The sequence below is a fragment of the Microbacterium sp. AC145 genome (assembly GCF_979258505.1).
Map to the genome: position 1 here is coordinate 3167468 of NZ_OZ409859.1, position 222137 is coordinate 3389604.

The following is a 222137-nucleotide window of genomic DNA, read 5'->3' on the forward strand; positions in this document are numbered from 1 at the left end:
GACCGGTAGCCGGATGCTTCGATGGCGGAGTAGTGCGCGAAAACGTCAGCGCCGCCGTCGTCGGGGGAGATGAAGCCGAAGCCCTTCTCCGAGTTGAACCACTTAACCGTGCCCTGGGTGCTCATGTACTGCCTGTTCTGCTGCTGGAAAAGAAGCCGACGCAGGGATGCACCGACGAGACCCACGCTAGTGGAGCACGCGCAGAGCGGAAGAGGCAGGGGCAGCCCGTAACCCAAATGTTGCACGAGCGGTCATCTCGCGTCACACAACACCGTGCTACGGAGCCGTCGACCGCCCTGAAAATGGTGTGGCCCTCACCGCGGGGGGAGCGATGAGGGCCGAAGACGACCGGAGGGTGCGTCAGATACCAGCGTAACCCCTCCGCGAGCCTTTTGTCCCCCATTTGGGGGACAAAAGTCGAAAATCTTCGGCGACTCACAAAGATAGCGGCCCTCTCGAGCGGCCCGTTGGGGACAGAACCACTCGAGAGGGCCCAATCGCATGCACCGGATCGTCTTTTCGCCTCTGGGGAAGGCAGCCCGTCATCTGGGGTAGACGGAGACGATCAATCCCCTGTGCATGCACCTCCCACACTATGGGAGTGGTGTCGATCACGCTACGGGGTCCAGAGGATTCTGAGGTCGCGGGCCTCGCCCGGCACCCGAGTAGCCTGGAGCCGTGACCATGCTCAACAAGGACATGACCCTGTGCATCTCGCTGTCGGCGCGCCCCAGCAACAACGGCACGCGGTTCCACAACTTCCTCTACGAGGAACTGGGCCTCAACTGGATCTACAAGGCCTTCGCGCCGACCGACCTCGCCCAGGCGATCGCGGGCGTGCGCGGTCTGGGGATCCGCGGATGCGCGGTCTCGATGCCCTACAAGGAAGACGTGATCGCACTCGTCGACCACATGGACGCGTCGGCGACGGCGATCGACTCGGTCAACACGATCGTGAACGATGACGGCGTGCTCACCGCGTACAACACGGATTACAGTGCGATCGCCCAGCTGATCGAGCGGAACGCACTCGATCCGTCGTCGTCCGTGCTCCTGCGCGGCTCCGGCGGTATGGCGAAGGCGACTGCCGCCGCCTTCCGCGACGCCGGATTCTCACGGGTCACGATCGCGGCGCGCAACGAGGAGCGCGGTCGCGGCCTCGCCGACCTCTACGGATTCGACTGGACGGCGGATGCGGATTCCGTCACCGCCGACGTGATCGTCAACATCACCCCGATCGGCATGGCCGGCGGCGCCGACGAGCACACCGTGTCTTTCTCGGCCGCGCAGATCGCCGCGGCATTCGTCGTGTTCGACGTCGTTGCTCTTCCCGCCGAGACCCCGCTCATCGCGGCGGGGCGCGCGGCTGACAAGACCGTCATCACCGGGGCCGAGGTCGCGACCCTGCAGGCGCTCGAGCAGTTCGTGCTCTACACCGGCATCCGCCCGACGCCCGAACAGGTCGCCGCTGCCGAGGCGTTCGTGCGGGCGCAGTAGCGCCAGCGCCACCCCGAAGCCGCACTCACGACACCGAGCGGGCAACCCTCACCTGGATGCTCTTCATCAGCGGCTGATCGCTCTGCGCGCTGAAGTCCTTGCGGCCGATCAGCACGTTCATCTCGGGCATGTAGCCCGCGGCGCTGCCGCGCGGCAGGTCGTACGGTACGGCGCGGAACGCGCGCAGCATCCGCGTCGATCCGTCTTTCGAGGTCGACACGATGTCGACGAGGTCGCCCTCGGCGAGGCCGCGATCGCGCATGTCCTCTTCATGCAGGAACACGAGCTCGCGCAGGTTCTTCACCCCGCGGTAGCGGTCGTCGTTCGAGTAGATCGTCGTGTTCCACTGGTCGTGCGAGCGCATCGTCTGCAGCACGAGAGTGTCGTGCGATTCGGGAATGACGTCGGGCAGGGGCGCGTGCGAGAACTCCGCACGGCCCGACGGCGTCTGGAACACCCGTTCCCTGGCAGGCTGCGGAATGCGGAATCCGTGCTTGTCGCGGATCAGGTCGTTGAACCCGTCGAATCCCGGCAGCACCTGCGCCATCACGTCGCGGATGGTGTCGTAGTCGCCGACGTACCGGTCCCACGGAGTCGCGGTGTGCGGCAGCGTCGCCTTCGCCAGCCCCGCGATGATCGCGGGCTCCGATTTCAGATACGCGGATGCCGGCTGCTTGCGCCCCATCGAGAGGTGCACCATGCTCATCGCATCCTCGACCGTGACGCCCTGAGGCCCCTGCGCCTGCTGGTCACGCTCGGTGCGACCGAGGCACGGCAGGATCAGCGCCTTCTCGCCGTGCACCAGGTGACTGCGGTTGAGCTTGGTGCTCACCTGCACGGTCAGTCGGCACTTCTCGAGGCCCTGCGCGGTGAACGGAGTGTCGGGGGCGGCGAGCACGAAGTTGCCACCCATGCCGATGAACACCTTCACGCGCTCGTCATGCATCGCCTCGATGGTGCGCACGGTGTCGAGACCCGGATGCCGCGGCGGATCGATGCGGCAGACCTCGGCGAGGCGATCGAGCCAGGCATCCGTCGGCCGGTGGTCGATGCCGCACGTGCGATTGCCCTGCACGTTGCTGTGACCGCGGATGGGTGACGGGCCGGCGCCCTTGCGCCCGATGTTGCCGCGGAGCAGGAGCAGATTGACGATCTCGCGCACGGTGTCGACGCCATGCTCGTGCTGGCTGACGCCGAGACACCAGCTGATGATGGCGCGCTCCGATGCCAGATAGACCGCGGCCGCCGCACGGATCTGCTCCTCGGTGAGACCCGACTGCGTGACCAGGTCGGCCCACGGCGTCGCCTCGACCAGTGCGCGGTACTCAGCCACGCCCTGGGTCAGGGTCCCGAGGAACTCCGAGTCGAGCACCGACGCATCGTCGGCAGCAGTTTCGAACACCACCTTCGCCATGCCTCTGATCAGAGCGAGGTCGCCACCGGGGCGCACCTGCAGGTTCATCGTGCTCGTGCCCGTCGCCGTGAAGCGCGCCATGTCGACGAAATCGTGCGGCACGATCGTGCGGGTCGCTCCTGCCTCGACGAGCGGATTGACGTGCACCACCTGGGCGCCGCGCTTCACGGCATCCGCCAGCGCCGTCAGCATGCGCGGAGCGTTGGATGCCGCGTTGACGCCGAGTACGAAGAGGGCGTCGCAGTCGTCCCAGTCGTGCATGTCGACCGTGCCCTTGCCCGTGGCGATCGAGGCCTTGAGCGCCCGTCCCGATGCTTCGTGACACATGTTCGAGCAGTCGGGCAGGTTGTTCGTGCCGTACTCCCGCACCATCAGCTGGTACAGGAACGTGGCCTCGTTGCTGAGTCGACCCGACGTGTAGAAGGCCGCTTCGTCGGGGCTGTCGAGGCTCTGCAGCTCGTCACCGACCAGCGCGAACGCGTCATCCCACGAGATCGGAACATAGTGATCGGTGGCCGCGTCGTAGGTCATCGGCTCGGTCAGGCGCCCCTGATCCTCGAGGTCGAAATCCGGCCAGGTGGCAAGCTCGGTGACCGTGTGCTCGGCGAAGAATCGGCGGTCGACGCGCTTGCGCGTCATCTCCCACGTCACATGCTTGATGCCGTTCTCGCAGATGTCGAGCTTGAGGTTGCCGAGATCGTCGGGCCAGGCGCATCCGGGGCAGTCGTAGCCGGAGACGGGGTGGTTCATCTGCAGCATCGCGAGCGGTCCGGCGATCGGCTGGCTCTCGCGCAGCACCACTCGTCCGACCGAGACGGCCGCACCCCATCCCGCCGCCGGGTGGCGGTAGGGCTTACGCGACCAGGCTCGGTCGGTGCGCGGGCCGTACCCTCCCTGCCGTGGTTCGACGGGCATGAGTCCGAAGGCCGTCCCGGAGGTTCCCCGACTATCGAGCATGGCTCGCTCCTTCCGCGGCGAGCTCGGCCGCACCGACTGTTCCGGCTTCCAGCCACACCCGGTGCGCATGCGTGTAGATGTTCATGGAGCGCCCGCGGACGAATCCGACGAGCGTCACCCCCGACTCGTCGGCGAGCTCCGCGGCCAGGGATGACGGTGCAGACACCGCGCTCAGCATCGGGATGCCGGCCATCGCCGCCTTCTGCACCAGCTCGAAGCTGGCGCGCCCCGACACCTGCAGAATCTGCCGTCGCAGGGGCAGCCGATCGTTCAGCAGCGCCCAGCCGACCACCTTGTCGACGGCGTTGTGGCGTCCGACGTCTTCGCGCAGCACGAGCATCTCACCCGTGTCGGCGTCGAAGAGCGCCGCGGCGTGCAGGCCGCCGGTCTTGTCGAACGCCGCCTGCTCGGCCCGCAGCCGGTCGGGGAACGATGCGATCTGCTCGGGTTCGATCCGGATGTCGTCGTCGGCGATCGGATGCTGCGACACGGTGCGCACGGCATCGATGCTCGCCTTGCCGCAGACCCCGCACGAGCTGGTCGTGTAGAAGCGTCGTGCGGCATCGGGGTCGGGCAGCGCCACCCCGTGCGCGAGGCTGACGTCGAGAACGTTGTACGTGTTCTCCTGCCCACCGGTGCCCGGGCCGCCGCAGTGGATCGCCGAATGGAAGTGCGCCGTCTGCGCGATGATCCCCTCCGAGATGAGGAACCCGGCCGCCAGCTCGACGTCATGCCCGGGAGTGCGCATCGTGACGGCGAGCGGAGCACCGGCGACCCTGATCTCCAGCGGCTCCTCCACGGCGAGCGTGTCGGCACGACGAGTCGCGCTCTCGCCCAGAGTGAGCTTCAGTACCGGTCGCCTCGTCGTGATCCGCCCCACACGGCGAGCGTACTCCGCGGCGCGATCGAGCCGGTCGCCGGATCGAGCGGGTCACAAGATCGGACCGATACGTGATCGCGCACGCCATACCTCGATAGCCTGGGCGCATGAGCGCGCCTCGCACCGCACGACGCATCCCCGCTGTCCTCGCCATGGCGGCGATCGCGGCACTCGTACTCTCCGCCTGCACGGCCGGCGGCGAAGACGGCACGAACCCCGACGGCGCCGACGCATTCCCCGACGACGGATGCACGCACATCACCGTCGCCACCTCGTCGGAGAAGGTCAACATGCTCGACGAGCTGGCGAAGGCGTTCAAGGACTCGCCCGAGCACGAGGGGCTCGAGACCTGCGCGACCGTGCGCCCGACCAATGTCTCATCCGGCAACGCGACGCGCTTCCTGACCTCTGGCGAGGACTGGCCGAGCGACGATCAGTCGCTGTGGCCGACGCTCTGGTCACCGGCGTCCACCGTCTGGACCGACCGGGTCGCCGCCGCGGCATCGCCGAGTCTCGTCGGCGAACCGACATCGTTCACCCGCACGCCCGTCGTGTTCGGCATGCCCGAGCCGATGGCCACAGCCCTCGGCTGGCCGAACACCCCCATCAGCATCACCGACCTCGAGAACCTCTGCCAGGACCCGGCCGGGTGGGGCAGTGTCGGCAAGGACATCTGGGGCGCGTTCAAGATCTCGAAGACCAACCCGAACACCTCGACCACCGGGCTCTCGACGATCCTGATGCAGTCGTACGAGGCGACCGGCAAGGCCGAGGGCCTCACCTCGGCCGACGTCGAGGCCTCGGCCGACTTCTCCCGTGTGTTCGAGGAGTGCGTGATCCATTACGGCGACACCACCGGCAACGTGCTCTCGACGCTCTACGACGAGACACAGAACGGCTCGAACGGGTCGGCCTACGTCTCGGCAGTCGCGCTGGAAGAGACCTCGCTGCTCAACTACAACCAGGGCAACCCCGATTCGCACACGGTGCAGCCTGGCGAGACGCTGACGCCGCCGAAGACCAAGCTCGTCGCGGTCTACCCCGAGGGCGGCTCGATGTGGTCGGACAACCCGATCACGGTGCTCGGCGCCGACTGGATCACCGCCGAACAGCGCACGGCCGGTGAGGCATTCGCCGAGTTCGTGCAGACGACCGCCGCGCAGAAGATCCTTCCCGACTACGGCTTCCGCCCGCTCGATGAGTCGGTGCCGCTCGGCGATCTGTTCACCGCGAAGTTCGGTGTCGACCCCGCCCAGCCCGCCGTGACGTTGCCGAAGCCGGAGGTCGATGTGATCTCCACCGCGATCGACCAGTGGACGCAGGTGCGCAAACCGTCGTCGGTGCTCGAGCTCATCGACATCTCGGGATCGATGGACGACCCGATCGGCGACGGTCGCTCTCGTCTCGACGGAGCCATCGAGGGCGCGCAGTCGACGCTGAATCACTTCCGCTCGACCGATGAGATCGGCGTCTGGGCGTTCACCACAGGCATCTCCTCCGACGAGGGCGACGGCATCCAGGTCCTCCGCGATGTGACCGCGCTCGGTTCCGACGGCGAGAAGCTCGACTCCTCGCTCGACGACCTGCGCTACGCGCAGCGCAACGGCACGCCGCTCTATGACTCGATCCTGCTCGCGTACGAGGCCATGAGCGAGCGGGCCGAGCCCGGACGCATCAACGCGATCGTCGTGCTGTCGGATGGCGAAGACACCGACTCGAGCACCTCTCTCGACTCGCTGATCGCGAAGATCGGCAAGAGCACGAAGGAGGGCGGCGATGATGCGCCCGTGCGTATATTCCCGATCGCGTATGGAGAGGGTGCAGACACCTCGGCGTTGCAGCGGATCGCGGATGTGACCGGCGGCCAGCTCTTCGACGCGTCCGATGCCGAACGCATCGATCTGGTCTTCGCATCCGTGATCAACAACTTCTGAGGCCTGGGATGCCGTACCTCTCCGCGTCGAACAATCCGTGGCTCGAAGATGCCGTTTCGGGCATATCCACGCAGAACGTCTACGTCGACCCTGATGCGAGCGGTGGCCAGGCGATCACAGACGCTCTCGCCGGAGTCGTTCCTGACGATGGCTCGATCGCGGTGGTCGTGCTCCCCGAGGTTGCCGGCAAGAACACTCCATACAGCAGCTACATCCTCGAACGGCTCACCGCCGCGGGCGACCACGAGACCGTGATCGTCGCCGTGGGTGATGACCTTCAGGCAGCCTCGACCGCGATCGACAGCGACGTGGCGCTTCGTATCGCGAACGAGAACGAGTCATCGGCGCCGAGCACGCAGGATGCTCTCGTCGAGACGGTGCAGGAGATCTCGGGCGAGACCCCGACCTCGCCGGGGGAAGCTCAGGGTCGGATGGCGCAGACCCGCTGATGCCTGCGGTCATCGGGGGTGTCGTGGTGATCGCGGCTGCCCTCACCACGTTCGGCCTCCTCATGCGGCGTCGCCGACGCAAGCCGGTGGTGTCGACGGATCCGGTGCCCGCCGGCATCCGCCTGCGAGTGAACCGCCTGCGCGAACTCCGCGCCGACTACGCCGCGGTGCCTGGCAGCGCTATCGCCGCCGAGACCGCCGCAGGGATCGACGCCCTCGCCTCGCACGTCGAGCAGCTGTTCATCCGCCTCGATGCCAAAGCGGGCGAGGACCAGAGCGTGCTGGCCGATGCCGAGTACTCCGACAAGCTCGCCCGCCTCGTCGCCGCCCTCGACCGCGACTACCTGCTCGACCTGCTCACTCGGCCCGACCTGTGGGACGCCCCCGACGAGCGCATCGCCGAGGTGCGTGAGGCGCTGTCATCGGTGACCACGCAGATCGTCGACAACATCAAGCAGGTCAATGCTCGCAAGGGACTGCGGTTCCAGGTGTCGCTCGATTCGCTCATCGGTCGCAGCGAACTGCGCGATTGGGAGCGGCAGTTCAAACAGAGCTCCGGCGACTAGCCGGCCCTCCGCGCGGCGGAGCGGCGGCGTCGACGACACGACCGTCGACGAGGTGCAGCACCCCGTGCATGCGCGGCAGGTGCACGAGGTCGTGGGTGACGAGCAACGTCGACGTGTTGCGCTCGTCGGTGAGACGCAGGATGAGGTCGATGATCGCGGCCCCGCGTTCCTGATCGAGAGCGCTGGTGGGCTCGTCGACCAGGAGCACACTCGGATCGTTCATCAGTGCACGCGCGATGTTGACGCGCTGGCGCTGCCCGCCGGAGAGCTGGTGCGGCCTCTTGTGACCGTGCTCGGCGAGGCCGACCGCGGCGAGCAGCTCATCCGCACGAGCGGCCGCACTGGCGCGACGGCGTCGACTGCGCGGAGCCCCGAGCTCGTTCATGACGCTCAGCTGCTCCCGGGCCGTCAATGACGGGATGAGGTTCGGCTGCTGGAAGACGATCCCGATCCTCTCCCGCCTCAAGCGCGTCGCCTCGGCCGGGCTGAGTGCCGTGACGTCATTGCCGTCGATGAGGATCTCGCCGGAATCCGGACGCAGAAGGGTGCCGGCGACGGCCAGCAGACTCGACTTTCCCGAGCCGCTCGGCCCCGTGATGCCGGTGACGGTTCCGGGGTGGGCGGTGAGAGAGACGCCATCCACAGCGGTCACCCGAGAGTCACCGTCGGGAAAGGTCAGGGTGATGTCGTTCAGGCGGATCATCGGTTGCTCCCGAGTGCTGTGAGGGGGTCGGCGGAGGTGACGGATCGCAGGGCGAAGGCGGCGCCTGCGAGGCCGAGGGCGATCATGATGGCGCCCGGAAGGAGGGTCGTGACGGGGCTCAGCAGGAACGGAAGGGCGGTTCCTGCGAGCAGGCCGAGCACGGTGACGAGCCCCAGACCGATGCCGATGCCCACCAACAGGACGATCAGCGCCTGACCCAGCGCGTCGCGGATCAGCGATCGCGTGCTCGCGCCGAGCGCCTTGAGGACGGCGACGTCGCCTTTGCGCTGCATGGTCCACACGGTGAAGAAGGCCCCGATGACGAGTCCCGAGATTCCGAAGAGCATGGCCACCATGAGGAGGAGCGATCCGATCTCGGAGCGGAAGGCGCTCAGCCCTGTCAGCGACCCGAGGGTCGTCTCCGAGATCGAGTCGTTCGCCGCATCCGCAGCATCCCAGTCGGGGGCGCCCGTGACGGCGAGGACCGTGGCGTAGGCGTCGGGGTTTCCGGTGGATGCCGAGTACGCCTGCCAATCCTGCAGGGTCATCTGCACCACCGGAGTATGGCTGTACCAGGCATCCCCGTCGATCGTCTCGACGTCGTAGGAGACGCCGGCGATCTCGATCTGCTCGCCGACCTTCACAGCGAGCGCATCCGCGGCGGGCACCGACAGGCGCAGCTGGCCGTCGCCCGAGGGCGCTCCGGCGTCGAAGCCGGGCTCGACGCCGAACACCGCGATCGCGGCACGGGTGTCGTCGGTCTCGGCGCGCGTCTGGCTGATGCCCAGGGGGCGGGCGTCGGTCACACCGGTCGCCGCCGCCCAGTCGTTCGCCTGCTGCTCGGTGATGGCGGAGTCCGCGAAGCTGGCCGCCCCGTCGCCCCCCGAGGGGGCAGAGAACACGATGCGGTCTGCGGGGAGCGCGAGCACACCCGAGACGTTCTGGATGGCGAGGCCACCCGTCAGGCCGCTGAGGAACCCGACGAGAAGGGTGATGAGGGCGACGACGGAGCCGATGAGGATGAATCGCCCTCTGGCGAAGCGAAGATCGCGTAACGCGACGAACATGATGAGCCTTTCCTGTCTCCGATGCGGCGACCATTCCACTTTCGCCGTCGACGTCGACGTGGTCATCGGCCACCGGGACGGGCTTTCGCGCCCAGGATGAGTACGCCTCGATCGTCCTTTCGGACGATGCCGCGCGCGGTGCGGCGGCGTAGAGTTCGATCCATGGCGCATACCGCTCTGACCCCGGTGTTCGTGGGTCTGCGGACGGGCCTTCACGTTCTCTTCTTCGCCCTGACGGGGGTCGTGATCGCCCGCGCCGCGCTCGACCCGTCGGATTCGAGCGTCTCCGCGATCGTCCTCGCGCTGATCGTCGGCGCGACATATGCGGCGGGTGTGCTGCTCGCTCGTCTCTCGCACGGACGACGGGTGATGTCGCTGATCTGGCTGGCGCTGCTTTCGGCGGAGTGGCTGGGCCTGCTCTGGGTCAGCGCCGATGCCGCCTACCTCGTGTTCCCTCTGTTCTTCCTGTTCCTCCACCTGCTCGGGCGCTGGGCGGGATCCGCCGCGATCCTCACCGCGACGATCATCGCGGTCTGCGCACTCGGCATCCACGGCGGGTGGAGCGTCGGCGGCGTCGTCGGCCCGTTCGTCGGCGCCGGCGTCGCCCTCCTGATCGGCCTCGGCTACCAGGCTCTGGCGAACGAGGCCCAGCAACGCGAGGCGCTGGTGCGTGAGCTGCTCGCGACCCGCGGACAGCTCGCTGCGCGCGAGCATGAATCAGGCGTCCTCGCAGAGCGCGCCCGGCTCGCCCGGGAGATCCACGACACGCTCGCGCAAGGGCTCTCCAGCATCCAGATGCTGCTGCATGCCGCGGAACGGGCCGATGCCACCCGCCCGGGGATCGAGCACATCCGACTCGCCCGCGAGACGGCTGCCGCGAACCTCGTCGAGGCGCGGCGGTTCATCCGCGAGCTGACCCCTCCCCAGCTCGACGATCAGACCCTCGGCGGGGCGCTGCGTCGACTGGCCCGCACGCAGTGGGCGACCCAGGGGCTCGACGTGCAGGTGCGGGTGTCCGACACGATCGTCCTGCCCATGCACCTGCAGACGGCGCTGCTGCGCATCACGCAGGGTGCGATCGCCAACGTCATCCAGCACGCTCACGCGACGACGGCGACCGTCACCATCGGCATCGAGAATGACCGCCTGCGCTTCACCGTCGACGATGACGGAACCGGATTCGACGCGGAGCTCCCTGCACCGGCGACTGCCGAGAAGTCCGACTCCTTCGGTCTGCGCGCCACCGCCGAGCGGGTGCAGCAGTTGGGCGGACGGCTCGAGATCGACACCGCGTCGGGCCGGGGAACGACACTCACCGTCGAACTCCCCCTGACGGAGTTCGCATGATCCGCCTCGTCATCGCCGACGACCACCCCATCGTCCGCGCCGGTCTCACGGCCCTGTTCAGTCTCGAACCGGATCTCGAGGTGGTCGCCGAGGCAGGCACCCCCGATGAGGCGGTGGCCTGCGCCGAACGCGAGAATCCCGATGTGGTGCTGATGGACCTGCAGTTCGGTTCCCAGTCCCAGTCCACCGGCGTGGATGCGACGCGACGCATCCGTGCGCTCGAGGCTCCGCCTTACGTGCTCGTGCTCACGAACTACGACTCGGATGCCGACATCCTCGGCGCCGTCGAAGCCGGTGCGAGCGGCTACCTGCTGAAGGACGCCCCGCCGCACGAGCTGACCGCCGCGGTGCGCGCGGCGGCCGCCGGAGAGAGCGCGCTCGCGCCCGTGATCGCCTCCCGACTGCTGGATCGCATGCGCGCACCCCGCGTCAGTCTCAGCATCCGCGAGATCGAGGTGCTCGAGCTCGTCGCCTCAGGACGATCCAACAGCGAGGTGGCAGAACAGCTCTTCGTCAGCGAGACGACCGTGAAGTCGCATCTCGCACACATCTTCTCGAAGCTCGACGTCAGCTCGCGCACCGCCGCGGTCTCGGCGGCCCGCCAGAAGGGCATTCTCCGCTGAGACCTGTGGAGTACCGATCGCGGTGCTCAGATGTCGTACACGGCGCGTCGATGCGCGACACGGACGACTGTCACGAGTACCTGCTCGTCGATGACCTCGTAGAGCACTCGATAGTCGCCGACTCGTATTCTCCAGGCGTTGTCGTATCCGGCCAGCTTGCGGCATCCGTGCGGACGGGGGTCGCGCTCGAGATCGGCCACCCCGGCGAGTATCCGTCGGCGGATCTGCAGGTCGAGCTTGCGGATCTCTCTGGCAGCGGCAGTGGTGAACTCGATCCGAAAACGCGTCACGCGACTTCCGCGCGCAGCTCATCCAACGACACACGCTCACCGTCATCGGTCGCTCGCGCGGCGGCGAACTCGGCGGCGTCTCGGGCCGCCTCGAGTTCTTCGAGCAGCTCGAGATCATCGACACTGATCACCACGGCCGTCAGCTTGCCGTGGCGCGTGACGCCCACGCGCTCCGAGCCATAGGCGACCCCGCCGAGGACATCGGCAAGACTGTCACGCAGATCCTTCGAGGGCACGCTGCGGGTGATCGTGATCATGCGTCAAGAATATCACTTATGTACATAATGCCGATATTATGCGTCGCTGACTCACGCCTGCGGGTCCGCTGCGACACTCCGCGCCTTGCGCGCGCGGTGGTCCTCGCGGGCCGCGCTGATCACGCCGGCTATCGCGAGGGCGACGAGAAGGCTCTGGATCGTCACCAGCACCGGCGTCAGCGGTCCCAGGTCATCGCTGGACGACATCGCCTCGGCGGCGCTCGCCTCACCGGAGGCGAGATAGAGAGTGAAGTCCGTGAGCGCATGGATCGCCATGCCCACCCAGAGCCGACCGGTCACCCGCCGCACCCAGTAATAGAGGCTGCCGGTCATGCTGAGCGCCGCCACCTGGAAGGCGATCGCCGCCGGAGGCAGGCCCGCCCACACGCTGCCGACCGTGTGCGCGGCGCCGAAGAGCAGCGAGGTCACGAGCAGGGTGACGAGTTCGCCGTGCCGTTCGCGCAGCGAGACGAACAGGATGCCGCGAACCACGAGCTCCTCGCCGAAGCCGACCATGATCGTCCCGACGAGCACGATCATGACCGTGCCGAACCCGCGCTCCACCCATGGAATACCGGGCAGCTGCACGAGCGGCAGCGCGACCAGCAGCACCGGGATCGCGATGAGCCAGAGGCGACGAGGCTGCATGCGCAGCGTCGACGTGTTGCGCCACACGTCAGGCCACCAGCCCGCCCACCAGACGAACCACAGTGCGAGACCGATGGCGATCGGCAGCGGAATGAGATGGCTGAGCGCGAATTCCGCCGTGACATCACCATCGGGAGCGAGAGAGCCGGTGATGTTGCCCAGCACCGCGGCGAACAGGATGTAGACGACGAGCGGGACCACACCCACCCAGAAGCGCCTCGGCACCCGGTCTCCGACTCGCTGGCGGGTGTGCTCCTGGGGTTGCGACATGGGTCGGTCACCTTTCGTCAGCGTGCGTCAGTATGCCGATGTTCCGGCGGGCGTGATCTTCAGCGTAGTGACGCTCGAGGTGCCCGCGGCCGCTGCCGCTGGACGGGCTGTGCTTCAGCGGTCGCGACGTCGAGCATCGAGGAGCGCGTTTCGTCTCGGTCGACTTCGTCGTCCTCGCTCAACGACCGGGAGGCGGCGTCGCACCCGGTCGTTGAGCGAGCAGCGGAGCAGCGAGACGAAACGCACCACGACCGCGAGGCCGCCTCATCCCCGGTCGTTGAGCGAGCAGCGGAGCAGCGAGACGAAACGCGCCACGACCGCGAGGCCGCCTCATCCCCGGTCGTTGAGCGAGCAGCGGAGCAGCGAGACGAAACGCGCCACGAGCGCGAGTCGACGTTAAGCATCGAGGAGCACGTTTCGTCTCGGTCGACTTCGTCGTCCTCGCTCAACGACCGGGATACGGCGTCGCACCCGGTCGTTGAGCGAGCAGCGGAGCAGCGAGACGAAACGCGCCACGACCGGGAGGCGGCCTCAAGCATCGAGGAGCGCGTTTCGTCGCCGTCGACTTCGTCGTCCTCGCTCAACGACCGGCACGGTGGCCGAGTGTCAGGCGGCGGGAGCCGCGGTCGAGGCGCGCACGATCAGCTGTGACCCCAGCGTCACGACGTCGTCGATCGCGGTGCCGTTCATCGCCTGCAGCAGCAGGTCGACGGCGAGCGCACCGCTGCGCTCGATCGGCATCCGCACCGTCGTGAGAGCCGGGGTGACCGCACCCGCGAGGTCGATGTCGTCGATGCCGACGATGCTGATGTCGGCGGGGCAGCGTTTGCCGAGCTCGAGCAGTCCCGCCTCGAGACCGAGGGCGACGAGGTCGTTGTAGGCGATCACGGCCGTGGCACCGCTCGCAGCGGCAGGGGCTGCGGCAGCTCGGCCACCCTGGATCGACGCGGCGTGGTGGCTGAGGCCGGTGAGGCGGATGCCGTGACGCTCGCACGCGCGGGCCACCGTGTCTGCGCGGCGCACGTCGGCCCACGAACCACGGGGACCAGCGGCGTAGGCGATGTGGGTGTGGCCGAGGGCGGCGAGGTGCTCGATGGCCTGACCCGGCCCGTTCTCGGTGTCCATGAGCACGCAGGGAGCGCCGTCGATCTGACGGTTGACGACCACGTACGGGGTATCTCCGACGAGCGCGAGAACCTCCTCGTCGGGCAGTCGCGGCGAGCACAGCAGCATGCCGTCGAGCTTGCGCGCCTGCTCGATCTGCTCTCGCTCGCGGCGCAGGTCTTCATCGGCATCGAACAGCACGATGCGGTGGTGGCCGTGCCAGGCCTGCCCCTGGATCGCCTTGAGCAGGGTGGCGTAGACGGGGTTCGCGACATCGGGCACGACGACCCCGAATGTGCGGGTCGCGGTGGCAGCCTGCGGAGCGGCGTAGCCCAGCTCGGTCGCGGCTTCGAGAACGCGTCCGAGCGTGCCGGGTGCAAGGCGGTCGGGCTCTCCGAAGGCGCGCGACGCGGTGGCGATCGACACGCCTGCGTGCCGTGCCACATCCGTCAGTGTCGCCGCCATGTTCCGCTCCCGCCCTCCCCGTCATCCTACGGTCCCGCCACTGGATGAAAGATGGCTTGACAAGTTTGTACAACTCATTCACACTGTTTGCAGGACGATCATCGCCGATCACCCATCAGGGTGCGCGGCCCGAGCGAAGGAGCCGACGCGTGAGCATCGAGACACCGGTCCTGCGCCGCACCACCCCCGCGAGCGCCACCCCCGGAGCCACCCCCTCGGCCGCAGGCATCCTGCACCTCGGACTCGGCAGCTTCCACCGCGCACACCAGGCGGTCTACACCGCCGCAGCGCTCGAGGCCGCGGGAGGCGACTGGGGCATCGTCGGCGTCGCATCCCGCTCGCGCTCGATCGTCGACGCGATGCACGGGCAGGACATGCTCTACTCGGTCGCGACCATCGCCCCCGGCACCACCTCGCTCTCGATCCCCGGCGTGCACACCGACGCCTTCGTCGGCGCCGAGCACCCCGAGCGCGTGGTCGCGCAGATCGCCGACTCCGGCATCCGCATCGTCACCCTCACGGTCACCGAGAACGGCTACAGCTACTCGCCGGCCACCCAGCGCCTCGATCTCGATGACGACGCCGTGCGCTCCGACCTCCGTGGCGGCGCACCTCGTTCGACCATCGGCCAGCTCGCCCGCGGGCTGCAGGCTCGCGCCGTCGCCGGGGGCGCACCGATCTCGATCCTCAGCTGCGACAACCTCGCCGCCAACGGCAAGCACACCGCCAAGCTCGTGCGCGAGTTCCTGCAGGAGCTCCCCGACTCCGAGGGCGCGGATGCACTGACGTTCCTCGACCACGGCGTCACCTTCCCCTCGAGCATGGTCGACCGCATCGTCCCGTCGACGACTCCGGAACTCCGCACCCGGGTCAGCACGCTGCTCGGCGCTCGTGACGACATCCCCGTGCCCGCCGAGCCGTTCACCATGTGGGCCGTCGAAGACGCGTTCGCTGCCGGTCGTCCGGCATGGGAGGCCGGCGGTGCCGTCTTCACCACCGAGGTCGCGCTCTACGAGCAGATGAAGGTGCGCCTGCTCAACGGCACGCACTCCCTGATCGCCTACCTCGGCGCGCTGACCGGCGTCGGCACGATCCCCGAGGCCATCCGCGTCGACGGCATCGCGAAGGCCGCGCGTGCCGTGCTGAACGACGAGTACGAGCCGTCGATCGAGGTGCCCTCCGGCGTCGACATCCGGGCCTACGAAGCCGAGCTGTTCGAGCGCTGGGAGAACACAGCCCTCGGCCACCGCACCAGCCAGGTCGGCACCGACGGCTCGGTCAAGCTGCGCCAGCGCATCCCCGAGCCCGCTCTTCTCGCGCTCGGCCGCGGCGACATGCCGCACCTGATCGCACTGACCGTCGCCGGCTACCTCTCGTGCATCGCACCGCTTCCCGGGTTCGACCCTGGCCTGCACGCCGCCGCGATGACCGACGGTTCCCGTGAGCGCCTGGCCGGACTCGCCGCCACCGCCCGTGACGGTCATGAGCTCGCGAAGCGCGTGATCGCAGAACTGCACCTGTTCGGGGCCGAGCTCGGGGCGGAGGATGCTTTCATCGCACGAGTCGGAGATCTGATCGACACCATCCGTCGGCAGGGCGTCGACGCCGCGATCACGGATGCCGTCTCGGCATCGCAGAACCCGACATCATCACTCACCAGCACGAAGGAGATGCAGCCATGAAGGCTCTCGCCATCCACGGCAAAGAAGACATCCGCTGGGAAGACCGCGAGGTTCCGACCCCCGGCGACGGCGAGGTCCGCCTGCGCGTGAACTACGTCGGCATCTGCGGATCCGACCTGCACTACTACTTCCACGGTGCCAACGGCGAGTACACGATCCGCGAGCCCCTGACCCCCGGCCACGAGCTGTCGGGCGTCGTCGACCTCGACCCGTCGGGTCGCCTGGCCCCCGGCACGCCCGTCACCGTGCATCCCGCACGCTACGGCCCCGAGGTCACCGGACTCGAGGCCCACCCGCACCTGCGCCCCGGCGGCGACTACTTCGGCAGCGCCGCGGCGAACCCGCACCGCCAGGGCGGAGCATCCGAGCTGCTGATCGTCGAAGACCACATGGTCCGCGTGCTGCCGGCATCCCTTCCGCTCGAGCGCGCAGCCCTCGCAGAGCCGCTCGCCGTCGCGATCCACGCCGTGAGCCTCGCCGGTGACATCACCGGCAAGCGGGTGCTGGTGATCGGAGCCGGACCCATCGGCCTGCTCGTCGTCGCCGCGGCACTCCACGCCGGAGCATCGGTCGTGGGCGCCAGCGACGTGCGCGAAGAGCCCCTCGACCGCGCGACGTCCCTCGGCGCGACCGAGGTCTCACTCGTCGGCCGCGACACGATCGAGAACGAGTCCTACGACGTCGTGTTCGAGTGCTCCGGCGTCGGCGTCGCGCTCACCCAGGCCGTGCGCGCAGCCCGCCGCGCCGGCTCGATCGTGCAGGTCGGGATGCTTCCCAACGCCGACATCGGAGTGAACCTCGCACCGATGCTCGCCAAGGAGCTCACGATCCGCGGCGCGTTCCGCTTCTCCACCGAGATCGACGACGCGGTCGCCCTGCTGGCCGAGTCCGACGCCCTCGACTCCGTCATCTCTCACGTCCTCCCGGCATCCGACGCCGTGCAGGCCTTCGAACTCGCTCGCGACTCGTCGGCCTCGGCGAAGGTCCTGCTGTCCCTCTAGCGACACCCCACCCGACACCTCAACCTGTTCCTGGTCCGAAGGAGTACCTCCCATGTCAGAACCGCAGACGACGGCCACGGCCGCCGACCCCACAGCGAAGAGGTCGGTACGCGACCTCGTTCGCGCCGCCATCTCCGGATGGCTCGGCACGGCCCTCGAGTTCATGGATTACCAGCTCTACTCGCTGGCAGCCGCTCTCGTGTTCGCCGACCTGTTCTTCTCGTCCGAGAACCCGGCAGTCGCGGTCGTCGCCGCGATGGCCACCTACGGCGTCGGCTACGTCGCCCGCCCCGTCGGAGCGTTCTTCTTCGCACGCCTCGGTGACAAGACCGGCCGCACGAAGGTGCTGTTCTACACGATCCTCCTGATGGGTCTCGCGACCACCCTCATCGGCTTCCTGCCGACGTACAACCAGGTGGGCGTGCTCGCACCGATCCTGCTCGTGCTGCTTCGCATCGCTCAGGGCTTCGGTGCGGGTGCCGAGATCTCGGGCGCCGGCGTCATGCTCGCCGAGTACGCACCGGCGAAGCGTCGAGGCATCATCGCCTCGCTCGTCGCGCTCGGCACCAACTGCGGAACCCTGCTCGCGTCCGGCATCTGGGCGATCCTCCTCGTCGCGTACAGCGAGCAGGAAGTCATCGACTGGGCCTGGCGCATCCCGTTCATCGGCAGCGCGATCATCATGCTCTTCGCGATCTGGGTGCGCTTCAACCTCAAGGAGACCCCGGTCTTCGAGGAGCGCGACGACGTCGTCGACGGCAAGGCGCTCTCCCGCGAGGAGACGATCCAGCTCGCCACCGAGACCGGCGACGTGCGCACGCTCGAGGCGATGAACCGCAAGCCCTGGAAGGCGTTCTCGATCGCCCTGCTGCTGCGCTTCGGCCAGGCGGGCAACTCGGGCATGATCCAGACCTACCTGATCAGCTACATCACCGTCGTGCTGCTGCTCGATCGCTCCATCGGCGTCAACGCCGTGATCGTCTCGTCGCTCGTCGCCTTCATCACCGTGCCACTGTCGGGCTGGCTCGGCGACCGCTTCGGCCGCAAGCGCATGTACATGATCTGGTCGATCGTCGCGCTCATCATCATCATCCCGACGATCCTCATGATCAGCAGCGGTGTCACGGTGCAGGTCTTCATCGGCTACGTCGTACTGCACAACCTCGCGGTGATGAGCTTCGCGTCGCTCGAGAACCTCACGCTGCCCGAGCTGTTCGGTGCGCGCAACCGCTACACGTTCACGGCCATGGCTCGCGAGATCGCCGCGATCATCGCGACCGGTGCAGGCCCCGTCATCGCCGCCGCGTGGGTGTCGGCCGTCACGGGCTCATTCATCCCGATCATCATCATGCTGTTCATCTTCACGCTGAGCGCGCTGATCGCCTCGATCTGGATGCCGGAGGTCGCCGGCCGCGACCTGACGGACCCCCGCGACGCGATCTGATCGCCCCGCACATCACGACCAGGGGTGCGGACGCCCGAACGTCCGCACCCCACACCTCGCCCCCGCACATCAGGAGAACGACATGACCATCGAGATCGTCGACGTCAACATCACCAGCCCCGGACGCAACTTCGTCACGCTCAAGATCACGACCTCCGACGGCATCGTCGGCCTGGGTGACGCCACGCTGAACGGGCGCGAGCTCGCCGTCGCCTCGTACCTCTCCGACCACGTCGCCTCGATGCTCGTCGGCCGCGATGAAGACCGGATCGAAGACACCTGGCAGTACCTCTACCGCGGCCCGTACTGGCGACGCGGCCCCGTGACGATGGCGGCGATCGCCGCGGTCGACATGGCGCTGTGGGACATCAAGGCCAAGAAGGCCGGGATGCCGTTGTACCAGCTGCTCGGCGGCGCCAGCCGCGAGGGAGTCCGCGTCTACGCCCACGCCTCCGGCACCGACTACGCGGCGCTCAAGAACGCCATCACCGGCTATGAAGAGCTCGGTTACACCGCCGTGCGCGTGCAGACCGGCGTGCCCGGCCTCGGCCAGATCTACGGCGTCTCGTCGACCGGCCCCGGCGTGCGGTACGACTACGAGCCCGCCAAGCGCTCGGGTGATCGCCCCAGTGAAGAGACGTGGGACACCCGCAACTACCTCAACCACATGCCCGGGATCTTCTCGAAGATCCGCGAGGACTTCGGCACCGACCTGCGCATCCTGCACGACGGCCACCACCGGATGTCGCCGATCGAGGCCGCGCGCTTCGCGAAGGACATCGAGCCCTACGACCTGTTCTGGCTCGAGGACTGCACCCCCGGTGAAGACCAGACCGCGCTGCGCCTGGTGCGCCAGCACTCGACCACGCCGCTCGCGATCGGCGAGGTCTTCAACTCGGTGTTCGACTATCAGACCCTCATCACCGAGCGTCTGATCGACTATGTGCGCTCGGCCGTCACCCACACCGGTGGCATCACGGCCATGAAGAAGCTGCTCGACTTCGCCGCGATCTACGGCATCAAGTCCGGCATCCACGGTCCGACCGACATCTCGCCGGTCGGCATGGCCGCGGCCCTGCACCTCGACCTCGCGATCCACAACTTCGGCATCCAGGAGTACATGCCGCACAACGCGCAGACGCTCGAGGTGTTCCAGACCTCCTTCACGTTCGACAAGGGATTCCTGCACCCCGGCGACAAGCCCGGACTCGGTGTCGACCTCGATGAGGATGCCGCGGCCGGCCACGAGTACACCAAGGCGTATCTGCCGGTGAACCGTCTGCTCGACGGGACCGTCCATGACTGGTGAAACCCGACGGCTCGCCCTGCCGCAGCGCACGGTCGACTCGCGCCTGATCGTCGTGGCCCGCGCGAAGCGTGCCGAAGACTACGACGCCGTGCTCGACGTGCTCGTCGATGCCGGCATCCGCAGCGTCGAGCTGACGCTCACGACCCCCGGCACGTTCGCGCACTTCCCGAACCTGCTCGCGCGGTTCGGCGACACGATCGACCTCGGCATCGGCACCGTCACGAACACCGATGACCTGGCACGCGCGATCGAGGTGGGCGCGGCCTACATCGTGACGCCGATCACGTCGACCGAGTTCGTCACGCAGGCGACGGATGCCGGTGTGCCGATCGTCCCGGGCGGACTCACGCCGACCGAGCTGTTCGCCTCGTGGTCTGCGGGCGCCTCTGCAGTCAAGGTGTTCCCCGCAGGGCAAGTGGGACCCTCGTACCTCAAGGATCTGCGCGGGCCGTTCCCCGACCTGGTCGCGCTGCCCTCGGGTGGCGTCGATCTCGCCGGAGCAGAAGCCTGGCTGAAAGCCGGCGCAGTCGCGGTGAGCGTGGGCGGTCCGCTGCTCGGCGACGCGTTCAGCGGCGGCGATCTCGCCGCGCTGCGCGAGCGGGCAGCCGCGTTCGTCGCGCTGTGCGCGCGGGACTCCGCGTGAGCATGCCGTCGGTCGTCACTCTCGGCGAGACCATGGCGCTCGTGCGCACGACCGAGATCGGCTCGCTGCGGCATGCGACCTCGCTGGCTTTCGGCATCGGCGGTGCCGAGAGCAACGTGGCGATCGGGCTCGCGCGGCTCGGCGTGGCGGTGTCGTGGCTCGGACGCGTCGGCGACGACTCTCTGGGTGAGCGCGTGGCGCGCGAGATCCGCGGTGACGGGGTCGAGGTGCACGCGATCGTCGACCCGGATGCCGCGACCGGCCTGATGGTGAAGGAGCGACCGTCTGCCGCATCCACAGCCGTGCACTACTACCGCGCCGGGTCCGCGGGGTCGCGACTGAGCCCGCAGGACGTGCCGGCGGAGTGGGTGGAGGGTGCGGCACTGCTGCACATCACCGGCATCACCCCGCTGCTGTCCTCGACCGCTCGTGATGCTCTGCACGTGGCGATCGATCGTGCGCGATCATCCGGTGTGGTCGTCAGCTTCGACATCAACTACCGATCGGCCCTCGCTCCCGCATCGATCGCCGGGCCGGTGCTGCGCGAACTCGCCGAGCGGTCGGACATCGTGTTCGGCGGCGAGGAGGAGTACGCGATCCTGTATCCGGGCGCCTCGGTCGCCGACGCTGCGGCGCGACTCCGGGATGCCGGCTGCGCCACGGCCGTCGTGAAGCTCGGCCCTGCGGGGGCTGCCGTGATCACGGCGGACTCCGTCGTCGAGGCCGCGGGCTTCACGATCGAGGTCGTCGACACGGTGGGCGCGGGCGATGCATTCGTCAGCGGGTATCTCAGTGCGCTGCTTGAGGGACTCGACACCGAGGCCGCCCTGCACCGTGCCAACGCCTGCGGCGCCATGGCCTGCCTCGTGCCCGGCGACTGGGAGGCTGCGCCGACCAGGCAGGAGCTCGAGCGATTCTCAAACCGGGATTCCGATCCTGTACGTCGCTGATCCGGCGCAGATGCCATCCCAGGGCGCGTAGCCTCGAAGTATGTCGAAAGCCGCTGTTTCGCCGTCCGCGGCTTCCGCCCACCCCATCGCCGAGGCGCCGCGCGCGCCGCTGTTCGCTCGTGCCGCGATCAACGCTCGACCGATCGCACTCGTCTATCGCGTGATCGCGCTCGGCGTCATCCTGACCGGCATCGTGCGCCACTCCGACATCCTGACCGGGCAGATCGCGTGGACCACGCTGCTGTTCTACACGATGCTCAGCAACCTGCTCTGCCTGGTCTGGATGCTGCTGCTCGTCATCCGCACCGCGCGCGATCTCCGGCACGGCGGGCGGCCGGGCACCTCCACGCCGAGCGCGCGAGTCAGCGGTGCGGTGATGATGGCGATCACCGTGACGATGCTCATCTACCTGATCGTCCTGGTGCCCACGCGCTTCGCCGACGGCGACTCCGACGTCTTCTCCCTCACCGACAACCTCATCCACATCATCACGCCCGTGCTGATGATCGTCGACTGGCTCCTCTTCGTGCCGAAGGGATCCTTCCGCTGGTTCGATCCCCTCCTGTGGACGCTCCTCCCCTACGCATACCTGGTGTGGGCTTTCGTCTACGGGGCGCTCGGCGGTGAGTTCACCCCCGGCCAGAGGTACCCGTATCCGTTCATGGACGTCGATGCGCTGGGCGTTCTCGGGGTCACTCAGTGGGTCGCCGCGCTGACGGTGGCGCTCGTCATCGTGGGTCTGGTGTTCGTCGCCGTCGATCGTGCACTCGCCGCTCTCGCCCGCTGGAGCGCCCGCCCGGTCAGTTGATGATCTCTCCGCGCTCATCGTCGCGGATCGCCGCGAGGCGCTCCCGCCACACGGCGAGCGCCTCGGGCGCAAGGCGAGTCCAGTCGAGCACCTCACGGATCACTCGCAGCGGCGCCGCGCTGCGGTACGACCGGGTCGGGTTGCCGGGAAACTTCTTGTCGGTGACGTTGGGGTCGTTCTCGAACTCGCCCGTCACCTCGACCTCGTAGACCCGCGGTTCGCGCTCGCCCGGCGCGAGCTCAGCGGCGAGACCCGCGCCGTCGACCACCGCCGTGAAGTAGATGTGGTTCATCACGATCTCGGCGCGGTAGTTCGAGGGGAACCCCGCTGTCAGCAGGTCCCCCGCTCGCAGATCAGCCTTGGTGCCGTGGAAGAAGGGGCCGTCGTCGAGTACGTCGCTCACGGGCAGCATCCTACGCAGGGTGGGTCGCTCTACACAGGGTGGGTCGCTCTACACAGGACGGATCGTTCTACGCAGGGTGGGTCGCTGAGCCTGTCGAAGCGCCAGGCCCTCCGACAGGTTCAGCGACCCATGCGCTCAGTCCGCTCGGCGCGGTCCGACGCCCGGCTCGTCGTTGTGCACCGACTCATCGGTGATCGCGTCTCCGGATTCCGGATCGACCCGCACGGTCTCTGCCGCGCCGGAGTCCGCCCCGCCTCCGCCCGCGGGGATATCCTCCACGAGATCCGGATCCTCGGCGCCGCGCTCCTTCATCTGCTCGGCGATGCGCTTCTGGGCGTCGCTGGTCTCCGGCCCCGCTCCGTCACTCACTCGGTGCCGTCCCTCAGGTCGCGCGGCGCGTCGCCGCTGACGGCATCCGGTTCGTCTTCCGGGGCGAGATCCCCCTGGCCGTCGTCACCCAGCTCTGCCTCGAGCGGATCTTCGCCCTGCGTCTCCGGCGCCTCGGTATCAGTGGGAAAAGTGCCGTCACTGAAGTCGTCGACCGGCGGGACGCCCGGCATCTCCGGCGGCAGGCTGTTCGCGAATGCATCGATGTTCGTCATGGTGCCCTCCTGATTTCGTGTCCGATCGCCCCATGATCCACCCGCACCGCGGCGAGCGCACGGCGGTTGACAGCTCACGGCTCGACGAGGAAGATCGCGGTCTCGAAGATCTCAGACGCTCGTCAGAGTTGAGGTGGCGGGGCCCCCACGGCGCCCGCCACCTCAGAACGCGAACGGAGATGTGCTCCCCCCGGAGCGACAGCGCCGTGCGCGCGGCGCTGTGACATCAGATCACGAGTCCGATGTCGCATCGCCATTGAACAAGACGCCGCTCCGACCGTTTCATGACGCGACCGTCACGAAATGGTCTCTCTGGCCGTCTACTCGATCTGCCCGATCGGCTCGCGCTTCTCGGCCTGGAACTGGTCTTCCGCGCGTCCGCGCGCCCAGTAGGCCGAGATCGAGAGATGCTCGCGCGGCACGTCGTGCTCCTTGAGCAGCGCCCGCACGGCCTTGACCGTTCCGCGCTCACCGTGAGCGAAGACGCCCGGGTGCCCGTCTCTCCACTCGAGGCTCGCGATGACCGTCAGCAGCTCCTCATCCGTCTGCGTCCAGTGCACCAGCACCCCTGCCGGAACCTCGGGCAGGATGCGGTCGGCGGGATCCATGATCGACAGCACGATGTGCCCGACGGCATCCGGCGAGAACGCCTCGACCGCCGACGAGATCGCCGGGAGGGCAGTGTGGTCGCCGATCAGCAGATGCCACGGCGCCGACGGGTCGGGAGCGTAGCCACCCCCTGCTCCGCTCACGACCAGCGTGTCCCCCGGCTGCGCGCGACGCGCCCAGGGGCCGGCCACGCCTTCGTCGCCGTGCACGACGAAGTCGATCACCAGGCGCTGGCGCGCGGCATCCGATGCTCGCACCGTGTACGTCCGCCGAGTGGGGAGCTTCTCCGGGCTGTCGGCGCGCAGCTGCGCGAGGTCGTAGGGCGGCGTGAGGCCGTGACTCGGATCGGCGAACAGGATCTTCACGTACTTGTCCGTCGAGGGGTTGTCGGTGAACGCCTCGTACCCGTCTCCGCCAGCGGTGACGCGGATCAGGTCCGGGCTGATCTGCTCCACCTCCTGCACCGTCAGTACTGCCTGGCTGGGCGCCTTGCGGGGCTGATCTGTCATTCCGTCTCCTGACGTGGGGGATACCGTCACGTCCAGTCTGCCGTGGTCAGCCGTGACGGGGGTCGGATCTGACGCGCGCGACGGCGGCCACCATCTCGCCGGCGCGGTCGCTTCGGAGCACGCGCGACCGCCCCTTGGTGAGGGTCAACCGCACCGCGGGTCCGCCTGACCACATCAGGTACTGCTCCGTACCTACCAGTCGCCAGCCCCAGCCCCGCGAATCACTGAAGTCGACAGGGATGACGTCGACCGCTTCGATCGCTTCAAGAGGTATATGCATGATCCGGAATGGGTCGAGATGCGCATCGACGTGAGTCTCGGTGATCACGATGGTCGATCGTCGCGTGATGAGGAGGACGACCGCGATGACGACCATCACGGTCGACATGGCCAGCAGCGCGACGAGGCCGGCGTTCAGCTTCTCCGGTGCCGCGATCAGCTCAGGGATCGCCAGCCACATCACGAAGAGCAGCAGCGCGAGGGTGATGATGCCGGCGACGACCATCCACCTCGGGCCCGTGCTCCGCTCGCGGAAGACGGCCCGCGACGTGCTCTCCGTCACTCGGAGAGCCCCGCTGCGAGCGAGTCGAGCTGCGCGGCGTCGGGATACGAATCGGTGGTGCCGCGTCGCTGCACTGCGAAAGATGCTCCGAGGGTGGCGACCCGCGCGGACTCGAGAAGCGCATCGCCGCGAGCCAGCCTCGCCGCAAGGATGCCGACGAAGGCGTCGCCCGCCCCTGTCGTGTCGACGACCCGCGCGACGTCGGGTGAGGGGATCGATGTCGAGCCGCCCGACTGCGGCATCACGACGCATCCGTCGCCTCCGAGGGTCGCGACGACGTCGATCCCCAGATGGTCACGCAGTCGCGACGCCGCATCCACCGCATCCGACGACTGCCCGAGCCCGAGGTGGGTGGCGGCGTCGGTCGCTTCGGTCGCGTTGACCACGAGCAGCGAGGCGGCACGGAGGATCCACTCCTCGAGCGGCACGAAAGGTGCGAGGTTCAGCACGAACGCCAGGCCGTGCTTCTCGGCAGTCTCGGCCGCCGCGGCGATCGCCTCCACCGGAATCTCCCCCTGCGCCACGATGAGCGAACCCGCCTCGGCACCGCTCAGAGCCGCACGCACGTCGGCGCCCGAGACCAAAAGGTTCGCGCCGCCCGCGACGATGATCAGGTTCTCCCCCGTCTCATCGACCACGACCGCGGCGTTGCCGGTGGCCGTTCGCTCGTGTCGTTCGAGATGCGAGGTGTCGACGCCCCGGGCCCGCAGAGCATCGACGACGGATGCTCCTCCCGCGTCGTCACCGACAGCGCCGACGAATCGCACCGCACCCCCGGCGAGCGCCGCCGCAGCCGCCTGATTGGCGCCCTTGCCGCCGAGCGATTCCGTGTACGCGGTCGCATTCAGCGTCTCACCCGCTCGAGGAAAAGAGATGACCGAATAGCAACGGTCGACGTTGGCGGAACCCACCACATACACCGGCTTCGTCACACGTGCACCGCCCATCTCGTCGAACACGTCGATGCTAGGCCATTGCTCCCGGACCGGGTCCCGCACCACTCGATCTCGGATCCGCAGCGCGTTGGCGGATCGGTGGCGGGCGACTGACGGCAGGATGGCGGGTGGATGGCGTGGTGCGTCGTCCGGGCAGGCGGAAACGATGGAGACATGAACATCACACGAATCCCCGAACTCCGACGCGACCAGGGATGGACGCAGGAGAAGCTGTCCTTCGAGAGCGGCGTCGGACTCCGCACCGTGCAACGACTGGAGGCCGGGCAGGACGCCAGTCTCGAGTCCCTCGCGCTGATCGCCAATGCCCTCAGCGTGAGCGTCACCGACCTCTTCCAGCCCTCTGACGAGATGGACGAGACCGATCGTCTCGAGTCGCTCGATCGGCGCATCGACGAGCAGCAGGCCGCGCGCAACCGCGCACTCCGCTCGTGGCGGATGCTCTACATCGGCGTCGGGACCGCTGTGACGATCCTCAGCTTCCTGCTGGGCGGCGCGGGCGCAGCCGTCATCATCGCCTATTGGTCGGGCGGGCTCATCGCGATCATCGCTCTTCAGCGCATCGTGCTGGAACCCCGACTCGACGAGAAGTATCCGCTCTCCCGTCAACTCAATCGCACGCAGAAGAAGCGCGGGAGGCCCGTCCTGACCGAGAACTGACCCAATCGCCGGTTCGTGTCGGTTGCTCGCTGCATCCGACCGCGGCGATCTAGGGTGAACGGATGCACTCCCCCGCGTCGCGTGAGTCCGGCACAGCCGCTCGACGCTGGCGCCTGCTGGCAGCCGCCATCCTGGCGATCGTGGCAGGTCTCCTCACACATCTCCTGGGGACCGGACCTCTCGCCGACCGAGCCGGTGACGCCCTCTACGCCGTCATGGTCTATCTCGTCATCGCCATCGCCTTCCCGCGCGCGAGCGTCGTGCTCGTCGGCGTGATTGCACTGACAATCTGCATCGCGATCGAGGTCTTCCAGCTGACCGGACTGCCTGCACTGTGGGCGCAGAGCTTCTGGCCGGTGCGACTCATGCTGGGGGTCGGCTTCGATCCAGGCGACCTGGTCGCTTACGCGCTGGGCGCCGGCACCGCCGCTGTGGCGGACTTCGCGATCGGCCGTCGGCGCGCAGAGCGGTAGCCGTTCGCGGCGAGCGCGAGGGTTTCACGATCTCCCCCTCGTCCCGATAGTGGTCCCCGAGCCCACCATCGAAAGGTCCCCCATGGTCCGCGACTCCCTGTACAACATCGAGCGGAACGCGAAGGCTACGGCCGATTCCGCAGCCAGTGCCGCCCACCACGGGGCGGCGACGGCCCGTGCTGCGCAGTCGGCTGCCACCGGCGCATGGGTGGGTGCCGGCTTCCAGGCCGTCAATGTCCTCCAGAGCGCACGCGCCGCTCGCGCCGCGCAGGAGCAGCTCGAAGTGCAGCGCGCGATGGCCGAGCAGGCTCAGGTGCAGCAGTTCGCCATGTGGCGGCAGACCCCCGACGGCGCGGCATTCACCTCGTGGCGTGATCAGGCTGTGCCCCTCGCTCAGCTGATCCGCGGCCGTCGCACCGAATGGCAGCAGGCCTGGGCGCAGGTGATCGGCCGCTTCCAGTCAGAGGTGCCTGACGATGAGAAGGCTCGCCTCGCGAAGCGAGCCGCGTTGCTGACGCGTCCCTGGCTCCGTGTCGGCGCCGTCGTCTCGCTCGTGCTCGCCGGAGTGATGGCTGTGATTGCGCTCTTCCAGGGCTTTCTCGAACAGGTGCGGATCCCCGATGCGGGACTGATGACCTACGAGCAGTGCCTCGCGATCCTCGAGGATCCCGACAACCTCCTCCTGTCCGACAGGGACTGTGCTGCGATCGCTCCCGTGAGCGCTTCATCCGCCAGCTGGACGTGGGCCGTCGTCTTCCTCGCCCTCGCCGTGTCGCTCTTCGCCGTTCGCGTCGTCGTCCGCCGAGCAGCGCGCAGCGACACCCGTGTGGATGAGGAGTCCGCGGCACGCATCGCCCGTTTCGGATTCGACCCTCTCACCGTCGAGCCCGGCTGGGAGGGCTTTGCATGGAACGCCTCGGGCAGCGTGAGCGCCGAGACGTACGCGGACTCACTGATGCATCTCGCCCTCACCGGCCACCGCACCTACCCGCCGCGCCATGAACTCATCCCGCTCCAGAGGCCTGCTCTAAGCGACCTCCAGCCGTATTACCCCGACGAGATCAACGCGGCGTTGACTCGCTTCCGCGGCTGAGACTCGGGCGTCCCAGTCCGGAGACGAAAAGGCCCGGTTCACAGAAGTGAACCGGGCCTTCATCGCAAACGATGTCTGCTGAGGATCGCGATGATCCTCTGTGCGCGAGGGGGGACTCGAACCCCCACGTCCTTGCGAACACTGGCACCTGAAGCCAGCGCGTCTACCATTCCGCCACTCGCGCGAGTGTCTCGTTCCGAAGAAGTCAACTTTGCGAGGATATCACGCGTTCCGCCCCGCGATGAAACCGGCGCCACACCGCGATGAGCGGCAGTCTCCCTGTTGGGCGGTGGATGCCGCGCGATGCGTCCGCCCGACAGGGAGATCACCGCCCGACAGGGTGAGCACCTCCCCACGCCACCCCGAAACCAAACCCCCCGAACCCGCCAAGACACCCGGAATCACGGCCCTCGACGGCGTACACCCAGAACACCTGGCTACGATGTCCCTACCGGTCGGCATGCCAGAGGAGCCCAGTGGGACTACTTGACAGCTTTGAGAAGGGTCTCGAGCGCGCTGTGAACAGCGCCTTCGCGAAGACCTTCCGCAGCGGCATCCAGCCCGTGGAGATCGCCTCGGCCCTGCGCCGCGAGGCCGACACCAACGCGGCTGTGGTGAGCCGCGACCGCATCATCGCGCCCAACAGCTATGTGGTGCGCCTGAGCACCGACGACGCCGAGCGCATGCGCAGCCTGGGCGGCGCACTGACCGACGAACTGCATGCGCTGCTCACGAAGCACGGCAAATCGCAGGGCTACAGCTTCGCCGGCCCCCTCTCGATCTCACTCGAGGCCGACGACAAGATCGCCACGGGCACCGTCAACATCAGCTCCGGCACCGTCGAAGGGCGCGTGAACTGGCAGGCCGTGATCGACGTCGACGGTCGCCGTCACTCGATCACGCGCGCCCGCACCGTCATCGGGCGCGGAAGCGACGCCGACGTCACCATCTCGGATGCCGGATCCAGCCGTAAGCACGTCGAAGTGCTGTGGGACGGCGAGCGCGCCATGATGCGCGACCTCGGCTCCACCAACGGCACCAAGGTCGACGGCCAGAAGGTGCGCGAGGCATCGCTCCCCAGTGACACGACCATCACGATCGGCCGCACCGACCTCGTGTTCCGCGTCGTGCCCGTCGCCACTCCGTCCCGTCCGCCGCGCCCGCGCGACGACGACGCGACCCGTGCGTTCGGAGCCATCTCGTGACAACGCCCAGCGAGCTCGTCCTGCTTCTGCTGCGCATCGGGTTCCTCCTGCTGCTGTGGTTCTTCGTGTTCGGCGTCGTCTATTCGCTCCGTGCCGACCTGTTCGGCATGAAGGTGCGCAAGGTGCCCGCCGAGGGTGACGCCGCCGCAGCGCCTGCCCCCTCCACTCCCCCGGCTCCCGCGCGACCCGCCGCAGCGAAGCCCGCGACCACGGGACCCGCGACGATCGCCACCGCGAAGCGCCTCGTCATCACCTCGGGCCCGAAGGCCGGACTCGAACTCGCCCTGGGCAACGACACTCTGACGATCGGGCGATCGAGCGACTCCGCTCTGGTCATCCGAGACGACTACACGTCGAGCCACCACGCCCGACTGCTGCTTCGGGGAGACAGCTGGGCGATCCAGGACCTCGACTCGACCAACGGCACGTTCGTCGCCGGCCAGCGCGTGAGCGGCAACCCGGTCTCGCTCTCGCTCGGCACTCCCATCAAGGTGGGCGCCACGACCTTCGAGCTGCGAGCCTGACCCCGGCATGGTCTTCGAAGGCTCGAGCGTCGCGATCTCCCACACCGGGAAGGTCCGCTCCAACAATCAGGACTCCGGATACTCCGGGGCGAACCTGTTCGTCGTCGCCGACGGCATGGGCGGCCACGCCGGCGGCGACGTCGCCTCGAGCATCGCGATCCATCGGATGCAGCCGCTCGACCAGCCGTACTCGACGGTCGACGACGCCCAGGCGTCGCTTCAGGCGGCTGCCACCACTGCCGCCGGCGATCTGATCCGCGCCGCGAAGGACCGCCCCGAGCTCGCGGGCCTCGGCACCACGCTCAGCGCGATCATCATGGTCGACGACTACGCCGTCATCGGCCACATCGGCGACTCGCGCATCTATCTCTACCGCGACGACGCGGTCACGCAGATCACGGCAGACCACACCTTCGTGCAGCGTCTGGTCGATTCCGGCCGCATCACCCCCGAAGAGGCGCGCTATCACCCGCGTCGTTCGGTGCTCATGCGGGTGCTCAGCGACATGGACGCCGATCCCGAGCTCGACATGTTCGTCATGCACACGCAGCCGGGCGACCGGTGGCTGCTGTGCTCCGACGGGCTCTCGGGTGTCGTCGATGAGGCGCACATCCTCAAGGCGATGCGTCTCGGCATGGCTCCCGGCCGCACCGCCGACAACCTGCTCAAGCAGGCGCTCGACGGCGGCGCCCCCGACAACGTCACGATCGTGCTCGTCGACGTCGGCGGTCAGCACGCGATGCATTCCGGCACCGCGACGATCGTCGGATCCGCCTCGAACCCCGAGAACATCACCGTGCCGCCGGTACGGGCGCCGCGCAGCAGCTGGCTGCATCCGGTGCGTCAGGCGGCGAACGAACCCAGCCACTTCGAGCCGGCCCCCGAGTACCTCGAAGAGCTCATCGAAGAAGACCGCCGGCGTGCCCGTCGGCGGCGACTCGGCTGGATCGCGGGGATGCTGGTCGTTCTGGCCGCACTCGCGTTCGCCGTCTTCGCCGCCTACAGCTGGACTCAGACCCGCTATTTCGTCGGCGCCGACGAGGACAGCGTCGTGATCTACCAGGGAGTCCAGCAGAACATCGGCCCGATCGTGCTCTCGACGCCGCTGCAGGACACCGACATCCTGCTCGCGGACCTGCCTCCGTACCAGCGCGATTCGGTGGAGCGCACGATCACGGCCCGCTCGCTCTCCGACGCGGAGGCGATCGTCGCGCGACTGCGCCCGGCAGACGAGCCCGTCAACGACGACTCGACCCCGTTGCCGACGCCCGTGCCGACTCCGAGCCCCGAGCCGACGGACGGAGCCGGATGAGCACCGACGTCTCGGCCGACACCAGCGTCATCAAGGCCCTCAAAAAGATGCGGATGCCGCAGACGCAGCGCAACCGCGAGTTCTGGCTGCTGCTCTTCGCCGTCGCGATCAGCGGAGCCTCCCTCACTCTCGTGCAGCTGGGTGCTCTCGGGCTGATCGACCCGATGATCCTCGCGATCGGCGGCGGTCTCGCGGTGCTCGCGTTCGCCCTGCACTTCGTGCTGCGGGCCGTGGCGTCGGATGCCGACCCGTTCGTGCTGCCGATCGCGACCCTGCTGACCGGTCTCGGCATCTCGATGATCTACCGCATCGACATCGCCGAGTCGCTCACCGGGTGGAACGCCTACTCGACCAAGCAGCTCGCCTGGACCGCGATCTCCCTCGCCGGAGCGATCACGGTCGTCATCCTGCTGCGCAACTACCGGGTGCTGTTCCGGTACACCTACATCTTCGGCCTCTCCGGCATCCTGCTGCTGCTGCTCCCCTTCGTCCCGGGTCTGCGCATCCCCGACGCCAACGCGCAGGTGTGGGTCTCGCTCGGTGGGATGTTCGCGTTCCAGCCCGGCGAGCTCGCGAAGATCTGCCTCGCGATCTTCTTCGCGGGCTACCTGGTGCGCACGCGCGAGAGCCTCACCTCGGTGGGCACGCGATTCCTCGGCATCACGTGGCCGCGCATGCGCGAACTCGGCCCGGTGCTCGTCGTGTGGGCCATCTCGCTCGGGATCATCGTGATCCAGCGCGACCTCGGCACCGGAACCCTCATCTTCGGCATGTTCGTCGCGATGCTCTACGTCGCGACGGGCAAGACCAGCTGGGTGCTCATCGGCCTCGCCCTGGTCGCTGCCGGCGTGGCCGTGGCGACCCAGATCCTCAGCTACGTGCGCGGGCGCTTCATCAACTGGCTCTTCCTGTTCGATCCCTCGCAGGTCGATCCGGAAGATGCCGGATTCCAGCCGATGCAGGGCCTGTTCGGGCTCGCACACGGCGGTCTGCTCGGAACCGGTTGGGGCCAGGGACGCCCGGACGTCACGCCCCTCGCGCACAGCGACTACATCATCACGAGCCTCGGCGAGGAGATCGGCCTGATCGGCCTCTTCGCCATCCTCTGCCTGTACATGGTGTTCATCAGCCGCGGCATCCGCATCGGACTCGCCGGCCAAGACGACTTCGGAAAGCTCCTGGCCACCGGCCTCGCCTTCACGATCGCGCTGCAGGTGTTCATCATGGTCGGCGGTGTGACGCGCGTGATCCCGCTCACCGGTCTCACCACCCCGTTCCTCGCCGCCGGCGGATCGTCACTGGTGGCCAACTGGCTGATCGTCGCGATCCTGCTGCGCATCTCCGACGGTGTCCGCCGCCAACCGAGGACGGTGATCGGCTGATGCGTGCCTTCTCAGGGCGTTTCGTGTCGCTCCGCTCGCTCAACGACCGACTCGTGCAAGGGGGCGTCGCATGACCAAAGAACTCCGCCGCCTCAGCATCGTGATGCTGTTCATGTTCCTGTCGTTGTTCGTCGCGACCAGCTGGATCCAGGTCGTCGAGGCCGACAGCCTCGCACAGGACAGCAACAACCGGCGCACCCTGCTCGACAGCTACGAGATCCAGCGCGGCTCGATCATCGTCGACGACGTGGCGATCGCCTCGTCGGTGCCTTCCGACGACCGCTACCAGTTCCAGCGGGTGTACACGGATGCCGCGATGTGGGAGCCGGTGACCGGCTACTTCAACCCGGCGCTGCAGTCGGCGACCGGTATCGAGCGGGCACTCAACGCCGATCTCTCGGGTACCGGTTCCAGCGCTTTCTTCTCCGACATCGAGCGGATCCTGTCCGGCCAGCCGCAGACCGGCTTCGGTGTCGAACTCTCGCTCGACACCGCCGCGCAGCGCGCCGCGTACGACGCGCTGCAGGGGCTGAACGGTGCGGTCGTGGCGATCGAGCCCAAGACCGGTCGCATCCTCGCGATGGTGTCCACGCCCGGGTTCGACACGAACTCGCTCGCGACCCATGATGCGGATGCCGCGAACGCGACCTACGACCAGCTCGTCGAAGACCCGCTGAAGCCGCTGTCGAATCGCGCGATCGCCGGCGATCTGAACCCCCCGGGATCGACGTTCAAGCTGGTGGTGGCGGCCGCGGCCTATGCGAGCGGCGACTTCACGCCGGACTCGACACTGCCGAACCCCGCTCGCTACCAGCTGCCGCAGTCGAGCAACACCGTCGCGAACGCCTGGGGCGGCACGTGCGGGCCGGGTGAGACCGTGACGATCGCCGAGGCCATCCGGCTGAGTTGCAACATCCCGATGGCCGAGCTCGCCGTGCAGCTGGGCGATGACAAGATCCGCGAGATGGCGGAGAAGTTCGGATGGAACCAGAGCTTCTCCACCCCGCTCGAGTCCACGCCCTCGAGCTACCCTTCCGGGCTCAACGACCCGCAGACGGCACTCACCGGATTCGGCCAGGGCCAGGTCACGGCGACGCCGCTGCAGATCGCGATGGTCGCAGCAGGAATCGGGAATGACGGCGTGGTCATGAACCCTCGGCTCGTCGACACCGTGATCGGCAACGACCTGTCGGTCGTGCGCTCGTACGACGACACGGAGTACGGTCGCGCGTTCGACGAGACGATCGCCGACGAGATCACCGCGTCGATGGTCGCGAGCGTCTCAACGGGCGCGGCGCAGGGTGCAAGAATAGACGGGGTCGATGTGGCCGGTAAGACCGGGACGACAGAGAACGGCGACAACAAGCCGTACACGCTGTGGTTCTCCGGATTCGCACCGGCAGACGACCCGGCGGTCGCAGTAGCGGTCCTCGTCGAAGACGGCGGCGGACAGGGGCAGTCAGGATCCGGCGACACCATCGCCGCTCCGATTGCAAAGAAGGTCATAGAGGCGGTGCTGGGCAGATGAGACCGACGCAGGGTGTGTCGTTCGGTGGTCGCTACGAGCTGCAGTCGCGTATTGCGATCGGCGGCATGGGCGAGGTGTGGGAAGCGACGGATCACGTCATCGGACGTACCGTCGCGATCAAGATCCTCAAAGACGAGTACATGGGTGACCCCGGGTTCCTCGAGCGGTTCCGCGCTGAGGCGCGCCACGCCGCACTCGTCAACCACGAGGGCATCGCCAGCGTCTTCGACTACGGCGAGGAGAACGGCAGCGCGTTCCTCGTCATGGAGCTCGTGCCCGGAGAGGCGCTGTCGACGATCATCGAGCGCGACGGCTCGCTGAGCGCCGACAAGACTCTCGACATCGTCGCGCAGACCGCATCCGCACTGCAGGCCGCCCATGCGGCAGGCCTCGTGCACCGAGACATCAAGCCGGGAAACCTGCTGATCACGCCCGACGGGCGCGTCAAGATCACCGACTTCGGCATCGCCCGCATCGCCGACCAGGTGCCCCTCACCGCGACCGGTCAGGTCATGGGAACGGTGCAGTACCTGTCGCCTGAGCAGGCGTCGGGCCACCCCGCCTCGCCCGCCACCGACACCTACTCTCTGGGAATCGTCGCCTACGAGTGCCTCGCCGGCAAGCGCCCGTTCACGGGTGAGTCGCAGGTGGCCATCGCGATGGCCCAGATCAACGAGCAGCCCCCGCCGCTGCCGCCGACGGTTCCGATCCCGGTGCAGAACCTGGTCATGGCGATGATCGCCAAGAAGCCGGCAGACCGCCCGTCATCGTCGGCCACCGTCGCCCGTGCCGCGCAGGCTCTGCGCCGCGGTGACCTCAACTCCGCCGCGATCGCCGTGCCTGCCATCGCCACCGGTGGAGTCGCCGGCGGCGACGACGCGACTCGGATGCTGGCCGCCACCGGAGACGACGGCACCACTCGCATCCTCCCCACCACGGCGCAGCTCCCCACCGGGGCCGCCGCAGAGGACGAGGTCGACGGCGAGAAGAAGAAGAAGCGCAGTCCCTGGACATGGCCGCTCGTCGCGCTGATCGCGTTGCTCGTCATCGTGCTCGGCGGCACCGTGTTCGCCCTCATGAACCAGGGCGACCCCGACGCCGACGCGACCACCCCGCCCCCCACCACTCAGTCGCAGACGCCCACCCCCTCGCAGACGCCCACTCCGAGTGCGACGCCGATCAACGTCGACGCGCTGGGACTCATCGGGATGCCCTGCCAGGAGGCCCTTGCAGCCGCCGCCGAGGCCGGCCTCGTGCCGCAGTGCCGCGTCGGCACGACTCCCGCGCCGTCCGACGAGCTCGTCGACGTCGTCGAGTCGGTGGAGCCGCGTGGACTCCTCGAAGAGGGCGACGCGATCACCCTGACCGCCTACGCTCCCCGGGTGAACATCGGCGCGCCGGCATCGGCTCCGAGCCTCTCGGGTACGCCCGTCGCGGCTGAGCCCATCACCCTGAACTGGACCGCGTTCTCGTGCCCGTCTGGCGCAGACGCGCTCAGCTCGTACGAGGTCACGATCACGAACGCGACCTTCAGCGACGGCAAGACGACACGGAGCTTCCAGGGCGAGCTGAACGCCCAGATCACTCCTGCCGACGACCCCGCGCTGCAGGTGACCGCCACGTACCGCGCGTTCTGCGGCGACCGTCCCTCGGGGAACTCCCCGCAGATGGCGGTGCAGATCACTGCTGCGGAAGAGGAAGAGGACGCCGCAGCCGGAACGGCGACGGCGAACGGGAACGGCACGACGACCGGCGGAACGGGGAGCGCGAACGGCGGAACCGGCACCGCGACCACGACGACGGGCGCCGACGGCTCGGGTACCGCCACAGCCGACTAGCAAGTTGGCGTCGTAGTCTGAGAGCATTCACCAGGTCGTAATCAGGGGGTCAGTACGTGTCGACAGAGCCACGCATCATCGCGGGACGCTACCGCGTCGATGAGCTCATCGGGCATGGCGGCATGGCCAAGGTGTATCGAGGCTACGATCTGACACTCGGCCGCCAGGTGGCCATCAAGATCCTCGATCCCGAGCTCGCGAGAGACACTGCGTTCCGCACCCGGTTCCGGCTCGAGGCGCAGTCCGCGTCTCGCATGTCGCACCCCTCGATCGTTCGCGTCTACGACGCGGGTGATCCGTCGACCACGGGTGCCGGGTCCGACGAGCCGCCGTACATCGTGATGGAGCTCATCAGCGGCACGCTGCTGAAAGACATCATCGCGAAGGGTCCGGTGCCTGTCGAAGACGCCGTGCGCTACGTCGACGGCATCCTCGAAGCGCTCGACTACTCCCACCGGGCGGGCGTCGTGCACCGCGACATCAAGCCCGGCAACGTCATGGTCACCGAAAAGGGCCAGGTCAAGGTCATGGACTTCGGCATCGCCCGAGCCGTGTCCGACTCGTCGTCGACGGTGGCCGAGACGACGCAGATCATCGGCACCGCCGCGTACTTCTCCCCCGAGCAGGCCAAGGGCGAGCCGGTCGACGCACGCGCAGACCTCTACTCCACCGGCGTCGTGCTCTACGAGCTCCTCACCGGACGTCAGCCGTTCCGCGGTGAGTCTCCGGTGGCCGTCGCCTACCAGCACGTCAGCGAGACCCCGGTACCGCCGACCGAGGTCAACGAGGATTCACCGGGGGCCCTCGACCCGATCGTGCTCCGCGCCCTCGCGAAAGACCCGTACCAGCGGTATCCGGATGCCGCGCACTTCCGCGCGGCCCTCGATGCGGCGGTCGCCGGTCGTGCCCCGAGCCGCAAGGAGCTCGGCGCCCTGACGAGCGAGCTGTACGGCCCCAGCCCGCGCCAGGCGCAGGAGACCGCGAGGTCTCTGCGACAGCTGAGCACCGACAACACGATGACGCGAACCCAGTCCGGCCCGCCGGTGGCCTGGATCTGGGCGGGTGTGGCGTTGCTCGCCGTGCTGCTCGTGTCGGTGCTGTTCTGGGTGTGGACGATCAGCATGAACCCGAACGACGTGCCGACCAGCTCGCGCACCGTCCCCGACCTCGTGAACGTGTCGTCGGAGCGCGCTCAAGAAGACCTCAGCGAACTCGACCTCACCGCGAACCTCGTGCTCGAATCGAGCACCGACATCGTCGAAGGCAACGTCACCCGCACCGACCCGGCTTCCGGCACCGCCGTGAGCGAGGGCGACTCCGTGACCGTCTACGTCTCTTCCGGCAAGGAGACGGTCGTCGTGCCGACGCTGACCGGTCTGTCGCTCACCGCGGCGAAGGATGCCTTGGCCACTGCCGGTCTGCAACTCGGCACGGTCACGCCTCGGAACGACAAGGGCCTCGCCGCCGACACCGTCATGGAGGCGAGCGAAGAGCCCGACGCCGAGGTCGCTCCCAAGACCGTCGTGAACCTCGTGGTCGCCAGCGGCCGGGTCACCATCCGTGACATGTCAGGGTGGACCGTGCAGGCGGCGACCGACGAGCTCGAGACTCTCGGACTCCAGGCGCAGCCCGTGGAACTCAGCGACTGCACACCTGTCAGCCCTCCGACGGTGTCGTCGATGTCGGCGGCTCCGGGCGATGTGCCGATCGGCTCGACTGTCGAACTGCGCTTCTGCGGGACACCTCCGGAATGAGCCGGCGACCCGCCTCCGCGGGTCCCGTTCCTGTTCCGACCGAAGGCCCGGTCAACGGTGCAGCGGATGCAGCTGCGTGGCTCGGTCGACGGCATCCTGATCTCCGCACTGCGTGAGCCAGTTGGCCAGCAGTCGGTAGCCGCCTTCGGTGAGCACGCTCTCGGGGTGGAACTGCACTCCGACGATCGGCAGGTCGGTGTGGGTGACGGCCATGACGGTGCCGCTGTCGGTGCGCGCCGTGACACGCAGTTCGGCGGGCAGGTCGCCCTCGGCGAGTGCGAGCGAGTGATACCGCCCCACGTCGAACGGTGAGGGGATCCCGTCGAACAGGCGCGAGCCGTCATGAACGACGGTCGAGACCATTCCGTGCATGAGCTCGGGCGCCTCGGTCACGGGTGCACCGAAAGCTTCGCCGATCGCCTGATGCCCGAGGCATACCCCGAGCAGGGGCGCGCCCAGTCGGGCTGCGATCCGCACCGCATCCACCGTCACGCCGGCGCCTCGAGGGGTGCCCGGCCCCGGCGAGATCATCACGCCGTCGAACTGAGGAACGAGTTCGACGAGTTCGTCGACGCCCACGGCATCCGACTCGATCAGGGTGACGTCGGCACCGAGCTCACGCAGATACCCGATGAGGGTGTGCACGAAGCTGTCGTGGTTGTCCACGACGAGCACGCGGGTCATTCGAGGTCGACCTCGCCGGGCGTGATGAGCGGGCTGACCCAGGGGAACACGAACCAGAAGAGCCCGTAAAGGACGGCCGCGACCAGCGCGAGCACGATGAAGAGCCGAAGCCACCACGGTCCGGGGAGGATGCGCCAGAGTGCCGAGTACATGTGTCGTCGTTCCCTTCGGCTAGATCGACGGTGCGGCCGGCGGAGGCGGCGGGTCGGTGAGTGCGGCGGGTGGCCCCTCAGCGCGGGGCTGGAAGCTCTCGAAGACGCCGTAGGCGACGATGCGCTCCGCGAGGGAGTAGAGGGGCGAGCAGGCGGTCAGTGTGATGTAGCGCTCACCTGTCTCGACGCCAGGCATCTGCGGCACGTCGAGGAGCACCTCGGTCTGCGAGGGCTTGACGTACTCGAGAGTGCGGAAGCGATACGTGAACCACCCGTCCGGTGTCTCGACGACGATCGCATCGCCCAGCTGCAGCTTGTCGACCTGGTTGAAAGGCTTTCCCCAGGTGGTGCGGTGCCCCGCCATCGCGAAGTTGCCGACCTCGCCGGGCATCTTCGAGTCCGTGTAGACGCCGATGCCGAGATCGTCGAGCGTGCGAGCGCGGCTCGTGCCGCCGTAGATCCCGACGTTGTACTCCGAACCGAAGCGCGGGATATGCATCTGGGCGAACCACTGCGCATCGGCGGGGGCGGCGGGGACCACCGGCTCGTAATAGGTCGTCCCGTCTTCGGCTTCGACGAGAGGAGGCGGCTCGGGGGCCGGTGCCTCAGCGAGCTGCTGCGACATCTGGGCGCCCTCGTCATTCTTCTGCGCACTGATGATGATGTCGCCGATCCACATCTGCCAGGCGACGAACAGCAGCACGACCACGCCGGCGGTGAGCAGGAGCTCGCCGAGAACGCTCGTGAACGTGGCGCGCGATCGAGGGCGGCGATGCCGTACGCGTCGCTCCCCCGAGACGACGGATGCAGTCATGGCGCGATCCTATCCCGCTCGACTGAACGAACGGCCCGTGAGACCCGGTCCCACGGTGGAAAGAAGTCATGGGTACAATGTCGGAATGGCACGTGACCGCAAGATCGAAGAACCCGAAGCACCGCGCAGCGAAGGCGACACCGCCCCCAACGCCGTGTGGTTCAAGCCGGTGATGGTCGGATTCATGCTGCTCGGTCTCGCCTGGATCCTCGTGTTCTACATCTCCGGGATGCAGTTCCCGATCCCCGGTCTCGACAACTGGAATCTCGCGATCGGCCTGGGAATCGCCCTGATCGGCTTCCTGATGACCACCCGCTGGCGCTGACGCCCGCCCCTCACGTACTGAAGGCCCCTCTCGCTCCGGCGAGAGGGGCCTTCTTCGCGTGTCCAGCAGAGTTATCCACAGGTTATCCCCAACATGGGGAGAATTACACAGATGTTATTCACACCCGTTAACAACCCTGTTAACAACTCCCGATCAGGTGTAAACCGACGTGATCAGCAGCGGGGGCACGAAGGCGACGATCACCAGAAGCGCCACGACGACCGCAGAGAGCAGCACGATCTGCAGGGTGCGCTGCTCGCGTCGGCGGGTGCGGGTGAGGATGAAGGCGACCAGTGCGCCCACGATCGCTCCACCGAGGTGCGCCTGCCAGGCGATGCCGCCGATGAAGAAGCCGATGACGAAGTTGATGCCGAGGATCACGAGGATCCCGGTGACGTTCGCCCCCAGATGCCTGCCGATGATGAGCAGCGCGGCCATGAGTCCGAAGATCGCCCCGGAGGCGCCGACCGTGGCGGTGCCCGGCGCGATGAGGGCGACGGCCACTGAACCACCGATGCCGCTGATCAGATACAGGGCGAGGTAGCGGACCCGACCCAGCATGGGTTCGAGGTTCTGCCCCAGCATCCACAGCGCCAGCATGTTGAGCGCGAGATGGATGAAACCGCCGTGCACGAAGACCGCGGTGAGCAGCCGCCAGGGCTCGAACGGGTAGAGCGAGAGATCGGGGTAGAGGTAGGCGGCGGCGAAGAGCAGCTGCTGGGTGATGGCGCTGCCCATGCCGGGTACCAGCTGCAGCAGGCCGATGATGGAGGTGATCAGCAGCAGTGCGTAGGTGACGACGGGCTTGCCGCCGCGCGCGGTCGCCATCGCGGGCCTGCTGCGCCAGCGGCGCTCGGCGCGCTTCTGCGCGGGGGTGCGGTTCTTGCGCTCTGCCGCCATGCATTCGGGGCAGATCACCCCGACGGCCGCCTGCGTCTGGCATTCGGGGCAGATGGTGCGCAGGCACCGCTGGCAGAGCACGAAGCTCTGCCGATCCGGATGCCGGTAGCAGAAGTTGTCGCGGTTGTCCGCGAACTCAGGCGTGGTCATCCGGATCGGCCAGCGTCGGCGTCAGGCCGCGACGATGTCGATCGACTGCAGCACGACCGGCTCGATCGGACGGTCGCCCGCGGCCGTCGGCACAGCGGCGATCTTGTCGACGACAGCCTTCGAGGCGTCGTCGGCGACCTCGCCGAAGATCGTGTGCTTGCCCTGGAGCCAGGGGGTGGGGTCGGTCGTGATGAAGAACTGCGAGCCGTTGGTGCCCTCGGGCTTGCCCGTGATGGCATTGCGACGAAGGCCCGCGTTCGCCATGGCGAGGATGTAGGGCTCGTTGAAGTTGAGCTCCATGTTGATCTCGTCGTCGAAGTTGTAGCCGGGGCCGCCGACGCCCTGTCCGAGCGGGTCGCCGCCCTGGATCATGAAGTTCGGGATGATGCGGTGGAAGACGACATCCTTGTAGAGAGCGCCCTCGCCCGGCTTGCCGGTGGCGGGGTGCGTCCACTCCTGGGTGCCGTCGGCCAGACCGACGAAGTTCTTGACCGTCTTCGGGGCGTGGTCGCCGAAGAGGTTGATGACGATGTCACCGTGGTTGGTGTGCAGTGTTGCGACATGAGAAGCGTGAGCCATGCCTTCATTCTCGCAGAGCTTCCGATGTGTACGGCGTGAACTAGCGCTGTTCACCGCTCAGCGCAAGGGTTCGGCGATTCCCTCCCCCTTCCAGCCTCCCGTGGCAAGATGGGGAACCCGTACTCCAATCGACAGGAGAGCATCGTGAGCATCAGCCGCAAGCGGAAGAAGGAACTGCGTCGTCTTCAGAACGACGCCAACCAGCTCTGGGAGAACCAGCAGGTTCTCGTCGGCCACGCCGCCGACGTCGCCCGCGAGGCCGGTCGTCAGCTCGGCCACTTCGGCCGTGAGCAGGTCGGTCCTGTCGTGCAGGACACCTACAACCGTCGCGTGCAGCCGGTCGTCGACCGTGGCGTGCGCTTCGGTCACCACGTGGTCGACGACAAGGTCGTCCCGATCGTCGGCGGCGTCGTCGGCACCGCACTCACCGCGTGGGACGTCGCGAACGCCAAGCGCGAGGGTGTCGTCAAGAAGGTCAGGAAGGCCACCAAGCCCGAGCCCAAGGGCCCCGGCATCGGTTCGGTCATCGCGGTCATCCTCGGTGTCGCCGCAGCCGCAGGCGTGCTGTACGCCGCATGGCAGGCACTGCGCGCCGACGACGAGCTCTGGGTCGCCGACGACCCGCTCTCGGCTCCCGACGCGTGACGTCGAGCTCTGATCCCTCGGCCGCCGCGCCGGGGGATCCGCTTGCGCGCGTGCGGGATGCCGCCGCCTCGCGTGACCTCGAGATCGAGATCCGCGAACGGCCGGCGGCTCGCAGCCTCGAGGAGGCCGCCGAACTGCTCGGCATCCTGCCCTCCGGCATCGTGAAGACGCTGGTCGTCAAGCGATCCGACGACACCTATCTCTTCGCACTCGTGCCGGGCGGTCGCTCGATCTCCTGGCCGAAGCTTCGAGCCGTCGTCGGCGTCAACAAGCTCCGCCTGCCCGAGCCCGAACTCGCGCTTGCAGCCACCGGATACGAACGCGGCACGATCGTTCCGATCGGAAGCACGACCGACTGGCCCGTCTATGCCGACGAGTCGATCGTCGGTCAGCGCATCGCGATGGGCGCCGGAGCGCACGGCTACAGCCTCTTCGTCGATTCCGACGAGCTCATCGCGGCATACGACGCGACCGTAGCCGACATCTCTCTCCCTGAAGTGCCGCGCGACTGAGGCGAAAGCCCCAGGTCGTCAGAGAATTCCTGCCATCTTCAGCGCGATGTCGACGAGCTTCACTCTCTGCAGATCGGAGACGGACTTGAGACTGAACCACTCCGCCATATCCGTGGAACCGTTGGTCTCGAAGCGCAGCTTTCCCCCGCTGACGACCGCGCGATAGACGATGCGCAGGGTGTGCAGCGGTTCGTCGGATGCGTTGACGCGCTGACCCGCGGGTATCACCCGGGAGTGGATGCCGAGCAGCTCGCCGACCCTGACGGTGTACCCGGTCTCTTCGCGAAGCTCGCGCCTGACGGCGTCTTCCGGCGCCTCGCCCGCCTCCAGACCACCGCCCGGCATGGTCCACGCGACCCGTCGCCCCTCGGTCCATCGCGCCAGCAGGATGCGCCCGTCGTCATCCGTGACGACGGCGTATGCCGCGACGCGCATATCCATGCCCTCACCATAATCGCATCTGGTTCGTGTCGACCATCATGTGACGGCCGATCGATCACGAATCAAGAAGCACAGCGCGGCGCAGCATCCGTAGTGTGAGATCCACCGCAGATCACACGATGAAAGGAGTCGGCCATGGCTGACAACGAGAAGAACTTCAGCGCCGAAGAGCGCGAGGCCATGAAAGAGGCTGCGGCCGACAAGCGCAAGTCGAGGTCGCGCGCGAAGAAGAGCCCGGAGGAAGTTCGCGCCGAGGGTGTCGCAGACCTCGAAGCAGCCGTCGCGAAGCTGCCCGATGACAAGGATCGCGAGCTGTCGCTGGCACTGCACGCGCTCGTGACCGAGGTCGCCCCCGAGCTCATGCCCCGCACCTATTACGGCATGCCGGCGTGGGGCAAGGACGGCAAGGTGCTCTGCTTCTTCCAGCCGGCCAGCAAGTTCAAGGTCCGCTACGGCACCTTCGGTTTCGAGCCGATCTCGAACCTCGATGACGGCACGATGTGGCCGACCGCCTATGCCCTACTCGATCTCTCGGCCGCGAACCGCAAGGCGCTCACCGACCGCATTCGTCTCGCGGTGAGCTGAAGCCGTTCCCGGGTGGGGTCGTGCGCAGTAGCGTGGATGCCGTGAGCACACTGCCGTTCCCCGCCTCCGTCTACTCCGCTCGACTCGACCGGGCGGCGTCCCTCGCCGCCGATGCCGGTCTCGACGCGATCGTGGTCGGCCCCGGACCCGACCTGCAGTATCTGGTCGGTGTCGAGGGCGACACGATCGAGCGGCTCACAGCACTCGTGCTCGGGTCCGGCCACGCGCCCACGATCGTGGTGCCGCGGATGGAACTGGCGAAGGTGCGGGCCACGGCGGTCGGTGAGCTCGGTCTCGCGGTGTCCGATTGGGTCGACGGCGAGAATCCCTACGATCTCGTGGCCGCGGCTCTCGGCACAGTCTCCCGGGTCGGCGTCTCCGATGCGCTCCCCGCTCTGCACGTCATCCCCCTCGCCGATCGGCTCGGCGTGCGCGTCGAGCTCGCGACACCCGTGCTGCGCGAGAGCCGCATGATCAAGGATGCAGACGAAGTCACCGAGCTGCGCAGGGCCGGGGCGGCGATCGACGCCGTGCATCTCCGGGTACCGGAGTGGCTGCGCGCCGGACGCACGGAGCGCGAGGTCGCGGCCGACATCGCCGAGGCGATCGTCGCCGAAGGTCACCGCACGGTCGAGTTCGTGATCGTCGGCTCGGGTCCCCACGGCGCCGACCCGCACCACGAGGTGTCGGACCGCGTGATCGGCGAGGGCGACATCGTGGTCGTCGACATCGGCGGCGCGGTGCCCAGCGGCTACAACTCCGACAGCACCAGGACGTACGTGGTCGGGACGCCCGACAGCGATGCGGCCGAGCGGATCGCCGTGCTCGTGCGCGCGCAGCAGGCCGCGGTCGACTCCGTGCGACCGGGTGCGACGGCGCAGGAGGTGGATGCTGCCGCGAGACAGGTCTTGACGGATGCCGGGCTCGGCGAGGCGTTCCTGCACCGCACGGGCCACGGCATCGGCGTCTCGGTGCACGAAGAGCCGTACATCGCACCGGGCAGCGACCTCGTGCTGCGCGCGGGCATGGCGTTCAGCATCGAACCCGGCATCTACTTCGGCGGGGAGTGGGGTGCCCGCATCGAGGACATCGTCGTCGTGACCGCTGACGGGTGCGAGCGTCTGAACGTCGCACCTCACGAACTCAGAGCAGTCGGAGCCTGAGCGGATGGCATCCGCGTCGGTGTCAAGACCGTAGGAGCGGCGCGTTGTCACGCACGATACTTCGTTCATGACATCCGACGACCGTGAGCGGGCCGACGGTGGTACCACGCCCGAGCGCACCGAAGATGGCCACCACATGGTCATCGACGGGCGGCGTTGGCGGGCGACCGACCCCTCGATCCCCGAGGGGATCCGCCAGGAACTCGTGGACGAGCTGATGGCGGCTCGTAGAGCGGTCAAGGCATCGGAATCCGACGCGCGACGTCGGGTTCAGGATGCGAAGACGGCCCTCGGTGAACGCGGGGCACCCTGGTGGGAGGAGCGCACCGGCGAGGCGTTCGACGAGCGCATAGGCGCGGCCATCCGCTCTCTGACGCGCAAGCGTGAACAGTCGTCGATCTGCCCGAGCGATGTGGCTCGCACGGTCGGCGGCGAGTCGTGGCGTTCGCTGATGCCCGACGTCCGCAGAGTCACCGCCGTCCTCGCCGACCGCGGTGAGGTCATCGTCACGCAGAAGAGCGAACCCGTGAGCATCCGAGAAGCTCGTGGTCCGGTGCGCATCGCGCGAGTGCCGCCCGACTCCGGTCAGAGGATGTCGTAGTACCCGCCGTACGGGAAGTCGAGGTCTCCGGTGTCGCGTTCGTCGAAGGCCACCGTCGACACGCTGATCGTGACTCGGCTCTGCCGTGTGATGAGCACGCTCACCTGGCGGTTGCCGACGACCACGAAGTCCACGAAGGCACCCGAGGTCGCCACCGCCTCCTCGATGCGACGACGCAGCTCCGGGACATCCTGATCCTGCGCGAGGAGATAGCTCGCCGAGTCGAAGATGGCCTCTGTCTGGATCATCGTCTTCGTCGCAGTCATGGTCATCACGCTACGTGCCGAGTCGAGACCCCGGAAGGGGGGTTGCGATCGTGGCTCCGACGTGACAGAGGGGCTCAGCGCCGCCAGGCGCTGGCCCGTCGACGGTCGACGGCACCGATGTCCTCGACATGCTCGCGCACCTGGACGGTGATGCCCGAGCCCAGAGCACGCATCGCCGAGAGCGACGACTGCGCTGCGGCGTAAGACCGGTGGAAGGCCTCGCGAGCCTCGCCGTTCCACTGCGACTCCAGAGCGGCAGCCTGGGTACGCAGACGCTCGAGGGATCGTTCCATCGCGTCGAACTCGTCATCGATCCGGCGGCACATCTCGTTCAACGGTGCGCTGTTCACTCTCATCGCCATACGATGCCCTCGTTCTCCGTAGCGTCCGACCTCTGCGAGCGGTACTCTCTCAGGCCACCGAGTCTCATCAACTGCTCCGCGCTCATCCGTCCGCTCAGCACCCGATCCGCGGCCTCACGCATGTCATCGGTCATGGCAGAGGACCCCGCCACCTCGCGCAGCAGATCGCGCACGGCGACGTGGGCCTCGGAGGTGGTGGGAAGACCCGGGATCAACTCGGGTTCACGAACGTCGAACCCGGTCCGCGGCCGAAGCCGCTCGCGGTATTCCGAAGCATCATCGTCGAGGCTCATTACGTCTCCACCATCTCGGGAATGTGAAGGGATGCGGTGATGTCGCTGAGCTTCGTGCCGAGGTCCTTCGCTGTCGTCATCGCGTCGACCAGAGTCTGCATGTCGGAGATCTTGCCGGTGATGTCGAGCCACTTCTTCGCTCCCGATGCGATCGCACCTCCGCCGAGCAGCCAGCCGACGACGCTCACCTTCTTGCCCGCTGCGATGCCGAGGGCGGCGATGTAGGCGTCGATGGCGAGGTCCTCGAGGATCCCGCCGATGATCTCTGCCGCCGACACCACGGCGTCACAGAAGGTGGTGATCTCCTCCGAGACGCGAGTGCATCCGTCGGCGGCGCCCTTGATGACATCGAGAAGGTCGTTCAGATACTCGTTCGCGCTGTTCGCCGAGTACCCCTGCCAGTAGAGCGCTACTCCTCCGACGACCTGCAGCAGGCTGGAGTGCATGTCGATCAGGAACCGGCTCATCCCGTCGAGCACCGAGGAGTAGCGCCTCAGCGCTCCCCATCCTCCACCGAAGCCCTCCATGAGGACGTCCCGCGCCCGCGTGACGCCCATCTGCCCGAGTGCTTCTTTGATGTCGCCGACCGGATCGATCACGATGTTGCTGAACAGCGGCGTGGTGAAGGCATCCGACTCGCTGAACGCGCTCGAACCGGAATCGAAATAGAAGGACGAGCCGTTGACGGGTTGCCACTTCGGTGCCGGCATGAAGTCCGAGTCCGGGGGTCTATCCCATTCGGGGGTGATGCTGGGCTTTCCCGACTTGTTGATCGCGTCGCCGGGGGTCGGATCGTTGCCGTTGTACTCGGTGGGATCGATGAGATCGAAGCGTGCCGCTCTGTTCAGATCGAGTTCGCGACCCTCGGATGCCACACTCCGCAGCTCGGTGGACACCGACTCGAAGACGTTCTGCATGTGAGCGGTCCACTGCAGCAAGCCCGTGTGCACACTCATCGCCACAGTGGTCGCACTCGAGTAGACGGAGGCGCCGGGCAGACCGTTGATGACGATCGGCACGAGACCCGATGTGGCGATCTCGGCTATGGCATCACGCCAGGTGTCGAGCGCGGCCGCCTGGTTGTCGAGACCATCCGGGTCGAGCCAAAAGTCGAAATCGTCCACGATCCCCCCGATCGTTTGTCGTCTCAGGGTAGCCCGAGGTGTGCGTTCGGCGCGAGCACCGGGGCGCGTCTGCGCTGGGCTCAGTCATTCGGGCAGGTCACCGCGAACGTCAGGGTCGCGTCGACCCGCTCGAACTCGCCCGTGACCGTGTTGATCGATGCGGGAACGCCGACCTCTCGAGGGGCGATGTCGGCATGTCCCTCGAGGTCGGTGACGAACAGCACCGACGTCTCGTCACCCCGCACGATCGACACCTCGCCGCGCGACTGGAACATCGCCGCGACCCCATCGTCTCCCACCCAGGCCGAGACGCTCGATTCGGCGTCCTCGTCGTACTGCACGGTGACGCCGTTCGGCACCAGAAGGTCCTCGCCGATCACATTGATGACGCCGTCCCAGTCGCAGAGCGGCTTGTTCGGATGCCCCACCAGCTCATGGGTCTCGCCGTCCTTCTCGTAGGTGATCGAGACGGTCGGATCGGAGTACGCCGGCGTCGGAACCGGAGTCGGCGTGGGAGTCTCCGCGACCGGCCCCGACGCGCACGATGCGAGGAGCAGCGCGGCAAGGAGGGCTACGGCGCCGAGAGCAGGAGTTCGCGCAGGTGGCATCGGACAATCCTACGCACGCACGACGGCACGTCGCGGAGCAATCAAAGGCTCACCGAGCAGATATGCGGACATCCGAGTTGTTAACAGATTCATCCACAGCTGTGGATGAATTCCCTGGTCACACGCTCATCCTCGCTCTCGAGGCACGAGTCCATCGGTGACCGCGACAGTTGTTAACAGGGTTGTTAACACCTGTGGAGGGGAGTGTCGACGCAGATCGTCGGCTAGGCTCTGGGCGCCGGACGGGGAGAGACGATGAAGCGAAAAGCGTGTGTGGTCGCCGTGACGATGATCGTCGGGATGGTCGGCGTCACAGCCGGATGCTCGGCTGCCACCTCCACCCCGGCTCCCCCGCAGGCCGTCGGCGAGAACTATCCGGGCACCTGCATGCCCGCGGAGTTCTCCTGGCCGACGGACTTCCTCGAGTCGCTGCCCTCGGAGTCGGAGGCCGTAGGGGGAAGCGTCGTCGGGCTCCGCCTCGAGTATCTGGACGAACAGTGGGTCTGGCGCATCCGCAGCGCCTCGAGCGCGACCGACATGTGGGGAGAGCGCGTCGACGATCCGAGTCTCGGTATGGAGTCGATCGTCGACGTCCGCACCTTCGAGATCCGGTCCTCCGGCGATGTGCAGCTCACCGAGGCGGAGCAGAGCGACGGGTCCGGCGCGCTCCTGGCGGCGATGGCCTCGGGGGAGCAGTGGCCGAGTCCGCTGATCGTCGAGATGGCGCGAGTCATGGACGACGGAGACGCCGTGTGGCGCATCACGACCTGCGACACCGCGACGAACGAGTTCTCAGAGCAGACGATTCCCTGAACACGAAAGACCTGCAGAAACGAGGAGGCCCCGCACTAGGCGGGGCCTTCTCGAACTGTCTCAACACAGTGTGGAGCCTAGGAGATTCGAACTCCTGACATCCTGCTTGCAAAGCAGGCGCTCTACCAACTGAGCTAAGGCCCCGTGAGGGTATTCATTTAGTTGATGAGTGGGCCCACCAGGACTTGAACCTGGGACCTCTTCATTATCAGTGAAGCGCTCTAACCGCCTGAGCTATGGGCCCGTCAACCTCCAGAACTTTACCGGAGTTCTGGCGAAAATCCCAATCGAGGGCGGGGACCCGAACAGACCCCCGCCCTCGATGCGCATCAGCTGCCCGGACGGATCGTGGCACTGCCCGCAGAGAGCGAGACCTCGATCGTGTGGCGAGCGGTTCCTGACTGATCGACGCGTGCGTCGAGCGATCCTGCACTGACGTCCTGGATGATCGAGTACGACTCGTCAGGAACGGTGAGATCGAGGGATCCGGCACTGACATCGATCGTCGTCTGCGAGGGCGCCGTGCCGGTCAGCTCGACGTTGAGGTCGCCCGCCGAGACGCTGAGGTCGGCCTCGTCGACGTCTGCGAGAGAGGCATCGGCACGGCCGGCGCTCATGTCGATGCTCACGCTGCTCGCGGCGCCCTCGATGTCGAGTGCTCCGGCGTTGACCGTGATGTCGAGTGCGCCGAAGTCGCCGATCACGTCGACGCTTCCCGCATCGAGAGTCAGTTCGGCATCGAGCGCCGCCTCTCGCAGGTTCTGCGGGAGGGTGAGCACGGCCGATTCCTCGTCGCCGAACCAGCTCCCGAACCACCATCCGAACCGGAACTCCGGGCTGCGGACGACCAGGTCGTCACCGTCCCTGTCGAGGGTCCATCCCGAACCGCGTCCGTTGGTGACCGACAGTTCCGCCTCATCGACGTCACCGAATTCGATGCGCATGTTGCCGGCATCCACATCGAGGTCGACGCCCTGAAGCCCTGAGACGTCTTCGGTCTGCACCGAGTCCGCACGCTCGTTCGATGATGCGACCAGACCGCCCGTCGCGGCGACCGCGGCGGTCGCTCCCGAGCCGAGCAGTGCGATCCCACCCACGATCGCAGTCACGATCATGATCGCCCTCGCGCCCGACGACGGTCCGGTTCCGCCGGACGTCGCCTGCGTCGGGGTCGCGGGCTGAGGCTCGGCCGCCGTCGGCGAACCGGGCGCACCGGGCGTGGATGCCGGCGGCGGTGTGTACGACGTCTGACCGCCCTGAGGGTCATCGTTGCTGGTGGTCATCGTCCCACTCCTGTCTGTCCGGTCGGCGGTGTGCCGCCCGTGTTCTCGATGTGTGCGAGAGCCGCCAGCACTCGACGGTTGCCCGACTCGCCCTGTTCGAAGCCCAACTTCTGGAAGATCGCGGTGATGTGCTTCTCGACACTCGCCTCCGAGAGGAAGAGCAGGCTCGCGATGGCCTGGTTCGACTTGCCCTCGGCGATCAGTGCCAGCACGGTGCGCTCACGCTCGGTGAGCCTCTGCATCCTGTCGTCCCGATTGCGACGGGTCAGGAGCTGGGCGACGACCTCCGGGTCGAGCACTGTGGCGCCCTCGGAGATCCTCTGCACCGAGGCCAGGAACTCCGACACATCGGCGACACGATCCTTCAGCAGGTATCCCAGAGGGCCACCCTGCGCCGAGATCAGGTCTGATGCATACCGCTCCTCGACGTACTGCGAGAGCACGAGCAGAGGCAGAGCCGGGTGGGTGTCTCGCAGCGCCAGTGCGGCGCGGATCCCCTCGTCGGTGAACGTCGGCGGCAGCCGGACGTCGAGGATGCAGAGCTCGGGGTCGGTGTCGGCGACGGCCTCGGCGAGCCCCTCGGTGTCGGGCAGTGCCGCGACCACGCTGTGACCCGCGTCCTCGAGCAGACGCACCAGGCCCTCTCGCAGCAGAACGGAGTCTTCGCAGATCAGGATGCGCATGGCACATTCACCTCCAGGCTGGTCGGTCCGCCGAGAGGACTCTCCAGACGGAATGTGCCACCGGCGGCCAGGATGCGATTGGCGATGCCGTCGAGCCCGCCGCCGGGCTGCACCTGAGCGCCGCCCATGCCGTTGTCTTCGACACGTGCCCAGAGGACATCGCCTTCTCGCAATCGCACGGTGACGCGCGTCTCACTGGCACGGGAGTGCTTGGCCGCATTGGTGAGCGACTCGGCGATCGAGAAGTACACGGCGGCCTCGGCGTCTCGACATGGCCGCTGGTTCCCTGAGCCCGTCGAAGGGTCCATGCGGACGTCGAGGATCACAGGAATGTGGGAGCGGCTGGCGAGCGCCGACAGCGCGGCGTCGAGGCCGCGGTCGTCGAGTACCGACGCGTGGATGCCTCGGGCGAGCTGTCGCAGCTCGGTGATGGCTGCCTTGGTCGAGGTGTGCGCCTCGGAGATCAGCTCCTTCGCGACAGCCGGGTCGCTGTCGATCTTCTGCTGGGCGAGGCCCAGCGTCATCCCGACCGACACGAGCCGAGGCTGTACGCCGTCGTGCAGGTCCCGCTCGATACGTGTGCGCTCGAGGTCGGCGGCACGCACGGCCCCCTCGCGCTGGGCGGTGGTGGTGCGCACACGCTCGGTGAGTTCGGTCTCTCGGCTGCGGACCACGATCGCGAGTGAGATCACGCGGTTGAGCAGAGCCAGCCCGATCATGCCGGCGATCGAGGCCGCGATTCCGAGGATTCCGATGAGCGGTGCCCAGGCGGCGTCGATCCCACCACCACCGAACGGTCCGATCACGGTGTCGGTTCCGGCCACAGGAGCGAAGCAGATCACGATCGACCAGACGACACCCCACGCGAGTCGCAGCACGATCCATCCGAGGATGGCCGTGATCGCGAAGTTCGCGAGCGCACGCCACATGCGGCCGTCGATCGCCTGGCGTCCGAGTGAACGCAACCACCCGACGAATCCGGGACGGTCGCGTGGTCGCCACCGCAGCGGAGCGATGCGGGTCTTGTAGAGCGCTCCCACCCTGGCGACCTCGAACCAGCCGACGCCGAACAGGGCGTAGACGAGCCCGACGAGGAGCACGACTCCGATGCCTGCGGCGAAGAGCAGTCCGAGGCCCGTACCGAGGAGTCCGGAGAGGGTCGCGAAGATGAACCCACCGATGACCCCGATGCCCGCCAGATGCAGGATCGAGAGCACGATGCGCAGCGGCGGCTTCGTGGCCGTCGCCGGTGGTGGCGTGGCAGTCTGTGTCGTCATGTCTCCAAGGTACGGCCGTGCTGATCACGCCGACACCGAGGCATCCCGACACCCTCCTTCGGGTTTTCCCTACCGATCGAGCGCGCCTGGGTCTCGCGTCGTCGCCGGAGCGGAAGGGGGCGCGCACCTCCGACCGATCTGGTTCACTGAGCGCATGACCGCACATGAGGGTGAACCGCACGGAGCAGGGGTCGGCCAACGTCTCAACTGGCTCCGCGCCGGCGTGCTCGGGGCCAACGACGGCATCGTCTCGGTGGCGTCCCTGCTCGTCGGTGTGGCGGGCGCCACGACCGACAATGCCGCCCTGCTCACCGCGGGACTCGCCGGTCTCGTGGGCGGGGCGATCTCGATGGCCCTCGGTGAGTACGTCTCGGTCAGCAGTCAACGCGACAGCGAACGCGCATTGATCGCCAAGGAGCGCGACGAGTTGGCGACGATGCCCGACGCCGAGCTCGCGGAACTCGCCGGGCTCTATCGCGAGCGAGGACTCAGCGACGAGACGGCGCAAGCGGTCGCGCGGGAGCTCACCGCCCACGATGCCCTCGCCGCGCATCTCGAGGTCGAACTCGGCATCGATCAGGACGACCTGGTGAGCCCCTGGCAGGCCGCACTGTCGTCAGCCGTCGCCTTCACTCTCGGAGCGCTGCTCCCACTGCTCGCCATCCTGCTGCCACCACCCGAGTGGCGGGTTCCGGTCACCTTCGTGGCCGTGCTGCTCGCGCTCGCCCTCACGGGAACCGTGTCGGCGAGGATCGGCGGATCGCCCGCCGCGCGAGCCTCACTCCGTCTCGTCGTCGGAGGCGCGCTCGCCCTGCTCGCCACCTGGCTGATCGGAACGCTGCTCGGCACGACCGGCATCGTGTAGACACACGAGTTCTGACACGCAAGAAGGGCGGATGCCGAAGCATCCGCCCTTCTTCTGAAAACGTCTGTGGCAGCCGCTCAGTTCGACGTGAAGCCGACGAGGAGACCGCCGGTCACCTTCACCGCCACGTTGTAGATGCCGGCCACGACGGCGCCGAGCACCGTGAAGACGATCAGATTGAGGATCGAGACGACAGCCGCGAAGGCCATCACCTGCGGAAGACCCGCCAGCTCGGAGATCCGCACGGAGTCGCTGGTGATCGTGCCGACGAATTCGTCGGCCTGACTGATGACGTTGGTCGCCTGCAGCACGAGGTAGATCAGGAAGAACGACACCATGGTGACGATCGCGAGCGCGACGGCTCCCAGGAAAGAGAGCTTCACTGCCGACCAGAAGTCGACGTAGACGAGACGCAGGCGAACCTGCTTGCCTCCGGTCTTACGGGTCGACTTCTTGGCCAGCTTGTCGGCTACCGTGCTCATGCGTCTGCTTCCTCAGGGTTCTCGGTCGTGTCGGGGGAGGTGGTGGGGGAATCCGCCTCCGCCTCATCCGATGCGTCGTCCTCGGTGAGGCCCCGCTCACCGTTGCGGGCGATGGCGAGGATCCGGTCGGCTTCCGTCGTCCGTGCGAACACCACTCCCATGGTGTCGCGGCCCTTGGCGGGCACCTCGGCCACGGCAGAGCGTACCACCTTGCCGCTGGAGAGAACCACCAAGACCTCGTCGTCCTCAGAGACCATGAGACCACCCGCGAGAGTGCCCCGATCGTCGTGCAACTTGGCGACCTTGATGCCGAAACCACCGCGTCCCTGGACGCGGTACTCCTCGATCGCGGTGCGCTTGGCGTAGCCGCCGTCGGTCACGACGAACACGAACTGGCCGAGAGCAGCGACGGATGCCGACAGCAGACTGTCGCCGTCGCGGAACTTCATTCCCTTGACACCTGCGGTGGCACGACCCATCGGGCGAAGCGCCTCGTCGGTGGCGCTGAACCGCACCGACATTCCCTTACGGCTGATGAGCAGGATGTCGTCTTCGGCATTGACCATCAGAGCCGAGACGAGTTCGTCCTCGTCGTTCAGACGGATCGCGATGACGCCGCCCTGGCGGTTGGTGTCGTAGCTGGCGAGGCTGGTCTTCTTCACGAGACCGTCACGCGTCGCGAGCACGAGATAGTCGGCGACCTCGTAGTCGCGGATGTCGAGCACCTGCGCGATGTTCTCGTCGGGCTGCAGAGCGAGCAGGTTCGCGACGTGCGTCCCCTTCGCGTCGCGGCCCGCCTCGGGGACCTCATAGGTCTTGGCGCGATACACGCGCCCCTTGTCGGTGAAGAACAGCAGCCAGTGGTGCGTCGTCGTCACGAAGAAGTGCTCGACGATGTCGTCCGCACGCAGCTGAGCACCCTTGATTCCCTTGCCGCCGCGGTGCTGCGAACGGTAGTTGTCGCTGCGGGTGCGCTTGATGTACCCGGCGCGGGTGATGGTGACGACCATCTCCTCTTCCGCGATGAGGTCTTCCATCGAGACGTCGCCGTCGAAACCGTGCAGGATGTGCGTGCGGCGCTCATCGCCGAAGCGGTCGACGATGCCGGTCAGCTCTTCGCGGATGATGTCACGCTGCAGCGACTCGTCGGCGAGGATCGCGTTGTACTCGGCGATGAGCCTCTCGAGCTCGGCTGCCTCGTCGAGGATCTTCTGCCGCTCGAGTGCCGCGAGACGACGCAGCTGCATGTCGAGGATGGCCTGCGCCTGGTCGTCATCGATGTCGAGGAGCGTCTTGAGCCCTTCGCGGGCATCGTCGACGGTCGCCGACCGACGGATCAAGGCGATGACCTCGTCGAGGGCATCCAGTGCCTTCAGGTATCCGCGAAGGATGTGCATGCGACGTTCGGCCTTCGCCAGACGGAAACGCGTGCGGCGCACGATGACTTCGAGCTGATGGGTGATCCAGTAGGTGACGAACCCGTCGATCGCCAGCGTGCGCGGCACACCGTCGACGATGGCGAGCATGTTCGCACCGAAGTTCTCCTGCAGCTGCGTGTGCTTGTACAGGTTGTTCAGCACGACCTTGGCGACGGCGTCGCGCTTGAGCACGACGACGAGACGCTGACCCGTGCGGTCCGAGGACTCGTCACGGATGTCGGCGATGCCGCTGATCTTGCCGTCGCGCACGAGATCGCCGATCTTCACGGCGACGTTGTCGGGGTTGACCTGGTACGGCAGCTCCGTGATGACGAGGCAGGTGCGTCCCTGGATCTCCTCGACGTTGACGACGGCGCGCATGGTGATCGATCCGCGACCCGTGCGGTACGCCTCGTGGATCCCCTTGGTGCCGAGGATCTGCGCCCCGGTCGGGAAGTCCGGCCCGGGGATGCGCTGGATCAGCCCATCGAGAAGCTCATCACGCGGCAGGCCGGGGTTGTCGAGAGCCCAGAGTGCAGCAGCAGACACCTCGCGCAGGTTGTGCGGGGGGATGTTCGTGGCCATGCCGACGGCGATGCCGACCGAGCCGTTCACCAGCAGGTTCGGGAACCGCGCCGGGAGCACGGTCGGCTCCTGGGTCTGCCCGTCGTAGTTGTCCTGGAAGTCGACGGTGTCTTCTTCGATGTCGCGCACCATCTCGAGCGCGAGAGGGGCCATCTTGGTCTCGGTGTACCGAGGGGCCGCGGCGCCCATGTTGCCGGGAGATCCGAAGTTTCCCTGACCCAGCGCGAGCGGGTATCGCAGGGCCCACGGCTGCACGAGACGGACGAGAGCGTCGTAGATCGCCGAATCACCGTGCGGGTGATACTGACCCATGACCTCGCCGACGACACGCGCGCACTTGGAGAACGACTTGTCGGGGCGGAATCCACCGTCGTACATGCCGTAGATCACTCGGCGGTGCACGGGCTTCAGCCCGTCGCGCACGTCGGGGAGAGCGCGGCCGACGATCACGGCCATCGCGTAGTCGAGATAGCTGCGCTGCATCTCGGACTGCAGGTCGACCTGGTCGATCTTGCCGTGATCGTGCGCCGGGGGCTCGGGGCGTACTTCGTCAGTCATTTGTCTTCTCTTCGTTGGTTTCTGAGAGCGGCTCGCGACGTTTCGACTCGCTTCGCTCGCTCAACGACCAGGGTTGCTCGCTGCGCTCGCCTGTATTAGATGTCGAGGAAGCGGACGTCCTTGGCGTTGCGCTGGATGAAGCTGCGTCGCGACTCGACGTCTTCCCCCATCAGCACACTGAAGATCTCATCGGCTGCCGCGGCATCCTCGATGGTCACCTGGCGGAGCGTCCGCGTGGTGTGATCCATGGTGGTCTCCCACAGCTCCTTGGCGTTCATCTCGCCGAGACCCTTGTAGCGCTGGATGCCGGCGTCCTTCGGGATGCGCTTGCCGTTGTCGAGACCGAACTTCAGCAGGGCATCGCGCTCGGCATCGCTGAACACGTACTCGTGCGGCTGGTTCGACCACTTGAGGCGGTAGAGCGGCGGCATCGCGAGGTAGACGAAGCCTGCCTCGATGAGTCCTCGCATGTAGCGGAACAGCAGCGTGAGCAGCAGCGTCGTGATGTGCTGGCCGTCGACATCGGCATCGGCCATCAGCACGATCTTGTGATAGCGCGCCTTCTCGATGTCGAAGTCCTCGCCGATGCCTGTGCCGAAGGCCTGGATCATCGCCTGGACCTCACGGTTCGCGAGTGCCTTGTCGAGACGGGCACGCTCGACGTTGAGGATCTTGCCGCGCAGGGCGAGGATCGCCTGCGTGTGCGGATCGCGTCCCTGCACCGCCGAGCCACCGGCCGAGTCACCCTCCACGAGGAAGATCTCGCTGATCGAGGGATCCTTGCTGGTGCAGTCCTTGAGCTTGTCGGGCATCGCAGCGGACTCGAACACGCTCTTGCGTCGTGCGGTCTCGCGTGCCTTGCGAGCGGCCAGTCGCGCGGTCGCGGCATCGAGTGCCTTGCGGATGATGTTCTTCGCCTGGGCGGGGTTGCGGTCGAACCAGTCTCCGAGCTGATCGCCGACGACCTTCTGCACGAAGGCCTTGGCTTCGGTGTTTCCGAGCTTGGTCTTGGTCTGCCCCTCGAACTGCGGTTCGCCCAGCTTGATCGAGATGACGGCGGTCAATCCCTCGCGCACGTCGTCGCCCGAGAGGTTGTCGTCCTTCTCTTTGAGGATGTTGTTCGCACGCGCGTACTTGTTGACGAGCGTCGTGAGCGCGGCGCGGAATCCCTCTTCGTGGGTTCCACCCTCGTGCGTGTTGATCGTGTTCGCGTAGGTGAAGACGTTCTCGGTGTACGAGGTGGTCCACTGCATGGCGACCTCGAGAGAGATCTTGCGTGCCGTGTCCTCGGACTCGAACGCGATGATCTCCTCGTTCACGACCTCGGCGTGACGCACCTTGTTCAGGTACTCGACGTAGTCGACGAGACCGCGCTCGTAGAAGAAGACATCCCCGGGCTGCTTCGTGGTGGCAGTACCCTCGACCTCGACCTCGTAGGCCGAAGACGCGCGCTCGTCGAGCAGCTCGATGCGCAGTCCCTTGTTGAGGAACGCCATCTGCTGGAAGCGGGTGCGCAGCGTGTCGTAATCGAAGTCGATCGTCTCGGTGAAGATCGAGGCGTCCGGCCAGAACGTGATACTCGTGCCGGTGGTGTCGGTCTCCTCGCCCTTGATGAGCTTCTGCTGCGGCACACCTCCGTCGGCGAAGCTGTGTCGCCAGACGAAGCCCTTCTGCTTGACCTCGACGTCGAAACGGGTCGACAGCGCGTTCACCACAGACGAGCCGACACCGTGCAGGCCACCCGAGACGGCGTATGCGCCGCCGCCGAACTTGCCACCGGCGTGCAGGATCGTCAGGACGACCTCGACGGTGGACTTCGTCGGGTCGGAGGAGTGCGGATCCACCGGGATGCCGCGGCCGTTGTCGACGACGCGGACGCCGCCGTCTTCGAGCAGCGTGACGTAGATCGTGTCGGCGTAGCCCGCGAGAGCCTCATCGACCGAGTTGTCGACGATCTCGTAGACGAGGTGATGCAGACCGCGCGGCCCCGTCGAACCGATGTACATGCCAGGGCGCTTGCGCACGGCCTCGAGTCCCTCGAGGATCTGGATCGAGTCGGCACCGTACTCGCCGGGCTGCTTGACCTTGGGGGAGATCGATGTAGACCTGGTCTCCGCGTCTGCGGGAGTCTGGTCTTCTGCACCCGTCGTGGGGTCAGGGGTTTCCCCGGTGGTCGATTCCGTCTCGTCAGCAGGGAATTCAGGCGTCATCAGAGGGCATTCTCCACATCGATATCACGAACTCCCATTCTAGCGGGGTTTCGAGCCGAAATCCCGCTAGACGGCCGTGTATGCCCCTCTGAGCCTCTCGAACCCCCTGAACGGTGCCCTACCCGTAGGTATCGCGTGGGCCCCGTCCTGGAACGACTCTGGGACCCCATTTCCAGGAGGGAACGTCCGGTCCGATGAAGCGGAGGTTCTCGACGCCGGCCGACGGATAGCGTCGACCGATCTCCGTGAGGATCGTTCCTCTCATGAACTGTAGGTTCTTCGCCCAGGCTGTGGAATCGCACTTCACCGTGAGCACTCCACGCTCGAGCGACACGGGTTCGGAGTGCTTCGCGGTGTCGGCGCCCGCGAGATCGGCCCACTGGCGGACGAGGTCTTCGCGCGCGAGCGTGGTCTCCCACCCCGAGTCCCTGGTCAGCCTGTCGAGCACTGCTCCGAGCGTTCCCGGGTCACGGCCCGGGGTGAAGGGTGCGTTGTCGTCGTCGTCGACGATCCGTCGCTTGCGCTTCCAGGTCTTCGAGCTCGGCTTGAGTCCTCGCAGACGCAGGTATGTCGCCACCGTCTCGGGGGTCTCTGCGGCCGGAACCGCGGCGATGTCAGACATCCGTCTCCGCCTTCTCCGTCACTGGGTGCGGCCGGTCGTCACTGATGGTGCCGGCCGTGATCCTGACGACGTGTGCGTGCAGCACCTCGGGGATATCCTCCTCCACGGCCGCCGTCACCACCACCTGCTCGTACCCGGCAGTCACCGCCGCGAGGCGCTGACGGCGGTCGGCATCGAGTTCGGCGAAGACGTCGTCGAGGATGAGCACCGGGTCGCCCGCGGGGGATTCGCTGCGCAGCAGTTCGGCGGATGCGAGACGCAGCGCGAGAGCCATCGACCACGATTCACCATGCGACGCATAGCCCTTCACCGGAAGATCACGGACTCGGAGCACGAGGTCATCGCGATGGGGGCCGGTGAGGGTGAGCCCGCGATCGAGTTCGTTCGACCGCTTCGCGAGCAGTGCCGCGTGGAACATCTCCGCGCACTTCGCCATGCTCAGCGACCCGTCGTCATCGATGGGCGAAGACTCGCCGTCTTCAGGATCCACGCCGCGGACGGACAGCGCCCACTCCAGTCGCGGGCGGTGATCTTCGCCCGCGATCGCCGCATACGCGTCAGCGACCGGCTGCTGCAGGTCGGCCGCCAGCCGCTGCCTGGCACTGATGATCTCGGCGCCGAGCGACACGAGCTTGTCGTCCCAGACGTCGAGCGTGCTGAGCCCCTCGCCTTTGACCCCTCGAGCGCGAGCCGATTTCAGCAGGGCATTGCGTTGCTTGAGCACACGGTCGTAGTCCGCGAGCACAGAAGACATGCGGGGCGTTCGCTGGATCAGCAGCTGGTCGACGAACCGTCGGCGAGATGACGGGTCTCCCCGCACTATCTGCAGGTCTTCGGGTGCGAACAGCACGACATGGGCGTATCGAGGAAGCTCGTTCGTCTTCGAGGGAGAACCGTTGATCCGCGCCTTGTTCGCACCCTGCTTGTTGAGCTGCACCTCGACGAGCACCCGTCGCTCCCCGTGCGAGAGTCGCGCGCGGATGATCGCGTACTCCTGGCCGTCGCGAACCAGGGGTGCATCTGAAGACACACGGTGGGATCCGAGTGTCGCGAGGAAGACGACCGCCTCGGCGAGGTTGGTCTTGCCCTGGCCGTTTCTGCCCACCAGAACGTTGGGCCCACGGTGCAGTGCGAGTTCGGCCGTCGCGTAATTGCGGAAATCGACCAGACTCAGGTGCTCCACAATCACGGTGTCAGCCTACCTTCGGCCTCTGACATGGCCTCTGCGGGGGCCCGCCCGCCTGAACCGCGATCAGCGAAGCAGCAGGTTCGGCTGCAGCAGGTACTTGAACGAGTCGAGTCCCGCCTGATCGACGGATGTCTGGCTGGTGATCAGCACGGGGCTGAGCTTGTTGGCGTTGTCGCTCGAGGTGAACGTGACCCGCACGAACTCGCTCTTCACCGCGCCGAGAGCCTCGATGAGGTACTGCGGGTTCAGGCCCAGGGTCACGTCGTCGCCACCCGAGAGGATCGCGTCGACGGACTCCGATGCGCGGGCGTGCTCACTGCCCGACGCATCCATCGTCACTCCGTCGCTCGCGAACGTGAATCGCAGCGGAGCAGCACGGTCGAGCACGAGCGACACTCGGCGAACAGCCTCGACGAGGTCTGCCGTGTTGACGACCGCGTAGTGGTCGGTCTGCTCGGGGAAGAGGCGGCGCACCGGAGGGAAGTTTCCCTTGATGAGCAGCGACGTGACGGTCTTGTTGCCTGCGGTGAAGGCGATGATCTCGCGGTCGCCGGCGCCGGAGAAAGCGATCTGGATGGTGCCGGCGTGGCCGAAGGTCTTTCCGACCTCGAGCAGAGTGCGAGCAGGGACCAGCGCAGTGGCCTCGACGGCCTCGCCGTCCCAGGGCACATCGCGCAGCGACACACGGTAGCGGTCGGTGGCCACGAGACTGAGCGTCTGACCGGACACCGCGAGCTGCACACCGGTGAGGACCGGCGTGACGTCGTCGCGCGAGGCGGCGAAGCCGACCTGTGCGATGGCAGTGCCGAAATCGTCGGCCGGCACGACTCCGGACGAGCCCGAGACCTCGGGAATCGACGGATATTCCTCGACCGGCATGGCGGCGAGCGTGAAGCGGGCGGATCCGCAGGTGACCGAGATGCTTCCGTCGTCCTCGACGGCGATCTCGATCGGAGCGTTCGGCAGGCGGCTGGCGATGTCGGAGAGCAGTCGACCGTGCACGAGGATCGTGCCCGCTGTGTCGACGGTGGCCTCGATGGTCGTCCGAGCGGATGCCTCGTAGTCGAAGGCCGAGAGAGTGAGTCCTGACGCGTCCGCTTCGATCAGCACACCGGCGAGGATCGGCTGCGGATTGCGCTGCGGAAGCAGCTTGACGACGAAGGACACAGCCTCGCTGAAGACATCGCGGTTGACCTGAAACCTCACGGGTGCTCCCTTGTCGTCGTTCTGAGACGCGTCGTCATCGTTCCTGCCGGTGCAGGGCTTCCCATGCTAGCCCCAGAGTCGTACCGATCCCTACGCCTCTGTGATTCGGATCGGACGTTCGGGTTTCCACACCGTCTGGTGATCGGATCGCCCCTGGATTGAATTAACTCCTTAACGGTGTTAACACCTGTGGATACTGTGGATAAGTCGGTGGAAAGCAGACGCGAGTAGGGAACTACACGGTTGTCACTTGTGGAAACCCTGAGGAATACGCGGGTTACGAGCATCCGATGCGATTCGAGGCATGTCTGAGTTATCCACAGGATGATCGATTTGTCCCGTGTTCATCCCGAGCCCATCCCCATCCATCCACAAGTTATCCACATGTGTAAAACGGCATCGATCCGACTTCTCCACGGCGCGTCGCAGCGACGAGAAGGGGGCCGCAGCGCCCTTTCGGATGCTGCGGCCCCCTTTCTGGAGTGGCCGGGCCGTTTCAGCGGCGACCCAGCTGCGTGGTGATCTCGGTCACCTGGTTGTAGATCGAGCGCCGCTCCTTCATGAGCTCGCTGATCTTCTTGTACGCGTACATGACGGTGGTGTGATCTCGGTTGCCGAACAGCTGACCGATCTTCGGGAGCGAGAGGCTCGTGCGCTCTCTGCAGAGGTACATGGCGATCTGTCGTGACGTGGCGATCTGCTGCGATCTGCTCGAGCCGTACAGGTCGTCGACGGTCAGCTTGAAGTACTGAGCGGTCGCGGTGATGATGTCGGTCGGCGAGATGATGTTGTCCTCGGCCGTGTCGATGATGTCGCGAAGCACCGTCTGGGCGAGCGATATGTCGAGGGCCGATCGATTGAGGCTCGCGAACGCCGAGACGCGGATCAGTGCGCCCTCGAGCTCGCGGATGTTCGACGACACCACGGTGGCGATGTACTCCAGAACCTCGTCGGGGATGTGGAGGGCTTCGCTCTGCGCCTTCTTGCGCAGGATCGCGATGCGGGTCTCGAGGTCGGGCGCCTGCACATCGGTGATGAGTCCCCACTCGAATCGGCTGCGCATCCGATCTTCGAAACCGGTGAGGTGCTTCGGGGCGACATCACTGGTGATCACGACCTGCTTGTTGTGGTCGTGCAGCGTGTTGAAGGTGTGGAAGAAGGCCTCTTGGGTCTCAGCGCGGCCCTGCAGGAACTGGATGTCGTCGATCAGGAGGATGTCGACCTCGCGATACCGGGCTTGGAACGCAGCGCCGCGGTTGTTCGCGATCGAGTTGATGAAGTCGTTCGTGAACTCCTCGCTCGAGACGTACCTCACCTTCACACCGGCGTAGAGGGACTGTGCGTAGTCGCCGATCGCGTGGAGGAGGTGCGTCTTGCCGAGACCGGAGTCGCCGTAGATGAAGAGGGGGTTGTATGCCTTGGCCGGTGCTTCGGCGACGGCGACGGCTGCGGCGTGTGCGAAACGGTTGGACTGGCCGATCACGAAGTTGTCGAAGGTGTACTTCGGGTTGAGTCGGGATTCGTGGCGCAGGGGTGTCGGCTGCTCCATCGGCGACTCGATGCGGATGTTCTCCTGCCGGCCGAAGTCCGCGACCGCGATGGGAGCGGTCGGCTGCTCGGCGAGCTCATGGTTCACGACGACACGGTAAGAGGTGACCTCTTCGCCGATGTGGGAGAGAGCCTCCATGATCGGGAGTCGGAGGCGCTTGTTGATCTGCGCGGCCGTGAGGTCGTTGGGCACCTCGAGATAGAGGGTCGCTGCCATGACGCCTGCGGGAACCGCGAGGCTGAGGAAACCCTGAAGCTGCGGTGTCACCCGGTCATCCGCTTCGAGCAGCTCCTGCACCGTGGTCCAGATGGGAACGTCGGGCTGGGCAGGTGATGACATGACGCTCCGGAGCTGGGGATAGGGAGGGTTCGGCGACGGGCGTCTCCCTGTGGATAACTTCGGATGCCACGGTAGTCATCGAGGCTGTGATCGGCAACCTGCCCTTGAGATACCGCGCGCGTGTTGCGCATACGTGCAGGCCGGAGGTTGTGGATAATGGCTGTGCGGATCATGCAGGCGGTCCGATGTCGAGGCGCGCAGATTTGCTCTGGGCGCCGTCAGGACGTACCCTTAATCGGTTGACTTATGCCTGAACGGCAGATCCCTATGTCTCCGGTCAAAATGATCCCGGTGGCAGCATTCCCGGAGTGATTCCATGAGCAAGCGCACCTTCCAGCCCAACAACCGCCGTCGCGCCAAGAAGCACGGCTTCCGTCTTCGCATGCGTACCCGCGCCGGCCGCGCGATCCTTTCGGCTCGTCGCGCGAAGGGCCGCACCGAGCTCTCCGCGTAGATCGCTGTGCTCGCCCGCCCGTTTCGCCTGACCCGCGGGAGCGACTATCGACTGGTCGTTCGACGTGGATCACGTTGTGGCGGGGCGCGCGTCGTCACCTCGGTGATGTCGACGGGCGAGAGCAGAGCCGTGAGGTTCGGATTCATCATCAGTAAGCAGGTTGGCACCGCGGTGGTGCGCAACTCCGTTCGTCGACGCCTCAAGGCAGTCTGCGCGGAGGCGCTCCCGCGAGTTCCCGAGGGCACGGATGTCGTCATCCGTGCCCTTCCTGCATCCGCCACCGCCACCTACGCCGAACTCAGCGCCGACGTCAACCGCTGTCTCGGTCGACTGACCCAGGTGGCGTCATGACCGCGCTACCCGCGACCTCGCTCGGAAGCGCGCGGCTGCAGTCTCGGGACCTGGTGCGCAGCGTGCCGTTGGTTCCTCGCAATCTCGTGCTCGGTTTCCTCGCCGGGTATCGCAAGGTGATCTCTCCTCTCTACGGAGATGTATGCGCCTATTACCCCTCGTGTTCCGCTTACGCTGTAGGTGCGGTGCAACAGCACGGTGCCGTGCGGGGAGCGATGCTCTCGGCATGGCGCATCCTCCGTTGCAATCCCTGGAGCCACGGCGGCGTCGATGACGTCCGTCCGCACGAACACTTCCGCTATGACCTGACCGCTCACGGTTTCGTCGTCCCTGCCCGAAAGGACTGATCGGTGGGTCTTGACCTTCTGTTCGCCAGCACCACCCCTTCGCCGGCGCCTGCCGCCGGTGGCTTCGATCTGTTGGGGACCATCCTCTGGCCGCTGAAGTGGCTGGTCGAGCTCGTGCTCGTCTCATGGCACTGGCTGCTGACGGCTGTCGGTCTGCCCGCAGCATCGGGACTCACCTGGGTGCTGTCGATCGTCGGACTCGTCATCGTGGTGCGCGCCGCTCTGATCCCGCTCTTCGTGAAGCAGATCAAGAGCCAGCGCAAGATGATGGAAATCGCCCCTGAGCTGCGTAAAGTCCAGGAGAAGTATCGCGGTAAGAAGGACCAGCTCTCTCGCGAGGCGATGAGCCGCGAGACCATGGCTCTCTACAAGAAGCACGGCACGACACCGATGTCGAGCTGCCTTCCGCTGCTGGTGCAGATGCCGATCTTCTTCGCTCTGTTCAGCGTTCTGAATGATGTGACGAAGCACCACGCTGCCGGCATCGGCGGTGTGGGTCTGCTCAACGCCGAACTCACCGAGCAGTTCTACGATGCTCAGCTCTTCGGGGTGGCGTCGCTGCACGAGACCCTCGGCAATGCCGTGGATGCGGGCAACACGGTCGCGATCGTGATCCTCGTCGTCCTCGTGGTGCTCATGATTGCGTCGCAGTTCTTCACTCAGCTGCAGATCATCTCGAAGAACCTGTCGCCCGAGGCCAAGACCGGCCAGGCGTACCAGATGCAGAAGATCATGCTCTACATCCTTCCGCTGGGCTTCATCTTCTCGGGTGTCTTCTTCCCGCTCGGCGTCGTCGTGTACTGGTTCATCTCGAACCTCTGGACGATGGGTCAGCAGTTCCTCGTCATCCGCGAGATGCCGACTCCTGGTTCCGAGGCCGCGAAGGCCCGTGAGGAGCGTCTGGCGCGCAAGGGCAAGGCGATCGATTCTTCGGGCAAGGTCGTTCCGATGGCGGCGTATGAGGCAGAGCAGCAGCGTCTTCTCGAAGAGGCCGAGAAGGCCAAGGCTCAGGCTCCGAAGCGCCAGCAGCCGGTAGGCAAGAAGCGCTCGAAGAAGAAGGGTGGCGCAGCGTGAGTGAGAATGTGATGGAGACCGTCGAGCCCACTGTGGCTGAACTCGAAGCCGAGGGTGACGTCGCAGCCGACTACCTCGAGGAGCTCCTCGACATCGCGGACATCGATGGGGACCTCAATCTCGACGTGCGACAGGGACGCGCATACGTCTCGGTCGAAGCGGAGGGCGATGGGCTCTCCCTTCTCTCGGCCCCTGACACCGTGCAGGCTCTGCAGGAGCTCACTCGTCTCGCCGTGCAGAACAAGACCGGTTCGTTCTCTCGGTTGATCCTCGACATCGGCGGATCACGCGACGCGCGTCGCCGGCAGCTCGAAACCCTCGTGAACGCGGCGGCGGTCAAGCTGAATGACGGGGCATCGCAGGCTTCACTGCCCGCCATGTCGAGCTATGAGCGCAAGCTTGTCCACGATATTGCCGCTGATCAGGGACTTGTTTCAGAATCGTACGGCGAGGGCGCGGATCGTCACACGGTTCTTCGCCGCCGCTGATGTCGTCTGAGTCCTCGAGTGCGGATGCCTCCAAGACCGGCGTCGTGGAGGAAGAGCCTGCCGTCGCCGCGGAGATGTTCGGCGATCGCATAGTGCTTGCCCGGCGGTTCACCGCAGCGTTGGCTGAGCATGGTGAAGAGCGTGGCCTCATCGGCCCGCTCGAGCTCCCGCGGCTCTGGACTCGGCACATTCTGAACAGCGTGATCGCTGCGCCCCTCTTCACCGGTTCTGTCGCCGATATCGGTTCCGGCGCCGGCCTGCCGGGCATAGTCCTCGCCATCGCCCGCCCGGAGGCGCACTTCACTCTCATCGAGCCGATGGAGCGCCGAGTCACCTGGCTGAACGAGCAGGTGTCAGACCTCGGACTTTCGAATGTCGAGGTCGTTCGTGCCCGTGCAGAGGACGTGCGCCGCCCAGACGGTTTCGACGTCGTGACAGCCCGAGCGGTGAGTGCGCTACGGACGCTCATTCCGCTCACCGCACCTCTGGTGCGTGATTGTGGCGAGCTCATTCTTCTCAAGGGAATGAATGTGTCGAACGAGATCGACGCAGCGCAGAAGCAGATCAAGAAGTTCCGTCTGTCGGACGTTCGTGTCGAGGTACTGGGAGAGGGCGTACTGCCCGAGACGACCCGTGTGCTCCGTGCGCGCGTGCGCTGACAGATCACTGCGCTTGAACTGCTGACACTGCGCGACTTGGCGTTTTGCGCCCTACGTTGCCCGCGCTGCGCATTGTCGTACCGACGCTACTATTTGCCTTGTTCGTCATTCGAGTGTTTGCGCGATGCGTTTCACGTGAAACATTCCGCTCGGGCGAGATAGGTCCCACATCACTAGCAAGCCTGGAGCAGACAGACTCTGTATCGAGGTCGGCGTAGGGGATTGTTTCACGTGAAACGCAGTATCCCTCAGGACTGGGCGTAGCGGTCAGACAATCGCGCAAGCCTGCATCGCAGGTGCAAGCTCACGGCACGTCACCGGACACCTGCCGAGTTAGCATCTCGTGGGAATCGGCCCAAGGGACGAAGCGACGCAGCGATGTGGCATCGTGAGCTCCGGTGTTGATTTCGGGGGGCAGCAGAAGCGGCCGGTCGCGACGCCAGGAGAACTCTCACGGCGTCACGCGAGGAGCAAGCGTGATTCGGAGTCCCACCGCAATTGGGCGCGAATGTTTCACGTGAAATGTTTGTTGCGCAGCGGATCTGCGGGCACGGCACCAGTATCCGGCTCAGGTGAGTCGCCTTCGGACTGTGCTTGCGTCTACGCATCGGTAACGGGTGGCACCGGGATGTCGCAGTGACTGAGGGGTAGGTCATAGTCAGTCCTAGTGGCCACCCTGTCTGGATGCTCCCTGACGGGGTTGAGGCGACCCTCATGACTATCGATCCAACGTGCACGACGTCTGCGGGTCATGGAACGTTCTCGCGGTCACAAGGGGGTGTTCGCTGGGCGGGCTGAGTGAGAGCGGCTTCCAAGGGGGCCTTGAGTGGGGCCCTCTATCTGGAGCTTACCCAGGCACGCCGGCAGATCACGTGGCGAGGATCCCGTGTGCTCAGTGCTGAAGCATGTGGTGATCACACGGGCTCTCTGATCCCGATCATCTGTGAGGGCACACTCCTACTCCTAAGCGAAGCGCGTCGGTTGTTTCACGTGAAACGGATCCATCGACTTTTGCTTCGTGGCCGGGTATTGGTGTCCATCGCCATGCTTCGACAGCCCCGCGTACGAGTCGCCACCTTCATCCGGCAGGCGCCAAGACGGGTGCGGGTGCGAAGGTGGGGGCGCTGTGCGGGCCCGGGGGAGTGTTTCACGTGAAACGCTAAGGCAACTGCGTACGTTTCGATGAATCCGTGGGAATACTCTGGGCGGCCGTGACCATGGGAGCGAATCCGACGAGAGGGGTGACGGATGTAGGTCGCGTGATGCCATTCGGCTGCACCGGCTGTCGACATGGCGGTGCTGGATGGCGGCACGCGCAGCTGCGCTGAGACATGCGCCCGCTACATTTTCGGGTTACCCAGCCGAGCGCCAGACTCGCGGATGGCGGGCAGACGGCATCGTTTCACGTGAAACGCTGCTGCTTCGTGAAGCAATCGTGGTGGGCGATTGAATCCCGAACCACTGAGGACCGCTGGCGGAACCGGCATGGCCTCTGGTGTGCTGCCACTTTGCCCGCGAAGATCAGGCCGCACGGACTGCGCCGGTGAGCTTTCCGTTTAGTCGGAGGCGCGGTAGACGCGAGTAACTACTATTCAGCGGTAGATCGCATGACCTTCTGCGCGTCGCAGAGGAGAGGGCGAACAGTCGCGACTCACGACCGTTTCACGTGAAACATGCGCCCGAATCGCTGAACCAGTGATCGCGCGGCTTCACCCTGCCGGAGATGCGGACCGGATCACCAGCCTTGAGACCCTGTGAATTCGAGTCCGCGCGGCGCCGGTCGGCCGGCTGGGCGTGCGGCGTCAGATGCTGTTACCGTGCCGTCCGAAGAGATTGACTTGCCCACCAATCGCCTGTGCGCGATCGTTGGGGGACTGGTGCGCGCTCGCTTCGGCGGCGTCGTCGTCCTGGGGAGCACCTCGAGACTTGCTCGTATCCGATCAGGTGACCATCCGGATGATTCTTGCGCAGCGCCGAGAACTCCGCTGAGATCTCTCAGATTGATTCCCTGCAATTAGGACGCTGTTTGGCGCATTGTGGCACTGGGGTACCCGGAAGTGAGTCGACTTTTCATCGTCATCGATCGATCGGGTCCCACAGGCGGAGGGGGCGTCGGAGAGCGTGTCATTGAGTCGCGGGTGCTGACCACCGGACTGTCTGGAGTGGGTAAGGCATCAGTGATCGGGAACTGCGCTTGTGAGGTGCGTACGCGGTCGATACAGATGAGTTCGGCTGGAGGGATTTCGGTGGTGTCGCTCGAAGAGAGGATGACGAATCTCGAGGTGATGTGCGGTCGGACCGAAGCGCGCGAGGAGATCCGTACGGTGAATCGTCGGACAGCCGAGCGGAGATCATGGCGAACACGCGTTCCGTGGAACCCCAGCTCGTGCCACTGCGACGCTGGAGCTCGACGCGACCCACCTCTCAGTGGCACCGTCGACGTCGTGCACGAGCTCAACCGTCACTGTTTCACGTGAAACAGTGCGCAAGGCGGGGTGGGGACACAGGTGCGTCTCCCCAACGCCGAGGATGACGCAACCCGCCGAAGCGGGTGATCAGTCGCAGCGCGCCGCAATACGAGCAACCGTGTGGGTTCTACGAATGCAAGACCGAACACGAACAAGGACTGCGGGCGTGCCCTCGTCCACAAGTGTGCGCTCATGCGGGCAACGTCGGCCCCAGCGATTAGAGTGGAACACGGCCCCGAAAGGAGTGGATGTTTCACGTGAAACAGTCCGAAAAGGCAACACCGAAGGATTCTTTCGGCATGGATACGCCACTCGCGCGCGAGATCGCCGACCTCTCGGCACGACGTCGGGTGCTGGATTCCGTGAAGGTCGAGTTCACGGGGGAGACCCGTGTGCTCACGGTCTCCAACCAGAAGGGTGGCGTCGGGAAGACGACGAGTGCGGTCAACATCGCCGCAGCGCTCTCAGGACTCGGTGCGAAAGTCCTGGTCATTGATCTCGACCCGCAGGGCAACGCATCCACCGCACTGGGGGTACCGCACAGCGGGGACATCCCCAGTGTCTACGACGTTCTCATCGATGAAGTCCCGCTAGCGGACATCGTGCAGCAGAGTCCTGAGGATTCGAACCTCTTCTGCGCTCCCAGCACGATCCACCTCGCCGGAGCCGAGATCGAGCTCGTCGCCCAGGTGGCGCGTGAGCACCGACTGCGCCGGGCGCTCCAGGAGTATCTGGAGACCAGCCCCATGGACTTCGTCATCATCGACTGCCCACCGTCTCTCGGTCTCCTGACGATCAACGCGTTCACCGCAGCCGACGAAGTGTTCATCCCGATCCAGTGCGAGTACTACGCACTGGAGGGACTGAGCCAGTTGCTCGGCAGCATCCAGATGATCCAGAAGCATCTGAACCCCGATCTTCATCTCTCCACCATTCTGTTGACGATGTTCGACGGACGCACGCGTCTTGCGCAGCAGGTGGCAGATGAGGTTCGCACCCACTTCCCGGACCAGGTGCTCGACACCGTCATCCCGCGCTCTGTGCGGGTGTCGGAGGCACCGAGCTTCGGTCAGACCGTGATCGCCTACGATGGGCAATCGGCCGGCGCCGTCGCGTACCGCGAGGCAGCCGTCGAGATCGCGTCGCGCACAGCGACGCAGAGCAAGGAGAAATGATGGCGAAGCGCACTGGACTGGGCCGGGGGATCGGAGCCCTCATTCCCACCGCTGATCAGGCAGAGCGCCCGGTCGATGTGTTCTTCCCCGGCGCGAGTCTTCGGCCTGCGACGGATCAGGCGGCCACCGTGGCGGAGGAGGTGCCCGACCTCGAGGTCGTTCCCGGCATCCATCTCATCCAGATCGATCCGCAGAAGATCGTTCCCAACCCCCGCCAGCCGCGCACGCACTTCAATCCAGAAGACCTCGCGGAGCTCGTGCACAGTGTGCGCGAGTTCGGAGTGCTGCAGCCGGTCGTCGTTCGCAAGAATGCTGACGGCGAGTACGAGCTCATCATGGGTGAGCGCCGCACCCGAGCCGCTCGCGAGGCCGGTCTCGATTCGATCCCTGCCGTGGTTCGTGAGACCGCTGACGAGGACCTGCTTCGCGATGCTCTGCTCGAGAACCTCCACCGTTCGGAGCTGAACCCGCTGGAAGAGGCCTCTGCCTACCAGCAGCTGCTCGAGGACTTCGGGATCACGCAGGAGGAGCTGGCGACACGCATCGGTCGTTCGCGTCCTCAGATCAGCAACACGATCCGTCTGCTCAAACTGCCCGTGCCCGTGCAGCAGCGCGTGGCGGCCGGCGTTCTCACCGCGGGTCATGCTCGCGCGATCCTGAGCCTCGACTCTCCCGAGGCGATGCAGCGGCTTGCAGACAAGGTCGTCAACGAAGACCTCTCGGTGCGTGCGACCGAGGTCGCTGCCAAGAGCCAGCCCTCGTCGGCGGGCCGCACCGCGAAACCCACACCAGGTTCGCGTCGCGCCTACCTCGACGAGGTCGCGGGCAAACTCGGAGACCGCCTCAACACTCGGGTCAAGGTGTCGCTCGGAGCCCGAAAGGGTCAGGTCCTCATCGACTTCGCGTCGATTCAGGACTTGAACCGAATCCTCGAAGAGCTGGGCGAATCCGGCTTCGGTCCGGCGTGATCACCCCCTAGAACTCCGGTATTCCCCTAGACTCGCGTGGGTCACCACGATGAGGGGGAGTCATGTCCACGCCACAACCCGCAGCGGCCTTCCAAAGGAAAGTGATCGCGGTCAGTATTGCCGCGGCGCTCGGAGGATTCCTCTTCGGCTTCGACACAGCCGTCATCAACGGCGCGGTCGATGCCCTGGCCGGTGATGTCTCGGGCTTCGACCTCGGTGTGGGCCTCAAGGGATTCGCCGTCTCGTCCGCTCTGATCGGCTGCGCGGTCGGTGCCTGGTTCGCCGGTCCGATCGCCAACAAACGGGGTCGCATCCCCGTGATGGTCTTCGCGGCGGTGATGTTCTTCATCTCGGCGATCGGATCGGGTCTCGCGTTCAGCGTGGTCGACCTGATCATCTGGCGTGTGATCGGAGGTCTGGGCGTCGGCGCAGCATCCGTCATCGCGCCGGCGTACATCGCAGAAGTCTCGCCCGCGCGCGTTCGAGGGCGCCTCGGATCGCTGCAGCAACTCGCGATCGTCACCGGAATCTTCGCCGCCCTGCTATCTGACGCATGGCTGGCCGGTCTCGCCGGTGCTGCGGATCAGCCGCTCTGGGGGCTCACTGCCTGGCGGTGGATGTTCATCGTCGAGGCCGTCCCCGCGCTGGTGTACGGGATCATGTCGTTCCGACTGCCTGAGTCCCCGCGCTACCTGGTGCGTAAGGGAGATCTCAAACGCGCCTCGGAGGTACTCGAAACCGTCACCGGTGCTGTCGATGTCGATGCGAAGATCAAGGAGATCACGAGCACGATCGACACCGAGCGCAAGGAGTCGCTGAGCGATCTGCGAGGAAGCCGGCTGGGGCTCAAGCCCATCGTCTGGGTCGGCATCCTGCTCTCGGTCTTCCAGCAGTTCGTCGGTATCAACGTCATCTTCTACTACTCGACGACGCTCTGGCAGTCAGTCGGTTTCGACGAGTCGAGCGCTCTGCTCACCTCGGTGATCACCTCGGTCACGAACATCGTGGTGACGATCATCGCCATCCTCCTGGTCGACAAGGTCGGCCGCCGCATCATGCTTCTCGTCGGTTCGGTCGGTATGACCGTGACCCTCGGTCTCATGGCTCTCGCCTTCTCGTTCGGCACGCTGAATGCCGAGGGCACCGCGACTCTGCCCGATCCCTGGGCCACGGTGGCACTAATCTGCGCCAACGGCTTCGTCGTGTTCTTCGGCGCGACGTGGGGCCCGCTGGTGTGGGTCCTCCTGGGCGAGATCTTCCCCAACTCCATCCGTGCCGGCGCCCTCGCGGTAGCCGCGGCGGCGCAGTGGGCGGCGAACTTCTTCATCTCGACGACTTTCCCGGTGTTCGCCGAGATCGGACTCACCTTCGCCTACGGCTTCTATGCGTTCTTCGCTCTGCTGTCGTTCTTCTTCGTGTACTTCAAGGTGCCCGAGACGAAGGGCAGGGAGCTCGAAGAGATGACGGATGAGCTGAAGGTGGAGCGCCGGGGCACCCGCAAGGCGACGTAGGCTGGAAGCATGACCGAGTCCGTTCCCCGTCGTGCCAGCCTCGAAGTGCTGCGTGCAGAGGCCTCGGACGAACTGGCCGTGCTGATCCAGGAGCGGCTCCTCAGCGGCGAAGATCCGTGGGAGTTCATGGAGGAGCTGCCGAGCGTCGACGAGCTCGTGGTCTATCTGCTGCGCGCCGACAACATCACTGCGAACGACGGTGTGAGGCCCAACGCCGCCCGGCACTACCGCGTGCTTCGCCAGATCGCTCTCGAGTACCCCGAGCTGACGCCGGCGGTCTGGGGGCTGCTCGACGAGAAGCAGCGCCATCGTCGGTGGGATCCGACGGTCGCAGACGCGTCCTGAGAGTTCCGCCGCGATGCCGAGGATGCTGGTCACCTATGACCCGGCCTGGGCGGTTCAGTTCGCGAGCATCGCCGCGGAGATCAGCAGTGCGACGGATGCCGACTGGCTGATCGAGCACATCGGCTCCACCGCGATCCCCGGGATGAGGGCGAAGCCCGTCATCGATCTGGCCGTCAGGATCAGGGACCTCCACGATCTCGAGGTGCACCTGCCGGCGTTGGAGGCCGTGGGATGGAGGCGGGGGAGCGGCGTGCGCACGCATCCCGTCATGATCCGCGAGACCGCCGGCATCCGCAGCGCGATCGCGCACTTCTTCGTCGCGGAGGACTGGGATGCCGCGAACCAGCGCATACTCCGGGATTGGCTGCTCGCGCATCCGGACGATGTGGATCGGTACTCGCACGCGAAATGCGACGCCGTGGCGGCCGCTGCGCACGGGCGATCGACCTACAACGATGCGAAGACGCCGGTGATCCAGGAGATCGTCGACCGCGCCCGCGCAGCCCGGGGACTGCCCTCGGTGCCCGTGTACGACAAGTAGGCCCGGAAACCGGACCCGGACACAGGAAAGGCCGCCACCTCCGAAGAGGTGACGGCCGTGAAATCCTGATCAGCCGATGAAGGCTGCGAGGTCCTGCTCGAGGGCGGGCTTCGGCTTGGCGCCGATGATGGTCGTCTTGACCTCACCGCCCTGGAACACCTTCATCGCGGGGATGGAGGTGATCTGGTACTGCATCGCCAGCTGCGGGTTCTCGTCCACGTTCAGCTTGAGGATGGTGATCTTGTCGGGGTTGTCGGCCTGGATCTGGTCCAGCACCGGTGCGACCATACGACACGGTCCGCACCACTCGGCCCAGAAGTCCACGAGGACGGGACCTTCGGCCTGCAGAACGTCCTGCTCCCAGGTCGCCTGGCTCGTAGCCTTTGCACTCATCAGAGTTTCTCCTTGTTCGAGGTTCGCCTGCTACAACAGCGGGCGCATGGATTGTGTTCCCGGACGTCAGGCGACGATGATCTCCGCGGCCTCAGCCGCCGGGAACTCGACCGAGGCGTCATCGAAATCCGCGAGGAAGTGCTCGGCATCCAGAGCGGCGACCGTTCCGGAACCGGCGGCGGTGATCGCCTGGCGGTAGGTGGGGTCGATCACGTCGCCGGCCGCGAAGACACCGGGCTGGGTGGTCTTCGACGAGCGACCGTCGACCCAGATCGTGCCCTCGGGCGTGAGGTCGAGCTTCTCGTGCACGAGGTGCGTGCGCGGGTCGTTGCCGATCGCGATGAACAGGCCGTCGAGAGCCAGGTCACTGAGTGTCCCGTCGACGGTGTTGCGCAGCTGGACGCCCGAGACGGAGTCGCCACCGAGGATCTCGGCGACCTCGCTGTTCCACACGAACTCGATCTTCTCGTTCGCGAACGCACGCTCCTGCATGATCTTCGACGCGCGCAGGGAGTCCTTGCGGTGGATCACGTAGACCTTGTCGGCGAAACGCGTGAGGAAGGTCGCCTCTTCCATCGCCGAGTCGCCGCCGCCGACGACGGCGATCGTCTTCTCGCGGAAGAAGAAGCCGTCGCACGTCGCGCACCACGAGACGCCGTAGCCCGAGAGGCGCTCTTCGCCCTCGATGCCGAGCTTGCGGTAGGCGGATCCCGTCGCGTAGATCAGTGCACGGGTCTCGTGCACTGCACCGCTGCCGAGCGTGACGGTCTTGACGGGGCCGGCCAGGTCGAGATCGGTGACGTCGTCGTAGACGACCTCGGTGCCGAACTTCTCAGCCTGTTCCTGGAACTTGGCCATGAGCTCGGGACCCTGGATTCCCTCGGGGAAACCCGGGTAGTTCTCGACCTCGGTGGTGTTCATCAGCTCGCCGCCGACTTCGACGGAGCTGGCGATGAGCAGCGGCTTGAGGTTCGCGCGCGCCGCATAGATGGCGGCGGTGAATCCGGCGGGGCCGGAGCCGATGATGATGACCTGACGCATGTGCTCTCCGTGATCGGGGTGACGCCGAGAATCCCTGCGGCGTTCGAGTGCTTCAACCAATGGTAACCGCGGGGAATTCCCCCGCGATGGGTGTCATCGCCCCGGCAGGAATCGCCGCAGCATGGAGCCCGCGGCCTTGAGCTCCGGAGCCCGCAGCAGCGCGAGGATCGCGACGTACACGATGACGACGGCGACACCGATGATGCAGGTGCCGAGCGCGCCCTGGATCTTGTCGGCAGTGGTCCACCCGTCGGGCCCGCCGAGGAGCAGGAACACGCCCCAGCCTGCGAAACCGGCCGGAACGGCGGCGATGGCGAACCGGACCACGGCGGCCATCCAGGTGCGGATCTGCAGCCCGCCGATCTTGCGATGCAGCAGCCAGACGGCCACCACGGTCTGGATGGTGCTGGCGATCGACTGACCGAGTGCGATCGTGGCAGCCAGCGAGGTGATCGCGATGACGTCGGCGGTGAGCAGCCACTGCGCCACGAACGCGCTGATCACGACGAGAGCGCACTGGAACAGCGTGAACCAGAACGGTGTGCGGGTGTCGCCGTAGGCGTAGAACGTGCGCTGGACGATGAACAGGATCGTCAACGGCACCAGGCACACGAGGAAGCAGACCAGCACCAGAGCGGCTTCGACCGCGTCGGACGCCGCGTTCGTGAACACGCGGGATGCGGGGATCGCGGCGGCGGCCACCGCGGCGACGGCGGCTGCGATGAAGAAGAGCAGGGTGCGGATGCTCTGCGCGATGTCGCCCCGGACCTCTGCATCGCGACCGGCGGCCGCGTGCTCGCTGATCTGCGTGAAGTACGGAGTGCCGATCGACAGCACGATGACCGAGTAGGGGAGCATGAAGATCAGCCACGCGTACTGGAACGTCGCGACCGACGCCCCGACCTCCGAGGCCGCCGTGAGGATCTGCGTCTGCACGAGTCCGGCGATCAGGCTGGCGAGAGCCATCAGGAACGTCCAGCCGGCGAGCCTGCCCACGTTTCCGAGGCCCACGCCTCGCCAGCGGAAGTCGGGCCGGAGAGCGAGTCCGGTGCGCCGCCAGAAGAGAAGCAGGATCGCGGCCTGGATCAGGATGCCGAGGGTCGCGGTGCCGCCCAGGGCGGCGATCATCTCGGGGGTCCAGTCGTCGACCCGAGTGAGCGGTCCGCCGAACAGGGCGCCCACGATCAGGAAGCCCACGATCGAGACGATGTTGTTGACGACGGGTGCCCAGGTGAATGGGCCGAAGATGCGTCGGGCGTTCAGCGCCTCACCGAGCAGTGCATACAGCCCGTAGAACAGGATCTGAGGCATGCACCAGTAGGCGAACGCTGTGGCCAGGGCGAGGAACTCGGGCGACCCCTTCGCCCCCGCATACAGGCTCACCAGCCAGGGCGAGGCGATGGTGGCCACGCCGGTGATGATCACGAGCACGACGGTGCCGAGAGTGAAGAGCTTGGAGATGAAGGCGTTGCCGCCGTCGGCGTCGGCGGCAGCCTTGACGATCTGCGGGATGATCACCGCAGTCAGGACACCGACCGAGATCAGCGAGAAGACGTTGTTGGGCAGCTGATTCGCGATCGCGAACGCATCCGCAGCTCCCGCGCCGACCGAGCCGATCACGCCGACGAGGACGATCGTCCTCAGCAGCCCGGTGACGCGTGAGATGAGGGTGCCGGCGCCGATCAGTGCGCTCGCGCGCCCGAGACTACTCATTCGACTCCTTGTGCGGGGCGGTGTTCGCCTCGGCATCCTTCTGTTCATCGACGTCGATGTCGGGCTCGGCCGCCTCTTCGGCCTCCGAGATCTCCGCGGCCTCACGTCGCTTGCGCGACACGGTGCGGATGATGCCGAGACCGAGCAGCAGCACGATGAGGCCGCCCAGCACCGCGAGGCCGATCGTCTCCCACTCGGCACGCACGGCCACGCGCACGATCTCGGGCTGGCTGATCGGCACACCCGTGGGGCTCGAGAGCTCGAGGCGGAGGCTGACCTCGCCGCTGCCCACACGCGCCGACACGGGCACCTTGACGCGTGCCGTGGTGCCCGCCTGGACGACCCAGGGGGTCACGGGTTCGACATCGAGACGAGCGTCGCTCGGGTAGACGGAGAGGCGGATGTTGACGGGCCAGGGCAGATCGTTGCGCACCGAGAAGGGCAGGTCTGCATTCGCCGACAGCAGCTGGATCGTGCTCGCGGGAGGGATGTCGACGGCGTTCAGAGTGTCTTGGGTGGCCTCGTGCACCGCATCGACCGCCTTGGCGAAAGCGTTGTCGCTGAGACCGACTCCGGTCGCTCGCAGAATCTGGATGCGTTTGGGACTCAGCAGCAGCTGCGGATCGTCGAGGATCGTGGCGAACTGGGTGAGCTGTGGTTCGCTGTCGAGCATGGCGCGCAGTGATACGGCGCGGGCCTCATCGGCTTCGCTCACCAGTGTCGTCATGCTCGCGGGGGTCGCGGTGAGGGCACCGAGACCGAACCCGGGGGAGTCGACGGCGATGATGCTCTCTCTGAGCGCCTCATCGGATCGGGTCTCGTCGCGTTCGAGGGCGACGAGCAGGGGCGCGAACGCCGTCGCGTGCGCCGACAGATAGAGATGTGCGCTCGCCTCGGCGAGCGAGCGCTGCCGGGCGGCCAGGTCGGGCTCGCCGGCGGCGTCGGAGAGCGCTTCGGAGGCCGCTGAATCGGCGACGAGCACGTCGCGTCCGTCGATCGTCGCTCGAGCGCCGATCGGCGAGCCGACAGAGGTCGACGAGAGGACCGTCGTGGAGTCGCCGTCGACATAGGTCGAGAACGCGCTGAGGTTCTCTGCCGAGACGTCGCTGCGCGGCCACAGGATGCCGGGGACGGCGCCGTCGACGGCGGTCAGCTGCTCATCGGTGGGCAGCGTCGGTCCGTCGGTCGGGGTGGGGCTCGGGGTCGCCGTGGCATCCGGATCCCCGGGCGTGGGCGCAGGAGTGGCCGTGAAGTTGCTCGGGTTGAGGAACGGGGTCAGGGTCGTGGGTTGCAGGAGTTCCGGCATCCCTGCCTGAGCCTGCACCTGAGCGTCCGCATCTCCGAACTGCAGCGCGAAGCGTTCGTTGGGCAGCTCATCGAGCTGCAGGAGCCAGTCTCGCGCGCTCTCCGGAGCGGAGGAGCCGAGGACCCTGATCGCGGCCGGGATCGCGGGATCGATCGCGAGGATGGCAGCTGTGCCGGCGACGCCCTCGAGCGCGGCGGTCAGATCGCCATCGGTCCCCGTGAGCGTCGCGAGCTCGTCTGAGGTGAGAAGCGATCCGTTCGCAGGCGTGGCCGTGATCGGCACCATGACAGCGACCGGTGATGCGGCGACATCGGTGACGATGAGCACAGAGGTCGAGGTGACGGCATCCGCCCCGGCGCTCTGAGCCCCCGTGAGGCTCGCGCGCAGCGGATAGACACCGGGCGTCAGATCGGCGAGGGCCTCGGGAGGGATGAACAGAGACGAGGTGACGGCGCCGTCGGGATCGACGGGAGACGTAGTGTCGGCACCGATCTCGTCGAACGAGCCGGCGGTCGTCTCGTCTGACAGCCACGAGTCGACGGCGGCATCGTCGGCGAGGGGTGTGCGGCTGACCTCGAGCACGATGCGGCCCGACGAGAGCCTGGTCGTCGAATCGTTCTGCACTGTGAGTGACGCCGTGGTGGCGCTGCCGGGGGCGACCGTGCCGTGCACACCGGCGGCGACGTGCAGTTCGACTGAGGCATCTTCATCGGACTCGGTGGCGCCGAAGGCAGTCGAGGCGCTCGAGGTGGCGACGCCGCAGGAGGCGAGAGCGATCGCGAAGACGACGGAACCGCGTGCCAGGCGATGCAGGCGCGCGCGGAGGCCGTTGTCGGAGATGGTCGCGGTCATGGAAGTCTTCCTCGAACGCCGGGTGTGCAGGCTGCTCGTGAGTGCTGACCTTGTGATTCTAGGCGTGCGGCCGCGAGAGAACGCTGAAGGCGCGTAGAGTGACGGCCGTGTCCGACACCCCCGCGCCCCGCCCCGACTCGATCCTGAGCACGGCGCTCGCCGCCGACCTCGATGCGGCGGACTTCCGCTCAGAGCCCCTGCGCAGACTGTGGGGAGACGAGGCCGACGATGCGCTCGCACGCGGGATGCGCGAGCCGATCCTTCGAGCGATCGCCGGTGACGACGGTGTGCTCGCGAGTCTCGGACGCCTGCTGGTGCTCGGCATGCCGCAGCCGACGGATGCGGTCGCCGCGGCGCTGCCGCGACTGGGGGTGCCTGGCCTCGTCTCGCTGGGACTCGCTCGCGTGGTCGACGACACCGTCGTGCCGGCGGCGCTGATCCGTCCGCAGTCGTTCGTCGACGCCGAGGGGATCGGCGAGTGGTGGATCGCCAGCGACCTCGACGAGGTGGCACTCGACGGAGCTCTTCCCGCCGACCACGTGCTCGGTGTCGGCGGTGCCTCACGCACCCTTGCGGAGATCATCATGCCCGTCGAGGTCGATCGGGCACTCGACCTGGGCACCGGATGCGGCATCCAGGCGCTCCTCGTCGCGCGTCACGCAGGCGCTGTCGTCGCGACCGACATCTCGGCCCGCGCACTCGCCTACGCCGAACTCAACGCGCAGATCAACGGGGTCTCGAACATCGACTTCCGCCTCGGCAGCATGTTCGAGCCGGTCGCCGGTGAGGCGTTCGATCTGATCGTGTCGAATCCGCCGTTCGTCATCACCCCTCGCGTCGAGGGGGTGCCCGAGTACGAGTACCGAGACGGCGGACTGATCGGAGACGCGCTCGTCGAGCAGTTCCTGCGCGCGGCGCCCGACTTCCTCACCCGGGGAGGGTCCGCCCAGCTTCTCGGCAACTGGGAGTCGCGTGGAGGACAGGCGGCGCTTGAGGGCCGGGTCGGCCTCGACCGTCTCGCCTCGTGGGTGCCGGCGGACCTTGACCTGTGGGTCGTGCAGCGTGAGGAGCTGACGCCGCTCGGCTATGCGGAGCTCTGGATCCGCGACGGCGGCACCACTCCTCGGGATGCCGCCTTCACCCCGTTGCTCACCGCGTGGCTCGACGATTTCGACGCCCGAGGGGTGAGTGCAGTCGGCTTCGGATACATCCTGGTGCGGCGCCCGCCGGTGGCATCCGGCGATTCTGCTCCTCTTCGCCGCATCGAAAGGCTGACGCAGCCGGTGTCGAACGTCGGTGGGGCACTGCGCGCGGGGCTCGCCGCTCACGACGTGCTCGCCCATGGTCTGCCCACCACCCTCGTCACCGCGGCCGATGTCACCGAGGCCAGGCATCTGCTGCCGGGCAACGACGACCCGAGCATCATCGAACTGCGCCAGGGCGGCGGGTTCGCCCGCACTATCTCGGTCGATCCCGCGCTCGCCGCGTTCGTCGGCGCATGCGACGGCGAACTCACCGTGATGCAGATCGCCGCGGCGCTCGCGGATCTGTTCGAGGTTCCGTTCGCAGACCTGTGGGCGAGTCTCGAGCCGCGCATCCGCCAGCTGGTGATCGACGGTCTGCTGGCGCCGGCGGAATAGCTCACGGCATCCATGCGTTCGAATAGAACATGAAGGCTTTCGGATTCCTCTCTTTCGGTCATTACGCCGATGTGCACGGATCGGCGACCCGCACCGCCGGGGACATGCTGAAGCAGACGATCGAGATCGCGGAGGGCGCCGACGAGATCGGCGTCAACGGCGCGTACGTGCGCGTGCATCACTGGGCGCGTCAGGCCGCCTCGCCGATGCCGCTGCTGTCGGCCATGGCCGCGCGCACGAAGCGCATCGAGGTCGGCACCGGCGTGATCGACATGCGGTACGAGAACCCGTTCCAGTTCGCAGAGGAGGCGGCAGCGCTCGACCTGATCGCCGACGGACGCATCGCGCTCGGCGTGAGCCGTGGGTCACCCGAGACCGCTCTGCGCGGGTACGAGACCTTCGGCTTCCACGACGAGGAGGACCCTGAGCGCGGTGGAGTGATCGCCCGCGAGAAGTTCGATCTCTTCCTGCGCGCGATCGACGGCGAGGGCATCGCCCCGGGCGATCCGCGGATGGTCGGTGCCGGCCGGTACCTCGCCATCGAGCCGCAGTCGCCGACCCTGCGCGACCACGTCTGGTGGGGTTCGGGATCCCGATCGACCGCTGAGGAGACCGGACGCAAGGGACTCAACATGATGAGTTCCACGCTGCTCACCGAAGCGACCGGCGTGCCGTTCCATCAGTTGCAGCGTGAGCAGATCGACCTCTACCGGGCGGCCTACAAGGAGGCCGGACACACGGGTACCCCGCGGGTGTCGGTCAGCCGCAGCGTGTTCCCGCTGGTCTCGGACATGGACCGCGCCTACTTCGGTCTGCGCAGCGAGGAGAACGGAGACCAGGTCGGCATCATCGACGGGTTCCGTTCGACCTTCGGCAAGACCTACGCCGCCGAGCCCGATGTGCTCGTGCGCCAGTTGCTCGCCGATGAGGCCGTGATGGCTGCGGACACCCTGATGCTGACGATCCCGAACCAGTTGGGCCCCGAGTACAACCTGCATGTGCTCGAGTCGTTCGCGAAGTACGTGGCGCCGGAACTGGGCTGGAAGCCGAACACGGAGGGACCGGTTCAGGGCGACGCCGTATGAGTTGCGCCGGTCTCGCGATCAGCTCAGCGTCGGTTGAGCCAGCAGGGCTTCGACGGCATCGACCATGTTCACCGCAGCCGAGTAGTGCGCGAGGTTGCGAACCGGGCTGCCCGCGAACTGCGGGCCGTTCCCGTACTCACGGTGGAACACGCGCTGGGTCGCAGGGATCTCGCCCCTGAGCACGAGAAGATCCCAGAGCTCGCGAGTCCTTCCGCCGACCGGGATGTACAGAGTGGATGGACCGAGGCCGAGCGCGCGTTGCTCGGCCTCGAAACCCGAGACCACGTGCGTGTGCGTGTCGATGATCCCGGCGCGGATCTCGGCGCCGAGACGATCGGCGTACTTGGTGCCGTAGTCCTTGACGATGTCAGTGAGAAACGCGCCCTCCAGCACGGTTCCGGTCAGAGCCTTACGAAGCTTGGTGTCGCCGCGGTGCTTGCGAGCGTGGAAGTTCTGGAATGAACCGAACTCTCCCTCATCATCGCTGAGCCCGAAGTTCGCTGCGATGAGCACCACGTCTTTGCGCAGCTGGGGGGCGATCGTGGCGCTGTTCTCGAAGACCGAGAGATCACCGGTCGTCTCTCCCCAGATCGCCCAGCTCGAACCCTGGCGAGGCTCGAGGGCACGGCTGGCCTCGAACTCGGCGGCGGACACTCCGGTCCGGGCAGCGGTCAGGTGATCTCTGAGGGTCTGCTTCTGCTCCATGCGGCCAGGCTATTGAGCGCCGGACCCGCCGACGCAGAGCTTTCACGGGGGGCGCGATTTCCGCACAACTCTGCACAGCGAGTCCGCCCCCGGCCGCGCCGTCGCCAGGCTCAGACCGACTGAGTCCGCAGGGCGGTGGGGCGCGAGGCGGTGCGCAGCGCCGCGAGCTTCTCGACGAGCGGCATGTGTGTCGCAGGCAGGTTGAGGGCGCGATGCAGGAGGGCGAACACGATCAGCGCGATGAATCCGGTGAGCAGCTTGTCCGTCAACGAGGTCACGATGTTCGCGGAGAACACCGACGCGACGAAGGGAAGCTGCATCGCCTCGAGGGCGAGCATCGAGCGCTCGGACGCATGACCTTCGCCACCATGGAACATCATCACGACGATCGGCGCGGCGATGAGCGAACAGGCGAGGGCGGTCATGAGGTTCAGTGAGGTGAAGCGTCCGAGTCCCGCCCCCATGGCGAATCGGCGGATGCCGTAGCCCCACACCAGCGCGCCGACGACGTTGACGGGCATGAACTCGACCGTGTGCGGATCGCCCGTCACGAATCCCAGACTGCTCGATGCGATCGCGACGGCGACGCCATGCCACGGGCCGAGAACGATGGCGGCGACCGCCGTGCCGATCATGTCGAGGTAGACCGACAGATCGAACAGCGCTGTGAGGGACAGACCGAGAAGGTTCACGATCACGCAGGAGCAGAGGATGCCGAACATGAACGGCAGCCTGACGCGGCGCCCAGTGCGTGGCATCGGAGAGGAGGGAGCCGGAAGCGTCGGCGAAGGAGTCTCCGGTTCAGGCCGAGGCGCTGCGCGCCGTCGCACCTCCCGATATCGCTGCACCCAGGCATCCGATGCGTCGTCGTCTGCTCCGAGTGCGGTCACGATGTCGCGGAGAAGCTCCGGATCCATGCGAGAGCGGGCCGTGCGGAACGCGTTGTACACGGTCGACCGCGCAGGGACCGCGGCTGCGGCGTGCACACCCCGTTCCAGACGGATGTCCGTGATGCGACGAACGAGTTCGGCATAGGAGACGGGTCCCGCGTTCTCACGCAGGTCCTGGAGGTCCAGAGCGATCCGATCCAGAGAGTCCGAGTACCCCCTGGCGGGTGAGTTCTCCGCCTCCATCCCGTCGTCCCCTTCGCACGGCCACCGATCGACGGGTTCAGGCTATCGAAAGCATCCACGGGTGTTCGGATCTGTGCGGAAACCGTGATCGGATCGCCCGCGGGCCACGCACCGCGGCCCGACCGGGCATTCTCGAATCGTGCTCGACGCAGAGCGTCGCGCCGTGGCAGTGAGCTCGCCATGCTCGGGGCGAGGTCTGCATGTGGGGGATGCCGGCTTCGTTGGCGAGGCGCTGAGCCTGTCGGAGTGTTCGGGCCCTTCGACAGGCTCAGGGGCCCACGGACGGGGGTTCGGGGGACCAGGGGCGGGGGTTCAGGGGGCCTGGTCCGTACTCTGAATCGCCCCTCGACCCGACAGCAGTATGCCGATACTCTGGCGCCATGCGTGTGCAGAAAACCGGAGTTCTGACAGCAGTGATCGTCGCTTTCGCCGTGGTCGTGGGGGCGATTCCTGCCGCGGCGGCCACCACCACCTCGTGGGCGAGCTGGCAGCCGCTCACCGGTTCAGCCGGCGCCTACTCCGGCAGTGTGCAGATCGCAGCCAACCCCGCGATCTCGGCATCCGTCACCAGTGACTCTCGTGGCGGCGGGGTCGGGCTGGTCTCAGGAGCCAGTACCTGGCTCGCCGAGGGCACGCCGGTGGGCGCGAAGTACGGCAGCAGCCGCGACCAGCAGTATGTGAATCTGCGGCCCAAGGCCGACAACGCCACGAGCCCGTCGACGACCACGTACTCGTTCGACACTCCGACCCCGACTGCGGGATGGACGTTCGTGCTCGGCGACATCGACGCCGACTCCGTGCGCATCGAGGCCATCGGTCCCGACGGTCAGGCACTCACCGCCGACCAGATCGGCTTCCGCGGCGGTTTCAACTTCTGTGCTCCCGGAATCGCCGGCAAGCCCTCGTGCACCGGAAGCGCCGATGACTTCCCCAGCTGGGATGCCGACACTCTGACCCTGACCGGCAACGTCGGCGCCATGGACACGAGCGGATCCGCCGCCTGGTTTGAACCCGCAGCCCCGATCAGCACCCTCACCTTCTCGTTCGCGCGGAGGTCCGGCTTCCCGATCTACCAGACCTGGTTCGCCTCGATCGCGCGCGACATCACCGGCACCGTCGTCGATCAGGAGGACGGACCGCTCGAGGGCGTCGAACTGAGCCTCGTCGACGCCAACGGCAGTGTCGTCGGCACCACGACCACCGGCGCCGACGGCTCGTACGTCTTCCCGGGTTTCGTCGCCACCGGCGGGTACACGGTGCGTGTGGTCAGCCCCGAGGGCAAGGTTCCCGTGGGGGCCGGTGAGGTCGAGGTCGATCTCACCGATGCCGATGGCGTGGCGGACTTCGCCGTGCGTGACATCGTCGGCGCGGAGGTCTCGGGTCGCGTGCTCGACGATGAGGGGCAGCCCGTGCCGGGCGTCTCGGTCGAGATCGCGGGAGTGGCCGAGACGACGACCGCTGACGACGGCACCTATGTGTTCGACGAGGTTCCGGTGGGTGAGCACACCGTGCTGGTGACTCCGCCGCCGGGGTTCACGATCGACGTTCCCGTCGCTCCGGTCATCGTGCCCGAGAACAGTGAGGAGCCGATCGAGGTGCCGGACTTCATGCTCGTCGAGAACCCGACGCTGATCGGCACCGTGCAGACGAACGGCGAGGGACTCGCAGGCGTCACCGTGACAGCCGAGACCACCGATGTCCCACCCGTCACGACGGTGACCGACGCCGAGGGCACATACACCTTCGAGCGGATTCCGGAGGGTGAATACACGATCTCGATCACCGTGCCCGAGGGATATATCGCGACCGGACCCACGTCGTTCGAGCAGAACGTCACCGGCGACGTCGAAGCGGACGTCGAGTTCGCCCTCGCCCGACCCGGCGCGATCGACGGCACCGTCGTCACGTCCGGAGACGTACCGGTGAGCGGGGTCGCGGTCACGATCGACGGTCCCGACGGTCCCCTCCAGCTCACGACGGATGCCGAGGGCAACTACGGTCTGGGCGGACTGCCGCCCGGTGAGTACACGATCACGATCACCGCACCGTCGGGGAGCACTGTCGTCGGCTCAGCCACCCGCACCGTGGTGATCACGGCAGCCGGCGAGGCATTCGTCGATCAGGACTTCACTCTCGAGGCCGTGGTCGCGCCGACACCGACGCCTGTTCCGCCCGTGGACCCGACGGATCCGCCCGTCGACCCGACGGCTCCGCCCGTCGCGCCGGGAGCTCCTCCCGGAACCGGCAACGGCGCACTCCCGGCCACCGGCCTCGGGCCTGAGACGATGACGTGGGGTGCGGTCGGCGCCGGCGTGCTGGTTCTCGGAGCAGGACTGTTCGCCTTCTCCCGCCGCCGCGCGAAGAACGAGGTCGGAGACTCGGAGCGCGAGTGACCGCGAGCCGACTCAGCCCGGGTGGATGACGCGGAACCGTTCGCAGATCACCGGCATGTCGCGCGCGAACCCACGCGGACTCTCGGAGTACGTGCGCCAGTACCGCTCGTGACTGGCACGCCAGTAGTCGAGAGTGCGGTCTCCCTCACCCTCGGCGTGGGCGTGCTCGGCCGTGACCTCGTCGAACGGCAGCGTGACGAGATCGGTCGTCTCGATCACCGCGCTGGGCTCACCTGAACCGTCGAGGATGATGCTGAACTCGCCGAGATACGGCTGGGGGTCGCCGGTGGCCTCGTAGTCCCACAGCGCCGATGCGGTGCCGGTCTTCGTGCCCTCGAGCACGAGAGCCAACAGCGCATCGGCGTGCGCGGGCGTCGCACCGAAAGCCCACGCGCCGGGCACGGGCTCAGGCAAGGACGGGACATCGGCGCGCACGCGCTCCCAGTACGCGGCGATGGCAGCGGGGTCGGTCATGCCCCCACCCTAGAACGCGTCGTCGGACGCTCGGAGGACCACCGTCGTCGGCTCACGCCTTCGATCACCTCTATCTCGTGGGGCCGAACAGTTCTTCGCCGTGCTCGTGCAGCAGCCGGTAGGCGTCGGCGAAGGTCTGCGGTTCGGGTTCGTTCTGTGTGCCGTACTTGGCGATCAGCAGGCCGAGCAACCCGCGGGCGGGCGGTGTCAGCGGCTTCATCTCGGTCGGATCGCCGGGCTTCGGCTCAGCACGCTCGGGGTTCGGGGGAGTGTACGCGGGGCTCGTGACGGGCCAGTCGGCGGGATGCCGGGGCGCATCGAGGTTCACCGCGGTGAACAGCGTGTTCGCCGACTGGTCGCGATCGTTGAGGGGCTTCAGACCGTGCAGCCGTGACAGCGTCGCAGTGACCGATCCGTGGTGCATCTCGTCGTGCACGATCGTGCCGCGCTTCGTGTACGCCGAGATCGCGATCGCCGGCACACGGCATCCGAGGCGATCGAAGGTGAAGCCCATCTCTCCCGCCTCGGTGTCTTTCGTGGGCTTCGTGGCTGCGGGCGGCGGCACGTGGTCGTAGCATCCGCCGTGCTCGTCGAAGGTGATGAGCAGCAGGGTGTTGACCGCGTTCGATCCCTTCGGCGACGCGCTGGTGCGCACCGCCTCGTAGATGTCATGGATGAGACGGTCACCCGCTCTGACGTCAGAGATCGCGCTGTCGTACACCGCTTCACCGTCGACCTCGCTCTCGCGAGGCGACCCGAACGGCGGGTGGAAGTCGTTGTGGTCGTAGACCATGCGCGGCTCGATGAACGCGTATGCCGGCAGGGTGCCGTTCTCCGTCTCCGCGTAGAAGTCCTCCATTGTGCCGAAGTGCTCGGTGCGCCAGTACTTCTCGAGCACGGCCGCGTGCAGCATCCCGGTGAACGAGACGAGCTGCAGCTTGTCGATGTAGATCTTCCAGCTGACCTTCTCGTCTTCGAGCCGATTGAACACGGTCGGCGCCGCGGGTGCGTCGAGCCATTTGCGGTACCCGCCACCGGCCTGGTTGGTGACGAAGCCGTGCGAGGTCGACGCGTGGAAGAACGAGCGGTTGCAGAACGTCTGCGACGGCACTCCGGCGTACCAATGGTCGAACACCGCGAACTCCGAGGCGAGTGTCGACAGCACAGGCAGCATCTGAGGGGAGAACGATCCCATGATGTGGGCCGCCTCGTCGGGCTGCGGCTCTGCACCCCTGCGCAGCCGACGGAAGTTGATGATGTAGTCCTCGAGGAACCCCGACATCGTGGCCTTCTCGCCGTGCGTCGGGGCGTTGTACGGCGACGACATCTGGTCGACGAAGAGATCGGCGTTGTCCTTCGGGTCGACGGTGCCGAAGATCTGGGTGTTGACGTGCGGATACTCCTCGCCGGGGTCCGGGTCGGGGAGGCTCATGATCCGGTCGGTGTCGCCGGTGTAGACGTGGGCGTCGACGACGGTGCCGTCGGATGCCGTGTTGCTGTGCGTGCCGAAAGCGAGACCCTCGAACTTCTCGCCTTTCGGAAGTGTCTCTTTCGAATAGAGGTATCCGAGCAGGTTGTCGAACGAGCGGTTCTCACCCATGACGACGACCAGGTGATCGAAGCCGGGTTCGCTACGCGGAGTCAGTGCGGCGAACGGGTCGGGGTCGGAGGCGAAGCCGCTGCGATGATTCGCGACGGTCGTACCGATCGCCGCACCACCCGCGCCGCCGACCACGGCACCCGCGAGGGCGGCACCGCCCATCTTCAGGAAGCCGCGGCGAGAGGTGTCGGGCTGAGCGGGGGACTCGTTCTGTTCTGCACCCATCTGCCGATCGTAGAACCGGACCCGCCGATCGGGGGAGTTCCGCAGAGGATCGGGTCCGGATCGCAGGGGTCCCGTCAGCGCCCGGGCTGCGTGTCAGGGGCCCCGCCGCTACGGTGGGGGGCATGAGCTACGCGGGGGAATCGTCGATCGATGCGCGGGTGCGTGCCGTCGAGAAGGAGTACATGTCGCGTCAGACGCGGCTGTTCATCACGTTCGCACTGATCGAGGGGCCGGTCCTGGTTCTGCTCGCGATCGCGATCTACGGTGTCGAACTGATCGATCCCGAGGTCGGGATCTGGTTCATCGTGGCGGTCGCCGTGGTCGGCGGATTCCTGATGAGCATGCTTCTGATGCGACTGATACAGGCACGAGCCCGCGCGGTCGCGCACGCCAAGGGCGAGAATCCGCTCTTCTGAGAGACGCTCGCGACCACCGAGCCGAGAACGGCGCCAACGCACCCCGGTACGCTGGAACCCATGCTCAACATGGCCGACGGCCTCGCCCGTCTCGGCGCACTCGCCGAGAACCCGGTCGTCCGCACCCTCGGTGATGCGTTCTCCGCCGCCGGGTTCGATCTCGCCGTCGTCGGCGGTCCGGTGCGCGACGCTTTGCTCGGACGCCCCACGCACGACCTCGACTTCACGACGAACGCGCTGCCCGACGACATCCTGCGCATCGTCAAGCCGATCTCGACCGCGCAGTGGGACATCGGCCGTGCGTTCGGCACCATCGGCGCCCGCGTGCAGGGCGAGCAGGTCGAAGTCACGACGTACCGGGCCGACAGCTACGACGGGGTGACCCGCAAGCCCACCGTCGAGTTCGGCGACACGATCGACGCCGACCTGCATCGCCGCGACTTCACGGTCAACGCGATGGCGCTGCTGGTGCCGGCGGTGAAGCTCGTCGATCCGACCGGGGGAGTCGAAGACCTCGTCGGCCGAGTTCTGCGCACGCCCGCCGATCCGCAGGTCTCGTTCGGCGACGACCCACTGCGCATGCTGCGCGCGGCGCGCTTCAGTGCGCAGCTCGGCTTCCGCATCGACGACGACACGTTCGACGCGATCGCGCAGCTGCGCGCGACGCTCGAGATCGTGAGCCCCGAACGCATCCAGTCCGAGCTCGTGCGCCTGATGCAGACCGACGACCCGGTGCGCGGCATCCGGGTGCTGGTCGACACCGGCCTGATCGAGGAGTTCCTGCCCGAGGTGAGCGCGCTCCGACTCGAGGTCGACGAGCACCACCATCACAAGGACGTCTACGAGCACTCGCTCACCGTGCTCACCCAGGCGATCGAACTCGAACACGCGCGGTACCCGGGCGCTGAGCCGGATGTGGCGCTGCGCATCGCATCGCTGCTGCACGACATCGGCAAGCCGCGCACCCGCAAGCTCGAAGACGGCGGAGCAGTGACGTTCCATCATCACGACGTGGTCGGCTCGCGCATGGCGCGTAAGCGACTGCAGGCCCTGCGCTTCGACACCGAGACCACCGAGGCTGTGGCGAAGCTCATCGAGCTGCACCTGCGCTTCTTCGGTTACGCCGAAGGCGCGTGGACGGATGCCGCCGTGCGACGTTACGTACGGGATGCCGGCGACCAGCTCGAGCGCCTGCACATCCTCACCCGCGCCGACGTCACCACCCGCAACAAGCGCAAGGCCTCACGCCTTGCGGGCGCCTACGACGACATCGAATCGCGGATCGCGACGCTGCGCGAGCAGGAGGAGCTCGACTCCATCCGTCCCGAGCTCGACGGCAACCAGATCCAGCAGATCCTCGGCATCGCGCCCGGTCGCGAGGTCGGCGAGGCGTATCGGTTCCTGCTCGAGGTGCGCCTCGACGAAGGCGTCATCGGCGCGGATGCCGCCGAGCAGCGCCTGCGGGAGTGGTGGGCCGCTCGCAGCTAGGTCACGGCGCTCACCGATCCGGATGGCTGCTCGAATCACGGATGGCTGACTGGAATCCGCTTTCTCGGCATCCATCCGTGATCTCGTCATGCAAGTGGGTGTCGGGGGTGTCAGGGTGACCCAATGCCGCCCGCACCAGGTGGGTGATGTCGATCGAGACGATGCGCTCGTTCATGGCGGTCACGGTGCCGGGGTCTCGGTCGGCAACGGTACTGCTCCGTCGGCGGGTGATGGGGTCGGCGACGGCGTCGCCTGTACCGCACCGATGCCCGGCGCCTTCTGGAAGGGCGGCTGGGGGCGCTTGATCGTCTCGAGCTCCGGCATCAGCGAGGAGGGGTCGAGGTCGGCCTCGTCGAGCGGATACACGTTCCAGACGGGGCGTCCGCGATAGTCGTCGCCGGGAATCGTCGCCCGCAGTCCGTCATCCTGCATCCCGAACTGCTGGTCGCCGCCGTTCTCGGATTCGAGGATCTGCCCATCCGGTGTCTGCGCGGTCTGCGCACCGTTCTGACCGTAGAGTTCGATCGGTGTGCCCTTGCCGGTGAAGAGCTGCACCTGGTCGATCGGATCGCCCTCAGCGTCGAACGCGAAGATGTTGTTGATCTGCACACCGTCGAGGCGCAGGCCGCTCTGCAGGCCGTACTCGTCGCCGACGTACTCGACTCGCGGCGTGAATGCGGCGGGCAGCGCCACGACGAGAGCGACGAGCGCCACGACGCTCGAAATCGGGCGGATGTGGCGCAGCGCGTTCTTGGGGAGCCACTGACCGCGCCCCCACTGCACGCTGATGACGGCGAGCACAGCGACAGCGCCCCATTCGAGCGCTGAGTCGGGAACCATCCAATGGTCGAGACGTCCCCCGTTTCCCACCTTCGTGATGATCACGGACAGGATCACGACATAGAGACCGTACCCGCGCAGCACCCACCACACCGGGCGCAGAACGAGCAGCAGATCGAGAAGCCATGCGCCGATCGGGCTGCGCCGGATGCTCTGCGCCGTGCGGCCGCGCCAGCCGCGGATGCGAGCGCCGAGGGGCACACGTCGACGCGTCTCGGTCCGAGGCGGAAGCCCGGCAGCCGTCCGCAGCTCCTCGGCGTATGCAGCCGGATCACCGACGTCGAGGATGCCGCCGTTGTCGGCCGCCTGGTCGGCGAGGTCGGCAGTGAGCCCGCCCACGATCTCATCGAGTTCGTCGGCGGGGAGGTCGTCGAGATGCTCGCGCACAGCGAGGGCGAAGGAGCGGATCTGCTCGTCGATCGAGACGGCGGTGTCATTCATCGGTTCTCTCCGATCGGGGTGGGGCCGGCGTCGGTGGTGAGCAGCGAGGACATCGCGCCGGCGAAGTCCAGCCAGGTGACGGTCTGTGATTCCAGCGCAGCGCGGCCCTGAGGGTTGATCGCGTAGTACTTGCGGTGCGGACCGCCGTCGGACGGCACCACGTAGCTCGACAGGCTGCCTGCCGCATACAGGCGCCGCAGGGTGCCGTAGACCGAGGCGTCGCCGACGTCGCCGAGGCCGGCATCGCGGAGCCTGCGCACGATGTCATAGCCGTAGCCGTCTTCTGCACGCAGCACCGCGAGCACGGCCACGTCGAGCACGCCCTTGAGTAGTTGAGTGGTGTCCATCAGACCTCCTTCGATGCACTGCACGCTACCACGCAGTGCACAGTAGTGCGTGATGTGCATGTGCGGCGTGGCGGACCGCCGCGGACACGCATCATTCCGGGGTGTCGCGCGCGGCATCCTGCTCGTATGCTGAGACCACGTTCCGCCGACGACGATGGGAGAGACCGTGGTCGGTTCGTGGCAGGAGTCGCGTGCAGGATCTCCGGGGGCATCCCGGCTGCTCATCGAGCGTGCGCACGAAGAGCTCCTCGCCGGAAACCTCGAGGACCAGAGGCTGATGCAGGTCCGCCCGCTGGTGCGCGAATCCTGGGTGCGTTCGTGGCAGGGTCGCGTCGGCCCCGAGAGTGCTCCGCGCATCGAACTCGACAGCGATGAGCTCGAGGCCTATCGGCACGCGCATCCGCTCGCCTCCGCGATGGACATGATCCGCACTCTCCTGCTCCCCGGCGAGACCGACGAATCAGGCGTGATCATCGCCGTCGGCGATCACGCCGGCCGGCTGCTGTGGATCGAGGGCGACCGACACCTGCAGTCGCTGACCGAGGGGATGGGTTTCGTCGCAGGCGCCAACTGGGCCGAGGATGCCGTCGGCACGACCGCTCCCGGAACCGCGCTGACCCTGGATCAGTCCGTGCAGATCCGCGGAGCCGAGCACTACAACCGACTCGTGCATCCGTGGTCGTGCACTGCGGCGCCGGTGCGCGACCCCGAGACCCGCAGGGTGCTCGGCGTGATCGACATCACGGGCGGTGACGACGTCGTGACGACTCAGGCGCGCCTGCTGGTCGACGCCACCGCCCGCGCGGTCGAGTCGGAACTGCTCGTCGCACGGTTGCGTGCGCGCAGCGACACCCGCCGCGGGACGACGATCACCTCGCGCGCGAAGCCCACCGCCCGCGCCACCCTGCACGTACTCGGCCGAGACCGCGCCCGTCTCGAGGTCGAGACCGAACTCGAGGAATCGATGATCGAGCTCAGCGCCCGGCATGCGGCGATCCTGCTGATGCTCGCCGTGCATCGGCAGGGTCTGTCGGCAGAGCGTCTCGCGGAGCTCGTGTACGGCGATGAAGGATCGCCCGACACGCTTCGGCCCGAGATGGTGCGCCTGCGCAAGGTGCTCGAGAAGCACGCTCCCGGACTCGTTCCCGACTCTCGGCCGTACCGCCTGCCGGTGCCCCTCGAGACCGATGCCCAAGACGTGCTCTCCCTGCTCGACCGTGGTGCGCATCGGGTCGCGCTCACGTCGTACCGGGGACCGGTGCTTCCCGAGTCTGTCTCGCCGGGAGTCGAGGAGTTCCGTGAGGGAGTGCGCGCGGCGCTGCGCGAAGCGATGCTGTCTGAGGCGAGTCTCGACGTGCTGCTCGCCTACGGCGAGATCCCCGAGGGCCAGGGGGATGCCGAGGCACTGCGCCTCGCTCTCGAGATGCTGCCCCCACGATCGCCGAAGCGTGCCGGTCTGGTCGCCCGGATCGAACGCATCGAGGCCGGCTGAGCTCGCAACCGTCCGCAACGTTGCGCACTGGGGCGCAACGTTCGGCGACCTAGCGTCGGAACATCAGCCGCATGGCATCGGAGCCGCGGCACCGTCGAAGGAGTCCCGATGACGATCGTCGAAGAAGACGTGTCCACCGCCCCCGCATCCGCCGCCTACGCCGCTCCCGGCCAGCACGGTGCCATCGCGAACTATCGCCCCCGCTACGGGCACTACATCGGCGGCGAATTCGTGGATCCGGTCAAGGGCCAGTTCTTCGACAACGTCAGCCCGGTCAACGGCAAGCCCTTCACCGAAGTCGGCCGCGGAACCGTCGAAGACATCGACCGTGCGGTCGACGTCGCCTGGAAGGCCTTCGCCAGCTGGGGCAAGACCAGCCCGGCCGAGCGCTCGGTGATCCTCAACAGGATCGCCGATCGCATCGAGCAGCACCTCGAGAAGATCGCTGTCGCCGAGACGTGGGAGAACGGCAAGCCGGTGCGCGAGACGCTCGCCGCCGACATCCCTCTCGCCGTGGATCACTTCCGGTACTTCGCCGGCGTGCTGCGCGCTCAGGAGGGCGGCATCAGCCAGCTCGACGAGAACACGGTCGCGTACCACTTCCACGAGCCGCTCGGTGTGGTCGGCCAGATCATCCCCTGGAACTTCCCGATCCTGATGGCCGTGTGGAAGCTCGCACCCGCGCTCGCCGCGGGCAACTGCGTGGTCATCAAGCCGGCGGAGCAGACCCCGGCATCCCTGCTGTTCCTCTTCGACATCATCGGCGACCTGCTGCCAGCCGGTGTCGTGAACATCGTCAACGGCTTCGGCATCGAGGCGGGTGCACCGCTCGCGCAGCACAAGAGAATCCGCAAGGTCGCCTTCACGGGGGAGACCACGACGGGTCGCCTGATCATGCAGTACGCCTCGCAGAACCTGATCCCGGTGACACTCGAACTCGGAGGCAAGAGCCCGAACGTGTTCTTCGAGGACGTCGCCCGTGACACCGCCGACCCGTTCTACGACAAGGCGCTCGAAGGCTTCACGATGTTCGCGCTGAACCAGGGCGAGGTCTGCACCTGCCCCTCGCGCGCGCTCATCCAGCGGTCGATCTATGACGGGTTCCTCGCCGACGGACTCAAGCGCGTCGGCAAGGTCGTGCAGGGCAATCCGCTGGACCCCGCCACGATGATCGGCGCGCAGGCGTCGAACGATCAGCTGGAGAAGATCCTCAGCTACATCGACATCGGAAAGCAGGGTGGCGCCCGGCTGCTCACGGGTGGCGATCGCGTCGACCTCGGCGGCGACCTCAGCGAGGGCTTCTACGTCGCTCCGACCGTCTTCGAGGGCACGAACGACATGCGCATCTTCCAGGAGGAGATCTTCGGCCCGGTGCTCTCGGTCACCTCGTTCGATGACTTCGACGACGCGATCTCGATCGCGAACGACACGCTCTACGGACTCGGCGCCGGAGTGTGGAGCCGCAGCGGCGACACCGCCTACCGCGCGGGTCGTGCGATCGAGGCCGGTCGCGTCTGGACCAACACGTATCACCAGTACCCCGCGCACGCGGCCTTCGGCGGATACAAGCAGTCGGGCGTCGGTCGCGAGAACCACAAGATGATGCTCGACCACTACCAGCAGACGAAGAACCTCCTGGTCTCGTATGCGGAAGGCCCGATGGGCTTCTTCTGAGTCGCAGAGCGGCTCGGTCGTTGAGCGAGGAGCGGAGCACCGAGACGAAACTCGCTGAGCCACCTACCGCGTTTCGTCTCGGGCGGCTTCGCCGTCCTCGTCAACGACCGGGGAAGCCGCCTCGGTCGTCTCCCGGGAGTGAACGAAAGGTACGGACCATGGTCAGCATCGGCACCTACCAGCGGGTCGACGTGACGGATGCCGCGGCATCCCTCATCCGCGATCTCACCGTGCAGCACGGACCCCTGATGATCCATCAGTCGGGCGGATGCTGCGACGGCTCCTCACCCATGTGCTACCCCGTCGGGATGTTCATCACGGGACCAGGGGACGTGCTGCTGGGTGCGCTCGACGTGGGGCTCGACACCCCGGTCGAGGTCTTCATGTCGGAGTCGCAGTTCGAGTACTGGAAGTACACGCACCTGACCATCGACGTCGTGCCTGGCCGTGGTGCCGGCTTCTCGGTCGAGGGACCGACGGGGATGCGGTTCCTCATCCGGTCGCGGATGCTGAACGACGCGGAGCTTTCGTACTTCGGGCTCGCACCGTCGGCGGGCTGACGGGCGTCTGCGGCCACTTGGCTGAACGATGCTCGACTGGCGGGAGACACGCCGTCCGTCGGGCCGCCATCTGTGAAACGGTCAGCCATCCGGAACGAGTATCGGTGACGATCAGACTCAGCGGGGGAGGCGTGGAACTGCGTCGACCAGCGCCCGCGTGTACGGGTCCTGCGGCGCATGCAGGACGGATGCCGTGGCGCCCTGCTCGACGACGCGGCCGTGCTGCAGCACGACCGTGCGGTCGCACGCCGAGGCGATCGCGGTGAGGTCGTGCGACACCATCACCAGCGACAGGCCGTTCTCTCGACGCAGGCGGTCGAGCAGTTCGAGCACCTGCACGCGGGTGGTGACGTCGAGGGCGCTGACAGGCTCGTCGGCGAGCAGCACACGAGGGCGCGAGACCACGGCCCGCGCGATCGCGATGCGCTGGCGCTGACCGCCCGAGAACTCGTTCGGGTAGCGGCGGGCGGTGTCGGCGGGAAGGCCGACCGACTCGAGGGCCTCGGCGATGCGGCGCTGCGCGTCTGCACCCGAGGCGAGGCCGAGAGAACGCAGCGGCTCGCCGATGATGCGGTCGACGCGCTGGCGAGGATCCAGCGACGAGTACGGGTCTTGGAACACCGGCTGCACGCTGGCTCGGAAGCGCCGCATCTGCGCACGGCGCTTCGACAGGCTCAGCGACCCAGGGGTGTCACGGCGCTTCGACAGGCTCAGCGACCCAGCGTTCAGGGGCTCGCCGTCGAACAGCACCTGCCCCTCTCGAGGGGCCGAGAGCCCGAGCAGCAGGCGCAGGATCGTCGACTTGCCCGCGCCGGATTCGCCGACGAGACCGAGCGAGTCGCCCTCGTCGAGGCTCAGCGAGATGTCGTCGAGCACCTGACGGGATCCATAGGAGAAACCGACGCCCTGCAGTTCGAGAAGGCTCATGCGCCGGCCTCCTTCGCATCGAGGAACGCGTCGAGCGCGCGGGCGCTGTCGACCAGCATCCGCGTGTACGGCTCTGCGGGATGCTGCAGCACCTGAGCGACCGCGCCCTCTTCGACCACGAGCCCGTCGCGCAGCACGACGATTCGATCGACCATGCGCGACACGACGGCGAGGTCGTGGCTGATGAACAGCAGCGCCATGCCACGCTCGGCGACGAGTCGTTCGAGCAGGGTGAGCACCGCATCCTGCACGGTGACGTCGAGTGCGGTCGTCGGCTCATCCGCGATGAGCAGCTGGGGCCTTGCGGCGAGGGCGATCGCGATCGCCACGCGCTGACGCTGGCCACCCGACAGCTCGTGCGGGTAGGCGCGGGCGAACCGCGGTTCCGACAGTGCGACCTCGTCGAGGGCGGCGTCGACCGCCGACGTCAGCTCAGCACCGCGCAGGCCGAGATGACGACGCAGCGGCTCGGCGATCTGGCGGCCGACCCTCATCAGAGGGTCGAGCGCGGTCAGCGGCTCTTGGAACACGATCTGGGCGACGGGTCCGCGAAGCGGCCGAAGGTCGGCATCCCGAGCACCGACGACCTGGTGTCCGTCGAGCAGCACCGAGCCGGAGGGGACGAGAGAATCGGGCAGCAGGCCGGTCACAGCGAGCGAGGTGAGCGACTTGCCGGAACCGGATTCGCCGATCAGCCCCAGGCGCTCGCCCGCCTGCAGCGAGAACGAGACATCGCGCACCAGGGTGCCGGATCCTGAGTGCACCGTGAGCCCTGCGACCTCGAGAATGCTCATCGGCTCCTCCTGCGGGTCGGGTCGGCGAGGTCGCGAAGACCGTCGGCGAGAAAGTTGACTCCGAGCACGAGCGCGATGATCGCGATGCCGGGGGCGATCGCGCCGACCGGGGCGGTGAGCACCGTGCCCTGGGCCTCTTGCAGCATCCGGCCCCACGAGGCGTTGGGCGGCGGGGCGCCGAGCCCGAGGTACGACAGGCTCGCCTCAGCGAGCACGGCGGCACCGAACTGCAGTGCGAGGCTGACGGCAAGAGTGGGTGCGATGTTCGGCAGCACATGCTGGAAGACGATGCCGAGCACACTCGTGCCGCTGGTGCGCGCCGCAGTGATGTACTGGTCCTGCAGCACGCGGCGGGCCAGGATGCGGGTGAGGCGCGCGACGACCGCCGACATCGCGAGTCCGATCGCGAACACAGCAGACCACAGCGACGCGCCCTGTACCGCGACGACGAGCATGGCGAGCAGCAGCACCGGGAAGGCGATCACGACGTCGAGTCCGGCCGAGAGGGTGTCGTCGACCCACGGGCGCGAGAACGCGGCGATCAGGCCGATGATCGTGCCGAGGATCGCGGCTATCGCGACCGAGCAGGTGCCGACGATGAGAGCGATGCGCGCGCCCCACATCAGCTGCGAGAGCAGGTCGCGGCCGAGTCTGTCGGTGCCGAGCAGATGCAGACCGCTGGGTCCCTCGAGACGGCTGCCGCTGGTGTCAGCGAGGGGATAGGGCAGCCAGAACAGCGATACGAGAGCGATCAGCACGATCATGCCGGTGAGCACGAGGCCGATGACCAGAGTCGCCTTCGGCCGCCTCCGCACGGGGACGGAGCCGGTGGCCAACTGCTCGGCGACGCGGCTCATCGGTTGCCCGAGACGCTCGTGCGCAGACGCGGATCGATCAGGCGCTGCACGATGTCGGCAGCGAACCCGACGAGAAGCACGAAGAGCGTGCTGACGACGAGGACCCCCTGGATGACCTGGAAGTCGTGCTGTTCGATGGCCGACAGCAACAGACTGCCGAGCCCGGGAAGAGTGAAGACGCTCTCGACGACGACTGCGCCGAGAAGCGTGGTCGACAACTCGATGCCGAGGATGGCGACGACGGGCACCGAGCCGTTGCGCACGCCGTGACGCAGCAGCGCCTCGGACACGCCCGACCCACCCGCTCGCGCCGTGCGCAGGTAGTCACTGCCGATCACATCGAGAGTGGCCGAACGCACGTAACGGCTGAGGGAGGCGCTCATGACGATCACGATGGTGATCACCGGCAGGGCGAGCGAACGCAGGGCGTCGGCGGGATCGTCCCAGTCATCGCGCGGGAAGCCACCGGACGGGAGCAGTCCGAGTCCGAGGGCGAAGATCCAGACGAGCACGACGCCGACCCAGAAGACGGGCACCGCGACGCCGAGCTGCGCGAAGCCCGAGAGGGCGACGCCGTACCAGCGGTCGGACTTCACGGCGGCGGTGATGCCGATCACGAGCGAGACGAGCAGGGCGAGGGTGAAGGCGATGAGAGTCAGCGGAATGGTCACGGCGAGGCGATCGGCGATGTCGGGGCCGACCGGCCTCGAGCTCAGGAAGGACTCACCGAGGTCGAAGCGCAGCAGGTGGCCCGCCCAGGTCGTGAACTGCTGCAGGAGAGGCTGATCGGAGCCGACCTGCGCGCGGGCGGCGGCGATCTGCTCGGGGGTGGCGTTCACCGACAGCAGGGCGTTGGCAGGGTCGCCGGGCAGCAGACGCAGCAGCACGAAGATCGCGATCATCGCGACGACGAGCGACACCACGAGGAACGCGAGGCGGCGGATCAGGTAGGCGAGCATGGCTTCTCAGTAGGGAAGAGGGGGATGCCGACGCGCGGCATCCCCCTCGCGCGTCAGGACTTGACGATGTCGTAGGCGAAGAACTGCGAGTTCAGGCCGTTGACCGGGTACCCGCTGAGGTCGCTCGAGGCGACCACGATCTGCGGGTAGAGGTACAACCATACGCTCGCGGCATCCTCGGCGATCTTCTCGTTGACCTGCTTCAGCAGAGCGGTCTGCTCGTCGGTCGTGGCGGCCTGCTCGGCCTCGGCGACCCACTGCTGCACGTCGGCGTCGTTGTAGCCCCAGTAGAAGTCGGGGTTGCCGTACCAGACCACGTCACGGTCGTTCACGTGCTCCTGCAGGGTGGCTTCGAAGTCCTGCTCCTTGAACACCTTCGTGTACCACTCGTCGGCGCTGATCGTGTTGATCTCGACCGTGATGCCGACCTCGGCGAGCTGCGACTGCAGGAACTCCGCGACGGCGGGGTGCGGGTCGTAGCTCGGGGTGTCGAGCGTGAACGTGAAGCCGTCGGCGTAGCCGGCCTGGGCGAGCAGGTCCTTCGAGAGTTCGACGTCGTACGGGTTCACCGAGGTGAGGTCTTCGTACCAGGGGTCGGTCGGGGGAACCATCGACCCGATGAGCGTGCCGTAGTCGCCCCAGATCGAGTCGAGCAGCTTCTCGGTGTCGACCGCCGAATAGATGGCCTTGCGCACGAGGGCGTTGTCGAACGGGGCGACCCGGTCGTTGAACGCGAGCAGCTCCTTCGTGGTCGACGTGCCCTCGCTGATGACGTAGTCGTCGTTGTCGAACTGCGCGAGCGAGTCGGGGCTCTGCACGCTGGTGATCACGTCGATCTCGCCCGTGACAAGCGCGTTGTTCTCGGCCGTCGCGTCGGTGAAGTACGTGTAGACGACCTCGCCGTTCTTCGCGGGCTCGCCCCAGTAGTCGTCCCAGCGCTCGAGGGTCAGGGTCGAGCCCTTCTTCCACTCGTCGAGCGTGTAGGGGCCGGTGCCGTCTTCGCTGCTCGTGATGTCACCGGCCTCGTCGTTGACGATCCAGACGTAGCTGAGGTTGTAGAGGAACGAGATCGACCGCTGCGACAGCGTGAAGACGACCGTCTGGTCGTCGGGCGTCGCGATGTCGGCGATGGTCGTGAAGCTCGACTTGCGCGCCGACACCGAGTCCTCGGCGGTGACGGCCTCGACGCTCGACTTCACGTCGGCCGAGGTCAGCGGGTCGCCCGAGTGGAAAGTCACGTCGTCGCGCAGCGTGACCGTGTAGGTGAGACCGTCGTCGGACACCTGGGCGTCTTCGGCGAGAAGCGGCTCGACCTCGCCGTCGTCGGTCAGGCGGTAGAGGCCCTCGTAGACGTTGCCGGTGAGCGCCTCGGTCACACCCTGGCCCCCACCCTGCGTGTTGCTCAGGTTGGTGGGCTCGTACAGCGACCCGATGAAGATGGTGGCGTCTTCGCTCGACGCCTCGTCGGTGGCGCCCGACGCGCAGCCGGCCACGAGGGCGAGCGTGGCGACGGCGCCGAGCGCGCCGAGAATGCGGGTTCTTCTCATGAGTACTCCAGGGTGAGAGTGTGCGGCGTCACGCCGCGTAGATGTCGAAGCCGTCGCGGAAGACGACGTTCTTCTCGCCTGCTCGGATAGGCAGGGGGAAGCGGTTGGATGCCGGCGGCAGCGGGCAGTTGTACTGGGCGCTGAATCCGCAGGGCGGCACGAAGGCCCTGTTGAAGTCGAGGACGACCTCGCCCGCGTCATCACGCAGCTGTACGAACAGGAACCGCCCTGACCCGTAGGTCTCCGACCCGTTCGTCTCGTCGCCGAACACCAGCAGCAGGGTTCCGCCGTCATCGAAGGCGGCGAGGTCGTACTCGCGGCCGTCGAGTTCGAAGCGGATGTCGCCCGGCACGACGAGGTCGCGCGAGCCGCCGTTGTCGCGGATGTGCTCGAACGAGACCCGGCGGTCGTCGGCCACGGGGGTGAAGTGACCCGTGAGCACCCATGCGGGGTCGTACTCGTAGGTGTCGATGCTCTCGAACGCACGGATCGCCGGTGCATCGGCATCCCACAGGCGGAGTCCGTGCTCGGCCGCGCCGGTCTCGATGTTCGTGCGCTGCACCGGCGTCGCCACGACCGTGTCTGCGGCGGCTGCCTGAGCCGCGGCGAGATCGGGCTGATCACCGGTCCAGCGCGTCTCGATCAGGGCGAGGTTGCCGGTCGGGGCCGTGACCGACTCGCGGCGGGCGGACTGCCAGAGGGTGTGGGCTTCGCGTTCAGACATCATTTCCATTCTCGTGGATGTAGAGGGTCGCGGCCCCGTCACCGTCACGAGGGGTAACGCCCGGATGTCCCGATCGCTTCCCGGCGCGCGCGGCGGAAAGGGGTGAGACCGTCCCAGGCGAGTGAGACCCGAGGTGTGGACGGGGGTCTCGTACAGAGAGGGGAGTCTCGTGATGTGCACGAAACTGAGAGCAGAAGTGTCGTTTCGGTACTCGATTCGCAGGTGTATCGAACCGGGGCATCCGGGATCATCCGCCGCAATTCCGTGCAACGTCTCTCGATATACCGTTATGCCTAACGCGTTGATATGCCAGTCCCCAGCTGGCCCCGCGTCGGACGGTTCGACCGTCCTGCGGAGGGAGAGTCAGATCTTTCTCTGATCCCGAGGGGGGATGGGGTGGGAGCGCTGATCCCCAGTCAGCACCCACCCCCACAACCTCACCCTCGGGATGGTGCGCTCAGAATGATCTCGACCAGAACCAGAAGATCGCGAAGCCGACCACGAACACGATCGGCAGCCAGGGGAATCGTCGCTTGAGCCGGCGTCCACCCCGAGCCACCCCGGGCGGCGGCGAGAGAAGCCCCGCGGGCGTAGCGAACGGAAGGCTCGCGCTCGCAGCCTGCGTTGAGACGGTCGCGGATGCCGCAGGAGGGCCCTCGAGGAGCATGCGTTCATCCCGCCAGCGTGCCCACTGATCGAACTTGGTGATCAGCGCGCCGACGGCGCCGAACAGCCATGCCCACGTCGCAGGATCGAGAGTCGTGACTCTGCGCTGGGTGTAGAGGAAGAGCCAGTCGTCGACGATCTCGACGTCGAGCTCGGCCGCGTTGTCGATGAACCGGGCCATGATGTCGGGAGTGAACAGATAGAGCGCGTCGCGCTCGTAGCCCTCGGGGCAGTACAGCGTGAAGTACTGGTCGAAGTCGCCCTCGAGCGACAGCCGCTGCTCCTTCTGGAAGGACGCCGGCAGGTTCGACCCGAATCCGTTGTTGCCCTTGGCGTCGAGCACGATGTTCGGCAGCGGAACGTCGAGCTTCACCGCGACGTAGCCCCAGCGGTAGGTGGTCGAGCTCTTTCCCCGCTTCACCGTGTACTGGTAGTTGCCGAACTCGACGAACCGCGGCCGCGTGCCGCGCACGAGATCAGTCGACATGCGCGAGCCGCCGAGGCTGAAGATCATGCCCGGAAGCCCGGGGGCTGCGACCCTGTCTTCGTACGACATGCCGTTCGCCTTCGCGAAGCGATCGAGCCGGTAGCGGGTGACCCGGGCGCGGCGCCACCCGATGATGCCGCTGATGGCGCCGACCGCGGCCAGGCCGCCGAAGACGAGGAGTCCGATGATCGCCACCCCGGGTGCGCGCACCATGCCGTTCATCGTCGTCACGAGCACCGGGATGCCGATCACACCCATCAGCACCAGCACGGCGATGCCGATGACCGACGACATCGACGTGCCCGAAGACCCGCGGGCTCGCAACTCCGCGGCGAACGCGCGCACAGCCTTCGGGTCGACGGGATCGGTCAGCGGTGCGGAGTCGAACGTCGGGCCGGTCTGGGGCTGCGGAGTGCTCATCGGTTGACCTCGTCGCCGTCCCACGTCAGATTCGCGTTCTCGTCGATCGGGAGCGCCTCGATCCGATCGTCCGCCACGAGTGCGGCGATGAGCTCGACCGATCCCGCGATGATCGTCGAGTCGTAGTCGACCTCGGTCACGAGCACCCAGGCACGGTCATCCGGCCACACGATGCTCGGGCTCTGCGCTGCAGGCGGGAACCCGTGAGCCTCGGCCGGTGCATCGCGCCACGGCATCCCGAGGATCCAGTCCGGGCGGGCGAAGGCCGCCACGTCGCCTCGGAACAGCACGTGGTCGCGGTTCAGCAGCTGCAGTCGTGGACCTTCGGAGATCTCCCGCGAGAGGATCCCCTCCTGCCAGGTCCTCTTGCGGAAGACGTTGTTGAACGGATCGTGCACGCTGCGATCGAGCATCGCCTGGTGGTTCGGGTCATCACTGACCGTGAAGAACGCGCGCGACGGTGCGTGGCCGAGGTGCCCCAGGAGACCGCCGGTGCCCTCCCAGAGCGCGGCATAGCCGGCGTCCGGCGTGGTGGTGTGCGCGACGAGGTGGGAGGCGATGGTCGCCAGCATCTCCGGAGAGATCGCTCCGCCCATCGGCTCGCTGAACTCGCGGCCGTCGGACGAGAGGCTCGCACTCCAGTCGCCGTCCGGCGATGTGCGCACGATGCCGTGCCACTGCGCGAGGGGATGCAGGGTCGTGCCGAACACGGATGCCGTCTCGGCCCAGGTCGTCGGCGCCACCACGATCCGGTCGAAGGTCTCCTGCCTCTCGGATTCCGTCATCGCGTCGTACTCGTCGTACGACGGCACCGGCCGGTCGGGCAGCGATCGCACGGTGGGCGGATGCAGCACCCGCGCGTACGCCGGGTAGCCGTGCGGGACCACGGAGTGCATGGTCGCATTCCACGGGTCGTCGAGGAGGGTACGCAGCCAGTCTCCGGCCGAGGTGTCAGGGGTCCACTGCATGCGGTCCACGGTACCTGCGGGGCATCGCTTCACCCACGGACGCGGCGGAGACGCCAGAATATGCGGAGAAGTGTGCGAGTGGCGGAGCGGACGACCACGCACATCCTCGGATCGAATCGGGTGCAGATGACCCCCGACTACGGTGACTTCCTGCTCACGGTGCGGGCGGAGACGGCTCACCTGCCCGAGCTGCTGCGTCTGGATCTCGAATGACCGATCGGACGAATCGTGGCGGTCGACGGCAGGTCGCTCTTTTTCGTCTCACCTGACGGGCGCCGAGCCGGAGCCCCCGAGACGCCCGAACGGGAGGTCTGACCGAGGGTTCACGAGACCCCCATAATCGGAACGTGACTTCCCCCGCATCCATCCCCTCGCTCGACGGCCGCCGGTTCCGCATGGTCTCCTCGACCACCTCGGCGGTCGACCCGGATGCTCCGAGCGAGTTCGTCTACCAGGAGCGCGACGGTGCGATCTGGGGCGACTACTCCGGAGACACCGTGACGTTCGGTCGTTTCGTCGGCACCCGCACGGGCGACACGATCTGGGTCTCTTTCGTGCACGTGCTCGTCTCCGACGGCACCGTGGTGACCGGCGACGGCGAGAGCGAACTCGAGCTGACGGATGACGGGCGCATCCGCCTCGTCGAGCACTACGAGATGCACGGACTGCCGCAGCTCAGCGTGTGCGAAGAGGCGTCTGCGGCCTGATCGCGGGCGTTTCGTCTCGGTCGGCTTCGCCGTCCTCGCTCAACGACCGGGGTGGCGGTCGGCTTCGCCGTCCTCGCTCAACGACCGGGGTGGCGGTCGGGGGGCGGGGCGTCAGCGCGGCGGCAGCGTGTCGCGCCCCGGGGATGCCGGCGTCCATCGCGTCATGCCGAGCGAGGCCTGAGGCTCGCGCTCCGGCAGGTCCGACGGCAGCAGGAACGAGCGTCGAACCACCTCGTCGAGCACCACGACGCTGACCACGGTACGCACCTCGGGCAGCTGCGCGATCACGCCCGTCGAGAACTCGTGCACGCCGCTCACGTCGACTGCGCGGATCAGCAGCATCGCGTCGTGCTCGCCCGTCGTGATGGCGCACCACTCCACGTCGGGCATCTCGACGATGCGGTCGCGGAACGACGCCCACGCCTGCGGATGCACCGTGACGAACACCAGTGCTCCGATCGACAGCCCCGCCTTGGCCTGATCGACCTGTGCACTGAAGCCGGTGATGACCCCGTCCTGCATGAGGTTCTCGACGCGGGTGTAGGCGTTCGCCCGAGAGATCCCCACGGTTTCGGCGAGAGCGGCGATCGAGATACGACCGTTATCGCGAAGCGTCTCGAGGATTCTGTATCCGGTGTCGTCCAGTGGGGCCGCACTTCGTCCAGATTGCCTGACAGCTTCGTCGCTCTTAGTGGACACAATGCTCCTCACGGGCCGGCTCTTGGACAGACTGTGGTGACGTCTGCAATCTTGCTGGACACATAGTCCCATACAATGCGAATCTGATCACCGGTCGTCCACCCGGCGTCGACCGAACCCGATGAACTCCTCGCCCTTGGAGGCCCATATGTCGTCACGTCGCAGCACGTCCGTCATCGCGATCGGCGCTGTCGCGCTTCTCGCTCTCGCTGGTTGCTCCGGTGGCAACTCGGCGAACAACGGCGGGGAGTCCTCAGGCTCCGACTCGCTCGTCATCGACACCGCGTTCTCGATCGAGACCGCAGACCCGGGTCACACCTATGACCCGACCGGCAACATGATCGCGAAGGCCCTGTACGAGACCCTCGTCGACTTCGAGGGTTCCGACGTCTCGACGCCGGTCCCCGGTCTCGCCTCGTGGGAGCAGAACGACGAGGCGACCGAGTTCACCTTCACGCTCGAGGGCGACCGCGTCTTCTCCGACGGCTCGCCGATCGAGGCGAAGGACGTCGTCTTCACCCTGCAGCGCATCCAGGGCATGACCGACGCCAAGCCGAACTTCCTGCTCGGCGGCCTCACGATCACCGAGGTCGACGAGAAGACGATCTCGATCACCTCCGAGACCCCGCTGCTGCAGCTGCCCGCGATTCTCGCGAACCCTGCCCTCGGCATCGTCAACTCCGACGTCGTGATCGAGAACGGTGGATCGATCGACGGATCCGACAGCGCACAGAGCTTCCTCGACGGCGAGTCCGCCGGATCCGGACCCTTCGTGCTCGACACCCTCGACCTGTCGTCGCAGGTCGTGCTCACCAAGAGCGACGAGTACAACGGTGATGAGGAGGCCGCATACGGCCGCGTCGTCGTGCGCAACGTCTCGGAGAGCGCGACCCAGCTCGCGAACCTCAAGGGCAGCGACTCCATGGTCGCGATGGACCTCAACGGCGACCAGGTCTCGGGCCTCGGCGACGGACTGAACGTCGAGTCGGTGCCGTCGGGTCAGACCATCTTCCTGCTGCTCAACCAGTCCGAGGCCGTCGGCGGAGACCTCGCGAACGTCAAGATCGCCGAGGCGATCCGCTACGCGCTCGACTACGACGCGCTGCTCGAACTCGCAGGGTCCGGCGCCGTGCAGGCGACCGGAGTCATCCCGCCCGGATTCGAGGGCGCCCTCGAGACCGGCGTCGAGCAGGACCTCGACAAGGCGGAGGCTGCTCTCGCCGAGGCCGGCTACACGGGTCAGACCCTGAAGCTGCAGTTCCCGAACGACTACCCGGTCGGCGGCGTGGAGTTCACCCCGCTCGCCGAGCGCGTGCAGGCTCAGCTCGAGGATGCCGGTATCGCCGTCGAACTCGCGCCGGCGCCGTTCGCCACCGAGCTCGATGCTTACGTCAACGGCACCGAAGGCTTCGGCCTGTGGTTCTGGGGTCCGGACTACGCCGACTCCGCGAACTTCCTGCCGTTCGCACCCGGTCTGAAGGTCGGTCTGCGTGCCGGCTGGGCGGCTGAGGCCAACCCCGAGATCGCGGGCATCGCAGCCGGTGCTGCCGCCGCGACCGACGAGGCGCAGCGGAGCGCAGCCTTCACCTCGTTCGCCGAGGCGATGCAGGCCGAGGGTCCCTTCGTGCCGCTCATCGTCCCCGGCCGCAACATCGCCACGGCGGATGCCGTCACCGGCGCCGTGTACAACTCGGTGTGGGAGATGGACATCGCCGAGATCACGCCTGCCGGCTGATCGGGGCTGACTCATGACGACGGTGGCCGTGCGACGGCAAGCACAGCGTCGCAGGTCGCCGCTCGTCGGATACCTGCTGCGCCGGATCGGCACTTCGCTGCTCCTGCTCGTGGGGGTCACGATCGTGACCTTCGCGCTGACGAACCTCGTGCCCGGCGACCCCGTGTCGGCGGCACTGGGCGAGGGAGCATCTCAGAATCCCGAGACGCGTGAGGCGTTCATCAAGGCCCAGGGCCTCGATCAGCCGCTGTTCGTGCAGTACTTCATCTATATGGGGAACCTTCTTCGCGGAGACCTCGGCACATCGCTGGTGACCGGGCGACCGGTCACCAGCGACCTGGCCACCGCGGTGCCGGCGACGATCGAGATCGCGATCGGCGCCATCATCCTCAGCCTCGCGGTCAGCGTCGTGCTCGGCACGCTCGCGGCCTACCGCCGAGGACTCGTCACCGATCAGGTGATCCGCATCGTGACGCTGATCGGCCTGAGCGTGCCGACCTTCTGGCTCGCGCTGGTCAGCTTCTACGTGTTCTTCCTCGAGCTGCGCATCGCTCCCGGATCCGGTCGCATCTCGCCCTCGATCACCCCGCCGCCCCGCATCACCGGGCTCTACACGGTCGACTACCTGCTCAACGGAGACGGTGTCGGGTTCGCGGATGCTCTCGCGCACCTGGCCCTGCCGGTGATGGTGCTGTCGCTCGTGACGATCGGCCTGCTGACCCGCTTCATCCGCACCTCGGTGCTCGAGGTGCTCGGCAGTGACTACGTGCGAGCGGCCCGCGCCAAGGGTCTTCCCGCGATGCGCGTCATCCTCGACTACGTGCTCCGTGGAGCATCCCTGCCGATCCTCACCGTCGTCGGCGTCGCCTTCGGCTCGCTGCTGTCGGGCACCGTGCTCGTCGAGTCGGTGTTCGCGTGGCCGGGCCTGGGCACCTACGCCTACAACTCGGCGGCGAACCTCGACCTCCCCGGCATCATGGGAGTGGGTCTCGTCGTCGGATTCATCTACCTCCTCATCAACTTCGTCGTCGATCTGCTCTACGGCGTCCTCGACCCGAGAGTGAGGATCGCATGAGCCGCATCGACTCGGCATCCGGCCCCTGGCGGTTCCGGTTCCGCTGGCCGCGCGCCTGGCGCACGCCCCTCGGCGTGATCGGCACCGTCATCGCGGGCGCCTGGATCATCGTCGCCTTCACCGCGCAGTGGTGGGTGCCCTACGGCCCCAACGCGCAGGTGCTGCCGCGTCTGCAGGCGCCCGGCATCGACACCCTGCTCGGCACCGACGGCAACGGACGCGACATCTTCTCGCGTCTGATGACGGGTGCGACCGTGAGCCTTCCGCTCGCGCTCATGCTCGTGATCGCCGCGATGATCATCGGCACCGTGGTCGGGGCCGTCGCCGGCTACTTCGGCGGCTGGGTCGATGAGACCCTGATGCGGATCACCGATCTGTTCATGGCTTTCCCGACCGTCATCCTCGCGATGGTGGTGGCGGCCTCCCTCGGCCCGTCGTTGTTCAATGCGGTGATCGCGGCGATCGTCGTCTCGTGGCCGCAGTACTCGCGAGTCACCCGCAGCATCGTGCTCGGACTCCGCGGGCAGAACTACGTGATCGCGGGTCGCCTGCTCGGCCATTCGCCGCTGCGGACGCTGTTCATCGACATCCTGCCGAACATCGCCGGTCCCGTGCTGGTGCTCGCGACCCTCGACATCGGCGCGGCGATCCTGCTGCTCTCCGGCCTCTCGTTCCTCGGCCTCGGCGCACAGCCGCCGACGGCCGAGTGGGGATCCATGATCTCTGCGGCCATGCAGAACTTCGATGCCTGGTGGCTCGGGGTCTTCCCGGGGCTGGCGATCCTGACCGTGGTGCTCGCCTTCAACTTCCTGGGTGACGCGATGCGCGACATCCTCGACCCGACGGCCGAGGTCACGCACGAGAAGCAGGCAGACCACGTGGCATCCGCGAAGGGAGCGGCAGCATGAGCGGCGCACCCGCACTGAGTATCCGCGATCTGACGATCGACATCGGGCGTCCCCTCGTGCACGGCATCTCCCTCGACCTCGAGGCCGGTCGCATCCACGGTCTCGCCGGAGAATCCGGATCGGGCAAGACGCTCACCTCGCTCGCCGTGCTCGGGCTCCTGCCCCGGCAGGCGCGCACCGGCGGATCGATCACGCTCGCGGGGGAGGAGCTGGTCGGCATGCGTCGCCGGGCCCTCAACCGCATTCGTGGCAAGCGCATCGCGATGATCTTCCAGGACCCCTCGGCGTCGCTGCACCCGCAGCTGCCGATCGGCCGGCAGCTCACCGACCACATGCGCGTGCACCTCGGCCTGCGCGGCGAGGCGGCGAAGGCCAGGGCCATCGAACTGCTCGAGACGGTGCAGGTGCCGAATCCGGATGCCGCGCTGAAGCGCTACCCGCACCAGTTCTCGGGCGGACAGCGGCAGCGCATCGCGATCGCCTGCGCCCTCGCGTGCGACCCCGAGGTGCTGCTGGCCGATGAGCCGACCACCGCGCTCGACGTCACGGTGCAGGCCGGCATCCTGCGTCTGCTGCGCGACCTCGCGACCGAACGCAACCTCGCGGTGCTGCTCGTGACCCACGACCTGGGTGTCATGAGCGCCATCGCCGACGAGGTCGCCGTGATGAAGAACGGGCAGATCGTCGAGAGGGCCGATCGCGCGACGCTGTTCCGCGACCCGCAGCACGAGTACACCCGCACGCTGCTCGCGGCCCTGCCCGGGTCGAAGATCGCGAGCATCGACACGGATCCCGGGCTGCTCGACCCGGTGCTGTCGGATGCTGAGCTGTCGGATGCCGAGCTGTCGGATGTCGCTGAGGAGGCTCGAGATGAGTGAGATCGCTGTTCTCGATGCGCAGGGCGTGGTCGTGCGCTACCCCGGCAGTCCGCCGGTGATCGCCGTCGACGACGTCTCGTTCACCGTCGCGCCGGGCGAGACCGTGGCGCTGGTCGGCGAATCCGGCAGTGGCAAATCCAGCCTCGCTCGCGCAGTCGTGGGCATCGAGAAGCTCGCCGGGGGAGAGGTGCGGTTCCGCGATGCGCCCGTGACTCCGCTCGGCATCCGCCGTCGCAACGTCAACCTCACCGGCATCCAGATGGTGTTCCAGGATCCGTCGACCTCGCTGAACCCGCGACGCCGCGTCGGTGATCAGATCGACGACGGCATCGCCACCGCGCGTGCGCGCGGGGCTGAAGGGTCGACCGTTGAGGAGTGGCTCGAACGCGTCGGGTTGCCGACCGAGGTCGCCACGCGCTTCCCGCACCAGTTCTCGGGTGGCCAGAAGCAGCGTCTCGCGATCGCGCGGGCGCTCGCCGCGCGGCCGTCGCTTCTCGTCGCCGACGAGCCGATCTCGGCTCTCGATGCATCGACGCAGACCAGCGTCGCCGGCCTCATGCGCGACCTCGTCGCCGAGTCCGGCGCGGGGATGCTGTTCATCTCGCACGACCTCGCGGTGGTGCGCCGCATCGCCGACCGCACGCTGGTCATGTTCGCGGGGCGGGTGCTCGAAGCGGGTGCCACTGACCGCGTGTGGTCTGCGCCGCAGCATCCGTACACGCAGGCGCTGCTCGCCGCGATCCCCGAACCCGACGGCGCCGGCCGCATCCCGGTCGCTCCGTCGACGAACGAGCGCGTCGTGTGGTCAGAGATCGCCCCCGTCATCGACTGAACACGGACCGTCTGTCGCCCGGCCGTGGGGTCACGTCGTGTCGGGCGGTCTTCGCCGTATAGGGCGGATCACGCGGTGCGGGCGCTCCGCCCGACAGGGAGTTCTCCGCCCATCGGGGCGCACCTTCCCCTGAGGTCGTCCGACGCGGCCAGACCGATCAGCGAGGAATGAGGGTGTACGGGATCTCGTGGTGAGCACCGGCCGACGGCACGGTGTTCGAGAGGATGTCGAGGATCGCCGAGGCCGCCTTCTCCACCCCGTGATCCACGGTCGAGAAGGTCGGGATGTGGAAGCCGCCCTCGTCGATGTCGTCGAAACCCATGACCTGCACGCGGCCGGGCACATCGATGCCGCGGCTTCCGAGCGTGTAGAGCGCGCCGAGCGCGAGACTGTCGCTGAAACAGAAGAGCGCATCGAACTCGGCACCGCTCTCGATGAGGCGCTCGACCGCTTTCGACCCGTCGGCGCGATTGAACTTCTCGACCGAGGCGTGGAGCGAGGCGTCGGGCTCGATCCCGGCGGCCGAGAGCGCACGGAGATATCCCTCGAACCGGAGTCGCGAGGTGGCCGTGGGCCCCGACTGCTGAACGCCGACGGCGGCGACGCGGCGGCGACCGCTCTCGAGCAGGAAGGTCGTGGCTGCGGCTGCGGCTGAGACATTGTCGATGCCGACATGGTGCGCGCTCGGACCGACGAGGGCCTCGGCCTGCTCGCCGATCAGAACGAGGGGCGGACTGGCCGGGCGGTCGTCGAGGTCGGCGGCGGTCAGTGCGAGCGGGCTCATCACGATGCCGTCGAGCGCGGGGAGGCCTTCGCCGGCGATCATCGCGAGCTCGGCATGGCGTTCTCCACCGGTCTGCGCGATGAGCACCGTGAGCGAGCGGCGCTGGGCCGCCGTGACGAATTCCGAGGCGAACTCGGCGAAGTAGGGCTCGCGCAGGTCGGGGAGTACGAGGGCGATGAGGCCGCTGCGGCCGTTGCGCAGCTGTCTGGCGGCGAGGTTCGGGCGGTATCCGAGTTCGTCGATCGCCTCGAGGATGCGCTGTCGCACCTCGGCGCCGACCCAGCCTGTGCCGTTGACCACGTTGGAGACCGATTTGGCGCTGACCCCCACGCGGGCAGCGACGTCGGCGAGTGTGACACGGGCCATCGGAGCTCCTCTCCATCCGGGGTGAGAGACCGCGGAGGACGTGCGAACTGCTCGATCCGACTCTAGCGGTTGACGTTAGTTCAACGTGGAACTATCGTGTAGTTCAACGTGGAACGGAATGCGCTTTCCACGGTGCGAGGGAGCATCCGCTCTGCTCCGACGACGAATACCCATCGGTGCAGAGCGCCGGGAGAGAGAGCCGTGGACGTGGCACTGCGAGACATCGACAGCCAGATCGAGACCCTGCGAGCGAGCACGCTGGAACCGGCACGACCGAGGCCGCAGCTGGTGCGCGCCTCGTACGTCGAGCTCGACGGCGACTGGGGCTTCGCACACGACGACGGCGACGTCGGCAGTGCGGAGGGCTGGTTCGACGGGCGTGATCTGCCCGACCGCATCCGCGTGCCCTTCCCTCCCGAATCCCCCGCGTCGGGCGTCGGAGCGACGGGCTTCCACCCCATCGTCTGGTATCGCCGCACCCTGACATCCGACGATCTCGGCGCCGTCGATCATCGCGAGGGTGCGAGGCTGCTGCTGCACTTCGGCGCAGTGGACTACCGAGCCGAGGTGTGGGTCGACGGCCGCTCGGTCGGCACCCACGAAGGCGGTCACACCCCGTTCGCCCTCGACATCACGGACGCACTCGATGACGCGGTGGTCGAGCACACGATCGTGGTGCGCGCTGACGACGACCCGCACGACCTCGCGCAGCCCCGCGGCAAGCAGGACTGGCACGAGGAACCGCACGCCATCTGGTATCACCGCACCACCGGGATCTGGCAGTCGGTGTGGATCGAGTCAGTCGCCCCGCAGCACGTGACCGCCCTCAACTGGACCAGCGATCTCACCGCCGGCACCGTCACGCTCGAGGTCGCCCTCAACCGCAGCGGCGACAGCGTCGTGCAGGTCGAGGTCTCGCATGGCGGGGAGGTGCTGGGCGCGGCATCCGTGCGCGCGACCGGGCCGACGACGACCCTCACCTTTCCGCTCGCCGGTCAGGAGAACGGCCAGCACTACGAGCATCTGCTGTGGAGTCCGGGTCACCCGACGCTGCTCGATGCCGCGATCACGCTCGAGTCCGGTGGGGAGACGACCGATGCGGTCTCCAGCTACTTCGGCCTGCGTTCGGTGGGGTGGCGAGACGGAGCGATGCTCCTGAACGAGCGGCCGATCACGCTGCGCTCCGTGCTGAGTCAGGGCTACTGGCCCGAGTCCCACCTGGCTGCTCCGTCTAACGATGCACTGCGCCGCGAGGCCGAGCTGATCGCGGAACTCGGCTTCAACTCGGTGCGTATCCATCAGAAGGTCGAGGACGAGCGCTTCCTGTACTGGGCCGATCGCCTGGGCCTCCTGGTCTGGGGCGAGATGCCGGCGACCTACACGTTCTCGCCCACGGCCGTGCAGCGCACCACAGCCGAGTGGACGGATGCCGTCATGCGCGATCGCGCGCACCCGAGCATCGTGACCTGGGTGCCGCTGAACGAGAGCTGGGGTGTGCAGCACATCGCCTCACGACCCGACCAGCGGGCGTTCGCCGAATCGCTGTATCACCTGACCAAGGCGCTCGACCCCACGAGACCCGTCATCTCGAACGACGGCTGGGAGCTGGGCACCTCCGACCTCTGGACCATCCACGACTATGAATGGGACGGGCAGGTGCTCGCCGACCGCTACGACGTCGACGAGAGCGAGCTGCGCGACTACATCGCGGGCATCGGGCCGGCAGGCAGGCAGGTGCGGCTGCCGGGGACGGTCGACGCCGGACAGCCGATCATGCTCACCGAGTTCGGCGGGGTCAAGTGGGCGGCTGATGCGGCGCCGTCGAACTCGTGGGGTTACTCCGAGGCGGTCAGCCCCGAGGACTACGAGCGCCGTCTCGCGGCGATCCTGGTCGCGGTGCAGTCGGGCATCCGCGACCGCCACGGCCGCCGGGGCGGACTCGCCGGCTGGTGCTGGACTCAGCTCACCGACACCATGCAGGAGCAGAACGGACTGCTCACCGAGGCGCGAGAGCCGAAGCTCCCGATCGAGACCCTGCGTGCCCTGATCACGGGAACGCCGACCGACTGATACCTGTCACCCCTTCCGTGGCGGCGGACGCCGCCGTCCGAACACCGGGCAGATGCCCACTCAATGAGGAGATCCACATGTCGAAGAGGTTGCCCGCCCTGATCGCCGCCGTCGGCGTCACCACCCTGGTGCTCGCCGGATGCAGCGGAGGTTCGAACGATGCCCCGACGGAGGTGACGTTCGACGAGGACACGGCCGCAGAGATCAGCTTCTCGTGGTGGGGCAACGAAGACCGCGCCGATCGCTTCGAGCAGGTCGTGGCGCTGTTCAACGAGGAGTATCCGAACGTCGAGGTCGTGCGCAACTTCAACGCCTGGGGTGACTACTGGACCGCCCGCAACACCGAAGCCGCGGGGAAGTCGCTTCCGGACGTCGTGATGATGGATGCCGGATACCTCGGTGAGTACGCGAGCAAGGACCTCCTCGCCGACCTGACGCCGTACCGCGACACACTCCTACCCCTCGACGGGATCAACGACCAGGTTCTCGGATCCGGCACCGTCGACGATCAGCTCGTGGGCGTTCCGCTGGGCACGAATGCCTGGTCGATGATGTACAACAAGGATCTCCTCGACTCCTTCGGCATCGACTACCCGACCGACGACATGACCTGGGACGAACTGAACGACTTCATCCTCGAGGTCAACGAGGCCGGCGGCGCATCGGATCCGCGCATCTACGGCGCGGAGGACTACACCGGCGGTCTGCCGAACTTCATCTACCACCTGATGCAGGAAGGCAACCCGGTCTTCGAGGAGGACGGCACCGCCTCATTCGACGAGAAGGACGTGATCTCGTACCTCGACAGCGCGGCCGACCTGCGCGACGACGGCGACTTCTACCCGGTCGAGCGCAGCGTCGCCCTGTCGCCGAGCGGTGGCTTCCTCGCGGGGGAGGCCGCGATCTGGTTCAACTTCTCGACGACGGTCCTGCAGGGGATGACGGATGCCGGCACCGAGAACATCGGCATGATCCAGCCGCCGCTCGAGAAGGGCGAAGACGCCCACGTGCTCGCTCCCAAGCCCAGCATGCTGCTCAGCGTCGCGAAGAACTCGGACCAGCAGCAGGCGGCGGCGGCGTTCGTCGACTTCCTCACCACGTCGCCCGAGGTCGCCGAGATCTTCGGCACCTCGCTCGGCACCCCGCCCACCGAGGAGGGTCGCGCGGCGATCGACCAGACTCCCGCCGACACCGTGAACCTCGACTATCTCGCATCGGTCGATGACGAGCTCACGGCGAGCTACCCGATCCTTCCTGCGGGCTACGGGACCATCGAGGCCAAATGGGGCGAGCTGCATGAACAGCTGCGATACGGCGACATCACCACGAAGCAGTTCGCCCAGGAGCTGTTCACCGAGATGTCGCTGGTTCTCGGATCCTGACCGTCTCGCACGACCCTGCCGCACGGCTTAGGCGCCTGGCTGCAGGAGAAAGGATGACCCCATGACTGCTCCTGCAGCCACCGCCGCTCCGACGCGACCGGCCAGACCGCGCCCCAACCTGCGCGCTCGTCGTGAGACGAGAGCCGGCTATCTGTTCCTCAGCCCCTGGCTGATCGGCTTCTTCGCCCTGACGGCCGGACCGATGGTCGCCTCGCTGTTCCTGTCGTTCACCGACTACAACCTGTTCAACGACCCGGAGTTCATCGGAGTCGACAACTACACGCGGATGTTCTCCGATCCGAACTTCCTGCAGGCCGTCAAGGTCACCGGAATCTATGTTCTGGTCGGCACACCCCTGAAGCTGATCGCCGCGCTCGCCGTCGCGATGCTTCTCAACGTGCCCCGGCGCGGTCAGGGGTTCTACCGTTCGGCCTTCTACCTTCCGTCGCTGATCGGCGGCAGCGTGTCGATCGCGATCGTCTGGAAGGCGATGTTCATCGACAACGGCATCGTCGCGCAGATCGGATCGTTCTTCGGCGGACCACCGGCATCAGAGGGCGGCTGGGTCGGTGACCCCGCGCGCACGCTGCCGCTGCTGATCCTGTTGACGGTGTGGCAGTTCGGGGCGCCGATGGTGATCTTCCTCGCGGGTCTCAAGCAGGTGCCGCCGGAGCTCTACGAAGCGGCATCCGTCGATGGGGCAGGGCCGGTGCGTCGGTTCTTCTCGATCACGATCCCGATGCTGTCGCCTGTGCTGTTCTTCAACCTGCTGCTCGAGACGATCCACGCCTTCCAGGTGTTCAACTCGGCGTACATCATCTCCAACGGCAGCGGAGGGCCCGCCGGATCGACCCTGTTCTACACGCTGTACCTCTACCTTCGCGGGTTCCGCGACTTCCAGATGGGCTACGCCTCGGCGATGGCGTGGGTGCTCGTCGTCGTCGTCGGCCTCGTCACGGTGATGCTGTTCCGCAGCTCGAAGGCCTGGGTGCACTACGCGGGAGACGAACGATGAGCAAGGTACTCACACACACCGAGGTCGTCACGACCGATCGCACCACGGGGCGGATGCCGCGAGAGGCGACCACCCGTCGCTGGCAGAACCGGGCGAAGTCCACGGTCTTCCACGTGGTGACCCTCGCCGTGCTCGTCGTCATCCTGTACCCGGCAGCATGGATGGTCATGTCGTCGTTCAAGCCCGGCAACGAGATCATCGGCTCGGTCAGTCTCGTTCCCGAGAGTTTCTCGTTCGACAACTACCTCAAGGCGCTGCAGGGGATCGGAGGTGTCTCGTTCTGGACGTTCGTGGTGAACTCGCTGATCCTCGCGCTGGCCTCGGTGATCGGCATCGTGCTGTCCTGCTCGATCACGGCGTACGCGTTCGCCCGCATCCGGTTCCGCGGCAGTCGGCTGTTCTTCCTGTGCATGATCGCGACGATGCTGCTGCCGTTCCACGTGGTGATCATCCCGCAGTACATCGTGTTCAATCAGCTCGACATGATCAACACGTACTGGCCGCTGCTGCTGGGCAAGTTCCTCGCGGCCGACGCGTTCTTCGTCTTCCTGATGATCCAGTTCATCCGCGGGCTTCCGCGTGACCTCGACGAGGCCGCCCGGATCGACGGCGCGGGCCACGTACGCACGTTCGGGTACGTGATCCTGCCGCTCATGAAGCCTGCGCTCGTGACGAGCTCGATCTTCGCGTTCATCTGGTCGTGGAACGACTTCTTCGGGCCACTGCTGTATTTGAAGGACCCTGGCATGTACACGATGCCGCTGGCGCTGCGCCTGTATGTCGATCAGACCTCGACGAGCGACTACGGCGCTCAGATGGCGATGGCGATCCTGGCACTGCTGCCCGTGGTCGTGTTCTTCCTGGCCTTCCAGAGATACCTGGTCTCTGGCGTCGCGACCGAGGGGCTCAAAGGATGAGCAGCGCCAGGGGATCGCGTGCGCGCGGCGATGAGCGGCGCTTCGGTGGCGCGGGAGTCTCGGCGTTCGGCGAGATGCTCGTCGTGGGGCTCGGTGTCGCTGTCCTCGCGCTGCCGCTCGTCACCGTCGCCCCGGCGATCGCTGCCGGAGTCAGACATCTCGACTCGCACCTCGACCATGAGCAGGACTCGGTCAGGCGGTTGGCGTCGCTGGGGCTGCAGGCGATCCGGTCGGGATGGTGGTTCGGCCTCGCGTCGACCGTCGTGATCGGACTCCTCGTGCTCAACATGATCGGAGGAATGCAGGGGCTGTTGCCAGGAGGCACTGGACTCGCCCTCGTGAGCGGGGCGCTCGCCGCGGTGGTCGCGGTGGCCACGCTTCGGACGGCCGCGCTGTGGCATCCGGGCGCCCGCTGGTCGCAGCTGTGGCGGGCCGGCCGGAACGCGGTGCTCGACGACCCGATCGGTGACGCGTTCGTGCTCATCGGCATCGGCGTCGCGATCACGGTGGTCTGGATGCTCCCGCCGCTCATCGTCATCGCACCGGGGCTGATCGTCGTCTCGCTCGTCGCAGCCGAGCGGAGGCGGATGCAACCGAGCAGGAACGACTGACACAGTCTGAACGCAGTGCGGGCCGAGGCGAATGCCCCGGCCCGCACTGCGTTTCAGAATGATCAGAGGGGCGCGACGATGTCCTGTGCGACGTCCCACTCGGTGATCTCCATCGTGGTCTCGATGGACTGGCCACCGGCCTCGGCGGATGCGGTCGATGCGAGGATCACGTAGTCGGAGGTGACTTCGTAGACGACGTCGACGGGCATGCCCTGGATGTCGGCCGTGCCGGTCACCAGGTACACGTCCTGGCCGAGGCGGCTGCCGGTGCCGGTGACGGCGAAGTCGCCGGTAAGGCCGCCCGCAGCCTCGGCGGGATCGATGCCCTCGAGGTTCGTGGCGCTCGCGCTGAGCGCGGCGATGACGGGATCGGATGACTCCGGGTCGGCGGCCTGCCACTCGCTCGTGGGGGACTTGACCCACACGTCGTCGCCGATCACGATGAGGGAGCCTGCGGGCGAGATGGATTCGACGGCCTTCTCGGCCGGGTTGTACTTCATGGTCGACTCCATGCCGAGCACCGTGGTGGTGCCCGCGTAGCCGGCGGTGTCGGCCATGGCATCGGTGATGCAGGCGCCGAGGGCTGCGCCGTCGACGGAGGCGCCTTCGGCGAGCTCAGGGCAGTCGGATGCGGGAGCCGCGGTCTCCTCCTGCTCTGCGGCGGCGCTGGGCGACTCCTCCGCAGGCTTCTCCTCCGCACCGGCAGAGCAGCCGGTGAGCAGCACGGCAGCGGTCAGGGCGAGCCCGACTCCCCACTTCTTGGAACGCATCATGTTTCCCCCTTCGGTCGTGCACGCGATGTCGATCACCGCGCACGCACTCCAGCATGCCGCCTCTGCGGCGATGGCAGTGGAGACAGTCCGAAGGAAACTCGGCTAGACTGTCGAGGTTGTCTGCCCGCTGGCATCCATTCGGGAAGCCAGGGCCGACGACATGCACACACCCTCCTGCTTCCGGGAAAGTCCCGGAAGCCGTTCTAGTCCGAAGGAGGTGGGTAAGTGACGCACCAGTACGAACTCATGGTCATTCTGACCCCCGAGATCGATGAGCGCCAGGTCGCACCCACGCTCGACAAGTTCCTGAAGGTCATCACCAACGATGGTGGCTCGATTGAAAAGGTCGATGTCTGGGGCAAGCGCCGGTTCGCTTATGAGATCCAGAAGAAGACCGAGGGCATCTACGCCGTCGTGAACTTCACCGCCACCAGCGAAGCCACGCAGGAGCTCGACCGTCAGCTGAAGCTGAACGAGCAGATCATGCGCACCAAGGTGCTCCGCGCTGAGGAAGCTCAGGCAATGATCGCTTCCGAGGCGAAGCGCTCCGAGGAGAAGGCTGCCCGCAAGGCCGCCAAGGCTGCGAAGGCCTGAGTTCCATGGCCGGCGAAACAGTCATCACCGTGGTGGGAAACCTCACGGCCGACCCCGAGCTGCGCTACACGCAGAACGGACTGCCGGTGGCGAACTTCACCATCGCTTCGACGCCTCGGAACTTCGACCGCGCCGCCAACGAGTGGAAGGACGGCGAAGCGCTGTTCCTCCGTGCGTCGGTCTGGCGTGAGTTCGCCGAGCACGTGGCGGGTTCGCTGACCAAGGGAATGCGCGTCATGGCGCAGGGCCGTCTGCGTCAGCGCTCCTACCAGGACCGCGAAGGCAACCAGCGCACAGCGATCGAGCTGGAGGTCGACGAGATCGGCCCCTCGCTCCGGTACGCGACCGCGCAGGTCACCCGGGCGGCGTCCAACGGTGGCGGTGGCGGCGGCGGACAGTCGCGCCCCGCGCAGCAGCAGCAGGTGTCGGAGGAGCCGTGGTCTACCCCCGGCTCGTCGACCAGCGCAGATGCCTGGAGCACTCCGGGCAGCTTCGGTGACGACACCCCCTTCTGAGAAATCTTCTGGATCGGGTCCCTGAGTCCGTCGAAAGACTCGGTGGCCCGTCTCACAACTAAGGAAAAACAATGGCTGGAAAGTCGAGCGGCGACCGCCGCAAGCCGCGGAAGGGTGGCAAGCCCACCGCTCCCGCGAAGTCGATCCGGGTCGGTCTCATCGATTACAAGGATGTCGCGACCCTTCGCAAGTTCATCTCGGAGCGTGGCAAGATCCGCGCCCGTCGTATCACCGGTGTCTCCGTGCAGGAGCAGCGTCTGATCGCCAAGGCGATCAAGAACGCTCGCGAGATGGCTCTCCTGCCCTACGCCGGCGCTGGCCGCTGAGGGGTACGGATATGGCAAAGCTGATTCTCACGAATGAAGTTGCCGGGCTCGGAAGCGCCGGCGACGTGGTCGAGGTCAAGAACGGGTACGCCCGTAACTACCTCATCCCCCAGGGCTTCGCTACGGCGTGGACCCGCGGTGGCGAAAAGCAGGTCGCTTCGATCCAGGCTGCTCGCCAGGCTCGCGCGATCCACGACCGCGACGAGGCCGTGGCCCTGAAGAACACCATCGAAGGCACCAAGGTTCGCCTGGCCGTCAAGGCCGGCAACGAGGGTCGTCTCTTCGGTTCGGTCAAGACCGCCGATGTCGCCGACGCAGTCGCGGCAGCCGGTCTCGGCTCGATCGACAAGCGCAAGGTGCACATCGGATCGGCCATCAAGGTCACCGGTGAGCACGAGGCCACTGTTCGTCTGCACGACGACGTGACCGCTGTCATCACCCTGCAGGTCGTCGCCGCCAAGTAAGGCCCGACACCCGCGCACACGCCCCCTGTCCTCCGGGACAGGGGGCGTTTCGCATCTCCGGGATCCGGATGCCGCCTCAGACGAGGCCGAGCTCCCCGGCTCGACGCGGGTTCGCCGGCAGCGATGGATCGACGTCGACGGCACGGGTCCACCCCTGATCGTCGATGGGCACGCCGCGCGCGGCGAGGGCACTGACCGCATCCTCCACCGCGTCGACGAAGTCTGCGCCGACGTGAGACCCGGCCACGAGTGAGACGATCACCTGCATGTGGGCGCCCTGACCGCCGACCGAGACGACGGCGACGCCCTTGGCCGACAGGGGGCCCAGCCTGCTCGTGATCGCCGAGAGACCGCTTCCTCCGATCAGGACGTCGCCCACGACCGATCCTCGCCGGTAGACGCGCTCAGCGCCGGATGCGGCGGCGGTGGCGTCAGCGCGGAAGTGCGCGGACCGCATCGTGCGGTCGATCTCGCCGAGCACCGTTCCGACGGCATCCGTCGGAACGGTGAAAGTACGCGCGCCGTTGACCGCCCAGCGCAGTCGCTTCGGGTCTTCGGTCACCCTGGCCACCCCTGGGCGAGCGCCTGCGATGCGAGTGACGACTGACCGATGACAGCCTGCATGGTGACCTCCCCGAAAGAGTCTAGGCATACGCTCGAAATCGCCCTGCGTGCGAATCGCGGACTGCGCGTGAGAACCAAATCCGCTGGTCGCGACCGCGTGTTCGGAGGTGTTGCGCAGTGTGACGCGCCCGGTGAAGATCCGGCTTGACTTTCCCCAGGTTCTACACATCCCCTCACATGATGGACAAACCTTCAAGGTGCAGTTGAAGCACGTTCTCATCCACAGGTTGGGGAATCATAAAAGGGCTGATCGAGAGCAATAAACAGTTCGCAAATCCGCATAGTCCACCGGGTTATCCACAGCCGTTGTACACAGACACTCCGGAATTCTCCGCACGCTCTCCACAGAGTTATCCACAGGCTGTGTTGCGACCGTAAATCACCGCTCGTAGCGTGGTCGAGCGACCCGATGTCGGTGGCTGCTGGTTCGCTGTGCAGACGGCTTCGAACGGCCGCGACAGCGCAGCACGACATCCGGGCAGCGCCCCGCCCCACCACGCTCGTCGCATCGAAGGGAACACTGTGTCGATCGCTGACATCTCCGAGGATCGCCTCGGTGGCAAGCGTCCGCCCGAGCGGACCCCGCCGCACGACCTTCTCGCCGAACAGAGCGCGCTCGGCGGCATGCTGCTGTCGAAGGATGCGGTCGCCGATGTCATCGAGACCCTCCGGGGCGCCGACTTCTACATCCCCAAGCACGAGCTGATCTTCGAGGCGATCCTCTCGCTGTACTCGCACGGTGAGCCGACCGACGTCGTCGCGGTCACCGACGAGCTCATCAAGACCGGCGAGCTCAGCCGCGCAGGTGGGGCCGACTACCTGCACACCCTCACCTCGATCGTCCCGACCGCGGCCAACGCCGGCTACTACGCGGGGATCGTCTCGGAGCGTGCGATCCTGCGCCGCCTGGTCGACGCCGGAACCCGCATCGTGCAGCTCGGCTACGACGGTCAGGGCGATGCGACCGACCTCGTCAACAACGCCCAGGCGGAGATCTACTCGATCACCGGCTCCGAGACGGCGGAGGACTACGTCCCCCTGCAGATCGCCGTCGACGCGGCGCTCGAAGAGATCGAGGCCGCCAGCGGCCGCGACGGATCGATGACAGGCGTGCCGACGGGCTTCAAGGAGCTCGATGAGCTCACCAACGGTCTGCACGGTGGGCAGATGATCGTCGTCGCTGCGCGTCCCGCCATGGGTAAGTCCACTCTCGCTCTCGACTTCGCGCGCGCGGCATCCATTGGGCACAACCTGCCCTCGGTCTTCTTCTCGCTCGAGATGGGCAAGAGCGAGATCGCGATGCGTCTGCTCAGCGCCGAGGGGCAGATCCCGCTGCAGAACATGCGTAAGGGAAACCTCGACCCTCGTGACTGGACCACGGTCGCCGCGACCCGCGGGCGCATCAACGATGCGCCGCTCTACATCGATGACAGCCCCAACATGACGCTCGTCGAGATCCGCGCGAAATGCCGCCGACTCAAGCAGCGCGAGGGTCTGCGCATGGTCATCATCGACTACCTGCAGCTGATGACCTCGGGCAAGCGCGTCGAGTCGCGTCAGCAGGAGGTCTCGGAGTTCTCACGAAGCCTCAAGCTCATCGCCAAGGAGCTGCAGGTTCCTGTCATCGCGCTGTCGCAACTGAACCGTGGTCCCGAGCAGCGTCAGGACAAGAAGCCCGCGATCAGCGACCTGCGTGAGTCGGGCTCCATCGAGCAAGACGCCGACATGGTGATCCTGCTGCACCGCGACTCGGTCTACGACAAGGACGTGCGTCCGGGTGAGGCCGACCTGATCGTCGCCAAGCACCGTAACGGTCCGACCGCCACCATCACCGTGGCCTTCCAGGGCCACTACTCGCGCTTCCACGACATGGCGCCAGGCGGCGACTTCAACTGAGTCGCCACGCGCCGAACGCTCGCACGAGAAGACCCGTCACTCCAGGTCGCACTTCCAGCCTTCGCAGGGCAGTTTCGGGTCGCGCGCGACCTCGCCTTCGGGCACCGTCAGCACCTCCTCCGACTGGGGGATGCTGAACATCTGCAGCCCCTCGGTGGTCATGAGGGTGCGCCATGCATCGCAGCCGGGATGGTACGGCGGCTGCTCGTAGTCGAATGCACGCAGCGCCTCGGGTGAGCGGGAGGCGCGCAGGGCCTTCAGGTTGTCCCACATCGGGTCGTCGTCGAGTTCCATCTCGGGCTCAGGCTGCACGAGCTGCACGGTCGAGACCTCGGCCTCCATGACGGTCGGGTCCGAGAACACCGGGATCCGAGGGCCTCGCACGGTCAAGTCATAAGTGACCCCGGCGACGAAACGGACCTTGCGCGACGGATCGGCCGCGCAGGTCACCTCGTCGTCGGCGAAGTAGGCGCCGCAGTCGGTGCTGATCGTCGAGTAGTCGGGTGCCCTGCGCACAGTGTGGCGATCGACCCCGCCCGACAGCGTGCACGACGTCTCGGTCGTGGCAGGGAACAGCGGATTCACCAGTCTCAGCCCGGCAAGAGCGACCACGGCCAGAAACACCGCGACGCCGATGAACGTCCAGACCTTGCGTCCACTGCCTGACGGCGAGTCCCCCCGAACCATTCCCCGATCATCGCAGATGCCCGAGCGGATGCGGTTGCGCCAGGCCCTGGCTGTGGAGTGCGAGGGAGACGGGGCGCCCCCACCACGGGGGAGGCGGCGGAAAGGGCGCCCCGTCGGACGTCGTCGTTGTGACGCCGCCGCTGCGGCCGCACCGAAGAGCGGCTTGGCTGCTCACACAGAGTCGCACCCGATGCGACCCCGCACAAGTGTCCTTTGTCCAGAGTTCGCGCGGGCCGACGCTCGTACTCAGGTGAGCGCCTCGGCGTGACGTCGGAGCCCGCGACGGTTCGAGACGTCGAGTTTGCGCATGATGCGATGCATGTGGCTCTCGACCGTGCGCACGCTCAGCACCAGGCGCGTGGCGATCTCGGCGTTCGACAGGCCGCTCGCGGCCAGGCGCCCCACCTCTTTCTCGCGCTCGGTGAGGGTGACGGCGACCGCGCCGAACCGAGCCAGGTCGAAGTTGCGCCCGGGGTGACGAGCGCGCAACTGCTCCTCGCGGTCGAGGGCCTCGCGCTGGGCCGAATCGTCTCCCGCCTCGGCGAACCACGTGCGAGCGAATCTGCACGCCGACAGTGCGGTGCCGGTCAGACCCCGGCCCTCCAGCTCGCCCACCGTCGCGAGCATCGATTGCGGATCCCGTGCCACCAGGGCGCTGACGAACGCGGCGTGGGCCGTGAGGCCCCCAGCATCCGGCATTTCCTTCGCATGTGCGAGAGCGACACCGAGGCGTTCCGGTGTCGGGTCGATCTCGACTGCCGAGAGCTCGGCCATCAGCCCGGCGAAGCGGGCGCCGCGCTGCCAGAGGGCATCGCCCGAGCGGGCCAGCACCTCCGCCGCCTGCTGCACCTTGCCGTCGAAGGCGAGAAGCTGCACCCGGGGCCACGCGTTGCTCTGCCCTGGCAGGGGGCCGTCGATGGCGCCGAGCTGTTCGATGTCGGCGGCGAGACGCTCACCGGCAGTCAGCTGCCCACGGCGAATGGCCACGACCGCGGCGATGGCGAGCAGCGACAGCTGCATGCCCGGCGGCAGGGGCGACGGCTCGCCCGCCGAGAAGATGACCTCGAGCAGCTCGTCCACCGCCGCATGATCGCCCGACGCCAGGTGACACAACGCGGCAGCGGTGCCGAACGCCCGGACTCCGTCGATGTCGAGGTACCCGTGTGCCTCGTCGAACCCGCGTTGCAGCACCTCCAGCGCGGCACTCGCATCACCGGTACCGAACAGTGCCAGTCCGAGCAGCACTCGTGGAGTGTGACGCTGCTCCTCGCCCTCGAGAGCCTCGATCAGTGTGAAAACCCGCTTCGCGTCGGTGAAGCGACCCAGACTCACGAGCACGCTCATCTGCGTTTCGAGCAGCACCGCCTTGACGGTCGTCGGAAGATCGTCGGCGACCTCGAGGCGGGAGCTGAAGTCGTCCGGCACGGTGCCGACGTTCGCGAGGAGCTGCACCTCGACCGCTCCCAACATCGCGGCGTGGTCGCCGACGGTCAGGGCGTCGTCGTGCAGTTGACTGATGGCCCGGGCGCTGTCGTTGTCGACATAGGCGGTCCACTCGGCCCGCAGCGCGAAGAAGTCAGCCCTGCTCGCACTGTCGCCCGAGACCGCCCCCGGCGACGACAGCACCTCGGTGATCACATCGCGGACCTTCGGGGTGTGGGTGTGCATGAGGGCGCGGATGTACCGCACGGCGCTCGACGCCGACGGATTCGCCTCCCACTCGGCCGCGGTGACCAGGCGACGGGCGCGGGCCCGCTCCTGCAGCAGCCGCACGAACAGCGCGTCCCTCGCGCCCGACGTGTGCGGTGAGGACTGCGGTTCGGTGAGCACAGACCACACCGACTCCGGCGTGCTCAGCTGCCGCACGATCTGTCCGGTCAGGCGGGTGCGACGGGCGGTGAGAGGCTCGTGCCGGAAGAACTCGACCAGCAGCGGAGGCATCACGGCGACGAGCTGCCGGTCGCCGCTGGGGATGAAGGTGATCATCCTCCGCTCCTCCAGCAGCTCGAGGGTTCCCCAGTCCACGAGCTGACTCGCGGTGTCGATGTCGGCGACTCCGACGATCGCGATGATCTCGAGCGCATCGCGGGTCGCATCGTCGAGGCTCTCGAGGTGCGCCTCGAGCACGGCGCGCAGACCCGAGCTCCACAGGTCACGTGTCGCGGTCCACTCGCCCGAGCGCATCACGAGCCGCTGTTCACGCACGGTCGCGTCGACCAGGCTCAGAGCGAGTCCGATGTTGCCACCCGACTTCGCGAACACCCGGCTCATCGTCGTCGCCTCGATCGGACCCGACAGATAGCCCTCGAGCGCGGTCTCCATCTCCTCGAATCGCAAGGGCGTCATGTCGATCACGTACGAGGGCTCGAGGGTCGAGGCGGGAAGCCCGCTCGGGGTGTGCCTGGCGCGAAGCCCCTGCAGGCGGGAGAGGACGATCGGCACGCCGTACTCACGCCGGACCGACTCGGCGACACCCCAGGACGACTCGTCGAGGTCGTCCCAGTCGTCGAGGAACAGCACGGATCGCTGCGGACGCAGGGCCTGGCGCAGCGACTCGGCCGTCTCGTGCAGATTGGCACCGGGGCGCTGGGTGCCCGGAGCTCCGATTCCAGCCAGATGGAGAGCCGCCAGTGGATGCTGTCGCAGCGAGGCGATCCCGCGCACGGCGATCACCGTCCACTCGTCCTCTTCGACGCGGGCGCGCAGTTCCTTGAGGAATGCGCTGCGCCCCGATCCACGGCTGCCGACGACGTCGATGCTGACACCCGCGCGAATGAGATCCACCGCGGAGGCGAGACTCTCTTCGCGACCGACGACCATGAGATCCCGCTTTCTCACGCGCTGCTCTTATGCAAAAAGTACTCTCCAGGGTCAGGGACGGATAGGTGCAGTCCTGCGGGTCCGACTCGGCGGTCCCGACAGGTGAGCCTCTCGCACGACCGCCCGCGTCGACGGCGCAATCGGTCGCGCTACGCGGAGCGGGGGCCCGGCTTGCGTACCCCCACCCGGCGAGACGCCGGATCGACGACGCCATGCAGTATTACGGCTGCGGTACTGAGCATCGGCGCGGCTGATTCCTCACGGCCGGCCGCTTCGCCTACGCATGAGCACGCGCCGACCACTGAGATCGGAGTGGGGGACTGCTGAGGCGAGGGGGAAGCACGGGTGCGGGTGGGCCAGCGGCCGCATTCTTATGATGATCGCCTGCGCTGTGCCCCTCGGCCCGCGGCATCCACCTCCCCCCCGAATCGATCGCGACGTCTCGTCGTGCCCACCCACCACCTGGAGGACCAAGACAGTGAGCGCGAATCCGCGAGCAGAAAGTCGTTCGATGCTGCGCCGGCGGCGCCGAACGGCGCGACGCCTGCGGTGGGCCTCGGCCGTCACGGTCTGCGTCGGCCTGATAGCGGGAGGCGTGGCGGTCGCCACTCCCGCGGTCTCGGCGCCGAGCCATGAGTTCGAGATCACGACCCTCGCGTTCTCGGGCATCGATCAGGCGCCAGGCGACGGCGTGTGCCGCACCGTCGACGGAGCATGCACGCTGCGTGCGGCCCTCGAAGAATCCAACGCGCTGAACGCCGCGCCCGGAGCCGTCGTCATCCGGGTGAAGGCGGGACTCAGCGGTGTCATCCGTCCTGTCATGAGCCGAACCGCAGCCAACTGGATGCAGACCAGTGCCGTGTCGACGTGGGACGACGGCGCCTTCTACCGGATCACCGCGCCGGTGTCCGTCGACCTCGACAATCGGATCTCCATCATCCCCACCTCCGAGTCCGTCGAAGGCGCCGCCTTCGAGATCGACGGGCCGGACGTGTCGTTGAAGAACTTCAGCAACATCCTCTCCAGCGGCACCTCGCTGGTCATGGGGGAGCGCGCGAAACGAGTCACGGTGGCCGGCGGCTCCACCGTCACCAGGGAGAACTACTACCCCGAGCGTTTCGTCGTGTATCGCCAGGGTGCGAGTGACATCGCGGTGCGCGACTACGCGCTGCAGGGTTTCTACCATGAGGGCCAGCAGACCTCCGGGCTGTTCCTGTTCAATGCCACGACCTCGACGCCGATGAAGAACATCACGGTCGAGCGGGTCACGGTCAACTACACGACCGGCGGAACCTGCAGCGGCTCCGATGGGTCGGGATGCCGAACCAACCTGACCACGTTCTCGCCACGCGGGCCGGGCGTCGTGCTCGACGGCTTCTCGTTCACGGACTCGATCGTCAACAACCTCAACGGGGCGACCGCGTTCAAGTTCTTGAACAACAACTCGTCGGGCGTCACGCTGTCGAACCTGAACATCTCGGGAAACCAGTTCCTCAACTCCGTCGGCGACGGCACGGGAGACGAGTACGCGTTCATCACACTGCCCCCGGGCACACTCAGCGGAGAGAACCGCATTTCGCGCAACACCTTCGTCCGTGCGACGTCGGGGCAGACCATGGCGATCCGCTGGGACGGGCTGACACGCAGCGGCACCACTCCGAGCGGACTCAGCATCACCGACAACCACTTCGACGGATACGAGTCGAGCATCCGCCTGTCGCGCAGCGGCCTGACCACCATCTCGGGCAACACGTTCGGCACGCGGTCGGGCTCGCAGGGCCGCCCCGCGACCGGTGAAGAGACCGGTGACGGAGGTGCGCTGCTGGTCGACAACAGCGGGGCCGACTCGAACCAGGCGTCCTCGACCTGGTATCCCGCAGCGAACGCCACCGTGGTGTCGGCTCCATCGAGCTCGGCCCTGGTCGCGACGCCCCGGCCCGGATACTCCGGCGGAACGTGCTCGGCGGAGGTGGCGGTGCAGCGACCCACCGTGAAGCCGTTGCCGGCGGGGCCGGTCGCGCTCGACGTCTACTGGACGGCCGACCGCACCGCCGAGATCTACCTCGGCCGTGTGACCGGTGTGACGGATGCCACGGCATCCATCGCCTTCTCGCTGCCGGTGGGCGCCCAGGCGCTCCCGGGACCGACCATGCCCACCTCTGCACAGGCGGTCAACGCCACCACCGGCGACGTGACGGGATTCATCCGCGTGCAGACGCACGTCGAGACCACGCCGCAGATCACGTCGTCGCAATTCAGCCGAACGGTGCCGGTGTCCGGCAACTGCCGTCCGACGGTCACGCTCGAGCAGGCCGCGGGACAGAATGACCCCACCATGAGCCGCGACCTGCACTGGACGCTGACATCGTCGCTGCCTCTGGACCCGTCGACGGTCACCGTCGATGACGTCACGCTGACGGCCACGGCGACGCCGAGCACGTCGGATCCCGCACGGATCGCGCCCCGGGTGGTCTCCGTGACCCCGGTCGCCGGAAGGGCCGGACTGCAGTTCGACGTGGTGGCGAGGGTCGACGACTCGGCGATGGTCGCAGCGAGCATCGGGGTCGGTGCCCTCACATCCACCTCGGGCCTCACGAACACGAGCGCCGCGACCTCGACCGATGCCGCCGTGACCTTCGACAATCCGCTGCAGGCGACGGCGTCGCGCTTCACCATCGTCACCGGTGACGAGAAGGGCAAGCCGTACGCGATGATGCTCCGCGCCGGTGCCCCGGTCCTGACATCGGATCTGGTCTTCTCGTCCGAGGTCGACGCGGCAGGAATCCAGCATGGGATCACGCTGTCGACCGATTCTCCCGTGATCGCTGCGGGAGCCAGGTCGACGGAGTCGATCGTCGTGACCGCGCCCGCCGGCGACGTCAGAGCGAACACGAAGTCCACGATCTCGGCGACCGCCGCATCGGGCGACACGAACTACGACGGCCTCGTGGTTCCCTCGGTGAACGCATTCCTGTTCTCGACCGATCCCGCGATCGAGATTGACAAGCGGGCATACGTCGCGGTGGCCGACGCCTCGACGCCCTCGACCATCGAGCAGACAGGAACGCCGGCCCTCAGGGGTTCGCGTCTGGTCGACGGCCAGGCCGTGTGCTTCGTGTACACGGTCACGAACCGATCGGCCGACGACTGGACGACGACCCTGCGCGACATCCTCGTCACGGATTCGGACCTTCGCCTCGGCGCGCAGGGCGAGATCGGGGCCATCTCGCAGCTCGCCGTCGGTGAGAGCCGCAAGGTCGCCGCGTGCGGCGCGATCGTCTCGAACGGCACCGCGGACGGATGGGGCCGATGAGCGGCACGTATGCTCGCGTGCGCCCGAGGCGTTCTCCGGTCGTCGTCAGTGTCCTGGCGGTGGCGGCGTTGACCGTGGCGGCCATCGGCGCGGGCACGTATGCGCTGTGGTCGTCGGAGGACACGTTCTCGGGTGCACTGTGGCGTTCGGGCGACCTGTCGATGACGACCCAGCCGGCGTCGTGGAGGCAGATCACGCCCGGGGTGACCGAGCCGCGGTCGGGCGACCTCGCCGAGACGCCCACAGACTTCTTCACCATGCCCGGTGACGTGATCGAGATCACCCAGCCGATCGAGACCTACCTGCGCGGTGAGAACCTGTCGGGCGCACTGAGCGTCGGATTCGCCTCGACCGCAGCCGTTCAGGCGCAGCACTCGGCAGGCGACATCGCGATGTCGCTGCGGGTGGAGGATGCCGAGGGCGTCGTCGTCGCCACCGGCTCGCCGGACGGGAATCCCCTCGCGGTGCCCGGTCTTGCGGGATCGACGGCGGGTGAGCGGGACCGGTGGACGGTCGTCGTGACCGTGCAAGTGCGCGGCGACTACACCTGGACCGGGCTCGGGGACGGAACCGGCGCTGACCTGCGTGATGCCGGCGGGATCTGGGCCGCGGGCGACCTGATCGTGCGCCTCGACCAGGTGCGCGAGAGCGTGGCCGCAGCATGAGGCGGCGGACGATGCTCTCAGTCACCGCCGCGGCGGCGGGCGTCCTGACCTTCGGCGCCGTATCGGCGGCGAACGCACTGTGGACCACGAACGACGCCGTCGTGATCTCCGAGATGCGCACGGGGGCGGTGGCCTTCGCGGCGAGTGCCGGCGCAGAGCGGATGCCGTCTGCCGCGGGCGAGCCCGTCGAGATCCTCCTGCCCGGCACCGAGATCGCGAAGGCTCTCGATGAGGGTGGGCTGCGGACGGATCCCGTCATCTGGCGCTTCGAGGTGTCGGGTGCGGCTCTGGGCATCGCCGGCCTCGACTACGACATCACGCTCGGGCCGCAGGTGTGGCCGGACGGTCGCTCCGGCGAGTTGACCTCCGGGGTCGCCGCCGCGGGAACCCTGCTGGCCGACTCGACCGTGCGCATCTATCCGGCGGGTCTCGGCGACGACTGCTCGGCGATTCCGGCGCCGCTCCTCGCCGCAGAGGGTGAACCTGCCGCGAACGTGCACCTGTTCGACACTTCGGATCGGATTCTGCAGCAGCCGGCGACGAATCCGGCAGGACTCGAGATCACCCAGACCTGGTGCGCCGCGATCACCTGGAACCACCGAGCCGACGGACTCTACGTCTCGGAGGCGAGCGCCCGAGGTCTGGCAGTCGACGACAGCGAGAACCGCGACTTCGACATCTGGGAGGCGGCCGTCGCCTACCCGGCATCGCTCGACGCCATCGGGATCTATGACCATGTCGCCTGGGCGGAGGGAGCCGGCGAGAGCGGCACTCTCGCTCGTGATGACTCGTCGTGGAGCGGGACGGTGCACCCGGACGCCAGCGGGGAACCGGCGCTCGTGATCCGCATCGACCCCCGTGTCACGAACGCGAACCCCGCAGTCACGCCCGGCGATCACGCCTCGAGGTAGGGCGCACGCCACCACATCCGAACCCCGTCGACCTGAATCTCGGTCCACCTCATCGCCAAGGAGCCGTGATGCACGCCTCACACGTCATGTCCCCCGCGCCGTTCGACGTATCCGTAAGTGCGCACTGGGCGGCGGTGGATGCACGTCGCCGCACCCGCAGGGCGTCGGTCATCGCCTGGATCCTGGTTCTCGTGTTGGTGATCGGATTCACCGGCGTGCTCGCGGCGGCCGGCGCGCTCCCCGCTCTGCCGCGCGTCGCGGAACGCGCTGCCCTCGCGACGGCAGGGGGAGCGGCGGACGCCGCGCGGCCGACGGCATCCGATGAACGAGCGCAGGCCAGGCAGGCCGCCTCGACCGACACCGGGGATGGCGCGGCCACCCACCTCGACGGGGCGGGGCGCTCGTCTGCGACCGCCGAGGCGTCGTTCGTCGGTGTCGCGGCGACCGGCGAGGCCGCTCTCGTCCTGTTCGCTGCGGCCGGTGCCCTGCTGTTGCTGCTGGGGCTGTTCCTGCTCGCACGAACGCGGCGGACGTGCGACGACTGCGCGCGCACGGTCGGGCGGGATGAACCCTCGATGGACCTGACCCTGCTGGGATTCGGCGAACTCCGAGTCTGCGGGGACTGCGCGGGGTTCTACAGCGCGGTGTCGCACGCGGAGTCCGCCATCGTCGGCTACTGAACCAGGGCCCTGTCGCACGCAATGTCGGCGATCGGCCCTCGCAATGTTCCTGGCAACGTTCGTGAGGATTGGCCTGGTGGGAGAAGGTTGACCTGTTCGAACCTCCCTTTCGAACACATGCGGATCCGCTTGGACGCCGTCACCGTGTCGCTCTTCTCCCCGATGGTCGACGTTCTCTCCCCTGAGCGTGTGGCGGCGTTCTCCTCCAGTGTGCGGGATGCGCCTCGTGGGCGCCCCCCGCACACTGGAGGGTCACCGGCGCGGCGGGTTCAGCGGCAGCCACTCCTCGAGCGTCGTGCCGAAGATGTGGGCGCCCTCGATCGGGATGAGCGTGCGTTCCTCGATCTGCGCGCCGTAGTACGGGGCACTGTCATCGCGGACGACCGTGCGGGCATCGCCACGGAACGTGAGCGCCCGGCGTGCGAACTCGTCCATGCCGAAGGCCTCAGGACCCGCGATCTCGATGTCGCCGGTCGGCTCACCGGCCGCGGCGCGGGCCACGGCGGTGGCGACGTCCTCTGCGGCGATCGGCTGGATGAGTGCTCCCGGCAGCGTGACGGTGTCGCCCTCGGTCGAGATGTCGGCGATGCTGCCGACGAACTCGAAGAACTGCGTGGCGTGCACGAGGGAGTAGGCGACGCCGGAGTCACGGATGAGCTTCTCCTGAGCGACCTTCGCCGCGAAGTACGCGATGTTCTGCGGGCGGTTCGTGCCGACGATGGTGAGAGCGACGTGGTGCCTCACGCCGGCCGTGGCCTCGGCGGCGAGCAGATTGCGCGTCGACGTCGTGAAGAACTCGAGCACGTCGTCCGGAGCGAACGACGGCGAGTTCGAGACGTCCACGACGACATCCGCGCCGACCAGCACGTCAGCCAGCCCTTCGCCGGTCAGGGAGTTGACACCGGTGTTCGGTGACGCGGCGACGGCGTCGTGGCCGTGCTCGGTCAGCTTCGCGACGACCTTCGAGCCGATGAGGCCGGTGCCTCCGATGACGACGATCTTTGCCATGTCCAAGCCTTTCGTAGAGGTGACACCGGGGTGGCGTCTGTCAGGTATGACCGCGCAGCGGCCGCGGATGTGACGCGGTGGCATCTCACACGACGGCGGGTGTCCGCACGCGCCAGTCGTGGTACCTCGTCGGCGCGATCGTCGCCGTTGCCTCGGGGAGCAGGTCGCGCGCGGCGAGATGCGCGCCGAAGTAGGTGCCCAGAGCATCCGCGACCACCTCACGCTCGTCCTGACGCGCCCGCAGATCGAGGGCGGCGAGCTCCGCGAGGCTGAACACCTCGGGCCCGCCGAATTCGATCATCCCGGAGCGGGGCTCGGCGAGTGCCGACTGCGACACGGCGGTCGCGACGTCGTCGGCAGCCATGGGCTGCACGAGCACATCGGCGACGTGCGCGGCACCTTCCCGCAGGGCGTGATCGGTGATGTTGCGGATGAACTCGAAGAACTGCGTCGCGTGAACGAGGGAGTACGGACGACCGGATGCCGCGATCAGGCGCTCCTGCTGCTCCTTGGCGATGAAATACCCGCCTTGGGCCCGCGCGAGGCGATCGGTGCCGACCACGGAGAGCGCCACGTGATGGGCGACGCCCGCCGCCTCGCCGTAACTGAGCAGGTTCATGGTCGAGGTGTAGAAGAACTCCTGGGCCGCAGCCTCGTCGGTGTACGACGAGTTCGACACGTCGACGACGACCTCCGCCCCCGAGAGTGCGTCGTCCAGTCCTTCTCCGGTGAAGGAGTTCACCCCGGTCGCACGCGAGGCGACGACGATGTCGTGGCCTGAATCGCGCAGGCTGCGCACGACCCTGGTGCCGATCAGTCCGGTTCCGCCGATGACCGTGATTCTCATGTCGCTCCTGTGATCGATGGGATGACGCGGGGTCCGCGCCTACCTGTTCTGACCGGTGAGGCGCGTCGGATGTGACGGGATGCGCCTCGTTCGTCACAGATGCGTCGCCCCGTCGGTCATCACTGATGACGGGTGCAGAAGTCGCGCCGTCGTGCTCGGAGGTGATGCGGTGATGCGGCAGGCAGTGGAGAGTGAGCATGTGACGGCGATGACGGAAGACGGCGGGCGGCACGGCGACCTCGACACCGCGGTGCAGATCTTCGCCGCGCAGCGGCGGCGGCTGTTCGGCATCGCCTACCGGATGCTCGGCACGGTGGCCGACGCGGAGGACATCGTGCAGGAGACGTGGATCCGCTGGCAGAACACCGACCGGATGCAGGTGAAGGAGCCTGCCGCCTTCCTGTCGACCGTCACCACCAGGCTGTCGATCAATGTGCTGCAGTCCGCCCATGCGAAGCGGGAGACCTACATCGGCCCGTGGCTGCCCGAACCGGTGAACACCGACGACGACCCCGCCCTCGGCGCCGAGCGTGCGGAGGCGCTGCAGTTCGCGATCCTCCTGACCCTCGAGAAGCTCACGCCCACCGAGCGCGCGGCGTACATCCTGCGCGAGGCCTTCGACTATCCGTATCCACGCATCGCCGAGATCATCTCGTCGAGTGTGGTCAGTGCGCGGCAGCTGGTCAGCCGCGCCCGCGCTCATCTGACCTCGGCCAAGCAGACCGAGGTCGAACCCTCGCACCAGCGGCGCCTGCTCGAGGCGTTCCTCACCGCGGCCCAGAGGGGCGACGCGCAGGAGCTCGAGAAGCTGTTCGCCGATGACGTGGTCAGCTACACCGACGGCAACGGCGTGAAGCTCGCCGCGAGGATCCCGGTGATCGGACGGGGGAGGGTGGCGAAGTTCGTCGCGGCGTTCGCGCATCACTTCTGGACGGGCAAGACCATCGACTGGGTCGAGGTCAACGGTCAACCGGCGGCGACGCTCACCGAGGACGGCGAGGTCACGACGATGGTGACCGTCACGACGTCCGGCGACGGCATCGAGCAGCTGCTCTGGGTGATGAGCCCGCAGAAGCTCGGACACGTCACCGCGGTCGGCGCATGACACGCAGGCAGTACCCGGCGTGGGTGCGCCGGAGACGTCGTGGAGCTGCAGACGGGACGATCATGGAAGACCTGGCGATCGCGCTGACGGTCGGCGACCAGGCCGGCATCCGCGCCATGCTCCGGTTCGACGTCGTTCTGGTCGTCGACAGCGGTGGTCTGATGCCGGAGTCCTCGACCCCCGTCGAGGGGCGCGCTGCAGCATCCGCCGGGCTGGTCGCGCTGGCGACGGCTGAGACCTCGGGGACGACGGCGTCGATCAACGGCGTTCTGGGCGTCGTGCTCATGCGAGACGGTGCGGTCGTCGCGGCGATCACCGCAGAGAGCCGTTCGAGTCTGCTGTCGAACGTCTGGGTCGTGTGCAATCCCGACAAGCTGAGGCACTGGAATCGGGGTTCCGCTGGCTAGAGCGCGATGTCGTCAGAGGAGGCCAGCGGAATCCACTCGGTCGATCGGATGCTGCCTCGGCGCAGCACATCGGCGTCGACGAGTGCCCCGAAGTCGACACCGGTGATCCCCGCGATGTCGCTGACCGGCACCTGGAACGTGCGGAAGGCACCCAGAGGCGGCACGGCGAAGAGGCCGTCGGCGGTCTCGACGAGCTCGGTCTGGTCGAGGATGAAACCGGCGGATGCCAGGCCGTCGGGCCCCTGCCATGCCGCCACCTTCCAGAACCGGAGGGGGATGCGGATGCCGCGATACGCGGGGTCGTCGTCCGCGAGCACGGGCGCGGTGAAGACCGAGAGGTGCTGATCGGTGGTCTCGGCGTACTCGATCACGTGGTCTTCGAGACCCAGCCAGAGCTCCTTCGACTGGTTGAAACCGGCCGCCTGCGGAGCCGCATTCGGATAGAAGAACGTGGCCTCGGTCGCCGCGCGGGCCTCCTCGACATCGCCCCACCCGGGGTCGCGCCTGCGCACCAGGTGTCCGCGGTCGAGATCGTTGCGTGCATAGACGTCTGGGCCGGTCTGCAGTTCGTCGTCGACTCGAGGGTCGAGACGCCACTCGCCGCTGCGCGGCACCTCGCGCAGCAGCGCTCCGTCGATGTTCACACCGGTCACAGCGGCCAGCCGGCGGTCGGTGTCGAGCAGCACCGTGAAGCGCGGGTAGGTCAGCTCGGTCGCATCCGGCGTCGGCTGAGGCAGGGGAACGCGCGTCGGAAGGAAATCGAGGTCGTATCCGTCTGCCATACCGACATATTGCCTTGGGTCGCCGACATCGACGAGGGGGTTGCCGCGCGCAGGAACGCCCCTCCCGATCGTCTCGGGAGGGGGCGTTCGCACTCAGCGGCTCACGGGGTCGGCATGCCGCCGTTGACGTTGAGCGTCTCGCCGGCGACGTAGCTCGACTCCGCCGAGGCGAGGAACACGTAGGCGGAGGCGAGCTCGGCGGGCTGGCCCATGCGGCCGAGAGGGGTGTCCTCCCCGAACTCCGGGAGCTTCTCCTGCGGCTGTCCGTCGCTGGGCTGCAGAGGCGTCCAGATCGGGCCCGGTGCCACGGCGTTCACCCGGATGCCCTTCGGGGCCAGCTGCTGCGCGAGCCCCTTCGTGAACGCGTTGATCGTCGCCTTCGTCGACGCGTAGTCGACCAGGATGTCCGACGGGGAGTACGCCTGGATCGACGTCGTGTTGATGATCGTGGAACCGGCCGGAAGGTGCGGAAGCGCCGCCTTCGTGATCCAGAACATCGCGTAGACGTTGGTCTTGAAGGTGTCGTCGAACTGCTCGTCGGTGATCTCGGTGAGCGACTCCTGATAGACCTGCTTGCCGCCGTTGTTGACGAGGATGTCGAGGCCGCCCAGCGCGCCGACCGCCTCCGCTACGAGCGTGCGGCAGTACTCGGCATCCCGCAGGTCGCCCGGGATCTGAGCGACGGTCGCGCCCGCTTCGCGCAGGATGCCGGCGATGCGCGCCGCATCCTCTTCCTCCTCCGGGAGGTACGACAGCGCGACGTCCGCTCCCTCGCGGGCGAACGCGATGGCGGTGGCCGCTCCGATGCCGGAGTCGCCGCCGGTGATGAGCGCCTTGCGACCGGTCAGGCGGCCGGTGCCGCGGTAGGTGTCCTCACCGAGGTCGGCCTTCGGCGCGAGATCCGCGTCGAGCCCCGGCTCGGGCATGTGCTGCTTCTCGGGCTCGATGTCGGAGTAGAGCTCGGCGGGGTTCACGAAGGTGTACTGGTCACGAGACATGGGGGTTCCTCTCGGTCGCTGCGTGGGGGTGTGGCTCCAGCGTGCGTCGACGTGGCGATCTCGACCAGCGCCTTGCGCCGCGTGGGCGGGGTCGCTAGGGGTCGACCCGAGCGGATGCCGGGAGTAGCCTCGCCGCATGGGCCGACTCATCTACTCCATGATCACGTCGCTCGACGGCTATGTCAGCGGGCCCGACGGAGGCTTCGACTGGGCGCTCGACGATGAGCTGCACGACTTCATCAACCGGCAGTTCGCCGACGTCGGCACGTATCTCTACGGCCGGCGCATGTACGAGACGATGGTCTATTGGGAGACCGCGCACCTCGAACCGGATCAGCCGCAGGTCGGGATCGACTACGCGCGGGTCTGGCAGGCGGCCGACAAGGTCGTGTTCTCGACGACGCTCGCCGAGGTGTCGAGTGAGCGCACACGTCTCGAGCGCAGTTTCGATCCTGCGACCATCGAGCGCTGGAAGGCCGAATCCGACGCCGATCTCACGGTCGACGGGCCCACCCTGGCGGAGGCGGCGATCCGCGCCGGACTCGTCGACGAGTTCGGGCTGTTCATCGGCCCGGGGATCGTCGGAGGCGGCAAGCCGTTCTTCCCCGACGGCGTGCACGTCGACCTCGAGCTGCTCGACGACAGGCGGTTCCGCAGCGGGGTGATGTTCCTCCGCTACGCGACGAAGCGGTGACGACTGCGGCGACGGCTGTGCTGAAGACCGCGGTCAGGGGCGGACGCGAACGGTGCGGCCCTCGAAGGTGACCAGGTCGCCGTCGTGCAGCTGGCGCCCACGACGTCGATCGACCTCGTCGTTGACCTTCACGAACCCGTCGATCACGACCTCCTTGGCGTTGCCGCCCGAGTCGAGCAGTCCCGAGAACTTCAGGAACTGGCCGAGGCGGATCATCTCTCCGCCGATGGAGACGTCGTCGATCGGGTCGGAATGCGTCATGACTGAAATGGTAGTCGCCAGACGCGTCGAGCCGCCGACCCGTGGGGGCGGCGGCTCGAAGAACGACGGCGGTCTGGGGGTGTCGGTCGCTCAGTCGTCGATGTCGGTGCCGACCACGGCGAAGTCGGCGCCGAAGTCGATGTCGATCGAGCGGTTGTCGCTCGTCAGCACCGACGCGTCATAGGGGCTCACGTCGTCGCTGTCGACGTCGAGGTCGGTGATCATGCCGTCAGCCTCGGCGAGTGCTGCCTCCACGAGAGAGCGGATGGTCGCCTCGTCGAGGGTCAGCGTCGGCGCGGAGTCGTCGTCCTGCTCGGTAGAGATGACGGTGGCGGCGAGGTCGTCATCCACCCGCACCTCGGACTCGCTGCCGTTCGCAGCGATCAGCTGCACCTCCCACGTGCCGTCGCGCTTCGCGTCGATCGAGGTCACGTCGCCCTCAGCGGCTCCGCGAGCGGCATCCGCGATCTCGACGAGCTCGTCGGCCGAGTCGGTGCCGATGCCGGTCACCGGGCCGCCGCCCTGGGGAGCGCCCTGCTGGCCGCCGTCATCGTCGCGGTCGTCGCCGGGCTGGCCGCCGCGATCCTCGTCGCCGCGCGGTCCGTCCACCGCCGAGGGGCGGTCGTCGTCATCGCCGAACTCGTCGCCGATCGCAGCGCCCACGGCCACACCGCCACCGACGAGCACCACGGCCGCCGCGATTCCGCCGCCGATGAGCAGGGCGCGCTTGCGTCCACGCTTCGCGGGGGCAGTCGCCTCAGTCGGCGCCGCGGCGGCGGGAAGCGGCTCGACCGGCACGGTCTGCGCGTCGGCGGCAGGAGCCGGAGGTGCGGGGGGTGCAGGCGGCGCCGGGGGAGTCGAGTTCGTGGGGAGGTTCTCGGGCGTCTGGTCGGGGGTCGGGTTCTTGTCGTTCATGTCTCGATGCTCTCGCGGGGGTGCTGAAGCCACCCTGAAGCGTCCTGAAGAGCTCTTCAGGAAGACGCTCGCCCGGGTCAGTGTCCGCGGAGGCCGGGTGCCCACGTACCGTCTGCAGGATCCGGGCACGGATGCAGGACGAGAACACGTGTCTGTTCCTGCATCCGTGCGTCGGTCCTGCAAACGGCTCAGGGTCGCCGGGTCAGCCGCGCACAGCGCTCGCCACGTCGGAGAAGGATGCCGGCACATAGCCGCCATGCGCCTGCTCGCCGTGCACGAGTTCGCCCGAGCCCGTCTCGGCGCTGCCGAGTACACCCCACGGGTCGACGATCCGCACGTCGTGACCGTCGAGATGCAGGCGACGGACGCCCTCGAGCAGCATCCGCTTGGCGATGTCGTTGGCGCGCTGCACCCGGTCGAGGTCGACGATCACCGGCTCATCGCCCGCGGGCTCCTCGGCGAAGCCCCGCAGCACGCGCTCCGCCTCCATGAAGTGCAGGTCGCCCGCGATCTCGTGCACGGTGGCGCCGTCGTGCTCGACCCTCCGCGACACCGAGCGTGCGGTCTCGGTCGAGGTCATGAGGTGCAGGCCGAGATCGTGGTTCATGCGCTCGAACATGCGCACTCCCCGCGTGCTGTTGCCGTGCGGGTCGAGGCGTGGCGAGAACACGGCGATGCCGACCTGACCCGGCAAGACGCCCATGAGGCCGCCGGCGACGCCGCTCTTGGCGGGGATGCCGACCGAGGTGAGCCAGTCGCCCGCCGAGTCGTACATGCCGCAGGTGGTCATGACGCTCAGCACCTGCCGGTTGATGGCGGGATCGATCACCTGGACTCCGTCAGGCGTGCGACCGCCCGCAGCGAGCACCGATCCCATCCGGGCGAGGTCGCGGACCGTGACCGACACCGAGCACTGTCGCGTGTACCCGCGTACGACGTCGGCCGGGTCGGCGTCGAGCGTGCCGACCGTGCGCAGCATGTAGGCGAGTGCCATGTTGCGGTCGGCGGCCGAGAGCTCGGACTCGAACACGTCCTCCGCGATCGAGAGTTCGCGGCCGGCGAGACGGCTGTAGAGGTCGAGGATGCGCTCGACGCGCGCCTCCGCATCGTCGCCCTGCACCAGTGCGTGAGCCGCCAGCGCGCCCGCGTTGATCATCGGATTGCGGGGTCTGCCGGTCTCGGGTTCGAGGGAGATCTCGTTGAACGCGTCGCCCGAGGGCTCGACGTCGATGTGGTCGAGCACGGTCGCGAGCCCCTGATCGGCGATTGCGAGTGCGTAGGTGAACGGCTTCGAGATCGACTGGATCGTGAACTCCACGTCGGCATCGCCCGCGACATAGACCTCGCCGTCGAGCGTCGCGACCGCGATGGCCAGCTGGTCGGGGTCGGCGTGCGCGAGTTCGGGGATGTACGAGGCGACCTCGCCGGCATCCTCCCCGCATGAGTCGAGCAGCACGGTGAGGTAGTCGATCATGGGGGTCTGCATGTGCTCCATGCTCCCATGAGGGTTCAGTCCGAGAGCGGCAGCGAGACGACGAAGCGGGCGCCGCCCCATCGGGAGTCGTCGACCGACACGGTTCCGCCGCTGGCCGCAGCGATGCCCTGCACGATCGCGAGACCGAGACCGCTGCCACCGGCATCCCGGCTTCGTGCCTCGTCGAGACGCACGAAGCGCTCGAAGATGCGCTCGCGCTCGTCCGGCGGCACGCCGGCACCGTCGTCCTCGACGGTCACGAACACCCAGCCGTCCTGCGGAATGACGCTGATCGCCATGCGACCTGCGCTGTGCCGGGCGGCGTTGTCGGCGAGGTTGCGCAGCAGCTGGCCGAGCAGGCGGGGGTCGCCGGTGACGCGCGCGGCTCGGATGCCGGTGCCGTCGATGTCGACCCCACGCGCCCTCAGCCGCCGCACCTCACCCAGGGCGAGGTCATCGAGATCGATCGCCTCGTGGTGCGTGCCGCCGCCCTCATCGAGCCGGGCGAGCAGCAGCAGCGACTCGACGATCCCCTGCAGACGCAGCCCCTCGTCGGAGACCACCTCTGCGAGTTCGCCGATGCTGGTGGTCGCGGGATGCGCCTGCGCGAGCTCGGCGTGCTGGCGGATGGTCGCCAGCGGTGAGCGCAGCTCGTGCGATGCGTCTGACACGAAACGGCGCTGCGCCGTGGCCGACGAGTCGAGGCGATCGAGCATCCGGTTCATGGTCGTCGCGAGCGCCGCGATCTCATCCGACGACGGCGGCACCTCGACACGTCGATGCAGGTGCTCGGCGGTGATGCCGTCGACCTCTTCGCGGATGCGGGTGACGGGCTTCAGTGCCCGCCCCACCACGAGCCAGGTGGTCACGGCCACGAGCACGAGCAGCAGGGGGAGCGCGACCGCGAGCAGCACCGCGACCGTCGACAGTGTCTCCTCGTCGTCTTCGATCGGCACGGCGAGGACGAGGGTCTGGTCGTCGTCGAGGTCGTCGGAGACGACGAGCATCGGCTCGCCGCCGATCGTCAGGGTCTGCGGGGCGGCGGAGACGGGCAGAGCGGTCGCTCGCAGTTCGTCGCGCGCGTCTTCACTGGCGGCCCGCACGGTGCCCTCCTCGCCGATGATCTGCACGATCTCATCGTCGAGAGTGTCGATGCCGCGCTCGCCGCCGGGGCCGCCGCCGGGCCCGTCGACGCGTTCGATGAGCTCGTCGAGCCGCTGCTCGGCGGCCCGCTCGGCGCTGGCATGGATGCTGGAGCTCAGGATGCCGTAGAACGAGAACGCTCCGATGAGCAGTGCGACGGCGACGACGAGTGTCGCGCCGAGGGTCGTGCGGGCACGCACCGACTTCCAGGGACGGCTAGCCACCGTCTGCCGCCAATCTGTAACCGGCGCCACGGATCGTCTCGATCGCCTCGCGCCCGAAGGGCTTGTCGAGCTTGCGGCGGAGGTGGCCCACGTAGACCTCGACGATGTTCGGATCGCCGTCGAAGTCGTCGTCCCAGACGCCCTCGATCAACGCGCGCTTCGAGAGCACCTGGCCTCGGTGGCGCATCAGGTACTCGAGCACGGCGAACTCGCGGGCGGTCAGGGTGACGGGCGTCTCGCCCCGCCACACGTGATGGGAGGAGGGGTCGAGCTTCAGGTCTCCGGCTTCGAGAACGGCAGGGCGCGCGACGGCCCCGCGGCGCACGAGAGCGCGGATGCGCGCCACGAGGATCGCGAAGGAGAACGGCTTGGTGACATAGTCGTCTGCGCCGGTCTCGAGGGCCTCGACCTGATCCCACTCGCCGTCCTTCGCAGTGAGCATCAGAACGGGGGTCCAGTTCTCCTCAGCGCGCAGCGCCTCGCACACCTTCCACCCGCTCATGCCGGGCATCATGAGGTCGAGCACGATCGCGTCGTAGCGGGTCTCGCGCGCCCGCCACAGTCCGTCGACGCCGTTGTTCGCCACGTCGACCGCGAAGCCCTCGGCCTCGAGGCCCCGGCGCACGGCGTCGGCCAGCCGCACCTCGTCGTCAACCACCAGGATCCGCATTCCTCCAGTGTGGCGGGCGCACGCTGAATCCGCGCTGAAGCGGGGGGAGGGTTGGCTCATGGCATCCCCTGTGGTTGCATGAGGTCATGACCGGAATCCGGGGGGACAGGTCGAGAGGCGCGCGGCTGCTTCTCGTCATCGCTGCGACGACCGCACTGCTCGCCGGATGCGCGACGGCGCGGCCTGCGCCGCTCGGGGCATCACCGTCGGAATCGCCGACTCCCACCCCGACCGCAGCCTGCCCGCAGATCGAAGGTGTCGAACTGCCGCCGGAGTGCGCGCCGTACGACCCCGACAACGCGATGGCCCAGAACGAACGCTATCGAGACCGTGTGGAACTCTCGGCCGAGAGTCAGGCCGCAGCCGAGGCGCCGGCCGAGTCGGTCCGCGTCAGGCTCGAGACGCTGCGCACCTCCGGAGGCCTCTCGATCGACGCCGTCGAAGAGGTCTTCGCCGATGCCGGCATCGCCGCGGTCCAGACGATCGGCGATGAACGGGCCGTCGCCTTCGGTGCCGCGGCACCCGAGGGCGGATGCATCTTCGGCGAGGTCTCGGCCGACCTGCTCACCGTCGAGATCGGCGGCGTCATCATGGACGGCGGGTGCCTGCCGGCGGTCGGTCACTGACCTCGCCTGCGTGGTCTGAGATCAGGCGTCGGTGCGGAACCCTGACGCCTTGTGCGTGCCGTCGCAGAACGGCTTGATCGTCGAGAGGCCGCAGCGGCAGAGTGCGACGGTGCGACGCGTCACCTCGATCGGCTCGCCGTCGGCCGTCTCGAGCACCGCTGCGCCTCGCACGAGCAGCGGGCCGTCGGGGTAGGCGGTGATGGTCACCGCATCCTCTGCCCCGCTCATCGCGCGTCCCGCTGCCGCAGCGACGATTCGCCGCGCATCCACGAGTCGAGCATGTGCCCGGCCGCCCAGCCGTCGACCGTCAGACAGGCGGATGCTCCGAACATGATGTCGGCCAGCAGCTCGGGGCGATCCTCGGCCAGCCCGCCGGCGAGATCCCGCGCGGCGATCTGCTCGTGCACGGCATCCGCTTCGACGTGCTCGTCGAAGTAGTCGGTGACGTCCTCCGCGAAGCCGAGCCGCCGCAGTCCGTCGGCGTACAGCCGGTTGGGGATCGACGAGGTCATCTCGAATGCTGCGAGATGACCGACGATCGCCCCGACCAGGCGGCGATTGAGACCGAACATCGACATGGAGTTGAGCGAAGCGAGAGTGATCGCGGGCACGTCGTCGACGTAGCCGCCGTAGGTGTCGTCGAGGCCGGCGCCGCGCATCGCCCGCGCGAAGATCGTCGCGTGCACACGGTCGGGGCGTCCGGCGCCGTACTCGTCGGACTGGATCTCGACGAGCGCCGCCTTCGCCCTGCCGCTGAGGCGAGGGATGGCCCAGGAGTGCGGGTCGGCCTCTCGCAGCGTGTAGATCGAGCGCTGCATGAAGAACTCGTGCATCTGCTCGTCCGTCGCCTTCTTGGCGACATAGCGCGACAGGCTCGGCCCCGTGTCGGCCTCGGCGAGGGCGAAGAGCGCTCGGCCGACCGCATCCACCGTCGGTTCGGGGAGCTCGGGCATCGGCACGGATGCCCGCAACGCCTGCTCGAACGCGTGCTCGAGGATTCCCCTCGTGGCGATCACGGCCGGATCCCATTCGAGGGCGGGATCGAGGTCGGGCAGCGAGCCGTACGACGATGCGTAGAGCACGAAGAGCGCGAGCTGGATGTCGTCGTCGCGCACGAGGTCGGCGCTCGCCGCGAGCGCGGACTCGGCGCGAGAGCCGAGATCGTCGACATCGCCACCGGTCAGTCGGCGGATGACGGCGTCGCTGAGCGGGCCACGCGCGGTGACGCTGCGAAGGGCGGAGGGTGTGAGTGCTGGCGCAGACATCGAAGAGCTCCCAAAGTTCGGATGCTCTCACTCTCACCCCGGCCTGCGAGTGCGAGAAGGGTCTTGACGGAACGCGCCGGGTGGGGGAGGGTGCTGCCCCACCCGGCATCCGGATCTGCGACGTCGGTCCCGCGGCCTAGGCTGGATGCATGAACAAGAACTCGCTCTGGACCATCATCGGCGTCATCCTCGCCGTGGTCATCGCCTGGTGGATCGTCAGCGCGCTGTTCTCGATCCTGTGGTTCGTCGCCAAGCTCGCGATCGTGCTCGTCGTCGCTGTCGTCGTCTTCCTGGTGCTGCGCGGGCTGTTCGGCTCGAAGGCCGAATAGCGCCCGCGGGCGCCGGTCAGGCGACGGGAGCCTTCGCGCCCACCCGGTAGCGGGCGGCGCGATGCGTGTCCTGCACGCGGTCGCCCTTGCCCTGCAGCTTGTTGCGCAGCGTGCCCGGCGCGTACTCCTCGGGGTAGACGCCGCGCTCACGCAGCACCGGGATGACGTGCTCGATCACATCCTGCCAGGTGCCGGGGGTGACCGCGTAGGCGAGGTTGAAGCCGTCGATGTCGGTCTCCTCGACCCACGACTGCAGCTCGTCGGCGATCTCGACGCCCGAGCCGACGACGGTGGGCCCGAGGCCGCCGATCGCGTTGTGGCGTCCGAAGTCGCCGACGGTCCACTCGCGTCCGAGGTCGGCCTCCTCCTTCAGGTGCTGCAGGACCGACTGGATCGCGTTCGACTCGACGTTGCCGACGGGCTCGTCCTCCGCGTACTGCGAGAGGTCGACGCCCATCCATCCCGACATGAAGGTCAGTGCGCCCTCGGGGCTCGCATACGAGAGGTATTCGGCGTGCTTCGCCGCGGCATCCTCGCTCGTCGCCCCGGTGATCACCGTGAGCAGCGTGTAGATCTTCGCGTCGTAGCGGTCGCGGCCGGCCTCTTCGAGTGCGTCGCGGATGCGCTTCACGGTGCCGGCGAGCACCTCTTTCGAGGGGGCGGCGACGAAGATCGCCTCGGCGTTCTCCGATGCGAAGCGCACGCCGCGGGGGCTCGCTCCGGCCTGGTAGATCACCGGGGTGCGCTGCGGAGACGGCTCGGAGATGTGGATGCCGGGAACGCTGAAGTGCGTGCCCTCGTGGCCGATCGGGTGCACCTTCGCCGGGTCGGTGAAGATGCCGCGTTCACGGTCTTCGACGACGGCGTCGTCTTCCCACGACCCCTCCCAGAGCTTGTAGAGCACCTCGACGTACTCGTCGGCGTGGTCGTAGCGGTCGTCGTGCGCGAGCTGGTCGGTCTGCCCCATGTTTCGGGCTGCGCTGGGCAGGTAACCGGTGACGACGTTCCAGCCGACGCGTCCGTTGGTCAGGTGGTCGAGGGTGCTCAGGCGACGTGCGAACGGGTACGGATGCTCGAAGGCAGTGCCGGCGGTGATTCCGAAGCCGAGGTGCTCGGTGACCGCCGCCATCGCGCTGACCAACAGGATCGGGTCGTTGACCGGAACCTGGGCGCCGTTGCGGATCGCCGCCTCGTTCGTGCCGCCGTAGACGTCGTAGGTGCCGAGCACGTCGGCGATGAAGATGCCGTCGAAGGTCGCGCTCTCGAGCAGCTTCGCGAGGTCGGTCCAGTACGAGATGGTGTTGTACTGACGCGAGCGGTCGTCAGGATGCCGCCACAGTCCGGACGACTGGTGGGCGACGCAGTTCATGTCGAAGGCGTTGAAACGGATCTGACGGGTCATGGGGACTAGCAAACCCGTCGATCGCCCGCCCGGCCAGCCTCGGTGACACGTGCCGACACATTTCGGCCGGCCCGCGTGCTTTCGAATCGCTCACTGTGCAGTTCAGAACGAGTCGAGACTGCACAGTGCGCGATTCGAAAGTGTCAGTCCGGGTCGCCGTCGACGGTCTTCACCGTGGAGGTGATCGTTCGAGGGTCGGGCATGATCGTCTCGACCTGCGGTTTCGCGTTCGCCTGCGCGCGGCACCAGACCACGAAGCCCACTGCGGTGAAGACGCCGTAGAACACGTACATGAACCCGGTCGCGTAGAAGCCCGAGCTGAACAGCAGCGGCACGCCGACGATGTCGACGGCGATCCAGATGAGCCAGAACTCGGTCCAGCCCTTGGCCATGCCGTAGGTGGCGAGCAGGGATCCGACGAAGGTCCAGGCATCCGCCCACACCGGCTCCCACGAGCCGAGGGCGCGGAACAGGGGAGTGAGGGCGATCGTGCCGATGACCATCACGAGCACGAGACCGATGCGGGCGCTGGTCGGTGCCCACCGCGGGGTCACGCGTCCGCCGTTGGCCGATGCCTGCCGCCAGCGCACCCAGCCGTAGATCGCCACGATGATGAACATGACCTGACGACCGGCCTGACCGAGCAGGTGCGGGAGTTCGTGGTCGGGGTTGAGGATGGTGCCGAGGAACACGGTGAGCAGCAGCAGGTTGCCGACGATGCCGACCGGCCACGCCCAGATCTTGCGCTGCATGCCGCCCAGAGCGCTGGCGAGGCCGAACGCGTTGCCGACGACCTCGCGCACGAGCAGCACCTGACCGCCCGGAAGCACCCACTGCGAGTTGAAGGCGTCGACGAGCCAGAGGAAGGCGTTCATTTCGTCTCGTCGGGGAACGGGCGCTCGTCGAGGACGAGCTGCAGAAACGTGAGGTCGAGCCAGCGGTCGAACTTGGCGCCGACCTGCGGCATCCGTCCGACCTGCATGAAGTCGAGCCGCTTGTGCATGACGATCGACCCGGTGTTGCTGCTCTCGATCGCAGCGACCATCACGTGCTTGCCGAGAGTGCGGGCGCGGTGGATGAGCTCGATCATGAGCGCCTTGCCGATGCCGCGGCCGCGCTGCCCGTCGCGCACGTAGACCGAGTGCTCGACCGTGTGGCGGTATCCGGTGTGCGGGCGCCAGTCGCCGAACGTCGCGTATCCGAGTACCCCGGTGGCATCGACGGCGACGAGCACCGGGTAGCCGCGTTCGGTGCGCTCGGCGAGCCAGGCGGCGCGGTCATCGACCGTGACGGCCTCTTCGTTCCAGATGGCGGTGGTGGTCAGCACCGCGTCGTTGTAGATGGCGGTGATCGCCTCGACGTCGGCGGTCTCGGCATCCCGGATCTGGTGGTCGCTCATCGGGTCTCCTGCATCTGCGCTCGGGTGCGCACTGGACGACGGTAGCAGGATGCCGGGGTGGGGGATGCGGGAGACTGGCGTCATGTCTCACGCTGATACCGTCCGCGACCTCATCGTCCGTGCGATCGACGAGGAGCAGCTGGGTGCCTACGGACTTCATGTACTCGTCGGTCAGGAGTCAGCCCAGCATCGTTGGCGCAGCGATGATCGCGTGAACCTGTACTCGGTATCCAAGGGGGTGAGCGCGCTCGCCGCGGGGATCGCCGTGGACGAGGGAATCCTGTCTTTGGAGAGTCGAGCCGTCGATGCCCTCGGGGTTCGTGAGTCGGGTGCGGGCGTCGAGGGGGTGACTCTCGAGCATCTTCTCTCGATGACGAGTGGCATCGACTTCGAGTGGTTCGGAGATGAGGAGGTGCTCTGGACTGACCTCGCCCAGGAGATGCTCGCTCGTCCGAGCCGAGGTCCGGGCGAGCACTTCCAGTACTCGGATGCCAGCACGTACGTTGCCATGAGGATGCTCGGCGCGGCCGTCGGCGATGTGCGCGAGTGGCTGATGCCCCGGCTGTTCGAGCCGCTCGGCATCCGTAACCCGCAATGGTTGAGATGTCCGCTCGGATGGATAGTGGGCGGGAGCGGACTCGAACTGCGCACCGAGGAGCTGGCTCGAATCGGCTGCGTCCTGCGGGATCGAGGGCGCTTCGGGGGCGCACGCATCGTGGGCGAGCGGTGGGTCGAGCGGATGCGTTCCGAGTGGGTCGTCACGGGAGCTGATGGCCTGTACACGTCATACGGACTCGCCGCCTGGCGCGGGCCGCGCGACGGGTGGCGTCTGGATGGGCGATACGGACAGTACGTCTTCGTCGATGACGCTGCGAATGCGGTCGTCACGATCACGGCGCATGAGGAGAGCAGGGATCAGCGGCTGGTCGAGATCGCGGCTGACGCTGTCGCGAGACCGCAGCGCTAGACGCCGCATCTCCCAGCGGTGCGACCTCATCGGATGCCGGCATCTCACTCCAAAATCGAACATATCTTCTAAACTGGAGCCATGCCCAGAACCCGTCTGACGCCGCTGCTCGAGGCCATCGAGCGCCTCGGCGATGTCTGGGCGGATGCGGAGAAAGGCACCGATCTCTCCCGGGTCGAGTTGCTCGCGACGCATCGTGCAGTGGGGGAGGTGCAGCGCTGTCTCGACGGCCTCCATGCCGAACTCGCCGCCGCGATCGCCTACGAATCGCGTTCCGAGCTCGGCTCCGAAGGGCTTGCGAAACAGCAGGGATACCGGAGCGCGGCGGCGATGATCGCCGCGACCACAGGCGGGTCATCGGGAGACGCGAAGCGGCTCATCACCGTCGGTCAGGCCGCCGCACCGCGCACCAACCTGCTGGGCGAGGTGCTGCCCGCGAAGTACCCCGCGCTGGCGACAGCGCTCGCCGCGGGGGAGATCTCCGTGGCCGCCGCCGCGATCATCATCGCTCTGCTCGAACGCGTCCGCCTCAAGGTCGGGTCGGCGCGGGTCGACGAGGCCGAGCGGCTGCTCGTCGAGCGGGCCGCGGGAATGACGCTCGACGACGTCCGCAAGATGGTCGCCCGTGCAGAGGCCTGGCTCGATCCCGACGGCATCGCACCGAAAGAGCGTGAGGCACGCGAGCGTCGTTCGCTGACGATGTTCGAGCGTGAGGGGTCGCTCCATCTGAACCTGCAGACCGACATCGCCTCGGGGGCGGCGATCAAGGCCGCGATCCAGGCCTACGTGACCGCAACCTTCCAGGCCAGGCTCTCAGCGCCCGACCCCGAGGCGTCCGACGCCGATCGCCGCACCGTGGCGATGATCCAAGCCGATGCGCTCGCCGCGATCTGCGAGCACGCCATCGCCTGCGACAACGGCGGGATGCCGGCATCGGGTGCGACCGTGGTGGTGCGCGTGAGCCTCGATCAGCTCACCTTTGGCGAGGGCGCCGCGACGATCGACGGCAGCGACCAGCCCGTGAGCGTCAGCACCTGCCGTCGGATGGCGGCGGGCGGCGGCATCATCCCGGTGGTGCTCGGATCTGCGGGAGAGATCCTCGACTGGGGCCGCGAAAAGCGACTGTTCACGCGGGCACAGCGCCTGGCTCTCGTCGAGAGGGATGGCGGATGCGCGATGTGCAGCCTTCCACCTCAGATGACCAAAGCTCATCACCTGAGATGGTGGCAGCGCGATACGGGGGCGACCGACCTGAACAACGGAGTTCTGTTGTGCGAGTCGTGTCATCACCGCATCCACGACAACGGATGGGACATCCGCATCGAAGGGATCGGTGTCGCCGCTCGGGTGTGGCTCATCCCACCGCCGCAGGTCGATCCGGCGAGGACTCCTCGCCTCGGCGGGAGGGCGCGCTATGACATCGCAGCGTGAGGTCGCCCCCGCGGTGCCGGAGTCAGACGTGCACGTCGGCGGGCGATTCCTCGCCCTCATGGAAGTTCGGCTTCTTGCCGATGAGGCGACCGATGCCGAGGATGATCCCCACGATGATGAGACCCGCGATCAGTCCGGCGATGGCCGAGAAGAGAGTGTCGCCGATCCAGACGATCACGCCACCGGCCGGCTCGAGGAAGTGCTCGATGCCGTGCAGGATGTCGGCGCCGAAGTGCACGCCCACCTCGCCGAGGTTCACGAGCAGCAGGTGTCCACCGACCCACAGCATCGCGACGGTGCCGAGGATGCTGATGAAGCGGAAGACCGCCGGCATCGAGCGGACGATCCGCGTACCCGTGTGGCGCACGCGCTTCGACGGATTCTTCGCCATCTTCAGACCGATGTCGTCGATCTTCACCAGGAGTGCCACTGCGCCATAGACGACACCGGTCATCAGCAGAGCGATCACGGCGAGGATCGCGAGCGTGGTCCAGATGTCGAGACCTGCCTCGAGGTTCGCGAGCGAGATCAGCATGATCTCCGTCGACAGGATCAGGTCGGTGCGCACCGCACCCCACACGAGCTTGTTCTCGTTGCGGGCGCTCTCGTCGGCGTGGCCGTGCTGCACGCCGAACCACTCGAGCACCTTCTCGGCGCCCTCGAAGCACAGATAAGCGCCTCCGAGGATGAGCAGATACGGCAGCACCCACGGGGCGAAGGCGGTGAGCAACAACGCGATCGGGATGATGATGACGAACTTGTTCGCCAGAGAACCGAGGGCGATCTTCGCGACGACCGGCAGTTCGCGAGCGGGAGTGATGCCCTGCACGTACTGCGGGGTCACAGCGGCATCGTCGATCACGACGCCGGCGGCCTTGGCCGAGGCCTTCATCGCCGCGCTGAGGATGTCATCGACGACGGCGAGCAGTCCAACCGACATGTGCGTCTCCCTGTTGTGTATGTAGCGGAGCAACTCTATCGACTGCTCGCAAACTCACAGCGCGCTCACAGTCCCGCGGGACCAAATCCGGGGTGCCGCTGGTTCTCCTCTATGACGCTGCAGCCAGCCGCGTCGGACAAGGAGACAGATCATGTCGAACGAGTACAGCAAGACCCCCGCGGCGGTCAGCGACCTCACGCACCTGCAGTACGAGGTCACGCAGGAGGACGCCACCGAGCCTCCCTTCCGCAACGCGTACTGGAACACCCACGACGCCGGCATCTACGTCGACGTCGTCTCAGGCCAGCCGCTCTTCGCGTCGACAGACAAGTTCGACAGCGGCACCGGATGGCCGAGCTTCACCAAGCCCATCGAGGCCGATGCCGTGATCACGCGCACCGACCGTACGCTCTGGATGAAGCGCACCGAGGCGCGCTCCAGCGGAGCAGACAGCCACCTCGGGCACGTCTTCGACGACGGGCCCCGAGACGCCGGAGGGCTTCGATACTGCATGAACTCCGCGGCCCTTCGCTTCATCCCGGCTGACAGCCTGGAAGATGAGGGGTACGGTCGCTACCGTCACCTCTTCGCCACCCCGAACTCTGAGGAGCAGTCATGACTGACACCGGAACCATCACCCGCACCCCCGGGACCGAGACCGCCGTGCTCGCAGGCGGCTGCTTCTGGGGCATGGAAGACCTCATCCGCCGCCAGCCCGGCGTGCTCGACACCCGTGTCGGCTACACCGGCGGCAGCAACGACCACGCGACCTACCGCAACCACCCCGGCCACGCCGAGGCCGTGGAGATCGTGTTCGACCCGACCAAGACGACGTACCGCGACATCCTCGCGTTCTTCTTCCAGATCCACGACCCGTCGACCAAGGACCGTCAGGGCAACGACATCGGCTCGAGCTACCGCTCGGCGATCTTCCCGCTCAGCCCCGAGCAGGAGACCGTCGCGCGCGACACCATCGCCGACGTCGACGCCTCGGGGCTCTGGCCGGCCAAGGCCGTCACCACGATCGAGCCCGTGGGCCCGTTCTGGCAGGCCGAGGAGGAGCACCAGGACTACCTGATCAAGTACCCCAACGGCTACACCTGCCACTTCCCGCGTGCGGGATGGGTGCTGCCGAAGCGCGAGCAGAGCGCGACGGTCTGACGACGGTCAGCTCGCCGACAGGAATGCCAATGCGGCTTCCTTGAAGGCGCGGGATCCCGGGGCGTTGAAGTGATTGCGGTCCGGGATCTCGAAGAACTGTCCCTGAGGGGCAGCTGATGCCAGGGCGCGAGAGCCCTCGATGATGGCATCCTTCGATCCGGTGGCGAACAGGATCGGGCTCGCCGGGGCGTTCGACGGATCCGGGTCGATCGTCCGCGACGACCGCATCCCCTCGGCCAGCGCGACGAGCGCGCCGAGATCATTGCCGGGAACGCGCTCGGTCAGCGCGATGTAGTTCTGCGTCGTCGGATCCGCGACCGGGGTGCCGTCGGAGAGGTACGCGCGCACCTGATCCAGATCGAGACGGGCGAGCGGGATGCCGTCCGGCACACCGCCGAGAACAGCACGCCCGATACGGTGCGGCAGGTCGCGCACGACCTCCCAGCCGACCCGCGCGCCGAGTGAGTACCCGACGTAGACGGCTTCATCGACGAGATACGTGTCCATGACCGTCTCGACATCGGTCGCGAGGGTGCGGATTCCGTAGGCGTCGGACTGATGCGGCTTCTCGCTGAGGCCGTGGCCGCGCTGGTCGAGCGCCAGCACCCGGTATCCGGCCTTGGTGAGTTCGCGCACCCACCCTGTGAGCACCCAGGTGTCGCGTGCGCTCGATGCGAATCCATGCACGATCACCACCACAGGGGCATCGATCTCGCCCCAGGTGTAGGTCGCGAGACGTGTGCCGTCAGTCGCGTGCACCTGCTGGGGCTCGGGCATGTTGGTGAGGTCGGAGAGAGGAACAGCCACGGCATCCATTGTGCTCCTGCGCGACGCCCGGATACGCCGAGACCCACCGACCCCGAGGGGACGATGGGTCTCGGCGTGAGTGGAGCCGAAGGGATGCGACTCAGAAGCGAGCGCGCAGAGCGTCGCCCAGCGAGGCGTCGACGTTCGTCCAGTACTGGAAGAAGCGCTCGCGGATCGCGTCGATCGTGATGCCCTGGCCCTGGCCGGTCAGCGTGTCGAGGAAGCGCGCACGTGCCTCATCGTCGAACACCTCCCGGTACAGGGTTCCGGCCTGGCCGAAATCGTCGTCATCGGCGCGCAGGGTCGCCGCGGCGCGCATCAGCTCGCCGTCCGACTCCCAGCTCGCCTCGACACCCGCGGCGGGGTCGGCGGTGGGGCCACCGGCCGGGCCGTACGAGTTCGGCGTGTAGACGCGGTGCTCGGCCGGGTTGAACTTGTACTGCATCTGGCCTTCGTGCATGTAGTTGCGCGTCTCGGCAGCGTGCGGCTGGTTGACCGGCAGCTGGTTGTAGTTCGCACCGATGCGGTAGCGCTGAGCATCCGCATAGGCGAACGCGCGGGCCATCAGCATCTTGTCGGGCGAGATGCCGGTTCCGGGCACCTGGTTGCCGGGCGAGAACGCCGCCTGCTCGATCTCGGCGAAGAAGTTCTGCGGGTTGCGGTCGAGCGTGAACGTGCCGACCTTGATGCGCGGGTAGTCCTTCTTCGACCAGGTCTTCGTCAGGTCGAACGGGTTGAAGCGGTAGGTCTTGCCCTCTTCGTACGACATGATCTGCACGTAGACGTCCCACGAGGGGGCGTCGCCGCTCGCGATCGCGTCGAACAGGTCCCGACGGTAGTAGTCGGCATCCGACCCTGCGAGCTTCTCCGCCTCGGCGGCATCCATCCGCTCCACGCCCTGCTTCGACAGGAAGTGGTACTGCACCCAGAACCGCTCGCCTGCGGCGTTGACCCACTGGTAGGTGTGCGAGCCGTAGCCGTTCATGTGGCGCCAGCTGCGCGGCAGGCCGCGGTCGCCCATGAGGTAGGTGACCTGGTGTGCGGACTCGGGGGAGAGGGTCCAGAAGTCCCACTGCATGTCGGCGTCGCGCAGGCCCGAGTCGCCGAGGCGCTTCTGCGAGTGGATGAAGTCGGGGAACTTCATGGCGTCGCGCAGGAAGAAGGTCGGAGTGTTGTTGCCGACGATGTCGAGGTTGCCCTCGGGCGTGTAGAAACGCAGCGCGAAGCCACGCACGTCGCGCCAGGTGTCGGGTGAGCCCTGCTCGCCGGCGACCGACGAGAAGCGCAGCAGCGTCTCGCTCACGGCACCGGGCTGGAAGGCCGCGGCCCGCGTGTAGGCCGAGACGTCTTCGGTCACGGTGAAGGTTCCGAAGGCGCCGCCGCCCTTGGCGTGCGGGTTGCGCTCCGGCACGCGCTCACGGTTGAACGACGCCAGCTTCTCGACGAGGTAGCGGTCGTGAAGGACCGTGGGGCCGTCTGCGCCGACGGTGAGCGAGTGTGCGTCGCTGGCGACGGGAGTTCCCGTCTGCGTCGTGGTCGCGGGTGTGGTCGATGGGTCTGTCATGTTCTTCTTCTCCTTCTGCACGCAGGTACGACAAGCATCCCGGGTGCCCGGGGTGGACGTCGGATGCTACTGCGCGACGTTCTGGCAACTGGGGCACAGGCCCCAGAAGGTGACTTCGGCTGTCTTGACGGTGAATCCCCCGGCCGAAGACGGGGTGAGGCACGGCGCGTCGCCGACGACGCAGTCCACATCACCGATCGCACCGCACTCGGTGCACACGATGTGGTGGTGGTTGTCGCCGATGCGCCGCTCGTAGAGCGCCGCGGATCCTGCCGGTTCGATCCGGCGGAGCAGGCCCGCCGTCGTCAGGTCCGCGAGGATGTTGTGCACCGACTGGATCGACGTCGTCGGAAGCACGTCGGAGACGGCACGGTAGACCCGCTCCGCATCCGTGTGAGCCATGGATTCCATCGCCTCGAGCACCGCGACACGGCCCGCGGTCGCCCGCAGTCCCGCTTCGCGAAGCGCGGAGTCGAAGTCGGTGTCCATGCCTCGACTCTACCGTCTATTTTGAGTAACTCAAAAGAATTGCGGGTCGGGCGCGGCGGTTGCATCATCCTGGCGCATCCGTAGCGTGGAGGGATGGAAATGAGACGAGCGGCGACGATCGGATTGATCCTGGTGGCGGGCGTGGTGCTCGCCGGATGCACGGGGGAGCCCTCGGGCTCGACTCCGGCATCGCCCTCTGCATCCCCCTCATCCACGCCGACGAACACTCCCGACGGGGCGGAAGCCGACGAGGCACTGCTCCCGATGCCCGTCGACGAGATCAGGGACTGGGCCGAGACTGCGGTGCCGAACACCGGCGACAACGGGCCCAGCCCGATACTCTCCGGATGGCTGAGTGAGAACACCTCTGCCCACCAGGTGACTGCTCTCCAGTCTCAGGCTGCGGGCACCTATCAGGCGCAGCTCGCCTGCCGAGGCGACGGCATCCTCACGCTCACGGCCGGCCAGCTCGATGAGGACCCGCCTGCCGAGCCGATCGTCTGCGAGAACGAGACGATCGCGTTCGACGTCACCACCACCGCCACCGGGATGCAGATCGTGATGGACCTCGACGGCGATCCGACGATCTATGCGCTGTCGCTGAAGCAGATCGGCTGAGCAGGTGCAGCGAGCGCATCATTCTTCGTCCGACGAGGCTATTTCTGGTCGTCGATACGCGGGGAGTATGGGCAGGCGCAATCGGCAGAGGACCTGGATCGGCGGGGGCACGGGGCTCATCGTCTGCGGAGTTCTCGCAATGCTGCAGACGAGCTTCATCGGGCTGGAGGCCGTCAGACTCGCCACCCACGTGATCTTCGCCGCGTCCATCCTGCTGTTCGCGATCGGTCTGTCGAGCGACGCCAGCGTCGTCTCGCGCCGACCGCTCGGACTGACCGCGATGGTGGTCCTGGCGCTCTGGCCGCTTGCCGCGTTCGCGCTCACGCGGGCGTTGATGCCGGACGCCCTGACGAATGACAGCGGCTGGACGATCTACGGGTACGTCTCGCTGCTCGTCCCTGCCGCCGCGGGTCTCGTCGCCGCCACGCAGATCGCTCGCAGCGACACCGTGCCGTCACCCTGGCGGTGGGCGCCTACGTGGGTCTTCGGCGCCTACGCGCTCGCGTGGACGGTGCCGCAGATCATCTTCGTCACCGTGCGTCCGGAGGCGATTCAGGGGTTCGCCGATCTGCTTCAGATGCTCGGGTCGCTCGCATCGCTGGGTGGCACGCTGGGCCTCGGCATCCTCGCGATCGTGCTCGCTGCGCAGCAGAAACCCGAGAGCGTCGACGTCTACCGTTCGGCCTGACGCTCGTTCGCGATCCGGGCGGCGTCAGGACTCCGAGGGCACGAGTGGCAGTTCGAGGCCGTAGTTCCACGTCAGGATCGCCGGCTGCTCTCGGTAGAAGCTGAGCACCGACACCGATCCGGCATCCAGCGTGATCTGAGCGCCGAAGCGCGGAGCCAGCCGCAGGTAGACCGCGGTGAGGATGCGCAGGAAGTGCCCGTGCGCGACCAGCGCCACATCACCGTCGTTCAACGCCGGCAGCACGCGGGTGAGCACGCGGGAGGCGCGGGCTGCGACCTCTTCGACGGTCTCTCCCGGTGTCGCGCCGCGGATCACACCATGCGTGAAGGCGCTCCAGTCGTAGCCGAGCTCCTCGCGGATGTCCTTCGTGGTGCGACCCTCGTATCCGCCGTAGTCCCACTCGACGAGCAGCGGATCGACCTCGGCGTGGAGACCTGCGAGCTCGGCGGTGCGCCGGGCACGCTCGAGCGGCGAGGACAGCACGAGAGAGAAGTCGTAGTCGGCGACCAGCTGTCCGGCGCCGCGGGCGAGATCCTCGCCTCGCGCGGTCAGCGGGATGTCGGTGAGGCCGGTGTGCAGGCCCGCCTTCGACCACTCCGTCTCGCCGTGGCGCAGGAGGACGAGCTTTCCCTGCGGATTGTCGGGCGCGGGACGGTCAGGCAGCTGGTCGTAGTCGGGGATCGCAGGCACACCGCAACCGTAGTCCGCTGATCGGGACTCGGTCACCGGGTGATCGTGAACCCGCCGCCGCGCACCCGCACTTTCCCGCCCTGTAGGGCCTGGCCGCGCTGCGATCCGTCGGCGTCGTACGAGCGCCCGGCACCGGCGGCGAGAGGCGCGACCCGCTGATCGCGCCGCGTGCCGTTGGCGTAGAGCACGGCGGAACCGGATGCCGTGGCATACACGGCCGTGGACACGGCCGGCTGGATGACGAGAGCGTCGAGCCGCACGTCGCCGGTGCTCGTGCAGCGTACGGTCACCGCCTCGCCGGGCAGATCGCCGCCGAGCAGCTGCGGCACCAGCATCCCGTCGGCTTCGGTGAGCCCCCGATCGCCGGTTCCTCCCGCGGGGGTGCGGGTGCTCCACAGGCGCTTGCGTCCTCGGAACACCTCCCACACCGCATCTCCGGCATCCGGCTCCTGTCTCCAGACGAGACCGTGCAGGATCCCGCCGGCCTCGGTCACATCGAACTCGACGGATTCGCCCGCGGGAACCCGCACGTACCCGCCGCCCGAGAGGTTGCCCTCGCCGGTCCACGCGCCGCCCTCGGGCTGCACGACCTCGCAGCCCGGTGAAAGCCGCGCGCTCTCGGCCTCGATCACTCGCAGCCCCGAGAACGACGACAGGCCGGTGATCGAGGTCGCGATGCGGGCGATGTCGCGATTCGCATCGAGCAGCAGCATCGTGAGCAGCCCGTGGATCGTGGATTCGGCTCCCGAATTGCGGTTCACACGCCCGTTGGTCTCGACCCCGTCGAACGTCACACCCGTGGAGGGATCGTAGACGGGGATGCCGGCGGTGTTCGCTCCGAAGAACCAGCCGGCGGCGAGCCCCGCGAGCACGCGCAACCCTTCGCCACCGACCGTGGCAGCCTGCACGGCGCCGGCGACACGACCGTGCGCACCGTAGGCGATCTGCGCTTCCGCGGGCAGCGGCGCCCACGCGTTGTGGGGGCCTCCCGAGGCGAGCACTTGCGGCGTGAAGGTCCCGGCATCAGCGATCGCCGCCGCCTTCCATTCGCGTCGCCGCAGCACCGAACCGGCACGAGCCAGCGCCTCAGGGGCGGCCGCACCCCAGGCGTGCCAGAAGCCCAGCGATCCCGTCCACGGGAGCACGGCACCGAACGGCCAGCCCTTCGCCGGGTCACTCGCCATCGCGGCCACACCGTCGCCATACGCCTGCAGTGCCTGGCGGCTGCGCGAGTCTCCGGCTTCGGTCGCCGCGGCGAGCCCGAGCATCGCCTCGGCCGTGGCATCCGCTCCGCCGGCGATCAGCCAGGCGGGCAGGTCGCGTCCGTCGCTGCGCACCCACTGCCCGGCGCGTGACAGCGACTCGCGGCCGAGCGCATCGAGCGCCAGGTGCAGCCGCGAGAGCAGGAACGCCGCGAAGGCCGCATCCTCCCGCCGGAAGGCCGCATATCCCTCGCCGAACGCCCACACCGTGCGGGCGAGCCAGTACGACTCCGCGGAATCCGAAGGGTCGGGCAGCTCGACGGGGATCGCGCTGGGGTTCAGCGTGCCGTCCTCCTGCTGCCACAGCACGACGCGGCCGGCGTTGTCGCCGCTCGTCGTCTGCAGGAAGGCGAGCGAGCGCAAGACGTCACGCGCCTCGTCCCGACTCTGCGGATCGCCGGTCGCCCTCCAGTCCCGCAAGAACACGATGGCCGCGCGGGCGATGTCGTCGGCGTTGTACGCCCCCTGCGTCCAATAGCCGGTCACGGCGTCGCGTGTTCCGCCGCCGACCGGGCGGTATCCGCCTGCGCCGTCGGTGTCGGCATACGTCCACGGCGCGAGCACCCGCGGAGATTCCTCGATGCCGAACGTGGTGTGCGTCGCGCTCGCGGCCACCGGCACCTCGGCGAGCAGGAAGCGCAGGTGGGCGAGGTTCGTGAGTCGCGCACCGCGTGCGGCATCCAGCGGCGCGGAGCTCCAGGGGTGAAGACCGGCTGATGCCGAGGCCTGCGCCGTGCGCGCATCGAGGGGCAGCAGCGCGAGCGCCGAGCCGGCGGCCGCCGCGGTCAGGAACGTGCGTCGGGAGATGGACATGGTCTCATTCCTCGTCAGCGCCTGAGCCGGCGGAGTCTCTCAGTGCGCGGCCCCAGGGTTGGGCCGGATCGTGGATGGCGACGGCCAGCGTCGTGTCGGACTGTCCGTAGTAGGCGAACCACTTCTCCTGGAACTTCACGAGCCCCTCGACGAAGGTCACGTTCGACACCAGACCGTGCATGTCCTCGAAGGTCTGCGGCCGCAGCCATGGCTCCTGCAGGCGGGCGATCACCTTCGTCGGCTCGTCGGGGTCGATCGCGATCTGTCCGCAGCGATAGTCGACGTCGACCGAGCCGTCATCGTGCACCGTGCGGGTCGCGCCGTTCGTGAGGAACACCAGCAGGCCGTTGTCGGCCAGCACGGGCGAGGTGCCGATCTCCACCAGCGCCTCGTCCCACGTGCCAGGGGTCGGCGAGTACATCGGCTCGGTGTCGGCCGTGCCCGGCGTCCAGTGGATGAGGTCGTCGCTGGTCGCCCAGTAGATCGCCCCCTCACCGAAGTACATCCACCACTTCCCGTGCATCCGCTGCGGCACGATGACCCCGGCCTTCGACCAGTTGAAACCGCGCGGGTCCATGGTCTTGAACGTGTCGAAGTCGTCGAACAGCGGGCCGTGCTTGGTCCAGGTGCGCAGGTCGGTCGAGGTGGCGAGGCACAGTTGGGCGCTCCGCCGATCCCACCCCGTGTAGGTCAGGTAATACGTGCCGTCGATCAGCGCGATGCGCGGATCCTCGCATCCGAAGCGCTCGTAGTCCTCGGAGGGGGAGAGGATCGGAGCATCCTCGCGGGTGAAGTTCACACCGTCCTTCGAGCGCGCGATGCCGATGTGCGACACGATGTCGTCGGCGTGCGCGCGGTAGAGCAGCACGACCTCGTCTCCGTCGACGATCGCGGCCGGGTTGTAGAGGTTGGCCGACTCCCAGCTGTCGCCTTTCGGACGCAGGATGGGGTTGGCCTCGTAGGGGGTGAACGGGCCCAGGGGGAAGGTGGCTCCGGAGAACATGGATGCCTTTCTGGCTAGCCTTTGACGGCCGCGCCGAGGTCGGTGGCTCGGAAGAACCGCTGGAAGACGACGAACAGGATCACGACGGGGAACGCCAGCGCTGTCGCACCGGCGAGGATCGCGCCGTTGGGGTTCGCCGTGGACTGCGCGACGTTGGAGATGTAGTTCGCGAGGGACACGGCGAGCGGCTGCAGCGACGAGTCCTTCGTGATGAGGAACGGCCAGAGGAACTCGTTCCACGGACCGATGAACGTGACGAGCACGACGGTCACGAGCACCGGCTTGATCAGCGGGATCGCAACCGAGGTCAGCAGTCGGATCTCGCCGGCGCCGTCGATGCGCGCAGCCTCGAAGATCTCGACGGGCAGCGCCTTGAAGAACTGCACGAAGATGAACACCGCCGTCGTGTTGATCAGGAACGGCAGGATCATGCCCAGGTACGAATCGCCGAGCCCGTAGCTGCGCGTGATCTGCACGTAGAGCGGGATCATCAGCAGCTGGAACGGCACCATCTGCACGAGCAGCATGAGCACCCAGATGACCCCGCGACCGCGGAAGTCGAGTCGGGCGATCGCATAGCCCGCGAGAAGGCCGAACACGACGGTCCCCAGCAGCACGCCGGCGGTGAAGATCAGCGAGTTGAGCAGCGAGCCGACCAGGTCGATGCGCGAGTCGATCGCGACGAAGTTGTCGACGGTCCACCCCGAGGTCGGGAAGAGCTCGTTCGGCGAGTTCGTCGGGTTCTCTTGGAACGCGCCGACCAGCATGAAGTAGAACGGGAAGGCGAAGCCGATGGCCGCGACCGTGAGCAGCACCAGGCTCAGGATGCGGGGGAGTGAACGCTTGCGTCTCATGGTCATCGCTCCCTGGTCGCGCGGTTGGCGGCGAGCGACAGCATCCCGACCAGGATCACGAGGATCATGCCGATCGCAGCCGCGGTGTCGGGGTTCTGCTGCTGGATGCCCAGCTGGTAGATGAGCAGCACGGGTGTCGAGGAGGCGCCGTCGGGGCCGCCGCCGTTCGTGAGCAGGTACGGCTCGGTGAAGAGGTTGGCGCCGGTGATGATCGACAGGATCAGCACGAGCGTGGTCGCATTGCGGACGCCGGGGATCGTGACGTTCCAGAAGCGCGAGAACGCGCCGGCGCCGTCGGTCTCGGCCGACTCGTAGAGCTCTTTCGGAACGTTCTGCAGCGCCGCGAGATACAGCAGGATGTAGAACCCCAACTGCTTCCAGGTCACGTACAGCGCGATCATCGGCATCGCGAGGCCGCTGTTCACCAGCCACGACGGATCCGGGGCGAGCGGGCCGAGGATGGTGTTGATCAGTCCGTTGCCCGAGAACAGCAGCATCCAGACGCCGACGAGCGAGACGCTCGCCGTGAGGTACGGCACGTAGAACGCCACACGGTAGGCGGCGACCCAGCGGATGCCGGTGTTCAGCGCCGCGGCGAGCACGAGCGAGAGCACGGCGGTGAGCGGCACGTTGATGACGAGGAAGATCAGCGTGTTGCGGAACGATCCGAGCACGCGCGGGTCGGTGAGGACGGTGACGAAGTTGTCGAAGCCCACGAACGGGCGCTCGACCTCGACGTTGGGGGCGGTGAAGAAGTAGTCGTGGAAGGCGATGTAGATCGCGAACCCGAGGGGGTACGCGAAGATCGCGATCACGAAGACGAAGTACGGCAGCGCGAAGAGGGCGCCGAGCGGTTGCGCCCCCAACAGCCGGGTGCGTAACCGCCCCCGGGGTGGCCGGCCCGCGGACGGGGCCGGGGCAGCAGTGCCCCGGGCCACGTCCGCGACGGCGTCGTCTCGGAGCGTCATGGCCGGCTCATCACTCGGCGACGAGATCGTCGATCTTCGCCGCCGCGTTCTTCAGGAAGTCGTCGATCGGTTCCTTGTCGAAGATCACGGAGGCGGAGTACTCGTCACGGAACGCCTGCCAGGCCTCTACGGAGTTGGGGATGCTGGGCACATCCGCCGTCGCCTCGGCCTGCTCGGCGAACGCCACGTAGTTCGGGTTCGCGTCGAAGTAGTCGGCGTACGTGCCGGTGAGGTCGGTGCGCATCGGCATCTGACCGGTCGCCTCGAGCAGCTGGCCATCGCTGTCGACGCTGGTCGAGAACTTCAGGAACTCCCACGCCGTGCCCTGGTTCTCACAGGCGGTGAACATCGAGACGCTCTTCGAGTCGGCGAAGGTCGTCGGGTTCTCGCGACCGTCGCTCGTGGGAACCGGCATGAAGCCGACGTCGACGGTGTCGGCGTACGACGGGATCGCCCAGGGGCCCGCGAGCTGCATGGCGGTGGTGCCGGCAGACATCGCATCGTCGGTCGACGCCTCGTTCGGCGAGAGCTTCTCGTCGTAGAAGGTCTTCCAGAACTCGGCGACCTCGCTGCCCGCATCCGAGTCGAACGTCGACGTGCCGTCTTCGACCAGCATCGTGCCGTCGGTCTCGGCGAGGTAGAGCGGGTAGAAGTCGAACCACGGCTGGTAGAACTCACTGGTCGGTGCCGGCCAGATCGCACTCTGCACGCCCGAGGCGACGATCGCGCGCGACCCTTCGAGGAACGCGTCGTACGTGGCCATCTGCGGGTCTTCGGGGTCGATGCCCGCGGCCTGAAACAGCGCCTTGTTGTACATCACCATCACGGGGTTCGACTTCCACGGCAGCTGGTAGAAGCTGTCGTCGGTCGCGTACGCGTCGACGTCGCCGCCACGATCGGTGATGTAGTCGCCGCCGCCCTCCATGGTGCTGAGGTCGACGAGACCGCCCTGCTTGACCCAGCCCGAGACCGCGGCCGGAGCGACGTTGTAGACGAGGCAGGGCGCGGTGCCCGCGGTGATCGCGGCGGTGATGGCCTCTTCCGACGATGAGCCGGCGGGGATCTCCTGGGCGTTGACCTTCTCGTCGGGGTGCTCGGCGTTCCAGGCGTCGACGACGGCGGTGCCCCAGGCGACCTCCTGCTCGTTGTTCGACAGCCAGATGTCGATCGAGCCGGTGCCCTCGGCCGAGGCGTCGCCGCCTCCGCCTCCGGATGAGCATCCGGTGGCGACCAGTGCGACGGCTCCCAAGAGCGCTGCTGCGCGGATCTTCTTCTTCATGTTGTCCTCCTTGACGCGATGGTTCGGGTGATCGTCTAGCGGGTGGTGCTCTCCCGGAAGTGCACGACGTTGCAGTCGACGACCTCGGTGCGCGGCTCGGCGCCCAGGATGTCGGCCAGCAGCAGACGGGCGGCCACGCGTCCTCGCGCGGCGGGCCCTGACGAGACGCTCGTGAGAGCGGGAGAGAGGTGGGCGGACAGATGGTCGTCGTCGAAGCCGGCGATCGCGAGATCCCGGGGGATGCTGAGGCCGCTGGAGCGTGCGTACGACAGCCCTGCGATCGCCATGGTGTCGTTCGAGTACAGGATCGCCGTCGGCCGTTCCGGCAGGTCGAGCAGCTCGGCGGTGCGCGCGCGGCCGCTCGACGCGGTGAAGTCGCCCTCGCGCAGCAGCTCATCCCCTCCGACAGCGTCGATGTAGGCATCCGCTCGCACGCGTGAGTGCACGTAATCGAGCGGACCCGCGACGTGCGCGATGCGCTCGTGCCCCTCGGCGCGCAGGTGCGCGACGAGCTCCCGCACCGGCGCGTCGTCATCGGTGCGCACGCACGAGAACCGCGTCGGCTGCTCGTAGGCGCCGACCAGCGCGGCCGGCAGGTCGAGCTCTTCGAGCAGCGGCACCCGCCAGTCGTCGGTGCGAAGATCGAGCAGCAGGGCGCCGTCGGCGCGGCCGTGGCTGAGCGAGCGGTAGGCGCGCTCTTCGGCAGCGCGATCGGGGACGACCTGCAGGATCAGAGCCGTCTCGGTCTCGGCGAGCACCGACTCGACACCCGCGATGAACGCGGGAAAGAACGAATCGTTCGCGATGACCTCGGGGTCGCGGGCCAGCACCACGGCGACGGCGTTCGCCTTCTGGGTGGCCAGGGCCCTGGCGCTCTGGCTCGGCACCCAGTTCAGCTTCTCGGCCGCGGCGAGCACCTTGGCCCTGGTGTCGTCGGAGATGGGCCGCTTGCCGCTCATCGCGTGCGAGACGGTGGCCTTGGTGACGCCGGCTTCGCGGGCGACGTCGGCGATCGTCGTGCGGCTCATGCCACCTCCTCGTGGAACATCGGGCTGATCGTCGGGATCCGGTCAAGCAGGATCTAACCGGTTTGACGATCGCGGGTGAAGCGAGTGTAAACCGGTTTGATGACGGTGGTCAAGACCTCTTGCGCGGGCGGAGCCCCGGATCAGACGGTGCCGCTCAGACGAACGTGACGGTCTGCTGCAGGCGCGTGCGCACGTCGAACAGCTCGTTGCCGCCGATCGCGCGGGCGCCGGGCACTCCCTGGCGCAGCACCATCGAGAGAGCACTGCGTCGCACGACGACCACCGGCACGCCACGACTGCTGCCGAGCGGCGTGACGGCCTGAGACAGATCGTCGTCGGGGAGCACCATGATGACGCCGCCGAACTTCACGCGCGCCGCCTTGGCGATCGACCGCATGCGAGAGAGGGCGGCCGTGACCGGGGCCCTGGTGCCGAGGCTGGGCCCTGTGATCTCACCTCTGCGGAACCCGACGACACCGCCGAAGTCCTCCGACATCACGGCGTACAGGCCCGATGGGCTCAGCACGACGTGGTCGAGCTTGTCGTCGGCATCCGCGCCCGTGGCGACGTCGTGCCAGACGGTGAAGCCCATGCCGAGCGCGCTCACCGTGCGCGCGGTCGCCTCTTCGGCGAGGGCGTCGGCGAGCAGCCGACGCAGATCGCGCGGAGCCGAGCGCACGAGCGCGGGGTCGTACGGATCGGGCACGTCGACACCGCGGCCCGCCCATTCGCGGATCAGCACCAGGTAGCGCTCGCGCCGCCATCCGCCGGGGTGACCGTAGGAGCGCGCCCGAGGGCGGGTGTCGGTGCGAGTGGCCGCCTGCGGGCGCCACCCGCTCGACGCCGAATCGGTCTGGATGCCAGGATGCACGCCACTGCGACGGTCGTACGCGGCGCGGTCGTCTGCAGTGCCGACGAGTTCCCACGCGCGCTGCACCTGGATGAACACGGCGGCGTCGCCTCCGGTGTCCGGGTGGGTCTCCCGCAGACGCAGTCGATACGCGCGGCGGAGCTCGACGTCGTCGACCGACGGGTCCACGCCGAGGATCTCGTAGGCAGAGGCCGAGAGCGGGCTGTCGAACATCGCTCTCCTTCCGAGATCGCGGCATCCAGAATATCCGGACGCTGTTGTGGATCAGCCGGGGACGTCCACGATGCGCTCCACACCGATCACCGGCACCACCGCACCTGCCGATGCCGCCGCGATGTCATCCGCGAGCCGGTCGAGCTCGTCTGCCGGAACCCAGGCTTCGAGCGTCGCCAGCGCTCCGTAGCGAGGCTCGCCGAGTGTCGCGCCGTGATGCAGCACCCAGTCGCGCAGCAGGTTGTCGAATCGGCCGGCATCTGCGTGAGCGACGTCGAGCGTGACCTGCGTGAGCGACTGGCGACGCACGAGCGTCGCCAGATCGAGCGCCTCCGAGACAGCGGTGGAGTACGCACGCACCAACCCGCCCGCGCCGAGCTTCACCCCGCCGAAGTAACGGGTCACGACCGCCACGACATCCGTCAGCTTCCGGCGGCGCAGCACCTCGAGCATCGGCACCCCCGCGGTACCCGAGGGCTCGCCGTCATCCGACGATCTCGCCTGGTCGCCGAGCAGGCCGGTGACCATCGCGGTGCAGTTGTGCCTGGCATCCCACCACTGCTTGCGGACACGCGCGATGACCGCATCCGCGTCGTCGACCGAGCCGACCGGTTCGACGGTCGTGATGAACCGCGACTTCTTGATGACGAGCTCGTGCTGCACAGGCGCGGCGATCGTGGCCGGGTAGGTGCGGGCGGAGGTCATCCGCCTCAGACTACCCAGCCACCATGCGCACTCAACGGTCGACGAACGACATCTGCTGCGGGTTGTAGCGGTCGCCCTGCACACCGACACGGGCGGCGAGCTGGTCGAGATCGGCCATCTCGTCGGCCGACAGCGGCACCGCCGCGGATCCTGCATTCTCTGCGATCCGCGCGGTGCGCCTCGTGCCGGGGATCGGGACGATGAACGGTTCGCGGGCGAGCAGCCAGGCGAGGGCGATCTGTCCCGGTGACGCGTCCTTCGCCGTCGCGAGAGCTGCGACATGCTCGACCAGAGCCTGATTCGCGGCTCTGTTCTCCTCGCTGAAGCGGGGGATCGTGCCGCGGATGTCGCCGTCGGCGAAGGCGGTGGTCTGATCGACGGTGCCGGTGAGGAATCCCTTGCCGAGGGGGCTGAACGGCACGAAGCCGATGCCGAGCTCGGCGAGCACCGGCAGCACCTCGGCTTCGGGGTCGCGGGTCCACAGCGAGTACTCGCTCTGCAGCGCGGTGACCGGCTGCACCGCGTGCGCGCGGCGGATCGTCGAGGCGGATGCTTCGGAGAGACCGAAGTGACGCACCTTGCCCTCCGCGATCAGCTCGCCGACGGTGCCCGCGACATCGTCGATCGGCACGTCGGGGTCGACGCGGTGCTGGTAGAAGAGGTCGATCACATCGGTGCGCAGGCGTCGCAGCGACTCCTCGGCGACGCGGCGGATCTGCTCGGGCCGGCTGTCGAGACCGACGCTCTTGCCGTCTTCGATGCGCCAGCCGAACTTCGTCGCGATGACGACCTGGTCGCGGATCGGCTCCAGCGCCTCGCCGACGAGCTCTTCGTTGGCGTAGGGGCCGTAGACCTCGGCGGTGTCGAAGAATGTCACGCCGAGATCGAGCGCCGAACGCAGCACGGCGATCATCTCGTCGCGGCTGCCGGGGTTCGGACCGTAGCTCTGCGACATTCCCATGCAGCCGAGGCCGACAGCCGAGACCTCAAGTCCTTGGCCGAGTGTGCGAGTGTGCATGTCGTGTCCTTTCGTCAAGGCCGACGCTACGCCCGCTCGCGGCGCTGAGGGAGGGCCTGTCGGAACCTCCCTCAGACACCGTCCGAGCCCGCGCGACTACTCGGCCGAGTCGTCGCGCAGGTACGCGATGTGCGCCGCGTGGCGCGTCAGGTGGTTCTGCGTCCTTCGCACGAAGAACCAGGCCACGAGCAGAAGAGCGAACCAGATCGGCGTCACCAGCAGTGCGGTCAGCGTGTCGGGCTGGGTGGTCAGTGCCCACAGGATGAACACGAAGAACGCGAGCACCACGTAGACCATGAAGACCCCGCCCGGCATCCGGAATTTCGACGCCGCGACCTTCTCGGGGCGGCGGCGCCGGTAGGCGAGGTAGCTGCAGAGGAAGATCGTCCACACGAACATGAAGCACACGGCCGAGACCGTGGTCACCATGTCGAACGCGGTGCCGATGTCTTCACCCGCGTACAGCAGCACGACGCCCGAGAGCAGCAGGATGCACGACAGGAACAGTGCGTTCTGCGGCACCCGGCGCTTCGACAGCCGACCGAAGATGCGCGGGGCATCGCCGTCCTGAGCGAGGCCGAACACCATGCGCGAGGTCGAGTAGATGCCCGAGTTGGCGCTCGACATCGCCGAGGTCAGCACGACGAGGTTCACCACGGTCGCGGCGATGCCGAGGCCCGCGAGGGCGAACATCGCGATGAAGGGACTCTCACCGGCGACGTACTCGGTCCACGGGGTGACGGCCATGAGGATCACGAGGGCGCCGACGTAGAACAGCAGGATGCGGATCGGGATCGCGTTGATCGCCTTCGGCAGGTTCTTCTCGGGGTCTTTGGTCTCGGCGGCGGCCGTTCCGACGAGTTCGACGCCCACGAATGCGAACACCGCGATCTGGAATCCGGCGACGAAGCCCATGAAGCCGTGCGGGAACATCCCGCCGTGCGCCCAGAGGTTGCTGAAGCTGGCGGTGCCGGCGTCGTGCTGGAAGCCGGTGAAGATCATCACGAGTCCCGTGATGATGAGCGCGACGATGGCGACGATCTTGATCAGTGCGAACCAGAACTCCATCTCACCGAAGGCGGCGACGGTCGGCAGGTTCAGCGCGAGCAGGATGAGGATCACGAGCAGGCCCGGGATCCACAACGGGACGCCGGGGAACAGAGCATCCGTGTATCCGGCGATCGCGATCACATCGGCGACTCCGGTGACGACCCAGCAGAACCAGTAGGTCCATCCGGTGAAGAACCCGGCCCACGGGCCCAGCAGGTCGCTCGCGAAGTCGCTGAAGGACTTGTACTTGAGGTTCGACAGCAGCAACTCGCCCATGGCCCGCATGACGAAGAACAGCATGAACCCGATGATCATGTAGACGAAGATCACCGAGGGGCCGGCCACGGAGATCGTCTTGCCGCTGCCCATGAACAGGCCGGTGCCGATGGCCCCGCCGATCGCGAGCAGCTGGATGTGACGGTTGGTGAGCGCCCGCTTCAGGTGCTGGTCGTCGCCCTCGGCTGATCCGTCCACCCCGACGGATCCGCCTGTCTTCTCTGTCGTCATCGCTCGAACCTCCGGTGTTCCGTGCCGCGACCCGCTGCGGCATCCTTCCGACCGTACTTCTCGATTCGACCTGTCGACGAACCGAATCGATTCGATATCCTGGTACGACCCCCGATCCGCCCCCACTTTCTGCGAGCCGCTTCCCCATGGCCACCTCCCTCACCACGGGCCGCCCGTGGCGTGTCATCCTGTCGTTCTCGATCCCCCTGCTGCTCGGCAACGTCGTGCAGCAGATGTACCAATTCGCCGACGCCGTCGTCGTCGGGCGTCACCTCGGCGTGCAGTCCCTCGCCGCCGTCGGCGCGACCGGCAGCCTGCTGTTCCTGCTCATCGGCTTCGCCTGGGGCCTCACGAGCGGCTTCGCGATCCCGATCGCGCAGGCCTTCGGTGCGGGTGACGCCGCGGGCGTGCGCCGCTCGGTCGCCACGGGCGTGATCCTGACCGGCATCACGAGCGTCGTCCTGACGATCGCCGCTCCGCTGATCGCCCGTCCGGTGCTCGAGCTGCTGCAGACCCCCGCCGAGCTCATGCCCGAGGCGACGATCTTCACGCAGATCAGCTTCATCGGCGCGAGCGCGACGATGTTCTTCAACTACCTCTCCGCGATCATCCGCGCGATCGGCGACTCCCGCACGCCGCTGATCTTCCTCACCGTCTCGTGCGTGCTGAACGTCGGGCTGGTGGTCCTTCTGGTGGGCCCGCTCGCCTGGGGCGTCGGCGGTGCCGCCATCGCGACCGTCGTGGCCCAGGCCGTGTCGGTCATCCTCTGCCTCGAGTTCGTGCGCCGACGCCTGCCGATCCTGCACCTGCGCCGCGCCGACTGGCAGATCACCCGCGACGACCTGCGCGAGCACCTGCGCCTCGGCCTGCCGATGGGGTTCCAGGCTTCGATCATCGCGATCGGCACACTCGCGGTGCAGGTGGCCCTCAACACCCTCGGCTCCGATGCCGTCGCCGCCTACACGACGGCATCTCGCGTCGACGGGCTCGCCGTGGCCTTCCTGTCATCGCTCGGCCTCGCGGCCTCGATGTACTCGGCGCAGAACCTCGGGGGCCGGCGGCCCGACCGCATCCGCCGCGGTGTCATCGAAGGCACCTGGATGGCGGTGATCACCGGTGCGGTGCTCGGCGTGATCATCATCGCCTTCGGCACCCCGATGGTGCGCCTGTTCATCGGCGAAGGGTCCGACGAGGTCGTCGAGCTCGCGCATCTCATGCTCATCATCAACGGCTGCGGCTACTGGATGCTCGGCATCCTCTTCGTGCTACGTGGTGCGCTGCAGGGACTGGGCCACACGCTGGTGCCCACGGTGACCGGCGTGATCGAGCTCGTGATGCGCGTCGGTGCGGCGGTGGTGCTCGGTGCGCTCATCGGTTTCGCGGGTGTCGCGCTCAGCAATCCGCTCGCCTGGCTCGGCGCCATCGTGTTACTCGTGCCCGCCTACATCCGCGCGCACCGCGCTCTCGCCACCATGCCCGTCGAGCCTCTCGAGACGACCGAGACCTCGGCGATCGCGATCGTCGGGCCGACCGACGGGTCGATGGTCGTGGACGCCGTGATCACGCAGTCGCTCCCGGTGGTACGCGGATCGCGTTTCGCCTGGATGAAGCGCCGCTGAACGACGCGTCACGGTTGGAGAACATCATCCTTCAGATGGATGCCGTGTCACCCGATACTTCGTAATCTTGGTGATGCGGAGATACCGCTGACGGGGGGTCGTCATGACGTCATCGAGGATGGCACACGAGTTGGCAGCGTTCCTGGTACCACTGGGAATCTTCGGAGCGGCGGTGGCCGTGCTGTGCGCGGTCGTCGCAGGTGTCGCGATCGCACGCGGCGCAGGCGGTCTCGCGGGCGGAGCAGTGGGTCTGTGGATCCCTGCCGCCGTGATGAGCCTCACCGCATCGTTCGCGAATCAGTGGGCTCCGCTCATCGTCGCGGGGGCCGCGCTGGTCGGCATGCTGGTGATCGGCGGCGTGCTGCGCGTGTTCGTCGCATCGGCCGAGTCGCGGGCATCCGCGCGTCCGGTGGCGGCAGCGACCGAGATCGCGCCGGCATCAGCCCCGGTCACGACGATCGTGCCGCGCGGCGCGACGTCGACGAGCACAGGCAGCGTTCCCGCACTCGCGAGCTGAGGCTTTCGCCTCAGCGGTAGTCGCGGTCGCGGTGCTGTCGCGCCTCAGCTCCTGCCGCCACGCGCTCGACCTCGCGGGCGCGCAGTTCGACGCGACGGATCTTGCCCGAGATGGTCTTCGGCAGCTCGGGCACGAACTCGATGATCCGCACCCAGAGATGCGACGACAGGCGGTCGTGCGCATACGTGAAGATCGACCGGGCAGCGTCGGCCTCGGCATCCGTCGCATCCGGGCGCAGGCACACGTAGGCCTTCGGCACAGCCAGTCGCGTCGGATCGGGGCTCGGGATCACCGCCGCCTCGATCACGAGCTCGTGCTCGAGAAGCACCGATTCGAGCTCGAACGGTGAGATCTTGTAGTCGGATGCCTTGAAGACGTCATCCGCCCGGCCGATGTAGGTGAGGTAGCCCTCGTCGTCGCGCACCGCGATGTCACCGGTGTGGTGGTAGCCCCCGACGCGCGACTCGGCGGTCTTCTCGGGATCGTCGTAGTACCCGGCCATGAGCCCTGCGGGCGGGTGCGCGAGGTCGAGCGCGATCTCGCCCTCGGATTCGGCGAGCTCTCCGGTGGCGGGGTCGAGCAGCACGACCGGGTAGCCGGGAAGCGGGCGACCCATCGAGCCGACCTTCACGACCTGACCGGGGGAGTTGCCCACACAGGCCGTCATCTCGGTCTGCCCGAACCCGTCGCGGATCGTGCCGCCCCAGGCCTCACGAACGCGGTCGATCACCTCGGGGTTCAGCGGTTCGCCGGCGCCGACCAACTCGCGCGGCGGGCGCGTGAGACGGGCGAGATCGGCCTGGATCAGCATGCGCCACACGGTGGGCGGAGCGCAGAACGTCGAGACGTGGTGCGTGTCCATCACCTGCATGAGGGTGTTCGCGTCGAAGCGGTCGTAGTTGTAGACGAACACGGTCGCCTCGGCGAGGAACGGCGAGTAGAAGCTCGACCAGGCGTGCTTCGCCCACCCGGGCGAGGAGATGTTGAGGTGCACGTCGTCGGGGCGCACGCCCAGCCACCACATGGTCGACAGATGTCCGATCGGATACGAGACGTGGGTGTGCTGCACCAGCTTCGGGCGGTTGGTCGTGCCGCTCGTGAAGTACAGCAATGCCGTGTCATCGGCGGGAGTCGCGGCATCCGGGTCGAACGTCGTCGGCGCGTCGGCTGAGTCGTCGAAGCGCATCCACTCGGAGGGGAGGCCGTCACCCACCCCGATGCGCAGCACCTCGGCGTCGATGTCGGCGATGCGCTCAGCGAGGCTGCCGAGCGTGACGATCGCGCGGGCGCGGCCGTGCTCGACGCGATAGGCGAGGTCGGATGCCGAGAGCAGCGTCGAGGTCGGGATCGACACCGCGCCGATCTTGGTGATCGCGAGCATCACCTCCCACAGCTCGATCGTGTTGCCGAGCATGACGATGACGTGGTCGCCGCGACGGATGCCGAGCCCGATCAGCCACGCGGCGACCTGGTCTGAACGTGCGGAGAGGTCGCCGTAGGTCCACGACTCGAGGCTCAGATCAGCCGAGACGATCTGCACGGCCGGACGATCGGGGTTCTCGCCGGCGATCACGTCGAACCACTCGAGGGCGAAGTTGAACTCGCCGGGTGTCGGCCAGGAGAATTCGTCACGCGCCGCGGCGTAGTCGGTGGCGTTCGCGAACAGGAAGTCGCGCATCTCGCGGATCGCGGTCGTGGCTGCGGTGGCGCTGCGGCTCATTCGGGGCTCCCTTGCTCGACGGACGTCTTCCATCCTCGCACCGAGCGCGGCCGCCGGGCCGACCTACGGCAGGCGGATGGTTCCCGTGGCCAGGCGCTCGGTCGGCATCCGGTCGCGGTTGTAGGTGATCTCCTTGTATCCGTGCGGGGTGGGCACGCCGTCTTCGTCGAGGCTGACGAACACGATCTTCTCGATCGTGAGGATTCGCTTGCGCGTGATCATGTTGCGGGCGACGGCGCGCATGGTCAGAGACGTGGTGCCGAAGCGCGTGGCCTGCAGGCCGATCTCGATCAGATCGCCCTGCACGGCCGACGCCTCGAAGTTGATCTCCGAGATGTGCTTGGTCACCGCGCGGTAGTTGCCCAGCTGCACGATCGCGTAGATCGCCGCCTCCTCGTCGATCCACTTCAGCAGGCTGCCGCCGAACAGAGAGCCGTTCGCGTTGAGATCTTCGGGGCGCACCCATTTGCGGGTGCGGAAGTTGATGCCGTCTTCGGACCACTGCCACTCGGGTGTCTTCTGCTTCGCCATGCCTCGAGGGTAGAAGCGTCATGAGTCGGGAAGGTTACGCCTGCACATCCGTGCATCGTGAGGGGGAATCTGCCGAGGGCTGATCTGCCCGGAGCGGATACCGGCCCGCGGCAGAGCGAGGCGGCGGATGCTGGTCGCATGAGCGAAGACAACCCCCTCCCGCAGTTCGGCCCCGAGGCCAGGAGAGCCCTGTTCCACGAGCGTGTGCTCGTGCTCGACGGCGCACTCGACGACGACAACGGCACGCTGCTGATGACGCAGCTGCTGACTCTCTCGGCAGAGGACCCGACCACCGACATCGCCCTGTGGATCCACTCGCCCGGCGGTTCGGTTCCCTCGATGCTCGCGATCCGCGACCTGATGACGATGGTGCCGAACGACGTGTCGACTCTCGCGCTGGGGCTCGCCTGCAGTGCCGGGCAGTTCCTGCTCTCGGCGGGCACGAAGGGCAAGCGCCGCGCGCTGCCGCATGCGCGCATCCTGATGCATCAGGGGTCTGCGGGCATCGGCGGGTCGGCCGGCGAGATCGAGACCCAGGCCGACGACCTTCGGCACATGCGCGACACGGTGCTCGGGTTGATCGCCGCCGACACCGGGCAGCCGGTGGATCGCATCTTCGAGGACTCGCTGCACGACCGCTGGTACACCGCAGGGCAGGCGAAGGACTACGGCTTCATCGACGAGATCGTCACTTCTCTCGGCGACCTCATGCCGCGCCGCCGGGCTCGGGTCGGACTGGGGGCGAGCGCATGAGCGGCTACACGATCCCGAACGTCATCGCGCAGCATCCGCGCGGCGATCGGGTCATGGACGTCTATTCGCACCTGCTCGCGGAGCGGGTCATCTACCTCGGCACCGGCATCGATGCGGGTGTCGCGAATGCGCTTATCGCGCAGCTGCTGCACCTGGATGCCGACAATCAGGATTCCGGCATCCAGTTCTACATCAACAGCGAAGGAGGTGACCCGGGGGCGGCGCTCGCGATCTACGACACGATGCAGCACATCCGCCCCGCGGTCGCGACGACCTGCGTCGGGCAGGCGATCGGACCCGCCGCGCTGCTCGTCGCGGCCGGAGCGCCGGGACAGCGAGCCGCTCTCGCCCACGCCCGCATCGTGCTGCATCAGCCCGCGGGGCAGTCACGCGGCGCGATCCCCGACCTGATCCTCGCGGCCGACGAGGTGGTTCGCGTGCGGGCTGACATGGAGGCGATCCTCGCCAGGCACAGCGGACGCTCGCTGAGTGACCTTCGGGCCGACACCGATCGGGATCGCGTCTTCACGGCATCCGCTGCCCGGGAGTACGGACTGATCGATACCGTGCTGGGGGAGCGGGCGGCCTGAAGGGCCTCGGTGTTCGTCTGCAGGATCGGGGCACGAATGCAGGATGATTCTGCCGTTCTGGTCCTGCATCCGTGCCGAAGTCCTGCAGACGGACGGACCTCAGACGGACGGGCAGACGAGACGAGCCGTCAGGCGGCGAGGGCGAAGGCGCCGCGGGTGACAGACACCGCAGCGGATGCCGAGGCCATCGTCGACTGACGCAATTCGTCGGCCACGGCGCTCGCCAACTCGATCAGCGAAGTGTCGAGGGCCCCGGCGATCGCGGCGATCATCTCGCTCGACGGCTCTTTGAGTCCTCGCTCCACCTCGGAGAGGTACTGAGGCGAGACTCCGGCGTTTCCGGCCGTCTCGGTCAGGGTCTCGTCGCGGTCGTGTCGTCGGCGCCGCAGCTGGTCGCCGACCATCTGGCGCCACAGGGGTTCGGGCTCGCTCGGGCGAGGGCGGGCAGAGCGAGGTGCGCGAGGGAACGGGACGAGGTCGGCCATGCCTCACGATAATCCGCCGTCAGCGGCAGATTCGAGCGGTTCTGCTCAGAGCAGAAATCAGGCCTCGGCTCGCTCCACAGGAGTGGATGCCGCAGCATCCGTCGCCGCCCAGCTGGCGAGCATCCGCAGCTTCTCCTCGGATGCGGAGCCCGGCTCCGCCGTATACGTCGACATCTGCAGGCCGGGATCGGCCGGCAGCTCGAAGGCCTCGTAGGTGAGTTCCATCTCGCCGACGACAGGGTGGTTGATGCGCTTGACACCGCTGCGATGGAAGCGCACGTTGTGCGCGGCCCACAGGGTGCGGAACCGCTCGCTGCGGGTCGACAGCTCGCCCACGAGATCGGTGAGCTTGCGGTCGAACGGGTTGCGTCCGGCTTCGCCGCGCATCGCGGCCACGAGCTCCTGGGTGTTGCGCTCCCACTCGGGGTAGAACTCCTGCGCGGCCGGGTCGAGAAAGGCGAAGCGGGCGCTGTTGGGCACCGGCGTCGTGAAGAGCGGGGCGTAGAGCGCGCGGCCCAGCGCGTTCGCCGCCAGGTAGTCGAAGTAGTTGTTGCGCACGATCGCGGGCGCCTCCGTCATCGCGTCGAGCAGGCGCAGGATGCTGGGTCGCAGCGTCTCGACCTTCTTGCGCGGCTTGCGGGCGACCGGTGACGCATTGGCCGTGCGGGCGAGGTCGAACAGGTGCGCCGTCTCGGCCTCGTCGAGCTGCAGGGCGCGGGCGAGCGCGTCTAGCACGCTGTCGGAGACCCCCGACAGATCGCCCCGTTCGAGGCGGGTGTAGTAGTCGACGCTGACGCCGGCGAGCAGCGACACCTCTTCGCGGCGAAGCCCGGGTACGCGCCGGTTGCCGCCGTATGCGGGCAGGCCTGCCTGATCGGGGGTGATGCGGTCGCGCCTCGACGAGAGGAATTCGCGCACCTCGTTGCGGGTGTCCATGTCCTCGACGGTACGCCCCCTCGCCGGGTGAAGGGAGGTACTGGTGGACTCTCCCTCGTCTGCGAGAGCGCGCGCAGACTGAGAGCATGACAATGAACATCACGCTCAACAACGGCATCGAGATGCCTGCCCTCGGCTTCGGAGTCTTCCAGGCCGCTCCGGACGAGACCGTCGATGCCGTCAGCACCGCACTCGAGACCGGCTACCACCTGATCGACACCGCCGCCGCATACGGCAACGAGCGCGAGGTGGGCGAGGCGATCCGTCGCACCGGCATCGCGCGCGACGAGATCTTCATCGAGACCAAGGTCTGGATCAGCGACTTCGGCTACGACGAGACGCTGCACGCGTTCGAGAAGTCGACCGGCAAGCTGGGCGTCGACCAACTCGACCTGCTGATCCTGCACCAGGCTCTGCCGACCCGCTTCGACCTCACCCTCGGCGCCTACAAGGCGCTCGAGACCCTGCTCGCCGACGGCCGGGTGCGCGCCATCGGCGTTAGCAACTTCATGGTGGAGCACCTCGAGAAGCTGGCGGCCGAGACGAGCATCGTCCCGGCGATCAACCAGATCGAGGTGCACCCGTACTTCCAGCAGCGCGAGGTGCAGCAGGCGGATGCCGCTGCCGGCACTGTCACGCAGGCCTGGTCGCCCATCGGCGGCATCACGGCGTATCGCCCCAATGGCGCATCCGTCTTCGACGACGAGACTCTCACGGCCATCGCCGCCGAGCACGGCAAGTCGCCCGCTCAGGTGATGCTGCGCTGGCACCTGCAGCAGGGCCGCTCGGCGCTGCCGAAGTCGGTGCGCCCCGCCCGCATCGCCGAGAACTTCGACGTGTTCGACTTCGAGCTCACGGCCGATCAGCTCGGCGCGATCGACGCCCTCGACACGGGTGTGCGCCGCGGCCCCGAGCCCGAAGACGTCACGCTCGAGACCTTCGGCCGGGAGATCCCCGAAGCATGAGCTAGCTAGAGGGCCGCAGTCACACCCGGGAGCAGCTTGGCCGCGATCGCGCCGAGCTGCTCCCGCTCGGCCTCGGTGAGCGGATCGAAGATCAGTTCACGGATCTGCGCCACGTGCACGGGGGCAGCTCCCCGCAGCAACTCGCGACCGGCATCCGTCAGCGCGGCGGTCAGGGTGCGCTTGTCACTGCTGCACGAGGTGCGTGTCACCCAGCCGCGTTCCTCGAGCGAGTCGATCGCATGACTGAGACGCGAGCGGCTGAGCCCGGCGATCTGCGCGAGCTCGGTCATCGGGATCGCGCGGTCATCCTGACCCGCGAGCGTCACGAGGATCGCGTAATGCGCATGCTTGAGCCCGGTCTCGGCTTTCAGCGCGCGGTCGAGCACCTGCGGCAGCAGCTGCACGAACCGGATGGTCGGCAGCCACGTCTGCATCTCGGTGTCGTCGAGCCGCCGGTCGTTCACCACCTGCGCGTTCATCATGCGGCCGAGAGATCGAGCGTGTGCGCGGTGTGGTCGCGCTTGGCCTCGAGGTAGCGGTGGTTCGCATCCGACAGATGCACTCCCGTGCGCACCTGCTCGGTGACGCGGATGCCGAGGGACTCGAGCTGCGCCGCCTTGTCGGGGTTGTTGCTGAGCAGGCGGATGCTGTCGGCACCCACCGTGTGCAGCATCTGCGCCGCGACCGTGTAGTCGCGCTCGTCTTCGCCGCGGCCGAGGGCCAGGTTCGCCTCGTAGGTGTCGAGCCCTGCGTCCTGCAGTGCGTAGGCGTCGAGCTTGGCGTACAGGCCGATGCCGCGACCCTCCTGGCGCAGGTAGAGCAGGAATCCGCCCTCCTCGGCGATGCGCTCGACGGCTTCCCGCAGCTGCGGACCGCAGTCGCAGCGCTCGGATCCGAAGACATCGCCGGTCAGGCATTCACTGTGCGGGCGCACGAGAGGAGCGTCCCCGCCGTCGGCGGCGCGCTCGAGCGCACTCTTCCAGTCGCCGAGGCCGAGCAGCAGGTGCTCACGGCCGTCGACCAGGCCGTCGAAGGTCACGACATCCGCCGTGGTCGAGAACCCGTCGGCGAAGCGCATCGGCACACGAACGCGGGTGCGCTCAGTAGCGACCGGAACGACGGTTGAAGTTTCAATCATGTGGGGTGAAACGCGCGGTGCGCGTGTCTATTCCCACGAAGGGTGTTTTATCAGAGCCTCCCGCGGACGCGACATCCGGAGTTGACTGGAGCCACAACACCGAAGGAGCACCACTCATGCGTGGAGTAGTCATGTACGCACCCGGCGACGTTCGCGTCGAGGACCGCGAGAAGCCGACCATCACCCGTCCGACCGATGCCGTGATCCGGATCGCCGCGACCTGCATCTGCGGATCCGACCTGTGGCCCTACCGGGGCGCGAACGAGGTCGACCACGACCCGATGGGTCATGAATACGTCGGCATCGTCGAAGAGATCGGCGCCGATGTGAAGACCGTGAAGGTCGGCGACTTCGTCGTCGGATCGTTCATGGCCTCGGACAACACGTGTGAGATCTGCCAGGCCGGATACCAGTCCCGCTGCGTGCACGTCGTGCCGATGGGCGCCTTCGGGACCCAGGCCGAGTACTCGCTGATCCCGCACGCCGACGGCACGCTCGTCGCGACGCCGGGGCAGCCCGACGCCGATCTGATCCCGTCGCTGCTCGCGGCATCCGACGTGCTGGGCACCGGCTGGTTCGCCGCCGTCGCCGCAGAGGTCGGCCCGGGCAAGACCGTCGCCGTGGTGGGTGACGGAGCAGTGGGTCTGCTCGGCATCCTCGCCGCGCGTGAACTCGGCGCCGAACGGATCATCGCGATGAGCCGTCACGCCGACCGTCAGGCTCTGGCACGTGAGTTCGGCGCGACCGACATCGTGGAGGAGCGCGGAGACGAGGGCGTGGCCCGCATCAAGGAGCTCACCAACGGGCTCGGCGCGCACTCGGTGATCGAGGCCGTCGGCACACAGGAGTCGATGATGCAGGCCATCCGCGCGACTCGCGCCGGCGGTCACGTGGGATACGTCGGCGTCTCGCACGACGTCGCCCTGCCCGGCGAGGAGCTCTTCTTCTCGGGAGTGCACCTGCACGGCGGCCCGGCACCGGTGCGCCGCTTCCTGCCCGAGCTGATCCAGCTCATCTGGGACCGCAAGATCGACCCCGGCAAGGTGTTCGACCTCACGCTTCCGCTCGAGGAGGCCGCCGAGGGCTACCGCGCCATGGACGAGCGTCGCGCCACCAAGGTGCTGCTCACCGTCTGAATCGGCCGGCAGACGCCGACCCTGCGACAGTCCGACCTGCGACAGGAGAGAAGACATGCACATCGAAGACCGCACCCCGACCGTGAAGAACCCGCCCGAATGGTTCACGGGCGACGTCTGGCTCGACCCGATCATCGCCCCGCATGATGCAGACCAGCGGATGTCGGGAGGGCTCGTCCGGTTCGCACCCGCAGCGCGCACGGCGTGGCACTCGCACGCGCGCGGCCAGTACCTGCGCGTCACCGAGGGCACTGCCCTCTGCGGCACCCGTGACGGAACCGTCGTCGAGGCCCGACCCGGCGAGACGATCTACACGCCGCCCGGGGAGGAGCACTGGCACGGTGCCGCCGAGGACTGCTTCATGCAGCATCTCGCACTGCTCGAGGGTGCCGACGACCCGCGCGAGACCACGACATGGCTCGAGCACGTGACCGACGAGGACTATCGCCGGCGCTGACCCCCTACTCCGGTGCCGGTGACGGCACCGGGGTAGCCGCCGGCTCGCGGCGGCGCACGAGTCTCAGCTCACTGGCCACGATGCCGAGCACGACGAGTGCGCCGCCGATCAGCGCCAGCAGCGGCAGACGCTCACCGGCGATGCGCCCGACGATCCCGGCCCACACAGGCTCGCCTGCGTAGATGATCGTCGCGCGGGTCGGCGACACCGACTTCTGCGCCCAGTTCATCGTGAGCTGGATCAGGCAGCTCGCCGCGCCGAGTCCGACGGCGCAGCCCACCCAGATCCACGAGAACTCGGGCACGGTCTCGCCGACGACAGGCATGGTGAGGATGCCGAGTGCGCCGGCCGTGAGCAGCTGGATGATCGTGATCCTGCCGAGGTCGATCCTGCCCGCGAACACGCTGATGAGGATGATCTCGGCCGCGATCGGCAGCGTGCTGATCAGGGTCGCGATCTCTCCTGCCCCGAGGGTGAGGGTCAAGGCGGCTGGACCGGCGATCAGCAGCAGTCCCACGAACGCGAGCCCGGCGCCCACGAAGGCCATGGCCGGTGGACGCTTGCGGAACACCGCCCACTGGGCGAGCGGCACGAGCGGGATGTACATCGCCGTGATGAAGGCGGAGGTGCTGGAGTCGATGGTCTGCAGTCCGACGGTCTGCAGGCCGTAGCCGAGATAGATCATGACGCCGATCGCGACGCCCGCACCGATGTCGCGCCAGCGGATGCCGCGCAGCACCCGATGGAAGATGGCGACGCTGATCACTCCCGCCACGAGGAACCGGATGCCGACGAAGAACCACGGCCCGGAGTGCTGCATCGCCCAGTGCACGAGCAGGAAGGTGCTGCCCCAGACGGCGGTGATGGCGAGGAGCGCGATCTCCTGCGGGCGGAGTCGCATCCAGTGGAATCGAGTGGGCACGCGCAGTCCCTTTCTCGACGAAGCCGGATCGAGCCTAGTACTCGGTACCCTCGCAGGATGAGCAACTTCGTGAGCGCCGACGATCTGCACCGGCTTCTGGCGAGCGACAGCACGGTGCGCGTGATCGACGTCCGCTGGCGCCTGGATCGCCCGGATGGCCATGCCGACTACCTCGAGGGGCACATCCCCGGTGCGGTCTACGTGCCGCTCGACACCGAACTGTCCACGCACGGGCAGCCGTCGGAAGGGCGGCATCCGCTTCCCTCGACGCAGACCCTGCAGGATGCCGCCCGCCGCTGGGGCGTCGACGGCGGAGACATCGTCGTGGCCTACGACGACAGCAAGGGCCTCAGCGCCGCGCGCGCCTGGTGGCTGCTGAGACAGGGCGGCGTCGATGTGCGCGTGCTCGACGGCGGCATCCGGGCCTGGCGTGCTGCCGGGTTCCCGGTCGAGACCGATGACGTGCGGCCCGAGCCGGGTGATGTCGTGCTCGACGAGATCGGCGCCGATGCGATCTCGATCGACGAGGCCGCCGACTTCCCGGCATCCGGTGTGCTGCTCGACGTGCGAGCGGCCGAGCGCTATCGCGGCGAGCATGAGCCGCTGGACCCCATCGCCGGGCACATCCCCGGCGCGGTGAACCTGCCGATGGCTGCGCACCTCGATCCGGAGGGCAAGATCCTCGACACCCACACTCTGCAGGCGAACTTCGCTCAGGTCGGCGTGAGCGACGGCACTCCCGTCGCGGCCTACTGCGGATCCGGGGTCACCGCCGCGCACACCGCCCTCGTTCTCGACGAGATCGGGATCCCGGCCAAGGTCTTCCCGGGATCGTGGAGCCAGTGGTCGAACACGCCGGGTCGGCCCGCGGCGGTCGGCGATCAGGCCGGCTGAGGTCGCACGGTCGGCTCAGCGGCCGTCGTCGTAGCTCCAGCTGATCCCGAGAAGGCCGGGTCCGAACGCCCTGCGCACCTGATGGATCGACGTACGTCCGCCGAGGTCGAGGATCGTGGTCTTCGCCCCGCTCGGCGTCTCGACGCGTTCCTCGATGCGGTCGGGCAGGGCGTCCGGGTGGAATCGCGTCCACACCAGCAGCTCGCGGCTCTGGCGCGCGAGCGCGTGGCCGGTCTCGCGCTGCGGCGGGTATCCGGGCGGGTACTCGACCGACCACTCGACCATCGCCGTCTCCGGCGCGGGCAGCGGCTTCTCGAGCTCGAACAGCACCCCGTGCACCTCGCCGTTGGGGTGCGAGTAGCGCGCCGAGATGCGGCCTCCGGACACCGCTTCGATCATCGGGGTCGGTGTGCGCTCGCCGGGAGTCAGCTCGAGGAAGGGGATCGAGTCGACCGTGCCGACCGTCGACTGCACGATGCTTCGCGTCACCGACCGGTACACGTTCCCGGCCTCGTCGACGTCGGTCACCGAGTGCGTGGTCAGCTCACGAGACGTGTCGGGGTAGACGGCGCCGAGCGCCGCGAAGGCCTCTCGCACCGCGCGCTCGAGTTCTTCCTCGTCGAGGGGGAACTGAGTCGGCCCCAAGGGTCCTGTGCGGTTGGTCGCACCGAGCAGAGCGGTCAGGGCTCCGCTCTCGAGGCCCAGAAGCTCTTCGATGTCACTGAGCGCCGCCATCGACTGGGCGCTCTCCGGACGCCGGGCGCCCGACCGCCAATAGCTGAGGGTGGCCATCGAGACGCTGTTGCCGCGGCTGCGCAGGAGCTCGTGGAGTCGTGCGAGGGTGAGCCCGCGCGCGTTGATGGCATCGCGGAACGAGCCGGCGAATGAATCCGCCGCGCGCCGGATGCCATTTTCAATACTCGTCACAGCACCCCTCCGGTATGTGAAGAATCGAGCTCTAGAGTGAGCTTACGACCACACCGGCATCCCGTAGGGGACGGAGTGCTGTTTCTGGGGTCCAAGGGTTGTACCGCCGCAAGCAGGGTGCCCGACCTTGTGAGCGGATGCGACCCGACGCAGTGCCGCCCCCGACGCTGCGTTCTGTCGCGGGGCTTGACGATCGATCTGGGGAGGTCCGTCGGGCCCCGCGAACACCCTCCGCGTCGGCATCCACCCAGCGCCCCCGCGTAGACTGGGGGGAACACCCCGGAGGACTCTGGATCGTCATGTCTGCCCCTGCCCGCGCGTTCACCGTGCGTCACGTTCAGCTGCTGCGCGCGCTCTTCGCCGCTGCCGCCGCCGTGATGATCACCTTCTCGCCCGACCACTCGGCCGCCGTCGGTCTTGCGGTCTTCAGTGGCTTCGTGATGACCAGTGCTCTGGTGATGGTCCTCGCCGCGTGGCTCGTCTTCCCCGCAGGCCAGCGCTGGCCTGCGATCGTGCTGGCACTGCTCGGCTTCGCCGCGGGAATGACCGCGGGCGTTCCGATGTGGCGCACGGATGACATGTTCTTCATCGTCGTGATCACGTGGGCCGCGGCGACCGGGCTCGTCGAGCTGATCGTGGGCCTGCGCGCGCGGCGCACGGGCGACGTCACCGCACGCGACTCCATCACCCTCGGCGCTCTCGGGCTGCTGCTCGCGGTGGTGCTGCTCGCGATCCCCGCCGGTTTCGTGCAGCCCTACGCCATCGAGGGCGCAGGTGACTTCGTGCTCACCGGCATCATCCTCGGGGTCGGCATGTTCGGCGGATACGCGGCGATCGTCGCGGTCTTCCTCGGCATCGCAGGACTGACCCCGAAGAACGCGGACGCCGCCGACGTCGCCGCCGCCACTGACGTGAGCCCCGCGCCCGTCGACCACGGAGGAGACCGATGAGCGACGAGAAGCCCACCCGCAGAGACATCCTGCGTCCGCTGCACCTGCTCGGCATCGCTCTCGCCTGCGGCGTCTTCGCCGCGATCGTCACGCTGGTCTCGACCGGCGCCTTCACGGCGCGCGTCAACGACGCGATCGCGAACGGCTCCTACGACGGGCTGACCCCGATCGCCCTCGGCCTGGTCGTGGGCGGTGGCGCGTTCATCGTGACGCTGCTGATCCTGGCGATGCTGATCCTCGTCGTCGACCCGGCCGACGTGACCAGGACGGTCGATCGTCCTGTGCTCTACGACCCCGAGACTCCGGATGAGCCGGACTCGGGCACGGGCTCGGGCTCGACGGACCGCACCGCTTCGTCCTGAGTCTCGCGTGAGTGGCCCCGCCTGTGTGCGGGGTCGATTTCGCATCGGGATCGGCTGATTCGGATGCAGAAGTGACCCCGCCTGGGCCAGGGATGCGCGACTGGCCCCGCCCGGGCCGGGGGTGCGCAACTGACCCCGCACCGCCCCGCGGATGCAGAACTGACCCCGCTCGAGCCCGGGCCGGAGCCGGATGCTGAGCGGGGTCAGGATGCGCGGAGCGCTACTTCGCGAGCTGCTCGGCGATACCGGTGTACGTCGCGGGCGTCAGCGCGAGGAGGCGCTGCTTCGCGGCATCCCCGATCTCGAGTCCCTCGACGAACTCGGCCAGGTCGGCCGCACCCACACGGTGTCCGCGGGTCAGCTCCTTGAGCAGAGCGTAGGGGTCGGTGATCGACGAACGGCCGGCGACGACCTCGGCACGGATGACGGTCTGGATCGCCTCGGCGAGAACCTCCCAGTTCACGTCGAGGTCGGCGAGCAGCACATCGCGCGACAGCGAGATCGCGTTGAGCCCGCGGCGCAGGTTGTCGATCGCGAGCAGCGAGTGCCCGAACGCCACGCCGATGTTGCGCTGCGTGGTCGAGTCGGTGAGGTCGCGCTGCAGTCGGCTCGTGACGAGCGTCTGCCCGAGAGAGGCCAGCAGGGCGCCGGAGATCTCGAGGTTCGCCTCGGCATTCTCGAAGCGGATCGGATTGATCTTGTGCGGCATGGTCGACGACCCGGTCGCACCGGCGACGGGGATCTGCGCGAAGTAGCCGAGCGAGATGTAGGTCCAGATGTCGGTGGCGAGGTTGTGCAGGATGCCGCCGGCGTGACGCACGCGGTCGTACAGCTCGACCTGCCAGTCGTGCGACTCGATCTGCGTGGTCAGCAGGTTGAAGCCCAGGCCGAGGCCCTCGATGTATTCGCGCGAGATCGTCGGCCAGTCGGCGTCGGGATCGGCCGACAGGTGCGCCGACCAGGTGCCGGTCGCGCCCGAGAACTTGGCGAGGTAGTCGGATGCCGCGATCTGGGCGCGCACGCGCTCGAGGCGCCAGGCGAAGACGGCGATCTCCTTGCCCATGGTCGACGGGGTGGCCGGCTGTCCGTGGGTGCGGGAGAGCATCGCGGCGTCGGCGTGCTCGGCCGCCAGCTCGCGAAGCTTCGCGATCACGACGTCGAGGGCCGGAAGCCAGACCTCTTCGACGGCGCGCTTCACGGTGAGCGCGTAGGAGGCGGAGTTGATGTCCTCGCTCGTGCAGGCGAAGTGCGTGAGCTCGGCGATCGAGTCGAGGCCGAGTGTCGACAGGCGATCGCGCACCAGATACTCGATGGCCTTCACATCGTGCTGAGTGACCGCTTCCTTCTCGGCGAGCCAGTCGATCTCGGCCTGACCGAAGTCACGGTAGAGCGCGCGCAGGCGCTCCTTGTCGGCATCCGACAGCGGGCTGGTCTCGAAGAGGGAGCGATCGGTGAGGGCGATCAGCCACTCGACCTCCACCTCGACGCGAGCGCGGTTGAGACCCGCCTCCGAGAGGAAGTCGGCGAGTCCGGTGACGGCACCGCGGTAGCGGCCGTCGAGCGGGCTCAGGGGCTGCGGCGGGAGCGAGGGCTGGAAAGTCAGGGGAATCCTCCTGATCAGGCCCCGAGATCACGGGGCGTGCGGGGCTGGCGAAGGGCCGGTTCGAGCTGGCGGAACAACCCGCGGGTCGCCGCCTCAATCATACCGAGCACCGAATCGAACATCTCTGGCCCTGCGTAGTAGGGATCCGGCACGTCCTGCGTCGATGCGGCGGGGTCGAAGGCGAGCAACAGGGTGACCTTGCCCTCCTCGTCCTCATCACGGGCCCACTCGCGCAGATTCCGCTCGTGCGTGCGGTCGAGCGCGACGACGAGATCATTGTCCGCGAACGATGCGAACGTGAACTGCTTCGCCCGGTGCTGGGAGCCGTCGTAGCCGCGCCGTGCGAGCGAGTCGAGCGTGCGGTGGTCGGCCTGCTCCCCGAGGTGCCAGTCGCCGGTGCCGGCGCTGCGTGACACGATTCGCGAGCCGAGTCCCTGGCGTTCTGCGAGATCGCGGAAGACGACCTCCGCCATGGGGGAGCGGCAGATGTTCCCCGTGCAGACGAAGATCACGCGAAAGGGATCCGGGGATGGCACTGTTCCATTGTGCCGGTCGACGGCGGATCGCGCGACGCGAGAATCCTCAGCGTGGCAGGGTCCGCACCCGTTCTGCACTGGTGGCGTTGCCGAGAGAAGCACTCACGAAGCCCGGAACCGCGGGGCGGTTCGGGCGCGCGCGGCGGTGCGGATCCCGGATGCTGGGCGCATGAACTCCATCGCACTGATGCAGATGTCCGCGGCCGAGGCCGAATGGGCGAAGAGCCAGGCGGCCCGCGATCTCCGCGCCGCCGTCGACGCACTCGACGATGCCGGTGCGTCGCTGAGGGGACTCGTCGATGACACCGCGTGGCGGTCTGACGGGATCAGAGCGATGCGCGATGCCCTGGGCGACTACGGGCGACGCACGTGGGCCGAGGCCTCCGACACGCGTGGGCGCGTGTCGGAGGTGGCGGGGATCGACCTGTCATGAGCGGCATCGAGATCGATCATGGTGGAGTCATCTCGGTCGACCCCGATGTGCTGCGGGAGGTCGCGCGGCGGATGGATGCCGTCGCGACGCGCTTCGACGACGCGCGGGATGCGATGGTGCGGGCGTATCGCGTGATCGTCGATGCGCCGGGCTTCAGCGCGCAGGTCGACACCGTCGCGCTGTGGTCCTCAGGGGAGCGGGTGTCACGCCTGCACAGGGACTGCCGTGAGACCACGTCGAGCACCATGCTGATGGCCGACGTGTACGAGTACGTCGAGCTGCGGGCAGAGGCCGCGATGCTCGCGCAGACCGATCCGGACTCGGCGCGCCGGCTGGCCCTGCAGGCAGACCAGCTCGCCGAGGGAGACGATCGCATCCCCGGCATGGCCGCGATGCTCGAGGCGCAGTGGAAGAGCGAGAGGTTCGAGGGGCTTCTTCCGGCGCCGTTCCTGCCGGGCGTGTACGGTCCCGTCTTCGCAGCGGCTGCGGTTGCCGGTGCGTTCCTGGGGTTCGGCAAGGTGCACCCCGGCGAGACACTGACCGGCAAGGCCGATCAGGTCACGGTGGCTCCGGTGAAGACCTCGACGCCGTCGTCTGCCCCGGGCAGCCTCGCGTCGGCGTTGAATCGGATGCCGGTCTCTGCCGGAGCACAGGTCGCGGTCGAGAAGTTCAACTTCCCCGACGGCAGCACGAGGTTCGTCGCCTACGTCAAGGGAACCCAGAGCATCGGCTGGGGCGGCGCCGAGCCGTGGGACATGAAGTCGAATGCCGAGCTCTATCAGGGGCAGAGGTCCGCGTCGTATCAGGCGACGATCGATGCGCTCGAGGCGGCGGGAGCGCAGCCCGGCGATGTGGTCGATGTCGTGGCGCACTCGCAGGCCGGCATTGTGGCGGCGTACCTGTCGATGGAGAGCGAGTTCGACGTGCAGATGCAGATCACGGCGGGAAGCCCCGTCGAACCGACACTCGATGACGACCAGGATCTTGTCCAGCTGCGGCACACCGACGACCCGGTCTCCGCGCTGAGTGGGGGCTCTGCGGAGGGTACTGGTTCTCCCGACAGCTTCACGGTGTCGCGCCAGGGCGACCCTGGCGTCACCGTCGGCGACATCTGGGTCGATTCGCACTGGCTCCATTCCTATGAGGAGACAGCGGCGATGGCCGATGAATCAGGAGACCCGCGCGTCGCGAAGCTCGACGACTACTGGGAGGAGATCGGCCGCGCAGAGACCATCGAGCGGACCGAGTACCACGCCGAGCGGGTGATCGAGTATCCGGTCGCCGCCGGAGATGCCGCCGACAGGGCCGCGGTCAGTCGCGGCGGGCAGGCTTCCGCTGGGGGCGCAGGATGAAGCCGAAGACGCCGTTGATCAGCGAGATGATCAGTGCCGCCAGAACGCCCCACCAGAAGCTGCCGACAGTGAGGCCCCAGCCGAACCCGCTCGTGATCCACGCCGTCAGCCACAGCAGGAAGCCGTTGATCACGAATCCGATCAGGCCGAGCGTGAGGATGTACAGCGGGAAGGCCACGATCTTCACGACCGTGCCGATGATCGTGTTCACCAGGGCGAAGATCGCCGCGACCGCGAGCAGCGTGAGCACGAGCTGCAGGGTCTCGCCGGGCGCGAAGGCCCGGATCTGCACCTGCAGGGCGGGGATCAGCGTCACGACCCACAGGGCGAACGCGTTGACGACGACTCTGATGATGAAACGCATGGTCAGGCCAGTCTCCCATGAGGTCGGCGCGCAGCACATCCTAGACTCATGCTTGTGACCGACCCGATCCTGCCGCGCATCCGTCCCGCCATCGCCGCTCTCGCGCCGTATCGCCAGGGCAAGCAGGCGGGCCGAGACGCCTTCAAACTGTCGAGCAATGAGAACCCGTTCGAGCCCCTGCCGTCGGTCGCGGCGGCACTGCAGCACACGACTCCGATCAACCGCTACCCCGACGCGACGGCCGGCCGCCTGCGCGAGAGGCTCGGTGCGCGCTACGCCGTGGAGCCCGACCAGGTCCACGTCGCCGCCGGCAGCGTGTCGATCCTCCACCAGCTGATCCTCGCCACGGCATCCGTCGGCGACGAGGTCCTCTACGCCTGGCGCTCGTTCGAGGCGTACCCGAGCCTGCCGCTCGTCGCGGGAGCCACGGGGGTGCAGGTCCCGCTCACCGCGGACTCGCGTCACGACCTCGACGCGATGGCAGACGCGGTCACCGAGCGCACGCGCGCGATCATCCTGTGCACCCCGAACAACCCGACCGGCCCGATCATCACGAGCGACGAGTTCGCGACGTTCGTCGAGCGGGTCCCCGCCGATGTCCTGATCATCCTCGATGAGGCCTACGCCGAGTTCGTCACGGCGCCGGAAGCCGTCGACGGTCTCGCCGAGCGAGTGTTCGAACGGCATCCGAACGTCGTCGTGCTGCGCACGTTCTCGAAGGCCTACGGGCTCGCAGGGCTCCGCATCGGCTATGCGATCGGCAACGAGAAGGTCCTCGACGCCGCACGCTCCACCGGTATCCCCCTCTCCGTCACCTCGGCGGCCGAGAACGCCGCGATCGCGAGTCTCGACGCCGAGGGCGAGTTGCTCGAGCGCGTCGCCGTGATCGTCGAACGCCGCACCCGTCTGGTCGAGGGGCTGCGCGCGCAGGGCTGGGACGTGCCCGACGCGCAGGCGAACTTCATCTGGCTGCCGACGGGCGAGCGCACCGATGAGGTCGCCGCGGCATTCGTGGCAGGCGATCTGATCGTGCGTCCGTTCCCCGGCGACGGCATCCGTATATCCGTCGGTGAGCATGAATCGGTGGACAAGGTCCTACAGGTTTCCGAATCCGTTGTGCGGAGTCTCCATCGATAGGCGCGGAACCTCGGATAGCGTGGACAGGTGACCTCGTCAGAGACTGAACTCGTCCGCGTCCTGGAGAAGGACGGCCGCTTCGCGCCGAGTCCGGCTGCCGAGAAGTACCTGCCACTGATCGAGGCGATCAGCGATGCAGAGCTCGAGCAGTTCTACCGCGACATGGTGATCATCCGCGCGATCGACACCCAGGCGACCAACCTGCAGCGACAGGGGCAGCTCGCCCTGTGGCCGCCGAGCCGTGGCCAGGAGGCCGCCCAGGTCGGGTCCGGCCGTGCCGCTCGTGCGCAGGACACGATCTTCCCCTCCTATCGCGAGCACGCCGTGACGCGCATCCGCGGCGTCGACCCGCTCGACATCATCAAGCTCATGCGCGGCGTCTCGCACGGCGGATGGGATCCGACCGACCCGAAGAACGGCAACACGCGTCTCTACACGCTGGTGCTGGGCTCGCAGGTGCTGCACGCGACCGGCTACGCCATGGGGCTGAACTTCGACGGACGCAGCGGCACCGGCGACGTCGATCACGACGAGGCCGTCATCGTCTACTACGGTGACGGAGCGTCGAGCCAGGGCGACGTGCACGAGGCCATGGTCTTCGCCGCCAGCTACCAGGCGCCCACCGTCTTCTTCCTGCAGAACAACCACTGGGCGATCTCCGTGCCCGTGTCGACGCAGTCGCGGGTGCCGCTCGTCGAGCGGAGCGCCGGATACGGCATCCCCAGCGTCCGCGTCGACGGCAACGACGTCCTCGCCAGCTATGCCGTCTCGCGCGTGGCCCTCGACGAGGCTCGCAGCGGTCAGGGTCCCCGCGCGATCGAAGCCGTGACCTACCGTCTCGGCGCGCACACCACCAGCGACGATCCCACGAAGTACCGCGGCTCCGACGAGGAGCAGTCGTGGGCGGAGCGCGACCCGATCGACCGCATGCGCGCGTTCCTCGAGAACAGGGGAGCGGCGGGTCAGTTCTTCGCCGACGCGGATGCCGAGGCCGCCGACGCCGCCGAAGACCTGCGCTCGCGATCGGTCGAACTCGGATCGCCGACGGTCGACAAGATGTTCGACCACGTCTACAGCGAACCGCACCCGCTGGTCGCGGAGCAGAAGGCGTGGCACGCGCGCTACGAGGCGTCGTTCGAGGGAGGCAACTGACCATGACTCTCGAGACAATGCCGTTCAGCAAGGCACTCAACGCGGGCCTGCGCAAGGCCATGGAGGATGACTCCAAGGTGCTGCTCATGGGCGAGGACATCGGCAAGCTCGGCGGCGTCTTCCGCGTGACCGAGCACCTGCAGCGCGACTTCGGCGACCGGCGGGTGCTCGACACCCCGCTCGCCGAGTCGGGCATCGTCGGCACCGCGATCGGACTCGCGATGACCGGGTTCCGACCCGTCATCGAGATCCAGTTCGACGGCTTCGTGTTCCCCGCGTTCGACCAGATCACGACGCAGCTCGCGAAGCTCACGAACCGCCACGAGGGTGCACTGAGCCTGCCCATCGTCATCCGCATCCCGTACGGCGGGCATATCGGCGCGGTCGAGCACCACCAGGAGAGCCCCGAGGCGTACTTCGCGCACACCCCGGGTCTGCGCGTGGTCTCGCCGTCGACGCCGAATGACGCCTACTGGATGATCCAGGAGGCCATCGCCTCGAACGACCCCGTGATCTTCATGGAGCCGAAGAGTCGCTATTGGACCAAGGGCGAGGTCGAGCTCGACGCATCCGCCGCTCCGCTGCATTCGTCGCGCGTGGTGCGCACGGGCTCCGACGTCACCCTCGTGGGTCACGGAGCCATGGTCACGACGCTGCTGCAGGCGGCGGCGCTCGCCGAGGCGGAGGGTACGAGCTGCGAGGTCGTCGACGTGCGGTCGCTGTCGCCGATCGACTACGAACCCATCCTCAACTCGGTGCGAAAGACCGGGCGCATGGTCTACGCGCAGGAGGCGCAGGGCTTCACGAGCATCGGCAGTGAGGTCGCCGCGACCGTCATGGAACGCGCGTTCTATGCGCTCGAGGCCCCCGTGCTGCGAGTCTCCGGCTATGACACCCCGTTCCCGCCCGCGAAGCTCGAGGGCGCCTACCTTCCGGATGCCGACCGCATCCTCGAGGCCGTCGATCGTTCGCTGGCCTACTGACCCTCACCCGGATCTCACCGTTCCGAAAGGACCGAAATGAGCACGCAGAACTTCAACCTCCCCGATGTGGGCGAGGGGCTGACCGAGGCCGAGATCGTGGCGTGGAAGGTCGCGCCCGGTGACTCCGTCGCCATCAACGACGTCATCTGCGAGATCGAGACGGCCAAGTCGCTCGTCGAGCTGCCGTCGCCGCACGCGGGTGTCGTCGGCGAGCTGCTCGCCGCCGAGGGTGCGACGGTCGAGGTCGGCTCGCCCATCATCACCTTCGTGACGGATGCTCGGGACGACGCCGGACCCGGCAAGATCGCCACCGCCGAGGCGCCCGCGCCCGAAGAGGGCGGCGGCTCGGTGCTCGTGGGCTACGGCTCGGGCGGCGGCGCCACCTCGCGTCGCAAGCGTCCGGCCGAGCGCCCGGTGCGTTCGTCGGTCGGTGTGATCGCGAAGCCGCCGATCCGCAAGCTCGCGCGCGACCTGGGCGTCGACCTCACCACTGTCGCCGCGACGGGTGCCGACGGCGAGGTCACCCGCGACGACGTCATGAAGCACGCCTCGCAGGCGAGCGTCTTCCGCAACATCGAGACTCCCGAGTGGGGTGCGGTGCGCGACGAGACGATGCCCGCGCCGCAGAGCGCCCCCGCGGGTCTTGCCCGCGGTCTCGCGCCCGCCCTTCGACAGGGTCAGGAACCCAGCGCGGACAGCCGCACCGAGTCGATCCCGGTCAAGGGCGTGCGCAAGGCCACCTCGTCGGCGATGGTGCAGAGCGCCTACTCCGCCCCGCACGTCACCGTGTGGAAGGAGATCGACGCCAGCCGCACGATGGAGCTCGTCAAGCGGCTCAAGGCCTCGCCCGACTACGCTGACATCCGCGTCTCGCCGCTGCTCATCATGGCTCGGGCCGTCATCTGGGCCGCGCGCCGCACCCCGATGGTCAACGCGGCATGGATCGAGACCGAGGGTGGCGCCGAGATCGCCGTGCGCCACTACGTGAACCTCGGCATCGCCGCGGCCACGCCTCGCGGACTGCTGGTGCCGAACATCAAGGACGCGCAGGACCTGAGCATGAAGGACCTCGCCCGGGCGCTGAACCGCCTCACGCTCACCGCGCGTGAGGGCAAGACGAGCCCCGCCGACCAGCAGGGCGGCACGATCACGATCACCAACATCGGGGTATTCGGAATGGATGCCGGCACGCCGATCATCAACCCCGGCGAGGCCGGGATAGTGGCCATGGGCACGATCAGCCAGAAGCCGTGGGTCGTCGACGGCGAGGTGCGCCCCCGCTGGGTCACCACGGTCGCAGGGTCGTTCGACCACCGCGTGATCGACGGCGACGGCATGAGCCGTTTCATCGCCGACGTGGCGTCCGTGCTCGAGGAGCCGGCGCTGCTCGTCGAGTGAGTACCAGGCGACCATGGCCGGCATCATCTGGATCTGTGTCATCGCTGCCTCGTGGGTGGCGGGGACGTGCGCGCAACTGAGCAGCGTGCTCGACGTGCCCTCCCCGACGGTCGGCTTCGCGCTGTACTGGCTGGGCATCCTGCAGCTGGCGAGCATCCCAGTGACGCTTCTGGCGACGCTGCCGCTCCTCTTCATGGGCGGCGCGTTCGAACGGCGGAATACGCCTCTGCGAAAGCGGAGCATCGCCCTCACGCTGGTCGCCCTGGTGACCTTCGCGATGTCGGTTGCCGGATACGCACTGTTGAACGGCGCATCGGCGGGACCGCTCGATGAGGGGAATCCGTTCAACGGCATCGCGCGCGACGCGATGACACTCGCGGCATTCCACTTCATCCCTCTTCTGGTTCTGCTCGCAACCCAGGTCGCGAAGCCGGCCCTGCGAGCACCGGTCGAGCGCAGGTCAGAAGCCACCTCATAGGTGATGCGGGCGAATCCACGCGCAGTCGAGTGGCAGACTGGCAGAGTGAGTGAGTCCAGGAGGCCGGCCGTCGTCCGCGGCTTCGCCTCGTCGACTCTCGCGATCTTCGTGGCCCTCGCCGGACATGTGACCGGCGGCGGCGCGATGCCGGGTGTTCTCGGCATCGCTGTTCCGTGGATCCTCGCGTCCATGGTCTGCGTTCTTCTGGCGGGCCGGAAGCTGTCGGCCGTCCGGCTCGGACTGGCTGTGGGGGCGAGTCAGTTTCTGTTTCACACGCTGTTCGTGCTCGGAACCGTGACCACGACCGGTGCGGTTGCGCCGCACGTGCATGGATCACCTCTCGTGCTCCCCGCCGGCACAGGAGTGCCCGAAACGGTCGGCGCGGACGGCAGCATGTGGCTGGGCCACGCTGCCGCGACGCTCCTCACCGTTCTCGTGCTGCTTCGTGCAGAGCGCCTGGTTCACGCGATCTGCGATCTTGCTGTTCGAGCCGCACGCTGGGTGCGCAGCCACCTCGATGTCATCGTCGCCGGCCCTTCTCTGCCTGGGGGGACCAATGCTCTGGGCGAGATCCCCGACACGATCTCCGCGACATCCTCCTTCCTGGCGACTCTCCGAGGTCGTGCTCCACCTCTCGTTCTCGCGTTCTGATCTGATCCGCGTCAGCGCCCGTCCGGGGCGGTGAGCGCGTACTTCGCGTATGTCATGCATACGCGTTCTGCGCAGGAAAGGCGTCGCCGTGTCGACGTCCGTCGAGAGGTTCTTCTTCATGTCCCGATTCCGCCGCCTGGCGGCTGGGCTGATGCTGGCCGGTGTCGCCGTACTGGCGACCGCGGCCCCGGCGTCGGCCCACGACCAGCTGATATCGAGCACTCCCGGTGACGGTGAGCAGCTCGCTCTCGCGCCTGCGAGTGTCACGATGACGTTCTCCGGCGATCTGCTCGTACTCGATGAGTCGACGACCGGGGCCACGGTGCTCGTCGTCGATGCGTCAGGCACGGATTGGGTCGCTTCCGCCCCGACAGTGTCGGGGCGGGACGTGACCGTGGATCTCACCCCTGGCATGCCGGTAGCGGGCTACCAGGTGCGTTGGCAGGTCGTGTCCGAGGACGGACACCCCATCGCGGGTGTCATCCCGTTCACCATCGGTGATGCCTCACCGATGGTGACCGACACCGGGAACGGGGCAATTGCGCCGTCGACCGTCCCGTCGGGCGGCGGAACCGGCTCGACAGCATCAGATCAGAGCGCAGATGAGACGAGCGGCGCGGTACGCGTCGTGCTCGTCGGCGTCGGCGGAGCGGCCCTCGCGGCCCTCGCCTTCGCCCTCTTCCGATTCCTTCGCCGCCCCCGAGCGGCAGTCGCCTCGTCGGATTCCGACGAGTCCGCGACGAACGAACCATGAAAGGCGCCATCATGCGCACCCCCATCCCCACCACCACTACCGCTCTGACCAGGCTCGGCGCTGTCTTCGTCGTGTCCCTGCTCGCCCTGACCGGATGCGCCGCCGCGAGCGCGCCGGCCGACACCGCCGCCGACACCCTCGCCGGCGATGCCATCACCATCGACGACGCGTGGGTGAAGTCCGCCGACGAGGGCATGTCCGCCGCCTTCGGCACGCTGGGCAATGACGGAGACGACGACGTGACGGTCATCTCGGTGACGTCGGATGCGTCGAGCATGCTCGAGCTGCATGAGACCGTCGAGAACGAAGCGGGTGAGATGGTCATGCGCGAGGTCGAAGGCGGTTTCGTGATCCCGGCCGGCGGCACCCTCGCTCTCGAGCCGGGCGCAAACCACATCATGCTGATGGACCTCGCCTCCCCGCTGCAGGCCGGCGACGAGGCGACGTTCACGCTCACCTTCTCCGACGACTCGACGTACGAGTTCACCGCCCCGGTGAAGGACTACTCGGGCGCGAACGAGAACTACGAGTCTGGTGACGAGCACGAGGGCATGGATCACTGATGCCGGCGCCCGCTGAGGGCGCCCGCTCCCGTCGCTCCGGATCGACCCGGCGGCAGTTCCTCCTCGGAGGGGCTGTCGCCGGCGTCGGCGCGGTCGCGGCGGTGGGAGTGGACTTCGCCCTGAACCGTCCGACGCCAGAGCCGCAGGCGCCGGCGGCACCGATGAACGGTGGGCAGACCGTGCCGTTCTTCGGAGTGCATCAGGCCGGTATCGACACCGCCGCGCAGGCGCACGGCGTCTTCGTCGCCCTCGACCTCCATGCCGATGTCGACCGCGATGCGCTCACCCGTCTGATGCGGATCCTCACCGACGACGCCGCCCGACTCACGCAGGGCACCCCGGCGCTCGCCGACTCCGAACCCGAGCTCGCGCTCTCACCCGCCCGCCTGACCGTGACCTTCGGGTTCGGTCCCGGTCTCGTCGTCCGTGCGAGTGGCGCGGTGCCGACGTGGCTGGCGCCGTTGCCGGCGTTCCGCGTGGATCAGCTGCGGCCCGAGTTCTCCGACGGCGACCTGCTGCTGCAGATCGCCGGCGACGACCCGCTCACCGTCGCACACGCGACTCGGATGCTGCTGAAAGATGCCCGGGGCTTCGCTGACATCCGCTGGACGCAGCAGGGGTTCCGGCGCGCGTACGGCACCGAGCGGCCCGGCACGACGATGCGGAATCTGTTCGGGCAGGTGGACGGGACCACGAATCCGCAACCGGGCACGACCGACTTCGACGCGGTCGTGTGGGCCGGTGACGGGTGGCTCGCCGCCGGTACCGGGATGGTGCTCCGGCGCATTCGGATGGACCTCGACAAGTGGGACAGGCTCGACCGGAGCGGACGCGACGCGTCCGTCGGACGGACGCTCGCCAATGGGGCGCCCCTCACCGGCACCGAGGAGTTCGACGAACCGGACTTCGACGCCAAGACCGCCATCGGGTTCCCGGTCATCCCACAGTTCGCGCACATCCGTCGCGCCCGCGGCGGTGGGAGCGAGCGCATCTTCCGCCGTGCCTACAACTACGACGAACGCCCGGCCGGAGCAGAAGTCTCGGATTCGGGTCTCATCTTCGTCTCCTTCCAGGCCGACATCGACCGCCAGTTCATCCCGATGCAGCAGCGTCTGGACGAACTCGATCTGCTCAACGAGTGGACCACCCCCATCGGCTCCGCCGTCTTCGCGATCCCGCCCGGATGCGCAGAAGACGGGTTCATCGGCGACACCCTCCTCTCCTGAAAGCCACAGCCGTGACCCTCACCGAAACGCACACACCCCCGCCCGCCCCGGCCCCGAATCGCAGCCGCGGCGGCTGGGCCGGTGCCCTTCTGCTCCGACTGCACTTCTACGCAGGGGTCCTCGTCGGCCCCTTCATCCTCATCGCCGCACTCAGCGGCGCGCTCTACGCGCTCACCCCGCAACTCGAGAAGGCGATCTACGCACACGAGCTGCACACACCGAAGAGCGACACCACCCTCACCCTGGCCGCACAGATCGACGCCGCGAACGACTACATGGGCGACGACGCCGCACTGCTCGCCGTCCGTCCCGCCCCGGAGAACGGCGACACCACCCGCATCATGTACGCCGAGGACGCCCTCGGCTCCAGCGAGTCCCGCGCCGTGTTCGTCGATCCCGGCACCGGCGAGATCCGCGGCGACCTCGTCGTCTACGGAACCAGCGGCTCCACGCCGCTGCGGACCTGGGTCAGCAATCTGCACCGCAACCTCCACCTCGGCGACGCCGGACGCATCTACAGCGAACTCGCCGCATCGTGGCTCGGCATCGTCGCGGTCGCCGGTCTCGCACTATGGATCGTCCGCATCCGCAAGACCCGCACCAAGAGAGACCTCCTCCGGCCAAACCCCTCCCATAGGGGGTACCGACGAGTCTTAGGATGGCACGCATCCGTCGGGATCTGGGTGCTGCTCGGCGCCCTGTTCCTGTCTGCCACCGGGATCACGTGGTCGCAGTACGCCGGAGCGAACGTCTCGAACCTTCGGGCGTCCCTCGACTGGGGCACACCATCAGTGAACACCGCGCTCGACGGGCAGGCGGATGCCGATGAGCACGCCCACCACCACGGAGCGGAGAGCGCCCCCACCGGCGCCGCGAACCCTGCAACCTTCGATGCCGTCCTGGCGATCGCACAACGCGAGAATGTCAACACCGGTCAGGTGGAGATCACGCCCCCCTCCGAGCCAGGCACTGCGTGGACGGTCCGTGAGATCAAGACCAGCTTCCCTACGGAGGGTGATTCCCTCGCCATAGACGGCACCACCATGGACGTCGTCGACAGGGTCGACTTCGCCGACTTCTCCCTCCCCGCCAAACTCGCCAGTTGGGGCGTCAACCTTCACATGGGCGTCATGTTCGGCATCGCGAACCAGGTGGTCCTGTTCGTCATCGCCCTGGCACTGGCCGCCATGGTGGTCCTCGGGTGCGCCATGTGGTGGAAACGACGCCCCACCCGCTCCGTCGGATCCGTCGGCAGCGCCCCGGCCCCGGCGCTGGTCCACGCACCCTGGTGGGGCATTGCGGTGGCCGCCGCATCATCCCTTCTCGTCGGGCTCTGGCTTCCACTCGTCGGGTGGACGCTGCTCGGATTCGTCATTCTCGACATCGGTCTGCGGCGCGCCATCCGGCGTCGTGGATGACGCCTCAGACGACTGACGCGACGAGTGGCGTCGGTCGAGATGCCGGCACGATGGCCGGCATCTCGAGTGAGGCGGATCGTCCGGGGATACAGTGAAAGCAGAACCGCGACGACCGGCCCCCCGACAGAACGGACTCCCTGCGGATGAAGATCGAACCGACGCCCATCACCCTCGGAACCTCCGGCCTCGGCCGGCACTCGGAGCCGGGGTCCGCCGAGGAGAGAGCGGCCGTCGAGGTCGCGATCGACCTGCTCACGAGCCGACACGGCTTCGTGGACACCTCGAACAACTACGCCGGCGGTCGCTCCGAGGCGGTGCTCGGAATCGCGCTGCGCGAACTGGGGATGGACGGTTCGCGGGTCATCTCCAAGGTGGATCAGGACCCGGATACGGGCGTGTTCGACCGCGACCGCGTGCTCCGCTCCTTCGAGGAGACCACCACTCGGCTCGGGGTCGACCGCCTCCCGCTGCTGCACCTGCACGACCCGTACTCGGTGTCGTTCGAAGACTCGATCTCGATCGGCGGCGCGGTGCAGGGGCTCATCGAGCTCCGGAGCGCCGGCGTGGTGGACGCGATCGGTGTGGCGGCCGCTCCGGTCCCGCTGATGGCGAAGTACGTCGAGACGGGTGTGTTCGACGCCGTACTGATCCACAATCGATTCACGCTCGTGGATCAGTCGGCCGGGGCCGTGTTCGCCGATGCCAAGGCGCGCGGCATGGCTGTGTTCAACGCGGCGCCGTTCGGTTCGGGACTGCTCGTCAAGGGGCCGCATGCCGGTGCCCAGTACGCCTATCGGCCGGCCGGCGAGGAGCTGCTGGCGTGGACTGAGCGGTTGCAGCGCGTGTGCGCGGAGCACGGAACGACGATGGCTGCCGCCGCGCTGCACTACTCGCTGCGGTCTCCGCTGGTCGACTCCACCGTCGTCGGGGTGTCGTCACCGCATCGTCGTGAGCAGCTCGACGAACTGGCGCAGGCGGAGGTCCCGGAGGGGCTGTGGGACGCCGTCGAGAACCTGGGTCCGGCTCCCTCCCCGGTCGACGACAGCGACTACGCCTGAATGCTCTCGCTGTTCAGCTGCGCGACCGGAGCCTCGAGTACGCGCTGCCTGTGACGGCGTTCGATCGCCTGTCCGGCGTATGACGCTGCGACGATGAGAGCGGCACCGAGCAGGCCGACGGCGCCGACGCTCTCCCCGCCGAGAACGACTCCGACCAGGAGCGCCCAGACCGGCTCTGTTCCCATCAGGATGCTGGCGCGCGTCGCCGAGGTGCGCCGCACCGCCCAGAGCTGAACGACGAACGCGAACACGGAGCACATCAGGCCCAGGAACAGGACGTTCGCCCACCCCGATCCGTCGAGTCGCGCGACTGCCGCGGGCAGCTCCGCTCCGGCGACGAGCGATGCGGTCGCTGCGCAGACGATGAGTTGCACGAGGACGACGGCGAGCGTGCTGTCACTGCGCCCGCGGGTCAGTCTGGCGCTCGCGGTCACGTGAAACGCGCGCACGACCGCCGCCGCGACCACCAGGGCGTCGCCCGCGTTCGGCATCCGCAGCCCGCCGTCCGATACGAGAAGGGCGACCCCCACCACGGCTGCGACCGCTGCGACGAAGTACGACCGAGGAAGCCACGACCGCGCCGCGAGGCTCTCGAGCACGGGCGTGAAGATGAGCGCGAGGCTGATGAGCAGGCCCGCATTGGTCGCCGACGTGAGATGCACGCCCCAGGTCTCGAGTCCGATGATGGCGGCTTGAGAGAAGCCGAGCACGACGGCGACGGCGAGGCCGCGGCCGCGCGGCATCCGCTCCCTGCGCGCCGCGCAGATCAGGCCGAGAGCGACCGCCGCGCCGATGAACCGGAGTGCGACAGCGGGGGCGACGCCGACCTCGAGCGCCAGACTCTTGGCCGCGACGAAACTCGCTCCCCAGACCGCCGCGACGGCGATCAGCAGAACGTCGACGAGCAGATCGAGCGGATGACGACGAGGCATGTACTCACTCTGGCAATGTCCATGATTAAGACCAAGAGGCATCTTCTTATAGTTCTCGTAAGGTTGGCCTTATGGATCCGACTCACCTTCGACTGCTTCGCGAGCTGCGCGACCGAGGCAGCGTCACTGCCGTCGCGGCCGCACTCGGAATCTCGGCGTCGGCGGTGTCGCAGCAGCTCGCGACTCTGCAGTCGGCTGTGGCCCTGCCGCTCACGGTGCGACGGGGGCGAGTCCTGATCCTGACCGCAGCGGGTGAGGCGTTGGCCGCGGCGAGCATTCGTGTCGATGAGGCATTGACTGCGGCGCGCGACTCGATCGGGGCGCTTCTCGAAGCGGGAGACAGGCCGGTTCGGATCTCGTCGTTCAACAGCGCAGGTCTGGCGCTGTTCGGACCGCTCCTCAGGGAGCTCGAGGGGAGTCCGGCCGTCCGCCTCGCCGATGCCGACGTCCCGCACCGGGACTTCCCCGGCCTGACGGCCGACTACGACCTCGTCATCGCTCATCGACTCGCGCACGATGCCCCCTGGCCGGCGGATCGGATCGTCGCGATCCCGCTCGTCGAGGAGCCGCTCGACATCGCGCTCCCCGCAGAGCATCCTCTCGCGAAGCATGCGCAGATATCCCTCGCCGACCTGCGCGACGAGGAATGGGTCTCGGTGCATGAGGGATTCCCGCTGGCGGGCGTGCTCGACCATCTCGCCGCACTGTCGGGGGCGCCGCTGCGGATCGCGCACCGCATCAACGAGTTCTCGGTGACGGCAGAGGTCGTGCGGGCCGGGGCGGCGATCGCCGTCATGCCTCGCGCCACCGCCACACCCCTGGCTGTGGACGGCCTGGTTCTCAGGCCGTTGTCCGATGTCGATCTGATCCGCCACGTCGACGTGCTGGCTCGACCGGATGCGCTGGCGTATACGGCGGTCAGGCGCGTACTGCGGGCGCTGCAGGATGTCGCCGAGCGCGTGCAGCATCCCTGAGTGCAGGGAGAACGGAGACCACGCGCGCGGATGCCGGCGAGTCGCGTGCCGACGCGCGGGCGCACGAGCTGACCGTCTGCGTTCTCCAGCTCCTCGGGCGGGTGATCCCGGCTGCCGCTACGGCTGCCGCAGCTCGGCGAGGGTCGTGACCAGCGCGGTGCCGGGGTCCCAGTGCCGCACGATGTCGGCGTGAGCGTGGATGTCGCCGCCGATGAGTTCCAGAGCCTGCGCGAGATCGGCGATGCGCAACCGGCGTGCGAGGGCGACGTGCGGCATCCACTCGCCCGGTGCCGTGTGCGGGGCATCGTCGCCCGGCCCGGCGGCGCCGAGGATCGTCTCGCGGAGGTCGAGCAACTCCGCGCTGGGAACGATGCTGCGGGCCAGCACCCGGCGGTCACCGGTCCCGAAGAGCAGGGGAGCGCCCAGCGTGAGGGGGAATGACCGCATGCCGGCAAGGACATCCAGGCCGAGTGGTGACAGGTCGACGCGCGCGACAAGTGTGAGGTGAGGTCGGTTGCTCGCCGACGTGTGCCCCGAGAGGCTCGACATTCCGCGGGTCGCAAGTGCATCCCACTCGGCCCGGATCGCGATCTCGGCATCCGGGTCGAGGAGGAGCTCGATCGAGGAGGGCGGGGGCGTCGGTTCTGCCACGGGTCGATTATGTCGCGCCCCGCGCTCGACGTCCCCGCGGGAAAACCCAGACCACCTTCATGAGGGCCGGCGGGTCGCACCTCGACGCGCGGGCGTGCGCGCTGATCGTCTCCGTTTTCCGAAGAGGAATGGACGAAAGGCCGGGCTGAAGGCTCAGCTCACGGCGGTGAGCCGCCGCTCCGCGAGCAGCGGCACGGCGACCTCGCGGGCGGCGCGCCGAGCCGTCGTGACGGCGCCGATCGAGACGACCTCGGCGCCGAGCGTCGAGGCGAGGATCTCGGGCGCCGGCAGGTGCAGTTCGGCGGGCACCACCTCGCGGGCGGCGGTGATGACGGGTGCGACGCTCTCGGCCACCGCGCCGCACACGATCACGCGCGTGGGGTCGTACATGCTGCCGAGCACGCCGACCACCCGGGCGAGTGTCGCGCCCACGCGAGAGGTCACGAGCAGTGCATCGGCGTCGCCCGACGCAGCGGCGGTGAGCACGATGCGCGGATCCACGCGGTCCTCGGACGCAAGCCGACCGATCGCCGAATCCGCCGCGATCTCCGCGGTCGCGACCGCGGCGCGCACCTCGTCCTGCAGGGCGTAGCTCAGTCCGAAGGCCGATCCGACGCCCACGATGTGGTCGAACACGATGCCCTCGCCGACGCCACCGTGCGCGCCGTGCAGCACGTGGCCGTCGACGACCACACCGCCGCCGAAGCGCTCACCGGCGAGCAGGGCGACGTAATCGCGGCATCCGACCGCGGCACCGACAGAGCCCTCGGCGATCGCAGCGAGCTGTGCGTCGTTCTTGATCTCGACGGCGGGTGCCCAGTGGGCCAGCGCCTCGGCGAGGCCGGGGTTCGTGCGCTCCCAGAACCCGTCGGGATGCGGGGGCGAGATGCCCGCGCGGTTGACGGGCGCCGCGACACCCACGCAGATCGCCAGGATCGCGTCGCGGGCGACGTCCGCCTCGGCGAGCGCCCGCTCCATCTGCTCGAGGATCGTCGCACGCCGCGCCGACGCCGACTCGGTCGAATCGATGTCGGTGCGATGGTGCACGATGGTGCGATCGAGCAGGTCTGCGACGGTGACGGCGACATGGTTGTCACCGGCATCCACACCCACGACCACACCCAGATCGGATGCCAGCATGAAGCGTCGTGCGGGCCGCCCTGCGCGGTAGCTACCCGCCGCCCGCGCGTTGGGCAGTTCGTGCAGCACCCCGGCGCTGACGAGCGTGTCGATGGCATCGATCGCTGTCGAGCGGGTCAGCGAGGTCGTCGCCATCGCCTCGGTCGCGGTGAATTCGCCGGCGCCCCACGCGAAGTCGAGGATGGCTCCGACGCTGGCTCGTCCGGTGCCCAGACCTGCGGATGCTTCTGTCACGGGTCTTGACCTCACTCTCGTTCACATGAGACAGTACCGTTCATCGAAGTAAATTCGCTCACTAGATTTAGTCTGCGGATCTACAGGACGAAAGGACAACGGTGTCTCTGAAATCTCCATCCCCGGTGCGATTCGTGGCGGGGGCCGCCGCGCTCGTGCTGGTCGGTGCTGGCCTTGCCGGCTGCTCGACGGGCGGCGGGGCCGAGACCATCCGCTTCACGTTCAACAAGCGTGAGGCGATCGGCTTCATGAACGATCTCGTCGCCCAGTACAACTCGTCGCAGAGCGACGTGCGCGTCGAGATCGACACCTCGGGCCCCGATGTGATCTCGGCCAGCTTCGTGCGGGGCAACCCGCCCGACCTCATCCTCGGCAACTACAACTACGAGATCGCTCGGTTCGTTCAGCGCTGCGCCATGAGCGACCTCTCCGGCACGGATGCCGCGGCAGCGGTGCGAGACGACCTGCAGCCGCTCATGGACCAGTACGGATCGTGCGAGGGCCGCACCAGCGCGCTGCCCTACTCGGTGATGGCCGCATCGGTCATCTACAACAAGGAGATCTTCGACGCTCAGGGCCTCGAGGTGCCGCAGACCTGGGACGAGCTGATCGCAGTCTGCGAGCAGCTGAAGGAGGCGGGCATCGACCCGTTCTACGCCACCTTCAAGGACGACTGGACAGTCGGCCAGGGCTGGTACGACTACTCGATCGGCGGCTCGGTCGACACGATCGAGTTCTTCGACGCGATGGCCGAAGAGGGTGCCTCCGTCGGCCCCGACTCGCCCGTGTCGTTCGAGCAGGACTTCGCCGAGCCGATGGATCAGATGATGCAGCTCGCGAACGACTACACGAACGAGGATGCCGCGAGCCGCGGATACGGCGACGGGAACCTGGCCTTCAGCAAGGGCGAAGCCGCGATGTACATGCAGGGCCCCTGGGCGTTCAGCGAGATCGCGAAGACCGCGCCCGACCTCGATCTCGGCACGTTCCCACTGCCCATGACCGACGACCCCGACGACCTCGGTGTGCGGGTGAACATGGACCTCGGCGCGATGATCCCCGAGGGGTCGAAGCATCAGGAGGCCGCGCGGGAGTTCCTCGAGTACCTCTACCTGCCCGAGAACATCGAGGCGTACAACGCGTCGCAGCTCGGCTTCACCCCGACGAAGGATGCACCGGCTCCCGACGATCCGCGCATCGAGGGGATGATCGAGTACTACGAGAACGGGCAGATCTATCAGGGCCCCTCGGTGCTCGTGCCCAAGACGATCCCGGTGATGAACTACGCCCAGGCGATGGCGCTGGGTGCCTCCACCACCGCGACTCTGCGCACCATGGACGCGGACTGGGCACGCATCGCCTTCCGCGCACCGATTCCCAAGACCGACGATGCGGCATCCGGCGAGACAGAGGAGTCCGCACCGTGAGCACCACCGCCACCTCGAACACCACGAGGGCGAACAGCCCGACGACAGACACGACGTCGATCGTCACAGGGCAGGGGCGCAAGCTCCACCGCCGCAAGGGCCGCGTCGAACCGATCTACTACCTGTTCCTGCTGCCGACCCTCGTGATCTTCACCCTCGCGATCACGGTGCCAGCGGTCATGGGCATCTTCTTCAGCTTCACCGACTCGATCGGCATCGGCGAGTGGAGCTTCAGCGGACTGACCAACTACATCGCGATGTTCAGCGATCCGGCCATCCTGCAGAGCTACCTGTTCACGTTCGGATTCTCGATCGCCACGGTGATCGTCGTCAACGTGATCGCGTTCCTTCTCGCGGTGGGGCTGACCTCCCGCATCCGCTTCAAGACCGGTCTCCGCACGATCTTCGTGATCCCGATGGTCATCTCGGGCATCATCATCGCCTACGTCTTCAACTTCCTCTTCTCGAACTCGCTCCCCGCGGCGGGAGCTGCAGCCGGCATCCCGTGGCTCGAGACGAGCCTGCTCGCCAACCCCGACCTGGCCTGGGTCGCGATCGTGATCGTGACGGCCTGGCAGGCGGTGCCCGGCGCACTGCTCATCTACATCGCCGGTCTCCTCTCGGTGCCCAGCGAGGTCTACGAGGCGGCGAGCATCGACGGCGCGAGCAAGACGCAGCAGCTGACGCGCATCACGATCCCGCTGGTCGCGGGATACGTGGTGATCAACGTGATCCTCGGCTTCAAGGGCTTCCTCAACGCCTACGACATCATCGTCGGCCTCACCAACGGCGGACCCGGAACCTCCACCCGCAGCGTCGCGATGACGATCATCGCGGGCTTCAACGGCGGCGATTACGCCTATCAGATGGCCAACGCGACGATCTTCTTCATCGTCGCCGTGCTCATCTCCCTGCTGCAGCTCTCGCTGACCCGCGGAAGGAACGCACTCTGATGTCGACGCAGACACTCACCACCATCCCCACCTCGGGCAAGAAGCCGCGCATCCGCATGGAGCGGGTCAACTGGTCGGGCACGATCATCCTGATCCTGGCCGCCGTCACCGTGCTGCTGCCGCTGTACGTGACCCTCTCGATGGCATTCAAGACCACCGCCCAGGCGGTCGATGGCAACGCGTTCTCGCTGCCGGCGCCGTTCAGCATCGACGGGTTCGTCGAGGCATGGAACCTCACGAAGTTCCCGGTCGGCGCGGGCATCTCGCTGCTGGTCACGGCCGGCACCGTGATCGCGACGATCGTGCTCGCGGCGTTCGCGTCGTACGCGATCGTGCGCAACTGGGACCACCGACTGTTCCGCTACTCGTTCTTCTACCTGCTGGCAGCGATGTTCATCCCGTTCCCGGTGGTCGCACTGCCGCAGATCCAGTTGACCGGTCGTGTCGGGCTCGACAACCCGATCGGCGTGATCATCCTCGCGACGATGTTCCAGTTGAGCTTCAGCGTTCTGCTCTTCACCGCTTTCCTCCGGTCGATCCCGCTCGAGCTCGAAGAGAGCGCCCGCATCGACGGAGCATCCACCTGGCAGACGTTCTGGCAGCTGATCTTCCCGCTGCTGGCACCGATGAGCGCCACGGTCGGTATCTTCGCGTTCCTCTACGCCTGGAACGACTTCATGATGCCGTCGCTGATCATCTCGGACCCGGCGATGCAGACGCTGCCGGTGCGGCAGAACCTCTTCCAGACCCAGTTCAGTAACAACTACAACGTGTCGTTCGCCTCGTACCTGATGGCGATGGCCCCGGCGATCCTGGCGTACCTGTTTACGCAGCGCTTCGTCATGGAGGGCGTCACGCAGGGCGCCGTCAAGGGCTGACGCGCGTTTCGGATGCTGTTCGTTGAGCGAGGACGGCGGAGCCGCCCGAGACGAAACGCGCCGATCCCCCCCCACACCAACCGCAACACGAAGGAGCAACACCCCTCATGACCGATGCGCTTCTCACCGAGACCCGCGACGACACGACGGCAGCATGGTGGCGACAGGCCGCTGTGTACCAGATCTACCCCCGCAGCTTCGCGGACGCGAACGGCGACGGACTCGGTGACATCCCGGGCATCGTCTCGCGCGCCGACTACCTGCAGCAGCTCGGCATCGACGCGGTGTGGCTGAGCCCGTTCTATCCGTCGGCTCTCGCTGACGGTGGATACGACGTGGCCGACTACCGCGACGTCGACCCGCGCCTGGGCACGCTCGACGACTTCGACGACATGGTCGCAGCCCTGCACGAGCGCGGCATCCGCGTGGTCGTCGACATCGTGCCGAACCACTCGTCGGATCTGCATGAGTGGTTCCAGGAGGCGCTCGCCGCAGGGCGCGGCTCAGCGGCTCGCGAGCGGTACATCTTCCGCGAAGGATCCGGGCCCGACGGCTCGGAGCCGCCGACCGACTGGACCGCCGCGTTCGGCGGTTCGGCCTGGGAGCGGGTCGATGACGGCCAGTGGTTCCTGCACAGCTTCGCCCCCGAGCAGCCCGACCTCAACTGGGACCACCCCGAGGTGCGCGAGGACTTCTTGAAGACCCTGCGCTTCTGGTCGGACCGCGGAGTCGACGGGTTCCGCATCGACGTGGCGCACATGCTGACCAAGGACCTCAGCGAACCGCTGCCGAGCACCGCCGAGCTCGAACTGCTGCCGCACGACGGCAACCACCCGCTGCACGACCGCGACGACGTGCACGAGGTCTACGCCGAGTGGCGTCGGGTCTTCAACGAGTACGACCCGCCCCGCACGGCGGTGGCCGAGGCGTGGGTGAGCACGCCCGAGCGTCGCGCCAAGTACGCGTCGGCAGAGGGCCTCGGGCAGGCGTTCAACTTCGATCTGCTCGTCGCGGACTTCGATGCGACGCAGTTCCGCACGATCATCGCCGACAACCTGGCTCAGTCGGATGCCACCGGTTCGTCGACCACCTGGGTGCTGTCGAACCACGACGTGACCCGTCATGCCACGCGGTACGGGCTCGCTCCACTGGCTGGTCGCACCGGGGTCAAGCAGGGCGTGGAGTGGGTCGCCGCTGGGGGGCCGGAGGATCAGCTCGACCGCGAGACCGGGCTGCGCCGGGCGCACGCCGCCACGCTGCTGCTGCTCGGCCTGCCCGGCAGCACCTACCTCTACCAGGGTGAGGAGCTCGGGTTGCAGGAGGTCGCCGAGATCGACTCGGATCAGCGCCAGGACCCGGCGTTCTTCCGCGGTGCTGTGTTCGACGGTCTCGGACGCGACGGATGCCGTGTGCCGCTGCCGTGGACGGCATCCGGTTCGTCGTTCGGATTCGGTGCCGGCGAGGCGCACCTGCCGCAGCCCGACTGGTTCGCGGAGTACGCGGTCGATGTCGAGGAGGCCGACCCCTCGTCGACGCTCGCGCTCTACCGCGAGGCGCTGCGCCTGAGGCGTGAGCTGCAGACCGGCGAGCGCCTCGAGTGGATCGAGACCGGACGCCCGGACGTGCTGCGCTTCGCCCGCCCGAACGGCTGGCAGATCGTGACGAACTTCGGCTCCGAGCCGTTCGAACTCGGGGCGGATGCTGCGGATGTCGTGCTCGGCGGGGTCGTCGACGGTGCCGTGCCCGGGGACTCGACGGTCTGGCTCGCGCCCGGCCTGATCGGCTGAGGCGTTTCGTCTCGTCGCTGCGCTCCTCGCTCGACGACCGGGGGAATTCCCGGTCGTTGAGCGAGCGCAGCGAGACGAAACGAGGCTGACAAGTGCATCCGATTTGATAATGGTTCTCATTAGCTCGTAGACTGAAGCAATGAAGAAGCCCGTCCTCGCCCTCGCATTCGTCTCCGCCGCAGCCCTCGCGCTCGCCGGATGCTCCTCGGCCCCCGCCGCGGGGGAGGGCGATGCCGACGGCACGATCCAGGTCGTGGCGAGCACCAACGTCTACGGCTCGCTTGCCGCGCAGATCGGCGGCGACCGCGTCGAGGTCGAGTCGATCATCACCTCGGCTTCACAGGACCCGCACTCGTACGAGGCATCAGCCCGTGACCGTCTGACGGTGAAAGACGCCGATCTGGTGATCGAGAACGGCGGCGGCTACGACTCGTTCATCGACACTCTGCTGCAGGATGCCGGTGACGTGCACGTCGTGACGGCCGTCGAGTCGTCGCACGACTACCCGGGCAACGAGGGCCACGCCGACGAAGAGCACTCCGATGAGGAGCATGCCGCCGAAGAAGAGGCTCACGACCACGAGCACGCCGAAGGTGAAGAGGGTCACGATCACATCGAGGGCTTCAACGAGCACGTCTGGTTCGACCCGCACACGATGGTGCGCGTGGTCGAGGCGATCGCCGCCGAGCTCTCGGCGATCGACCCCGACGGCGAGGCCGACTTCACCGCCAACGCCGAGAAGATCACCGCCGACCTCGAGGGCTTCGAAGCCGAGCTCGAGACGATCAAGACGGATGCCGCCGGCGCCGAGGTCATCATCACCGAGCCGCTCCCCGGCTACATCGCGACCGCTGCCGGTCTCACCGACGTCACGCCCGAGGGCTTCGCCGAGTCGGTCGAGGAGGGCACCGATGTCGCTCCCTCGACTCTGCTCGCCACGCTGCAGGAGATCGAGGGTGGAGAGGTCACGGCCGTGCTCACCAACGCGCAGACCGGCGGTGCCGAGACGCAGCGCGTGGAGGATGCCGCGAAGGATGCGGGAATCCCGGTCGTCGCCTTCACGGAGCTCCTGCCTGACGGATCGTCGTACTCTGAGTGGATGAGTGACGCGATCCAGAGCCTCGCCGACGCCCTCCAGTCGTGAGTGGGGACCCCCGACACGATCAGGGACCCACGGGACCAGCCCGAGGCTCTTCGGGTGACGGGCGAGACAGCGACGGCCGCAGGCCGGTGCTCGAGGTGCGCGGTGCCGCCCTCAGCCGCGATGACCGCGAGCTCTGGTCTGGCCTCGATCTGACCGTCGAACCGGGCGATTTCATCGCCGTGCTCGGGCCCTCGGGCTCGGGCAAGACGACGCTGCTGCGCAGCATCCTGGGCCTGCAGCCGCTGTCGTCGGGCACGATCGAGGTCGACGGCGAGCCTGTGCGTAAGGGCAACCGGCGCATCGGTTACATCCCTCAGCAGCGATCGCTCGCGCCCGACACGAGCATGCGCGCGCGTGATCTCGTGGCGCTCGGGGTGCAGGGCAGCCGTTTCGGCTTCCCGATCCCGCACCGCGGCGACAAGGCCAAGGTCGATCAGCTGCTCGCGTCAGTCGGGGCCTCGCACTACGCCGATCGCCGGGTCGGCCTTCTCTCGGGCGGCGAGCAGCAGCGGCTTCGCGTCGGGCAGGCGCTCGCCGACGAGCCCTCGCTGCTGCTGTGCGACGAGCCCCTGTCGAACCTCGACCTCGCGAACCAGGTCGCGGTGACCGACATCATCGACCGTCAGCGGCGCGAGCGCGATGCCGCGGTGCTGTTCGTCACGCACGACGTCAATCCGATCCTGGGGCGCGTCGACCGCATCCTGTACATCGCCGGCGGCCGGTTCGTGCTCGGCACCCCCGAAGAGGTGCTGCAGACCCGCGTGCTCACCGAGCTCTACGGCACACCGGTCTTCGTGCTGCGGGCCGGCGACCGACTGGTCGTCGTCGGGGTGCCGGATGCCGAGCCCCACCACGAACACGCTCACGACCATGACCACGGAGGTGCCGCGTGAACCTCATGGCCGGCATCGTCCAGACGGTCGACTGGAGCGACGTCTTCTCTTTCAGGACTACGGCGACCTCGTGGCCCTGCTCGCCAACTCGATCATCGCGGGCGCCGTGCTCGGCATCGTCGGCGGACTCATCGGCGTCTTCGTGATGCAGCGCGATCTCGCTTTCGCGGTGCACGGCGTGAGCGAGCTGTCGTTCGCCGGTGCCGCGGCGGCGCTGCTGTTCGGCGGCAGCGTGGTGGCGGGATCTCTGGGTGGCGCCCTGATCGCCGCGATCCTCATCGGCGTGCTCGGCGCCAAGGCCCGTGACCGCAACTCGATCGTCGGGGTGCTCATGCCGTTCGGCCTCGGCCTCGGCATCCTGTTCCTGTCTCTGTACGACGGGCGCAGCGCCAACCGGTTCAGCCTGCTGACCGGGCAGATCGTCTCGGTGTCGAGCCCCGATCTCGGCTGGCTGCTCGGCATCAGCATCGTCGTGCTGCTCGGGCTGCTGCTCATGTGGAACCCGCTGCGCTTCGACTCGCTCGACCCCGAATCGGCCGCCGCCCGCGGTGTGCCCACCCGCGCCGTGAGCCTGCTGTTCATGGTGCTGCTCGGCCTGATCGTCGCCGTGAGCGTGCACATCATCGGCGCGCTGCTGGTGATGGCGCTTCTCGTGACCCCCGCCGCCGCCGCGATGCGCGTGACCGCGGGGCCCGTGGCCGTGCCGCTGCTCGCGGCGCTGTTCGGCTTCGTGTCGGCCGTCGGCGGCATCCTGCTCGCGCTCGCCGGCACCCTGCCGGTGAGCCCGTACATCACGACCCTGTCGTTCACGATCTACGTCGTGTGCTGGATCGTGCAGCGCACCCGCGCACGAGTGCGGCGCGTGCGGGGCTGAGGGCAGCTGCCGTTCGAATCGCGCACTGTGCAAGAAATCGGTCGCCGAACCTGCCAGGTGCGCGATTCGAAAGCCCGGGAACCGTTCCCAGGGCCTGACAAGGGCGACGCGCCTAGAATCGACGGTATGGCTCAGCGGAACACCTGGCAGCGCGAACGCGTGCGCGAAGCACTCGCCGACGCGCGCGGCTTCGTCAGCGCGCAGAGTCTGCACGCGTCACTGCGTGACGAGAACACCGGCATCGGCCTGGCCACCGTGTATCGGGCGCTCGCCGGCCTCGCCTCCTCCGGGGATGCCGACTCGCTGCAGAGCCCCGAGGGCGAGGCGCTCTACCGCGCCTGCACCACTCAGGGGCACCACCACCACCTGATCTGCCGCAACTGCGGACTCACGGTCGAGATTGAAGCGACCGACGTCGAGCAGTGGGCGCACCGCACCGCGGCCCTGCACGGGTTCACGGATGCCGCGCACGTCGTCGACATCTTCGGGCTCTGCGCCCCGTGCACCAACAAGCGCGACGCCGAAGAGGCAGCGAACGCGTGACCGCTCAGGCCACGATGCGACCGGGCCACGCGCACGGTTCCCACCGCACGCCAGTCCGCCCGCCGCGCTCGCCCTGGATCGGCGTCGGTCTCGGTGCCGCGATCGTGGCCGCACTGTTCCTGATCGATCGGTTCCTGCCGACGCTGTTCACCGCGAGCCTTCCGGCCAGGGCGCAGGACGGACTCACCCTCGCGCTGAGCGTGCTCATCGAAGCGCTGCCGTTCGTGATCCTCGGCGTGCTGCTGTCGATCGTGGTGCAGGTGTGGCTGCCCGCCGACGTCATCCACCGCTGGCTGCCGAAGCGCGCGTGGGCCCGTCGCGCCGTGCTGTCGCTGCTCGGCATGCTGATCCCGGTGTGCGAGTGCGGCAACGTTCCCTTCGCCCGTGGCCTGATGATGCGCGGTCTCGCTCCCGCCGAGGCGCTGACCTTCCTGATCGCCGCGCCGATCGTGAACCCGATCGTGATCCTCACCACGCACGCGGCATTCGGATTCGACGACGGCATCCTGGTGGCCCGACTCATCGGTGGCTATCTGATCGCCAACCTGATCGGCTGGATCTACAGCCGTCACCCCTCGCCCGACTCGCTGCTCACGCAGCGCTTCGTCGACACCTGCGAGCGCGTGACCCACGAGCCGGGCACTCCGGTGCGTCGCAGCCTGACGCAGTTCCTCGTCGAACTGCGCGCGGTCATGCCGGCGCTGATCATCGGCTCGGCCCTCGCCGGTGCCGTGCAGGTGCTGATCCCTCGCGATGTGCTGCTGGCCATCGGGTCGAACCCGGTGCTGTCGATCGTCGCGATGATGGCCCTCGCGATGACCGTCGCGATCTGCTCGAACGTCGACGCGTTCTTCGCGCTGTCGTTCGCCTCGACGTTCTCGTCGGGAGCCCTCGTCGCCTTCCTGCTCGTCGGCCCTCTCGTCGACGTCAAGATGCTCGCTCTCATGCGCACGACCTTCACCACCCGCACGCTCGCGGGCATCGTGGGTGTGGTCGTGCTCGCCGCCTTCGTGATCGGGATCGGGGTGAACGTCCTTGTCTGAGCATGTCGCCGAGTCTGAACGTTCGGCCCGCCGCCGTGCGCTCGGCAGCCGCTGGCTGGGCATCGGCCTCGCCACGGTCGTCGCCGTCGTGACGCTCGGGCTCGGACTCACGGGCCGGCTGAACCTCTACATCAGCCCCGAGTCGGTGTGGTTCGCGTGCGCGGCAGCCGTGGTGACGCTCGCCGGTGCGATCTGGTCGTGCACGCTGCCGCTCGGCGCCGAGGGCGACCACGGACATGACCACGGTCACGGGCAGGATCAGGCGCACGCCGCCGGTGCGCACCAGGATGCCGCTGAGCAGGACGCTCCGGGCACCCGTCGGCGTCCCCTCGCCCTGGTGGGCACGGTCGCCGGCGGCGTCGTCGCCTCGGGTGTGGTGATCGCCGCCCTCGTGCTGCCGCCCGCCTCGCTGTCGGTCGAGCTCGCGATGTCGCGCGTGGGCGAGCAGACCGCACTGTTCCAGGGAGCAGACGACATCACGCTCGGTGTCGCCGACACGGCCACCTTCGGCGTCGGCGACTGGGCGAGTGTGTTCGCCACCGCGACGAACACCTCGGCGTACGACGGCAAGACGGTCACGCTGACCGGTTTCGTCACTCCGACCGACGACGACGGTGTGAACCTCACACGCATGGTCATCACGCACTGCGTGATCGACGCGCAGCCCGCCACAGTGCCGGTGACGATCGATGCCGGCGAGTTCGACACGGGCCAGTGGGTCGAGATCGAGGGCACGGTCAGGGCGGATGCCGACGGCGCACTGCACGTCGACCCGACCACCGTGACGCCGATCGCTGAGCCCGGGGACCCGTATGAGTACTGACGACGAGCGTCCCGAGACTCCGGCCGTTCCTCGCACCCGCGCCGAGATGCGCGCCGCACGCGACGCAGAGGCTGCGGCCGCCGCCCGCTCGTCGAGCGAGGACGGCGCGTCCCGTCCATTGAGCGAGGACGGCGAAGCCGACGGTGCTTCCCGGTCGCTGAGCGAGGACGGCGGAGCCGACCGAGACGAAACGCGCCCCACTCCGCGTGAGGCCGCTCCGCAACCGGAACCGCGTTTCGTCTCGCCTGCGGCTCGCTCAACGACCGAGGGCGAGGCCACTCCCTCCCGTTCGTTGAGCGAGGACGGCGAGGTCGCTCCCTCCCGGTCGTTGAGCGAGGACGGCGAAGCCGACCGAGACGAAACGCGCCCCACTCCGCGTGAGGCCACTCCCGAGTCGGACCCGCGTTTCATCCCACCTGCGGCTCCCTCGACCGACCCGGACCCCGCCCCCACACCGCCGCGCGACCGCCGCTTCATCGTGGCCCTCGCCGCCGTGCTCGGCATCCTGGTGCTGGTCGGAGCCGGCCTCGGAGTGGTCAGCCTCACGCAGGGACCCCGCATCACCGAGACGCAGGTCGACCCGGCGCAGGCGATCGAGGCGTCGGGCAGCCGCATGATCCTCACCGCGAATCAGTCGCTCACAGCGATCGACGAGTCGCAGGTCACTGTCGAGCCCGCGGTGCCTTTCACTCTCGACGCAGCCGGCCGCGGCATCGGCATCCGCTTCACCGTGCCGCTCGACGACGACACGAAATACACCGTGAGCATCGCCGACGTGCAGGGCGCGGGTGGCGGACCGTCGACGACGCTGACCCAGAGCTTCACGACGCCGGCGTCGAACATCTTCCTGCTGCGCCGAGACGCCGAGGGCGAGGATTCGATCTTCCGTACCGACCTCACCGGCGAGAAGGCGGTCGCGGTGTTCTCGGCAGACAAGATCAACGACTTCCGGGCGACGTCGACGCAGCTCGTCGTCTCGCTCGAGGAGGACGACGGTTCGAAGCTGCTGGTCATGAACCGCGACGGTTCGGAGCAGCGCGAGCTGACCCTGCCCGGCGAGGGCTATGTCGGTGCGATCCAGGTCTCGGAACGTGGCGGCTACGTGGGCTACAGGTATTCCGACAAAGAGCTCAGCGATACCGAGGGCCGCGCGAGCGTGCTCGTGACCCAGTCTCTGAGCGGCGATGACGAGCCGGTGGTCACCGAGGTCGGCGGCGAGGAGGCGAACATCTTCGTCTGGCAGTTCGTGCCCGACAGTGCGGCGGTGCTGTTCATCGACTTCGACGGCGCCCTCTCGCTGGTCGATCGGTCGACGGATGCCGGTGTGCAGTCCCTCGGGCTCGCGACGACCATCCAGGGCATCAGCCGCGGCACGTACACGGCGATCGTCGAGCGTCTCGACGGCTCGGTGGTCGAGTTGAACCTCGCTGACGGATCGGAGCAACCGCTCGCCGCCTCATCGCCCGACTACGGTGCGGCCACGACGATCACGCCGTTCCCCGGCGGCACACTGCGCCACGTCGTCGCGCGCGACGAGAACGGCGTGCCGAGCGGCCAGGCGATCATCAAGGTCAATGACGAGGGCGCGGCGACGCCGCTGGTCGAGGTCGGGTCCACCGACTCGATCCTGCAGGCATGTGCGTCACCGAGCGGACAGTACGCCGCCGTGGTGATCGCGCCGGACCTTGTCGACAACCCCTACGACCAGATGCTGCTGCCGCTGCCCGAGAACATGGAGACGCACCTGATCGACCTGCGCTCCGGTGACGAGCTCGTCGCCCTCACCGGGTTCGACGCCTCGTGGTGCCAGACGGCGCCGCAGTTCTAGACGCCATGTCGTCGGATGCGCTGCACCGCGCGACCCGCGCCGAGCTGAGCGGTCTCGCGGCCGATGTCGCGCCGCTGCTGCTCGGGGCCGAGCTGCGCACGGTGGCGGCCGGGTTCGAGGTGCGTCTGCGCCTGAGCGAGGTCGAGGCGTATCACGGGCACGGGACGGGTCCCGAGCCCGACCCGGGATCCCACGCGCGCATGGGCCGCACGGCACGCAACGCGACGATGTGGGGCGAACCGGGCCACCTGTACGTGTATCTGAGCCACGGCATCCATTCGTGCGTGAACGTCGTCTGCGGGCCCGAGGGGCAGGCCGGCGGAATCCTGATGCGCGCCGGCGAGATCGTCGGCGGGCTGGATGCGGCGGCGGTGCGCCGCGGCGTGGCACCGCCCCTGCGGGCGACCGCACTGCGCGACCTCGCCCGCGGACCGGGGCGGTTCGGCCAGGCGTCGGGGTTGCGGCATCCGATCCATGACGGGATCGACGCGGTCACCGGTGCGGAGTTCGCGGGTGCGACCGCCGAGCTGTGGCTGCGTGACGACCCGGTGCGCGATGTCGCGACCGGGCCGCGGGTCGGTGTCGCCGGCATCGCCGGGACCGAGGCGTTTCCCTGGCGCTTCTGGATCGCGGGCGACCCGACGGTCTCGCCGTTCCGCTGGGGGAGGGGTGCTCAGGCGGCATCCGCCGAGGGCGCCTGAGGCCTGCAGAAACCCGTGGGTCAGGCCGACTCTCTCCACACGACCGGCGTCGGCAGCATGATGCCCGCGCGGGGTCGCTGATCGTCGCGGAGCTGCGCGAGGACGGATGCCGCGGCGGCCGCGCCGAGTCCCTGCGCGGGCTGGTCGACGGTCGACAGCTGTGGGGTCGTGCGGGTGGCCCACGTGCTGTTGTCGAACCCGACGACGCCCACATCCTCCGGAACGCGTCGGCCCGCTTCGCGCAGAGCCCACATGGCGCCGGCGGCGACGGCATCCGATGCGGCGAACACCCCGTCGATGTCGGGCACGCGCTCGAGCAGTCGCGACATCGCGGCGGCCCCGTCGGCGTAGGAGTACAGCGGCACCTCTTCGACGAGGTCCGGATCGAAGGCTGAGCCCAGGGCATCCGTGAAACCGGCGAGGCGGTCGGTGCCCGAGTCGCGGTCGAGGGCTGCGGCGATCATGCCGACGCGCGTCCGTCCCGTCGCCAGCAGCCGTGACGTCACGGCGTGCGCCGCGCCGCGGTTGTCGACGCCGACCCAGGCGGCATCCACGTCAGGCGGGTGTCCGACGTAGGTGACCGGCAGGTCGAGGCGCATGACGGCCTTGGTGATGGGGTCCTGGGCTCGCGCCGAGACGATCACGGCGCCGTCGACGAACCCGCCGTTGAGGTAGCGGGCGACGCGCTCGGTGTCGCGCACCGAGTCCACCACGAGGCACACCATCTGGTAGTCGGCTTCGGACAGCGTCTCGTTCGTGCCGAGCATGATCGCGCCGATGTTGGGGTCTTCGAGGAACAGCGCGTGCGGCTCGTGCACGATGAACGCGATGGCCTGAGTGCGCTGGCGTACGAGGTTCTGCGCGGCGGTGTTCGGCACGTAGCCGACCTCGCGGATCGCGTCTTCGATGGCGGTGCGCGCGGAATCAGACACGTAGCCGCCGTTGATCACCCGGCTGACGGTTCCCCTGGAGACTCCGGCCACGCGCGCCACGTCGTGCACGGTGCTGCGACGACGGGCGGAAGTGCTCATGATCCACAGCCTAGCGACCCGGACTTGACGCGATTCGTCACGACATGCGACGATGTGTGCACGTTCACAGAAATCCCGATCGCTGTTCTCATGCCGCGAACTGTGCACGTGCACACATGATCCGCAAAGGAGCGCCTCGCATGGCCGCCGCAGTGTCCGACCGCATCGCCACCCTCTCCGCAGGGCGCGGCCTCGTCTTCGGATGCGACTACAACCCCGAGCAGTGGGACCGCAGCGTCTGGCCCGACGACGTGCGGCTCATGCAGCAGGCAGGGGTCGGCCTCGTCGCGATCAACATCTTCGGCTGGTCCTCGATCAATCCGGCCAGGGGAGTGTGGGACTTCAGTGCGCTCGACGAGATCATCGCTCTGCTGCACGCCGGTGGCATCCGCATCAACCTCGGCACCGGCACCGCCTCTCCCGCGCCCTGGGTCACCGCCGCGCACCCCGAGATCCTCCCGGTCGGCGAAGACGGCACGGTCTTCCAGCAGGGCGGACGCCAGGGATACTGCCCGAGCTCGCCGATCTTCCGCGCCTACGCCGCCGAGGTCGTCACCCGGGTCGTCGAGCGCTACGGCGACCACCCTGCCGTGTCGCTCTGGCACGTGTCGAACGAGCTGGGCTGCCACAACGCTCTCTGCTACTGCGACACGAGCGCCGAGGCGTTCCGCGGCTGGCTGCGCGACCGCTACGACGACATCGACGCGCTCAACCGCGCGTGGGGCACGACGTTCTGGAGCCAGCGCTACAGCGACTTCGACGACGTGCGCGTGCCCGCCCAGGCGCTCTCGCTGCGCAACCCCGGTCAGATCCTCGACTTCCAGCGGTTCAGCTCCGACGAGCAGCTCGCGCTCTACCGCGCCGAGGCCGCGATCCTGCGCGCGCGCAGCGCCGTGCCGGTGACGACCAACTTCATGGTCACCGCGCACATCCGCAACCTCGACTACTGGACGTGGGCGGGCGACATGGATCTGATCGCCAACGACCACTACCTCGACCGTCGCCTCGACGACGCGCGGGGTGAGCTCTCGTTCGCCGCCGACCTCACCCGCGGTCTCGCCCAGGGTGCGCCCTGGCTGCTGATGGAGACCTCGACCGGTGCCGTGAACTGGCAGCCATATAACCTCGCCAAGGCCCCGGGTGAGCTGCAGCGCAACATCGCCGCGCACGTCGCCCGTGGCGCCGACGGCATCTGCTTCTTCCAGTGGCGCGCGTCGACCCAGGGCGCCGAGAAGTACCACACGGCCCTCGTGCCGCACGCGGGTGAGGACTCCGACCAGTGGCGCGAGGTCGTCGAGCTCGGCGGTCTGCTCGAGCGCCTGGGCGAGGTCGCCGGCACCCGTGTCGCCGCCGACGCCGCGCTGTTCTTCTCGTGGGAGAGCTGGTGGGCCGCCGAGAACGAGGGTCGCCCGAGCGAGGCGCTCACCTACCTCGGCCAGGTGCACGCCGCCCACGCGGCGCTGGCCGATGCCGGTGTCACCACCGACGTCGTGCGCCCCGGCGGCGATCTCGACGGCTACCGACTGCTCATCGTCCCGGCGCTGCACCTCATCAGCGATGCGGATGCCGCGGCGATCGCCCGCGCTGTCGAGAACGGCGCGATCGCGCTGATCACCTTCTTCAGCGGCATCGTCGACGAGGAAGACCGGGTTCGCACCGGCGGATACCCCGGCGCGTTCCGCGACCTGCTCGGCATCCGCTCTGAGGAGTTCGCGCCCCTGCTTCCCGGGGAGACCGTGTTCCTCACCGACGGCACGAGTGGATCGGTATGGGCCGAGCGACTCAAGACGACGGATGCCGAGACCGTGGCGTCGTTCGCCGACGGCCCCGCCGCAGGCGGCCCCGCGCTCACCCGTCGCGAGGCGGGGAAGGGGGCGGCCTGGTTCGTCGCCACGCAGCCCGACCGCATCGCCTACCGAGAGCTGATCGCCCGCCTCGCCTCGGACGCGGGCATCGCGACGCACGCGGGGGCGAGCCGCGACGTCGAGGTCGTCCGTCGCTCGGGGGAGAACGGCAGCTACCTGTTCGTCATCAACCACGGCGACTCCGCCGCCGAGGTCGTTGCCACGGGGCACGACCTCGTCACCGACGCACCCGCCACCGGCTTCGTCCCGGCCGGCGGAGTCCGCATCATCAAGGAGGATGTATGACCACCACGCTCACCGCTCCGGCGGTCGGCTCGGCGCCCCCGGCGCCCGGTCGCCGCCGCCGCATCCCGCACAAGGGCGCGATCGCGTTCCTCCTCGTGCCGTTCGGCGTGCTCTTCGCGCTGTTCTATGTCGTGCCCATCGCCTACGCGTTCTGGCAGTCGCTGCTGGTCGTGAAGCGCGACGGCACCTTCGGCAAGGCCGAGGAGGTGTTCGGCGGCCTCACCCAATACGTGCTCGTGTTCCAGAACGAGGCGTTCTGGGCCTCGATGGGGCGGATGCTGATGTTCGGCGTCGTGCAGGTGCCGGTCATGCTCGGCCTGGCCCTGGTCTTCGCCCTGCTCCTCGACTCGCCGCTCGTGCGCGGCAAGCGCTTCTTCCGCCTCGCGTTCTTCGTGCCGTACGCGGTGCCCGGTGTGATCGCCGCCATCATGTGGGGCTCACTGTTCTCGCCCAACCTGTCGCCGTTCACCGCGATCACGAAGAACATCGACTTCCTCGGCGCCGACCTGGTGCTGTGGTCGATCGCCAACGTCGTCACCTGGGTCTATGTCGGCTACAACATGCTGATCATCTACTCGGCGCTGCTCTCGATCCCCCAGGAGCTCTATGAGGCGGCCATCCTCGACGGCGCCGGGCAGTGGCGCATCGCCTGGTCGATCAAGATCCCACTGGTGCGGCCCGCGATCGTCATGACCGCGATCTTCTCGATCATCGGCACACTGCAGCTGCTCGCTGAGCCTCAGGTGTTCCGGTCGTTCAGCTCGGCGGTCACCAGCACCTTCACCCCGAACATGACCGTCTATGCCACGGCATCCATCCCGAACACCAACCTGGCGGCCGCCTTCTCAGTCGTGCTCGCCGTGACGACGTTCGTGCTGTCGTTCGGATTCATGAAGTACATGCAGCGCAAGGAGCAGAACGCATGAGCACCATGACGATCGTCGCCCCGGGTCGCGCGTCGAAGCGCGGCACCGCCACGGGCGGAAAGGCCGCTCGCGAATCGGGCATCTCGCGCACCGCCGCGATGCTGATCATGGCCGTGTTCACGGTCTACTTCCTGCTGCCGCTGTGGTGGCTGCTCGTCGCCTCCAGCAAGGAGACCGGCGACATCCTGACCACGGCTCCGCTGTGGTTCGCCGACTTCCACCTGTTCGACAACATCGCCGAGCTGTTCACCTATCGCGACGGCATCTACCTGCGCTGGCTCCTGAACTCGGTGCTCTACGCCGCGCTCGGCGGGGCGATCGCCACGCTGCTCGCAGCCATGGCCGGTTACGCGCTGGCCAAGTATCGCTTCCCGGGTCGCGACATCATGTTCGACATCGTGCTGGGCGGCGTGCTCGTGCCTGCGACCGCCCTCGCGCTCCCGCTGTTCCTGATCTTCAGTCAGGCACAGCTGACCAACACGTTCTGGTCGGTCTTCCTGCCCTCGATCGTGAGCCCGTTCGGGGTGTACCTGGCGCGGATCTTCGCCGCCTCCTCGGTGCCCGATGAGCTGCTCGAAGCCAGCCGCCTCGACGGCGCGGGTGAGATCCGCACGTTCTTCACGGTCAGCATCCGTCTGATGACCCCGGCGCTCGTGACGATGTTCCTCTTCCAGTTCGTGGCCATCTGGAACAACTTCTTCCTGCCGATGATCATGCTGCGCAGCGAAGAGCTCTTCCCCGTCGTCTTCGGTCTCTACAACTGGAACAACCAGCTGAACCAGTTGCCCGAACTCCGCGGTCTCGTGCTGATCGGCGCTCTGCTGTCGGTCATCCCGCTGATCGTGACCTTCCTCCTGCTCCAGCGCTTCTGGCGCAACGGACTGGGCGCCGGCGCCCTGAAGTGAGCAGGCCGCCGCGCGGTTCGACCGCGCGGCACCGCACCACCCCCACCCACAGCACCACACGCACCACATCGCATCCATGAAAGGGATCGAAATGCATTCGAAGAAGAAGGCAGCGGCCGTCATCGCCATCTCGGCGTTCGCGCTCGCAGGCTGCTCCGCCGGCGGCGGAGACAGCACCGGCGGCGATGCAGCCGCCGCATGCACCCCGGCTGACGGCGACGTCACGCTCGAGTTCACCTCCTGGATCCCCGGCATCGAAGACGTCGTGAAGATCTGGAACGACGCCAACCCCGAGATCCAGGTGAAGGTGCAGACCGGCCCGAACGGCAACGGCGGCACGTACCAGAACTTCTTCAACCAGATCAAGGCGGGCGACGCCCCGGACCTCGGGCAGATCGAGTACGACGCCCTGCCGAACTTCCTCGTGCAGGACGGCGTCGAAGACCTCAGCGCGTGCGAAGACGTCGTCGCCGCCGAGGACCAGTTCGTCGACTGGGCCTGGGGACAGGTCACGCTCGGCACCGACAGCGTCTACGGCATCCCGCAGGACACCGGCCCCATGGCGCTGTTCTACCGCGCCGACCTGTTCGAGCAGAACGGCATCGCGATCCCCACCACCTGGGACGAGTACCGTGAGGCCGCCGTGAAGGTCCGCGAACTCGGCGGCTACATCACCAACTTCTCGCAGTCCGACATCAACCAGTTCGCCGGCTTCGCCTGGCAGGACGGCGCGCAGTGGTTCTCGAGCGACGACGCCGGATGGACCGTGACCGTCGACGACGACGCCACCACCACGGTCGCCGAGTTCTGGCAGAGCATGCTCGACGACGACCTCGTCGCGACGGTTCCCGCCTGGACCGACGAGTGGAACAACGCCTACAACTCGGGTGAGGTCTGGACCTGGAACTCCGCCGTCTGGGGTGCCAACTCGATCTCGAGCGGCGCCCCCGACACCGCGGGCAACTGGGCCGTCGCACCGCTGCCGCAGTGGGAGGCCGGAGCGACGGCCGCCGGCAACTGGGGCGGATCGTCGACCGCCGTCCTCAAGGGCAGCGAGCACGTCTACGAGGCGACCAAGTTCGCGCTGTGGCTCAACACGTCTGACGAGGCGCTGACCGCGCTCGCCGAGGCAGCCAACCTCTACCCGGCCACGACCGCAGGCCTGACCCTGCCGGTCTACGCCGAGGGCGTGGACTTCTACGGCGGCCAGAAGATCTACGACGTGTTCGCCGAGGCGGCCACGCAGGTCTCGCCCGACTTCGCGTGGGGCCCGACCATGACGCAGACGTACGCCGACGTCTCCGACGGCTTCAAGGCCGCGGTCTCGGGCAGCGGCACCCTGCTCGACGCGATCGAAGAGGGGCAGACGTCGACGATCGACGCCCTCAAGGCGGCGTCGATCCCCGTCACCGAGTAACCACTCGGCATCAGCACTATCCTGCGAGGCCCACCCGTATGCTCACGGGTGGGCCTCCCTTCTCGTCTGGAGCGGCAATGAGCGAACTCGTCCATCTGACCTCGGCCGGCGTGAGCGTCGTCATCGACACCGACGGTGCGCGTCTGCTGCACTGGGGTGCCGAGCTCGCCGACGCCGACCTCGAGGCCCTGCGCGTGTCGTCGACGGGATCGGTCACGTTCAGCTCGTTCGATGCGCCACGCACCGTCCCGCTGCTCGCCGTCGAGGCAGACGGGTGGTCGGGAGCCCCGGCGCTCGCGTGGCATCGCGGCGGGCAGCACAGTGCACCCCTGCTGCGGTTGGTGGGGTGGGAGTCGACGCCCTCGACGCTGCGAGCCCGGTTCGAGGATGCCGGGGCGGGCGCCGCGGTCGTGCTCGATCTCGCGCTGGATGCCGGCGGGGTGCTGACCGCGCAGGTCGCGGTCACGAGCACCGCATCCGCCGACGAGCCGCTCGACCTGCTGGCCGCGCGGGTGCTGATGCCCATCCCCGCGTACGCGACCGAGGTGCTCGATCACACCGGACGCTGGACGGGTGAGCGCCACCCGCAGCGCGGGCCCCTGCGCCA

The 222137-nt window shown here is 67.6% G+C and carries 228 protein-coding genes and 3 tRNA genes (2 of these 231 running past the window's edge); 123 read left to right on the plus strand and 108 right to left on the minus strand.

Features of this window, described 5'->3' with window-relative positions; translation table 11 throughout:
- Positions 1-125, minus strand: partial view of a cold-shock protein gene (locus ACZZZN_RS15195; RefSeq protein WP_463505980.1) — the 5' portion only. Its footprint begins 82 nt before the window's first position; the window shows 125 of its 207 coding nt (coding positions 1-125); it begins with the start codon at positions 123-125; its stop codon lies off the left edge, out of view.
- A gap of 553 nt (positions 126-678) precedes the next feature.
- On the opposite strand from ACZZZN_RS15195, the gene ACZZZN_RS15200 reads away from it, so the two are divergent.
- Entirely contained in the window at positions 679-1497 is an 819-nt protein-coding gene (locus ACZZZN_RS15200; RefSeq protein ID WP_463505981.1) for a shikimate 5-dehydrogenase, read from the plus strand.
- A gap of 25 nt (positions 1498-1522) precedes the next feature.
- On the opposite strand, the gene ACZZZN_RS15205 is transcribed toward ACZZZN_RS15200, so the two are convergent.
- Positions 1523-3868, minus strand: coding sequence for an FdhF/YdeP family oxidoreductase (locus ACZZZN_RS15205; RefSeq protein ID WP_463505982.1), 2346 nt, complete (start codon positions 3866-3868; stop codon positions 1523-1525).
- Entirely contained in the window at positions 3858-4748 is an 891-nt protein-coding gene (gene fdhD, locus ACZZZN_RS15210) for a formate dehydrogenase accessory sulfurtransferase FdhD (RefSeq protein WP_463505983.1), read from the minus strand. The genes ACZZZN_RS15205 and fdhD overlap by 11 nt, the downstream gene beginning before the upstream one ends.
- A 107-nt stretch (positions 4749-4855) precedes the next feature.
- On the opposite strand from fdhD, the gene ACZZZN_RS15215 reads away from it, so the two are divergent.
- Genes ACZZZN_RS15215 through ACZZZN_RS15225 form a run of 3 tightly spaced genes read left to right on the plus strand, consistent with a single transcriptional unit; the run spans position 4856 to position 7697 of the window.
- Entirely contained in the window at positions 4856-6682 is a 1827-nt protein-coding gene (locus ACZZZN_RS15215; protein WP_463505984.1) for a substrate-binding and vWA domain-containing protein, read from the plus strand.
- An 8-nt stretch (positions 6683-6690) separates the two neighbouring features.
- The gene (locus ACZZZN_RS15220) at positions 6691-7131 is read left to right on the plus strand and encodes a hypothetical protein (RefSeq protein ID WP_463505985.1); all 441 of its coding nucleotides are present in this window, start codon (positions 6691-6693) and stop codon (positions 7129-7131) included.
- Positions 7131-7697, plus strand: coding sequence for a hypothetical protein (locus ACZZZN_RS15225; RefSeq protein WP_463505986.1), 567 nt, complete (start codon positions 7131-7133; stop codon positions 7695-7697). The genes ACZZZN_RS15220 and ACZZZN_RS15225 overlap by 1 nt, the downstream gene beginning before the upstream one ends.
- Here the strand turns inward: ACZZZN_RS15225 and ACZZZN_RS15230 are convergent.
- Entirely contained in the window at positions 7675-8400 is a 726-nt protein-coding gene (locus ACZZZN_RS15230; RefSeq protein WP_463505987.1) for an ABC transporter ATP-binding protein, read from the minus strand. The genes ACZZZN_RS15225 and ACZZZN_RS15230 overlap by 23 nt on opposite strands.
- The gene (locus tag ACZZZN_RS15235; RefSeq protein WP_463505988.1) at positions 8397-9467 is read right to left on the minus strand and encodes an FtsX-like permease family protein; all 1071 of its coding nucleotides are present in this window, start codon (positions 9465-9467) and stop codon (positions 8397-8399) included. The genes ACZZZN_RS15230 and ACZZZN_RS15235 overlap by 4 nt, the downstream gene beginning before the upstream one ends.
- A gap of 162 nt (positions 9468-9629) precedes the next feature.
- On the opposite strand from ACZZZN_RS15235, the gene ACZZZN_RS15240 reads away from it, so the two are divergent.
- Positions 9630-10814: a sensor histidine kinase gene (locus ACZZZN_RS15240; protein ID WP_463505989.1), complete on the plus strand. Its 1185-nt coding sequence runs from the start codon at positions 9630-9632 to the stop codon at positions 10812-10814.
- Positions 10811-11437 carry a response regulator transcription factor gene (locus ACZZZN_RS15245; RefSeq protein WP_463505990.1) on the plus strand — a complete coding sequence of 209 codons (627 nt, stop codon included), beginning with the start codon at positions 10811-10813 and terminating at the stop codon, positions 11435-11437. Before ACZZZN_RS15240 ends, ACZZZN_RS15245 begins: the two co-directional genes overlap by 4 nt.
- 26 nt (positions 11438-11463) lie before the next feature.
- On the opposite strand, the gene ACZZZN_RS15250 is transcribed toward ACZZZN_RS15245, so the two are convergent.
- The 4 genes from ACZZZN_RS15250 to ACZZZN_RS15265 form a co-directional block, all read right to left on the minus strand.
- A complete protein-coding gene (locus ACZZZN_RS15250) occupies positions 11464-11727 on the minus strand; it encodes a type II toxin-antitoxin system RelE family toxin (RefSeq protein ID WP_463505991.1) in 264 nt (87 codons plus the stop codon).
- On the minus strand, positions 11724-11984 hold the full coding sequence (locus ACZZZN_RS15255) for a type II toxin-antitoxin system prevent-host-death family antitoxin (protein WP_463505992.1): 261 nt from the start codon (positions 11982-11984) through the stop codon (positions 11724-11726). The genes ACZZZN_RS15250 and ACZZZN_RS15255 overlap by 4 nt, the downstream gene beginning before the upstream one ends.
- A gap of 51 nt (positions 11985-12035) precedes the next feature.
- Entirely contained in the window at positions 12036-12902 is an 867-nt protein-coding gene (locus ACZZZN_RS15260) for a lysostaphin resistance A-like protein (RefSeq protein WP_463505993.1), read from the minus strand.
- Between the two features lie 606 nt (positions 12903-13508).
- The gene (locus ACZZZN_RS15265) at positions 13509-14471 is read right to left on the minus strand and encodes a LacI family DNA-binding transcriptional regulator (protein ID WP_463505994.1); all 963 of its coding nucleotides are present in this window, start codon (positions 14469-14471) and stop codon (positions 13509-13511) included.
- Positions 14472-14620: 149 nt separating this feature from the next.
- Between ACZZZN_RS15265 and ACZZZN_RS15270 the strand changes: the two genes are divergently transcribed.
- The 7 genes from ACZZZN_RS15270 (at position 14621) to ACZZZN_RS15300 (ending at position 22308) form a co-directional block, all read left to right on the plus strand.
- Entirely contained in the window at positions 14621-16153 is a 1533-nt protein-coding gene (locus tag ACZZZN_RS15270) for a mannitol dehydrogenase family protein (protein ID WP_463505995.1), read from the plus strand.
- Positions 16150-17154, plus strand: coding sequence for an L-idonate 5-dehydrogenase (locus ACZZZN_RS15275; RefSeq protein WP_463505996.1), 1005 nt, complete (start codon positions 16150-16152; stop codon positions 17152-17154). The genes ACZZZN_RS15270 and ACZZZN_RS15275 overlap by 4 nt, the downstream gene beginning before the upstream one ends.
- Positions 17155-17206: 52 nt before the next feature.
- On the plus strand, positions 17207-18598 hold the full coding sequence (locus ACZZZN_RS15280; RefSeq protein WP_463505997.1) for an MFS transporter: 1392 nt from the start codon (positions 17207-17209) through the stop codon (positions 18596-18598).
- Between the two features lie 82 nt (positions 18599-18680).
- Positions 18681-19907, plus strand: coding sequence for a D-mannonate dehydratase ManD (gene manD / locus ACZZZN_RS15285; RefSeq protein ID WP_463505998.1), 1227 nt, complete (start codon positions 18681-18683; stop codon positions 19905-19907).
- On the plus strand, positions 19897-20550 hold the full coding sequence (locus tag ACZZZN_RS15290) for a bifunctional 4-hydroxy-2-oxoglutarate aldolase/2-dehydro-3-deoxy-phosphogluconate aldolase (protein WP_463505999.1): 654 nt from the start codon (positions 19897-19899) through the stop codon (positions 20548-20550). Before manD ends, ACZZZN_RS15290 begins: the two co-directional genes overlap by 11 nt.
- Before the next feature lie 2 nt (positions 20551-20552).
- Complete coding sequence (locus ACZZZN_RS15295; protein ID WP_463506605.1) at positions 20553-21500, plus strand: sugar kinase; 948 nt, start codon at positions 20553-20555, stop codon at positions 21498-21500.
- Between the two features lie 40 nt (positions 21501-21540).
- A complete protein-coding gene (locus ACZZZN_RS15300; protein WP_463506000.1) occupies positions 21541-22308 on the plus strand; it encodes a Pr6Pr family membrane protein in 768 nt (255 codons plus the stop codon).
- Here ACZZZN_RS15300 and arr read toward each other — a convergent pair.
- The 6 genes from arr to ACZZZN_RS15330 all read right to left on the minus strand — a co-directional run bounded on the left by arr (position 22301) and on the right by ACZZZN_RS15330 (position 25952).
- Complete coding sequence (gene arr / locus ACZZZN_RS15305) at positions 22301-22711, minus strand: NAD(+)--rifampin ADP-ribosyltransferase (RefSeq protein ID WP_463506001.1); 411 nt, start codon at positions 22709-22711, stop codon at positions 22301-22303. The two genes, ACZZZN_RS15300 and arr, sit on opposite strands and share 8 nt — an antisense overlap.
- Positions 22712-22846: 135 nt before the next feature.
- Positions 22847-23080, minus strand: coding sequence for a hypothetical protein (locus ACZZZN_RS15310; protein WP_463506002.1), 234 nt, complete (start codon positions 23078-23080; stop codon positions 22847-22849).
- Complete coding sequence (locus ACZZZN_RS15315; RefSeq protein ID WP_463506003.1) at positions 23077-23313, minus strand: hypothetical protein; 237 nt, start codon at positions 23311-23313, stop codon at positions 23077-23079. The genes ACZZZN_RS15310 and ACZZZN_RS15315 overlap by 4 nt, the downstream gene beginning before the upstream one ends.
- Positions 23314-23633: 320 nt before the next feature.
- Positions 23634-24431, minus strand: coding sequence for a siderophore-interacting protein (locus tag ACZZZN_RS15320; RefSeq protein ID WP_463506004.1), 798 nt, complete (start codon positions 24429-24431; stop codon positions 23634-23636).
- A gap of 46 nt (positions 24432-24477) precedes the next feature.
- The gene (locus ACZZZN_RS15325; RefSeq protein ID WP_463506005.1) at positions 24478-24993 is read right to left on the minus strand and encodes a hypothetical protein; all 516 of its coding nucleotides are present in this window, start codon (positions 24991-24993) and stop codon (positions 24478-24480) included.
- Positions 24990-25952: a PfkB family carbohydrate kinase gene (locus tag ACZZZN_RS15330; protein WP_463506006.1), complete on the minus strand. Its 963-nt coding sequence runs from the start codon at positions 25950-25952 to the stop codon at positions 24990-24992. The genes ACZZZN_RS15325 and ACZZZN_RS15330 overlap by 4 nt, the downstream gene beginning before the upstream one ends.
- Before the next feature lie 150 nt (positions 25953-26102).
- Between ACZZZN_RS15330 and ACZZZN_RS15335 the strand changes: the two genes are divergently transcribed.
- From ACZZZN_RS15335 to ACZZZN_RS15345, 3 genes are all read left to right on the plus strand, one after another.
- The gene (locus tag ACZZZN_RS15335; RefSeq protein WP_463506007.1) at positions 26103-26606 is read left to right on the plus strand and encodes a helix-turn-helix domain-containing protein; all 504 of its coding nucleotides are present in this window, start codon (positions 26103-26105) and stop codon (positions 26604-26606) included.
- Between the two features lie 62 nt (positions 26607-26668).
- Positions 26669-27079 (plus strand): ribosomal maturation YjgA family protein, encoded by a 411-nt coding sequence (locus ACZZZN_RS15340; RefSeq protein ID WP_463506008.1) that lies wholly within the window; start codon positions 26669-26671, stop codon positions 27077-27079.
- 82 nt (positions 27080-27161) lie between these two features.
- A complete protein-coding gene (locus ACZZZN_RS15345; protein ID WP_463506009.1) occupies positions 27162-28172 on the plus strand; it encodes a hypothetical protein in 1011 nt (336 codons plus the stop codon).
- A 101-nt stretch (positions 28173-28273) separates the two neighbouring features.
- On the opposite strand, the gene ACZZZN_RS15350 is transcribed toward ACZZZN_RS15345, so the two are convergent.
- A tRNA-Leu gene (locus ACZZZN_RS15350) sits at positions 28274-28356 on the minus strand.
- A 292-nt stretch (positions 28357-28648) separates the two neighbouring features.
- Between ACZZZN_RS15350 and ACZZZN_RS15355 the strand changes: the two genes are divergently transcribed.
- From ACZZZN_RS15355 to pknB, 7 genes are all read left to right on the plus strand, one after another.
- Positions 28649-29377: an FhaA domain-containing protein gene (locus tag ACZZZN_RS15355; protein WP_463506010.1), complete on the plus strand. Its 729-nt coding sequence runs from the start codon at positions 28649-28651 to the stop codon at positions 29375-29377.
- Entirely contained in the window at positions 29374-29901 is a 528-nt protein-coding gene (locus tag ACZZZN_RS15360) for an FHA domain-containing protein FhaB/FipA (protein ID WP_463506011.1), read from the plus strand. Before ACZZZN_RS15355 ends, ACZZZN_RS15360 begins: the two co-directional genes overlap by 4 nt.
- 7 nt (positions 29902-29908) lie before the next feature.
- Positions 29909-31213 carry a PP2C family protein-serine/threonine phosphatase gene (locus tag ACZZZN_RS15365; protein WP_463506012.1) on the plus strand — a complete coding sequence of 435 codons (1305 nt, stop codon included), beginning with the start codon at positions 29909-29911 and terminating at the stop codon, positions 31211-31213.
- Entirely contained in the window at positions 31210-32595 is a 1386-nt protein-coding gene (locus tag ACZZZN_RS15370; RefSeq protein WP_463506013.1) for an FtsW/RodA/SpoVE family cell cycle protein, read from the plus strand. Before ACZZZN_RS15365 ends, ACZZZN_RS15370 begins: the two co-directional genes overlap by 4 nt.
- 70 nt (positions 32596-32665) lie before the next feature.
- Complete coding sequence (locus ACZZZN_RS15375; RefSeq protein WP_463506014.1) at positions 32666-34123, plus strand: peptidoglycan D,D-transpeptidase FtsI family protein; 1458 nt, start codon at positions 32666-32668, stop codon at positions 34121-34123.
- Entirely contained in the window at positions 34120-35961 is a 1842-nt protein-coding gene (locus tag ACZZZN_RS15380) for a protein kinase domain-containing protein (RefSeq protein WP_463506015.1), read from the plus strand. Before ACZZZN_RS15375 ends, ACZZZN_RS15380 begins: the two co-directional genes overlap by 4 nt.
- Before the next feature lie 56 nt (positions 35962-36017).
- On the plus strand, positions 36018-37715 hold the full coding sequence (pknB, locus tag ACZZZN_RS15385; protein ID WP_463506016.1) for a Stk1 family PASTA domain-containing Ser/Thr kinase: 1698 nt from the start codon (positions 36018-36020) through the stop codon (positions 37713-37715).
- A gap of 51 nt (positions 37716-37766) precedes the next feature.
- On the opposite strand, the gene ACZZZN_RS15390 is transcribed toward pknB, so the two are convergent.
- Genes ACZZZN_RS15390 through ACZZZN_RS15400 form a run of 3 tightly spaced genes read right to left on the minus strand, consistent with a single transcriptional unit; the run spans position 37767 to position 39365 of the window.
- Complete coding sequence (locus tag ACZZZN_RS15390) at positions 37767-38399, minus strand: anthranilate synthase component II (protein WP_463506017.1); 633 nt, start codon at positions 38397-38399, stop codon at positions 37767-37769.
- Positions 38396-38551 (minus strand): hypothetical protein, encoded by a 156-nt coding sequence (locus ACZZZN_RS15395; protein WP_463506018.1) that lies wholly within the window; start codon positions 38549-38551, stop codon positions 38396-38398. Before ACZZZN_RS15395 ends, ACZZZN_RS15390 begins: the two co-directional genes overlap by 4 nt.
- A gap of 19 nt (positions 38552-38570) precedes the next feature.
- The gene (locus ACZZZN_RS15400) at positions 38571-39365 is read right to left on the minus strand and encodes a class E sortase (RefSeq protein ID WP_463506019.1); all 795 of its coding nucleotides are present in this window, start codon (positions 39363-39365) and stop codon (positions 38571-38573) included.
- 85 nt (positions 39366-39450) lie between these two features.
- Here ACZZZN_RS15400 and ACZZZN_RS15405 point away from each other — a divergent pair, with 85 nt between their 5' ends.
- Complete coding sequence (locus ACZZZN_RS15405) at positions 39451-39690, plus strand: cell division protein CrgA (RefSeq protein ID WP_241795635.1); 240 nt, start codon at positions 39451-39453, stop codon at positions 39688-39690.
- 153 nt (positions 39691-39843) lie between these two features.
- On the opposite strand, the gene ACZZZN_RS15410 is transcribed toward ACZZZN_RS15405, so the two are convergent.
- The gene (locus tag ACZZZN_RS15410; RefSeq protein WP_463506020.1) at positions 39844-40740 is read right to left on the minus strand and encodes a rhomboid family intramembrane serine protease; all 897 of its coding nucleotides are present in this window, start codon (positions 40738-40740) and stop codon (positions 39844-39846) included.
- Positions 40741-40761: 21 nt separating this feature from the next.
- Complete coding sequence (locus ACZZZN_RS15415) at positions 40762-41319, minus strand: peptidylprolyl isomerase (RefSeq protein WP_463506021.1); 558 nt, start codon at positions 41317-41319, stop codon at positions 40762-40764.
- A gap of 144 nt (positions 41320-41463) precedes the next feature.
- Between ACZZZN_RS15415 and ACZZZN_RS15420 the strand changes: the two genes are divergently transcribed.
- Together ACZZZN_RS15420 and ACZZZN_RS15425 are read left to right on the plus strand one after the other, a co-directional pair.
- Positions 41464-41964 carry a DNA helicase gene (locus ACZZZN_RS15420; RefSeq protein ID WP_463506022.1) on the plus strand — a complete coding sequence of 167 codons (501 nt, stop codon included), beginning with the start codon at positions 41464-41466 and terminating at the stop codon, positions 41962-41964.
- Between the two features lie 50 nt (positions 41965-42014).
- The gene (locus ACZZZN_RS15425) at positions 42015-42476 is read left to right on the plus strand and encodes an aminoacyl-tRNA deacylase (protein WP_463506606.1); all 462 of its coding nucleotides are present in this window, start codon (positions 42015-42017) and stop codon (positions 42474-42476) included.
- 18 nt (positions 42477-42494) lie between these two features.
- Here the strand turns inward: ACZZZN_RS15425 and ACZZZN_RS15430 are convergent, their stop codons facing one another.
- Positions 42495-42917, minus strand: coding sequence for an NUDIX hydrolase (locus ACZZZN_RS15430; protein ID WP_463506023.1), 423 nt, complete (start codon positions 42915-42917; stop codon positions 42495-42497).
- 135 nt (positions 42918-43052) lie between these two features.
- Between ACZZZN_RS15430 and ACZZZN_RS15435 the strand changes: the two genes are divergently transcribed.
- The 3 genes from ACZZZN_RS15435 to ACZZZN_RS15445 all read left to right on the plus strand — a co-directional run bounded on the left by ACZZZN_RS15435 (position 43053) and on the right by ACZZZN_RS15445 (position 45266).
- Positions 43053-43502, plus strand: a complete 450-nt coding sequence (locus tag ACZZZN_RS15435) for a hypothetical protein (RefSeq protein ID WP_463506024.1) — start codon at positions 43053-43055, stop codon at positions 43500-43502.
- A 41-nt stretch (positions 43503-43543) separates the two neighbouring features.
- Positions 43544-44665 (plus strand): M24 family metallopeptidase, encoded by a 1122-nt coding sequence (locus ACZZZN_RS15440; protein WP_463506025.1) that lies wholly within the window; start codon positions 43544-43546, stop codon positions 44663-44665.
- A gap of 67 nt (positions 44666-44732) precedes the next feature.
- Positions 44733-45266 (plus strand): DUF3253 domain-containing protein, encoded by a 534-nt coding sequence (locus tag ACZZZN_RS15445; RefSeq protein WP_463506026.1) that lies wholly within the window; start codon positions 44733-44735, stop codon positions 45264-45266.
- On the opposite strand, the gene ACZZZN_RS15450 is transcribed toward ACZZZN_RS15445, so the two are convergent.
- From ACZZZN_RS15450 to ACZZZN_RS15470, 5 genes are all read right to left on the minus strand, one after another.
- Positions 45251-45532 carry a hypothetical protein gene (locus tag ACZZZN_RS15450; protein ID WP_463506027.1) on the minus strand — a complete coding sequence of 94 codons (282 nt, stop codon included), beginning with the start codon at positions 45530-45532 and terminating at the stop codon, positions 45251-45253. The genes ACZZZN_RS15445 and ACZZZN_RS15450 overlap by 16 nt on opposite strands.
- A 74-nt stretch (positions 45533-45606) precedes the next feature.
- Positions 45607-45888, minus strand: a complete 282-nt coding sequence (locus tag ACZZZN_RS15455; protein ID WP_463506028.1) for a WXG100 family type VII secretion target — start codon at positions 45886-45888, stop codon at positions 45607-45609.
- Entirely contained in the window at positions 45885-46187 is a 303-nt protein-coding gene (locus tag ACZZZN_RS15460; RefSeq protein WP_463506029.1) for a hypothetical protein, read from the minus strand. Before ACZZZN_RS15460 ends, ACZZZN_RS15455 begins: the two co-directional genes overlap by 4 nt.
- Entirely contained in the window at positions 46187-47311 is a 1125-nt protein-coding gene (locus ACZZZN_RS15465; protein WP_463506030.1) for a hypothetical protein, read from the minus strand. The genes ACZZZN_RS15460 and ACZZZN_RS15465 overlap by 1 nt, the downstream gene beginning before the upstream one ends.
- A gap of 80 nt (positions 47312-47391) precedes the next feature.
- Positions 47392-47919 (minus strand): hypothetical protein, encoded by a 528-nt coding sequence (locus tag ACZZZN_RS15470; protein WP_463506031.1) that lies wholly within the window; start codon positions 47917-47919, stop codon positions 47392-47394.
- Positions 47920-48174: 255 nt separating this feature from the next.
- On the opposite strand from ACZZZN_RS15470, the gene ACZZZN_RS15475 reads away from it, so the two are divergent.
- Positions 48175-48732, plus strand: coding sequence for a hypothetical protein (locus ACZZZN_RS15475; protein WP_463506032.1), 558 nt, complete (start codon positions 48175-48177; stop codon positions 48730-48732).
- Positions 48733-48803: 71 nt separating this feature from the next.
- Here the strand turns inward: ACZZZN_RS15475 and ACZZZN_RS15480 are convergent.
- From ACZZZN_RS15480 to ACZZZN_RS15500, 5 genes are all read right to left on the minus strand, one after another.
- Positions 48804-48876, minus strand: a tRNA-Ala gene (locus tag ACZZZN_RS15480).
- Positions 48877-48902: 26 nt separating this feature from the next.
- A tRNA-Ile gene (locus ACZZZN_RS15485) sits at positions 48903-48976 on the minus strand.
- 85 nt (positions 48977-49061) lie between these two features.
- Positions 49062-50015 (minus strand): DUF4097 family beta strand repeat-containing protein, encoded by a 954-nt coding sequence (locus ACZZZN_RS15490; protein ID WP_463506033.1) that lies wholly within the window; start codon positions 50013-50015, stop codon positions 49062-49064.
- Positions 50012-50698 carry a LuxR C-terminal-related transcriptional regulator gene (locus tag ACZZZN_RS15495; protein WP_463506034.1) on the minus strand — a complete coding sequence of 229 codons (687 nt, stop codon included), beginning with the start codon at positions 50696-50698 and terminating at the stop codon, positions 50012-50014. The genes ACZZZN_RS15490 and ACZZZN_RS15495 overlap by 4 nt, the downstream gene beginning before the upstream one ends.
- Complete coding sequence (locus tag ACZZZN_RS15500) at positions 50686-51975, minus strand: sensor histidine kinase (RefSeq protein ID WP_463506035.1); 1290 nt, start codon at positions 51973-51975, stop codon at positions 50686-50688. The genes ACZZZN_RS15495 and ACZZZN_RS15500 overlap by 13 nt, the downstream gene beginning before the upstream one ends.
- A gap of 154 nt (positions 51976-52129) precedes the next feature.
- On the opposite strand from ACZZZN_RS15500, the gene ACZZZN_RS15505 reads away from it, so the two are divergent.
- Positions 52130-52840: a VIT1/CCC1 transporter family protein gene (locus ACZZZN_RS15505; protein WP_463506036.1), complete on the plus strand. Its 711-nt coding sequence runs from the start codon at positions 52130-52132 to the stop codon at positions 52838-52840.
- A gap of 77 nt (positions 52841-52917) precedes the next feature.
- On the opposite strand, the gene ACZZZN_RS15510 is transcribed toward ACZZZN_RS15505, so the two are convergent.
- From ACZZZN_RS15510 to dnaA, 7 genes are all read right to left on the minus strand, one after another.
- Entirely contained in the window at positions 52918-53322 is a 405-nt protein-coding gene (locus tag ACZZZN_RS15510) for a DUF3566 domain-containing protein (RefSeq protein ID WP_463506037.1), read from the minus strand.
- Positions 53319-55883 carry a DNA gyrase subunit A gene (gene gyrA / locus ACZZZN_RS15515; RefSeq protein ID WP_463506038.1) on the minus strand — a complete coding sequence of 855 codons (2565 nt, stop codon included), beginning with the start codon at positions 55881-55883 and terminating at the stop codon, positions 53319-53321. Before gyrA ends, ACZZZN_RS15510 begins: the two co-directional genes overlap by 4 nt.
- A 95-nt stretch (positions 55884-55978) precedes the next feature.
- Positions 55979-58093, minus strand: a complete 2115-nt coding sequence (gene gyrB / locus ACZZZN_RS15520) for a DNA topoisomerase (ATP-hydrolyzing) subunit B (RefSeq protein WP_463506039.1) — start codon at positions 58091-58093, stop codon at positions 55979-55981.
- Between the two features lie 118 nt (positions 58094-58211).
- A complete protein-coding gene (locus tag ACZZZN_RS15525; RefSeq protein WP_463506040.1) occupies positions 58212-58715 on the minus strand; it encodes a DciA family protein in 504 nt (167 codons plus the stop codon).
- Positions 58708-59904 carry a DNA replication/repair protein RecF gene (gene recF / locus ACZZZN_RS15530; RefSeq protein ID WP_463506041.1) on the minus strand — a complete coding sequence of 399 codons (1197 nt, stop codon included), beginning with the start codon at positions 59902-59904 and terminating at the stop codon, positions 58708-58710. Before recF ends, ACZZZN_RS15525 begins: the two co-directional genes overlap by 8 nt.
- A 63-nt stretch (positions 59905-59967) precedes the next feature.
- Positions 59968-61110, minus strand: a complete 1143-nt coding sequence (gene dnaN / locus ACZZZN_RS15535; protein ID WP_463506042.1) for a DNA polymerase III subunit beta — start codon at positions 61108-61110, stop codon at positions 59968-59970.
- A 496-nt stretch (positions 61111-61606) separates the two neighbouring features.
- Entirely contained in the window at positions 61607-62998 is a 1392-nt protein-coding gene (gene dnaA / locus ACZZZN_RS15540) for a chromosomal replication initiator protein DnaA (protein WP_463506043.1), read from the minus strand.
- Positions 62999-63314: 316 nt separating this feature from the next.
- On the opposite strand from dnaA, the gene rpmH reads away from it, so the two are divergent.
- The 11 genes from rpmH to ACZZZN_RS15595 all read left to right on the plus strand — a co-directional run bounded on the left by rpmH (position 63315) and on the right by ACZZZN_RS15595 (position 73379).
- Positions 63315-63452 (plus strand): 50S ribosomal protein L34, encoded by a 138-nt coding sequence (gene rpmH / locus ACZZZN_RS15545; RefSeq protein WP_022889115.1) that lies wholly within the window; start codon positions 63315-63317, stop codon positions 63450-63452.
- Positions 63453-63458: 6 nt separating this feature from the next.
- Complete coding sequence (rnpA, locus tag ACZZZN_RS15550; protein ID WP_463506044.1) at positions 63459-63803, plus strand: ribonuclease P protein component; 345 nt, start codon at positions 63459-63461, stop codon at positions 63801-63803.
- A complete protein-coding gene (yidD, locus tag ACZZZN_RS15555; protein ID WP_463506045.1) occupies positions 63800-64150 on the plus strand; it encodes a membrane protein insertion efficiency factor YidD in 351 nt (116 codons plus the stop codon). Before rnpA ends, yidD begins: the two co-directional genes overlap by 4 nt.
- Positions 64151-64153: 3 nt before the next feature.
- Entirely contained in the window at positions 64154-65224 is a 1071-nt protein-coding gene (yidC, locus tag ACZZZN_RS15560; protein ID WP_463506046.1) for a membrane protein insertase YidC, read from the plus strand.
- A gap of 11 nt (positions 65225-65235) precedes the next feature.
- Positions 65236-65712, plus strand: coding sequence for a Jag family protein (locus tag ACZZZN_RS15565; protein ID WP_463506607.1), 477 nt, complete (start codon positions 65236-65238; stop codon positions 65710-65712).
- Positions 65712-66371, plus strand: coding sequence for a 16S rRNA (guanine(527)-N(7))-methyltransferase RsmG (gene rsmG / locus ACZZZN_RS15570; RefSeq protein ID WP_463506047.1), 660 nt, complete (start codon positions 65712-65714; stop codon positions 66369-66371). Before ACZZZN_RS15565 ends, rsmG begins: the two co-directional genes overlap by 1 nt.
- A 2767-nt stretch (positions 66372-69138) precedes the next feature.
- Positions 69139-70014, plus strand: coding sequence for a ParA family protein (locus ACZZZN_RS15575; protein WP_463506048.1), 876 nt, complete (start codon positions 69139-69141; stop codon positions 70012-70014).
- A complete protein-coding gene (locus ACZZZN_RS15580) occupies positions 70014-70982 on the plus strand; it encodes a ParB/RepB/Spo0J family partition protein (protein ID WP_463506049.1) in 969 nt (322 codons plus the stop codon). Before ACZZZN_RS15575 ends, ACZZZN_RS15580 begins: the two co-directional genes overlap by 1 nt.
- Positions 70983-71044: 62 nt before the next feature.
- Positions 71045-72493, plus strand: coding sequence for a sugar porter family MFS transporter (locus ACZZZN_RS15585; protein WP_463506050.1), 1449 nt, complete (start codon positions 71045-71047; stop codon positions 72491-72493).
- 9 nt (positions 72494-72502) lie between these two features.
- On the plus strand, positions 72503-72838 hold the full coding sequence (locus ACZZZN_RS15590; protein WP_341955899.1) for a tryptophan synthase subunit alpha: 336 nt from the start codon (positions 72503-72505) through the stop codon (positions 72836-72838).
- Between the two features lie 13 nt (positions 72839-72851).
- The gene (locus tag ACZZZN_RS15595; protein WP_463506051.1) at positions 72852-73379 is read left to right on the plus strand and encodes a GrpB family protein; all 528 of its coding nucleotides are present in this window, start codon (positions 72852-72854) and stop codon (positions 73377-73379) included.
- 69 nt (positions 73380-73448) lie between these two features.
- On the opposite strand, the gene trxA is transcribed toward ACZZZN_RS15595, so the two are convergent.
- From trxA to ACZZZN_RS15615, 4 genes are all read right to left on the minus strand, one after another.
- Entirely contained in the window at positions 73449-73772 is a 324-nt protein-coding gene (trxA, locus tag ACZZZN_RS15600) for a thioredoxin (RefSeq protein WP_194764369.1), read from the minus strand.
- A gap of 66 nt (positions 73773-73838) precedes the next feature.
- On the minus strand, positions 73839-74813 hold the full coding sequence (gene trxB, locus ACZZZN_RS15605) for a thioredoxin-disulfide reductase (protein ID WP_463506052.1): 975 nt from the start codon (positions 74811-74813) through the stop codon (positions 73839-73841).
- A 93-nt stretch (positions 74814-74906) separates the two neighbouring features.
- On the minus strand, positions 74907-76526 hold the full coding sequence (gene murJ / locus ACZZZN_RS15610; RefSeq protein WP_463506053.1) for a murein biosynthesis integral membrane protein MurJ: 1620 nt from the start codon (positions 76524-76526) through the stop codon (positions 74907-74909).
- Positions 76519-78684, minus strand: coding sequence for a DUF6049 family protein (locus tag ACZZZN_RS15615; protein WP_463506054.1), 2166 nt, complete (start codon positions 78682-78684; stop codon positions 76519-76521). Before ACZZZN_RS15615 ends, murJ begins: the two co-directional genes overlap by 8 nt.
- 98 nt (positions 78685-78782) lie before the next feature.
- On the opposite strand from ACZZZN_RS15615, the gene ACZZZN_RS15620 reads away from it, so the two are divergent.
- Both ACZZZN_RS15620 and ACZZZN_RS15625 read left to right on the plus strand, forming a co-directional pair.
- Entirely contained in the window at positions 78783-80324 is a 1542-nt protein-coding gene (locus ACZZZN_RS15620; RefSeq protein ID WP_463506055.1) for a DUF7059 domain-containing protein, read from the plus strand.
- A 29-nt stretch (positions 80325-80353) separates the two neighbouring features.
- Positions 80354-81409, plus strand: a complete 1056-nt coding sequence (locus ACZZZN_RS15625; protein ID WP_463506056.1) for an LLM class flavin-dependent oxidoreductase — start codon at positions 80354-80356, stop codon at positions 81407-81409.
- A gap of 18 nt (positions 81410-81427) precedes the next feature.
- On the opposite strand, the gene ACZZZN_RS15630 is transcribed toward ACZZZN_RS15625, so the two are convergent.
- Both ACZZZN_RS15630 and ACZZZN_RS15635 read right to left on the minus strand, forming a co-directional pair.
- Entirely contained in the window at positions 81428-82114 is a 687-nt protein-coding gene (locus ACZZZN_RS15630; protein WP_463506057.1) for a hypothetical protein, read from the minus strand.
- A 110-nt stretch (positions 82115-82224) separates the two neighbouring features.
- The gene (locus ACZZZN_RS15635) at positions 82225-83247 is read right to left on the minus strand and encodes a hypothetical protein (protein WP_463506058.1); all 1023 of its coding nucleotides are present in this window, start codon (positions 83245-83247) and stop codon (positions 82225-82227) included.
- Between the two features lie 380 nt (positions 83248-83627).
- On the opposite strand from ACZZZN_RS15635, the gene ACZZZN_RS15640 reads away from it, so the two are divergent.
- Positions 83628-85640 (plus strand): MSCRAMM family protein, encoded by a 2013-nt coding sequence (locus ACZZZN_RS15640; protein ID WP_463506059.1) that lies wholly within the window; start codon positions 83628-83630, stop codon positions 85638-85640.
- A 12-nt stretch (positions 85641-85652) separates the two neighbouring features.
- Here ACZZZN_RS15640 and ACZZZN_RS15645 read toward each other — a convergent pair whose 3' ends face one another.
- Positions 85653-86114: an ASCH domain-containing protein gene (locus ACZZZN_RS15645; RefSeq protein WP_463506060.1), complete on the minus strand. Its 462-nt coding sequence runs from the start codon at positions 86112-86114 to the stop codon at positions 85653-85655.
- Positions 86115-86184: 70 nt separating this feature from the next.
- The gene (locus ACZZZN_RS15650; protein WP_463506061.1) at positions 86185-87939 is read right to left on the minus strand and encodes an alkaline phosphatase family protein; all 1755 of its coding nucleotides are present in this window, start codon (positions 87937-87939) and stop codon (positions 86185-86187) included.
- Between the two features lie 122 nt (positions 87940-88061).
- On the opposite strand from ACZZZN_RS15650, the gene ACZZZN_RS15655 reads away from it, so the two are divergent.
- Both ACZZZN_RS15655 and ACZZZN_RS15660 read left to right on the plus strand, forming a co-directional pair.
- Positions 88062-88355 (plus strand): hypothetical protein, encoded by a 294-nt coding sequence (locus ACZZZN_RS15655; RefSeq protein ID WP_463506062.1) that lies wholly within the window; start codon positions 88062-88064, stop codon positions 88353-88355.
- Positions 88356-88415: 60 nt separating this feature from the next.
- Positions 88416-89843, plus strand: coding sequence for a CCA tRNA nucleotidyltransferase (locus ACZZZN_RS15660; RefSeq protein WP_463506063.1), 1428 nt, complete (start codon positions 88416-88418; stop codon positions 89841-89843).
- Positions 89844-89853: 10 nt separating this feature from the next.
- On the opposite strand, the gene ACZZZN_RS15665 is transcribed toward ACZZZN_RS15660, so the two are convergent.
- Genes ACZZZN_RS15665 through ACZZZN_RS15675 form a run of 3 tightly spaced genes read right to left on the minus strand, consistent with a single transcriptional unit; the run spans position 89854 to position 91471 of the window.
- Positions 89854-90018, minus strand: a complete 165-nt coding sequence (locus ACZZZN_RS15665; protein ID WP_463506064.1) for a hypothetical protein — start codon at positions 90016-90018, stop codon at positions 89854-89856.
- A gap of 5 nt (positions 90019-90023) precedes the next feature.
- Positions 90024-91124, minus strand: coding sequence for a hypothetical protein (locus tag ACZZZN_RS15670; protein WP_463506065.1), 1101 nt, complete (start codon positions 91122-91124; stop codon positions 90024-90026).
- Entirely contained in the window at positions 91121-91471 is a 351-nt protein-coding gene (locus ACZZZN_RS15675) for a PadR family transcriptional regulator (protein WP_463506066.1), read from the minus strand. Before ACZZZN_RS15675 ends, ACZZZN_RS15670 begins: the two co-directional genes overlap by 4 nt.
- Positions 91472-91625: 154 nt before the next feature.
- Between ACZZZN_RS15675 and ACZZZN_RS15680 the strand changes: the two genes are divergently transcribed.
- The 3 genes from ACZZZN_RS15680 (at position 91626) to ACZZZN_RS15690 (ending at position 95197) form a co-directional block, all read left to right on the plus strand.
- Positions 91626-92963: a GAF domain-containing protein gene (locus ACZZZN_RS15680; RefSeq protein ID WP_463506067.1), complete on the plus strand. Its 1338-nt coding sequence runs from the start codon at positions 91626-91628 to the stop codon at positions 92961-92963.
- Positions 92964-93071: 108 nt separating this feature from the next.
- Positions 93072-94637 (plus strand): acetaldehyde dehydrogenase ExaC, encoded by a 1566-nt coding sequence (gene exaC, locus ACZZZN_RS15685; RefSeq protein ID WP_463506068.1) that lies wholly within the window; start codon positions 93072-93074, stop codon positions 94635-94637.
- A gap of 158 nt (positions 94638-94795) precedes the next feature.
- Positions 94796-95197, plus strand: a complete 402-nt coding sequence (locus ACZZZN_RS15690) for a DUF779 domain-containing protein (protein ID WP_463506069.1) — start codon at positions 94796-94798, stop codon at positions 95195-95197.
- 117 nt (positions 95198-95314) lie between these two features.
- Here ACZZZN_RS15690 and ACZZZN_RS15695 read toward each other — a convergent pair whose 3' ends face one another.
- The 8 genes from ACZZZN_RS15695 to ACZZZN_RS15730 all read right to left on the minus strand — a co-directional run bounded on the left by ACZZZN_RS15695 (position 95315) and on the right by ACZZZN_RS15730 (position 103546).
- Positions 95315-96124 (minus strand): ABC transporter ATP-binding protein, encoded by an 810-nt coding sequence (locus tag ACZZZN_RS15695; RefSeq protein WP_463506070.1) that lies wholly within the window; start codon positions 96122-96124, stop codon positions 95315-95317.
- The gene (locus ACZZZN_RS15700) at positions 96121-96918 is read right to left on the minus strand and encodes an ABC transporter ATP-binding protein (RefSeq protein WP_463506071.1); all 798 of its coding nucleotides are present in this window, start codon (positions 96916-96918) and stop codon (positions 96121-96123) included. The genes ACZZZN_RS15695 and ACZZZN_RS15700 overlap by 4 nt, the downstream gene beginning before the upstream one ends.
- A complete protein-coding gene (locus ACZZZN_RS15705) occupies positions 96915-97775 on the minus strand; it encodes an ABC transporter permease (RefSeq protein ID WP_463506072.1) in 861 nt (286 codons plus the stop codon). The genes ACZZZN_RS15700 and ACZZZN_RS15705 overlap by 4 nt, the downstream gene beginning before the upstream one ends.
- A complete protein-coding gene (locus ACZZZN_RS15710; RefSeq protein WP_463506073.1) occupies positions 97772-98734 on the minus strand; it encodes an ABC transporter permease in 963 nt (320 codons plus the stop codon). The genes ACZZZN_RS15705 and ACZZZN_RS15710 overlap by 4 nt, the downstream gene beginning before the upstream one ends.
- A 53-nt stretch (positions 98735-98787) precedes the next feature.
- Complete coding sequence (locus ACZZZN_RS15715) at positions 98788-100281, minus strand: ABC transporter substrate-binding protein (RefSeq protein ID WP_463506074.1); 1494 nt, start codon at positions 100279-100281, stop codon at positions 98788-98790.
- 28 nt (positions 100282-100309) lie between these two features.
- Positions 100310-101005 carry a DUF1684 domain-containing protein gene (locus tag ACZZZN_RS15720; protein WP_463506075.1) on the minus strand — a complete coding sequence of 232 codons (696 nt, stop codon included), beginning with the start codon at positions 101003-101005 and terminating at the stop codon, positions 100310-100312.
- Between the two features lie 457 nt (positions 101006-101462).
- Complete coding sequence (locus ACZZZN_RS15725; RefSeq protein ID WP_463506076.1) at positions 101463-102578, minus strand: hypothetical protein; 1116 nt, start codon at positions 102576-102578, stop codon at positions 101463-101465.
- Positions 102575-103546, minus strand: coding sequence for a hypothetical protein (locus ACZZZN_RS15730; RefSeq protein WP_463506077.1), 972 nt, complete (start codon positions 103544-103546; stop codon positions 102575-102577). Before ACZZZN_RS15730 ends, ACZZZN_RS15725 begins: the two co-directional genes overlap by 4 nt.
- Before the next feature lie 78 nt (positions 103547-103624).
- On the opposite strand from ACZZZN_RS15730, the gene ACZZZN_RS15735 reads away from it, so the two are divergent.
- Entirely contained in the window at positions 103625-103759 is a 135-nt protein-coding gene (locus ACZZZN_RS15735) for a hypothetical protein (RefSeq protein ID WP_463506078.1), read from the plus strand.
- Between the two features lie 134 nt (positions 103760-103893).
- Positions 103894-104253 carry a hypothetical protein gene (locus ACZZZN_RS15740; RefSeq protein ID WP_463506079.1) on the plus strand — a complete coding sequence of 120 codons (360 nt, stop codon included), beginning with the start codon at positions 103894-103896 and terminating at the stop codon, positions 104251-104253.
- A 111-nt stretch (positions 104254-104364) separates the two neighbouring features.
- Here the strand turns inward: ACZZZN_RS15740 and ACZZZN_RS15745 are convergent, their stop codons facing one another.
- Positions 104365-104952 (minus strand): Lrp/AsnC family transcriptional regulator, encoded by a 588-nt coding sequence (locus tag ACZZZN_RS15745; protein WP_463506080.1) that lies wholly within the window; start codon positions 104950-104952, stop codon positions 104365-104367.
- Between the two features lie 148 nt (positions 104953-105100).
- On the opposite strand from ACZZZN_RS15745, the gene ACZZZN_RS15750 reads away from it, so the two are divergent.
- From ACZZZN_RS15750 to ACZZZN_RS15770, 5 genes are read left to right on the plus strand one after another with little or no spacing between them, the layout of a single operon-like run.
- Positions 105101-106687: an ABC transporter substrate-binding protein gene (locus ACZZZN_RS15750; protein ID WP_463506081.1), complete on the plus strand. Its 1587-nt coding sequence runs from the start codon at positions 105101-105103 to the stop codon at positions 106685-106687.
- Between the two features lie 13 nt (positions 106688-106700).
- Positions 106701-107762, plus strand: coding sequence for an ABC transporter permease (locus tag ACZZZN_RS15755; protein WP_053098208.1), 1062 nt, complete (start codon positions 106701-106703; stop codon positions 107760-107762).
- On the plus strand, positions 107759-108670 hold the full coding sequence (locus ACZZZN_RS15760) for an ABC transporter permease (protein WP_215168717.1): 912 nt from the start codon (positions 107759-107761) through the stop codon (positions 108668-108670). Before ACZZZN_RS15755 ends, ACZZZN_RS15760 begins: the two co-directional genes overlap by 4 nt.
- On the plus strand, positions 108667-109548 hold the full coding sequence (locus ACZZZN_RS15765; RefSeq protein ID WP_463506082.1) for an ABC transporter ATP-binding protein: 882 nt from the start codon (positions 108667-108669) through the stop codon (positions 109546-109548). Before ACZZZN_RS15760 ends, ACZZZN_RS15765 begins: the two co-directional genes overlap by 4 nt.
- Positions 109541-110380, plus strand: coding sequence for an ABC transporter ATP-binding protein (locus ACZZZN_RS15770; RefSeq protein WP_463506083.1), 840 nt, complete (start codon positions 109541-109543; stop codon positions 110378-110380). Before ACZZZN_RS15765 ends, ACZZZN_RS15770 begins: the two co-directional genes overlap by 8 nt.
- A gap of 157 nt (positions 110381-110537) precedes the next feature.
- On the opposite strand, the gene ACZZZN_RS15775 is transcribed toward ACZZZN_RS15770, so the two are convergent.
- Positions 110538-111530 carry a LacI family DNA-binding transcriptional regulator gene (locus ACZZZN_RS15775; protein ID WP_463506084.1) on the minus strand — a complete coding sequence of 331 codons (993 nt, stop codon included), beginning with the start codon at positions 111528-111530 and terminating at the stop codon, positions 110538-110540.
- 207 nt (positions 111531-111737) lie between these two features.
- On the opposite strand from ACZZZN_RS15775, the gene ACZZZN_RS15780 reads away from it, so the two are divergent.
- From ACZZZN_RS15780 to ACZZZN_RS15800, 5 genes are all read left to right on the plus strand, one after another.
- Positions 111738-113600: a glycoside hydrolase family 2 protein gene (locus ACZZZN_RS15780; RefSeq protein WP_463506085.1), complete on the plus strand. Its 1863-nt coding sequence runs from the start codon at positions 111738-111740 to the stop codon at positions 113598-113600.
- Positions 113601-113677: 77 nt separating this feature from the next.
- On the plus strand, positions 113678-114982 hold the full coding sequence (locus tag ACZZZN_RS15785; RefSeq protein ID WP_463506086.1) for an ABC transporter substrate-binding protein: 1305 nt from the start codon (positions 113678-113680) through the stop codon (positions 114980-114982).
- Between the two features lie 61 nt (positions 114983-115043).
- Positions 115044-115997, plus strand: a complete 954-nt coding sequence (locus tag ACZZZN_RS15790; RefSeq protein ID WP_463506087.1) for a carbohydrate ABC transporter permease — start codon at positions 115044-115046, stop codon at positions 115995-115997.
- A 53-nt stretch (positions 115998-116050) separates the two neighbouring features.
- Positions 116051-116914: a carbohydrate ABC transporter permease gene (locus ACZZZN_RS15795; RefSeq protein WP_463506608.1), complete on the plus strand. Its 864-nt coding sequence runs from the start codon at positions 116051-116053 to the stop codon at positions 116912-116914.
- Positions 116911-117525 (plus strand): hypothetical protein, encoded by a 615-nt coding sequence (locus ACZZZN_RS15800; RefSeq protein ID WP_463506088.1) that lies wholly within the window; start codon positions 116911-116913, stop codon positions 117523-117525. Before ACZZZN_RS15795 ends, ACZZZN_RS15800 begins: the two co-directional genes overlap by 4 nt.
- A gap of 62 nt (positions 117526-117587) precedes the next feature.
- On the opposite strand, the gene ACZZZN_RS15805 is transcribed toward ACZZZN_RS15800, so the two are convergent.
- Entirely contained in the window at positions 117588-118298 is a 711-nt protein-coding gene (locus tag ACZZZN_RS15805; protein WP_463506089.1) for a hypothetical protein, read from the minus strand.
- 225 nt (positions 118299-118523) lie between these two features.
- Between ACZZZN_RS15805 and rpsF the strand changes: the two genes are divergently transcribed.
- From rpsF to rplI, 4 genes are all read left to right on the plus strand, one after another.
- Positions 118524-118892 carry a 30S ribosomal protein S6 gene (rpsF, locus tag ACZZZN_RS15810; RefSeq protein ID WP_194764332.1) on the plus strand — a complete coding sequence of 123 codons (369 nt, stop codon included), beginning with the start codon at positions 118524-118526 and terminating at the stop codon, positions 118890-118892.
- 5 nt (positions 118893-118897) lie between these two features.
- Positions 118898-119407: a single-stranded DNA-binding protein gene (locus ACZZZN_RS15815; RefSeq protein ID WP_194764331.1), complete on the plus strand. Its 510-nt coding sequence runs from the start codon at positions 118898-118900 to the stop codon at positions 119405-119407.
- A 71-nt stretch (positions 119408-119478) separates the two neighbouring features.
- Positions 119479-119733, plus strand: coding sequence for a 30S ribosomal protein S18 (gene rpsR, locus ACZZZN_RS15820; protein WP_314426118.1), 255 nt, complete (start codon positions 119479-119481; stop codon positions 119731-119733).
- 11 nt (positions 119734-119744) lie between these two features.
- On the plus strand, positions 119745-120197 hold the full coding sequence (gene rplI, locus ACZZZN_RS15825) for a 50S ribosomal protein L9 (RefSeq protein ID WP_463506090.1): 453 nt from the start codon (positions 119745-119747) through the stop codon (positions 120195-120197).
- 76 nt (positions 120198-120273) lie between these two features.
- Here rplI and ACZZZN_RS15830 read toward each other — a convergent pair whose 3' ends face one another.
- Positions 120274-120759: a hypothetical protein gene (locus ACZZZN_RS15830; protein WP_463506091.1), complete on the minus strand. Its 486-nt coding sequence runs from the start codon at positions 120757-120759 to the stop codon at positions 120274-120276.
- 584 nt (positions 120760-121343) lie between these two features.
- Here ACZZZN_RS15830 and dnaB point away from each other — a divergent pair.
- Positions 121344-122717, plus strand: a complete 1374-nt coding sequence (dnaB, locus tag ACZZZN_RS15835) for a replicative DNA helicase (protein WP_194764328.1) — start codon at positions 121344-121346, stop codon at positions 122715-122717.
- 36 nt (positions 122718-122753) lie between these two features.
- Here dnaB and ACZZZN_RS15840 read toward each other — a convergent pair whose 3' ends face one another.
- Complete coding sequence (locus tag ACZZZN_RS15840; protein ID WP_463506092.1) at positions 122754-123404, minus strand: hypothetical protein; 651 nt, start codon at positions 123402-123404, stop codon at positions 122754-122756.
- Positions 123405-123650: 246 nt separating this feature from the next.
- The gene (locus tag ACZZZN_RS15845; protein ID WP_463506093.1) at positions 123651-126242 is read right to left on the minus strand and encodes a helix-turn-helix transcriptional regulator; all 2592 of its coding nucleotides are present in this window, start codon (positions 126240-126242) and stop codon (positions 123651-123653) included.
- Between the two features lie 493 nt (positions 126243-126735).
- Between ACZZZN_RS15845 and ACZZZN_RS15850 the strand changes: the two genes are divergently transcribed.
- The 4 genes from ACZZZN_RS15850 (at position 126736) to ACZZZN_RS15865 (ending at position 131793) form a co-directional block, all read left to right on the plus strand.
- Positions 126736-129537, plus strand: coding sequence for a right-handed parallel beta-helix repeat-containing protein (locus tag ACZZZN_RS15850; protein WP_463506094.1), 2802 nt, complete (start codon positions 126736-126738; stop codon positions 129535-129537).
- Positions 129534-130202, plus strand: a complete 669-nt coding sequence (locus ACZZZN_RS15855) for a SipW-dependent-type signal peptide-containing protein (protein WP_463506095.1) — start codon at positions 129534-129536, stop codon at positions 130200-130202. Before ACZZZN_RS15850 ends, ACZZZN_RS15855 begins: the two co-directional genes overlap by 4 nt.
- Before the next feature lie 11 nt (positions 130203-130213).
- Complete coding sequence (locus ACZZZN_RS15860; protein WP_463506096.1) at positions 130214-131113, plus strand: hypothetical protein; 900 nt, start codon at positions 130214-130216, stop codon at positions 131111-131113.
- A 68-nt stretch (positions 131114-131181) separates the two neighbouring features.
- Positions 131182-131793, plus strand: a complete 612-nt coding sequence (locus ACZZZN_RS15865) for an LPXTG cell wall anchor domain-containing protein (protein ID WP_463506097.1) — start codon at positions 131182-131184, stop codon at positions 131791-131793.
- A 252-nt stretch (positions 131794-132045) separates the two neighbouring features.
- Here ACZZZN_RS15865 and ACZZZN_RS15870 read toward each other — a convergent pair whose 3' ends face one another.
- Both ACZZZN_RS15870 and ACZZZN_RS15875 read right to left on the minus strand, forming a co-directional pair.
- Complete coding sequence (locus tag ACZZZN_RS15870) at positions 132046-132801, minus strand: SDR family oxidoreductase (protein WP_463506098.1); 756 nt, start codon at positions 132799-132801, stop codon at positions 132046-132048.
- Positions 132802-132886: 85 nt separating this feature from the next.
- On the minus strand, positions 132887-133648 hold the full coding sequence (locus ACZZZN_RS15875; protein ID WP_463506099.1) for an SDR family oxidoreductase: 762 nt from the start codon (positions 133646-133648) through the stop codon (positions 132887-132889).
- A 208-nt stretch (positions 133649-133856) separates the two neighbouring features.
- On the opposite strand from ACZZZN_RS15875, the gene ACZZZN_RS15880 reads away from it, so the two are divergent.
- Entirely contained in the window at positions 133857-134753 is an 897-nt protein-coding gene (locus ACZZZN_RS15880; RefSeq protein ID WP_463506609.1) for an RNA polymerase sigma-70 factor, read from the plus strand.
- Positions 134750-135160, plus strand: a complete 411-nt coding sequence (locus ACZZZN_RS15885; RefSeq protein ID WP_463506100.1) for a sigma-70 family RNA polymerase sigma factor family protein — start codon at positions 134750-134752, stop codon at positions 135158-135160. Before ACZZZN_RS15880 ends, ACZZZN_RS15885 begins: the two co-directional genes overlap by 4 nt.
- Here ACZZZN_RS15885 and ACZZZN_RS15890 read toward each other — a convergent pair.
- Complete coding sequence (locus tag ACZZZN_RS15890; protein ID WP_463506101.1) at positions 135157-135942, minus strand: DNA/RNA non-specific endonuclease; 786 nt, start codon at positions 135940-135942, stop codon at positions 135157-135159. The genes ACZZZN_RS15885 and ACZZZN_RS15890 overlap by 4 nt on opposite strands.
- Before the next feature lie 101 nt (positions 135943-136043).
- Positions 136044-136940 carry an SDR family oxidoreductase gene (locus ACZZZN_RS15895; protein WP_463506102.1) on the minus strand — a complete coding sequence of 299 codons (897 nt, stop codon included), beginning with the start codon at positions 136938-136940 and terminating at the stop codon, positions 136044-136046.
- Between the two features lie 136 nt (positions 136941-137076).
- Between ACZZZN_RS15895 and ACZZZN_RS15900 the strand changes: the two genes are divergently transcribed.
- A complete protein-coding gene (locus tag ACZZZN_RS15900) occupies positions 137077-137634 on the plus strand; it encodes a dihydrofolate reductase family protein (protein WP_463506103.1) in 558 nt (185 codons plus the stop codon).
- Positions 137635-137667: 33 nt separating this feature from the next.
- On the opposite strand, the gene ACZZZN_RS15905 is transcribed toward ACZZZN_RS15900, so the two are convergent.
- The 5 genes from ACZZZN_RS15905 to ACZZZN_RS15925 form a co-directional block, all read right to left on the minus strand.
- Positions 137668-137895, minus strand: a complete 228-nt coding sequence (locus ACZZZN_RS15905) for an RNA-binding S4 domain-containing protein (RefSeq protein WP_463506104.1) — start codon at positions 137893-137895, stop codon at positions 137668-137670.
- 90 nt (positions 137896-137985) lie between these two features.
- Positions 137986-138810 (minus strand): PepSY domain-containing protein, encoded by an 825-nt coding sequence (locus ACZZZN_RS15910; RefSeq protein ID WP_463506105.1) that lies wholly within the window; start codon positions 138808-138810, stop codon positions 137986-137988.
- 202 nt (positions 138811-139012) lie between these two features.
- A complete protein-coding gene (locus ACZZZN_RS15915; RefSeq protein ID WP_463506106.1) occupies positions 139013-140296 on the minus strand; it encodes a glutaminase in 1284 nt (427 codons plus the stop codon).
- 23 nt (positions 140297-140319) lie between these two features.
- Positions 140320-141651: a sensor histidine kinase gene (locus ACZZZN_RS15920; RefSeq protein ID WP_463506107.1), complete on the minus strand. Its 1332-nt coding sequence runs from the start codon at positions 141649-141651 to the stop codon at positions 140320-140322.
- A complete protein-coding gene (locus tag ACZZZN_RS15925) occupies positions 141644-142321 on the minus strand; it encodes a response regulator transcription factor (protein WP_056311091.1) in 678 nt (225 codons plus the stop codon). Before ACZZZN_RS15925 ends, ACZZZN_RS15920 begins: the two co-directional genes overlap by 8 nt.
- 86 nt (positions 142322-142407) lie before the next feature.
- Here ACZZZN_RS15925 and ACZZZN_RS15930 point away from each other — a divergent pair, with 86 nt between their 5' ends.
- Positions 142408-142947: a hypothetical protein gene (locus ACZZZN_RS15930; protein ID WP_463506108.1), complete on the plus strand. Its 540-nt coding sequence runs from the start codon at positions 142408-142410 to the stop codon at positions 142945-142947.
- Positions 142948-142968: 21 nt separating this feature from the next.
- On the opposite strand, the gene ACZZZN_RS15935 is transcribed toward ACZZZN_RS15930, so the two are convergent.
- On the minus strand, positions 142969-143154 hold the full coding sequence (locus tag ACZZZN_RS15935; protein ID WP_463506109.1) for a CDGSH iron-sulfur domain-containing protein: 186 nt from the start codon (positions 143152-143154) through the stop codon (positions 142969-142971).
- A 17-nt stretch (positions 143155-143171) separates the two neighbouring features.
- A complete protein-coding gene (locus ACZZZN_RS15940) occupies positions 143172-144212 on the minus strand; it encodes an iron-containing redox enzyme family protein (RefSeq protein WP_463506110.1) in 1041 nt (346 codons plus the stop codon).
- Between the two features lie 149 nt (positions 144213-144361).
- Here ACZZZN_RS15940 and ACZZZN_RS15945 point away from each other — a divergent pair, with 149 nt between their 5' ends.
- Positions 144362-144541 (plus strand): hypothetical protein, encoded by a 180-nt coding sequence (locus tag ACZZZN_RS15945; RefSeq protein WP_463506111.1) that lies wholly within the window; start codon positions 144362-144364, stop codon positions 144539-144541.
- Positions 144542-144557: 16 nt separating this feature from the next.
- Here the strand turns inward: ACZZZN_RS15945 and ACZZZN_RS15950 are convergent, their stop codons facing one another.
- The 3 genes from ACZZZN_RS15950 to ACZZZN_RS15960 form a co-directional block, all read right to left on the minus strand.
- Positions 144558-145943: an LLM class flavin-dependent oxidoreductase gene (locus ACZZZN_RS15950; protein WP_463506112.1), complete on the minus strand. Its 1386-nt coding sequence runs from the start codon at positions 145941-145943 to the stop codon at positions 144558-144560.
- Between the two features lie 143 nt (positions 145944-146086).
- A complete protein-coding gene (pnuC, locus tag ACZZZN_RS15955) occupies positions 146087-146818 on the minus strand; it encodes a nicotinamide riboside transporter PnuC (RefSeq protein ID WP_463506113.1) in 732 nt (243 codons plus the stop codon).
- Positions 146815-147342 (minus strand): N-acetyltransferase family protein, encoded by a 528-nt coding sequence (locus ACZZZN_RS15960; protein ID WP_463506114.1) that lies wholly within the window; start codon positions 147340-147342, stop codon positions 146815-146817. Before ACZZZN_RS15960 ends, pnuC begins: the two co-directional genes overlap by 4 nt.
- Before the next feature lie 82 nt (positions 147343-147424).
- Between ACZZZN_RS15960 and ACZZZN_RS15965 the strand changes: the two genes are divergently transcribed.
- Together ACZZZN_RS15965 and ACZZZN_RS15970 are read left to right on the plus strand one after the other, a co-directional pair.
- A complete protein-coding gene (locus tag ACZZZN_RS15965) occupies positions 147425-148309 on the plus strand; it encodes a serine hydrolase domain-containing protein (RefSeq protein WP_463506115.1) in 885 nt (294 codons plus the stop codon).
- An 81-nt stretch (positions 148310-148390) separates the two neighbouring features.
- Positions 148391-149740: an HNH endonuclease gene (locus ACZZZN_RS15970; protein ID WP_463506116.1), complete on the plus strand. Its 1350-nt coding sequence runs from the start codon at positions 148391-148393 to the stop codon at positions 149738-149740.
- Positions 149741-149762: 22 nt separating this feature from the next.
- Here ACZZZN_RS15970 and ACZZZN_RS15975 read toward each other — a convergent pair whose 3' ends face one another.
- Positions 149763-150680 carry a DUF808 domain-containing protein gene (locus ACZZZN_RS15975; protein WP_431075045.1) on the minus strand — a complete coding sequence of 306 codons (918 nt, stop codon included), beginning with the start codon at positions 150678-150680 and terminating at the stop codon, positions 149763-149765.
- 151 nt (positions 150681-150831) lie between these two features.
- Between ACZZZN_RS15975 and msrB the strand changes: the two genes are divergently transcribed.
- Together msrB and msrA are read left to right on the plus strand one after the other, a co-directional pair.
- Positions 150832-151299, plus strand: coding sequence for a peptide-methionine (R)-S-oxide reductase MsrB (gene msrB, locus ACZZZN_RS15980; RefSeq protein ID WP_463506117.1), 468 nt, complete (start codon positions 150832-150834; stop codon positions 151297-151299).
- Positions 151296-151841, plus strand: coding sequence for a peptide-methionine (S)-S-oxide reductase MsrA (msrA, locus tag ACZZZN_RS15985; RefSeq protein WP_463506118.1), 546 nt, complete (start codon positions 151296-151298; stop codon positions 151839-151841). Before msrB ends, msrA begins: the two co-directional genes overlap by 4 nt.
- 6 nt (positions 151842-151847) lie before the next feature.
- Here msrA and ACZZZN_RS15990 read toward each other — a convergent pair whose 3' ends face one another.
- From ACZZZN_RS15990 to ACZZZN_RS16000, 3 genes are all read right to left on the minus strand, one after another.
- A complete protein-coding gene (locus ACZZZN_RS15990) occupies positions 151848-152657 on the minus strand; it encodes an alpha/beta fold hydrolase (RefSeq protein WP_463506119.1) in 810 nt (269 codons plus the stop codon).
- A gap of 91 nt (positions 152658-152748) precedes the next feature.
- Complete coding sequence (locus ACZZZN_RS15995; RefSeq protein WP_463506120.1) at positions 152749-154212, minus strand: catalase; 1464 nt, start codon at positions 154210-154212, stop codon at positions 152749-152751.
- A gap of 66 nt (positions 154213-154278) precedes the next feature.
- Positions 154279-154701 (minus strand): Fur family transcriptional regulator, encoded by a 423-nt coding sequence (locus ACZZZN_RS16000; protein WP_463506121.1) that lies wholly within the window; start codon positions 154699-154701, stop codon positions 154279-154281.
- Between the two features lie 93 nt (positions 154702-154794).
- Between ACZZZN_RS16000 and ACZZZN_RS16005 the strand changes: the two genes are divergently transcribed.
- Complete coding sequence (locus ACZZZN_RS16005; RefSeq protein WP_463506122.1) at positions 154795-155319, plus strand: hypothetical protein; 525 nt, start codon at positions 154795-154797, stop codon at positions 155317-155319.
- A gap of 67 nt (positions 155320-155386) precedes the next feature.
- Positions 155387-156007, plus strand: a complete 621-nt coding sequence (locus ACZZZN_RS16010) for a hypothetical protein (protein ID WP_463506123.1) — start codon at positions 155387-155389, stop codon at positions 156005-156007.
- 24 nt (positions 156008-156031) lie between these two features.
- Here the strand turns inward: ACZZZN_RS16010 and ACZZZN_RS16015 are convergent, their stop codons facing one another.
- The 11 genes from ACZZZN_RS16015 to cycA all read right to left on the minus strand — a co-directional run bounded on the left by ACZZZN_RS16015 (position 156032) and on the right by cycA (position 168268).
- On the minus strand, positions 156032-156688 hold the full coding sequence (locus ACZZZN_RS16015; protein ID WP_463506610.1) for a histidine phosphatase family protein: 657 nt from the start codon (positions 156686-156688) through the stop codon (positions 156032-156034).
- A gap of 41 nt (positions 156689-156729) precedes the next feature.
- A complete protein-coding gene (locus tag ACZZZN_RS16020; protein WP_463506124.1) occupies positions 156730-158772 on the minus strand; it encodes a hypothetical protein in 2043 nt (680 codons plus the stop codon).
- Between the two features lie 4 nt (positions 158773-158776).
- A complete protein-coding gene (locus tag ACZZZN_RS16025; RefSeq protein ID WP_463506125.1) occupies positions 158777-159775 on the minus strand; it encodes a glycoside hydrolase family 130 protein in 999 nt (332 codons plus the stop codon).
- Positions 159776-159789: 14 nt separating this feature from the next.
- On the minus strand, positions 159790-160629 hold the full coding sequence (locus tag ACZZZN_RS16030; RefSeq protein ID WP_311246151.1) for a carbohydrate ABC transporter permease: 840 nt from the start codon (positions 160627-160629) through the stop codon (positions 159790-159792).
- 2 nt (positions 160630-160631) lie between these two features.
- Entirely contained in the window at positions 160632-161597 is a 966-nt protein-coding gene (locus ACZZZN_RS16035; RefSeq protein WP_463506126.1) for a carbohydrate ABC transporter permease, read from the minus strand.
- A gap of 10 nt (positions 161598-161607) precedes the next feature.
- Positions 161608-162876 (minus strand): extracellular solute-binding protein, encoded by a 1269-nt coding sequence (locus tag ACZZZN_RS16040; protein WP_463506127.1) that lies wholly within the window; start codon positions 162874-162876, stop codon positions 161608-161610.
- Between the two features lie 35 nt (positions 162877-162911).
- Entirely contained in the window at positions 162912-163904 is a 993-nt protein-coding gene (locus ACZZZN_RS16045; protein ID WP_463506128.1) for a LacI family DNA-binding transcriptional regulator, read from the minus strand.
- 154 nt (positions 163905-164058) lie between these two features.
- Positions 164059-164988: a J domain-containing protein gene (locus tag ACZZZN_RS16050; protein ID WP_120494607.1), complete on the minus strand. Its 930-nt coding sequence runs from the start codon at positions 164986-164988 to the stop codon at positions 164059-164061.
- 51 nt (positions 164989-165039) lie between these two features.
- A complete protein-coding gene (locus ACZZZN_RS16055; RefSeq protein ID WP_463506129.1) occupies positions 165040-165693 on the minus strand; it encodes a YigZ family protein in 654 nt (217 codons plus the stop codon).
- Positions 165694-165724: 31 nt separating this feature from the next.
- Complete coding sequence (locus tag ACZZZN_RS16060) at positions 165725-166711, minus strand: aldo/keto reductase (RefSeq protein WP_463506130.1); 987 nt, start codon at positions 166709-166711, stop codon at positions 165725-165727.
- Between the two features lie 96 nt (positions 166712-166807).
- The gene (cycA, locus tag ACZZZN_RS16065; protein ID WP_463506131.1) at positions 166808-168268 is read right to left on the minus strand and encodes a D-serine/D-alanine/glycine transporter; all 1461 of its coding nucleotides are present in this window, start codon (positions 168266-168268) and stop codon (positions 166808-166810) included.
- 146 nt (positions 168269-168414) lie between these two features.
- Between cycA and ACZZZN_RS16070 the strand changes: the two genes are divergently transcribed.
- Complete coding sequence (locus ACZZZN_RS16070; RefSeq protein ID WP_463506132.1) at positions 168415-169887, plus strand: MATE family efflux transporter; 1473 nt, start codon at positions 168415-168417, stop codon at positions 169885-169887.
- A gap of 103 nt (positions 169888-169990) precedes the next feature.
- Positions 169991-170404: a hypothetical protein gene (locus tag ACZZZN_RS16075; protein ID WP_463506133.1), complete on the plus strand. Its 414-nt coding sequence runs from the start codon at positions 169991-169993 to the stop codon at positions 170402-170404.
- A 10-nt stretch (positions 170405-170414) separates the two neighbouring features.
- Here the strand turns inward: ACZZZN_RS16075 and ACZZZN_RS16080 are convergent, their stop codons facing one another.
- Both ACZZZN_RS16080 and ACZZZN_RS16085 read right to left on the minus strand, forming a co-directional pair.
- On the minus strand, positions 170415-172124 hold the full coding sequence (locus ACZZZN_RS16080; RefSeq protein ID WP_463506134.1) for an AMP-binding protein: 1710 nt from the start codon (positions 172122-172124) through the stop codon (positions 170415-170417).
- Positions 172125-172187: 63 nt separating this feature from the next.
- Positions 172188-172655 carry an acyl-CoA thioesterase gene (locus ACZZZN_RS16085; RefSeq protein ID WP_463506135.1) on the minus strand — a complete coding sequence of 156 codons (468 nt, stop codon included), beginning with the start codon at positions 172653-172655 and terminating at the stop codon, positions 172188-172190.
- Positions 172656-172793: 138 nt separating this feature from the next.
- On the opposite strand from ACZZZN_RS16085, the gene ACZZZN_RS16090 reads away from it, so the two are divergent.
- Complete coding sequence (locus ACZZZN_RS16090) at positions 172794-173408, plus strand: ClpP family protease (protein ID WP_463506136.1); 615 nt, start codon at positions 172794-172796, stop codon at positions 173406-173408.
- On the plus strand, positions 173405-173998 hold the full coding sequence (locus tag ACZZZN_RS16095) for a ClpP family protease (RefSeq protein WP_463506137.1): 594 nt from the start codon (positions 173405-173407) through the stop codon (positions 173996-173998). The genes ACZZZN_RS16090 and ACZZZN_RS16095 overlap by 4 nt, the downstream gene beginning before the upstream one ends.
- A gap of 128 nt (positions 173999-174126) precedes the next feature.
- Here the strand turns inward: ACZZZN_RS16095 and ACZZZN_RS16100 are convergent, their stop codons facing one another.
- The gene (locus tag ACZZZN_RS16100) at positions 174127-174483 is read right to left on the minus strand and encodes a helix-turn-helix domain-containing protein (RefSeq protein WP_463506138.1); all 357 of its coding nucleotides are present in this window, start codon (positions 174481-174483) and stop codon (positions 174127-174129) included.
- A 57-nt stretch (positions 174484-174540) separates the two neighbouring features.
- Positions 174541-175419 carry a helix-turn-helix transcriptional regulator gene (locus ACZZZN_RS16105; RefSeq protein WP_463506139.1) on the minus strand — a complete coding sequence of 293 codons (879 nt, stop codon included), beginning with the start codon at positions 175417-175419 and terminating at the stop codon, positions 174541-174543.
- 92 nt (positions 175420-175511) lie between these two features.
- Here ACZZZN_RS16105 and ACZZZN_RS16110 point away from each other — a divergent pair, with 92 nt between their 5' ends.
- Positions 175512-176384, plus strand: a complete 873-nt coding sequence (locus ACZZZN_RS16110; RefSeq protein ID WP_463506611.1) for an aldo/keto reductase — start codon at positions 175512-175514, stop codon at positions 176382-176384.
- A 5-nt stretch (positions 176385-176389) separates the two neighbouring features.
- On the opposite strand, the gene ACZZZN_RS16115 is transcribed toward ACZZZN_RS16110, so the two are convergent.
- Together ACZZZN_RS16115 and ACZZZN_RS16120 are read right to left on the minus strand one after the other, a co-directional pair.
- Entirely contained in the window at positions 176390-176866 is a 477-nt protein-coding gene (locus tag ACZZZN_RS16115; RefSeq protein ID WP_463506140.1) for a MarR family winged helix-turn-helix transcriptional regulator, read from the minus strand.
- Positions 176863-177522 carry a GTP cyclohydrolase II gene (locus ACZZZN_RS16120; RefSeq protein ID WP_463506141.1) on the minus strand — a complete coding sequence of 220 codons (660 nt, stop codon included), beginning with the start codon at positions 177520-177522 and terminating at the stop codon, positions 176863-176865. The genes ACZZZN_RS16115 and ACZZZN_RS16120 overlap by 4 nt, the downstream gene beginning before the upstream one ends.
- Before the next feature lie 116 nt (positions 177523-177638).
- Between ACZZZN_RS16120 and ACZZZN_RS16125 the strand changes: the two genes are divergently transcribed.
- Positions 177639-178658: a zinc-dependent alcohol dehydrogenase family protein gene (locus tag ACZZZN_RS16125; RefSeq protein WP_463506142.1), complete on the plus strand. Its 1020-nt coding sequence runs from the start codon at positions 177639-177641 to the stop codon at positions 178656-178658.
- 55 nt (positions 178659-178713) lie between these two features.
- Entirely contained in the window at positions 178714-179115 is a 402-nt protein-coding gene (locus tag ACZZZN_RS16130) for a (R)-mandelonitrile lyase (RefSeq protein ID WP_463506143.1), read from the plus strand.
- Positions 179116-179119: 4 nt separating this feature from the next.
- On the opposite strand, the gene ACZZZN_RS16135 is transcribed toward ACZZZN_RS16130, so the two are convergent.
- A complete protein-coding gene (locus tag ACZZZN_RS16135) occupies positions 179120-180037 on the minus strand; it encodes a DMT family transporter (RefSeq protein WP_463506144.1) in 918 nt (305 codons plus the stop codon).
- A gap of 57 nt (positions 180038-180094) precedes the next feature.
- Here ACZZZN_RS16135 and ACZZZN_RS16140 point away from each other — a divergent pair, with 57 nt between their 5' ends.
- Positions 180095-180931, plus strand: coding sequence for a sulfurtransferase (locus ACZZZN_RS16140; protein WP_463506145.1), 837 nt, complete (start codon positions 180095-180097; stop codon positions 180929-180931).
- Positions 180932-180946: 15 nt separating this feature from the next.
- Here the strand turns inward: ACZZZN_RS16140 and ACZZZN_RS16145 are convergent, their stop codons facing one another.
- Positions 180947-181858: a hypothetical protein gene (locus ACZZZN_RS16145; RefSeq protein WP_463506146.1), complete on the minus strand. Its 912-nt coding sequence runs from the start codon at positions 181856-181858 to the stop codon at positions 180947-180949.
- A gap of 299 nt (positions 181859-182157) precedes the next feature.
- Here ACZZZN_RS16145 and ACZZZN_RS16150 point away from each other — a divergent pair, with 299 nt between their 5' ends.
- On the plus strand, positions 182158-182808 hold the full coding sequence (locus tag ACZZZN_RS16150; RefSeq protein WP_463506147.1) for an acyl-CoA synthetase: 651 nt from the start codon (positions 182158-182160) through the stop codon (positions 182806-182808).
- Positions 182805-183170, plus strand: a complete 366-nt coding sequence (locus ACZZZN_RS16155) for a hypothetical protein (protein WP_463506148.1) — start codon at positions 182805-182807, stop codon at positions 183168-183170. The genes ACZZZN_RS16150 and ACZZZN_RS16155 overlap by 4 nt, the downstream gene beginning before the upstream one ends.
- Before the next feature lie 220 nt (positions 183171-183390).
- Here the strand turns inward: ACZZZN_RS16155 and purB are convergent, their stop codons facing one another.
- Both purB and ACZZZN_RS16165 read right to left on the minus strand, forming a co-directional pair.
- The gene (purB, locus tag ACZZZN_RS16160; protein WP_463506612.1) at positions 183391-184773 is read right to left on the minus strand and encodes an adenylosuccinate lyase; all 1383 of its coding nucleotides are present in this window, start codon (positions 184771-184773) and stop codon (positions 183391-183393) included.
- Between the two features lie 14 nt (positions 184774-184787).
- Positions 184788-185309, minus strand: a complete 522-nt coding sequence (locus ACZZZN_RS16165) for a low molecular weight protein-tyrosine-phosphatase (RefSeq protein ID WP_463506149.1) — start codon at positions 185307-185309, stop codon at positions 184788-184790.
- Between the two features lie 169 nt (positions 185310-185478).
- Here ACZZZN_RS16165 and ACZZZN_RS16170 point away from each other — a divergent pair, with 169 nt between their 5' ends.
- Both ACZZZN_RS16170 and ACZZZN_RS16175 read left to right on the plus strand, forming a co-directional pair.
- A complete protein-coding gene (locus ACZZZN_RS16170; RefSeq protein WP_463506150.1) occupies positions 185479-185742 on the plus strand; it encodes a hypothetical protein in 264 nt (87 codons plus the stop codon).
- Positions 185739-187094, plus strand: coding sequence for an alpha/beta hydrolase family protein (locus ACZZZN_RS16175; RefSeq protein WP_463506151.1), 1356 nt, complete (start codon positions 185739-185741; stop codon positions 187092-187094). The genes ACZZZN_RS16170 and ACZZZN_RS16175 overlap by 4 nt, the downstream gene beginning before the upstream one ends.
- Here the strand turns inward: ACZZZN_RS16175 and ACZZZN_RS16180 are convergent.
- Positions 187054-187458: a phage holin family protein gene (locus ACZZZN_RS16180; protein WP_201470662.1), complete on the minus strand. Its 405-nt coding sequence runs from the start codon at positions 187456-187458 to the stop codon at positions 187054-187056. The genes ACZZZN_RS16175 and ACZZZN_RS16180 overlap by 41 nt on opposite strands.
- 54 nt (positions 187459-187512) lie before the next feature.
- On the opposite strand from ACZZZN_RS16180, the gene ACZZZN_RS16185 reads away from it, so the two are divergent.
- The 11 genes from ACZZZN_RS16185 (at position 187513) to ACZZZN_RS16235 (ending at position 198276) form a co-directional block, all read left to right on the plus strand.
- Positions 187513-188595, plus strand: a complete 1083-nt coding sequence (locus ACZZZN_RS16185; protein WP_463506152.1) for a histidinol-phosphate transaminase — start codon at positions 187513-187515, stop codon at positions 188593-188595.
- 27 nt (positions 188596-188622) lie between these two features.
- Positions 188623-189747, plus strand: coding sequence for a pyruvate dehydrogenase (acetyl-transferring) E1 component subunit alpha (pdhA, locus tag ACZZZN_RS16190; RefSeq protein ID WP_463506153.1), 1125 nt, complete (start codon positions 188623-188625; stop codon positions 189745-189747).
- A gap of 2 nt (positions 189748-189749) precedes the next feature.
- On the plus strand, positions 189750-190730 hold the full coding sequence (locus ACZZZN_RS16195) for an alpha-ketoacid dehydrogenase subunit beta (RefSeq protein WP_463506154.1): 981 nt from the start codon (positions 189750-189752) through the stop codon (positions 190728-190730).
- Positions 190731-190766: 36 nt separating this feature from the next.
- Positions 190767-192128: a dihydrolipoamide acetyltransferase family protein gene (locus ACZZZN_RS16200; RefSeq protein WP_463506155.1), complete on the plus strand. Its 1362-nt coding sequence runs from the start codon at positions 190767-190769 to the stop codon at positions 192126-192128.
- 13 nt (positions 192129-192141) lie between these two features.
- The gene (locus ACZZZN_RS16205) at positions 192142-192606 is read left to right on the plus strand and encodes a hypothetical protein (protein ID WP_463506156.1); all 465 of its coding nucleotides are present in this window, start codon (positions 192142-192144) and stop codon (positions 192604-192606) included.
- 45 nt (positions 192607-192651) lie between these two features.
- The gene (locus tag ACZZZN_RS16210) at positions 192652-193257 is read left to right on the plus strand and encodes a hypothetical protein (protein ID WP_463506157.1); all 606 of its coding nucleotides are present in this window, start codon (positions 192652-192654) and stop codon (positions 193255-193257) included.
- An 88-nt stretch (positions 193258-193345) separates the two neighbouring features.
- Positions 193346-194011 carry a copper resistance CopC family protein gene (locus tag ACZZZN_RS16215; protein WP_463506158.1) on the plus strand — a complete coding sequence of 222 codons (666 nt, stop codon included), beginning with the start codon at positions 193346-193348 and terminating at the stop codon, positions 194009-194011.
- Between the two features lie 11 nt (positions 194012-194022).
- Positions 194023-194574 (plus strand): copper chaperone PCu(A)C, encoded by a 552-nt coding sequence (locus ACZZZN_RS16220; protein WP_463506159.1) that lies wholly within the window; start codon positions 194023-194025, stop codon positions 194572-194574.
- Complete coding sequence (locus ACZZZN_RS16225) at positions 194574-195800, plus strand: Dyp-type peroxidase (protein ID WP_463506160.1); 1227 nt, start codon at positions 194574-194576, stop codon at positions 195798-195800. The genes ACZZZN_RS16220 and ACZZZN_RS16225 overlap by 1 nt, the downstream gene beginning before the upstream one ends.
- An 11-nt stretch (positions 195801-195811) precedes the next feature.
- Positions 195812-197218, plus strand: coding sequence for a PepSY-associated TM helix domain-containing protein (locus ACZZZN_RS16230; protein ID WP_463506161.1), 1407 nt, complete (start codon positions 195812-195814; stop codon positions 197216-197218).
- Positions 197219-197361: 143 nt separating this feature from the next.
- Positions 197362-198276 (plus strand): aldo/keto reductase, encoded by a 915-nt coding sequence (locus tag ACZZZN_RS16235; protein ID WP_463506162.1) that lies wholly within the window; start codon positions 197362-197364, stop codon positions 198274-198276.
- Here the strand turns inward: ACZZZN_RS16235 and ACZZZN_RS16240 are convergent.
- On the minus strand, positions 198267-199208 hold the full coding sequence (locus ACZZZN_RS16240; protein WP_463506163.1) for a DMT family transporter: 942 nt from the start codon (positions 199206-199208) through the stop codon (positions 198267-198269). The two genes, ACZZZN_RS16235 and ACZZZN_RS16240, sit on opposite strands and share 10 nt — an antisense overlap.
- Before the next feature lie 71 nt (positions 199209-199279).
- Between ACZZZN_RS16240 and ACZZZN_RS16245 the strand changes: the two genes are divergently transcribed.
- The gene (locus ACZZZN_RS16245) at positions 199280-200182 is read left to right on the plus strand and encodes a LysR family transcriptional regulator (protein WP_463506164.1); all 903 of its coding nucleotides are present in this window, start codon (positions 199280-199282) and stop codon (positions 200180-200182) included.
- A gap of 117 nt (positions 200183-200299) precedes the next feature.
- On the opposite strand, the gene ACZZZN_RS16250 is transcribed toward ACZZZN_RS16245, so the two are convergent.
- Positions 200300-200833, minus strand: a complete 534-nt coding sequence (locus ACZZZN_RS16250; RefSeq protein ID WP_463506165.1) for a 2'-5' RNA ligase family protein — start codon at positions 200831-200833, stop codon at positions 200300-200302.
- 153 nt (positions 200834-200986) lie between these two features.
- Positions 200987-202207 (minus strand): ROK family protein, encoded by a 1221-nt coding sequence (locus ACZZZN_RS16255; protein WP_463506166.1) that lies wholly within the window; start codon positions 202205-202207, stop codon positions 200987-200989.
- 101 nt (positions 202208-202308) lie between these two features.
- Between ACZZZN_RS16255 and ACZZZN_RS16260 the strand changes: the two genes are divergently transcribed.
- The 12 genes from ACZZZN_RS16260 (at position 202309) to ACZZZN_RS16315 (ending at position 215101) form a co-directional block, all read left to right on the plus strand.
- Positions 202309-203634, plus strand: coding sequence for an ABC transporter substrate-binding protein (locus ACZZZN_RS16260; protein WP_463506167.1), 1326 nt, complete (start codon positions 202309-202311; stop codon positions 203632-203634).
- Entirely contained in the window at positions 203631-204587 is a 957-nt protein-coding gene (locus ACZZZN_RS16265) for a carbohydrate ABC transporter permease (protein WP_463506168.1), read from the plus strand. Before ACZZZN_RS16260 ends, ACZZZN_RS16265 begins: the two co-directional genes overlap by 4 nt.
- On the plus strand, positions 204587-205465 hold the full coding sequence (locus ACZZZN_RS16270; protein WP_463506169.1) for a carbohydrate ABC transporter permease: 879 nt from the start codon (positions 204587-204589) through the stop codon (positions 205463-205465). The genes ACZZZN_RS16265 and ACZZZN_RS16270 overlap by 1 nt, the downstream gene beginning before the upstream one ends.
- A 107-nt stretch (positions 205466-205572) precedes the next feature.
- A complete protein-coding gene (locus tag ACZZZN_RS16275) occupies positions 205573-207252 on the plus strand; it encodes a glycoside hydrolase family 13 protein (RefSeq protein WP_463506170.1) in 1680 nt (559 codons plus the stop codon).
- Between the two features lie 139 nt (positions 207253-207391).
- The gene (locus ACZZZN_RS16280; RefSeq protein WP_463506171.1) at positions 207392-208396 is read left to right on the plus strand and encodes a metal ABC transporter solute-binding protein, Zn/Mn family; all 1005 of its coding nucleotides are present in this window, start codon (positions 207392-207394) and stop codon (positions 208394-208396) included.
- An 86-nt stretch (positions 208397-208482) separates the two neighbouring features.
- A complete protein-coding gene (locus ACZZZN_RS16285; RefSeq protein ID WP_463506172.1) occupies positions 208483-209289 on the plus strand; it encodes a metal ABC transporter ATP-binding protein in 807 nt (268 codons plus the stop codon).
- Complete coding sequence (locus ACZZZN_RS16290) at positions 209267-210163, plus strand: metal ABC transporter permease (RefSeq protein WP_463506173.1); 897 nt, start codon at positions 209267-209269, stop codon at positions 210161-210163. Before ACZZZN_RS16285 ends, ACZZZN_RS16290 begins: the two co-directional genes overlap by 23 nt.
- A gap of 126 nt (positions 210164-210289) precedes the next feature.
- On the plus strand, positions 210290-210706 hold the full coding sequence (locus ACZZZN_RS16295; RefSeq protein WP_201470676.1) for a Fur family transcriptional regulator: 417 nt from the start codon (positions 210290-210292) through the stop codon (positions 210704-210706).
- A gap of 14 nt (positions 210707-210720) precedes the next feature.
- Positions 210721-211749 carry a permease gene (locus ACZZZN_RS16300; RefSeq protein ID WP_463506613.1) on the plus strand — a complete coding sequence of 343 codons (1029 nt, stop codon included), beginning with the start codon at positions 210721-210723 and terminating at the stop codon, positions 211747-211749.
- Complete coding sequence (locus ACZZZN_RS16305) at positions 211742-212572, plus strand: TIGR03943 family putative permease subunit (protein ID WP_463506174.1); 831 nt, start codon at positions 211742-211744, stop codon at positions 212570-212572. Before ACZZZN_RS16300 ends, ACZZZN_RS16305 begins: the two co-directional genes overlap by 8 nt.
- Positions 212562-214400, plus strand: coding sequence for an Ig-like domain-containing protein (locus tag ACZZZN_RS16310; RefSeq protein WP_463506175.1), 1839 nt, complete (start codon positions 212562-212564; stop codon positions 214398-214400). Before ACZZZN_RS16305 ends, ACZZZN_RS16310 begins: the two co-directional genes overlap by 11 nt.
- A gap of 5 nt (positions 214401-214405) precedes the next feature.
- On the plus strand, positions 214406-215101 hold the full coding sequence (locus tag ACZZZN_RS16315) for a DNA-3-methyladenine glycosylase (protein WP_463506176.1): 696 nt from the start codon (positions 214406-214408) through the stop codon (positions 215099-215101).
- Positions 215102-215121: 20 nt separating this feature from the next.
- Here the strand turns inward: ACZZZN_RS16315 and ACZZZN_RS16320 are convergent, their stop codons facing one another.
- Entirely contained in the window at positions 215122-216132 is a 1011-nt protein-coding gene (locus ACZZZN_RS16320; protein WP_463506177.1) for a LacI family DNA-binding transcriptional regulator, read from the minus strand.
- Positions 216133-216272: 140 nt separating this feature from the next.
- Here ACZZZN_RS16320 and ACZZZN_RS16325 point away from each other — a divergent pair, with 140 nt between their 5' ends.
- From ACZZZN_RS16325 to ACZZZN_RS16345, 5 genes are all read left to right on the plus strand, one after another.
- Entirely contained in the window at positions 216273-218282 is a 2010-nt protein-coding gene (locus tag ACZZZN_RS16325) for a beta-galactosidase (RefSeq protein WP_463506178.1), read from the plus strand.
- A complete protein-coding gene (locus ACZZZN_RS16330; protein WP_463506179.1) occupies positions 218279-219208 on the plus strand; it encodes a carbohydrate ABC transporter permease in 930 nt (309 codons plus the stop codon). Before ACZZZN_RS16325 ends, ACZZZN_RS16330 begins: the two co-directional genes overlap by 4 nt.
- Positions 219209-219213: 5 nt before the next feature.
- Complete coding sequence (locus ACZZZN_RS16335) at positions 219214-220113, plus strand: carbohydrate ABC transporter permease (protein WP_463506614.1); 900 nt, start codon at positions 219214-219216, stop codon at positions 220111-220113.
- A 91-nt stretch (positions 220114-220204) separates the two neighbouring features.
- Positions 220205-221530, plus strand: a complete 1326-nt coding sequence (locus tag ACZZZN_RS16340) for an ABC transporter substrate-binding protein (RefSeq protein ID WP_463506180.1) — start codon at positions 220205-220207, stop codon at positions 221528-221530.
- A 77-nt stretch (positions 221531-221607) separates the two neighbouring features.
- On the plus strand, positions 221608-222137 hold the 5' end (the start) of the coding sequence (locus ACZZZN_RS16345) for an alpha-galactosidase (protein ID WP_463506181.1). The gene runs 1591 nt beyond the window's last position; 530 of the gene's 2121 nt are visible here — the first part of the coding sequence; it begins with the start codon at positions 221608-221610; its stop codon lies beyond the right edge, outside the window.

Bases quoted from the DNA above. Each gene is read 5' to 3' on its own strand.
- ACZZZN_RS15680 (WP_463506067.1), top strand. From the start codon at position 91,626: ATGGGAGAGACCGTGGTCGGTTCGTGGCAGGAGTCGCGTGCAGGATCT.
- ACZZZN_RS15700 (WP_463506071.1), bottom strand. From the start codon at position 96,918: ATGAGCATTCTCGAGGTCGCAGGGCTCACGGTGCACTCAGGATCCGGC.
- ACZZZN_RS15220 (WP_463505985.1), top strand. From the start codon at position 6,691: ATGCCGTACCTCTCCGCGTCGAACAATCCGTGGCTCGAAGATGCCGTT.
- trxA (WP_194764369.1), bottom strand. From the start codon at position 73,772: ATGAGTGCAAAGGCTACGAGCCAGGCGACCTGGGAGCAGGACGTTCTG.
- ACZZZN_RS15750 (WP_463506081.1), top strand. From the start codon at position 105,101: ATGTCGTCACGTCGCAGCACGTCCGTCATCGCGATCGGCGCTGTCGCG.
- ACZZZN_RS15860 (WP_463506096.1), top strand. From the start codon at position 130,214: ATGCTCTCAGTCACCGCCGCGGCGGCGGGCGTCCTGACCTTCGGCGCC.
- ACZZZN_RS15675 (WP_463506066.1), bottom strand. From the start codon at position 91,471: ATGGACACCACTCAACTACTCAAGGGCGTGCTCGACGTGGCCGTGCTC.
- ACZZZN_RS16315 (WP_463506176.1), top strand. From the start codon at position 214,406: ATGTCGTCGGATGCGCTGCACCGCGCGACCCGCGCCGAGCTGAGCGGT.
- ACZZZN_RS15625 (WP_463506056.1), top strand. From the start codon at position 80,354: ATGAAGGCTTTCGGATTCCTCTCTTTCGGTCATTACGCCGATGTGCAC.
- ACZZZN_RS15915 (WP_463506106.1), bottom strand. From the start codon at position 140,296: ATGCAGACCCCCATGATCGACTACCTCACCGTGCTGCTCGACTCATGC.
- ACZZZN_RS16275 (WP_463506170.1), top strand. From the start codon at position 205,573: ATGACCGATGCGCTTCTCACCGAGACCCGCGACGACACGACGGCAGCA.
- ACZZZN_RS16090 (WP_463506136.1), top strand. From the start codon at position 172,794: ATGAGCGAAGACAACCCCCTCCCGCAGTTCGGCCCCGAGGCCAGGAGA.
- ACZZZN_RS16040 (WP_463506127.1), bottom strand. From the start codon at position 162,876: ATGAAGAAGAAGATCCGCGCAGCAGCGCTCTTGGGAGCCGTCGCACTG.
- ACZZZN_RS15470 (WP_463506031.1), bottom strand. From the start codon at position 47,919: ATGCCACCTGCGCGAACTCCTGCTCTCGGCGCCGTAGCCCTCCTTGCC.
- ACZZZN_RS15435 (WP_463506024.1), top strand. From the start codon at position 43,053: ATGGCTGACAACGAGAAGAACTTCAGCGCCGAAGAGCGCGAGGCCATG.
- ACZZZN_RS15855 (WP_463506095.1), top strand. From the start codon at position 129,534: ATGAGCGGCACGTATGCTCGCGTGCGCCCGAGGCGTTCTCCGGTCGTC.
- ACZZZN_RS15460 (WP_463506029.1), bottom strand. From the start codon at position 46,187: ATGAGCCTCGACGATGATGCTTCGGAATACCGCGAGCGGCTTCGGCCG.
- ACZZZN_RS15720 (WP_463506075.1), bottom strand. From the start codon at position 101,005: ATGTCTGAACGCGAAGCCCACACCCTCTGGCAGTCCGCCCGCCGCGAG.
- ACZZZN_RS15340 (WP_463506008.1), top strand. From the start codon at position 26,669: ATGCACTCCCCCGCGTCGCGTGAGTCCGGCACAGCCGCTCGACGCTGG.
- ACZZZN_RS15635 (WP_463506058.1), bottom strand. From the start codon at position 83,247: ATGGAGGCGGAGAACTCACCCGCCAGGGGGTACTCGGACTCTCTGGAT.
- ACZZZN_RS15975 (WP_431075045.1), bottom strand. From the start codon at position 150,680: ATGTCGGTTGGACTGCTCGCCGTCGTCGATGACATCCTCAGCGCGGCG.
- rplI (WP_463506090.1), top strand. From the start codon at position 119,745: ATGGCAAAGCTGATTCTCACGAATGAAGTTGCCGGGCTCGGAAGCGCC.
- ACZZZN_RS15640 (WP_463506059.1), top strand. From the start codon at position 83,628: ATGCGTGTGCAGAAAACCGGAGTTCTGACAGCAGTGATCGTCGCTTTC.
- trxB (WP_463506052.1), bottom strand. From the start codon at position 74,813: ATGCGTCAGGTCATCATCATCGGCTCCGGCCCCGCCGGATTCACCGCC.
- ACZZZN_RS15865 (WP_463506097.1), top strand. From the start codon at position 131,182: ATGCACGCCTCACACGTCATGTCCCCCGCGCCGTTCGACGTATCCGTA.
- ACZZZN_RS16045 (WP_463506128.1), bottom strand. From the start codon at position 163,904: ATGAGCCGCACGACGATCGCCGACGTCGCCCGCGAAGCCGGCGTCACC.
- ACZZZN_RS16195 (WP_463506154.1), top strand. From the start codon at position 189,750: ATGACTCTCGAGACAATGCCGTTCAGCAAGGCACTCAACGCGGGCCTG.
- ACZZZN_RS16030 (WP_311246151.1), bottom strand. From the start codon at position 160,629: ATGAGACGCAAGCGTTCACTCCCCCGCATCCTGAGCCTGGTGCTGCTC.
- cycA (WP_463506131.1), bottom strand. From the start codon at position 168,268: ATGACGACAGAGAAGACAGGCGGATCCGTCGGGGTGGACGGATCAGCC.
- ACZZZN_RS15815 (WP_194764331.1), top strand. From the start codon at position 118,898: ATGGCCGGCGAAACAGTCATCACCGTGGTGGGAAACCTCACGGCCGAC.
- ACZZZN_RS15580 (WP_463506049.1), top strand. From the start codon at position 70,014: ATGGCGAAGCGCACTGGACTGGGCCGGGGGATCGGAGCCCTCATTCCC.
- ACZZZN_RS15495 (WP_463506034.1), bottom strand. From the start codon at position 50,698: ATGCGCATCCTGATCTGCGAAGACTCCGTTCTGCTGCGAGAGGGCCTG.
- ACZZZN_RS16180 (WP_201470662.1), bottom strand. From the start codon at position 187,458: ATGCGTTTCATCATCAGAGTCGTCGTCAACGCGTTCGCCCTGTGGGTC.
- ACZZZN_RS15205 (WP_463505982.1), bottom strand. From the start codon at position 3,868: ATGCTCGATAGTCGGGGAACCTCCGGGACGGCCTTCGGACTCATGCCC.
- ACZZZN_RS16005 (WP_463506122.1), top strand. From the start codon at position 154,795: ATGGAAATGAGACGAGCGGCGACGATCGGATTGATCCTGGTGGCGGGC.
- ACZZZN_RS15245 (WP_463505990.1), top strand. From the start codon at position 10,811: ATGATCCGCCTCGTCATCGCCGACGACCACCCCATCGTCCGCGCCGGT.
- ACZZZN_RS15650 (WP_463506061.1), bottom strand. From the start codon at position 87,939: ATGGGTGCAGAACAGAACGAGTCCCCCGCTCAGCCCGACACCTCTCGC.
- ACZZZN_RS16010 (WP_463506123.1), top strand. From the start codon at position 155,387: ATGGGCAGGCGCAATCGGCAGAGGACCTGGATCGGCGGGGGCACGGGG.
- ACZZZN_RS15970 (WP_463506116.1), top strand. From the start codon at position 148,391: ATGCCCAGAACCCGTCTGACGCCGCTGCTCGAGGCCATCGAGCGCCTC.
- ACZZZN_RS16130 (WP_463506143.1), top strand. From the start codon at position 178,714: ATGCACATCGAAGACCGCACCCCGACCGTGAAGAACCCGCCCGAATGG.
- ACZZZN_RS16175 (WP_463506151.1), top strand. From the start codon at position 185,739: ATGAGCGGCATCGAGATCGATCATGGTGGAGTCATCTCGGTCGACCCC.
- murJ (WP_463506053.1), bottom strand. From the start codon at position 76,526: ATGAGTAGTCTCGGGCGCGCGAGCGCACTGATCGGCGCCGGCACCCTC.
- ACZZZN_RS15320 (WP_463506004.1), bottom strand. From the start codon at position 24,431: ATGACAGATCAGCCCCGCAAGGCGCCCAGCCAGGCAGTACTGACGGTG.
- ACZZZN_RS15840 (WP_463506092.1), bottom strand. From the start codon at position 123,404: ATGGTTCGGGGGGACTCGCCGTCAGGCAGTGGACGCAAGGTCTGGACG.
- ACZZZN_RS15870 (WP_463506098.1), bottom strand. From the start codon at position 132,801: ATGGCAAAGATCGTCGTCATCGGAGGCACCGGCCTCATCGGCTCGAAG.
- exaC (WP_463506068.1), top strand. From the start codon at position 93,072: ATGACGATCGTCGAAGAAGACGTGTCCACCGCCCCCGCATCCGCCGCC.
- ACZZZN_RS15400 (WP_463506019.1), bottom strand. From the start codon at position 39,365: ATGACTGCATCCGTCGTCTCGGGGGAGCGACGCGTACGGCATCGCCGC.
- ACZZZN_RS15615 (WP_463506054.1), bottom strand. From the start codon at position 78,684: ATGACCGCGACCATCTCCGACAACGGCCTCCGCGCGCGCCTGCATCGC.
- ACZZZN_RS15405 (WP_241795635.1), top strand. From the start codon at position 39,451: ATGGCACGTGACCGCAAGATCGAAGAACCCGAAGCACCGCGCAGCGAA.
- ACZZZN_RS15225 (WP_463505986.1), top strand. From the start codon at position 7,131: ATGCCTGCGGTCATCGGGGGTGTCGTGGTGATCGCGGCTGCCCTCACC.
- ACZZZN_RS15790 (WP_463506087.1), top strand. From the start codon at position 115,044: ATGACTGCTCCTGCAGCCACCGCCGCTCCGACGCGACCGGCCAGACCG.
- ACZZZN_RS15275 (WP_463505996.1), top strand. From the start codon at position 16,150: ATGAAGGCTCTCGCCATCCACGGCAAAGAAGACATCCGCTGGGAAGAC.
- ACZZZN_RS15260 (WP_463505993.1), bottom strand. From the start codon at position 12,902: ATGTCGCAACCCCAGGAGCACACCCGCCAGCGAGTCGGAGACCGGGTG.
- ACZZZN_RS16330 (WP_463506179.1), top strand. From the start codon at position 218,279: ATGACCACCACGCTCACCGCTCCGGCGGTCGGCTCGGCGCCCCCGGCG.
- ACZZZN_RS15280 (WP_463505997.1), top strand. From the start codon at position 17,207: ATGTCAGAACCGCAGACGACGGCCACGGCCGCCGACCCCACAGCGAAG.
- ACZZZN_RS15765 (WP_463506082.1), top strand. From the start codon at position 108,667: ATGAGCGGCGCACCCGCACTGAGTATCCGCGATCTGACGATCGACATC.
- ACZZZN_RS16235 (WP_463506162.1), top strand. From the start codon at position 197,362: ATGAAGATCGAACCGACGCCCATCACCCTCGGAACCTCCGGCCTCGGC.
- ACZZZN_RS15430 (WP_463506023.1), bottom strand. From the start codon at position 42,917: ATGGATATGCGCGTCGCGGCATACGCCGTCGTCACGGATGACGACGGG.
- ACZZZN_RS15505 (WP_463506036.1), top strand. From the start codon at position 52,130: ATGACCGCACATGAGGGTGAACCGCACGGAGCAGGGGTCGGCCAACGT.
- ACZZZN_RS15655 (WP_463506062.1), top strand. From the start codon at position 88,062: ATGAGCTACGCGGGGGAATCGTCGATCGATGCGCGGGTGCGTGCCGTC.
- ACZZZN_RS16155 (WP_463506148.1), top strand. From the start codon at position 182,805: ATGAGCGACGAGAAGCCCACCCGCAGAGACATCCTGCGTCCGCTGCAC.
- ACZZZN_RS16070 (WP_463506132.1), top strand. From the start codon at position 168,415: ATGGCCACCTCCCTCACCACGGGCCGCCCGTGGCGTGTCATCCTGTCG.
- ACZZZN_RS16335 (WP_463506614.1), top strand. From the start codon at position 219,214: ATGACGATCGTCGCCCCGGGTCGCGCGTCGAAGCGCGGCACCGCCACG.
- ACZZZN_RS15375 (WP_463506014.1), top strand. From the start codon at position 32,666: ATGACCAAAGAACTCCGCCGCCTCAGCATCGTGATGCTGTTCATGTTC.
- ACZZZN_RS16290 (WP_463506173.1), top strand. From the start codon at position 209,267: ATGACCACGGAGGTGCCGCGTGAACCTCATGGCCGGCATCGTCCAGAC.
- ACZZZN_RS16295 (WP_201470676.1), top strand. From the start codon at position 210,290: ATGGCTCAGCGGAACACCTGGCAGCGCGAACGCGTGCGCGAAGCACTC.
- ACZZZN_RS15450 (WP_463506027.1), bottom strand. From the start codon at position 45,532: ATGACTGCGACGAAGACGATGATCCAGACAGAGGCCATCTTCGACTCG.
- ACZZZN_RS15265 (WP_463505994.1), bottom strand. From the start codon at position 14,471: ATGGCGGCGACACTGACGGATGTGGCACGGCACGCAGGCGTGTCGATC.
- ACZZZN_RS16000 (WP_463506121.1), bottom strand. From the start codon at position 154,701: ATGGACACCGACTTCGACTCCGCGCTTCGCGAAGCGGGACTGCGGGCG.
- rsmG (WP_463506047.1), top strand. From the start codon at position 65,712: ATGTCGTCTGAGTCCTCGAGTGCGGATGCCTCCAAGACCGGCGTCGTG.
- ACZZZN_RS16280 (WP_463506171.1), top strand. From the start codon at position 207,392: ATGAAGAAGCCCGTCCTCGCCCTCGCATTCGTCTCCGCCGCAGCCCTC.
- ACZZZN_RS15335 (WP_463506007.1), top strand. From the start codon at position 26,103: ATGAACATCACACGAATCCCCGAACTCCGACGCGACCAGGGATGGACG.
- ACZZZN_RS15595 (WP_463506051.1), top strand. From the start codon at position 72,852: ATGCCGAGGATGCTGGTCACCTATGACCCGGCCTGGGCGGTTCAGTTC.
- ACZZZN_RS16205 (WP_463506156.1), top strand. From the start codon at position 192,142: ATGGCCGGCATCATCTGGATCTGTGTCATCGCTGCCTCGTGGGTGGCG.
- ACZZZN_RS16060 (WP_463506130.1), bottom strand. From the start codon at position 166,711: ATGCACACTCGCACACTCGGCCAAGGACTTGAGGTCTCGGCTGTCGGC.
- ACZZZN_RS15415 (WP_463506021.1), bottom strand. From the start codon at position 41,319: ATGGCTCACGCTTCTCATGTCGCAACACTGCACACCAACCACGGTGAC.
- ACZZZN_RS15885 (WP_463506100.1), top strand. From the start codon at position 134,750: ATGACACGCAGGCAGTACCCGGCGTGGGTGCGCCGGAGACGTCGTGGA.
- ACZZZN_RS15880 (WP_463506609.1), top strand. From the start codon at position 133,857: ATGACGGAAGACGGCGGGCGGCACGGCGACCTCGACACCGCGGTGCAG.
- ACZZZN_RS15800 (WP_463506088.1), top strand. From the start codon at position 116,911: ATGAGCAGCGCCAGGGGATCGCGTGCGCGCGGCGATGAGCGGCGCTTC.
- ACZZZN_RS16170 (WP_463506150.1), top strand. From the start codon at position 185,479: ATGAACTCCATCGCACTGATGCAGATGTCCGCGGCCGAGGCCGAATGG.
- ACZZZN_RS16220 (WP_463506159.1), top strand. From the start codon at position 194,023: ATGCGCACCCCCATCCCCACCACCACTACCGCTCTGACCAGGCTCGGC.
- ACZZZN_RS15910 (WP_463506105.1), bottom strand. From the start codon at position 138,810: ATGAACGACAAGAACCCGACCCCCGACCAGACGCCCGAGAACCTCCCC.
- pnuC (WP_463506113.1), bottom strand. From the start codon at position 146,818: ATGAACGCCTTCCTCTGGCTCGTCGACGCCTTCAACTCGCAGTGGGTG.
- ACZZZN_RS16320 (WP_463506177.1), bottom strand. From the start codon at position 216,132: ATGAGCACTTCCGCCCGTCGTCGCAGCACCGTGCACGACGTGGCGCGC.
- ACZZZN_RS15995 (WP_463506120.1), bottom strand. From the start codon at position 154,212: ATGACAGACCCATCGACCACACCCGCGACCACGACGCAGACGGGAACT.
- ACZZZN_RS15500 (WP_463506035.1), bottom strand. From the start codon at position 51,975: ATGACGACACAGACTGCCACGCCACCACCGGCGACGGCCACGAAGCCG.
- rpsR (WP_314426118.1), top strand. From the start codon at position 119,479: ATGGCTGGAAAGTCGAGCGGCGACCGCCGCAAGCCGCGGAAGGGTGGC.
- ACZZZN_RS15785 (WP_463506086.1), top strand. From the start codon at position 113,678: ATGTCGAAGAGGTTGCCCGCCCTGATCGCCGCCGTCGGCGTCACCACC.
- ACZZZN_RS16095 (WP_463506137.1), top strand. From the start codon at position 173,405: ATGAGCGGCTACACGATCCCGAACGTCATCGCGCAGCATCCGCGCGGC.
- ACZZZN_RS15525 (WP_463506040.1), bottom strand. From the start codon at position 58,715: ATGTCTGACATCGCCGCGGTTCCGGCCGCAGAGACCCCCGAGACGGTG.
- ACZZZN_RS16270 (WP_463506169.1), top strand. From the start codon at position 204,587: ATGTCGACGCAGACACTCACCACCATCCCCACCTCGGGCAAGAAGCCG.
- ACZZZN_RS15255 (WP_463505992.1), bottom strand. From the start codon at position 11,984: ATGATCACGATCACCCGCAGCGTGCCCTCGAAGGATCTGCGTGACAGT.
- ACZZZN_RS16300 (WP_463506613.1), top strand. From the start codon at position 210,721: ATGCGACCGGGCCACGCGCACGGTTCCCACCGCACGCCAGTCCGCCCG.
- ACZZZN_RS15510 (WP_463506037.1), bottom strand. From the start codon at position 53,322: ATGAGCACGGTAGCCGACAAGCTGGCCAAGAAGTCGACCCGTAAGACC.
- ACZZZN_RS15300 (WP_463506000.1), top strand. From the start codon at position 21,541: ATGTCGAAAGCCGCTGTTTCGCCGTCCGCGGCTTCCGCCCACCCCATC.
- ACZZZN_RS15230 (WP_463505987.1), bottom strand. From the start codon at position 8,400: ATGATCCGCCTGAACGACATCACCCTGACCTTTCCCGACGGTGACTCT.
- ACZZZN_RS15475 (WP_463506032.1), top strand. From the start codon at position 48,175: ATGAAGCGAAAAGCGTGTGTGGTCGCCGTGACGATGATCGTCGGGATG.
- yidD (WP_463506045.1), top strand. From the start codon at position 63,800: ATGACCGCGCTACCCGCGACCTCGCTCGGAAGCGCGCGGCTGCAGTCT.
- msrA (WP_463506118.1), top strand. From the start codon at position 151,296: ATGACTGACACCGGAACCATCACCCGCACCCCCGGGACCGAGACCGCC.
- ACZZZN_RS15240 (WP_463505989.1), top strand. From the start codon at position 9,630: ATGGCGCATACCGCTCTGACCCCGGTGTTCGTGGGTCTGCGGACGGGC.
- ACZZZN_RS15775 (WP_463506084.1), bottom strand. From the start codon at position 111,530: ATGGCCCGTGTCACACTCGCCGACGTCGCTGCCCGCGTGGGGGTCAGC.
- ACZZZN_RS16075 (WP_463506133.1), top strand. From the start codon at position 169,991: ATGACGTCATCGAGGATGGCACACGAGTTGGCAGCGTTCCTGGTACCA.
- ACZZZN_RS15725 (WP_463506076.1), bottom strand. From the start codon at position 102,578: ATGAGCACTCCGCAGCCCCAGACCGGCCCGACGTTCGACTCCGCACCG.
- ACZZZN_RS15645 (WP_463506060.1), bottom strand. From the start codon at position 86,114: ATGACCGACCCCGCTGCCATCGCCGCGTACTGGGAGCGCGTGCGCGCC.
- ACZZZN_RS15565 (WP_463506607.1), top strand. From the start codon at position 65,236: ATGGAGACCGTCGAGCCCACTGTGGCTGAACTCGAAGCCGAGGGTGAC.
- ACZZZN_RS15770 (WP_463506083.1), top strand. From the start codon at position 109,541: ATGAGTGAGATCGCTGTTCTCGATGCGCAGGGCGTGGTCGTGCGCTAC.
- ACZZZN_RS16310 (WP_463506175.1), top strand. From the start codon at position 212,562: ATGAGTACTGACGACGAGCGTCCCGAGACTCCGGCCGTTCCTCGCACC.
- ACZZZN_RS15705 (WP_463506072.1), bottom strand. From the start codon at position 97,775: ATGAGCCGCGTCGCCGAGCAGTTGGCCACCGGCTCCGTCCCCGTGCGG.
- dnaA (WP_463506043.1), bottom strand. From the start codon at position 62,998: ATGTCATCACCTGCCCAGCCCGACGTTCCCATCTGGACCACGGTGCAG.
- ACZZZN_RS15410 (WP_463506020.1), bottom strand. From the start codon at position 40,740: ATGACCACGCCTGAGTTCGCGGACAACCGCGACAACTTCTGCTACCGG.
- ACZZZN_RS16080 (WP_463506134.1), bottom strand. From the start codon at position 172,124: ATGAGCCGCAGCGCCACCGCAGCCACGACCGCGATCCGCGAGATGCGC.
- ACZZZN_RS16035 (WP_463506126.1), bottom strand. From the start codon at position 161,597: ATGACGCTCCGAGACGACGCCGTCGCGGACGTGGCCCGGGGCACTGCT.
- ACZZZN_RS16120 (WP_463506141.1), bottom strand. From the start codon at position 177,522: ATGATTGAAACTTCAACCGTCGTTCCGGTCGCTACTGAGCGCACCCGC.
- ACZZZN_RS15290 (WP_463505999.1), top strand. From the start codon at position 19,897: ATGACTGGTGAAACCCGACGGCTCGCCCTGCCGCAGCGCACGGTCGAC.
- ACZZZN_RS16110 (WP_463506611.1), top strand. From the start codon at position 175,512: ATGAACATCACGCTCAACAACGGCATCGAGATGCCTGCCCTCGGCTTC.
- ACZZZN_RS15760 (WP_215168717.1), top strand. From the start codon at position 107,759: ATGAGCCGCATCGACTCGGCATCCGGCCCCTGGCGGTTCCGGTTCCGC.
- ACZZZN_RS15670 (WP_463506065.1), bottom strand. From the start codon at position 91,124: ATGAATGACACCGCCGTCTCGATCGACGAGCAGATCCGCTCCTTCGCC.
- ACZZZN_RS15950 (WP_463506112.1), bottom strand. From the start codon at position 145,943: ATGACCCGTCAGATCCGTTTCAACGCCTTCGACATGAACTGCGTCGCC.
- ACZZZN_RS15795 (WP_463506608.1), top strand. From the start codon at position 116,051: ATGCCGCGAGAGGCGACCACCCGTCGCTGGCAGAACCGGGCGAAGTCC.
- ACZZZN_RS16340 (WP_463506180.1), top strand. From the start codon at position 220,205: ATGCATTCGAAGAAGAAGGCAGCGGCCGTCATCGCCATCTCGGCGTTC.
- ACZZZN_RS15965 (WP_463506115.1), top strand. From the start codon at position 147,425: ATGTCTCACGCTGATACCGTCCGCGACCTCATCGTCCGTGCGATCGAC.
- ACZZZN_RS15710 (WP_463506073.1), bottom strand. From the start codon at position 98,734: ATGCTCGCCTACCTGATCCGCCGCCTCGCGTTCCTCGTGGTGTCGCTC.
- ACZZZN_RS15315 (WP_463506003.1), bottom strand. From the start codon at position 23,313: ATGACGAACATCGATGCATTCGCGAACAGCCTGCCGCCGGAGATGCCG.
- ACZZZN_RS15940 (WP_463506110.1), bottom strand. From the start codon at position 144,212: ATGTCTGCGCCAGCACTCACACCCTCCGCCCTTCGCAGCGTCACCGCG.
- ACZZZN_RS15690 (WP_463506069.1), top strand. From the start codon at position 94,796: ATGGTCAGCATCGGCACCTACCAGCGGGTCGACGTGACGGATGCCGCG.
- ACZZZN_RS15445 (WP_463506026.1), top strand. From the start codon at position 44,733: ATGACATCCGACGACCGTGAGCGGGCCGACGGTGGTACCACGCCCGAG.
- ACZZZN_RS15660 (WP_463506063.1), top strand. From the start codon at position 88,416: ATGCTCAACATGGCCGACGGCCTCGCCCGTCTCGGCGCACTCGCCGAG.
- ACZZZN_RS15630 (WP_463506057.1), bottom strand. From the start codon at position 82,114: ATGGAGCAGAAGCAGACCCTCAGAGATCACCTGACCGCTGCCCGGACC.
- ACZZZN_RS15925 (WP_056311091.1), bottom strand. From the start codon at position 142,321: ATGCGGATCCTGGTGGTTGACGACGAGGTGCGGCTGGCCGACGCCGTG.
- ACZZZN_RS15380 (WP_463506015.1), top strand. From the start codon at position 34,120: ATGAGACCGACGCAGGGTGTGTCGTTCGGTGGTCGCTACGAGCTGCAG.
- msrB (WP_463506117.1), top strand. From the start codon at position 150,832: ATGTCGAACGAGTACAGCAAGACCCCCGCGGCGGTCAGCGACCTCACG.
- ACZZZN_RS15890 (WP_463506101.1), bottom strand. From the start codon at position 135,942: ATGGCAGACGGATACGACCTCGATTTCCTTCCGACGCGCGTTCCCCTG.
- ACZZZN_RS16055 (WP_463506129.1), bottom strand. From the start codon at position 165,693: ATGACCTCCGCCCGCACCTACCCGGCCACGATCGCCGCGCCTGTGCAG.
- ACZZZN_RS16115 (WP_463506140.1), bottom strand. From the start codon at position 176,866: ATGATGAACGCGCAGGTGGTGAACGACCGGCGGCTCGACGACACCGAG.
- ACZZZN_RS16020 (WP_463506124.1), bottom strand. From the start codon at position 158,772: ATGTCCATCTCCCGACGCACGTTCCTGACCGCGGCGGCCGCCGGCTCG.
- ACZZZN_RS16150 (WP_463506147.1), top strand. From the start codon at position 182,158: ATGTCTGCCCCTGCCCGCGCGTTCACCGTGCGTCACGTTCAGCTGCTG.
- ACZZZN_RS15960 (WP_463506114.1), bottom strand. From the start codon at position 147,342: ATGAGCGACCACCAGATCCGGGATGCCGAGACCGCCGACGTCGAGGCG.
- ACZZZN_RS15490 (WP_463506033.1), bottom strand. From the start codon at position 50,015: ATGACCACCAGCAACGATGACCCTCAGGGCGGTCAGACGTCGTACACA.
- ACZZZN_RS15990 (WP_463506119.1), bottom strand. From the start codon at position 152,657: ATGGATGCCGTGGCTGTTCCTCTCTCCGACCTCACCAACATGCCCGAG.
- ACZZZN_RS15695 (WP_463506070.1), bottom strand. From the start codon at position 96,124: ATGAGCCTTCTCGAACTGCAGGGCGTCGGTTTCTCCTATGGATCCCGT.
- ACZZZN_RS16325 (WP_463506178.1), top strand. From the start codon at position 216,273: ATGGCCGCCGCAGTGTCCGACCGCATCGCCACCCTCTCCGCAGGGCGC.
- ACZZZN_RS15215 (WP_463505984.1), top strand. From the start codon at position 4,856: ATGAGCGCGCCTCGCACCGCACGACGCATCCCCGCTGTCCTCGCCATG.
- ACZZZN_RS15455 (WP_463506028.1), bottom strand. From the start codon at position 45,888: ATGAGAGTGAACAGCGCACCGTTGAACGAGATGTGCCGCCGGATCGAT.
- ACZZZN_RS16240 (WP_463506163.1), bottom strand. From the start codon at position 199,208: ATGCCTCGTCGTCATCCGCTCGATCTGCTCGTCGACGTTCTGCTGATC.
- ACZZZN_RS15390 (WP_463506017.1), bottom strand. From the start codon at position 38,399: ATGACCCGCGTGCTCGTCGTGGACAACCACGACAGCTTCGTGCACACC.
- ACZZZN_RS16025 (WP_463506125.1), bottom strand. From the start codon at position 159,775: ATGTTCTCCGGAGCCACCTTCCCCCTGGGCCCGTTCACCCCCTACGAG.
- ACZZZN_RS15590 (WP_341955899.1), top strand. From the start codon at position 72,503: ATGACCGAGTCCGTTCCCCGTCGTGCCAGCCTCGAAGTGCTGCGTGCA.
- manD (WP_463505998.1), top strand. From the start codon at position 18,681: ATGACCATCGAGATCGTCGACGTCAACATCACCAGCCCCGGACGCAAC.
- ACZZZN_RS15905 (WP_463506104.1), bottom strand. From the start codon at position 137,895: ATGACGCATTCCGACCCGATCGACGACGTCTCCATCGGCGGAGAGATG.
- gyrB (WP_463506039.1), bottom strand. From the start codon at position 58,093: ATGACGCCTGAATTCCCTGCTGACGAGACGGAATCGACCACCGGGGAA.
- ACZZZN_RS15235 (WP_463505988.1), bottom strand. From the start codon at position 9,467: ATGTTCGTCGCGTTACGCGATCTTCGCTTCGCCAGAGGGCGATTCATC.
- ACZZZN_RS15365 (WP_463506012.1), top strand. From the start codon at position 29,909: ATGGTCTTCGAAGGCTCGAGCGTCGCGATCTCCCACACCGGGAAGGTC.
- ACZZZN_RS16050 (WP_120494607.1), bottom strand. From the start codon at position 164,988: ATGTTCGACAGCCCGCTCTCGGCCTCTGCCTACGAGATCCTCGGCGTG.
- ACZZZN_RS15850 (WP_463506094.1), top strand. From the start codon at position 126,736: ATGCTGCGCCGGCGGCGCCGAACGGCGCGACGCCTGCGGTGGGCCTCG.
- ACZZZN_RS15395 (WP_463506018.1), bottom strand. From the start codon at position 38,551: ATGTACTCGGCACTCTGGCGCATCCTCCCCGGACCGTGGTGGCTTCGG.
- ACZZZN_RS15875 (WP_463506099.1), bottom strand. From the start codon at position 133,648: ATGAGAATCACGGTCATCGGCGGAACCGGACTGATCGGCACCAGGGTC.
- ACZZZN_RS15730 (WP_463506077.1), bottom strand. From the start codon at position 103,546: ATGCAGTGGACCCCTGACACCTCGGCCGGAGACTGGCTGCGTACCCTC.
- ACZZZN_RS15895 (WP_463506102.1), bottom strand. From the start codon at position 136,940: ATGTCTCGTGACCAGTACACCTTCGTGAACCCCGCCGAGCTCTACTCC.
- ACZZZN_RS16100 (WP_463506138.1), bottom strand. From the start codon at position 174,483: ATGGCCGACCTCGTCCCGTTCCCTCGCGCACCTCGCTCTGCCCGCCCT.
- ACZZZN_RS15900 (WP_463506103.1), top strand. From the start codon at position 137,077: ATGGGCCGACTCATCTACTCCATGATCACGTCGCTCGACGGCTATGTC.
- ACZZZN_RS15345 (WP_463506009.1), top strand. From the start codon at position 27,162: ATGGTCCGCGACTCCCTGTACAACATCGAGCGGAACGCGAAGGCTACG.
- ACZZZN_RS15755 (WP_053098208.1), top strand. From the start codon at position 106,701: ATGACGACGGTGGCCGTGCGACGGCAAGCACAGCGTCGCAGGTCGCCG.
- rpmH (WP_022889115.1), top strand. From the start codon at position 63,315: ATGAGCAAGCGCACCTTCCAGCCCAACAACCGCCGTCGCGCCAAGAAG.
- ACZZZN_RS15585 (WP_463506050.1), top strand. From the start codon at position 71,045: ATGTCCACGCCACAACCCGCAGCGGCCTTCCAAAGGAAAGTGATCGCG.
- ACZZZN_RS15715 (WP_463506074.1), bottom strand. From the start codon at position 100,281: ATGAGAAGAACCCGCATTCTCGGCGCGCTCGGCGCCGTCGCCACGCTC.
- ACZZZN_RS15295 (WP_463506605.1), top strand. From the start codon at position 20,553: ATGCCGTCGGTCGTCACTCTCGGCGAGACCATGGCGCTCGTGCGCACG.
- ACZZZN_RS15665 (WP_463506064.1), bottom strand. From the start codon at position 90,018: ATGAACGAGCGCATCGTCTCGATCGACATCACCCACCTGGTGCGGGCG.
- ACZZZN_RS16085 (WP_463506135.1), bottom strand. From the start codon at position 172,655: ATGGCGAAGCAGAAGACACCCGAGTGGCAGTGGTCCGAAGACGGCATC.
- ACZZZN_RS16245 (WP_463506164.1), top strand. From the start codon at position 199,280: ATGGATCCGACTCACCTTCGACTGCTTCGCGAGCTGCGCGACCGAGGC.
- ACZZZN_RS15945 (WP_463506111.1), top strand. From the start codon at position 144,362: ATGAACAAGAACTCGCTCTGGACCATCATCGGCGTCATCCTCGCCGTG.
- ACZZZN_RS15930 (WP_463506108.1), top strand. From the start codon at position 142,408: ATGACCGGAATCCGGGGGGACAGGTCGAGAGGCGCGCGGCTGCTTCTC.
- ACZZZN_RS16200 (WP_463506155.1), top strand. From the start codon at position 190,767: ATGAGCACGCAGAACTTCAACCTCCCCGATGTGGGCGAGGGGCTGACC.
- ACZZZN_RS16140 (WP_463506145.1), top strand. From the start codon at position 180,095: ATGAGCAACTTCGTGAGCGCCGACGATCTGCACCGGCTTCTGGCGAGC.
- ACZZZN_RS16125 (WP_463506142.1), top strand. From the start codon at position 177,639: ATGCGTGGAGTAGTCATGTACGCACCCGGCGACGTTCGCGTCGAGGAC.
- ACZZZN_RS15370 (WP_463506013.1), top strand. From the start codon at position 31,210: ATGAGCACCGACGTCTCGGCCGACACCAGCGTCATCAAGGCCCTCAAA.
- ACZZZN_RS15805 (WP_463506089.1), bottom strand. From the start codon at position 118,298: ATGATGCGTTCCAAGAAGTGGGGAGTCGGGCTCGCCCTGACCGCTGCC.
- ACZZZN_RS15575 (WP_463506048.1), top strand. From the start codon at position 69,139: ATGGATACGCCACTCGCGCGCGAGATCGCCGACCTCTCGGCACGACGT.
- ACZZZN_RS16105 (WP_463506139.1), bottom strand. From the start codon at position 175,419: ATGGACACCCGCAACGAGGTGCGCGAATTCCTCTCGTCGAGGCGCGAC.
- ACZZZN_RS16225 (WP_463506160.1), top strand. From the start codon at position 194,574: ATGCCGGCGCCCGCTGAGGGCGCCCGCTCCCGTCGCTCCGGATCGACC.
- gyrA (WP_463506038.1), bottom strand. From the start codon at position 55,883: ATGACTGACGAAGTACGCCCCGAGCCCCCGGCGCACGATCACGGCAAG.